Origin of the sequence: Bdellovibrio sp. ZAP7, from assembly GCF_006874645.1 — a bacterium.
In the GTDB taxonomy this organism is placed as follows: Bacteria; Bdellovibrionota; Bdellovibrionia; order Bdellovibrionales; family Bdellovibrionaceae; genus Bdellovibrio.
On record NZ_CP030082.1, the window covers coordinates 2,882,420 to 3,113,105 of the forward strand.

At 46.1% G+C, this 230,686-nt stretch carries 218 protein-coding genes, 1 tRNA gene and 1 riboswitch (2 of these 220 cut by a window edge); of the genes, 89 read left to right on the forward strand and 130 right to left on the reverse strand.

What is annotated here, in order from left to right:
- The 3 genes from pruA to DOM22_RS13910 all read left to right on the forward strand — a co-directional run.
- Positions 1-2,673: the 3' portion of an L-glutamate gamma-semialdehyde dehydrogenase gene (gene pruA / locus DOM22_RS13900; protein WP_142700959.1), read on the forward strand. The gene continues 279 nt to the left of window position 1, outside the view; only the last 2,673 of its 2,952 coding nucleotides appear in the window; its start codon lies beyond the left edge, outside the window; the stop codon is at positions 2,671-2,673.
- Between the two features lie 193 nt (positions 2,674-2,866).
- Positions 2,867-3,427 carry a hypothetical protein gene (locus DOM22_RS13905; RefSeq protein WP_142700960.1) on the forward strand — a complete coding sequence of 187 codons (561 nt, stop codon included), beginning with the start codon at positions 2,867-2,869 and terminating at the stop codon, positions 3,425-3,427.
- Between the two features lie 22 nt (positions 3,428-3,449).
- Positions 3,450-5,138: a hypothetical protein gene (locus tag DOM22_RS13910; RefSeq protein WP_142700961.1), complete on the forward strand. Its 1,689-nt coding sequence runs from the start codon at positions 3,450-3,452 to the stop codon at positions 5,136-5,138.
- Between the two features lie 3 nt (positions 5,139-5,141).
- On the opposite strand, the gene DOM22_RS13915 is transcribed toward DOM22_RS13910, so the two are convergent.
- Entirely contained in the window at positions 5,142-5,960 is an 819-nt protein-coding gene (locus tag DOM22_RS13915) for a TIGR02147 family protein (RefSeq protein ID WP_142700962.1), read from the reverse strand.
- Between the two features lie 199 nt (positions 5,961-6,159).
- Here DOM22_RS13915 and DOM22_RS13920 point away from each other — a divergent pair, with 199 nt between their 5' ends.
- Complete coding sequence (locus DOM22_RS13920) at positions 6,160-6,999, forward strand: hypothetical protein (protein WP_142700963.1); 840 nt, start codon at positions 6,160-6,162, stop codon at positions 6,997-6,999.
- A gap of 2 nt (positions 7,000-7,001) precedes the next feature.
- A complete protein-coding gene (locus DOM22_RS13925) occupies positions 7,002-7,772 on the forward strand; it encodes a hypothetical protein (RefSeq protein WP_142700964.1) in 771 nt (256 codons plus the stop codon).
- 5 nt (positions 7,773-7,777) lie between these two features.
- On the opposite strand, the gene DOM22_RS13930 is transcribed toward DOM22_RS13925, so the two are convergent.
- Both DOM22_RS13930 and DOM22_RS13935 read right to left on the reverse strand, forming a co-directional pair.
- Positions 7,778-8,248, reverse strand: a complete 471-nt coding sequence (locus DOM22_RS13930; protein WP_142700965.1) for a peptidylprolyl isomerase — start codon at positions 8,246-8,248, stop codon at positions 7,778-7,780.
- A gap of 74 nt (positions 8,249-8,322) precedes the next feature.
- Positions 8,323-8,634: an RNA-binding protein gene (locus tag DOM22_RS13935; protein WP_142700966.1), complete on the reverse strand. Its 312-nt coding sequence runs from the start codon at positions 8,632-8,634 to the stop codon at positions 8,323-8,325.
- 346 nt (positions 8,635-8,980) lie between these two features.
- Here DOM22_RS13935 and DOM22_RS13940 point away from each other — a divergent pair, with 346 nt between their 5' ends.
- Positions 8,981-9,427 (forward strand): hypothetical protein, encoded by a 447-nt coding sequence (locus DOM22_RS13940; RefSeq protein ID WP_142700967.1) that lies wholly within the window; start codon positions 8,981-8,983, stop codon positions 9,425-9,427.
- Positions 9,424-9,888: a hypothetical protein gene (locus DOM22_RS13945; RefSeq protein WP_142700968.1), complete on the forward strand. Its 465-nt coding sequence runs from the start codon at positions 9,424-9,426 to the stop codon at positions 9,886-9,888. Before DOM22_RS13940 ends, DOM22_RS13945 begins: the two co-directional genes overlap by 4 nt.
- 65 nt (positions 9,889-9,953) lie before the next feature.
- On the opposite strand, the gene DOM22_RS13950 is transcribed toward DOM22_RS13945, so the two are convergent.
- The gene (locus DOM22_RS13950; RefSeq protein WP_142700969.1) at positions 9,954-10,316 is read right to left on the reverse strand and encodes a hypothetical protein; all 363 of its coding nucleotides are present in this window, start codon (positions 10,314-10,316) and stop codon (positions 9,954-9,956) included.
- A 509-nt stretch (positions 10,317-10,825) separates the two neighbouring features.
- Between DOM22_RS13950 and DOM22_RS13955 the strand changes: the two genes are divergently transcribed.
- Positions 10,826-11,326, forward strand: a complete 501-nt coding sequence (locus DOM22_RS13955) for a transposase (protein ID WP_210415629.1) — start codon at positions 10,826-10,828, stop codon at positions 11,324-11,326.
- 50 nt (positions 11,327-11,376) lie between these two features.
- On the opposite strand, the gene DOM22_RS13960 is transcribed toward DOM22_RS13955, so the two are convergent.
- From DOM22_RS13960 to DOM22_RS14015, 12 genes are all read right to left on the reverse strand, one after another.
- A complete protein-coding gene (locus tag DOM22_RS13960) occupies positions 11,377-12,258 on the reverse strand; it encodes an endonuclease I family protein (protein ID WP_142700971.1) in 882 nt (293 codons plus the stop codon).
- 104 nt (positions 12,259-12,362) lie between these two features.
- Positions 12,363-13,310 (reverse strand): rhomboid family intramembrane serine protease, encoded by a 948-nt coding sequence (locus DOM22_RS13965; RefSeq protein ID WP_142700972.1) that lies wholly within the window; start codon positions 13,308-13,310, stop codon positions 12,363-12,365.
- On the reverse strand, positions 13,307-14,518 hold the full coding sequence (locus DOM22_RS13970) for an RDD family protein (RefSeq protein WP_142700973.1): 1,212 nt from the start codon (positions 14,516-14,518) through the stop codon (positions 13,307-13,309). Before DOM22_RS13970 ends, DOM22_RS13965 begins: the two co-directional genes overlap by 4 nt.
- 39 nt (positions 14,519-14,557) lie before the next feature.
- Positions 14,558-15,178, reverse strand: a complete 621-nt coding sequence (locus DOM22_RS13975; RefSeq protein ID WP_142700974.1) for a hypothetical protein — start codon at positions 15,176-15,178, stop codon at positions 14,558-14,560.
- A 222-nt stretch (positions 15,179-15,400) separates the two neighbouring features.
- A complete protein-coding gene (locus DOM22_RS13980) occupies positions 15,401-16,606 on the reverse strand; it encodes a S41 family peptidase (protein ID WP_246845656.1) in 1,206 nt (401 codons plus the stop codon).
- Positions 16,607-16,702: 96 nt separating this feature from the next.
- Complete coding sequence (locus DOM22_RS13985) at positions 16,703-17,146, reverse strand: helix-turn-helix domain-containing protein (RefSeq protein WP_142700975.1); 444 nt, start codon at positions 17,144-17,146, stop codon at positions 16,703-16,705.
- Positions 17,147-17,342: 196 nt separating this feature from the next.
- A complete protein-coding gene (locus DOM22_RS13990) occupies positions 17,343-18,224 on the reverse strand; it encodes a trypsin-like serine protease (RefSeq protein ID WP_168196660.1) in 882 nt (293 codons plus the stop codon).
- Between the two features lie 31 nt (positions 18,225-18,255).
- Positions 18,256-19,077: a trypsin-like serine protease gene (locus tag DOM22_RS13995; RefSeq protein WP_142700977.1), complete on the reverse strand. Its 822-nt coding sequence runs from the start codon at positions 19,075-19,077 to the stop codon at positions 18,256-18,258.
- A 20-nt stretch (positions 19,078-19,097) separates the two neighbouring features.
- Entirely contained in the window at positions 19,098-19,922 is an 825-nt protein-coding gene (locus tag DOM22_RS14000; RefSeq protein WP_246845951.1) for a trypsin-like serine protease, read from the reverse strand.
- Between the two features lie 240 nt (positions 19,923-20,162).
- Complete coding sequence (locus tag DOM22_RS14005; RefSeq protein WP_246845657.1) at positions 20,163-20,699, reverse strand: hypothetical protein; 537 nt, start codon at positions 20,697-20,699, stop codon at positions 20,163-20,165.
- Between the two features lie 203 nt (positions 20,700-20,902).
- On the reverse strand, positions 20,903-21,424 hold the full coding sequence (locus tag DOM22_RS14010; protein ID WP_142700979.1) for a hypothetical protein: 522 nt from the start codon (positions 21,422-21,424) through the stop codon (positions 20,903-20,905).
- 92 nt (positions 21,425-21,516) lie between these two features.
- Entirely contained in the window at positions 21,517-22,290 is a 774-nt protein-coding gene (locus tag DOM22_RS14015) for an AMP nucleosidase (RefSeq protein WP_142700980.1), read from the reverse strand.
- A 78-nt stretch (positions 22,291-22,368) separates the two neighbouring features.
- On the opposite strand from DOM22_RS14015, the gene DOM22_RS14020 reads away from it, so the two are divergent.
- From DOM22_RS14020 to DOM22_RS14045, 6 genes are all read left to right on the forward strand, one after another.
- Positions 22,369-23,253 (forward strand): pirin family protein, encoded by an 885-nt coding sequence (locus tag DOM22_RS14020; RefSeq protein ID WP_142700981.1) that lies wholly within the window; start codon positions 22,369-22,371, stop codon positions 23,251-23,253.
- 128 nt (positions 23,254-23,381) lie between these two features.
- Positions 23,382-24,188 (forward strand): hypothetical protein, encoded by an 807-nt coding sequence (locus tag DOM22_RS14025; RefSeq protein ID WP_142700982.1) that lies wholly within the window; start codon positions 23,382-23,384, stop codon positions 24,186-24,188.
- A 132-nt stretch (positions 24,189-24,320) separates the two neighbouring features.
- Positions 24,321-24,397 (forward strand) — tRNA-Arg (locus tag DOM22_RS14030).
- Between the two features lie 120 nt (positions 24,398-24,517).
- The gene (locus DOM22_RS14035; RefSeq protein WP_142700983.1) at positions 24,518-25,198 is read left to right on the forward strand and encodes a hypothetical protein; all 681 of its coding nucleotides are present in this window, start codon (positions 24,518-24,520) and stop codon (positions 25,196-25,198) included.
- 52 nt (positions 25,199-25,250) lie between these two features.
- Positions 25,251-25,736: a hypothetical protein gene (locus tag DOM22_RS14040; RefSeq protein WP_142700984.1), complete on the forward strand. Its 486-nt coding sequence runs from the start codon at positions 25,251-25,253 to the stop codon at positions 25,734-25,736.
- A 48-nt stretch (positions 25,737-25,784) separates the two neighbouring features.
- Positions 25,785-26,492: a DUF4097 domain-containing protein gene (locus DOM22_RS14045; protein ID WP_142700985.1), complete on the forward strand. Its 708-nt coding sequence runs from the start codon at positions 25,785-25,787 to the stop codon at positions 26,490-26,492.
- On the opposite strand, the gene DOM22_RS14050 is transcribed toward DOM22_RS14045, so the two are convergent.
- Together DOM22_RS14050 and DOM22_RS14055 are read right to left on the reverse strand one after the other, a co-directional pair.
- The gene (locus tag DOM22_RS14050; protein WP_142700986.1) at positions 26,489-28,444 is read right to left on the reverse strand and encodes a DUF2062 domain-containing protein; all 1,956 of its coding nucleotides are present in this window, start codon (positions 28,442-28,444) and stop codon (positions 26,489-26,491) included. The two genes, DOM22_RS14045 and DOM22_RS14050, sit on opposite strands and share 4 nt — an antisense overlap.
- Position 28,445: 1 nt before the next feature.
- Positions 28,446-29,231 (reverse strand): lysophospholipid acyltransferase family protein, encoded by a 786-nt coding sequence (locus DOM22_RS14055; RefSeq protein WP_142700987.1) that lies wholly within the window; start codon positions 29,229-29,231, stop codon positions 28,446-28,448.
- A gap of 30 nt (positions 29,232-29,261) precedes the next feature.
- Between DOM22_RS14055 and fabG the strand changes: the two genes are divergently transcribed.
- Positions 29,262-29,978 carry a 3-oxoacyl-ACP reductase FabG gene (fabG, locus tag DOM22_RS14060; protein ID WP_168196661.1) on the forward strand — a complete coding sequence of 239 codons (717 nt, stop codon included), beginning with the start codon at positions 29,262-29,264 and terminating at the stop codon, positions 29,976-29,978.
- On the opposite strand, the gene DOM22_RS14065 is transcribed toward fabG, so the two are convergent.
- The 3 genes from DOM22_RS14065 to DOM22_RS14075 are packed head-to-tail and all read right to left on the reverse strand — an operon-like array spanning position 29,953 to position 33,304.
- Positions 29,953-30,495, reverse strand: coding sequence for a hypothetical protein (locus tag DOM22_RS14065; protein ID WP_142700989.1), 543 nt, complete (start codon positions 30,493-30,495; stop codon positions 29,953-29,955). The genes fabG and DOM22_RS14065 overlap by 26 nt on opposite strands.
- On the reverse strand, positions 30,492-32,690 hold the full coding sequence (locus DOM22_RS14070; protein WP_142700990.1) for an MMPL family transporter: 2,199 nt from the start codon (positions 32,688-32,690) through the stop codon (positions 30,492-30,494). Before DOM22_RS14070 ends, DOM22_RS14065 begins: the two co-directional genes overlap by 4 nt.
- Positions 32,678-33,304: an outer membrane lipoprotein carrier protein LolA gene (locus tag DOM22_RS14075; RefSeq protein WP_168196662.1), complete on the reverse strand. Its 627-nt coding sequence runs from the start codon at positions 33,302-33,304 to the stop codon at positions 32,678-32,680. The genes DOM22_RS14070 and DOM22_RS14075 overlap by 13 nt, the downstream gene beginning before the upstream one ends.
- Positions 33,305-33,356: 52 nt before the next feature.
- Between DOM22_RS14075 and DOM22_RS14080 the strand changes: the two genes are divergently transcribed.
- The 7 genes from DOM22_RS14080 to DOM22_RS14110 all read left to right on the forward strand — a co-directional run bounded on the left by DOM22_RS14080 (position 33,357) and on the right by DOM22_RS14110 (position 38,624).
- Complete coding sequence (locus tag DOM22_RS14080; protein ID WP_142700992.1) at positions 33,357-33,632, forward strand: acyl carrier protein; 276 nt, start codon at positions 33,357-33,359, stop codon at positions 33,630-33,632.
- 1 nt (position 33,633) lies between these two features.
- Positions 33,634-34,800, forward strand: a complete 1,167-nt coding sequence (locus DOM22_RS14085; protein ID WP_142700993.1) for a beta-ketoacyl-[acyl-carrier-protein] synthase family protein — start codon at positions 33,634-33,636, stop codon at positions 34,798-34,800.
- Complete coding sequence (locus DOM22_RS14090; protein ID WP_142700994.1) at positions 34,797-35,315, forward strand: beta-ketoacyl synthase chain length factor; 519 nt, start codon at positions 34,797-34,799, stop codon at positions 35,313-35,315. The genes DOM22_RS14085 and DOM22_RS14090 overlap by 4 nt, the downstream gene beginning before the upstream one ends.
- Positions 35,316-35,993, forward strand: coding sequence for a polysaccharide deacetylase family protein (locus DOM22_RS14095; RefSeq protein ID WP_142700995.1), 678 nt, complete (start codon positions 35,316-35,318; stop codon positions 35,991-35,993).
- Positions 35,959-37,038, forward strand: a complete 1,080-nt coding sequence (locus DOM22_RS14100) for a methyltransferase (RefSeq protein ID WP_142700996.1) — start codon at positions 35,959-35,961, stop codon at positions 37,036-37,038. Before DOM22_RS14095 ends, DOM22_RS14100 begins: the two co-directional genes overlap by 35 nt.
- A gap of 86 nt (positions 37,039-37,124) precedes the next feature.
- Complete coding sequence (locus tag DOM22_RS14105) at positions 37,125-38,342, forward strand: beta-ketoacyl synthase (RefSeq protein ID WP_142700997.1); 1,218 nt, start codon at positions 37,125-37,127, stop codon at positions 38,340-38,342.
- Positions 38,343-38,360: 18 nt separating this feature from the next.
- Positions 38,361-38,624, forward strand: coding sequence for a phosphopantetheine-binding protein (locus tag DOM22_RS14110; RefSeq protein ID WP_142700998.1), 264 nt, complete (start codon positions 38,361-38,363; stop codon positions 38,622-38,624).
- Here DOM22_RS14110 and DOM22_RS14115 read toward each other — a convergent pair.
- Positions 38,599-38,985 (reverse strand): hypothetical protein, encoded by a 387-nt coding sequence (locus tag DOM22_RS14115; protein WP_142700999.1) that lies wholly within the window; start codon positions 38,983-38,985, stop codon positions 38,599-38,601. The two genes, DOM22_RS14110 and DOM22_RS14115, sit on opposite strands and share 26 nt — an antisense overlap.
- Before the next feature lie 30 nt (positions 38,986-39,015).
- Here DOM22_RS14115 and DOM22_RS14120 point away from each other — a divergent pair, with 30 nt between their 5' ends.
- Complete coding sequence (locus tag DOM22_RS14120) at positions 39,016-40,173, forward strand: beta-ketoacyl synthase N-terminal-like domain-containing protein (protein ID WP_142701000.1); 1,158 nt, start codon at positions 39,016-39,018, stop codon at positions 40,171-40,173.
- The gene (locus DOM22_RS14125; RefSeq protein WP_142701001.1) at positions 40,157-40,609 is read left to right on the forward strand and encodes a hypothetical protein; all 453 of its coding nucleotides are present in this window, start codon (positions 40,157-40,159) and stop codon (positions 40,607-40,609) included. Before DOM22_RS14120 ends, DOM22_RS14125 begins: the two co-directional genes overlap by 17 nt.
- Positions 40,610-40,612: 3 nt before the next feature.
- Here DOM22_RS14125 and DOM22_RS14130 read toward each other — a convergent pair whose 3' ends face one another.
- The 6 genes from DOM22_RS14130 to DOM22_RS14155 all read right to left on the reverse strand — a co-directional run bounded on the left by DOM22_RS14130 (position 40,613) and on the right by DOM22_RS14155 (position 46,531).
- Entirely contained in the window at positions 40,613-41,077 is a 465-nt protein-coding gene (locus DOM22_RS14130) for a hypothetical protein (RefSeq protein WP_142701002.1), read from the reverse strand.
- Positions 41,078-41,091: 14 nt separating this feature from the next.
- The gene (locus tag DOM22_RS14135) at positions 41,092-42,786 is read right to left on the reverse strand and encodes a class I adenylate-forming enzyme family protein (RefSeq protein WP_142701003.1); all 1,695 of its coding nucleotides are present in this window, start codon (positions 42,784-42,786) and stop codon (positions 41,092-41,094) included.
- Positions 42,786-44,345, reverse strand: a complete 1,560-nt coding sequence (gene hutH / locus DOM22_RS14140; RefSeq protein ID WP_142701004.1) for a histidine ammonia-lyase — start codon at positions 44,343-44,345, stop codon at positions 42,786-42,788. Before hutH ends, DOM22_RS14135 begins: the two co-directional genes overlap by 1 nt.
- Before the next feature lie 82 nt (positions 44,346-44,427).
- On the reverse strand, positions 44,428-45,069 hold the full coding sequence (locus tag DOM22_RS14145; protein WP_142701005.1) for a TPM domain-containing protein: 642 nt from the start codon (positions 45,067-45,069) through the stop codon (positions 44,428-44,430).
- A gap of 128 nt (positions 45,070-45,197) precedes the next feature.
- Complete coding sequence (locus tag DOM22_RS14150; RefSeq protein WP_210415630.1) at positions 45,198-45,938, reverse strand: YgcG family protein; 741 nt, start codon at positions 45,936-45,938, stop codon at positions 45,198-45,200.
- Positions 45,938-46,531, reverse strand: a complete 594-nt coding sequence (locus tag DOM22_RS14155; RefSeq protein ID WP_246845658.1) for a LemA family protein — start codon at positions 46,529-46,531, stop codon at positions 45,938-45,940. Before DOM22_RS14155 ends, DOM22_RS14150 begins: the two co-directional genes overlap by 1 nt.
- A 73-nt stretch (positions 46,532-46,604) precedes the next feature.
- Between DOM22_RS14155 and DOM22_RS14160 the strand changes: the two genes are divergently transcribed.
- The 3 genes from DOM22_RS14160 (at position 46,605) to DOM22_RS14170 (ending at position 49,637) form a co-directional block, all read left to right on the forward strand.
- Positions 46,605-48,173: a class I SAM-dependent methyltransferase gene (locus DOM22_RS14160; protein ID WP_142701006.1), complete on the forward strand. Its 1,569-nt coding sequence runs from the start codon at positions 46,605-46,607 to the stop codon at positions 48,171-48,173.
- 137 nt (positions 48,174-48,310) lie between these two features.
- On the forward strand, positions 48,311-48,517 hold the full coding sequence (locus tag DOM22_RS14165) for a hypothetical protein (protein ID WP_142701007.1): 207 nt from the start codon (positions 48,311-48,313) through the stop codon (positions 48,515-48,517).
- Positions 48,501-49,637, forward strand: coding sequence for a mechanosensitive ion channel family protein (locus tag DOM22_RS14170; protein ID WP_168196663.1), 1,137 nt, complete (start codon positions 48,501-48,503; stop codon positions 49,635-49,637). The genes DOM22_RS14165 and DOM22_RS14170 overlap by 17 nt, the downstream gene beginning before the upstream one ends.
- Positions 49,638-49,676: 39 nt before the next feature.
- Here DOM22_RS14170 and DOM22_RS14175 read toward each other — a convergent pair whose 3' ends face one another.
- The 4 genes from DOM22_RS14175 to DOM22_RS14190 are packed head-to-tail and all read right to left on the reverse strand — an operon-like array spanning position 49,677 to position 52,979.
- The gene (locus tag DOM22_RS14175) at positions 49,677-50,117 is read right to left on the reverse strand and encodes a hypothetical protein (protein WP_142701009.1); all 441 of its coding nucleotides are present in this window, start codon (positions 50,115-50,117) and stop codon (positions 49,677-49,679) included.
- Entirely contained in the window at positions 50,117-51,025 is a 909-nt protein-coding gene (locus DOM22_RS14180; protein ID WP_142701010.1) for a protein tyrosine phosphatase, read from the reverse strand. Before DOM22_RS14180 ends, DOM22_RS14175 begins: the two co-directional genes overlap by 1 nt.
- A gap of 22 nt (positions 51,026-51,047) precedes the next feature.
- Positions 51,048-51,764 (reverse strand): RNA methyltransferase, encoded by a 717-nt coding sequence (locus DOM22_RS14185; protein WP_142701011.1) that lies wholly within the window; start codon positions 51,762-51,764, stop codon positions 51,048-51,050.
- Positions 51,765-51,770: 6 nt separating this feature from the next.
- Entirely contained in the window at positions 51,771-52,979 is a 1,209-nt protein-coding gene (locus DOM22_RS14190) for an acyl-CoA dehydrogenase family protein (RefSeq protein ID WP_142701012.1), read from the reverse strand.
- A 173-nt stretch (positions 52,980-53,152) separates the two neighbouring features.
- On the opposite strand from DOM22_RS14190, the gene DOM22_RS14195 reads away from it, so the two are divergent.
- On the forward strand, positions 53,153-54,250 hold the full coding sequence (locus tag DOM22_RS14195) for a molybdopterin-binding protein (RefSeq protein ID WP_142701013.1): 1,098 nt from the start codon (positions 53,153-53,155) through the stop codon (positions 54,248-54,250).
- Positions 54,251-54,311: 61 nt separating this feature from the next.
- Here the strand turns inward: DOM22_RS14195 and DOM22_RS14200 are convergent, their stop codons facing one another.
- The 4 genes from DOM22_RS14200 to DOM22_RS14215 form a co-directional block, all read right to left on the reverse strand.
- Complete coding sequence (locus DOM22_RS14200; protein WP_142701014.1) at positions 54,312-54,896, reverse strand: DUF2239 family protein; 585 nt, start codon at positions 54,894-54,896, stop codon at positions 54,312-54,314.
- Positions 54,897-54,906: 10 nt separating this feature from the next.
- Positions 54,907-56,229, reverse strand: coding sequence for an MFS transporter (locus tag DOM22_RS14205; protein ID WP_142702237.1), 1,323 nt, complete (start codon positions 56,227-56,229; stop codon positions 54,907-54,909).
- Between the two features lie 220 nt (positions 56,230-56,449).
- Entirely contained in the window at positions 56,450-57,649 is a 1,200-nt protein-coding gene (locus tag DOM22_RS14210; RefSeq protein ID WP_142701015.1) for a S1 RNA-binding domain-containing protein, read from the reverse strand.
- Positions 57,650-57,747: 98 nt separating this feature from the next.
- Complete coding sequence (locus DOM22_RS14215; protein WP_142701016.1) at positions 57,748-60,042, reverse strand: vitamin B12-dependent ribonucleotide reductase; 2,295 nt, start codon at positions 60,040-60,042, stop codon at positions 57,748-57,750.
- 211 nt (positions 60,043-60,253) lie between these two features.
- Between DOM22_RS14215 and DOM22_RS14220 the strand changes: the two genes are divergently transcribed.
- The 5 genes from DOM22_RS14220 (at position 60,254) to DOM22_RS14240 (ending at position 65,695) form a co-directional block, all read left to right on the forward strand.
- On the forward strand, positions 60,254-62,200 hold the full coding sequence (locus DOM22_RS14220) for a hypothetical protein (protein WP_142701017.1): 1,947 nt from the start codon (positions 60,254-60,256) through the stop codon (positions 62,198-62,200).
- Positions 62,201-62,244: 44 nt separating this feature from the next.
- Positions 62,245-63,438, forward strand: a complete 1,194-nt coding sequence (locus DOM22_RS14225; RefSeq protein ID WP_142701018.1) for a cysteine desulfurase family protein — start codon at positions 62,245-62,247, stop codon at positions 63,436-63,438.
- Between the two features lie 113 nt (positions 63,439-63,551).
- On the forward strand, positions 63,552-63,878 hold the full coding sequence (locus DOM22_RS14230; protein ID WP_142701019.1) for an iron-sulfur cluster assembly accessory protein: 327 nt from the start codon (positions 63,552-63,554) through the stop codon (positions 63,876-63,878).
- Between the two features lie 179 nt (positions 63,879-64,057).
- Positions 64,058-64,438, forward strand: coding sequence for a hypothetical protein (locus DOM22_RS14235; protein WP_142701020.1), 381 nt, complete (start codon positions 64,058-64,060; stop codon positions 64,436-64,438).
- Complete coding sequence (locus tag DOM22_RS14240) at positions 64,439-65,695, forward strand: response regulator (RefSeq protein ID WP_142701021.1); 1,257 nt, start codon at positions 64,439-64,441, stop codon at positions 65,693-65,695.
- Here DOM22_RS14240 and DOM22_RS14245 read toward each other — a convergent pair whose 3' ends face one another.
- The 8 genes from DOM22_RS14245 to DOM22_RS14280 all read right to left on the reverse strand — a co-directional run bounded on the left by DOM22_RS14245 (position 65,696) and on the right by DOM22_RS14280 (position 73,801).
- Positions 65,696-66,520 (reverse strand): alpha/beta fold hydrolase, encoded by an 825-nt coding sequence (locus DOM22_RS14245; RefSeq protein WP_142701022.1) that lies wholly within the window; start codon positions 66,518-66,520, stop codon positions 65,696-65,698.
- 95 nt (positions 66,521-66,615) lie between these two features.
- Positions 66,616-67,437, reverse strand: a complete 822-nt coding sequence (locus tag DOM22_RS14250; protein WP_142701023.1) for a 2Fe-2S iron-sulfur cluster-binding protein — start codon at positions 67,435-67,437, stop codon at positions 66,616-66,618.
- A gap of 70 nt (positions 67,438-67,507) precedes the next feature.
- Positions 67,508-68,743: a tyrosine--tRNA ligase gene (tyrS, locus tag DOM22_RS14255; RefSeq protein WP_142701024.1), complete on the reverse strand. Its 1,236-nt coding sequence runs from the start codon at positions 68,741-68,743 to the stop codon at positions 67,508-67,510.
- Positions 68,743-70,308, reverse strand: a complete 1,566-nt coding sequence (gene rny, locus DOM22_RS14260; protein WP_142701025.1) for a ribonuclease Y — start codon at positions 70,306-70,308, stop codon at positions 68,743-68,745. The genes tyrS and rny overlap by 1 nt, the downstream gene beginning before the upstream one ends.
- Before the next feature lie 22 nt (positions 70,309-70,330).
- Positions 70,331-70,894 (reverse strand): 5-formyltetrahydrofolate cyclo-ligase, encoded by a 564-nt coding sequence (locus DOM22_RS14265; RefSeq protein WP_246845659.1) that lies wholly within the window; start codon positions 70,892-70,894, stop codon positions 70,331-70,333.
- 27 nt (positions 70,895-70,921) lie between these two features.
- Entirely contained in the window at positions 70,922-71,230 is a 309-nt protein-coding gene (locus DOM22_RS14270; protein WP_142701027.1) for a cell division protein ZapA, read from the reverse strand.
- 107 nt (positions 71,231-71,337) lie between these two features.
- A complete protein-coding gene (locus DOM22_RS14275) occupies positions 71,338-71,946 on the reverse strand; it encodes a hypothetical protein (protein WP_246845660.1) in 609 nt (202 codons plus the stop codon).
- Positions 71,947-72,007: 61 nt separating this feature from the next.
- The gene (locus DOM22_RS14280) at positions 72,008-73,801 is read right to left on the reverse strand and encodes a murein L,D-transpeptidase (RefSeq protein WP_168196664.1); all 1,794 of its coding nucleotides are present in this window, start codon (positions 73,799-73,801) and stop codon (positions 72,008-72,010) included.
- 634 nt (positions 73,802-74,435) lie between these two features.
- Here DOM22_RS14280 and DOM22_RS14285 point away from each other — a divergent pair.
- Positions 74,436-75,350 (forward strand): HNH endonuclease, encoded by a 915-nt coding sequence (locus DOM22_RS14285; protein ID WP_168196665.1) that lies wholly within the window; start codon positions 74,436-74,438, stop codon positions 75,348-75,350.
- Between the two features lie 121 nt (positions 75,351-75,471).
- On the opposite strand, the gene DOM22_RS14290 is transcribed toward DOM22_RS14285, so the two are convergent.
- Entirely contained in the window at positions 75,472-77,199 is a 1,728-nt protein-coding gene (locus DOM22_RS14290; protein ID WP_142701030.1) for a hypothetical protein, read from the reverse strand.
- A 126-nt stretch (positions 77,200-77,325) separates the two neighbouring features.
- Between DOM22_RS14290 and DOM22_RS14295 the strand changes: the two genes are divergently transcribed.
- Together DOM22_RS14295 and DOM22_RS14300 are read left to right on the forward strand one after the other, a co-directional pair.
- Entirely contained in the window at positions 77,326-78,813 is a 1,488-nt protein-coding gene (locus DOM22_RS14295; RefSeq protein WP_142701031.1) for a L,D-transpeptidase, read from the forward strand.
- 25 nt (positions 78,814-78,838) lie between these two features.
- A complete protein-coding gene (locus tag DOM22_RS14300; protein ID WP_142702239.1) occupies positions 78,839-79,507 on the forward strand; it encodes an NAD(P)H-binding protein in 669 nt (222 codons plus the stop codon).
- Here the strand turns inward: DOM22_RS14300 and ftsY are convergent.
- Positions 79,487-80,659 carry a signal recognition particle-docking protein FtsY gene (ftsY, locus tag DOM22_RS14305; RefSeq protein WP_142701032.1) on the reverse strand — a complete coding sequence of 391 codons (1,173 nt, stop codon included), beginning with the start codon at positions 80,657-80,659 and terminating at the stop codon, positions 79,487-79,489. The genes DOM22_RS14300 and ftsY overlap by 21 nt on opposite strands.
- 216 nt (positions 80,660-80,875) lie before the next feature.
- On the opposite strand from ftsY, the gene DOM22_RS14310 reads away from it, so the two are divergent.
- Together DOM22_RS14310 and aspT are read left to right on the forward strand one after the other, a co-directional pair.
- Positions 80,876-82,372, forward strand: coding sequence for a methyl-accepting chemotaxis protein (locus tag DOM22_RS14310; protein WP_142701033.1), 1,497 nt, complete (start codon positions 80,876-80,878; stop codon positions 82,370-82,372).
- Positions 82,373-82,438: 66 nt separating this feature from the next.
- On the forward strand, positions 82,439-84,139 hold the full coding sequence (gene aspT, locus DOM22_RS14315) for an aspartate-alanine antiporter (protein WP_142701034.1): 1,701 nt from the start codon (positions 82,439-82,441) through the stop codon (positions 84,137-84,139).
- Between the two features lie 45 nt (positions 84,140-84,184).
- Here aspT and DOM22_RS14320 read toward each other — a convergent pair whose 3' ends face one another.
- The 5 genes from DOM22_RS14320 to DOM22_RS14340 form a co-directional block, all read right to left on the reverse strand.
- On the reverse strand, positions 84,185-86,509 hold the full coding sequence (locus DOM22_RS14320; RefSeq protein ID WP_142701035.1) for an FHA domain-containing protein: 2,325 nt from the start codon (positions 86,507-86,509) through the stop codon (positions 84,185-84,187).
- 39 nt (positions 86,510-86,548) lie between these two features.
- On the reverse strand, positions 86,549-87,454 hold the full coding sequence (locus DOM22_RS14325) for a hypothetical protein (RefSeq protein WP_246845661.1): 906 nt from the start codon (positions 87,452-87,454) through the stop codon (positions 86,549-86,551).
- 12 nt (positions 87,455-87,466) lie between these two features.
- On the reverse strand, positions 87,467-89,107 hold the full coding sequence (locus tag DOM22_RS14330) for a microtubule-binding protein (RefSeq protein ID WP_142701036.1): 1,641 nt from the start codon (positions 89,105-89,107) through the stop codon (positions 87,467-87,469).
- Between the two features lie 304 nt (positions 89,108-89,411).
- Complete coding sequence (locus tag DOM22_RS20245) at positions 89,412-89,606, reverse strand: DUF5522 domain-containing protein (protein WP_142701037.1); 195 nt, start codon at positions 89,604-89,606, stop codon at positions 89,412-89,414.
- A 6-nt stretch (positions 89,607-89,612) separates the two neighbouring features.
- A complete protein-coding gene (locus tag DOM22_RS14340) occupies positions 89,613-90,020 on the reverse strand; it encodes an Rrf2 family transcriptional regulator (protein ID WP_142701038.1) in 408 nt (135 codons plus the stop codon).
- Between the two features lie 180 nt (positions 90,021-90,200).
- Here DOM22_RS14340 and DOM22_RS14345 point away from each other — a divergent pair, with 180 nt between their 5' ends.
- Positions 90,201-90,842 (forward strand): NAD(P)H-dependent oxidoreductase, encoded by a 642-nt coding sequence (locus DOM22_RS14345; RefSeq protein WP_142701039.1) that lies wholly within the window; start codon positions 90,201-90,203, stop codon positions 90,840-90,842.
- A gap of 285 nt (positions 90,843-91,127) precedes the next feature.
- Here DOM22_RS14345 and DOM22_RS14350 read toward each other — a convergent pair whose 3' ends face one another.
- Together DOM22_RS14350 and DOM22_RS14355 are read right to left on the reverse strand one after the other, a co-directional pair.
- Positions 91,128-92,051, reverse strand: coding sequence for a hypothetical protein (locus tag DOM22_RS14350; RefSeq protein WP_142701040.1), 924 nt, complete (start codon positions 92,049-92,051; stop codon positions 91,128-91,130).
- Positions 92,052-92,207: 156 nt separating this feature from the next.
- Positions 92,208-95,891: an ABC transporter transmembrane domain-containing protein gene (locus DOM22_RS14355; RefSeq protein WP_142701041.1), complete on the reverse strand. Its 3,684-nt coding sequence runs from the start codon at positions 95,889-95,891 to the stop codon at positions 92,208-92,210.
- Between the two features lie 310 nt (positions 95,892-96,201).
- On the opposite strand from DOM22_RS14355, the gene DOM22_RS14360 reads away from it, so the two are divergent.
- From DOM22_RS14360 to DOM22_RS14375, 4 genes are all read left to right on the forward strand, one after another.
- A complete protein-coding gene (locus tag DOM22_RS14360; protein WP_142701042.1) occupies positions 96,202-96,594 on the forward strand; it encodes a DUF2089 domain-containing protein in 393 nt (130 codons plus the stop codon).
- Entirely contained in the window at positions 96,594-97,754 is a 1,161-nt protein-coding gene (locus tag DOM22_RS14365) for a pentapeptide repeat-containing protein (RefSeq protein WP_142701043.1), read from the forward strand. Before DOM22_RS14360 ends, DOM22_RS14365 begins: the two co-directional genes overlap by 1 nt.
- A 10-nt stretch (positions 97,755-97,764) precedes the next feature.
- Entirely contained in the window at positions 97,765-98,064 is a 300-nt protein-coding gene (locus DOM22_RS14370; protein ID WP_142701044.1) for a hypothetical protein, read from the forward strand.
- 164 nt (positions 98,065-98,228) lie between these two features.
- Positions 98,229-104,063 (forward strand): hypothetical protein, encoded by a 5,835-nt coding sequence (locus DOM22_RS14375; RefSeq protein ID WP_142701045.1) that lies wholly within the window; start codon positions 98,229-98,231, stop codon positions 104,061-104,063.
- Here DOM22_RS14375 and DOM22_RS14380 read toward each other — a convergent pair whose 3' ends face one another.
- The 4 genes from DOM22_RS14380 to DOM22_RS14395 form a co-directional block, all read right to left on the reverse strand.
- A complete protein-coding gene (locus DOM22_RS14380) occupies positions 104,064-104,960 on the reverse strand; it encodes a LysR family transcriptional regulator (protein ID WP_142701046.1) in 897 nt (298 codons plus the stop codon).
- A 148-nt stretch (positions 104,961-105,108) separates the two neighbouring features.
- Positions 105,109-105,786 (reverse strand): ABC transporter substrate-binding protein, encoded by a 678-nt coding sequence (locus tag DOM22_RS14385; protein ID WP_168196666.1) that lies wholly within the window; start codon positions 105,784-105,786, stop codon positions 105,109-105,111.
- Between the two features lie 220 nt (positions 105,787-106,006).
- Positions 106,007-106,336, reverse strand: a complete 330-nt coding sequence (locus tag DOM22_RS14390; protein WP_168196667.1) for a hypothetical protein — start codon at positions 106,334-106,336, stop codon at positions 106,007-106,009.
- 97 nt (positions 106,337-106,433) lie between these two features.
- A complete protein-coding gene (locus DOM22_RS14395; RefSeq protein ID WP_142701049.1) occupies positions 106,434-107,333 on the reverse strand; it encodes a LysR family transcriptional regulator in 900 nt (299 codons plus the stop codon).
- A gap of 107 nt (positions 107,334-107,440) precedes the next feature.
- Between DOM22_RS14395 and DOM22_RS14400 the strand changes: the two genes are divergently transcribed.
- On the forward strand, positions 107,441-108,193 hold the full coding sequence (locus tag DOM22_RS14400) for an SDR family oxidoreductase (protein WP_142701050.1): 753 nt from the start codon (positions 107,441-107,443) through the stop codon (positions 108,191-108,193).
- A gap of 58 nt (positions 108,194-108,251) precedes the next feature.
- On the opposite strand, the gene smc is transcribed toward DOM22_RS14400, so the two are convergent.
- The 3 genes from smc to DOM22_RS14415 form a co-directional block, all read right to left on the reverse strand.
- Positions 108,252-111,839, reverse strand: coding sequence for a chromosome segregation protein SMC (gene smc, locus DOM22_RS14405; protein WP_142701051.1), 3,588 nt, complete (start codon positions 111,837-111,839; stop codon positions 108,252-108,254).
- A 514-nt stretch (positions 111,840-112,353) separates the two neighbouring features.
- Positions 112,354-113,397, reverse strand: a complete 1,044-nt coding sequence (locus tag DOM22_RS14410; RefSeq protein ID WP_142701052.1) for a hypothetical protein — start codon at positions 113,395-113,397, stop codon at positions 112,354-112,356.
- On the reverse strand, positions 113,394-114,203 hold the full coding sequence (locus tag DOM22_RS14415; protein ID WP_168196668.1) for a TIGR02147 family protein: 810 nt from the start codon (positions 114,201-114,203) through the stop codon (positions 113,394-113,396). Before DOM22_RS14415 ends, DOM22_RS14410 begins: the two co-directional genes overlap by 4 nt.
- Before the next feature lie 185 nt (positions 114,204-114,388).
- Between DOM22_RS14415 and DOM22_RS14420 the strand changes: the two genes are divergently transcribed.
- Positions 114,389-116,131 (forward strand): hypothetical protein, encoded by a 1,743-nt coding sequence (locus tag DOM22_RS14420; RefSeq protein WP_142701054.1) that lies wholly within the window; start codon positions 114,389-114,391, stop codon positions 116,129-116,131.
- Here DOM22_RS14420 and DOM22_RS14425 read toward each other — a convergent pair whose 3' ends face one another.
- From DOM22_RS14425 to ppdK, 3 genes are all read right to left on the reverse strand, one after another.
- Positions 116,132-117,055, reverse strand: a complete 924-nt coding sequence (locus tag DOM22_RS14425) for a MipA/OmpV family protein (RefSeq protein WP_210415632.1) — start codon at positions 117,053-117,055, stop codon at positions 116,132-116,134. It abuts the gene before it with no gap.
- Between the two features lie 25 nt (positions 117,056-117,080).
- On the reverse strand, positions 117,081-117,875 hold the full coding sequence (locus tag DOM22_RS14430; protein WP_142701056.1) for an ABC transporter substrate-binding protein: 795 nt from the start codon (positions 117,873-117,875) through the stop codon (positions 117,081-117,083).
- Between the two features lie 111 nt (positions 117,876-117,986).
- The gene (gene ppdK, locus DOM22_RS14435) at positions 117,987-120,704 is read right to left on the reverse strand and encodes a pyruvate, phosphate dikinase (protein WP_142701057.1); all 2,718 of its coding nucleotides are present in this window, start codon (positions 120,702-120,704) and stop codon (positions 117,987-117,989) included.
- Positions 120,705-120,996: 292 nt separating this feature from the next.
- Here ppdK and DOM22_RS14440 point away from each other — a divergent pair, with 292 nt between their 5' ends.
- Together DOM22_RS14440 and DOM22_RS14445 are read left to right on the forward strand one after the other, a co-directional pair.
- The gene (locus DOM22_RS14440) at positions 120,997-121,290 is read left to right on the forward strand and encodes a hypothetical protein (RefSeq protein ID WP_142701058.1); all 294 of its coding nucleotides are present in this window, start codon (positions 120,997-120,999) and stop codon (positions 121,288-121,290) included.
- 12 nt (positions 121,291-121,302) lie between these two features.
- Positions 121,303-121,626, forward strand: a complete 324-nt coding sequence (locus DOM22_RS14445; protein ID WP_142701059.1) for a hypothetical protein — start codon at positions 121,303-121,305, stop codon at positions 121,624-121,626.
- 29 nt (positions 121,627-121,655) lie between these two features.
- Here DOM22_RS14445 and DOM22_RS14450 read toward each other — a convergent pair whose 3' ends face one another.
- From DOM22_RS14450 to DOM22_RS14460, 3 genes are all read right to left on the reverse strand, one after another.
- The gene (locus DOM22_RS14450; protein ID WP_142701060.1) at positions 121,656-122,342 is read right to left on the reverse strand and encodes a hypothetical protein; all 687 of its coding nucleotides are present in this window, start codon (positions 122,340-122,342) and stop codon (positions 121,656-121,658) included.
- 53 nt (positions 122,343-122,395) lie between these two features.
- Positions 122,396-123,304, reverse strand: coding sequence for a hypothetical protein (locus DOM22_RS14455; protein ID WP_142701061.1), 909 nt, complete (start codon positions 123,302-123,304; stop codon positions 122,396-122,398).
- A gap of 228 nt (positions 123,305-123,532) precedes the next feature.
- A complete protein-coding gene (locus DOM22_RS14460) occupies positions 123,533-124,876 on the reverse strand; it encodes a glycine--tRNA ligase (RefSeq protein ID WP_142701062.1) in 1,344 nt (447 codons plus the stop codon).
- Between the two features lie 93 nt (positions 124,877-124,969).
- Here DOM22_RS14460 and DOM22_RS14465 point away from each other — a divergent pair, with 93 nt between their 5' ends.
- Together DOM22_RS14465 and DOM22_RS14470 are read left to right on the forward strand one after the other, a co-directional pair.
- Positions 124,970-125,395, forward strand: a complete 426-nt coding sequence (locus DOM22_RS14465; RefSeq protein WP_210415633.1) for a cytochrome c3 family protein — start codon at positions 124,970-124,972, stop codon at positions 125,393-125,395.
- 135 nt (positions 125,396-125,530) lie between these two features.
- Complete coding sequence (locus DOM22_RS14470; protein WP_142701064.1) at positions 125,531-125,989, forward strand: hypothetical protein; 459 nt, start codon at positions 125,531-125,533, stop codon at positions 125,987-125,989.
- Positions 125,990-126,008: 19 nt separating this feature from the next.
- Here DOM22_RS14470 and DOM22_RS14475 read toward each other — a convergent pair whose 3' ends face one another.
- Positions 126,009-126,422 (reverse strand): J domain-containing protein, encoded by a 414-nt coding sequence (locus tag DOM22_RS14475; protein WP_142701065.1) that lies wholly within the window; start codon positions 126,420-126,422, stop codon positions 126,009-126,011.
- Between the two features lie 51 nt (positions 126,423-126,473).
- On the opposite strand from DOM22_RS14475, the gene DOM22_RS14480 reads away from it, so the two are divergent.
- The 4 genes from DOM22_RS14480 (at position 126,474) to DOM22_RS14490 (ending at position 128,398) form a co-directional block, all read left to right on the forward strand.
- Entirely contained in the window at positions 126,474-127,268 is a 795-nt protein-coding gene (locus DOM22_RS14480; RefSeq protein ID WP_142701066.1) for an Mrp/NBP35 family ATP-binding protein, read from the forward strand.
- Positions 127,269-127,365: 97 nt separating this feature from the next.
- Complete coding sequence (locus DOM22_RS14485; protein ID WP_142701067.1) at positions 127,366-127,650, forward strand: hypothetical protein; 285 nt, start codon at positions 127,366-127,368, stop codon at positions 127,648-127,650.
- Between the two features lie 122 nt (positions 127,651-127,772).
- Positions 127,773-128,054 (forward strand): hypothetical protein, encoded by a 282-nt coding sequence (locus tag DOM22_RS19945; RefSeq protein WP_168196670.1) that lies wholly within the window; start codon positions 127,773-127,775, stop codon positions 128,052-128,054.
- Between the two features lie 29 nt (positions 128,055-128,083).
- Entirely contained in the window at positions 128,084-128,398 is a 315-nt protein-coding gene (locus DOM22_RS14490) for a hypothetical protein (protein ID WP_142701068.1), read from the forward strand.
- A gap of 76 nt (positions 128,399-128,474) precedes the next feature.
- Here the strand turns inward: DOM22_RS14490 and DOM22_RS14495 are convergent, their stop codons facing one another.
- The 3 genes from DOM22_RS14495 to DOM22_RS14505 form a co-directional block, all read right to left on the reverse strand.
- The gene (locus DOM22_RS14495) at positions 128,475-128,936 is read right to left on the reverse strand and encodes a DUF1573 domain-containing protein (RefSeq protein ID WP_142701069.1); all 462 of its coding nucleotides are present in this window, start codon (positions 128,934-128,936) and stop codon (positions 128,475-128,477) included.
- Positions 128,937-129,357: 421 nt separating this feature from the next.
- Positions 129,358-129,431: riboswitch (cyclic di-GMP riboswitch) on the forward strand.
- A gap of 428 nt (positions 129,432-129,859) precedes the next feature.
- Positions 129,860-130,345, reverse strand: a complete 486-nt coding sequence (locus DOM22_RS14500) for a DUF488 family protein (RefSeq protein WP_142701070.1) — start codon at positions 130,343-130,345, stop codon at positions 129,860-129,862.
- A gap of 69 nt (positions 130,346-130,414) precedes the next feature.
- On the reverse strand, positions 130,415-130,963 hold the full coding sequence (locus DOM22_RS14505; RefSeq protein ID WP_142701071.1) for a hypothetical protein: 549 nt from the start codon (positions 130,961-130,963) through the stop codon (positions 130,415-130,417).
- A 227-nt stretch (positions 130,964-131,190) separates the two neighbouring features.
- Between DOM22_RS14505 and DOM22_RS14510 the strand changes: the two genes are divergently transcribed.
- Positions 131,191-131,514: a hypothetical protein gene (locus tag DOM22_RS14510; RefSeq protein ID WP_142701072.1), complete on the forward strand. Its 324-nt coding sequence runs from the start codon at positions 131,191-131,193 to the stop codon at positions 131,512-131,514.
- 48 nt (positions 131,515-131,562) lie between these two features.
- On the opposite strand, the gene DOM22_RS14515 is transcribed toward DOM22_RS14510, so the two are convergent.
- The 3 genes from DOM22_RS14515 to DOM22_RS14525 form a co-directional block, all read right to left on the reverse strand.
- A complete protein-coding gene (locus DOM22_RS14515) occupies positions 131,563-133,161 on the reverse strand; it encodes a LysM peptidoglycan-binding domain-containing protein (protein WP_142701073.1) in 1,599 nt (532 codons plus the stop codon).
- A gap of 62 nt (positions 133,162-133,223) precedes the next feature.
- Positions 133,224-135,461: a transglycosylase SLT domain-containing protein gene (locus tag DOM22_RS14520; protein ID WP_246845662.1), complete on the reverse strand. Its 2,238-nt coding sequence runs from the start codon at positions 135,459-135,461 to the stop codon at positions 133,224-133,226.
- Positions 135,461-136,972 carry a TIGR03663 family protein gene (locus DOM22_RS14525; RefSeq protein WP_142701074.1) on the reverse strand — a complete coding sequence of 504 codons (1,512 nt, stop codon included), beginning with the start codon at positions 136,970-136,972 and terminating at the stop codon, positions 135,461-135,463. The genes DOM22_RS14520 and DOM22_RS14525 overlap by 1 nt, the downstream gene beginning before the upstream one ends.
- 131 nt (positions 136,973-137,103) lie before the next feature.
- Between DOM22_RS14525 and DOM22_RS14530 the strand changes: the two genes are divergently transcribed.
- The gene (locus DOM22_RS14530; protein WP_246845663.1) at positions 137,104-137,733 is read left to right on the forward strand and encodes a glycosyltransferase family 2 protein; all 630 of its coding nucleotides are present in this window, start codon (positions 137,104-137,106) and stop codon (positions 137,731-137,733) included.
- Here the strand turns inward: DOM22_RS14530 and DOM22_RS14535 are convergent.
- The 3 genes from DOM22_RS14535 to greB form a co-directional block, all read right to left on the reverse strand.
- Positions 137,717-138,703, reverse strand: coding sequence for a YheT family hydrolase (locus DOM22_RS14535; protein ID WP_142701076.1), 987 nt, complete (start codon positions 138,701-138,703; stop codon positions 137,717-137,719). The two genes, DOM22_RS14530 and DOM22_RS14535, sit on opposite strands and share 17 nt — an antisense overlap.
- Positions 138,691-139,116, reverse strand: coding sequence for a DUF3465 domain-containing protein (locus DOM22_RS14540; RefSeq protein ID WP_246845664.1), 426 nt, complete (start codon positions 139,114-139,116; stop codon positions 138,691-138,693). The genes DOM22_RS14535 and DOM22_RS14540 overlap by 13 nt, the downstream gene beginning before the upstream one ends.
- 128 nt (positions 139,117-139,244) lie before the next feature.
- Positions 139,245-139,721: a transcription elongation factor GreB gene (gene greB, locus DOM22_RS14545; RefSeq protein WP_142701078.1), complete on the reverse strand. Its 477-nt coding sequence runs from the start codon at positions 139,719-139,721 to the stop codon at positions 139,245-139,247.
- Positions 139,722-139,818: 97 nt separating this feature from the next.
- Between greB and DOM22_RS14550 the strand changes: the two genes are divergently transcribed.
- From DOM22_RS14550 to DOM22_RS14560, 3 genes are read left to right on the forward strand one after another with little or no spacing between them, the layout of a single operon-like run.
- A complete protein-coding gene (locus DOM22_RS14550) occupies positions 139,819-141,693 on the forward strand; it encodes a FecR domain-containing protein (protein WP_142701079.1) in 1,875 nt (624 codons plus the stop codon).
- Positions 141,693-143,315 carry a hypothetical protein gene (locus DOM22_RS14555; RefSeq protein WP_246845665.1) on the forward strand — a complete coding sequence of 541 codons (1,623 nt, stop codon included), beginning with the start codon at positions 141,693-141,695 and terminating at the stop codon, positions 143,313-143,315. Before DOM22_RS14550 ends, DOM22_RS14555 begins: the two co-directional genes overlap by 1 nt.
- A complete protein-coding gene (locus DOM22_RS14560; protein ID WP_142701080.1) occupies positions 143,315-145,126 on the forward strand; it encodes an adenylate/guanylate cyclase domain-containing protein in 1,812 nt (603 codons plus the stop codon). Before DOM22_RS14555 ends, DOM22_RS14560 begins: the two co-directional genes overlap by 1 nt.
- Positions 145,127-145,180: 54 nt before the next feature.
- On the opposite strand, the gene DOM22_RS14565 is transcribed toward DOM22_RS14560, so the two are convergent.
- The 6 genes from DOM22_RS14565 to DOM22_RS14590 all read right to left on the reverse strand — a co-directional run bounded on the left by DOM22_RS14565 (position 145,181) and on the right by DOM22_RS14590 (position 149,563).
- Positions 145,181-145,372, reverse strand: coding sequence for a hypothetical protein (locus tag DOM22_RS14565; RefSeq protein WP_142701081.1), 192 nt, complete (start codon positions 145,370-145,372; stop codon positions 145,181-145,183).
- 137 nt (positions 145,373-145,509) lie between these two features.
- Entirely contained in the window at positions 145,510-146,502 is a 993-nt protein-coding gene (locus DOM22_RS14570; protein WP_142701082.1) for a PstS family phosphate ABC transporter substrate-binding protein, read from the reverse strand.
- 154 nt (positions 146,503-146,656) lie between these two features.
- Positions 146,657-147,922, reverse strand: coding sequence for an FtsX-like permease family protein (locus tag DOM22_RS14575; protein ID WP_142701083.1), 1,266 nt, complete (start codon positions 147,920-147,922; stop codon positions 146,657-146,659).
- Positions 147,919-148,614, reverse strand: a complete 696-nt coding sequence (locus DOM22_RS14580) for an ABC transporter ATP-binding protein (RefSeq protein WP_142701084.1) — start codon at positions 148,612-148,614, stop codon at positions 147,919-147,921. The genes DOM22_RS14575 and DOM22_RS14580 overlap by 4 nt, the downstream gene beginning before the upstream one ends.
- The gene (locus DOM22_RS14585; protein ID WP_142701085.1) at positions 148,604-149,083 is read right to left on the reverse strand and encodes a DUF2796 domain-containing protein; all 480 of its coding nucleotides are present in this window, start codon (positions 149,081-149,083) and stop codon (positions 148,604-148,606) included. Before DOM22_RS14585 ends, DOM22_RS14580 begins: the two co-directional genes overlap by 11 nt.
- 33 nt (positions 149,084-149,116) lie before the next feature.
- A complete protein-coding gene (locus tag DOM22_RS14590) occupies positions 149,117-149,563 on the reverse strand; it encodes a DUF3299 domain-containing protein (protein WP_142701086.1) in 447 nt (148 codons plus the stop codon).
- Between the two features lie 99 nt (positions 149,564-149,662).
- On the opposite strand from DOM22_RS14590, the gene hisS reads away from it, so the two are divergent.
- The gene (gene hisS, locus DOM22_RS14595) at positions 149,663-150,913 is read left to right on the forward strand and encodes a histidine--tRNA ligase (protein ID WP_142701087.1); all 1,251 of its coding nucleotides are present in this window, start codon (positions 149,663-149,665) and stop codon (positions 150,911-150,913) included.
- Between the two features lie 63 nt (positions 150,914-150,976).
- On the opposite strand, the gene DOM22_RS14600 is transcribed toward hisS, so the two are convergent.
- From DOM22_RS14600 to DOM22_RS14610, 3 genes are all read right to left on the reverse strand, one after another.
- On the reverse strand, positions 150,977-151,726 hold the full coding sequence (locus tag DOM22_RS14600) for a hypothetical protein (protein ID WP_142701088.1): 750 nt from the start codon (positions 151,724-151,726) through the stop codon (positions 150,977-150,979).
- A gap of 155 nt (positions 151,727-151,881) precedes the next feature.
- Positions 151,882-154,821: a S8 family serine peptidase gene (locus tag DOM22_RS14605; protein WP_142701089.1), complete on the reverse strand. Its 2,940-nt coding sequence runs from the start codon at positions 154,819-154,821 to the stop codon at positions 151,882-151,884.
- Positions 154,822-154,830: 9 nt separating this feature from the next.
- Entirely contained in the window at positions 154,831-157,953 is a 3,123-nt protein-coding gene (locus DOM22_RS14610) for a hypothetical protein (RefSeq protein ID WP_142701090.1), read from the reverse strand.
- Positions 157,954-158,491: 538 nt separating this feature from the next.
- Here DOM22_RS14610 and DOM22_RS14615 point away from each other — a divergent pair.
- Positions 158,492-159,043: a transposase gene (locus tag DOM22_RS14615; protein WP_142701091.1), complete on the forward strand. Its 552-nt coding sequence runs from the start codon at positions 158,492-158,494 to the stop codon at positions 159,041-159,043.
- A 313-nt stretch (positions 159,044-159,356) separates the two neighbouring features.
- Here DOM22_RS14615 and lgt read toward each other — a convergent pair whose 3' ends face one another.
- The gene (gene lgt, locus DOM22_RS14620) at positions 159,357-160,415 is read right to left on the reverse strand and encodes a prolipoprotein diacylglyceryl transferase (RefSeq protein WP_142701092.1); all 1,059 of its coding nucleotides are present in this window, start codon (positions 160,413-160,415) and stop codon (positions 159,357-159,359) included.
- 108 nt (positions 160,416-160,523) lie between these two features.
- On the opposite strand from lgt, the gene DOM22_RS14625 reads away from it, so the two are divergent.
- Positions 160,524-161,291 carry a hypothetical protein gene (locus DOM22_RS14625; protein ID WP_246845666.1) on the forward strand — a complete coding sequence of 256 codons (768 nt, stop codon included), beginning with the start codon at positions 160,524-160,526 and terminating at the stop codon, positions 161,289-161,291.
- Between the two features lie 33 nt (positions 161,292-161,324).
- Entirely contained in the window at positions 161,325-162,158 is an 834-nt protein-coding gene (locus DOM22_RS14630) for a trypsin-like serine protease (RefSeq protein ID WP_142701093.1), read from the forward strand.
- Here DOM22_RS14630 and DOM22_RS14635 read toward each other — a convergent pair.
- The 4 genes from DOM22_RS14635 to DOM22_RS14650 form a co-directional block, all read right to left on the reverse strand.
- Complete coding sequence (locus DOM22_RS14635) at positions 162,155-162,841, reverse strand: hypothetical protein (RefSeq protein WP_142701094.1); 687 nt, start codon at positions 162,839-162,841, stop codon at positions 162,155-162,157. The genes DOM22_RS14630 and DOM22_RS14635 overlap by 4 nt on opposite strands.
- Before the next feature lie 61 nt (positions 162,842-162,902).
- Positions 162,903-163,484 carry a hypothetical protein gene (locus DOM22_RS14640; protein ID WP_142701095.1) on the reverse strand — a complete coding sequence of 194 codons (582 nt, stop codon included), beginning with the start codon at positions 163,482-163,484 and terminating at the stop codon, positions 162,903-162,905.
- Between the two features lie 86 nt (positions 163,485-163,570).
- On the reverse strand, positions 163,571-164,764 hold the full coding sequence (locus tag DOM22_RS14645; RefSeq protein WP_142701096.1) for an RsmB/NOP family class I SAM-dependent RNA methyltransferase: 1,194 nt from the start codon (positions 164,762-164,764) through the stop codon (positions 163,571-163,573).
- A complete protein-coding gene (locus DOM22_RS14650; protein WP_142701097.1) occupies positions 164,761-165,420 on the reverse strand; it encodes a hypothetical protein in 660 nt (219 codons plus the stop codon). The genes DOM22_RS14645 and DOM22_RS14650 overlap by 4 nt, the downstream gene beginning before the upstream one ends.
- 161 nt (positions 165,421-165,581) lie before the next feature.
- Between DOM22_RS14650 and nrdR the strand changes: the two genes are divergently transcribed.
- The 7 genes from nrdR to DOM22_RS14685 all read left to right on the forward strand — a co-directional run bounded on the left by nrdR (position 165,582) and on the right by DOM22_RS14685 (position 170,812).
- Positions 165,582-166,166: a transcriptional regulator NrdR gene (gene nrdR, locus DOM22_RS14655; RefSeq protein ID WP_142701098.1), complete on the forward strand. Its 585-nt coding sequence runs from the start codon at positions 165,582-165,584 to the stop codon at positions 166,164-166,166.
- A complete protein-coding gene (gene nusB / locus DOM22_RS14660; RefSeq protein WP_142701099.1) occupies positions 166,105-166,512 on the forward strand; it encodes a transcription antitermination factor NusB in 408 nt (135 codons plus the stop codon). Before nrdR ends, nusB begins: the two co-directional genes overlap by 62 nt.
- The gene (locus tag DOM22_RS14665; protein ID WP_142701100.1) at positions 166,512-166,964 is read left to right on the forward strand and encodes a hypothetical protein; all 453 of its coding nucleotides are present in this window, start codon (positions 166,512-166,514) and stop codon (positions 166,962-166,964) included. Before nusB ends, DOM22_RS14665 begins: the two co-directional genes overlap by 1 nt.
- 44 nt (positions 166,965-167,008) lie before the next feature.
- Positions 167,009-167,566 carry a GTP cyclohydrolase gene (locus DOM22_RS14670; RefSeq protein ID WP_142701101.1) on the forward strand — a complete coding sequence of 186 codons (558 nt, stop codon included), beginning with the start codon at positions 167,009-167,011 and terminating at the stop codon, positions 167,564-167,566.
- A 6-nt stretch (positions 167,567-167,572) separates the two neighbouring features.
- Positions 167,573-168,418 (forward strand): pyruvate, water dikinase regulatory protein, encoded by an 846-nt coding sequence (locus tag DOM22_RS14675; RefSeq protein ID WP_142701102.1) that lies wholly within the window; start codon positions 167,573-167,575, stop codon positions 168,416-168,418.
- Between the two features lie 107 nt (positions 168,419-168,525).
- Positions 168,526-168,915: a hypothetical protein gene (locus DOM22_RS14680; RefSeq protein WP_210415634.1), complete on the forward strand. Its 390-nt coding sequence runs from the start codon at positions 168,526-168,528 to the stop codon at positions 168,913-168,915.
- A 1-nt stretch (position 168,916) separates the two neighbouring features.
- The gene (locus DOM22_RS14685) at positions 168,917-170,812 is read left to right on the forward strand and encodes a hypothetical protein (RefSeq protein WP_142701104.1); all 1,896 of its coding nucleotides are present in this window, start codon (positions 168,917-168,919) and stop codon (positions 170,810-170,812) included.
- On the opposite strand, the gene DOM22_RS14690 is transcribed toward DOM22_RS14685, so the two are convergent.
- Positions 170,813-172,321, reverse strand: coding sequence for a phosphatidylserine/phosphatidylglycerophosphate/cardiolipin synthase family protein (locus tag DOM22_RS14690; RefSeq protein WP_142701105.1), 1,509 nt, complete (start codon positions 172,319-172,321; stop codon positions 170,813-170,815). It lies immediately after the preceding gene.
- 264 nt (positions 172,322-172,585) lie between these two features.
- Between DOM22_RS14690 and DOM22_RS14695 the strand changes: the two genes are divergently transcribed.
- A complete protein-coding gene (locus DOM22_RS14695; protein ID WP_142701106.1) occupies positions 172,586-173,095 on the forward strand; it encodes a hypothetical protein in 510 nt (169 codons plus the stop codon).
- 70 nt (positions 173,096-173,165) lie between these two features.
- Here DOM22_RS14695 and DOM22_RS14700 read toward each other — a convergent pair whose 3' ends face one another.
- Both DOM22_RS14700 and DOM22_RS14705 read right to left on the reverse strand, forming a co-directional pair.
- Entirely contained in the window at positions 173,166-175,004 is a 1,839-nt protein-coding gene (locus DOM22_RS14700) for a methyl-accepting chemotaxis protein (RefSeq protein WP_246845667.1), read from the reverse strand.
- Positions 175,005-175,079: 75 nt separating this feature from the next.
- Positions 175,080-175,979 carry a LysR family transcriptional regulator gene (locus DOM22_RS14705; protein WP_142701107.1) on the reverse strand — a complete coding sequence of 300 codons (900 nt, stop codon included), beginning with the start codon at positions 175,977-175,979 and terminating at the stop codon, positions 175,080-175,082.
- Positions 175,980-176,058: 79 nt separating this feature from the next.
- On the opposite strand from DOM22_RS14705, the gene DOM22_RS14710 reads away from it, so the two are divergent.
- Positions 176,059-176,778 (forward strand): LPXTG cell wall anchor domain-containing protein, encoded by a 720-nt coding sequence (locus tag DOM22_RS14710; protein ID WP_142701108.1) that lies wholly within the window; start codon positions 176,059-176,061, stop codon positions 176,776-176,778.
- Positions 176,779-176,856: 78 nt separating this feature from the next.
- On the opposite strand, the gene DOM22_RS14715 is transcribed toward DOM22_RS14710, so the two are convergent.
- The 3 genes from DOM22_RS14715 to fliL form a co-directional block, all read right to left on the reverse strand.
- Positions 176,857-178,287 carry a pitrilysin family protein gene (locus DOM22_RS14715; protein ID WP_142701109.1) on the reverse strand — a complete coding sequence of 477 codons (1,431 nt, stop codon included), beginning with the start codon at positions 178,285-178,287 and terminating at the stop codon, positions 176,857-176,859.
- The gene (locus DOM22_RS14720) at positions 178,280-179,692 is read right to left on the reverse strand and encodes a pitrilysin family protein (protein WP_142701110.1); all 1,413 of its coding nucleotides are present in this window, start codon (positions 179,690-179,692) and stop codon (positions 178,280-178,282) included. The genes DOM22_RS14715 and DOM22_RS14720 overlap by 8 nt, the downstream gene beginning before the upstream one ends.
- A 200-nt stretch (positions 179,693-179,892) precedes the next feature.
- Positions 179,893-180,402, reverse strand: a complete 510-nt coding sequence (gene fliL, locus DOM22_RS14725; protein WP_142701111.1) for a flagellar basal body-associated protein FliL — start codon at positions 180,400-180,402, stop codon at positions 179,893-179,895.
- A gap of 208 nt (positions 180,403-180,610) precedes the next feature.
- Here fliL and DOM22_RS14730 point away from each other — a divergent pair, with 208 nt between their 5' ends.
- The gene (locus tag DOM22_RS14730) at positions 180,611-181,573 is read left to right on the forward strand and encodes a murein L,D-transpeptidase family protein (protein WP_246845668.1); all 963 of its coding nucleotides are present in this window, start codon (positions 180,611-180,613) and stop codon (positions 181,571-181,573) included.
- Positions 181,574-181,589: 16 nt separating this feature from the next.
- Positions 181,590-182,525: a hypothetical protein gene (locus tag DOM22_RS14735; RefSeq protein WP_142701113.1), complete on the forward strand. Its 936-nt coding sequence runs from the start codon at positions 181,590-181,592 to the stop codon at positions 182,523-182,525.
- A 78-nt stretch (positions 182,526-182,603) separates the two neighbouring features.
- Here the strand turns inward: DOM22_RS14735 and DOM22_RS14740 are convergent, their stop codons facing one another.
- The 6 genes from DOM22_RS14740 to DOM22_RS14765 all read right to left on the reverse strand — a co-directional run bounded on the left by DOM22_RS14740 (position 182,604) and on the right by DOM22_RS14765 (position 188,260).
- Positions 182,604-183,278 (reverse strand): hypothetical protein, encoded by a 675-nt coding sequence (locus DOM22_RS14740; RefSeq protein WP_142701114.1) that lies wholly within the window; start codon positions 183,276-183,278, stop codon positions 182,604-182,606.
- A 224-nt stretch (positions 183,279-183,502) separates the two neighbouring features.
- Positions 183,503-183,691: a hypothetical protein gene (locus DOM22_RS14745; RefSeq protein ID WP_142701115.1), complete on the reverse strand. Its 189-nt coding sequence runs from the start codon at positions 183,689-183,691 to the stop codon at positions 183,503-183,505.
- A 242-nt stretch (positions 183,692-183,933) separates the two neighbouring features.
- Positions 183,934-184,683 carry a rhomboid family intramembrane serine protease gene (locus DOM22_RS14750; RefSeq protein ID WP_142701116.1) on the reverse strand — a complete coding sequence of 250 codons (750 nt, stop codon included), beginning with the start codon at positions 184,681-184,683 and terminating at the stop codon, positions 183,934-183,936.
- A complete protein-coding gene (locus DOM22_RS14755) occupies positions 184,680-185,309 on the reverse strand; it encodes an HIT domain-containing protein (RefSeq protein ID WP_142701117.1) in 630 nt (209 codons plus the stop codon). The genes DOM22_RS14750 and DOM22_RS14755 overlap by 4 nt, the downstream gene beginning before the upstream one ends.
- Positions 185,310-185,312: 3 nt before the next feature.
- The gene (sppA, locus tag DOM22_RS14760; RefSeq protein ID WP_246845669.1) at positions 185,313-186,308 is read right to left on the reverse strand and encodes a signal peptide peptidase SppA; all 996 of its coding nucleotides are present in this window, start codon (positions 186,306-186,308) and stop codon (positions 185,313-185,315) included.
- A 149-nt stretch (positions 186,309-186,457) separates the two neighbouring features.
- Entirely contained in the window at positions 186,458-188,260 is a 1,803-nt protein-coding gene (locus tag DOM22_RS14765) for a 30S ribosomal protein S1 (protein WP_210415635.1), read from the reverse strand.
- Between the two features lie 254 nt (positions 188,261-188,514).
- On the opposite strand from DOM22_RS14765, the gene DOM22_RS14770 reads away from it, so the two are divergent.
- Together DOM22_RS14770 and DOM22_RS14775 are read left to right on the forward strand one after the other, a co-directional pair.
- Entirely contained in the window at positions 188,515-189,783 is a 1,269-nt protein-coding gene (locus DOM22_RS14770; protein ID WP_142701118.1) for a hypothetical protein, read from the forward strand.
- 153 nt (positions 189,784-189,936) lie between these two features.
- A complete protein-coding gene (locus DOM22_RS14775) occupies positions 189,937-190,830 on the forward strand; it encodes an alpha/beta fold hydrolase (RefSeq protein ID WP_142701119.1) in 894 nt (297 codons plus the stop codon).
- Between the two features lie 32 nt (positions 190,831-190,862).
- On the opposite strand, the gene DOM22_RS14780 is transcribed toward DOM22_RS14775, so the two are convergent.
- On the reverse strand, positions 190,863-191,576 hold the full coding sequence (locus DOM22_RS14780) for a hypothetical protein (protein ID WP_210415636.1): 714 nt from the start codon (positions 191,574-191,576) through the stop codon (positions 190,863-190,865).
- A 202-nt stretch (positions 191,577-191,778) separates the two neighbouring features.
- Here DOM22_RS14780 and DOM22_RS14785 point away from each other — a divergent pair, with 202 nt between their 5' ends.
- The 3 genes from DOM22_RS14785 to DOM22_RS14795 all read left to right on the forward strand — a co-directional run bounded on the left by DOM22_RS14785 (position 191,779) and on the right by DOM22_RS14795 (position 194,422).
- Positions 191,779-192,660, forward strand: coding sequence for a trypsin-like serine protease (locus DOM22_RS14785; protein ID WP_210415637.1), 882 nt, complete (start codon positions 191,779-191,781; stop codon positions 192,658-192,660).
- 182 nt (positions 192,661-192,842) lie between these two features.
- Positions 192,843-194,000 (forward strand): hypothetical protein, encoded by a 1,158-nt coding sequence (locus DOM22_RS14790; RefSeq protein ID WP_142701122.1) that lies wholly within the window; start codon positions 192,843-192,845, stop codon positions 193,998-194,000.
- Positions 193,985-194,422, forward strand: coding sequence for a hypothetical protein (locus tag DOM22_RS14795; protein ID WP_142701123.1), 438 nt, complete (start codon positions 193,985-193,987; stop codon positions 194,420-194,422). Before DOM22_RS14790 ends, DOM22_RS14795 begins: the two co-directional genes overlap by 16 nt.
- Here the strand turns inward: DOM22_RS14795 and DOM22_RS14800 are convergent, their stop codons facing one another.
- The 3 genes from DOM22_RS14800 to hisC all read right to left on the reverse strand — a co-directional run bounded on the left by DOM22_RS14800 (position 194,423) and on the right by hisC (position 196,820).
- Positions 194,423-194,824, reverse strand: coding sequence for a hypothetical protein (locus tag DOM22_RS14800; protein WP_142701124.1), 402 nt, complete (start codon positions 194,822-194,824; stop codon positions 194,423-194,425). It abuts the gene before it with no gap.
- Between the two features lie 154 nt (positions 194,825-194,978).
- Complete coding sequence (gene cmk / locus DOM22_RS14805) at positions 194,979-195,632, reverse strand: (d)CMP kinase (RefSeq protein WP_142701125.1); 654 nt, start codon at positions 195,630-195,632, stop codon at positions 194,979-194,981.
- A 42-nt stretch (positions 195,633-195,674) separates the two neighbouring features.
- Positions 195,675-196,820: a histidinol-phosphate transaminase gene (gene hisC / locus DOM22_RS14810; protein WP_142701126.1), complete on the reverse strand. Its 1,146-nt coding sequence runs from the start codon at positions 196,818-196,820 to the stop codon at positions 195,675-195,677.
- Between the two features lie 93 nt (positions 196,821-196,913).
- On the opposite strand from hisC, the gene DOM22_RS14815 reads away from it, so the two are divergent.
- The 3 genes from DOM22_RS14815 to msrA are packed head-to-tail and all read left to right on the forward strand — an operon-like array spanning position 196,914 to position 200,244.
- The gene (locus DOM22_RS14815) at positions 196,914-198,293 is read left to right on the forward strand and encodes a hydantoinase/oxoprolinase N-terminal domain-containing protein (protein WP_142701127.1); all 1,380 of its coding nucleotides are present in this window, start codon (positions 196,914-196,916) and stop codon (positions 198,291-198,293) included.
- A gap of 3 nt (positions 198,294-198,296) precedes the next feature.
- Entirely contained in the window at positions 198,297-199,715 is a 1,419-nt protein-coding gene (locus DOM22_RS14820; RefSeq protein WP_142701128.1) for a hydantoinase B/oxoprolinase family protein, read from the forward strand.
- A 31-nt stretch (positions 199,716-199,746) separates the two neighbouring features.
- Positions 199,747-200,244 carry a peptide-methionine (S)-S-oxide reductase MsrA gene (msrA, locus tag DOM22_RS14825; RefSeq protein WP_142701129.1) on the forward strand — a complete coding sequence of 166 codons (498 nt, stop codon included), beginning with the start codon at positions 199,747-199,749 and terminating at the stop codon, positions 200,242-200,244.
- Between the two features lie 42 nt (positions 200,245-200,286).
- On the opposite strand, the gene DOM22_RS14830 is transcribed toward msrA, so the two are convergent.
- A complete protein-coding gene (locus DOM22_RS14830) occupies positions 200,287-201,291 on the reverse strand; it encodes a hypothetical protein (RefSeq protein WP_142701130.1) in 1,005 nt (334 codons plus the stop codon).
- 227 nt (positions 201,292-201,518) lie between these two features.
- Here DOM22_RS14830 and DOM22_RS14835 point away from each other — a divergent pair, with 227 nt between their 5' ends.
- The gene (locus DOM22_RS14835; RefSeq protein WP_142701131.1) at positions 201,519-202,310 is read left to right on the forward strand and encodes an ABC transporter substrate-binding protein; all 792 of its coding nucleotides are present in this window, start codon (positions 201,519-201,521) and stop codon (positions 202,308-202,310) included.
- Here the strand turns inward: DOM22_RS14835 and ilvA are convergent.
- Positions 202,303-203,508: a threonine ammonia-lyase gene (gene ilvA, locus DOM22_RS14840; RefSeq protein ID WP_142702247.1), complete on the reverse strand. Its 1,206-nt coding sequence runs from the start codon at positions 203,506-203,508 to the stop codon at positions 202,303-202,305. The two genes, DOM22_RS14835 and ilvA, sit on opposite strands and share 8 nt — an antisense overlap.
- A 279-nt stretch (positions 203,509-203,787) precedes the next feature.
- Between ilvA and DOM22_RS14845 the strand changes: the two genes are divergently transcribed.
- Both DOM22_RS14845 and DOM22_RS14850 read left to right on the forward strand, forming a co-directional pair.
- Positions 203,788-205,023: a hypothetical protein gene (locus DOM22_RS14845; protein ID WP_246845671.1), complete on the forward strand. Its 1,236-nt coding sequence runs from the start codon at positions 203,788-203,790 to the stop codon at positions 205,021-205,023.
- Positions 205,024-205,033: 10 nt separating this feature from the next.
- Positions 205,034-205,540 (forward strand): hypothetical protein, encoded by a 507-nt coding sequence (locus tag DOM22_RS14850; protein ID WP_142701132.1) that lies wholly within the window; start codon positions 205,034-205,036, stop codon positions 205,538-205,540.
- Positions 205,541-205,654: 114 nt separating this feature from the next.
- On the opposite strand, the gene tpiA is transcribed toward DOM22_RS14850, so the two are convergent.
- From tpiA to DOM22_RS14875, 5 genes are all read right to left on the reverse strand, one after another.
- A complete protein-coding gene (gene tpiA / locus DOM22_RS14855) occupies positions 205,655-206,377 on the reverse strand; it encodes a triose-phosphate isomerase (RefSeq protein WP_142701133.1) in 723 nt (240 codons plus the stop codon).
- A 332-nt stretch (positions 206,378-206,709) separates the two neighbouring features.
- Positions 206,710-207,933, reverse strand: coding sequence for a phosphoglycerate kinase (gene pgk / locus DOM22_RS14860; protein ID WP_142701134.1), 1,224 nt, complete (start codon positions 207,931-207,933; stop codon positions 206,710-206,712).
- 3 nt (positions 207,934-207,936) lie between these two features.
- A complete protein-coding gene (gene gap / locus DOM22_RS14865) occupies positions 207,937-208,944 on the reverse strand; it encodes a type I glyceraldehyde-3-phosphate dehydrogenase (protein WP_142701135.1) in 1,008 nt (335 codons plus the stop codon).
- A gap of 101 nt (positions 208,945-209,045) precedes the next feature.
- Positions 209,046-210,062 (reverse strand): beta-sandwich domain-containing protein, encoded by a 1,017-nt coding sequence (locus DOM22_RS14870; RefSeq protein WP_142701136.1) that lies wholly within the window; start codon positions 210,060-210,062, stop codon positions 209,046-209,048.
- Positions 210,063-210,201: 139 nt separating this feature from the next.
- Positions 210,202-210,837: a hemolysin III family protein gene (locus tag DOM22_RS14875; RefSeq protein WP_142701137.1), complete on the reverse strand. Its 636-nt coding sequence runs from the start codon at positions 210,835-210,837 to the stop codon at positions 210,202-210,204.
- Between the two features lie 109 nt (positions 210,838-210,946).
- Here DOM22_RS14875 and DOM22_RS14880 point away from each other — a divergent pair, with 109 nt between their 5' ends.
- On the forward strand, positions 210,947-211,801 hold the full coding sequence (locus tag DOM22_RS14880; protein ID WP_142701138.1) for a trypsin-like serine protease: 855 nt from the start codon (positions 210,947-210,949) through the stop codon (positions 211,799-211,801).
- Between the two features lie 46 nt (positions 211,802-211,847).
- A complete protein-coding gene (locus tag DOM22_RS14885) occupies positions 211,848-212,198 on the forward strand; it encodes a VOC family protein (RefSeq protein ID WP_142702249.1) in 351 nt (116 codons plus the stop codon).
- Positions 212,199-212,202: 4 nt separating this feature from the next.
- Here the strand turns inward: DOM22_RS14885 and DOM22_RS14890 are convergent, their stop codons facing one another.
- From DOM22_RS14890 to DOM22_RS14915, 6 genes are all read right to left on the reverse strand, one after another.
- Complete coding sequence (locus DOM22_RS14890) at positions 212,203-212,976, reverse strand: TatD family hydrolase (protein ID WP_142701139.1); 774 nt, start codon at positions 212,974-212,976, stop codon at positions 212,203-212,205.
- Between the two features lie 9 nt (positions 212,977-212,985).
- Positions 212,986-213,942, reverse strand: a complete 957-nt coding sequence (locus DOM22_RS14895) for an ATP-binding protein (protein WP_142701140.1) — start codon at positions 213,940-213,942, stop codon at positions 212,986-212,988.
- A gap of 13 nt (positions 213,943-213,955) precedes the next feature.
- Positions 213,956-214,591, reverse strand: a complete 636-nt coding sequence (gene tmk / locus DOM22_RS14900; RefSeq protein ID WP_142701141.1) for a dTMP kinase — start codon at positions 214,589-214,591, stop codon at positions 213,956-213,958.
- Between the two features lie 72 nt (positions 214,592-214,663).
- Complete coding sequence (locus tag DOM22_RS14905) at positions 214,664-215,182, reverse strand: hypothetical protein (RefSeq protein WP_142701142.1); 519 nt, start codon at positions 215,180-215,182, stop codon at positions 214,664-214,666.
- A 12-nt stretch (positions 215,183-215,194) separates the two neighbouring features.
- Positions 215,195-215,683 (reverse strand): hypothetical protein, encoded by a 489-nt coding sequence (locus tag DOM22_RS14910; RefSeq protein ID WP_142701143.1) that lies wholly within the window; start codon positions 215,681-215,683, stop codon positions 215,195-215,197.
- An 18-nt stretch (positions 215,684-215,701) separates the two neighbouring features.
- The gene (locus tag DOM22_RS14915) at positions 215,702-216,172 is read right to left on the reverse strand and encodes a hypothetical protein (protein ID WP_142701144.1); all 471 of its coding nucleotides are present in this window, start codon (positions 216,170-216,172) and stop codon (positions 215,702-215,704) included.
- Positions 216,173-216,309: 137 nt separating this feature from the next.
- Here DOM22_RS14915 and secG point away from each other — a divergent pair, with 137 nt between their 5' ends.
- The gene (gene secG / locus DOM22_RS14920; protein ID WP_142701145.1) at positions 216,310-216,723 is read left to right on the forward strand and encodes a preprotein translocase subunit SecG; all 414 of its coding nucleotides are present in this window, start codon (positions 216,310-216,312) and stop codon (positions 216,721-216,723) included.
- Positions 216,724-216,760: 37 nt separating this feature from the next.
- Positions 216,761-217,567, forward strand: a complete 807-nt coding sequence (locus DOM22_RS14925; protein ID WP_142701146.1) for an AgmX/PglI C-terminal domain-containing protein — start codon at positions 216,761-216,763, stop codon at positions 217,565-217,567.
- Positions 217,568-217,598: 31 nt separating this feature from the next.
- Here DOM22_RS14925 and DOM22_RS14930 read toward each other — a convergent pair whose 3' ends face one another.
- From DOM22_RS14930 to DOM22_RS14950, 5 genes are all read right to left on the reverse strand, one after another.
- Positions 217,599-218,147, reverse strand: coding sequence for a tetratricopeptide repeat protein (locus DOM22_RS14930; RefSeq protein WP_168196673.1), 549 nt, complete (start codon positions 218,145-218,147; stop codon positions 217,599-217,601).
- An 11-nt stretch (positions 218,148-218,158) separates the two neighbouring features.
- On the reverse strand, positions 218,159-219,235 hold the full coding sequence (locus DOM22_RS14935; RefSeq protein WP_142701148.1) for a phosphatase domain-containing protein: 1,077 nt from the start codon (positions 219,233-219,235) through the stop codon (positions 218,159-218,161).
- A gap of 39 nt (positions 219,236-219,274) precedes the next feature.
- Complete coding sequence (locus DOM22_RS14940) at positions 219,275-220,879, reverse strand: penicillin-insensitive murein endopeptidase (protein WP_142701149.1); 1,605 nt, start codon at positions 220,877-220,879, stop codon at positions 219,275-219,277.
- A gap of 173 nt (positions 220,880-221,052) precedes the next feature.
- Positions 221,053-223,299 carry a collagen-like protein gene (locus tag DOM22_RS14945; protein ID WP_142701150.1) on the reverse strand — a complete coding sequence of 749 codons (2,247 nt, stop codon included), beginning with the start codon at positions 223,297-223,299 and terminating at the stop codon, positions 221,053-221,055.
- A 158-nt stretch (positions 223,300-223,457) separates the two neighbouring features.
- Positions 223,458-224,294: an alpha/beta hydrolase gene (locus DOM22_RS14950; RefSeq protein ID WP_142701151.1), complete on the reverse strand. Its 837-nt coding sequence runs from the start codon at positions 224,292-224,294 to the stop codon at positions 223,458-223,460.
- 9 nt (positions 224,295-224,303) lie between these two features.
- On the opposite strand from DOM22_RS14950, the gene DOM22_RS14955 reads away from it, so the two are divergent.
- A complete protein-coding gene (locus DOM22_RS14955; protein WP_142701152.1) occupies positions 224,304-225,236 on the forward strand; it encodes a CorA family divalent cation transporter in 933 nt (310 codons plus the stop codon).
- On the opposite strand, the gene DOM22_RS14960 is transcribed toward DOM22_RS14955, so the two are convergent.
- The 6 genes in view from DOM22_RS14960 to DOM22_RS14985 are tightly spaced (at most 36 nt apart) and all read right to left on the reverse strand, a layout consistent with a single transcriptional unit that may run on beyond the window.
- Entirely contained in the window at positions 225,226-225,561 is a 336-nt protein-coding gene (locus tag DOM22_RS14960) for an ankyrin repeat domain-containing protein (RefSeq protein ID WP_142701153.1), read from the reverse strand. The genes DOM22_RS14955 and DOM22_RS14960 overlap by 11 nt on opposite strands.
- Before the next feature lie 8 nt (positions 225,562-225,569).
- Positions 225,570-226,385, reverse strand: a complete 816-nt coding sequence (locus DOM22_RS14965; protein WP_142701154.1) for a class I SAM-dependent methyltransferase — start codon at positions 226,383-226,385, stop codon at positions 225,570-225,572.
- Between the two features lie 36 nt (positions 226,386-226,421).
- Complete coding sequence (locus tag DOM22_RS14970) at positions 226,422-227,405, reverse strand: DUF429 domain-containing protein (RefSeq protein WP_142701155.1); 984 nt, start codon at positions 227,403-227,405, stop codon at positions 226,422-226,424.
- The gene (locus DOM22_RS14975; protein ID WP_142701156.1) at positions 227,351-228,343 is read right to left on the reverse strand and encodes a galactokinase; all 993 of its coding nucleotides are present in this window, start codon (positions 228,341-228,343) and stop codon (positions 227,351-227,353) included. The genes DOM22_RS14970 and DOM22_RS14975 overlap by 55 nt, the downstream gene beginning before the upstream one ends.
- Positions 228,343-229,326 (reverse strand): DUF4340 domain-containing protein, encoded by a 984-nt coding sequence (locus tag DOM22_RS14980; RefSeq protein WP_142701157.1) that lies wholly within the window; start codon positions 229,324-229,326, stop codon positions 228,343-228,345. Before DOM22_RS14980 ends, DOM22_RS14975 begins: the two co-directional genes overlap by 1 nt.
- Positions 229,323-230,686 carry the 3' portion of a GldG family protein gene (locus tag DOM22_RS14985; protein ID WP_142701158.1) on the reverse strand. 172 nt of this gene lie beyond the right edge of the window, so the window shows 1,364 of its 1,536 coding nt (coding positions 173-1,536); its start codon lies beyond the right edge, outside the window; the stop codon is at positions 229,323-229,325. The genes DOM22_RS14980 and DOM22_RS14985 overlap by 4 nt, the downstream gene beginning before the upstream one ends.

The window sequence follows — 230,686 nt, forward strand, 5'->3', positions numbered from 1 at the left end:
TCGTTGGCTCCGGGCTTGATGGCTGGCGCGATTAAGAAAAACGTTGTCGGTATGGCGCAAATGTTCATCACGGGTGAAAATCCAGATGAAGCTTTGCCAGTCTTGAAAAAAGCGCGCAAAAACAAAATGACTTTCACGGTCGATATTTTGGGCGAGGCAATCTTGTCTGAAAAAGAGGCGCAAGAATACTCGAACAAATGCATCGAGCTTATCGAGTGGCTCGCAAAAGACGCTGAAAAATGGGACGAAATTCCTCAAATCGATCGCGATCATGAAGGTGCAATTCCAAAAGTGAACGTGTCTGTAAAGATGACGGCACTGTATTCGCAAATCAAAGACTCTGCTTGGGATGAATCTAAAAAAATCCTAAAAGATCGCATGCGCCCTATTTTCCGTCTGGGTATGCAAAAAGGTGTCTTCATCAATTTGGATATGGAGCAATACTCCGTTAAGCACCTGACATTGGAAGCGTACACAGAGCTTATCAATGAAGACGAATTCAAAAACTACAAATCCTTTGGAATCGTGATCCAGGCATATCTGCGTGATTCTTTCGAAGACGTCAAAATGCTGACGGACTTCGCAAAAAAACGTGGCACTCCATTCTGGGTCCGCCTGGTTAAGGGCGCTTACTGGGATTACGAAACAATCGAAGCGGAACAGCGTGGCTGGCCGGTTCCGGTCTACACCAACAAAGCTGAATCTGATGCGAACTATGAAGTGTGCGCAAAGTACTTCCTGGAAAACATCAAATACATCCGCCCGGCTTTTGCGTCTCACAACGTAAGAACAATCGCCGCTTGTATGATTTACGCTGAGCAATTAAATATTCCTAAAGAAGCTTTGGAATTCCAAATGCTTTACGGAATGGCCGAGCCAATCAAAAAAACCATCGTCGAGATGGGCTACCGCATGCGTGAATACGCTCCGGTGGGAGAATTGATTCCAGGTATGGCGTATCTCGTTCGCCGCTTGCTTGAAAACTCTTCCAACGAATCATGGTTGCGTGGAAAATTCGCTGATAACAAAACCACCGCGGAACTTTTGAAAGATCCTGCAAGTGGTTTGACTCCAACTTCAGCGACTCTCCCGAAAAAGCCAGGCAAGTTCTATAACGAACCGCTTTTGGATTTCGCTGTTAAAGCCGACCGCGAAAAAATGGAAAAATCCATCGCGACTTTACGCGCATCACTTCCCGTAACTGTGCCCGTGATGATCAACAACAAAGAACAAACCTCTGCAAAGATCTTTGATCGCGTGAACCCTTCTGAAAGTTCGCAAGTTGTCGGTAAAATCCACATGGCCACTATCGAGCAAGCTGAACAAGCCATGCAAGCGGCCCAAACCGCTTACAAAACTTGGAAAAATGTTCCGGCAGAGCAACGTGCGGCTTTGGTTGATAAACTTGCAGATCTTATGCAACGCGATCGTTTCAAATTGATCGCAGAGCAAGTTTTGGAAGTTGGTAAACCATGGGCGGAAGCTGATGGTGACGTGGGCGAAGCGATCGACTTCTGTCGATACTACGCACGCGACATGCGCAACCTTCAAAAACCACTTCGCGTGGGTGGCTTGCCAGGCGAACTTTCTCACTACATCTATAAATCACGTGGTGTGACGGCAGTCATCGCTCCCTGGAACTTCCCGCTAGCGATCATGGCCGGCATGGTGACGGCTGCGGCTGTGACAGGAAATACTGTGGTGATGAAACCCGCAGAGCAATCTTCAGTGGTTGCTTGGGGCTTGATGAAAATGATCGTTGAGGCTGGCTTCCCCGCAGGTGTTGTGAACTTCTTGCCAGGTTTGGGTGAAGAAGTGGGCGAATACATCGTGAACCACAAATTCACGACGACAATCGCCTTCACGGGTTCAAAAGCTGTGGGCCTTCATATCTTGAACAGAGCTTCAATGGTTCAATCCGGCCAACAGCACGTCAAGAGATGCATTATCGAAATGGGCGGTAAGAACGCTGTCATCATCGATAACGATGCGGACCTTGATGAAGCAGTCGACGGAGTTCTTTACTCGGCGTTTGGTTTCTCTGGACAAAAATGTTCAGCGGCCAGCCGCGTGATCGTACTTGAAGAAGTTTACGATCGTTTCACAGAACGCTTGGTTGAAGCTGCCCGCTCTATCGAGGTAAAGTCTGCGGAAAATCCAAAAGCTTACATGGGCCCGGTTGTGGACCAGGAAGCTTATGAGCGTATCATGCACACTATCGCTGAAGGCGAAAAAACGAACAAACTATTGTTCAAGGGTGTTGCACCCAATAATGGTTTTTACGTTCCACCAACAATCTTCGGTGACGTTCCAGGCGACGCAAAATTAGCTCAACAAGAAATCTTTGGACCGGTTGTAGCCGTGATCAAAGCGAAAAACTTGGATCAAGCGATCGAAATCGCCAACAGCACAGAGTACGCTCTGACAGGTGGTATGTTCTCTAGATCCCCTGCTAACATCGCTCGTGTAAAAGAAGAATTCGAAGTGGGCAACCTGTACATCAACCGCGGCATCACAGGCGCGATGGTGGACCGTCATCCATTCGGTGGCTTTAAAATGTCAGGCATCGGTTCTAAAACCGGCGGCCCTGATTACATCAAGCAATACATGGAACCAGCCGCTATCACAGAAAACACCCTTCGCCGTGGCTTCGCACCCGCTGAAGGCGAATAAACACTTAATATTTCTTAGGTTTCCCTGGCCGATCTGAAATGATCGGCCTTTTTTTTGCCTTCATCATTTACATTTTAGTAAAGATTACTTTAGTTTATTAGTAATCATTGCCCTATCTCCCCCCACCCCTTTTGGATAAAACCATTTTCGAACGATGGTTCACGAAATTAAAAACACTTCCAAAGGGGAAAATATGAAAAAGTTACTTGCAGCTCTGTCTCTCATTATTTGCACACAAACAGCTCTTGCTCAGGACGACTCTGACATCACGATTATCGATGGCACTATGAAAGTCTTTAACATCCCTGAAGCTGGTTCTGTGATCACGCTGGAAGGCGACCTTGCCGCCGCCCTCTTTGACCAAATGAACGATCCTACTCGTGTGGACTCGCTTCCCGTAAAACAAGGCGCCCCGTCAGGCGGATTCGTTGCCTGCAATAAAACCGATGGCGCAGGCAAATCTGCAGCAAAATGCACAGGGCTTGCCGCAGACATGATTGCTTCGATTCCGAATGCTCTGCACGTGTCAGGACTTATTATCGAAAATATCGCCTTTGCTGTGGTCTCGGGCCAAGAAGCGATCACCCTGATGAATTCGATGTCTCAAGCGACAAAGGATGGCGACTTTGTGAATGGTAAAAACATTGTCTGCATGATCGACGAAAAGCTTTCAGACAATACGTGCTTCTTTGGAATCGACATGAAAACAGGCGCCTTCGTTTCTAATGAACAAGCTTTGGTCTTTATCAAATAACTTAAAAATCAGGAGAAATACCATGAAACCACTATTACTTGTTCTGGCAACGTTTGGTTTGGTCACTCAGGCTCAGGCCGCCGAGTGGACTTACCGTCTTAAAGTCATCGATGAAACTAAATACAACTCCTTAGTTGGAAAAAAACTGACCGAAGTCGGACTTGAAAGCGTGACAACAGTGCGTGAAATCAAAGTTCAATCCTCGGGTTCATTGCCCTCACCCGCCCTGCAAAATCAAAACTTCATCATCTGTCAGGAGCAATGTCCTGGCGATAAAGGTGAAAAGCCAACAGCGAAACCAAGCAAAATCAATGGCAATGTTGTTGAGTTTATCTATCCCGTAACTTCTGAACAATTCCGTCAAGTGAACTTGTTTTACCACTTGAATTTTGCATGGGATAAATTTGCAGAACTAGGGTACAGACCAAACTTTCAAAAACAAATCAAAGTACGTTCAGATCGCAAAATTACGCAGCTTTTGCAAAATGGCGAAATGAACAACAACGCATTCTTTGACGATACTGATAACTCCCTTAATTTCGTCCCAAGTAAAACTGTCGCAGTGTTATTCGGATTGTTGGGTAAATACAATTTCTTGGATACAGCTCTAGACCCGATTGTCATGGCTCATGAACTTTCACACTTAGTGATTCATGATTCCATGGGTCGTGTTCCTGGAAACGATTTTTCCGGAATTCACGAAGGCATGGCTGATTTCTTTGCTTTGAACTTTTATCGCACAACACATCAAGGTGTCATCTTTGGTGCGGGGAAACCCATTCGTGATGCCGTCGGTAAAGCACAATACAAAGTTGGAATGGAAGCCCACGATCGCGGCCTAGTTCTGGTACAAAGCATGTTCGACATGGAATCAATCCTTGCCAAATCAGCAAGCGTTTTGGAAATTACCAAAGATGCATTCGACTCACTTTCGTGTGTTAAAGGCGAGTATCACCGCCTTCTTCCGACAATGATCGCCTGTTTCATTGATCAGCCCGTGGCCAGAGACCAACAAGCAACACTTGTGAAGTTGGCAGAAAATCACAGCATCCCCGTTAAATCATACATGAATGCCACCCGCGAATTACCAACCGTGGCGATGACAAGCTACATGATCCTCCTTGATTCAGTTGGTGGTGATGATATGGAATACGCAAAAATCGAAACAGGATCAGTGAATGGATCTCTTGGACTATTTCGAGTTCAAACGAAATCGACAAAATCTGGAGAGTATTCTGATCCAACTTATATTTTGGCTCATTTAACATCCGGCGAAGTATTCTCGAGCTGGGACACCCAAGGTCAGCGCATCAACTTCAACAACAGCGCCGCCTACAAAGGGGCCGCAAATAACGCAAATACAGTTGAAAATCGTATTGAGTTGGAAAAAGGTGGCGTAACGGAATCTAGCTCTCAGGCGAATGAAAAGGGCAAAATCATTCAGTACCAAGTCGGCAAAACAACCGTTCAAGCAAAACAAACGAAGTTTGGAAAAATGGGCTTATTCACGATGAATATGCTGATGAAAGCCACAGGGATGAACATGAAATTCCATGCATATGAAGAAATCAAAGCGGAAAATCCAAAACTAGATATTCTGAAAACCTTCCCCACTCTTTATTCAAATATCGATGTCACTCTAGGGTCAGGCAAGCATACATTGCGCGTCCCAATGAAACATCAAGTCCTGGAAGTAGGTAAAGTTCAGTAATCCTTAGATCATGTCAAAGAGATCCATGCACAACACATGGGTCTCTTCTCCGTCGCTCGCACTGACAATCTTTGATGCCTGCTCGATCGCTTGCAAAAAGACCTCACGAATTTTCTTATAGTCCTCTTTCGTACAACTAAATGGAACAGTGAAACAGATTTCATGATCAGCAATGACTTCCAAACGAGTCAGATTGCGAGTGCGCCAGTTGGTATGGTGACGAGTCGCCCACTGAGATTTCGCATCCACATGAGTTTTCGCATGTCCCATCTTCACGCGGCCTTTTTCTTCGATCAAAAGACCTTTCTCCAACATAAAGTCGACCATTTCGGTCAACCGTTGACGAGAAAGCCCCAACATCTGCGCCATTTCATTAAGATCAGGAACTTTTTCTAAGGATGCTAACATACGAATCGCACTGTATTTCCAGCTGGAATAAAAAACAGACTGTTCATAAGTCGTCAGTTTCTTACTAACGGCTCCAATACGTTTACGAACTTCGCTGAACGAGGCCTTTTGCTCTTCAATTTGCTTTTTAAGTTTTTTGCGCAAACTTTCATTTCCAGCACGGCTTAAGGAAACCATGTTCAAGAACAGATCACTCTCGACTTCACTCATATTGTCGTAATCACAAAACAAAGAAGCTTGTTCCAGAGTTAAATCACGATGTCCGTTCAAGATCTGGCTGAACAAAGTTGTGTGAATCCCCAGTGAGTTTGAAATCTTTCTAGCCTGCCCCCGCCCCCCGTTGGGTTGGTATTGCACGAATGCTTTTAGATAGTCGCGGTAGTCATTAAATTGCCAAATTTGCAGCTTGTTCATGGTCAAACCTCACCATTTCAAAGTTCCACGAATTTACATTTGGGTAAATATTTAATTGCTATTTTAGTAAAGCGCCGTTCCATAGAGAATTTCCCTCCTGAACTCTTTACACAAACGTAAATATTCATCTGAATATTTACAGAACATTCCTTGGATTTTCTTTCTCAAATTGCTATTCCAATGCCCAAGGGGATTTTCAATGAAACTATCAATTCAATTTCTAGTTTTTTTAGCGCTGTCAGTCTCTAGCCAATCCCACGCCACAGACATCATCACACGCGGCAGTGCCGCCGAATACATCGAAGAATTCACAGACATCGGCAAATCTGCGGCTAAACTCGCAGGTATCGTTCCTGGCTTTCCGGTCAACGAAGCCCAGTTTCTTGAGGTCGTAAAAACAACGACGATCGAATTCACTGAAAACAAATTGATTTCTCCGCAAGGAATCGAAGTCGATGCTCTTAACTACCCTGCCAAAAAGTTGATTCGCGTGAATTGGAATCGCTGGTTTCGATATCGTTGGACTATGGACAACCGCACGCAGTTAGCAATCCACGAATATCTGGGAATTCTTAAAGTTGATGATTCCAAATACTCTTGGTCGCAATACCTGATTAAGGGTGGCCGCCTGACTTCTGTGACCACTTGCGACTATGAAATTGAAGGACAGCCGTACTATTTGAACTTCAATAACTATGGTGCTACCAGCGCACTTAAAAGCGGTGGCTTTGATATGACCTCTGGCAAAGGAACGTCCCGCGCTCCACAATCTTCAGAACCTTTGGCAATCACCTCCGTCAACTTTAGATGGTCCGACATCTTCAAAGGAAAATTGGAAGGCATTGAAAAATGGGGTATTGGAATGTCTTGGCAGTATAAAAACCGTTCACTGCATGCCCGCATAACTCTTAAGCAGTCCACTGAAGAAGGAAACTTCGACCTGGAAATCTTTGAACTGAATAACTTCGATGCCAATGGAGTTTTAATTCCTCGGCACTTTATGACCATTTCTTGCTTCGCCACGAAAGTTAAGGAGTAATCATGAAGAATCTAGTTTTAATACTTTCAACTGTTCTTCTTCTTGCCAGCATCTCTCAAGCGCGAATTATTGAAGGCGGCTGGGACAGCGGTGGTGGTTCTGGTTACGCTGCGGAGTTCACATCCATGGGCCGCGACTTAGCCGTTAAAGTTGAAACTTTAAAAGGGTTCCCAGTGACGGGTGCTCAGTTTTTAGAGACAGTTCAAAAAACCAAAGTGGAATTCACTGACTCAAACCTTGGCAAAGAAGGCGTTAAAAGATTCCCTGACAAACAACTTCTGCAGATATCTCGCAAACTTTGGAAGAGCACTGAAAACACGCTGGTTTCTAAACAACTCATCGTGCTTCATCAATATTTGTCGTTCATGGGACTAGAAGATTCCAATAACTCTTTAAGCTACTTTGTATTGGATGGCGGCGCTGCGGTCCGTACTTATGATTGCTCGAAACGTCTGATTGGTGGCGACACTGTTTCTGTTCGTTGGGTCGATGTGGATAATGATGGCCATGGCGACAAGTACGCAGGCACAGTAACAATTACGACTGCGTTCATATGGTCAAGCGTTGCCTTGATTAACACTTTCCCGACGGAACAAGGTGTTGCGATTAATTGGATTGAATTAGCTGGCGGTGCCTACGTTCTGCTTCCAGCCAAGGACCTTGCCGGGCACAAGTCATTCAAGGCTAAAATCAACAAGATCGACGACTATCGCGACGACGGAACACCCGTCATGAAACTTTCGGGAACTCTGTCCTGTAAGCCTAAGTTCTAATTTGATTAATGCAGCAGCTGACCGGAAACGACGTTCACTGATTCGTCGATTTCCTCAGGAGTTGCCTCTCTGGCCTCGGTCGCTTCGATTTCAAAAATCAGATCTTGCCCCGCCAAGGGATGGTTTCCATCCAGGCTGACCATGCCGTCATGAAACTGCAATACAATATAAGTTCGAATCGTTCCACTTTTACCGGTGATGGAAACGGTTTCTCCGACACGCAAAGTTTTTGGCAACTTTGTGCGCGGAAACAAAATCACTTTTTTAGGATCATAGAAGCCGTAAGCTTCCTCAGCAGAAACCGCGATGGTTCGTTTTTCGCCTTTTTTCAAATTTTGCAGGCCCTTTGAAAGACCAACGAGAGGTTGATTTGGCGCGGAAACAGAAACCAAAACTTCGCGATTGAAAGTGGAGCTGATCAACTGACCTAGTTTATTCTTAAGAAGACAATTAAAAGAGACAACCTGAACATTCATGGAACTCCTGTCTGAAAAAGAAAAAACCGACCTAGAAAGGCCGGTTTTAAAATCAAATCAAATTTGAATATGGCTTAGTAAGAACGGCGAGAGTTGTTGTAACCCCCACGAGATCCACCGCCGCCACCAGTGCGAGGCTCTTGAGGTTTTGCAATCATCACAGACACTGCGCGACCGTCAAGCTCAGCACCGTTGAAGCGTTTGATAGATTCAGCAGCTTCCTCAGCAGTGGACATTTCAACAAAGGCGAAACCTTTGCTGCGACCTGTTTCACGATCTACGATTACTTTTGCAGATTCAACATTTCCGCATTCAGCGAAAGCATCAGCCAAAGACTGATCGTTTGCAGAATATGGAAGATTACCGACGTATAGTTTTTTACTCATTTAATACCTCCTAAAGGCACGAGCGCTACTTTGGAGGAATGAACAGAATGAACATGGACTCGAAATTAGCAGTAACTAAGGGCAACCTACCACGTGTTGTGAAATCTACCTAAGCTTTATATTTGCCAGAGCTCCCTCAATGGCTTTGGCTCAGATCGACGGGGGCGCCTTTGAGTTCGTCGGAGAACGAATTGACGTATTTCACCTCAGATTATTTTCTCGGGGGCTGCAGCCTGACAATTTTCGATACACCGTCTGCAAATCCTTCAGACTTCCGGGGCCCCTCTTTACGAACCCCTATAGATCACTTAAAACGATGTATTCCATTGGAAAGAGGACCTCTTTTATGAAGCACCTTTTACTTTTAGCTTTTACCATGATTCTGGGATCCCAAGCCAACGCATCGGTGTCGGCAGATGAGTTCGTGGACAGCTTCGTAGCACAAATGAACCGTCGCCTGGTATTTACCAATCAGGATCGTATCGCCGTTCAAAAAAGACCCTATTGTACGGGTCTAAGTAACACTCAGATTCAAACGATTAAAAGTATCGTTCGTGAAAATTCTGAACAAACCACAGAAGAGTTTTTGACGAAACTGTCGGATGAGCTTAAATGCTACCCGATCGCTTTCCCACAGCTCAAGCGCGAAGGCTGGGGCATCCTAACGAATACCAAAGCTTTCTGGATGGATATTGAACTGGTTCGCGCAACCCTAAGAGATCTCACTCACCGCCCTATAGACGGCAAAGAAAAGCTCTTAGACAGCATCACTTGGCACGAGGTTAAATTATGAAAAAGCTTATCCTACTGACATCACTTTTGATCGGCTTCCAAGCCCACGCTTCTGTTACTCCGAAAGAGTTTAAGGCCGATTTGGTAACTGAAATGAATCGCTTGGCCAAAATCATCAATAAGAAAAGAGTCGGCTCCAACTGGCAATACTGCACGAAGTTCACACCGAGACAACTGCAACTTATTGAGAACATCATCAAAGAATCACCGGAAATTTCCGTTGAAGACTTCAGCAACAAGCTAGCTCAAAAACTTAATTGTTTTAGAACAGAAGCCAACAAAGATGACAGCATCGACTTTTCCAAATCATTTTTTGGTTTTGCGATTCATACTCCCACGTATGTTAAAGATTATGAGCTGATTTCCGAAGCATTGCTGTGGCTGAATGATGGCCAAAAGCCACACAAGGACACGCCAGTCCTTGATTCCTACGGTAACTGGCACTTGGGACTATCCAACTAACCAATAAAAAACCCGCTGTAAAAAGCGGGTTTTTTATTTTTAAATCCTAAGGATTTTCAAGGCCCCTATTCGCCGCTGGAGCGATAGGTTTTGTGAAGCTGGCAAGCACCCGCTTTAGTATTCAAAATATCAACACGGACCGTGCGGCTGAGCGGAAGCTCGATATCCTGATCAGTCGTTCCTTTATAGAGGAATACCGTTACCGCGTAGGTCTCCTTAACATCGCCGTTTGCCAATTCAATAGCATCATCCGTTGTTGGGCGGTCTGCCTTAAATTTATACAAAGAAACGTTCTTGTCGGCCTTAACGATCTCCCCGATCATCTGGGTCAGAGCGTGACCTGCTGCTTCATTTTTGCAATTTAAGCCCGCAGCCATAGCTCCAGAACCGATACCAAACAACACCAAACCGATTGCCAAAAGTCTCATTGGACTGATCCTCCACAAAGTTTCGTTGAGCAGAAATACCCACAGTGGGGCCTGTGGTCACCTTGCAAAAGATTAAGCTTATTCAATAGCGTTCCCTCAAAGAGGATGTGAGAAGGAAATTCGTGGAATAGTGGGGCTTAAAAAGAAAAAGGCCGGAACATCAGTTCCGGCCTTTATAATCTCGTATAAAAATAGAGGTGAGCACATCATGCACCCGAGTACCTTCCTTGGTATCACCCCTCCCGTAGAAATAATTAGACATTGTTGTGGTACACATTGCAAGCGTGTTATGCCACTTTTTTTAAGATTTTTTAAGACCGCACTTTTTCCAGCATTTTTTCGACCCAATCATCAACCCAAAACCACCCTCTTAACTCTTGAAGTAAAACTTTACTCACAGCTTCCTAAAATCAAATTATTTAATAGTCTTTCCAACAACTTAGTTGCCATGCTTGAAGTACCTTAATATACCATCGTTCATGCAAAGATCGCTTTTCGAAGACCCCAGATTGCAATCGACCCAAGCCCACGGCGGCACGCTGTTTAAAAAAGCGCGTTATCGTTGCGGGCGACCATTGAGCACGACAAAACCACTTCATCTGGTTTTGCGATCAAGCCAAGCCAAGGGTTCCCTCAGTTTTCGAAAGTTTAAAAATTGGAAGCAGGTCGAATCCCTGTGCCGACAGTTTGCCCGTAAATATAAAATCAAAATCGAAGCCTTCGCGAACGGCGGCAACCACCTGCAACTGACAATCCGATTGCACAGCAAGGACAGCTACACCCCGTTCATCAGATCCCTAACCGGAGCCATCGCTCTCAAACTGACCGGTGCAAACCGCAACCAAAAGAACGCGCAAAAGTTTTGGGACTTCCGCCCCTTCACCGCCATCCTCGAAAAAGCAAAGCACGCGCCGAAGAATTATGTATCACTGGATTTATTAAAAGATCTGCAAGTCATCCCCAGAATCGGAATCTTAACCCACCAAGAATGGCTCCCGCCGCCCCAATAAAAAAAGCCCACCTTTTGGGTGAGCTTCTTTATTTTTAAGTCCGTTCAGAACTAGAAGTCGCTGATACTATCGACCAACGTTGGATAATCCACGAACGGGTTTCTGTTGAACTGAGCTTCAAAGATCTTGTTGTTGCGATCTAGCTCTTCATCGTCTGGCGGATTTTCGCGGTTCCATTTGCGAAGAATGGCTTCTTCATCTGGTGGAATCGGAAGGTCGTAGCGAAGAGAGAAGTAGAACAAGGCGCGAGCTACGTGACCCTTATGGCTTTGAGGTGGTTCGAAAATCTCGTCACGGTCGCCATCACCAATACCGAAACGCGAAGCCGTACATTTCAAAGTTTGCGTGTCGGACTTCACTTCACCAAACCACTGGTTGCCACGGATCGAGTTCAATTGAGAATCCGTCGGGAACAAATGGTGAAGGTCAGATTTTTGCGTGTCTTTATCGAAACGACGGCTGAACAAGCTTTGTGGCCATGTGTGCTCTACGTTCACCACTGTGTTGTCAGGGATGGAACCCGGAGCCGGTGCACCTCTACTGCGGAAATCTGCGCGAGTTTTATAGTTATCGCAGTAAAAGTCTTTAACTGAATAAGTGTGAGAGTTTTGATCGTAAGCCAAATAGAATTTGCCCATCAACCAAACGCGAGCACCGTTGTACCCGATTTTCGTGTGTGCGTAACAGCCCTTAGCCGCTTGGCAATCAGATACGATCATATCGTAGTCACTATCCTGAGGGATGTGATAGCTGCGAAGGACTGATTTAATTCTGTAGATCAGATCTGCATCGGTTTTACCAGAAGCCAGATCTTGATAGAACTCAACCCCATAATATGGAATCGCTTGGGACGTTTGAGCCGCATAAGCAGCACCAACGAAAAACAATGTGGAAAACACAATCACTGACTTAATGAGCTGGGTTAGCTTCATTCGGGTCCACCATTCGGTAAAGGGGGTGATTTTTCAGCCTCTGTCGCTGACCACTTTTGCTGGATCAGTGCACATATGTCAATGGGGCTATAAGAAATTCCCGGTCAGGGTTGTGTTAAGGAAGAGCCCCTGGAAAGGACCCCTTGTCGGTAGGCAAAGCCACCTAAGATACCGAAAAGACTGCCGCCCAAATGAGCCGCGTATGCCACTCCCGTTCCTAAACCTTCCGGAGCTGACCAAAGATTAGCCAGATCAGTAATTAAAAAGAGAGGGATAATCAAAAGAGTCGGTAAAAAAATCGCACCATAGTGCTCTGGCAAAGGAGTGATAAAGTACACATAACGAACACGAGCCTTGGCCTGAGCCACACAGTAAAACGCCAGGAGCGCACTCACAGAAGCACTTGCCCCAACCATTGGGACAACCCCTTGCCCTTGTGACAGCAAGAAACCCAAGCCACCTGCAAAGCCCCCAACAAGATAGACCACCAAAAGCGCAGCACTGCCCGCCAAGCCTTCAACGGCAGCACCCATGACTACCAGAAACAGTAAATTGGAAAACAAATGCATCCAATTGGAGTGTGAGAATTGATAGGTCACCCAGGACAGAGGACCTTTTTCAACAGAACTTAAACCAAAGCGAAATAACAGCTGCTTTTTATAATCCGTGCGGAATTTTTTAAAGTCTTCTTTCCAAGTCGCGATCTGCACCTGATCACCCTTGTAAGAGCGAAGCTCTCCGTCCTGTAGGAACTGGGAATCACGAAGTGCATAGGCCCCTAAAATCGCCAGTTGTTCACTGTTAGAAGTACTTACCTGTTGAACCCATTGCGGAGTTTCAGCCAAGGTTTCTGGAGGCAGATTTTGCAGGTGTTGGTAATAAAGGCGTCCCGTCAGAGTCATGCCTTCTAAATCAAAAAGGCGATTGTTGGAAAGGTCATTACTGGCGCCACTAAAGATCAAAATAAAAATAAATACATTCAACGCCGCAAGAGTGAGCGTTAAAGGAAAGCGCTGAAACTGTCTGAGATCTTCAGGACAAGGTACGATCATTGAACACCGTACTTTTCCTTAAAGTCTTCAATCCAAAGTTTTCCACCATTAACACTCGCAGGAACACGGCCGCCCTTTTTCTGCCCCATGGACTTTTGCAAAGCCCAGATCGAACGGACATATTTTTTATCCATGGCCTGTCTTAAAGCAGTTACAGATTGCAGATCCTCGATCAATTCAAGACTGCCCTCGTAATCGCGTTGATTGTAGCGCTGATCCGCTTCTAAAACCTGAGTGACCCAAAGTTTTTCAGAGGCATCACTCAGTTGCACGTCTTCGGGATGATCCAGATATTGCGCCAGCACGCAGCCCGTGGAGGTTCTTTCTTCACAGACTTTCTTAAGGTAATCCACACGATCCGCTCCTTCACTCAGCAAGAACTTGGCAAAGTACGCCATCGCCTGCGAGTTCACCGGATCTCCCCACAAGGACAGTTCAGCTTCTTTGTGCAAGCAATCAGCGGAAATCTCTTTCAGCAAAAACAAAGACAAAGCAGCATCCAGGCGTTGAGTCCCCATCAAATCTTTATCTTTGATTTCTTTGCAAGCGGCATCACTGTTGTTAGCGGCCACTTGAAACTCACCCGCTGTCAATCCGTGATAACTCTTCATCAGACCTAAAAAACCAACCAAGGCGAGCATAGCAAAACTTAATTGCATCCATGATGTGATCAAACGCTGCTCATGCGGAGCTGGACCGCGATCATGTCTGCTTTTTAAGGTGATCACCATGGTATCAGAAGCTTTTTCGTGGAAAGCACGACGTAAGGGATGAGCGATAATTCCTAAAAATGGAATCGCGAACATCGCAAAGGAAGCACACCACATTACAGAGCGCACTAGGCACTGAGAAAATGTCAGGCGTGTTTGCTGTTGTGGATACGACACCACTCGCATTTGCAAAAAGAACTGTCCAGGTGTCGCCTGAATTAAATAAAGAAAGGCTGCTTGCAACAAAACCACTGCTACGGCAGACACCGCCAGGATCATCAACGCCGCCACAATCCCCTCTTCGGAACGGGAGTTCAGCAAAAAGAATGTTTTTGCCTGACGAACCAGGCCCGACACCAAAAGACTGATGACTGGTGAAAAGATCAAAAAATCCAGAACGAGGGCAAGGAAACGATCCATAACAAATGCGATCGCCGGCTCTTGCTTGAACTGTTTGGAATTATTGATTTCTGGAGCCGATAGATCTGGAAATAGCATACAGAACGTATCGGCCTGGGACAGAAAGGACTAAAGGAATTATTGAGTAAATCTCAGAGAGTGAACGCGCCCTTCAGAGTCGATTCCAAAGTGCGCTTTGCCTACGATAGTCTTGGAGTCGTCAATGAGGTTGAAGACTTGCTCAGAGGCGTCAGCGGTCTGAACCGGACTTACTTCTGAATATTCCAAACCGAATGCATCGGCATACTTCGTCAGGAAATTGGCTTTGTTGCTGATAGAAAGGGCTTTCTCGCCGGCTTGAGCATCGATGAATTCCAGACTCTCAATTTTACCTTGAGAGATCTTCATGCCGTATTTGCCCTCCAGATAACCAAAAATCAAATCATCGCGCAAAGTGGGCTTTTCCGCCAAGGCCGCAACGAAAGATGTTTTTTCAGAGGAAAGTTTTTTAGCGATTTCGTGTTCCCACTTTACGTCGCGTGCAAACACACCCGGTTCGAAGCTGGCAATACCACGGTTACCACGAGCACCTAATGCTGTTTCAGAATTATCGACCAACCATTGGTTTACGAAGACAGTCATCAAGGCCACTGAGGCGATAGATAGTACTAGGACAGCTTTTTGCTCCTGGACTTTGTCCTGGAATCTTTTACGGAAAGATTTGTCTTTAGGAAACTCTATCACTTTTGCATTCCCCATGTTTCTGTTCTCCATCGCAAGTAACTTTAACCAGCAACGCTGGTTTGCATATCATTCAAAGGCTACCCTGCGAAGGGCGTGCCGCTTGGGCGGTACTTTAATTCACTTAGACTCAGTATGACCGATAACCGATTAAACAAACGCACAAAACTTGTTTGACGTCTCACAATGATCGTCTCATATCGAGTCACAAAAATCAGGTCCAGCCTCACTGTTAAGACTCTAGTCCTGGTAAGATTTTACCCAGGAATCAATGCCAGCCTGCATTTGCGGCAGATTATAATAGAGTACTTTATCTAACTGCACACCATGCCCTTCGATACGATGACCTTTACCACTGATGTACAGCGCTTCCGGAATAGAAATCTGCACTCCAGGCGCCAATTCATCCATTGGATACCACACGCCCACCAAAAGTTGACCGCGCGAAGGAGCCCCGCGAAGTGGTGCCCCTTTGTACTCTTTAAGTGCTTGGCCCACCATCTCCGCAACCGATGACGTTCTGCCGTCCACTAAGACTTTCAAACTACCGGTATAACAATTTGGCGAGCGGAATGTTCTTAAGTTTACTTCACGGCTTTTCTCTAAAATCTCAAGCTGTTTTTCGTCATTCAAAATATCCGGCATCTCGGCTTTGCCTAAATTCGACTTCGGTTTTTCGAGCCTTCCCACCAGAGTGGGTTCACAGATAAACATCGACAAAAATCTTAAGCCTGCCACAAAATTACCGCCGGCGTTGTTTCTTAAGTCGATGACCACCGAGCGATACTTTTTAAGTTCATCGGCGATCGGTTTTATTTTTTCATCTTTGAAAAACTCCGCGCGGAAAGATGGAACTTCTAAAAGTGCCATCTTATCTGAGACCTTGGTGATCTGCATGTTCTCGTCACGCTTCACGACTCCAGGATGAAGTTTCAATGTGAATTCATCATTGCCACGGTGAACCTGATAGTCGCCCGCTTCGGACTCCATCGCCCAAGAACTTGGTTGTTCTCCATTGATGGTGACAATGACATCACCTTTTTTAAAACCCAATCTCTCAGCTGGCGACTGGGGGAAAACTTTAAAAACAACAAGTTCGCTATCCACGAACTCTCCACTGAGCCCCGTCTCTTTGACTTCACCTTTCCAGATACCGCGAACTTCCGGGGCATCATAGATTTCCAAGTGAGAGACCTGCAGGGTGCTCAGCGTATTATTGATATCACGAAGAATAAGATTCTTTTTGGTGTAAGGAGTGACCATCTGACTGCGTTGCATACATTGTCGATGCCACTGGGAAATCTCCTTGTTCGGGAGATAAATTTTATCCAGAACCAAGTCGCACACCACAGGATACGGATTCACAAACGATTGATTCATCGTCAGCTGGAAAGCTGCGTAAGCAAATCCCAGAGTTAAAAATACGGCGGCGATTCTATTTAACATTTCATCCTTGACGAAAAAATGGACTCCTTACGGAATCCATTTTTCCAATTTTCCATTGTCCATTAAGCAACTTCCATTGCCGAAGACCTTCGAAAATTAAGCGGCAACCACTGTTTTTTTCTTGCGAGCTGCAGAAGGGTCAATGTGATATTGCTTAACTTTGCGATACAAAGTCGCGCGACCGATACCCAAAGCTTTAGCAGCTTCAGTCAGGTTGCCTTTGTATTGAGCGATAGCGTTCTCAATTGCGTGTGCTTCCATCTCTTCCATCTTTTGAACGTTAGTAGATGCTGCAGTTGGCGTTGGGAACTGGATCAAATTACCGTGACCTGAGTTATCAGTAGTCACTGGACTGTTGCCAGAGATCAAAGCCGGAACACCAGCTGAAAGCTGTTGTCTGAAAAATGCATTATCAAGACCTTCTCTCCATTGAGCTGAAGAATAAGCCTGAACTGTCACATCGTGCTGCTCCCAGTACTTCTTTGCGTTTTCTACGGTTTCCTGGTTATCGCTCACCACGATCATTACTGTGCGTGACATTCTTGTCCTCCCTATTTGAAACAATTTGCAATCATATTTGACTCACTTTGTACCTATCGGCGTTTCATCGTGAGAATTTAGGGCTAGTTGCAATTTTTTTTTGAGACACTTTAACGGCGCCAAATCACTAGACTTTTGACGGGTATGAAAATACCAGTTGCATTAAAATTTGTGAATTTTGACGTAAAAATGGTCGTTACTGGATCGCGATAGGCGGACGCACTGGACGTTTTAACGCCTCAACAGGCATTAAAAATACTGGGGCTTCAGCCCTTAATTCAGCAGCCATGCTCTGAATAAAGGCGCTGTATTTAGAAAGACTCGTGTAATCACTCTTGTGATGGCAATCAAAATAGCCCGGGCGTGCCGCATGAGTCGCTCCGACAACCACCCACCCTTGCGCCGTTTGCAAATACGCAGGGCCACCGGAATCACCGAAGCAAGCACCCTTGTACTGAGACTGATCGATCACCAGATAATCATCCACCAAAGAATCCAAAGTCACTTCGACTTGATTCATTGAAAGAGCTGCAGTGCCCTTTTCGTCATTGGTCGTTCCAAAACCTGCCAATAACAATTTACTTTGCGGAGGGATTTTATCGGTATCCGCATGAATCGCGACGGGAGTATAGCCCATCGGTGCATTAGTACTTAATTTTAGAAGAGCAATATCGTGTTCCGTTGTCCAATAAAGTTCCGCGTCTTCTCCGGGCTTTTGAACATTCCCATAATCTGGATGAGAAATATATTCTTCCACCCGAGTCATCGACAAACTGGATTTAGGAAGTTCGTCTCCGAAGCTCACATACACAATTGTATAAACCGACTGCATACAGTGCGCAGCGGTCACCACCAGATTTTTAGAAATCAAAGTGCCTGTGCAGAGAAATTCTAAACCACGACGGCCCGTCGTATACACGGCAACGGTTGCCGATCGAGCGAAGTCCGTGGATTTCACAGCTTCGCCGCCGATAATGGAATCTTGAGAGTTGATGTCTCCAGAGGAATAGAGATGCGGAGCTTGTCTGGAACAAGCTGCTGTCAGGATCAACGCTATAATTAACGACAATGATCTCAAAGCATTCCTCACCGTGTTTAAGTTCGTGAGCCTAAGGGCTTACGAATTGCGGATACTCACCTTGCATTGTTTCCGCTGCATAATTCAAGAAGTCTTTATAGTTAACAAGGAGTGTATAATTGCCGTAGCTATGGCAATCAACATATCCAGTCTCAGGGCCACGAGTCGCTCCCGCTAAAATCAAGCCCATAGAAGTTTCAAGATAAGCAGGACCGCCAGAATCTCCGTTACATGCGCCAGTTCCACGGGTTTGATTTACGACGATATCAAGGTCACGGATTTGCACGAACTCCACCTCGGTTTTTTGCAAAACAGTGGTCTTGATAGTTTTCGTTTCAGACATACGTCCCCAGCCAACCAAAGTCATGGCATGACCTGGCTTCAAAGCATGTCCATCATCCCAGATAGGAACCGGAGTGTAACCTTGAGGAGCGCCGCCTAACAATTTCACCACGGCAACGTCATTGATCGTGCGCTGAGTGCGCTCATTCATACCGAAATCACGGTGACTGATGGCTTCTTCAATTTCCACTAAACGTGAATCGTTCCAATCCGAAGGAAGAGTCGCACCAAACAGAATTTTCGTCGGTGCTCTTTCAAATACGTCAGCACAGTGAGCCGCCGTTACAACCAGATCGTTGGAAATCAATGTGCCCGTGCAATAAGCCGCAATCGAACCATCACGCGTTTGCGCAACCAAACCTACTGTAGACGCGGCATAAGCTTCATTTGCAGAAACATCATAGCCATTGATAATGCCGGCTTTTTTCGCCTCACCGACATTTGCTACTTCGGGATTATTCTTTGTGCAGGCAGCCAGTGCCAGCAGCGGAATCAAAACTAGTTTTTTCATAAAAGTTCCTTTTTAAATTTTTATTCCGTAAATACCAAAGCTTCGCCACCCAGAACTTCCGCAACTTTCACCAGAAAATCACGAAACCCCGGAAGAGAAGCATACACCACATGATGGTGGCAATCCTGATCACCGTAGGCGGCCCCACTGGTAGCACCCACGACAACCAAGCCTTTATCCGTTTTTAAATAAGCAGGCCCGCCGGAATCTCCCCAACAAGCTCCTGTGCCTTTGGTTTGATCCACTTCAATACGACGATCTTCAACTTTCACAATATTCACGTTCGTCCATTGCAAGAATTTGGACATAGCGGATGAGTCCTCTTGTGTACGACCAAAACCCGCGATCAACAATTCCTGATCTGCCGCCAACGAAGACTCTGATCCCAATATAGGAACAGGAACTGCCCACTTTGGGGCCTGAGTTACAAGTTTAATCAAAGCCACATCTTTTAATTCATTAATTGAGCGCATGGCATCGGCCATCCCATGCGGCGGATAAACCATGTCATACGTATAAGCTCTTTCGATTTCCCGAAGTTCGCCTTCATTCTTGGAAGAATAAGTTTCAGAGCCGAAAGATACTTGAACCTGATATCCCGACAACAAAGGATCCACACAATGAGCTGCCGTCACCACCAGGTCTTTCGACACCAAGGTACCCGTACAAAAAGACTTCGTACGATCTGCATCCACCATAACCAACGCCACAGTCGATCGCGATAAATCACCATCGAACGCTGCCGTCTGACCATTGATGATTTTCTCCCCTTGCATTTCCGGCGAAGGACCCGAGTTCTTATTAGAACAGGCCACCAAAGCAACAAGAGGAAGCAGCATCCACATCTTCACGCAAACAACTCCAAGTAAAAAATGATAAATTCACTTAAGCGAAATCCGGGCCAGATTTTTAAAGACCAGCAGGCCTATAAAGGAGTTGAGACGACATGCCCCCAAAAAGCAGGAAGCTTTTACCGATCTCGCCGACAAACTATTAGACAGTTTTAAGGCCGGAAAAAAGGCAAAAAAAAAGACCGCCTTGTGAGCGGTCTTTTTCTATTTTCGATTCTCGATTTTGATTCTCGATTATCTGCGGCCGGATTTGATTTTCACTTGAAGTTTAGAGATCAAGTGAACAGCCATTTTTTCTTGCACGCGGCACATTTTAAGTTCGTCGCGGCGGTAAGATCTTTGAGAAGGAGTCAAAGTTCCAGTCTCAAGTTCCATTTCGTAATCAAGTTTAGAAGAACGGATGCCTTCTAGCTCTTTAGTTTGTGTCTTGAAAAGTTTCGTTACGCCAGACAATGGAGCAACTTCGATCCACTCTTCTTTACCACGGTACCAGCTCACCATACGCAAGAAGCGAGCTTTATTTTTCGCTAGCGTAAATTTTGGGAAACCTGTGTCTGGAAGCTCAAGGATGTTTTCAACATCATCAAGGTTCAAGTCATCTTCTTCACCTTCACCAAGAAGGTTGTCAGAAAGTCCCGCTAATACTGCAGCTTCTGATTCTTCGTCTACGTCGATATCGAATGCTGACGTTTTTTTGGTATTCTTCTCATCAAGGTCAGAATCCAAATCAGAATCAATTTCTTCGGCCATGTTATTGCCTGGATTGATCAAAGCGAGCCTCCCCCAAGTACCAAGTACAGTACATATCTTTTAAAACACTGATTGAAAGTGGGATGAGTTATATCGCAACTTTCACGATGACACAATATGTTAATTGCGTGAAAAAAGGTGAAAATCACAGGATCGTCTCTACAAAGCCGAATCTATCTTCGGATTTTTTCGTCGACCCTGCGTGCCTATTTTGCAAGCAAAAACTATTTATAAGCTGTCACATCTACTCTGAAACCACCGGTTTTTTTCCAGAAGTATTTATTGGTCGCAGTGATGCGAATTGCAGAGATCGGACGTCCTTCTAAATAGGCATTGCGGGATGATCCGGCCACTAGTTCACCGACTAAATTGTACTCAAAACGTGTGTCTGGGTAGTCGGCATACATAATATCGACAGATTTAATTTTCACATTATTGCGCGTTCCCGTGAGTCCTACTCGTGTAACACGTCTCCAGGAGCTGTTTGGGTAAAAAGTAAAGGTGCGCTCTTTAAAGCGTCCTGTATCCCCGGCTCCTAAACTGTAATCCCGTGATTCCCCTTGGGGTGGTTGAGGGTATTGCGGAGGCTGTGGGTCTTCTGGTGCAGGATAAGGAGGAGGTTGCGGACGAGGATGCGGGGTTGGCTGCTCATGACCTGGCTCATCCGGCAGTGGCATCGGCAGATCTTCTTCGGCGTGGGAGTAAGACAGGGAAAAAACAGTCAGAACAAGTACAATCCATTTCATGGCGCTGGCCTCCTATTCTCACAAGAAAATAAAAAACCAGCGTCCCTTTCAATCACTGAAAGGATGGATTGTCAGAAAACAGCGGGCAAAGACTAATCGAAGCGTAAATGCTTAACAGATTCGCCTGAATCTCTTAGTTCACGAAGAGCATCGATCCCGATGTTCAAGTGTTTATCGACGAAGTTCGTCGTTACTTTCTTGTCGCTTTCCTCGGTTTTTACACCGTCAGGAATCATCGGGTTATCAGATACCAACAACAAAGCTCCACGCGGGATTTCGTTTACAAAACCGGTCACGAAGATCGTCGCTGTTTCCATATCCACGGCCATCGCGCGGGTTTTAGTTAGGTACTCTTTGAACTGCTCATCATGTTCCCAAACGCGACGGTTTGTCGTGTAAACTGTGCCCGTCCAATAATCGCAGTTGTGTTTCGCAATCATCGAGGAAACTGCACGCTGCATACGGAAAGATGGCAAAGCCGGGATTTCAGCAGGAAGGTATTCATTACTTGTTCCCTCGCCGCGAATCGCAGCGATCGGCAAAATAAAGTCACCTAATTGATTTTTCTTTTTAAGACCACCGCATTTACCCAAGAACAAAACGGCCTTAGGATTGATGGCAGAGAGAAGATCCATACAAGTAGCAGCCAGCGCCGAACCCATGCCGAAATTAAGGATCGTGATATTTTCCGCCGTCGCACTTTGCATTGGGCGATCCAAACCTTGGACCGGAACATTGAATTTTTCTGCAAACATTTTTACGTAATTGCCAAAGTTCGTAAGCAAAATATAGTGGCCGAACTCATTCAAAGGGACGCCTGTGTAGCGAGGCAGCCAGTTGTCTACAATTTCCTTTTTTGTTTTCATTCTTATCCTTAACTTTTCTATCGTCAGATGAATTGATCAAGGATAGCATGCTTTTACCGCACAGAAAAGGGGCATTATATGAGCGTCACTGAAAACAGCATTCTAATGGAGATTCCTCCGCGTCTACTTTCATTGGGTGGCGGTTCTGAAGTGCATCGCATGATTCCCTACGCTAAGAAGCGCATGGTCGGACCGTTTATCTTTTTCGATTATTTTCCCGCAACAGAATTCGCTCCCCAGCAGGGAATTCACGTGCGTCCTCATCCCCACATTGGGCTTTCAACATTGAGTTATCTTTTAGAGGGACAAGTTCTGCACCACGATAGCCTCGGGAACAAACAATTACTCAATCCCGGAGATGTGAATTGGATGACAGCGGGGGAAGGAATATCCCATTCCGAAACCACGCCGGCTCATTTGAAAGACATTCCTCACCGTTTGCACTTGCTGCAATTTTGGGTGGCACTGCCACTGGCTGAAGAAGATCGCAAGCCAAGCTTCAACCATCATCCCAAATCCACCATCCCCCGCTTTAAAGTGAAAGATGCGGATGTCCTGATGATTGCTGGCGCAGCTTTGGACCACGCCTCCCCCGTCGAAGTTTTTTCAGATCTGTTCTTCATGGATGTTCACTTGAAAAAGGACAAAGAATTTTACTTTAATCCAAAGGGTGACGAACTGGCGTTTTATATTTTGAAAGGCAGCCTTAAAGTCGGCGAAAAGGTCATTCCGCCGGATGATTTTGTGGTCTTAAACCAGGGCTCGGCCTTACATGTGTTTGCTGCCGAAGATTGTCAGTTTATTGTTTTGGGAGGCACCCCCCTCCCAGAGCCTCGCCATATTTATTGGAATTTTGTTTCCTCCTCCAAAGAGAAGATCGAAGTCGCCAAAGCGAAATGGGCAAGCTTAGAATTTCCTCAGGTCCCAGGCGAGCCCGACATCATTCCTCTGCCCGAAACATAGGAAAACTGTCTGAAAAGCTGACACCTCTAAATAAATTTCCCGTGAGTACTCATTGAGCTCCTGTAATGGATAAGACGGAGTGGTTTTGTGATAAAACTGCTTCGTTATTTTATTAATCAGGAGATTTCATGAAACTTCTTATTTCTTTTTTCATCTTAGCTTGCACTATTCAGGCAAATGCGACTGTTTACGACTATGGCGTCGAAATGGTCAGACCGGATGGTTGTGAATTCAGATGGCCCTTCCATGAACAGGGCACACCCGAACCAGAAGGCGTCGCGTGGAAAGGCAAATGCGTCGGCAACAAGGCTGAAGGATATGGTCTGATGTTTGAGATGAATTCATCCACGTCCTATTTTATGCGCTATTCTGCCGGTAAAAATCATCCATTTGTTATGGAAATCAAAAACGGTGTAGCGAAACCTGTTTTCCTTTCTGCAACTGGTGTGGGCGTAACGCCCGACTATGACGGCTGCCGTAAATATAAAAAGGAATGCGATCTTCATGTTCAGATGTACAATGAAATGAAGTCGTCACTTCCAAAAAATCCATATGCTGGTAAATCTGACAACAATTCCGGCAAAAACTCTGGGTCCTCATCTGGTGGCGGAAATTCTTCTTCGTCAGTTGGCGCTCTAGGTCCTGTCACACCTCCTCCTGCTGATTTCTTAAGAGCTATTAAAGGTGAGCGTGTTGCTTGTACCGAAGCAGCTTTGGGGGCGCTGGGTAACAAAATGATGGACAAATATGGTGCTGAGCTTCGTACCAATAGTATGTGTACAGTGGCTCGCGGGACTGCGAAGGCTCATTACGAAGTGATCATTTCGATTGAAAAAAGCTGTCCTCCAGAAAAAATTCCCCAGGTGGCAGATATGCAACCGCTACGGGAAGTATTGCAAAGTGCCTTGGACACCATTCACTTCTCTTGCCCCTAGTAAGGTTTAAAAACTTAAAATCTGAAAAGCCCCTGCGAACGCGGGGGCTTTTTTTTACCATTAAGACGCGGCGGCGCATTACGGTATCATTTGATTTACATTAGGCATCATGGGTAGTCTTGCGGTGGATGTGCGGCTGTAGTTCAGCTGGATAGAGCACCTGGCTTCGAACCAGGGGGTCGGGAGTTCGAATCTCTCCAGCCGCACCATTTTTTTCGCCGAGCTAAAGCTATCAATTGCCTTGCAGCATTTCATCCCGACCTCTTTCGATTGACCCCATTGTTGAATCCAAATAGCTCTTATATGTCTTAATAATTTAAGGAGCATATATGAGAAAATTGGTTTCTATCGTGGCTTTCATGACTTTCGCCGGCGTTGCAGCTCAGGCATCTTCTATCAACGTGCATGGCACTTGGGGCACTGATTCAGTTAACTGGGAAATTCGTGGCGACGAAAAACAACAAACTTGGAATTTGACGACCGGTTCAGCGCAAAAAGTTTTGGCGATCCAAACTGAAGCGAACAACGTCCAAATCACTTCTGCTGATGGCAAGTCTGCTTTGGCAATTTCTTATGCTCCCACAACAACGCTATTCAAAGGCCAACTTGATGGCCGCGCGGTTGACTTGAAAGTGGATCACACAAACAACGGTACTCACTGGTTTGCGGGAGTTTTCAAAGACCACCGCCCGTCTTTGCGTATCGATGTTCCGCAAAATGAAAAAGAAGGCCGTGCCACGGGTTTCTATAAAAATGAATTGGCCGATCTTTACATCATTCCTACAAAAATGGGTTACTACCTTAAAGGTTACATGAACGGTTACTGGATCGATCTTGATATCAAAAAGAACGAAGACAAAACATATTCTTTCGAGGGCGCCTACCTTAACAAGAGAATGTCTTTGTCAGTAACGGCGGATACAGCGATTGATGACGTGATTGAGTATCTTTTGCTGGATATGCCACTTCCAGGGATCGACTTTTTGAATCTTAAGAAAGATGGATTCTAAGGGCAATTGACACACTCACCAAGACTCCTCATCATAAAAGGATAAGGAGTCTATGATGAAATCACTTTTGTCCGTACTTGCGCTTTCTGCTATTTCTGTTATTGCACATGCTGATGAAGGCAAGATGCCATCCCCACCTTTTAAATCTGATTACGGTAAATATGAAATCACGGGTTGCGCTGGTCAAACTTTCCAATTGGACTGCAAGCTTAAATCTGTGACTATTGGTGCGGCAAATCCCGATACAAATCCCAAAGGTAAAGGCCCCTCTGTGGGATTCGTGTTCAAATCGGAAACAGATGCCATTGTGAAAAGTGATATCTGGCTTTCAGCTTCAGACAAATACGAAGAGGAAGACGATAAGCATACTCTGACAACAGACAAAACTAAAAACACGACGAACTGGAGTGAAGAGTCCCAGGAAATCACTTTGGACAAATCAGACGCCAAAGAGTGGACTTTGACATTCGTCGTGAATCGCGAAAACCTGGGTAAAAAGATCAAGCGTCAGATCGAATTTAAAATTAAGAAAAAATAATCCCGCTCAATCTCTCCTTGTGACAGATTGAGTTCACAAGGAGAACTTATGAACAAGATTTTGATTATCGCCGCGTGCCTGGTGGCTCAAGGCGTGCACGCCGCAGACTCGCGTGATTTCGATGCCAATGGACTGACGAAGGTTTCCGTTGAAAACTACAATGGTGAAGTGACCATCAACGCTGCCGACGGTTCAAAATCCATCGTGACAATCACGAAAAACACAATGCCTGACATGTGCAAAGTAAACGCTGAACGCTCAGGTACAAAACTATCCATCGAAGTAAAACGCAAGGGCAAAGCTGATTGCCAAGTCGATATGGATATCAAAGTTCCTAAAATGGTAAAATTGGATTTGGAAGTTGGGACCGGAAAAGTTTCCATCAAAGGCACTCAAGGACACCTGAGCTTTAAAATGGGTGCAGGTTCCTTTATAGCGGATGGCAGCTTTGACAGTGTTGAAGGAAAAACTGGAGCTGCTACGACTGAAATCAAAGGCATCACGGGAGACACTGAATTTAAAACTGGTAGCGGCAATGTGACCTTGCAATATTCATCCTTGCCACAAAAAGGAAAATTGGAATTCAAAAATGGCAGTGGAAATTCCACGCTCCTTCTTCCTAAGGGCAGTCAGATCAATGCAAAATTAACTGCATACACAGGTCACATGGAAAACGAATTCGGCTCCAACAAAGATGCTAAATTTTCTGTTGAAGCGAAATCCGGTTCTGGGGATTTAAAAGTAAAATCGTACTAAGAACGAATTTTTGGAGCGTCCGAGAAGAAATTAAAGAAATTGAACCATTGTTCCGGGTACTGATTCATGACTTCTTCCAGGCGTAACACGTATTGAGTGAGCAGGTTTCCAACCTGCTCATCTTTTGGCAAATGCGCCACAGAATCTGATTTAAATGTATAAACCTTGTACTTCAAATCTTCCGACTTAAATGCAAACACAAAATAGATCTCGGCCTGACTTGCTAAAGCTACGCGCATGGGCGTCGTATCAAAAGCAGCCAGCTTGCCAAAGAATAAACGCAAATCCAGACTGCGACTAACCGGACGGTCCCCCATCATCCCGACGAAGTGTCCCTCGTTCAAATGATCTTTGACCTTCAAAATCGTGTTTTCTGAAAGATTGAAAAATACAACTTCAGCCTTACTGCTTTGAGAAGATTGATGAGTGTACTGTCCGGGAATTCCATGCATCACGGCGAGCATCTTTTTTTCTGAAGGCAATCCTGCAAAGAAAGTCATCGCAAGTTCCCACCCACCGACGTGGCTCGCAACTGCCACCAGTCCGTTCGGACTTGTTTCAACGTTTCGCACAAAGGCCTGAACACTTTCATCCAGTTCATACCCAAAGATAAGCTCCTGGCTTTCACGCTGAATGGCACGATCCACCAACGTCTGAGCGAAAACCATCAATTGCGCAAAAATCTTTCTTTGGCGCTGCCACCAGCTGTATTGGGGGCGCACAACTTTCCAATACTCATTGAAATACAAACGGGTTTTACGAGCGAAAAGGTAATAGTAGAAAACTACAAAATTTAAAAAGAAATAAGCAAAGCGCAGTCCCAGGGTCTTTAGCATTAAGCGCATGATCATAATACCGGTCGCATTCTTATTCTTCCCAGACCACCCCTTGGTATTTGCTTTCTCACGCCCGACCGTTTTTAGCATGTACATGGCAACGAACGCGATCACGCCTAGGCCCAATCCCAAAACGACGGAACCCAGTCCCCAAGCCGTCAAAAATCCTGCAGCTGAGTCATCATGTTTACCGATGACACCTTCACCGATGGCCTTAGAAGCCCAAACCAGGAATGGAATGAATGGGGGGAGCGAAATATTAGTTCCAACCCACATGTAAACGAAGTTCAAGCGGAAAACGAAACTGAACAGCCCCGCAATCCCCGTGTGCAGTCCATACAAAGGTGTCGCACCAATGAATACACCCACGGCAAATGCCAATGAACTGCGAAAAGGAGAAGTCTGTTCGCGCATCATCGCTGCGACTGTCAGCACCGTATTCAGGATCGCGATACGTGTGTTGTCTTTGATTTTATGAAAATGGCTGACTCTTTTTTCCGGAGGAAAATATTTCACTGAAATCTTAACATTTTTGATCTCGACACTTCGCCAAATCAGCCGAGTCAGAACTTCAATTTCAAAATCGTATCTGGTGCAGAAAAATTTCATGTTCTGCAAAAAGAACAGTGGATAAATTCGGTAACCACTTTGGGAGTCAGCCACCCCCACATCGGTTTGATAACGCACCCAAAAATTAGAAAACTTCTTACCGAAGGTGCTGGATCCCGGCACATTCTCCACTTGCATGTCGCGATCACCGACAATCAAAGCCCACGGGTTTTCGCGCGCTGACTGCACCAGCAAAGACATATCCTTAGGATCGTGCTGATCATCGGCATCAATCGCAATAAAGTGCGAGAATCCACGGCGAAGAGTTTCTCTGAACCCCGTTTGGAGGGCGACGCCCTTTCCTTGATTTTGTGGATGACGAACGAAACTGACTCGGGGATGACTGTCAGGGTATTTTCTTTTAAAAAGGTTTTCCACTGGAACATCAGAGCCATCGTCAATAATCAGAACAGGAAAATCACATTCCGCCAGACAGCGCTCGATCACGCTGACCACGGTATTCGGATTATTGTAAACGGGAATCCCCACAACAAATCTGCAATTCATACTACAATGCCGCCTTTACCTGGCCCCAAACACTGTCACGCAGGTGAACAGCATCACGGTATTGGCTCGCATCCACAGCGGGAAGCAAATTGATTTTGACCGGTTGAAAAGGATGAATAAATAAATCCCCGCGCCCCATCACCTGGTCCGTGCCTTGAATGGAAAGAGGCACCACCAGCGCCTGACTTTCAATAGCCAAAGAAAAAAATGCGGAACCAAACTTGTTCACCGAAGGGAATCCTTTATCACAACGAGTGGTCTCGGGAAATATAAGCACCGAACGATTGCGCAGCAACAAGCGATCACGCAAAAGCTTTAATCCCACCATCAAGGAGTTCGGGCTGCCCTTTTCAACTGGGATAAATCCAGCCACCAGCATGAAGGGCGCAAAGAAGATATTATAAAAAAGGGAATGTTTCGCAAGACCACGCAGCCCAGGTATGTAAGAGATCAACAAAAAAGTATCCAGGTTGGAGCGATGATTTGCGACGAAGATAATTTTGCGAGTCTTATAGCGATCATAAAAACCGACAATTTCGTGCAAGTTGGTTTCGCAACGAAGCCACGGCTGAATCTTAAGCAAAAAGCGAATCGCCAAACACTGTACGTATTCGCCTGCATAGCGAATCCGATCCGAAGCCCATCGCCAAGGGGTGAACAATGCCGCCACAAGATAAATTGCAAACGTGAGCACATAGCCGAACAGGATACCGATCACGCCAATCGTCAGGGCAAAATAAATTGACCAGAATATTCTATGAAACCTATAACTGACAGTGTTCGGCATGAAAATCACCCTAGCATAGGATTTCTTGAGATGTCAAAAATTGCACTTGTCACCGGAGCTTCTTCAGGAATTGGTCGCGCCATCGCCATTCGCCTGGCACAGGACGGATTCAACCTCCGCGTGCATTACAACTCCAATCTCAAAGGTGCAGAAGAAACGTTGACTGAAGTAAAGAAGCACTCTCCGGAAAGCAGCCTTTTGCAATTTGATATGGCTGATGCCGAGCAAGTTGAAGCCGCCTTAAAAGACGTGGACGTTCATACACTGGTTAATAACGCTGGGATGCATATCGATGGTATGTCTGCATTGATGTCCAACGACGCCTTTGAAAAAGTCGTGAAAACGAATCTTTTTGGTCCCTTCTATATTTCTAAAATCTGTGCAAAAAAACTTTTGCTGAAACGCGCTGGCTGCATCGTGAATATCTCTTCATTGGCGGGACAAACCGGCAATGCAGGTCAGGTCAACTATGCAGCAAGCAAAGCGGGCTTGATCGCCATGACTAAAACCATGGCCGCTGAATTGGGCCCACGTGGAATTCGCGTGAATGGTGTGGCACCTGGTCTAATCGAAACGGAGATGATTACGAGCATTCCCCACCTGGAAATGCTGAAGAAACAAATTCCCATGGGACGTTTTGGAAATCCTGACGAAGTGGCTGGAGTCGTTTCGTTCCTGTGCTCCAAAGATGCCACTTACGTGAATGGTCACACCATCAGCGTTAATGGCGGTCTGTTTCCGTCATAAACTTGTAAGAAGTCGTTTTAATTTTAACTTCGTATTGCCCCTTGGTTTCCACCAGCATATTAAGTGGAATACCCAGGGAGTCATATCCTGAAAATGTCACGTGGGCTTTAATACCGTCTTGATCGATATCGGCTTGATCACCCTGGATACGTGGATCGTCTTTTTTAAGGTTCACGATGGTTTTAACCAATTTAAAAATCTTGATGAAAAAATCTTTGTGCTGGTTGATTTGCTCAATCGTGCTTTCGGCTTGAATGGGCTGACCTTCGACTTCTTTGATCTTAAAAAGCGAAAAGCCAAAGGAGTTATATCCGTAAAATAGCGTTTCAGAGGGCTTTTTTTGAACGATACAGCTGAAATCAAAGTTCTGAACAGGTTTCGCGACTGAAACTTCCACTTCCACGTCTTGGGAGTAGCGTCCATCTGGGAAAAGTAACTGCCCCTGCCCACTGGGCACGACTTGCTTACTCGCACAGGCAATCAAAAATAAAAAAGGCAGAAAAATCAACGTTCTCATTTTTTCGACCTCTTCATATGTCTTTGCTCCATCAATAAGAACTTTTTAAGTCCCCAGCGTGTTCCGAAATAAGTCCCCACTGTTCCAAAGAAAAGGGCGAAACCCAATTGATGCAGGATCGGATGCTTGGCAAAGACCATCGGGAAAAACCCGATAACATTGGTCATCGCGGCCAATCCTAAAACTGATTGAATGATATTGTATTCTTCTTCCGGCTGTTTAAAGGCATAGAAGTCTGTCACGAATACACCGTAATCGATACTAAATCCAAAGACCATCAAAAGCCCCAGAACTGAAATCAAATCCAGGGAACCGCCTTTAAAGAAATTCGCGATATAAAACAAACCCAAGCCACTTAAAAACGGAATGTAAGCCGCTACCACCCAATAGAAATTTCGGTAGTATACAAATAACACAATCGTCGAAAGCAAAAGCGCCACTGGAATCATCCATTTTAAGTCGCTTTCCAATGAATCAGAAAAACCCTTGATGGAATCCACCAACGAGTGAGCCTCTGGGAATTTTTCCTTAATCAGGTTTTTTTGCTCCTCTGTCTCGCCAAAAAACACGGAAATAAACTGCCCACGTCCCACCAAGTGATTCAAATAGTCTTTTCGCGCCAAATCTGCGAACTGCAAAACTTTATGGTCGTCAGCACAAATATTTTCCATGAATGGCGCAAAGACTTTCAACTCACTGACGGAAAGACGCTTACGAAGGTGATGACAACCACCCTCTTGCCAGGATTCAATATTCGCCTTTTGCGACTCTATCGGCGGCAGATATTCACCTAACCCAACATAGGAAACTTTATTAGCCGCACTCCATGTCCGTTCTTCATCGGTCTTAAGATAAAGATCCTTTTCATCGTGCAAAAGCAAATAGGTTTCACGCTGAGCACCTTGAGAGAAGAACCAGTTTGTCGCGTTTTGATCCCCCGGCAACTGATAGTTGAATTTACGCAGATCAAAACTTAAATCCACGCGGAATGAACCGACGATTCCCAAAACAATCAAAAGAGCGATAACAAGACCGCTGCCTCGGAAATCTGGAAAATACCAATCGATAGGTTTCAAAGTGAAATACTTTGGAAGGTACTTGCATAGCAGGAAAAAAATCACGAAGCCAAATAAAATACCCAGCGTTCCAAATACCATCATCTGACGAATCAGTGGAATTCCGCTAAAGGCTAAAATTCCCAACCCCACCAACGTCGTCAAAAATCCGACAAGATTTGATTTCCAGGTTTGCTTTGATTCCTGATTGAAAGCTCCGTGCAATCCATAATCAACGGCAAGTCCCACGATTCCTGAACCGAACGCCAGGGTCAAACCATGAATGCTGCCATAAAAAAGTTCTGTCACCCAGCCTGCCAAAAACATGGCGATGGCAACCGGAGGAAATAAAAGCAAAGCCCCCACGCGGCCCTTTAAAACCAGGAAGGCAATAAAGCCCACAAGAACAGCGACCCCCACCCACGAGACAATTTCCATGTCTTGGTGAACTTGTTTCTCGTTGGAATAAGATGCCCCATGAGCACCGACCAAATGAACATTCTCAAATTTCTTAAGATCTTCCATCAGATCTTGAACGTTGGTCATTTTAGGTTGAACTGCAAATTGCAAAGGAATCACCAGGCGCTGAGTTTTTGGCTCTAGCAAGAATCCCTGTTCACGGGTAAAGGCTGCTGGAGTCATGGCCTGACTTTTTTGCAGATAAATCTGCCATTGATCCGTCGGGTCCATGCGCTTGAGATTAAAGAAATCTTTTTTATCGGAGCTTATGAAGCTTAATTCTGCCATCGCGCTCTGAATGGCGTCTTCATAGTGTTTGGGTGATGCGGCTGTGGCGTGGAAGTTTTCGCGCAATACCAGATCCTTGGACCACTCCTCCAAAGTGCCAATAAATCCACCCAGGTCGTCACCGCAGATCAATCTTTTGACACTTTTACCTTGGAACTTTTGAAGCTCCGTACACAACGACTGCGCTTTTTCAAAGTCAGCCTTCCCGCCCTGCGGGTTGATAACTAGAAAATTCCACCAGAAAACTGGAAACTCAGTTTGCGAGTACTGCAGATACTTAAGACTTTGTGGAAAAAAAATATCCACCGAATCATCGATTTTAGCCTGAGCGGAAGAAAGGAAGAAGACTGTCAGCAAAGACAACCCCAAAGAAACAAACTTTAGCGAGCGCATGTTTCATCTTTCGCGATTGCAGTGCTCTGCTTTTTCATGCCTAGAAATTCAATGCGAATTTCATCTTTGGATTTTTCCAAAATCAAAACTTTCTTAACCAAACCCGCTTTATCAATTTCCAATGTGGACGATTCAAAAAAGGCCTGAGCAGACTTCTTCGGCGTCAGCAGGAACAAGCCGCCTTGCTTTTGTATATTGAATTCTTCCGCAATTCGCGACTGATTCATGGTAATAATTTTTAACAAACTTGCGATCTGATCACCGGCCTCACGTCCGACCTCTGAAAATTTCAAATTTTTTCTTTTTAGCGGAGTTCCCGAGTCCACGACGATGCCCACGCCATCGATACAAATATTCGAGGGCTTGGGTTTTTCAATATTCCAGTGAAACACCGAGGTTTCCGGGGTTGGGCGTAAAACCTGGAAGTTCCCTTCGGTTTTGATTTCGACATCCAGCTCTTTCAAACTTTTGGACTGCTTAAACTGTCCACTGAGTTTCGTAAACTCCGCCAACTTCAGATCCTTCAAGGCTTCCGCGTCTTGCGTTGCAGCAAGGCAAATCTGAGCAACGACAAAGGAAACTAGAATAATTAGAATTTGTGGACGGACTCTCATAAAAAACTCCAAACGAGTTGAATTGGAAGCAATTTGATATATCATCTCGCCTATGGAAAAAGAACAAGTTCGAAATGATTTAACTTCCAAGGTCATCGATATCATCTTCACAACATTGAATTTGAAACACATCGACAAATCCAGCGTCAATGCGACAACAGCGATCACTCAAGGCGGTTTGAACCTGGATTCCATCGATATTTTGGAGCTGATCGTGAATTTCGAAACAAGTTTTGGAATCAAACTCAACGAATCTGAATCCTACGCTCAGCATTTCCGCAATATCGGTTCCATCGTCGAATTTATTGAAACCAAGCAAAGCCAATAACATGAAATCCATCAAGGTTGTCGGACTGGGAGCTACCTGCGCTAACGGAGTGAACAAAGAAGAAATCTTTGCCTCCATCAGCCAAGGCTCTTCCGCCATTCTTGATTCGGGACTGGCCACTCTTTCTGATTTACAGTGGCAGGAAATTTCCAAAAATGTCCCTGCAGAATTTCATGACAGTCGTTGTTCTTTACTGAATGTTCACAGCCTGCGCGCAGCCCTGCAAGATTCTGAATGGAGCCAGGAAGACCTCAAAGCGACGGGATTTATTTTCGCCTCCACAACATCACAGATTGATCAGTGGGAAAAGCATTTGCCGTTTTATAAAAAGAATGGCTACGACTTAGAAAAAATTAAAACCAGCGTGGCCAATCAATCCTTAGGCACACCCGCTTTGCGGCTGGCCGAGTTTTTCGGAATCAACGGACCTGCTTCATTGATCACATCCTCCTGCACAGCGTCTTTGCAAGCCATTGCCATGGCGACTCTTTGGATTCGCACAGGCAAAGTGAAACGCTGCGTGGTTGGTGGCACTGAAATTCAAAGTGATCTTACACGAATTGGTTTTGGATCCTTACGCCTGCTTTCAAAAGAAAATGCCAAGCCCTTTGATAAAACCCGGACCGGAATTAATCTGGGTGAAGGCAGTGCTTTTCTGTGTCTGGAGCACGGGGATCTTCGTTCTGACAAGGCCTGGGGCTTTGTCAGCGGTGTTGGTCTTTCAACGGATGCTCACCATCCGACGTCTCCTCACCCTGAAGGAATGGGATCACAGCGTGCGATTCAAATGGCGCTGCAAAATGCAAAGCTTTCAGCTTCCGACATTGCATGGATTTACTCTCATGGAACGGGATCTCCGGCCAATGACCTGGCCGAAGCAAAAGCCATTAATCAGGTCTTTCCACAGAATCCCTTTGTGACTTCGACCAAATCCAGTCACGGGCATACTTTAGGGGCATCCGGAGCTTTGGAATCTGTGCTGGGCCTCATGGCTATGAAGAAACAACAGATTCTTCCGACAGCTTATTTTGAGAATGCCGATGAAAATATTTATCTGCAAATCCCCAAAAAGACCGTGAATCACAAGTATTCGCACTTTCTGAAAAACAGTTTGGGTTTTGGCGGAATCAATGCCGCTGTCGTTTATTCTGCGGAGGCGCAAGGATGAAGCTTTTAGCTGAAAATACTTTGCGCACAGCTGACGTTGATATGGATTCTTTGGATCCATCCTATCGTCGTGCGACGCTGAACATGGCTCTGACGACTTTGACGGCGGAAAAAGTTTTAAAGACTCTGCCCAAGGGAGTTTCCAAATCTGATATATCATTCGTGGTGGCAACTCATTTTGGTGAAGTGAATTCGACCTTGGAATTCTTAAATACCTATCACGAAACCAAAACTCCCCGTCCGATTCTTTTCCAGAACAGCCTGCATAATTCCACATTGGGTTTTGCAAGTATTCAGTTAGGATTGACCGGTCCATGCATGACTGTCAGCTGCGACCGGGAAACCGTAAACGCCGCCCATGAAATGGGTAAAAATCTTCTGACTCTGACACCCTATGTCCTTATCTCCATTGTTGATTGCGTTCCGGATGCACTCACTGAACACTATCTGGAGAAGTTCCCCTTTTTGGGTGAACACTTAAATGAAGCGACCAGCTATCTATACGCAAGGGCCTAGATGTTTTTCTTTCGCAAAAGTTCACTGATTGTCAGACGCATTCACTCTGCAAAGAATGAAATCTATCTGACGTTCGATGACGGCCCCAGCGAAGATCTCACTCCCCAGGTTTTAGATCTGTTAAAAGAGTTGGATGCCAAGGCAAGTTTCTTCGTCATTGGCTACGAGGCTCGCAAGCATCCCGAAATTTTGAAACGTATTGTAAGCGAAGGTCACGGGCTTTTTACGCACTCGCTGGATCACGCTTACAGCAACTATTTTCGCAGCACTGCTTACGTCAAAAATTGGATTGAAAATTCCCTGGCGGATTTGAATCACCAATCCGGTCAGCCCCATAAGGCTTTTCGTCCCCCCGCAGGCGTCATCACTCCTCCTTTAGTTAAAGCCGCGGAACAGCTGCAATGCCCGTTGGTCTTGTGGAGTCATCGATTTTTTGACACTGCTCACGAGTTCACCGAAGACAAAGCTCAAGCAAACCTCAAGCTCTTGCAACCCGGCGATATTATCTTGCTGCATGACCGACAAAACACTGGTCGCCAGGAATTATTTTTGAAAACCCTGCGCAAATATTTGCAAGATATCCAGAGACAGGGATATCGTTGTGCGTGTTTATCAGACCCGGTTTTACAAGAAGAGGTTTTGCATGCAAGTCACTCCCGTAACAACGCCAGCAGCTAAGGAATTGCTTCCCCAGGATGCCAAATTCATGGCGCAGTTTATTGCGATGGCGCCCTTTGTTTTTCAGACGGCTGTCTGCTTGCGTGACTTTGGAATCTTGAATCTTCTTTGTGAAAATCCTGAGGGGCTTTCAGCCGATAAGATGCTGGAGAAAATCAACCTCAGCCGTTACAGCTTGAATGTTTTGCTGGATGCGGGCGAAAGCTCTGGGATCGTGTTAGAGAAAAATAGAATCTGGACGATCACACAAACAGGAATGTTCTTGGAAAAAGACGCTATCACGCGAGTGAATATGAACTTCTCCCAGGACGTTTGTTATCAAGGACTGTTCAATCTAAAAGACGCCTTGGAGACGAACACTCCGTCAGGCCTTAAGGTGTTCGGAAATTGGTCAACGCTTTATGAAGGTCTTTCCAGCCTTCCGGAAAAAGTTCAGCAAAGCTGGTTTGAGTTTGACCATTTCTTTAGCAGCGACAGCTTTCCTCGCGCTCTTCCTATTGTCTTTAAAGATATGCCAAAGAAAATTTTGGACGTCGGTGGAAATACCGGAAAATTCGCTGTGGCGTGTACAAAGTTTGACAGCGATGTGACTGTCACAATCGCCGATCACCCGGGACAAATTGAAATGGCTAAGGCCAACGCGGCCAGCAATCAAGTGGCAGAACGCGTTCATTACCATGTAACTGATCTTTTGAAAAAAGATGCAGCACTACCACAGGGTCATGACGTCATCTGGATGAGTCAGCTTCTCAGCTGTTTTTCAGACGAAGAAGTGGTGATGATTTTGAAAAAAGCACGTCAAGCACTGGGTACCGGCGGCAGTCTGTATATTATGGAGACTTTCACTGACAATCAAAAATTCAATACAGCTCGGTTTTGCCTGGATATGACGTCGCTGTACTTCACGGTGATGGCGAATGGAAATAGCCGCATGTACCGCAGCGAAGAGTTTTATAAACTCATTGAAAAAGCAGAGATGAAAATCGTCGAAGAACACCCCTTCATTCGCTTGAATCACACCATCCTCAAATGCGTACCAGCATAGCTTTCTATCGCTAACGCATGAAGTTATGTTGTTTAACTGAAATCGTTATTATACGATTATTTTTCATTCGTATTTTGGAGTTTTGATTGAAGGTTTACGTTACCGGCACAGGAGTGATTTCCTCTCTGGGCAACAGCACAAAAGAAATGTTCGGCTCTCTGATCGAAGGTAAAAGCGCCGTTCGTCCCATTCCTGCGTGGAATAATCTTAATGGCTTGAATTGCCGTCTGGCGGCTCCTGCAGCTCCCTATGATAATCGCACTCTGCCTCGCACAGTTCGCAGAACTATGTCACCCATGTCAGAGATGACAGCTCTCGCTACTCAGCAAGCTTTAACGGAAGCCGGTCTTTCCGTTCAAGAAATGGATTTTTCAAAATCATTGTTATCCGTGGGTTCAACCACGGGCAGCCCCATCGGCCTTGAAGAATACTTTCAAAAGATTTCTGAAAACAATGGCGTGCAGGGACAATCCGGAACGGCCTTCTTTAAAGTCATGAATCACTCTGTTGCATCCAATGTGGCTGTAGCATTGGGATTCAATGGTGCCGTGATTTCCCCGAGCAGTGCTTGCGCTACTTCAGCTCAAGCCGTGATCCTGGGCTGGGAACTTATCAAAGCGGGTCTTTACGACATCGCTATTTGTGGTGGCGCGGATGAGCTTCACTACCTCAGTGTCGCCGTTTTTGATTCTGTCTATGCAGCCTCTCGTGGATATCACGACTCACCTTCGGCCACGCCTCGTCCGTTTGATAAAAAACGTGATGGTCTGATTGTGTCTGAAGGCGCTTCGATTGTTATCCTGGAAAGCGAGCGCAGTGTTGCTAAACGTGGCGCCAAACCTTTGGCTGAATTCTTAGGCGGCGCTTACCGTTGCGAAAGCTCACACATGAGTCAAAGCAACGAAGTGCAAATGCACCATGTAATGACAGCCGCTTTAGAGCGTTCTGGAATCACCAAGGATCAAGTTGAGTATGTCAGCGCCCATGCAACAGGAACAATGCAAGGTGATGCGGCTGAAGCAATTGCTATTGGCAATCTGTTCGGAAAACAAGTTCCAGTGAGTTCTTTGAAAGGTCACTTTGGTCATTCGATGGCGGCGTGCGGAGTGGGCGAATTAATCGCCAGCATGCAGATGATGAATGAAGGTCTTTTGATTGGCACCCGCAACCTGCAAGAAGTCGCCCCTGAATGCGACACGGTCATGCACTTGCAAGCAAATCGCAAAGTGAATGCCAACATCACCCTTAGCAATAACTTTGCTTTCGGTGGCATCAATACAAGTTTTGTTATTAAGAAAATTTAAACAGCACGGAGTGAGTCAGTGAACCAGTACAGCACGCAAGTCGTAGACATCGTTAACAACATTCTTCATGAAAAATTTGAAGTGCCTAAAGATGCATTGGTTCCCACAGCGAATCTTAAAGAAGACCTGCAATTGGACAGCTTGGATTTCGTGGATATGTTTATTTTGTTGGAACAAGAAACCGGCAAAAACCCACAGAACGTAGACTTTATGAAAATCAAAAACTTAGGCGATATCTATCAATTGGTGAGCGAACTTACAGTTCAAGAAACTGTAAACTAATATCCGCCAAGGGTTTATCACCCTCGCAGCTCACCCACGACACGTGGTACGTATCTGCAGGGACACCCGCCTGATCTTTCAATTCTTTTTGAATTTTCACCAAGACTTTATCATTCGGCGCCACGGGATTTTTAATTCTAAAGCTTGAGATGTTACTCAGCAGATTTTTCGACTGCATCATCTCTTGAACAAAGTGCTGACTGATATCGATCATGGCCACAGCGGGAAGAACGGGCATTTGCGGAAAGTGTCCGGAAAAATAAGGCCAGGCGGGAGAAGGTTTTATCTCCACTTCAAGCGCTTCGTCACTTTTTGTGCGAATCGTATATGTCCCTGAAAGTTCCTTGGCCAAGTCAATCATAGGTGAGAAAATACACCCGGAGGAATCCCTGTGTACATTCAAAATTATTCATGCACCACAGCAGCGGGATTCGGCACTCGCGCCCTGATGTCAGCTCTCTATTCTGGGAAAGACTGCTCCGTCCCGGTCGAAAGCGGCGGGCGCGTGTGTTATCTGGAACAGAAACCAGAAAAAACTCAGACGTACAAAAATATATTCGTAAATGCGTTTAAGCAACTCACGTTGTCGGTGCGCGAAGGCCTTTCCCAAAATGCACACGGTGACATCTCGAAAAGCCGCGCAGCCTTGATCTTTGCTTCCACTAAAGGTTGTATCGAGGATTTTATCTGGGAAGCCACAAGTGAGAACATCCGTGAACTGCAGGATCCGTTCACAGATATCTACCAGGAGTTCACCGAAGCCATGGGGGAACTTGAATGGACACTTCACTGTAACGTCAGCAACGCCTGCGCATCAAGCCACGTCGCCTTGGAATATGCTCAAGATCTTTTCGCCTCGGACCGCGCCGAATATGCACTGATCATCGCAGGCGACCTGATCGGACCGTTCATTTACAAGGGATTTCAATCTTTGAAAGTTATTTCGACTTCGGGAAACCGTCCTTTTTCAGGTGACCGTGAAGGTTTACAATTGGGCGAAGCCATGGCCATGCTTTTACTTTCTAAAGAAAGAAAATCACCTAAAGATTTAAAAATTATCGGCGTTGCTAGTGATACTGAAGGGTCTTCTATCACTCGTCCCTCGTTGAATGGACAGGGGCTTTTGCGGGCAATCGAGAAAGTAAACACTCAAACGGAACTTCATCCAGATCTCGTGATCGCTCATGGCACGGGAACCAAGTTTAATGACTCCGCAGAGGAGAAAGCTCTATTGCAGTTTTTGAACTCTATTGACCTCAAAGAAACACCTATTACCAACACAAAATGGAGCATCGGCCACACGTTGGGTGCGAGTGGTTTGATTGATGTCATTGCGGCCTGTGAAATTTTAAAAACTCAAAAAGCTTTTCGCATTCAAAACACGACAGCTAAAGAGCCGGGTTTTGAGGGAAATTATCTGACAGCAAATAGCGATATCGAGAAATATCGCCGCTTCCGCCAAATTCTTGTCACATCATTGGGCTTTGGCGGAGTTCACGCGGCCTGCGCTATCAGTTCCGAGGAGATAATCAATGAAGCTCGTCGTTGATTTAAAAAACAACTCCGAACCTGCCTGGAGTGCGAAAATTGATCGCTGGTATCAACTGGATGAAGTGGGTTATGCATTTTGCGAAGCGCTTTATCAATGGGAAAACTTGAAAGACGAGACTCATCCTGATGTCATTTTCCTGGCGCTACCAGAAGCCTCGAATGTCGCGGATTTTGATTTTGTTTCTACAGGAGCATCGAGTCCCGCCAAGTTCGTTTTTACTCTACCGAATATTTGTGCCGCGGTGATTTTTCAAATGTTGGGTTTTAGCGGAAAAGTTTATTGTCTGAATAAAGGGGCTGCGACCATTGAGTTTGCAAAACAAGAAGCCCAAGAAATGGCAAAGGCCGGAAAAACCGCGTGGGTTTTTGCCAGCCCTGCAAAACTTCAGAATGAAGGCCGCGAAATTGAATTCGAAGCCTTCTCTGCAAAGTAATTATTAGAAACTATATGCCAATCCGATACCAGGTGCTTTGGGATCCGGCAGGATGTAAGCTTTCACACCGCTATCCACTGGAGTTGCTCCCGCCCAAGCATCAACGATTTCCCAAATGTGGAAACCTAACAAAACACCAAATCCAACAACCGCCAAACCACCGTTGCTGCATTTAGTTTCTTTGTAACCGTAGGCATCTGTTTCTTCTTTGCAAGTGTTTGCCCCGGCAATTAACATCGCAAGGCCCGCAGACTCCGTTGCCGTGAAGATCCAACCTTTATCAGCGTAACGACCTTGAACACCATGACCGATACCAAAACCCAAAGTAGAAGCCAGAACGCCACCCGTTACGTACTTGCCAGTCGCTACTGGAACTTTCGCCGAGCTCGTGCTCACTTCTTCTTGAGCGTGAGCAAGGGAGAAAGACATTGCGATAATTGCTGCTGTAAAAATCTTAAGTAGTTTCAAAATCCACCTCTTTATTATTGCCCACAATATAATTTGAGCCCCACCTGAGCAAGAAGCTTTTTGTCGTTAAACACTTTTCCGTTCACAACTTTAAGTGGCCCGAAATCGTGAGTACAGGTGGTTTCAATACGAATCATGTCGCCCGGTTTGTGATCGACATCAATGAAATCAAACTGCGCATTTTTAACTTCGGCAATAAACGTCACACGCCCCTTATAGGCCGGTTCAATTCCCAAAATATCATTGGCAATCACACTGTAACCGTAGGTTTGTGCGATCCACTCGATGCAGGAGCTTTCGCGAACTTTACCGTCAGAAAAGTAACGCCCTTGAGCTTGCAACGTCACTTGGCCCACACCTTGACCTTTTTTAAATTCCGTCACATCATCAATCCACACCGCTCCACCCTTATGAGGCAGCAAGTATTTCATGTGTTGCACGGACATTGAATCGCCCCACGCGCGTTCGCGTAAAACTTTTTTGATACCCTCAACACGATCGAACTTAAAATTCGCATTCAGCGGAATATCTGAAAAAATAATATTCGAAAGAGCGGGTTTAATGCCAACGGATTCTGCTACCAGTTCCGCGATTTGAGATTTAAGTGTTTCTTTATCTGAAACATCACCTTGAATGATAAAGCCAATGTCTTCACCTAAACGCTCATCGAACAAAGACACCGCCATACATCGGCAGAAAAAGTGCGAAGCGATTTTTCCTTCCAGCACTTCCATGGGAAGCTTCAATCCACCACGATTCACGACCAAATCAGTGCGACCGTTAAAAGTGTAACGAGTTTTCCCACTCTCTGAATGAGGCTTTAATGAATCTTTCAACAGAATTTGTCCGGCGTGCTTAAGCTCACCGTTTTCAAAAATACCGGCACAGGCATTAGAGCCCTCGAAGTAAATGCCTTCTTCCTGAACCTTGACACTGACACCCGAAAGGACATAGCCGATATCCCCGTCTTCTTGTGGTGGAACTCCTGGCGGCAAATGAGTCACGCCCGGAGAAGCTTCCGTTGCGCCATATCCGATACTGGGTTGTTCGATATTTAAAATCGAGCGCATTTGCTGCCACAAATCGCAAGTGGCCATCGCTCCGCCAATAATTGAAGTATAGGATTTATTTGGGATGATGTGTTGTTTTTTTACGAATTGAATCAGATCCACGAAATGCGTGGGCGTTCCTAGCGTCAAAGTGTTGGCGTCGACTTGTTCAAGCCACAGTTGATGAGTTTGTCGGGAGTACGCACCTTCAGAGAATATGATTTGCGCATTATTTAAAACGGCCTGCATATAACCCAGAACCAAACCGAATGTGTGAGTTGGTTGAGGATAAGAGAACACCTTTTGAATGCGCTTTGTATCGTACAACTCACGAATGGCCGAAAGCGAAGTTGTGACGTTTTCTTTAGAATATAAAACCAGCCGATTCACGCCGCTGGTAGTTCCCGAAGTGAAGACTCCCAAAACCGCCGATGCGATGATTTTCGTTTCGGAATCAGTCAGAACGCGCGGAGTTTGTTGAGTCAGCTTTTTGATATCCTCGGGCCACTCACCATGAAGTTGAAATTCCGGAAACATTTGTAGAAATTGAAAATCCCGGTGGTAAGGAGGAACCATAATCACAAGCTCACCAGACTCCCAAAACCTTTTTAAAAGACCTGGCAATTCCTGATGATGAGTTCCCCGCCACAGATGAATCATTATTTCCTCAATGCCTGTTGTTGCATGGTTTGAGTCAGATTTAAGATTTCTTGTCCCAGACTGCGATCATAATTCACAAAGCTCACCTGGCTTCGCACCATCGAGTAAACCTTTTGAGACTTTTCACTTTGAAGTTTGATGTCTTTTAAATCCAAGGCTTGAGCCAGACAAACCAACTGCATCGCCAGAATTTTGTAAACGCCTTCAAGCATATCCAAACACGTCATTGAAGCACTCATGCCCAAAGAAACTTTGTCCTGGTTATGGGATTCAGACGAGCGCGAGAAAATTCCACTGGGAATGGAACGTTGAATGACTTCACTGGTGATGGCACCCACTGTTTGGTGCAGACCTTTCAGTCCATGGTGCATATGCTGTTCATTTGCCGGAATTGATTTGGTATCGATCAAATTCGCAGACAAGCCGCGATTGAATTTATCACTCACCAACATCAACACCTGACGGTCTGCCAAATCTGCAATGTGGGCCAGATTTATTTTCACGAAATCCATGGCTTGGCATAAATACCCGCCATAGAAATTTCCGCCCATCTCCAAGCCGCCTTCAAAATTTACGACGGGATTATCTGTCACCGAATTGATTTCGTGCTCAAGGCTTGTCCAGGAGTGTTTCAAATTCTCACGAATCGGGCCCAGGATCTGTGGCACACAACGCATGGAATACGGGTCTTGAATGAATTCAGATGTTTTATTTTTAGCCACCGCAACATCCTGGCCGCGAGCAGGACGGTAATTTTCTGCATCCAAAAGCTCACGGATATTTCGAGCACTCTCACCTTGCCCAGGATTGGTTTTGGCAACCTCATTGATGAAGGCTCCAAAGGCTTCCTTGCGTCCCCCCAAGATCAAACATTGCCACGCAGCTGCGACTTCACAAAGCTCGACGATAAAATCAGTAAGCTTCAGATTATAAAGCACCATTCCGGCCATCGTGGAAGTTCCGTTCACAATTGCCAAACCTTCTTTGGGTTTCAATTTGTAAACAGGCAGATTCAATTTCTTAAGAACGTTTTCAGCAGATGTGCGTTGGCCCTTGTGGAAAACTTCGCCGATACCTTGAACTGTTTGTCCGAGATAAGCTAGTGGCACTAAATCTCCACTGGCACCTAATGAACCCTCGCAGGGCACCACCGGCAAGACATCATTTTCTAAAAGCAGACACATTCTGGCGATAAGTTCGGGGCTGACCGCAGAAACACCTTGAGCCAAAGAATTTAAACGCACCAAAAACATGGCACGGGAGGCCTCAGTGGGAATCGTGCGACCTTGGCCACAGCTTAGATAATTGATCAGATTTTTTTGCAACTGATCCGCGTGATCACTTTGCACATAGTGCGTGGAGTTTTCGCCAAAGCCAGTCGTCACTCCGTAAATAGGTACGCCCTTATCGATCAGGGTCTTTAAGGATTTAAATGAATATTCGATTTTTTTATGTAGGTTTTCAGCGACAGAAATTTTCGAAAAAAGCTCTCGCTGAAATACAAAATCAGATAAGTCTTTAACTTTAAGATGCCCTTGCAGCACCAATTCCTTAGCCATGCCCTAAACCCCGTAAACGAAAACTATAAACCGGGGTTCAAAGGGGTTGCACCCCTTTTTTACTGACACAGCTGCTCAATTCTTAACGAATGACCAAGTGATTTTTCAACTGATTATGCCCACCGTCAGTGTGAGGGAAATGCTGGTGCAAATGCCTACCACAGGCCTCGATGGCCTCATTAAATCCAGCGGCCCAGTCGCCCTTGTTCAGTTGCTCACCCAATTTTGCCAGAACTTGATTCCAAGTTTCTGGAGGAAGTTTTCCGTTAATCCCCTCATCAGCCAGAATCACCGCTTTTCGCTCCATCACCGAGACAAAAATCAAAATCCCCGTCCCCTGATTGGTGCGATGAATTTTATTGAGGTAAAACTCCAAGTGAGCACGCTGATGCACCTGATCCACCTCGTCACGCTCGGGAACAAAGATTTTTTGAATAAACGGCATCTTCGCCAAGGCAAAAGAGATGTAATAGATGCCAACAACCAAAAATGGCCAGATGTAGACCCATGGAGTCACCCACAGCAAATCTGCAAAAGGCAATTCCGCGATCACCAAAACCAAAAGCAAAAGAAGAGTTAACGTCATCGGAACATGCCCCACCGAAGAAGAGCTCTTGACGATAACGGGTACAATCTCACCATCGGTGTGTTCTTCAACTCGATGAACCGTTTGGGAGATTTGTTCAATTTCTTTATCTGAAAGATATTTATCAATCCAAGCCATTTTAATTACTCCGATCACGCGCACACTAGTAGCGCGCTGTCAGGAAAGATTTTTCAAGGCGCAAGGAGGAAGCTGCACATTGTACTGCGACGACGCAGCAACGCGGAAAAAGCTTTCCGGGCAGCGTGCTACCAAGAACCCGAAGAGCCGCCGCCACTGAAACCACCGCCGCCTCCGGACCAACCGCCACCACTGCCACCACCCCAGCCTCCACCGCCGAATGTGCCGCCACCATATCCACCACGACCACCCAAGTAACGACCACGGCCGCCCCCGAATCTGCCCAGAATAGAAATGATGATTAAAAGAAGAATGATAACGCCAATGGGAATACCACCACCTTTGTCGTCAGAACGATCCTCGGTGGTCATACCTTTTTCGTCAGCAAATTCCTTGTCAGCCAAAGCCATGATCTGCGCGACACCGGCATAGATTCCATCGGCATATCTTTGTTTGCGGAAATAAGGAGTGACAACATCGGCGATGATTCGTTTCGCATAGACATCGGGAATCGCTCCCTCAAGTCCTTGCCCGACTTCGATGCGCATTTTGCGATCTTGCAGAGCAATTAGGAATAGAACGCCGTTGTCTTTTTTAGCATCGCCCAACTTCCACTGGTCGGTGATTTTAATAGAAGCTTGTTCAATCGGCTCGCCTTCAAGGCTGTTGATCACCAAAACTTGGATCTGCGCTTTGCCACGTTTGTTGAAATCAAACAGGAGCTGCGTCAGATCCTGGCGCATCGAACGTGGGATCACACCCACTTCGTCCATGACAGGTCCCTGCAAGGCAGGAACCTTGAATTCAGCGCGAGCTTGAAAGCTCGCCACCAAAAGAATGGGCAGCAAAAGCCAAGATAGAATACGCATTAGAATTTAACTTCTGGAGCTTTCTCAGCTGTTGCCTTTTCATCAGCGGACATATCCCACTGAGGCATCTTTTCGAAATGATACATCACAGAGTTTGTCCAGCTTGTTGGCGGAACAGTTACCAGATTATTAAATTGATTGATCGATTCAATATAACGTTGGCGAGCAATTGTAATACGATTTTCTGTGCCCTCAAGTTGAGCTTGAAGATCACGGAAATTCTGATCCGCTTTCAAGTTCGGATAATTTTCCGTCACCACCATCAAACGACCCAAAGCTTGGGACAAACCACTTTGCGCTTTTTGATATTCCGCCAATTGTTGAGGTGTCACTTTGGATGGATCGATCTGCATTGAAGTTGCTTTTGCGCGAGCTTCCACCACTTGAGTCAAAGTGGTTTCCTCGTGTTTCGCGTAACCTTTTACAACGTTCACCAAGTTTGGAATCAGATCAGCTCGACGTTTGTATTGATTTGATACCTCTGCCAAGGAAGCTTCCGTCGCATTTTTGGATTGAGGAATACTTTGAATCCCGCATCCCGCTAGAAATGGCAATACCAGAGACATCAAAAGAACTTTAGACATACGTTTCATGAGAAAAACCTCCATGTCCATTTCTATCGAATCTCTCAGTGACGCTCAATGAAAACCAGTCTATATTGGTCGAATGACACGCACGATTAAGCTTCGCTACACCGAGACAACCGGTTGCATCTTCGTTGACAAGATTGCCGGCCTAAACACGCACACTCCAGAGCATGGACAACGTGGTTGCGTCGAAGTGTACGAAGAAGAGTTGGATCGCAAACTATTCGTCGTGCACCGCCTGGATAAAGCGACCTCTGGCGCTCTGTGTTTTGCTAAAACTTCCGAGGACGCGGCGGAAATCTCCCGCCTCTTCGAACAACATTTGGTAAGTAAGAAATATCTTTTTTTAACTGACAAGCCGGCAGGTTCGTTAGAATTCACTTATCAATCCCACATCGAAAAAGAAAAAAATAAATTCGTTAGCACCAAAGATAAAGACCCTAATTCCAAAACTACATTCCGATGGATCAAAGCTTTAGGGCGCTTTCAACTATGGGAAGCCATTCCTCACACCGGAAAACCGCACCAGATTCGCCTGCACGCCGAGGCCAAGGGCATTCCGATTTTGGGTGATAGTGAACACGGTGGCAGTCGTTTTTATCGACTGTGCTTGCACTCCCACTCTTTGGAGTTCACTTTGCGTGGAGAACCCATTAAGTTCGAAACAGACCTTCCCGTATGGGCCAAAGATGGCGAATTAAACGAGCACGAGGAAGATCTGATTTTGGCAGAGGCGTTTCAACGTCGCGAGCGTCTGTACAAATTCACGGAACTGAAAGACGAATGTTTGCGCCTGTCTCATCGCGAGCTCGATACCTACCGTATCGATCAATATGGTGAATACCTTTGGGTGTATTGGTACAAAGAAGAGGACCCGTCTGTACCGGATCTTTTGCGCTTTGAGCGCATCTCGAAAAAACTAAAAAAGAAAATCCTGATTCGAAAAATGCTCAACCGCGGTGACGATCCCAATGCGGAGCTTTTGTGGACGATCGGTCAGACCCAAACAAGCTGGGTCGCCAAAGAAAACAATGTGAAGTACGAACTTCGCAGTGACACGGGGCTTTCCCCTGGTTTGTTTTTGGATCAACGTGAAAATCGCCTGTGGGTCAGTGAGCACGCCCAGGACCGTCGCGTTTTAAATCTTTTCTCTTATACCAGCGGCTTTAGTGTCGTTTCAGCCATGGCAGGAGCAGAGGAAGTTTGCACGGTTGACGTCTCTTCAAATTTCCTGGATTGGAGCAAGCGCAATTTCATCCTTAACGGACTTGATCCAGAACATGAAAAATATGAATTCTGGAATAGTGACTGCATCTTGTTCCTGAAAGGGACTGTTCGACGTAAAAGAAAATTCGGTTTAATCATTTGCGACCCACCGTCTTTTGGTCGCTCCAAGAACGGTGTTTTTTCCATTAGTAAAAACTTTGATGAACTTTTAATCAATGCTATGTACTGCCTGGAAAAAAATGGCTTGTTGTTGTTCTGTACTAACTATGAAAAGTGGACAAGTGGCGATCTGCATTTGCGCTTGGAAAAACTTAAAAGAGAATTCTCGTTCAAGATTCTGCCTGCTCCCTCCCAAGGAATTGATTTTGAATTGCCGGATCAGGAACCTTTGATGAAATCCATCATCCTTCGCAAAAACTAAAATAAATTGCGCAGAGTACCTTTTGCGTTTTCTTAACATACGTCTTTCATTTTTAAAATGAAGCAGTCTTAAGTTGCAAATTAGCACAACTGGATTCAAGGTTTGAAACGTTGTTGAACCTTTTCTAGGAGTGAACTGTGCAGAGACATGATGTCCGGACCGATGAAGACATGTTCAAAGCAGTTGGCGACAAAGGCGTCAGTATTAGAGTGGGCGCGGACCGCTCGGCCGCAAACTTCCGTCTGGATCAACAAGAAGACGTCACAACTTTCCATCAAGAAATCCTGAACTTGCTAAATCCCAACAAACCTGATGCAAGGAGCACACATGCTCGCCCTCATTGAATACTCACTGGTTGATGAAATGAATCGCGGAACTGGTTTTGGTTGGCTTCTGATGCTGGGTATCGCCCTGGTCGGTGCCATCGTCATAAAAGCCATTTTGAAATTTGCAGAAGCGCGCCTGGTTAAGTACATCACGAAATATCAGGGTATTTGGGACGATATCGTCTTGCAGTGTCTTGGGGCTACCAAGGCCTTGGTGCTTTTCTTTTGGATTTTGCATCCCCTGGTTCAAAGCACTCAAGCGACCAATGGCAAAAAAATCGTCTTGCTCCTTTTCGTGTTGGCTTCTTCGCTGCAGATTGCTCTGTGGGGCCTTCGATGTATCCACTTATGGAGAGACGACGTCGTCAAAAAAAGAATGAAGACCGATAGGGAATCTGCTTCAGCCATCCGCCTGATTGCTTCAGGCATTCAGGGACTCTTCCTTATATCATTGGTCTTAGTCGGTTTAAGTAATTTAGGTGTCGACATTGCAGCTCTGATTGCAGGCCTGGGAGTCGGTGGTATTGCTGTGGCATTGGCGGCGCAAAATATTCTGGGTGATCTTTTTGCCTCTCTTTCCATTCTGTTGGATAAACCTTTTGTGGTCGGCGACTTTATCGTGTCCAAAGGTGACATGGGTACAGTTGAAACCATCGGCATCAAAACCACCCGCCTGCGCAGTCTATCCGGCGAAGAGCTCATTTTCTCTAACAAAGATCTTTTAGAAAGCCGGGTTAAAAACTTTAAGCGCATGTGGGAGCGCCGAGCGGTGATGAACTTTAACATCGGTTATTTAACTGACACGGCCAAACTGGAAGAGATTCCAAAGTGGGTGAAACAGTTTGTGGATGAAGATTCCCTGCTTCGCTTTGATCGCTGTCATTTGATGAATTTTGACGAAGCCTCTTTGAAGTACGAAATCGTTTTTTGGGTGAAAGATCCGGACTTTAATAAATACTTCGATTCGCAGCAAACCTTGATGTTAAAAATGCTGCGTAGGTTTGATGAAGAAGGGATTACTTTCTCTATGGGGGCAAGACCCTTCCTCATGCAACAGGGAGATTCCAACGAGGAGAGCGTGAAAACCCTGGTCAAGAGTGACAGCAAGGACAATCGGAGCGAAGCGAGTTCTCACTGAGACCTGAAATAAAAAAAGGAGCCTTCTCGGCTCCTTTTTTTATGGATAGAAATTGTATTTTATATGAATGCGCTTTTCATCCTGAAGGCCCATTTTAGAGCCACTCAAGAATGCAGGAACCTTACGCTTTACTCTTTTGCGATCTTTCGGAAAGCGCATATCATCAACGAAACAATCAAAGCGTTCATCCTTACACAGACTCAGGAAATCCCCTGGTTCATTGGCGAACAAATAGGCATCCATCGCGCGTGCCATCTTATCGCCCAAGTCCAAATCAGCTTGCTGAACTACGATACCGCCACCCGTTTTCACTTGTGGCTTGGCTGAGGTCGGCTCGCCCGGAACTTTTTTAATAATCACACGGGGTTTACATTCGGGTGGCAAATCCAGCTCGGGCTCGCAATCACAAAATGTTTTCTTAAGAGTCGCACAAGAGCTCAGTGTTAAAACCAGCAAACAAAGCCCTAAAACCTTCATCATTATTTCTTACCCCAGTTAGACCAAAACTGACCCGCCCCTTTAGGGTTGGCCTTCGCATATTTGTAAAATTCCTGCACGAAAGCAGCACGCTCTTTTTGATAAAGATATTTCCAGTCGGTTTCCGCTGGAATCGTCATCACATCATAATCATCACTCAGCTTGGTATTGCGTTCGATGATGGTTTCAAGTGAATCCTTTTGCGCGTTATGAAGCATATCATACATCACCATAAAAGTGGTCGTACGTCCTTTGCCCGCGCGGCAATGAAAGTGCACCCAGTTATTTGCCGGCAGATCACGAACCGCTTGGATAAACAGGTCGACTTCGTTATCAGTGGGACGAACATGATCCGTCACCGTCAAGCGCAAATACTGATGACCCGCGCTGCGGACCAGGCTTTCTTCAGTTTCAATGCTTTTGATCTCCACACCAGCAATTTGCTCACCGACTCTTAAATCGCCCAACAGACGGCGCTCGCGCTGAATGACATCCTCATGACCCAAGTCAGCGTTCGCCCAATCGCGGTCCGCCTGCCAGGTTACTGGCTTATCATTTATCAAACCATGGGATTCCTGGCGCAGGTCAAAGACATAAAGCTGCGCTTTTTTCTTTTTCGCGGGTTTCGCGATCTCTTTTAAAGCTGGCGGAGCAAAACTCGCACTGCCCGACATACTAAGACTGTCATTTTTTCGATAATTCACAGGTTTACGAACATCGTATTTCGTATCGAAAACCAACTCCACTGGTTCGGTGCGAGTGGGTTTTGTCATAAAGAAGGGAAGTTTGCTTTTTGGGTCAGCTGATTCCGGTTGGTTCGCTGCCACGGGCGTATTGGTAGGTTCTGACGTGACATTTTTCTCTGCACAGGCGGCGATCACGAAAGGCAAAAGAAAGATCCATTTTCTCATACGTCCTCCATATGAGAAAATATTATGCTTTAATCTGTCCTCTTGCAAAAAGTTCTTCAAGATATTGGAATCCTGAGTCCTGTGTGCGCAAATAGTAATAAGCGCGCAGAATGTCTTGCTCCTGATGGCTTAGGGAAGCATTGGAGCCTCCACGTTTCATGCGATCTTGAGAAATATGGTACAGACTTAAAGCTCCTGCAACAGAGATATTGAAGCTTTGAACAAAGCCCGTCATCGGGATGATAATACATTCGTCAGCGGCGGCGACCATTTCAGGGCTCACGCCATTTTTTTCGTTACCCAATACCAAAGCAGCTTTTCCAGAGAAATCAACTTCATGAAGAGGCTTTGAACGCGCATCTAAATGAGTGACGTAAATTTTGTAGCCCTGACTTTTCAGGTTCTTTACACAGTCCGTGGTGTTCTGCCATTTTTTGACTTCCACCCACTTGTCAGCTCCTTGAGTGACACGAGCAGATTCTTTAAATTTTTCCTGAGTTTCGATGACGTGAAAATTGCCAAAGCCCAAGCCTTCAGCTGATCTCATAACGGCAGAAATATTCCCACGGTCATAAATGCTTTCCAAAACGACGGCTGTATCGAAATTTCTTTGCGCGACCACGCGATCAATTTTTAATCGACGGTCATCTGTCAAAAGCGGCCCCAGTTTTTCCAGAACCACTTGATAATTGATTTTTAAATTAGCATTTATCTCGATATCAGACCCATAAGGAAACATGAACGACTACTTGTAAAGAGATTCAGGATTTTTAGACAAATCACGAGTGATATTTTTTTGGTGGGCTTCCAAAGTACCGCCACCAATTTCTAACAACTTCGCATCTCTCCACAATCTTTCAACAACATACTCACCCACATAACCGTAACCACCCAAAACCTGGATCGCACGGTCTGCCACGTTTTTCGCCATTGTTGTTGCCACCAGTTTTACACCGTCTGAATCCAAGCGGTTGCCCTCTTTGTTCAAATCCATGCGGCGAGCCGTCTCGTACACATAGGCGCGAGCCGATTTGTATTCAGCGTAGCTGTCAGCGATATAGCGCTGCATTTGACCAAAGTGGTTCAAAGATTTACCGAACGCTTCACGCTCAGTTGCATAGCGATTCATGATCTCGATAGATCTGCGAGCAATACCCAAGCTCATCGCCGCCAAAGTAAGGCGCTCGATTTCAAGATTGCGCATCATATGCAGCATCGAATCACCTTCATGACCGATAAGGGCCGATTCAGGAACGTGGCAGTCTTGGAATACAAGTTCTGCCGTGTTCGATCCGCGCATACCCAACTTGTCTTTAATTTTTTGACCGACTTCGAAACCCTTGTGATCTTTTTCCACCAAGAATGTAGAGATCATCGCGCGACCGTGTTTTTCACCCGTCTTCGCGTACACCAGAGTTAAATCACAAGGCGTATTGTTTTCATCAATCGTGCCGTTTGTGATCCACATTTTGCGACCATTCAAAACCCACTCGTTGCCTTTTTTAACGGCGCGAGTTTGCATACCCAGAACATCCGTCCCGATAGCAGGCTCTGACATCGACATAGATCCAACCCACTCCCCAGAGCAAAGTTTTGGAAGGACACGAAGGCGCTGCTCGTCACTGCCATTCACCGCGATGTTATTCACACAAAGCATCGAGTGCGCAAGATAGGCCAAAGCAAAACCTGGATCCGATGCGGAAAGCTCTTCATGAACAATGACCGCAGCTGTTGGGTCCATACCCGCACCGCCGAATTGTTCTGGAACTGTGATTCCTAAAAGACCCAGTTCACCCACTTTTTTGAAAAGTGCTAAGTTGAATTTTTCAGAACGATCGTGCTCATGAGCTTGAGGTTCGACTTCAGCTTGCGTGAAAGCGTTGACAGTTTCACGCAACATACTGTGCTCAGGCGTGGGATTGTAAAGATCAAATTCTTTCCAATTAAAGGACATGGTAGCTCCTACATATATAGAGTTGCGAATCTAGAAAAACCCCGTGAGATCCGCAAGGTATAGCGCCACTAACGCCATGCAATAATAGCAATTTTCGGCCACTTGCGGGAAGAATCTGGACGAGTCCCCGCCAGAGGCCTAACCTTGAGGGCGTGCCCGCGAAGGAGAGACATATGATCGCCTCAGTTTTAGGAATCGGAACAGAATTGGTTGACGGCCAAATTGTGAATAAAAATGCAGCCTGGATTTCGGAGAAATTAAAGGCTTTGGGTTTAACGACAAAACTTCACCTTGTTATTCCAGATGATAGAAAACTCATTTTTGAATCTTTGGATTATTGTGGTCAGTACTCTGATTTGATGTTCATAACAGGTGGCTTAGGTCCCACGTCTGATGATTTCACTCGCGAGGTCATTTCCGAGTGGACGGGTCTTTCACTGAAGTGGGATGAGTCTTCTTGGCAGCACATTAAAGAGCGCCTCGAGCCCCGTGGTTACGTCGTTAAAGATATTCAAAGACAGCAGTGTTATTTTCCTGAAGGCGCGCGAGTCCTTAAAAACAACGAGGGCACCGCCAATGCTTTTTTCGTCGAGGCGAAAGGCAAAAAGATTTTCGTTTTACCTGGCCCTCCCCGGGAAATTGAATCGGTATGGAATAGTGAAATCGCTGCGTGGTTGGAAAAATCTGTTGAAGGTATGGATCCCTATATCACCCGCCACTGGGACACCATCGGCATGGGAGAATCAGATGTAGCAACTTTGGTTGAGCAGGCCTTGGCCAATGTGAATGTAGAAAAAGGTTACCGCGTTCATCTTCCCTATGTGGAAGTAAAGATGTCCTACTTTAAATCCCAAGAAGAAAAAATGCGCATTCACGTCGAAAACGTGACGGAAGCTTTACGCGACATCACGGTCACTCGTGACCAACAAGATGTTCCATTGATGCTGTCTTTAGCTTTGAAAAGCTATACATCTCTCAGTATTCAAGACTCTGCAACGGGCCAGTTTTTGATGAACCGCCTGATGCCCGTCATGCGAAATTTTATGACGGAAAAGATTTGGAGTTTCTCAAGTCACAACATCGATCCAGAAGCGGACATCCGTTTGATTGTGCTACCAAAAGACGAACACTCCGTTTTCGTAAGTGTCGAGCGCGGGAACAAAAAGTCTTCGGATATTATCGTCGCTCCTTATAAAGCGATGCCCATGAAAGAACGGCGCGCGCAGTACTTCGCAGAAGCCGCCATGATATTCTGGCTCCGCCACCTTTAAAAGGTGCCAGGTCTTGTTTCTGTAAGCGGCGTTTCCAGAAACAGGACCTGGCACCTTTTTTTTATTTCACGTTGGCCAGGGCTTCGCGGCCGACTTTCAGAATATGTTCTTGAATGTCCTTGGGCCAATCGGCGATCATCTTTTTAAACTTTTTAGTATCGTAGGCGTACATCGCGCGCAGGGCTTCTTCGTAATTCGGCAGATCCCCGGCCATCGCGTGCATGAATTTGTAAACAGCATCCTGTGCCTGACGGATTTGATCTTTGGCGAAGTTTTTCTTTTTCGCCTCTTCAATCAGTTTACGCAAGGTCACTGATGCTCCACCCGGCTGTAACGCCAACCATTCCCAGTGTTGCGGAAGCAGTGTTACTTCCTTTGAGACAACACCAAGTTTGGGACGCCCCGGGCCGGCTTTTTTATCTTCCGGTTCCACTAAAGATTCGAACCTTTTAGTCACCGCTTCCACGGTCCCACGCAAATCCAATTCCACGGGGGCGCTGGTGATATCATCAAAGATCAGAACGTTTTCTTTACCATCGTCTTTTAAATATTTTTTTACTTTCAAAGCGACTTGAAGCACGTCACCGGAAGCCACCATCTTAGTCCCAGCAAACGCTGTGCAAGTACGATCCATTCTTGGTTCCATATTCAAACTCCTATGCTTCCGCGCGTAAAATCTCTTTTACATCGCGATCAATGAAGTACATCAAAATCAAAGCTGTCACGGACAAGCCCGTCATCACATAGCCGATAATATCGTAGTGAACCAGTGCGCCCGTGCTGTCTTGGACAACGATCACACCAGCGATAATAGCTCCAAGGCCACCTGCCATTTGTTGCAGGGAGGCACTCACCGACATGAACGAACCGCGACTGGCGACCTCAGGAATCGCAGACATCAGTGTTTGAGACGGGATCATGCGCGAAAAGATCCCCACGAACATCAACGAGTTCACCAGCATCACGACCGGCAATGGCGTAATACCCAAATGCGTATAAATCAAAACCATCACGATACTGACCAAACTGCCAAAGATAAAGGTGTTATAGCCGCCAATGGTATCGCTGATTTTACCAACCAAGGGACCAATCAGGATAGAAGCAAATCCCGTCACCAGATAAATCATTGGCAAGCTGCCATAATCGATTCCCATATTATGAACCGTAAAGGCGCTCGCAAAAGGCATCAGCATAAAGCCACCGATGGAAAGAATCGCAGTGGTCACAAACGCCAGCAAATAACGGGGCTTTTGCACCGTATGGAGCAAATGCACAAAAGCTTTCTTATCAGACTGCAAAGCCAAGTGCTCCGTCACTGCTGGCATATGGATCCAGATAAAAATTCCGGCGATCGCACTTGCCGCAACGATCATCAAAAACGGCGCATGCCATCCCCAGTGATTGGATAAAAACAAACCTGCTGGTAAACCCAAAATCTGACTGGCAGCAAACGAAGTTTGCAAAAGTCCCATCACTCGCCCGCGTTGGTGTAACGGAAAGATATCTGTGGTGATGGCCAAGACAATGGAGCCAATCACTCCCCCAAAAAGTCCCGTGACGATTCGGGCTGCTAAAAGCGCATGATAGTTGGGAGCAAGCCCACAGAACAAAGTCCCTGCAATAAATCCGACATAAAAGAACATCAGCAATTTTTTACGGTCAAATTTATCGGCAAAGCCCGCTGCCAAAAGTCCCGAGATCGCCGCACTGATTGCATAGGCTGACACCACGGTACCAAACTGTGCGGCTGTGATATTCAAAGCTGGCATCAACACTGCCCCTAGCGGAGACAGAATCATAAAATCCAGAATGATTGTGAATTGCAGAAAAGCTAAAAGCCCCACAACAATCTTTTGCTGAGTCGTAAACTTTAAAGTGCTGGCCTTTGAGACCCCCGGTGATACAGACGTGGATTCCATCTTGAACCTTTCAATGCGGTTGATGGAATTAATATTACCCGGGTTATATTCAAAAAGCAATATCACCCGGGTAATATTAATTAAACCCGGGTAAATTGTTGATATACCTCAGGAATGACCTGCAGGAAAATAAAAAAAGCCCCTGTCTTGCAACAGAGGCCTAGAAATATAAGGAGAAAGTAAGTACGTACCTTTGATCAAGATGGTTCGAATGTGAGGCGAAGGGCTATCCCCGCAGCGCAGGCGCGCTTTAGCAAGCGGGCCCTTTTTCAAAGCTTTCCTACTTCTTTGGTTTGATCGTCAACCCCTTCAAAGCGTCGCCTAAAGAGCCAAAGCCAGAACCAGAAGCTGGCTGGTGAGTTCTCCATGAGTGGTCTTCACCCGCACCAGGAACACCTAACGAGATTTTCTTTTCTTCGAATTTGATTTCGTCGATTTGAACCGCGATATCGTCACCGCGTTTTTTGTTTTCGAACTGAGCGCCGTCAACGTGGTCACGCCATTTTGATTTTGGCAAAAGACCCGTTACACCCGGAGCGATATTTACGAACAAACCGTAAGTTTCTTTTTTCTCAACTTTTCCGTTAACAATAGTGCCCACCGGGAATTTTGCGGGAACAGAATTCCAAGGATTGCCGTCGCCGTCCGCTTGCTTCATCGACAAAGAGAGTTTCAATTTGCCGTCAACTTCTTCCATTTTCAAAAGTTTTACTGTCACTGTTTGACCAGCCGACACAACTTCTTGAGGGCTGTGCACGCGTGACCAAGTCAGCTCAGACAAGTGGATCAAACCTTCAACACCAGCTTCAAGCTCAACGAAAGCACCGAATTTTTCCAAACGAGTGATACGACCCTCAAGGATCGCGCCCACTTGAACCTTTTGCATAAAGGCACCTTCGTTTTCAACTTTTTGCATATCCAAAAGTTTACGACGAGAAACCACGACGTTGCGTTTGTCGAATTGAGTGATCAAGAAATCAAATTTCTTACCAACGTACTCAGAAGCATCTGTTACGAAACGAGAATCAATTTGAGAGATGGGGCAGAAAGCAGTTTTACCCTGAACGTTCACACGCAAACCGCCGTTAACAACTTCAGTCACAGTTCCAGTTACCGGAAGCTCCATATCGTAAGCGTCTTCCAAAGTATCTGTGGTTGCGCCCATCGCGCCTTTTTTAGCCAAACGAACTTCGCCACCTTTTACGGAAATGACAACACATTCGATCATATCACCCACGTGATATTTCACTTCTTTGTTTTCATCCAAAAGGTCACGAGTGAAAATCATACCATCAACAGGAGTGCCGGTAGATACGAAGGACTCTTCTTTACCAATCGAAAGAATTTCGCCATTGATCTTATCACCAACGCTTACGCGCGTTTTGAAGCCGCCAGCTTCAGATTGCGCAAACATAGACTCGAAATCTTCAAAAGATTTCCCTGTCTCAATATCATCACCAAAAATATCTTTTTTACTCATAACTTCTCCGTAAAATGGAACTCTAAGGTTTACTCAATCCCCTCTGGAAGAGCAAGGATCTGGGTGCCTGACGTCCTGAATCAACTAGCCAGAGTGAATCAAGCGCAGCCCACCGTCGTCCCGCAATTGGGACAACGATAGCAACCACTCGTCAGCACTGTGTCACTGCCACACTCTGGACACTTCACAGTAAACTTTGAAGGCGTTCCCTCAGAGGCCGCCGTGTGTTTTTTCTTGGTATTTAAAGGCTGGCTCAACTTGCTGCCGTCGCGATAGATCGCCACAGCTTTTACACCCAACTCCCAGGCTAGGAAATAAATGCGACTGATATCTTCCTCGCTGGCTGAGTTCGGCAAGTTGACAGTTTTTGAAATGGCACCGCTTATAAATGGCTGCACAGCAGCCATCATCGTCACATGACTTTCAGGCGATAGAACTCGGCCACCAGGGGCCGCATTGGCACAGTCAAAGACTGGCAAATGCTCCTGCTTAAATTCAGGGCAGCCCTCAAGCGTATTATGCTCGGAGATATACTTCACGATGGTTTCAATTTGCGTGTCGTCGTAATCCAGGACTCGCAATGCGGGAGTCACAGATTGATTTACTATCTGAATCTCTCCGCCGCCGACCAGTTTTTTAAGTTTGATCAATGAAAAATCGGGTTCGATACCGGTGGTATCACAATCCATTAATAAGCCAATGGTTCCAGTTGGCGCCACCACAGTTGCTTGAGCATTTCGGAATCCAAATTTGCTGCCATTGTATACTACGGCCTTCCATAAATTCCGGGCGGCATTGTCGAGTCCCTCTGGAAGATCTTTCCAAGAAATCGCGTTCAAGGCTTTTTCGTGCATCTTCATGACTTGTATCATCGGCGCACGATTTTTTTTAAAACCAGGGAAAGCTCCTTGAGCCCGCGCCATCTCGGCACTGGTCAAATAGGCTACTCCCGTCATCAGTGAGCTGATTGCCCCGGCCCAGGCGCGGCCCTCTTTACTGTCATAGGGAATGCCTTTTCTCATCAGCAGACTTCCCAGATTCGCAAAACCCAAACCCAGAGGACGGTAATCATGGGAGTTCTGCGCGATCTTTTCCGTTGGGTAGCTGGAATAGTCGACCAAGACTTCCTGAGCCACGAATAAAGTTCGCGCCGTGTGAATGAAAGATTCAAAATCAAAACTTCCGTCGGCGTTTAAGAATTTAACCAGATTGATAGAAGCCAGATTGCAGGCCGAATCATCCAGGAACATATACTCCGAACACGGATTGCTGGAACGAATCTCTGCACTGTTAGGACAAGTGTGCCACTGATTGATTGTATCGTGAAACTGAATCCCTGGATCCGCACACATCCACGCGGCGTGGTTGATTTTCTTCCACACGTCAGCGGAAGGAACTTCACGAACCACTTTACCACTGACTCGCGCCAGAAGTTTCCAGGGCTTTTCATTCTGCACGGCCTTCATGAATTGATCGGTCACGCGAACTGAATTGTTGGCGTTTTGACCAGACACCGTCTTGTAGGCTTCGCCTTCGAAATCTGCGCTGAGCCCCGCTTCAATCAAAAGCTTCGCCTTATTCTCTTCTTTCATTTTCCATTCAATGAAATCCAAAACTTCAGGATGATCGATATCAACGACAACCATTTTAGCAGCTCTGCGAGTAGTACCACCCGATTTGATGGCGCCTGCGCCGCGATCTAAAACTTCCAAAAAGGAAATCAGACCTGAGCTGTGGCCCCCGGAATTCAATGCTTCGTATTTACTGCGCAAAGTGGAAAAGTTACTGCCGGTACCGGAACCATATTTAAACAAACGTGCTTCGTTTTTTGCGAGTTCAAAAATTCCGTCAATGGAGTCATCGACGCTTTGAATGAAGCATGCCGAACACTGCGGTCTTTCATAAGCATTTTGGGTCGGCTGAATGGATTTCTTTTTCGCGTCCCAAGCATAATGCTCGCTGGGTGAATTGATTTTATAAGCCTCAAACAATCCCGCATTAAACCATACCGGGCTGTTGAAAGCTGCTCGTTGGGAAAGCAAAATGTATTTCAATTCATTCTTAAAAATATCGGCTTCTTTTTTATTTTTGAAATACCCGCCTTGTTTTAGAGCGGAGCCCGCGATTGCCGAAACCACACGGTTAACTAATTGACGAACAGATTTTTCATGTTGAGTGCGCGGCACACCCGATTTACGAAAATATTTGCTGGCAGCAATTTCTACCGCAAGTTGTGACCAACCTTCTGGCGCCTCCACATTCTTCATTTCAAAAAATATCTCGCCCTTACGATTCTTGATTTCGCAGTTGATCTTTTTCCACTTGAACATGTTTTCAGGATTTTTTCCGGGAGGAACAAAGAAGCTAGTGCTATGCAAAGTTTGTTTCTTCATAGGGATATTGTAAGAGAGTTCCCTATGAAGAGAATCTGGAATAAGACACCCCTACCTACGTCTGGTCTGGCTATCGAACAGACCTACTAAGCCCTCCTGAAATTGATTAACTCTTTGCAATGGAGAGCGTAAATATTAGGGAACTACTGTTTATTTCGTTTGGAGTCGCCGTTAAGAATAATACCTCACAATTTTTTAACAGGAACGTGACATGGACCAAAAGACCGAAAAGCGCAAACTGCTGATCATCAAGTCTCATCCACAAAGTTTGGGCCCTGTTGAGGGATTTTTGAAAAACCGCGAATGGGAAATCAAAAGCACGCACAACCTCAAAGAGGCGATGGTATATCTGGTGCAAAACCAACCACAATTCGTCATGGTCAGTATAGACCATCCAAATAAGAAAGTCAGAAATCTTCCGAAAGTTTTGAGTCAGGCATTTCCGGTTTGTGTGATTGCTTTCGCTGAACACTCTACTCCCTCGTCTGTTAAAATTCTCAACGACTGCAATTCTGGATACGCTATTTACCATCCGATCACAGGTCCTGCCGTTGAGCGGATGGTGAATAAGTATAACAAAGATCAAATTGCCAACCCCCAAGCGGCGGCAGCCAACAGATCCTGGGATGGCAATGGCGGAAATAGTTCAGGTGTCATCGCGATCCGTGGTGGTGAAGCAGGCGGCGAAGCTTCGGCGACTTCCACACAAAACTTTTTGGCAAATTTGCTGGGTGCACTTGATAGCAGTGCAACCAGCGGCCCGCCTGCAGGCTTTGCACAAGGCACAGCCGCAGATGGAACTATGACAGCCGTTCAGCCCGGCATGGCTGGGTATATTCCTCCCACCTCTCAAGATCCGAATGCAAATGCTATCGATAGTGGCGCAGATCAAAATGGAATGAATGGTTTTACGAGTGATAGTGACCAAGACGCACAAGTCGGTGCACATGGTTTCATGGGTGGCCACCAAAACGGAATGAACAGCGCCGGTGGCAATGCAGCACAAAAGGGTTTTGGCGGTTTTAACGATGGAGCAAGTGGCAACGAATTCAATCCCAATAGTTTCGGCACAAATGGCGCAAACCGCATGGATCCAAATTTCTCTGATCCCCATGGCAGCAATGGTTTAGCCAATGGTAATGGAATGAATCCCAGTGCTCACGGAATGAACGGCGGTTTTGGAAGCGACTTTAATCACAACAGCAGCCCTTCTGCAAACGGCGGTTCGGCAGCAAATCCGCACGCGCCCGGCTTCATGGGTGCAAATGGAAGTGCCGCCGCATCCGACACCTTGGATCCGAACGATCCAAACTATGATCCCTATGGTGACGGGGGCGAAGCTTCCTACTCTGCCAGAAAAAAGTCCGACACCATGTGGGCTCCCGTAGATGCTGATGGTAAAAATAAAAAACAACATGTCTTGAAAGAGACCGCTGATGAAGTCGCAAAAGATCCAGGCTCGCTGATCTTAAAAGGAACTCGAGAGGCGATGGACAAAGCCTGCGTGATCACGGAAAAAAAGCGCAACGTGGGCATTGCCACCAACGTCGCTTGCATTCTTGTCGAGTCCGGTCGCTTTTCGGGCTATCTGGTTGCGGCGATGGCAGAACATCTGACGATTGATATTCACTTCGTTGAAAAAATCCGCACTCGTCTGTTTAAGTTTCTATCTGAAAACGGAGAAAACTTGGAACACAACGAAACCATGCCGATCAAAATCAAACAAGTGCCTTTCGCAGCCTGGGCTGTAGAGCACGCTGAGTTTTTAAGAAAATCAGTGCACAAGGGCAACGAAGTTGCGATGGCCTTCTTTCCCCGCTCCGATCTTAAAGCGGAAATTTCGGCTTCACCTGATGAAGAAATGGCAGCCGTCAAAATCCACGAAATGCGCACCGATGTCCCGGTTGATTTCAACCTTTACGTTCATTTGCCGCGCAACAACCGCTATGTGCTTTATACTCCAGAGGGCGGAGTGTTTCTTTCAGAACAAAAAACTCGGCTGGTAAATCAAGGCATCACCCATCTTCACGTCTTACGCATGGAACTTCAAAATCTGGATAAGTACCGAGCGCAGAACTATTTGAACGATAAAATCGACGAGTACCAGCAGCAGCTCGAAAAAGAGGCAGAAGATATTAAGAAACCTTTGGCCTCTTAGGGAATCCTCTTGACCCCGCTTTGTGGCCGTTATTAGCTACTGCCATGGAAAGCACTACTCAGGCTAGCTCAGCCGCTCAGACAGCGTCCGATAAAGGACTCTATTTGGATTACAACGCCACAACACCGGTAGACCCTCAGGTTTTTGCCGCGATGGAACCGTATTTCAAAGAGTACTTTGGAAATCCATCAAGCGCCTCCCATCATTGGGGTTGGACTGCAGAAAACGGCGTGCAAAAGGCCCGTATGCAAGTGGCGTCGTTGATCGGCGCTAAGTCCTCTGAGCTGACTTTCACAGCGAGCGCAACAGAATCCAACAACTGGGTGATTTTCGGTCTGTTGGCGAAACTTCGCGAAACGAATCCAAACCAGCCCATTCATTTTATCACGAGTAATGTCGAACACAGTTCTATCGTTAAGGCGATGATGGCGGTGGAAAAGCAAGGTGTCGAAGTTGATTTCCTTCCGGTGAATCAATACGGCCAGATCGAAATGAAAACTCTTCGCCAAGCGCTCAAACCTCACACAAAACTTGTTAGCTTGATTTGGGTGAATAACGAAATCGGCAGCCTCAACCCGGTGGTTGAAGTTGCAAAGCTTTGCAAAGAAAAACAAATTCTTTTCCACACTGATGCGACACAAGCGATTGGCAAAGTGCCAGTGAATGTAACCGAGATGGGTATCGACTTGATGTCGTTCTCCGCTCACAAAATGTATGGCCCCAAAGGCTCAGCGGCTCTTTACATCCGTGGTAAAGATCCAAAGGTTGAAATCAATCCTTTGATCTACGGTGGTGGTCAGGAAAAAGGCCTTCGCTCTGGGACTTTGAATGTTCCGGCCATTGTTGGCTTGGGCGTCGCTTCTGAAATTTGCAAAAATAATCTGGAAGCAGAAACTGCTCGCATGACGTCTCTTCGCAATTTGCTTTGGTCGAAGCTGCAAGCAGCGACTCCAGGCATTCGCTTGAATGGACATCCGACAGAACGTTCCCCCATCAATCTAAATGTGACGTTACCCGGAATCACGGTGGAATCATTGGCGCCTAAAATTCAAAAATTGGGAATCAGCACGGGGTCAGCCTGCAGCTCCGGTTCGGTTAGCATCAGCCATGTCCTGAAAGGCATCGGAATGTCGGCAGAGGATGCTCGCTGCACGTTCCGCATTTCCCTGGGACGCTGGACCTCTGAAAACGACATCCACCGTGCTGTCGAGATCCTTCACGGCGCCATCCCAACGTAAAATATATAATATTTTCAGTATTTTAGCTCACTCATACGGGGGATGGAATTGACCCTCCCCTGCTTACGGGCTTTGTGGTAGACTGGCTGAGAATTTATCCCGAGGAGAACCCCATGATTAACATTTCCCCAGAAGCGGCAACGAAACTAGCGGCTCTTAAAAAAGATGATGGCAAAGACGAAGCTGCATTTTTGCGCGTGGAAGTGAAAAAAGGGGGTTGCTCAGGCCTCTCTTATAAAATGGATTTCGATACAACTCCTCGTGATGGTGACAAGATCTTTGAATCCAACGGCCAAAAAATCGCTGTGGATGCGAACTCCATGTTGTACATCTTGGGTATGACTTTGGATTTTTCTGGGGGTTTGAATGGCAAAGGTTTTGTCTTCAACAACCCCAACGCCACGAAACACTGTGGTTGCGGTTCCAGCTTTAACGTTTAATATACTCACAATGACTCCATCGTGTCCGTTGGAAACGGGGTCATTCATTACTGTGCCGCCATTTTTTAGACCTACATTTGTAGCAGGAAAAATGTGACCGGCACTTTCTACGTCTAGAACTGTTCCACCTGCCCAATGGCAAAATAGGTTTCTTCGCCGTCCGGGATTATCATAGATCCATGGCTAAAAACTTTTTAGAAATTCACAGCTTACAAAATCTCACTACGGAATTTGAGTTGATCAAAAATCTAAAGGCTCGACCTTTGGAAATTCTGGAGTACGCTGAGAAGTCTTTTACTTTTGAAGCTTCTCCCCGTATTTGCGGACTGGGAACTATCGTACATCTGGAAGGCAAATTTTATTTCGACGGCGGTTCTCACGATTTTTTAGCCACGGGTAAAGTCACTCGATGCGAAGCTTTAGATTCAGGTAAACACTCCAAGTACACTGTTGAACTTCATCGTTTTGAAAAAGGCCTTTGGGAGAATTTCCTTAACGCTAACATGCAATCGCAATTGAACACCGACATGTTGTTCAGAGCCATGCGGGAGCTTGATTAAATGAAAAATCTGACAGCACTTATCGTCGACAGCTCTCCGTCGTATACCAATCTTATTACTGCGGCACTTCTAGAGATCGGCTTGCTTCAAGAAAATATTTTTACAACGAAACGTTATGTCGGCGCTGTGGAATTTCTCACGGATACCAAGCCGCAACTTTTGATCACAGAATTTCAAGTCGATGCCAAATTTGGTTTGGAACTTGTGACCATGCATACGGCAAACAGTCCTAATAATATTTCGATCATCATGACTCACAATAACTCCAGCTCTTCCATTGCGGAAGCTGCAGAAGAACTAGTCGACGACTATATCGTAAAGCCTTTCCAAAGCGGCATGCTCGCAAATCGCCTGCGCCAACTGATTGATCGCAAGTTGAATCCCAGCGATTACATCAAAGCGATTCGCGAAGGCAAACAGGCTCTTTTGGATGGCCAATTGAAAGACGCTGAACACAAGTTCTCGGTAGCCCTACAACATCAGGAAAAGCCCACACTTGCACACTATTATCTGGGTTATACGAAATTCAAAGAAACCGAATATCAGTTCGCCACGGATGAGTTTGCGAAGGGCTTAACTTTGCAACCACTTCACTATCGTTGCTTAACCGGTAAATTCGATACTTTCTATGAGCAAAAAGATTTCGCCAACGCCTATACGGTGGCGAATACCATCATTGAAAACTATCCGATCGGACCTAAGCGTTTGGGACAGCTTTTCATTTCTGCTGTTTTCTCGGGGAAGTTGGATGAAGTGCCTCACTACTTCCAACTTTTTGCGCAGCTGGATCATAAAACTCCAGAACTTCGCCATGTTTTTTCAGCTGCACTGTTCACTGCCGGTCGCTCGAACTTAAATAACAAAGCCCTTACCAAAGCGGTGGAGTGTTTTGAATTGGGTGTTCAGGTAGTGGGAGCGGATTCTGAATATATCAGTAAAATTGTGAAGGTCTTATTGCGTGGAGATGCTCAGGCTGTCAATCAGGCGGCACGCTTTTTACAGCAGTTTCCTTCCAGCAAAGTAGGCAGTAAAGAATATGAAAATCTTTACTTCCTGTTTAACTGTAAAACATTGCCGCTTTCCAAAGTTATCGATCAGGGTCGCAAGATGGCAGCACAAAATCGTATGGATGCTGAATCCTATGAAACATTCATTCGTCTGTTGATCAGCGACAATAAAACCGTCTTGGCAGAGGATATTTCCGAAAGATATCAGCGGGCATTTCCGAATCAAACGCCATCTCGCGAGAAGGCTTAACTATTTCGCGGCTCTTTCAAAGGGAGCTGCGACATGCAAGAATTCACCTAAATGCTGAGCAACGACTTCCGGTTGAGATTTAATCGCCAAGTGCCCTGCCCCTTGCAAAACAATCATGTCTTCACAACCCAAATGCTGAGCGAACTTTTTGTAAGCATCTTGATTAAACAGCAGATCACTTTCGTCAAAAATTAAACGGCAGTCCCCGCGATACTTGAAAAGTTTCTTATTCCAAAACTGCCAGTCCTCAGAGCGCAGGATCCAGGAGAAATGATGAATCATGTGAGCTACAAATTGCAGCTTACGTCCTTTGAGGTGCTCGACAGACACAGCCCCTTCGGATCTTTCGTCTCTGAAAATCTGTGCGGCTCGTTTTAGGAAACTCGCTCCCATAGGTGTGGAAAGCATCAGATAGATACTTTTCAGACTCAAAGGAATCGAGAAAAAAAATCTTAGCTCTTTAGGCAAAAAGTTTTTCACCGGATCTGTGACCATAGGATTGATCAAAGCCATCTTATGCACCAAGTGCGGATGCTGAGTAGCCAGTCCCCAGCTTAAAGCGCCCCCGTAACTTAAACCAGCCAGATGCACGCGCTCATTCGGGAAATGCTCCTGAATGAATCGCGCCAGTACTTCCACCTGTACGGTGAAAAGCAGCTTATCACTGCTCATATAGACATGACTTAAATTTGGGATGATTACGCGATATTGAGATTCCAGTTGAGAGGCCACCGTCTCCCAATGATGAACGCTTCCTCCATAACCATGAAGAAGAATAAGGATAGGCCCTTGCCCGCGTTCTCTGAAAGTAATCTTGTGAGACATTCTAGAATCTTATCGGCTTCCATCAAAAGTCATGCAACTGGACCAAATCCCAGTTAGTTACCAAATGGTGAAGAAACTCGACCCCAGAAGTTGAACTACTGAGGTTTGGGTTTGTTCGCTTGCTGTTGGTTTTGCTGCTTTTGCTGATTCTGATTTTGCGGGCGAGATTGCTGCTGTCCTTGATTAGGATTCTGCTTTGCCTGATTGTGTTGGCGGTTCTGATTTTGGTTCTGACCGCCACCTTGTTTTGGCTTTTGCTGATTGTGCTGCTGCTTAGGTTGGTTTTGACCACCACCCTGTTTCGCCTGCTGTTGACCCTTTTGCTGCTGACCACCACCTTGTTTTTGGTGTTGGTGTTGCTTTTGTTTTTGTTGGTTCTGATTTTGTTGCGGGCGATTCTGCTGACGTTGTTGATTAGGTTGCTGTTGTTTCGCCTGTTGCGGAGCTTGCGCCTCTTCTTGCGATTTTTCAGCTGCTAAGTCGCCACCTGCGGAAGCAGAAACATTTTGCGCATTCGCGGCGGCCTCTTCCACTTTTGCATCCAACAACATCGTGTCGTTCACTGCTTTGGATTCCATTTGTTTGCTGGTACGGAAGCCTCTGATTTTCTTAGTTTGATTTTCTGCGCGCTCAACTTGTTCCGTCAAATCCACAGTTACGTCACCGAAGCAACGAACCTGGCAGCTTAAACGACGGCCGTCGATAAAGTAGCTGGTTCCGATCAGGCTCAATTCCGCTTTACCCGGCGGCAGCACATTGTTGTCGCCCTCTTTGATACGCACACGGCATTCCGCACAGCTCGGAACACCCTTACAGATAGAGCGGATCTCAAGATGATTTTCCGTCGCAATCTGCAAAAGGGACTTATCTGGAGTACCTTCGACTTCAATATTTTGCGGAAGAAATTTAATTTTCATACTCGAATCCTCAATGGTGCCAGGCACCTTTTGCTAAACACACCGCATCCCCAAAAGGTACGGCGTACCTTTAGACCAATTTCACTTTCGCGAATTTAGTCTTGCTGCCCTTCACGACTTTGCCGTCGATCATTGCCGGCTGCAGTTTCATTTTACCATCGGTGACTTTTTGACCGTCGATTTGCACGGCGCCACCTTGAACCATACGATTGCCTTCACTGTTCGAGGCCGCAAAGTTCAACTTAACTAACAACTGAGCGACGCCTAGGCCCTCAGCCGGAATATCATTTTTGCTGATCTCAACCGTTGGAATATCGTCAGGCAAACCCTTGTCGACAAAGATACGGTTGAATTCGTCTTCCGCGGCCTGAGCTGCCTCAGCCGAGTGGAAACGTTTGATGATGAATTTTGCCAACTCCACTTTCACAGTGCGTGGATGTTTCTTTTTGCTGGCAACATCTTGTCTTAACTGTTCAAGTTCCGCAGCCGTAATGTCCGTCAGTAGTTCATACCAACGGTACATCAGATCATCTGAAATCTTCATCGTCTTACCGAACATGTCTTTCGGAGTATCGACTACAGATATATAGTTATCCAAAGACTTGGACATTTTGTTAACGCCATCAACCCCTTCCAGGATCGGCATAGTCAGGATACATTGTGGTTCTTGGCCATAAGCAGATTGCATCGAGCGACCGACCAAAAGATTGAACTTTTGATCCGTACCCCCCAGCTCCACGTCAGCTTTCAAAGCCACAGAGTCATAACCTTGAGTCAATGGATACAAGAACTCATGAATCGCAATCGGAGTGCCAGCGCGATAACGCTTCGTAAAATCGTCACGCTCAAGCATTTGCGCCACAGTATATTGTGCCGCCATTTTTATGAACTCCCCCGGGGTCATCTTGCCAATCCAAGACGAGTTGTACACGATTTCGGTTTTGTTCGGATCTAGGATTTTAAAGATCTGCTTCGCATACGTACGACCGTTTTCCTCGATCTCGTCACGTGAAAGAACCGGACGAGTTGAGCTCTTCCCTGTCGGGTCACCAATCGTCGCCGTGAAATCACCAATCAAGAAAATAATATGATGGCCCAGATCCTGGAACGTTTTAAGTTTATTGATAACAACAGTATGACCGATATGAATATCTGGACGAGTCGGATCCGCCCCCAGCTTGATACGAAGCGGAGTGTTCGTTTCCTTAGAGCGCTTCAATTTCTTAAGCATCTCTTCGTCATTAATAAACTCAGCAACGCCGAATTTAATTCTCTCTAACTGTTCTTTAGGATCCAAAAAACTCATTATCTTGCGTGCTCCACACTGCGAGTCTCACGAACAACTGTCACTTTGATTTGGCCAGCCTGAGGAACTTCGCGTTCGATCTTACGAGCGATATCGCGAGATAACATCACGGCCTGGTCATCAGTTACTTTTGCAGATTCAACCAAGACGCGAACGTCTTTACCGGCTTGAAGAGCCAAAGTTTTCAAGACGCCATCAAAGCTGTTACCGATGGATTCAAGGTCTTCCAAACGGTGGATAAAGGAATCCATCTGCGGACGACGAGCACCAGGGCGCGCGCTAGACAAGATGTAAGCCGCGTGAACAATCCAAGCCAGGATAGAATGAGGTTTTTCCTCTTCATCATGAGCGCGGATCGCGTGACATACGTCTTCAGATTCAGAATATTTTTTAGCGGCTTCCGCACCAACAAGTGCATAGCTGCCTTCTGCAGTGTGATCGATAGCTTTACCGATATTGTGCAAAAGACCCGCACGTCGTGCGAGTTTCACACTCACGCCCAACTCTCCTGCAAGCAAGCCCGCGATGTTGGCAACTTCAAGTGCTTGGTTCAAAGCATTTTGACCTTGGTAATTACGGTATTTCAAACCGCCAATGATTTTAATCAATTCTGGGTGCATGTTGGGAATACCCAGCTCCAACACGTGGCGCTCACCCTCTTCTTTGATGGCTTTCATCAATTCGTTACGTTGTTTTTCAACGACTTCTTCAATACGCGCTGGATGCACACGGCCGTCTTCCATCAATTTCTCGATCGTTCTGCGAGCTAGCTCACGGCGAACTGGATCGAAACCAGAGATAACCACGGCTTCCGGAGTATCGTCGACGATTAAGTCCACACCACAGTGAGCTTCCAAAGTTCTGATGTTACGTCCTTCACGACCGATGATTTTACCTTTCATCTCGTCGTTGGGAAGTGCCAAAACGCTGACAGTTCTTTCGGAAGTGAACTCCGATGCAAAACGCGACAACGCTGTTGCCAAGATACGCTTTGCTTTAACTTCAGATTCTTTTTGAGCTTGCTCTTCGATTTGGGTGATTTTTTTAGAAGCTTCGATTTTCGCTTCGTCTTCAATGGCAGCCAACAATTGACGTTTAGCTTCGTCCTGGGACATACCCGCAACGGATTCCAATTTCTGTTTTAGTTCGCCAATTTGAGATTCGCCTTTTTTCTCAAGTTCTTTGATACGGTTTTCAGAGATCGCGATTTTTTCTTCGCGGTCTTTCATCGTGTTCAAATAACGCTCATTTTCTTCCATTTTTTGTTTGAATTGCTGTTCGATTTCTTTCAAACGGCGATCCAATTGAGCTTCTTTGTTTTTCAACGTGGAATTTTGCTTATGAATGTCAGCTTCCACATTCTTACGGGCGCGACCTTCAAAATCCTTCGCACGAGTCTCAGCGTCTTTTTTTAGTTTCGCTGCTTCAGACTTGGCTTTGTTAACGATTCGCTCTGCCTCAACGCGTGCAGATTTTTTGCTGTTATTGTCCTGAATGCGTTTCACCATGAAAACAGCGACACCGCCCAAAATTAAACAGATAATGGCTGTGATTAAAATTTCCATTTCTTCCTTTTCTCCTCAAGCTCTAGTGAAGCTCGTACTGCTGGCAAACGATCAAACCCGACTCCGTGATGATGTAATCCATCTTTTCGTCGTGGGCTTCCATGGGTAGTGTCTGTTCTGAAATTTGAAAATCAAAACAAACCCCCACCTTGATTCCTTTAAAGTGAGCAAGGGTTTTGTCATAAAAACCTTTGCCCTTACCAAGGCGGTTGCCATTCTTATTAAAAACTAATCCGGGAATCAGCAGGCCGTGAATGCCATTGAGATCTATGATAGCGGAGTTGGGATCAGGCTCCAAAACGCCAAAGGCGCCCTGGCTGAAACCTGATGCAAAACAAAACTCAAGTTCGTTTCCTTTTGTACGGGGAAACGCCCAGTCGATATCGTGGATTTGAAAAATCTCATCCACGCTGGCTTCTTGAGCGAGGGCGCGATAGGCACCCCAACATCCGTTCTGCTTAGACATAAAGTCCTGCAGAAATACATTCAACTGCTGCTGGTTTTGAACAAGACCTTGCGCAAACTCTTGGGCGCAAAGAGATTTATAAAAGGAACGACATTCCTGTTTAGAGCTCCAAGAGGGCATGGGCACTCCAAGAGAGTTACATCAAAGTTAGTTGTTCAAAACCTTGTTGTTCTTGGAGTTTTCAAGTTCCAAAGATAGCTGCATCGTTTTTTCCTCGAGCTTATCGAGTTCACGCTGCGCTTTTCTTTTCAAAAGGATGAGTTCTTCCGCGAGATTCATCGCTGTCAACACAGCGGCATTCTGGAAGGAACCGTTTTTCGTAACGGCCATTGCTTGATTCATTTTGTTATTAACAAAGTCGACGAGTTCCTGAACTGTGGCATCGTCGTGTGAGGATCTAAGTTTGTACGGGACTCCTGCAATGAGGAAATTAAAGTTCTTTTTCTCAGCAGTCACCGTGTCTCCTCTTTCAATCGCTAATGGGCTAAACCTTTTAAAACTCTAGAAAAATCCTAGAACAACACTAAAAAGTATAGCTGTAACGAGAAGCGGTATTCAACCAATTATTTCTTAGTGCAAGTGCAAATAATCCCCAGCTCAGACTCGCTACTGCAAGACAGGCTGCGCTTTCGCGCCGACCCCTCGAGATTGAACTCCGTCACCTCGTGGAAATTGCGTTTGTAAGTAGAGCTCACTCCATTTAGCTTCGTGTCAAGATAGGAGTAGATGTCACTTCTGATCGTGGAGTTTAAGAGGAAACCGTTGATAATCTCCTGCTTAGGGTTGGTGCGTTGATTTTTCGTGAGTGCTATATCTGTAAGCACCCCATCTGCCTGCACCTTTTGAACCGTCAGCTCAATCTTTGGCTTTTTGATCGAGGTGGTTTCATTTTTTAAGATCAGATTAAACTCTTGTTTGTCCGCATCCAGATAGTTCACTTTTCTTTGACGCAACTGCGAGCGAACCGTCACGAACTTCTCATCCGCCAGCTCCTTAAGCTTCGTCAAATTAACTTTGAACGCCAAACTGTCATCTTTAAGTTCTGGGAAACACTTCAGCACATTTTCGTACGACACCGAAACCGGCGTCGCGGTTGGAGGCGGCATTTTAGTATTCGGCTGAGCGCTGGCGACCAACGGTGCGAGAAAAATAAAAGGGACGAAGCTTTTCATCCCTTTATCGAAGCATAGAATTTGTTTTGAGCCAATTTTATTTCATTCCGGTGAGGTCGGATTAAAAACTTGAGTTGTTCGCCGGGCTGTTTAAGGCGTCCAGCAAGATGGGATCCTGACCGTAATCATCATCAGCGAAACCTACTTCTCCGTTACTCTTGGCGAAAACAGTCAAATAGTGCAAATACACTGTGATCGGTTTCGCAAGTGAAACGACTTTCGTTGCGCGAGACTCAGACTCTGTCTGTGACGGTACGATTTTCAGAATTTCGTCCATGGAGTATCCAGGTTTATCTTTTAGTAAGTAAGCAGCAAGATCCAAGGGTCTTTGCAGTCTTACGCAACCAGAACTCGCATGGCGGTTCTCATCATTAAATAGATCTCTTTCATTTGTATCATGCAGGTAAATGCTAAAGCTGTTTCCATCCAGTGGGAACTTAACCACGCCCAAGGCATTATCGTAACCTTGTTTTTGCACGATAATATAGCGGGCACTTTGCAAGTCCACTTCGGTAATTTTAGTCCAATCAGGATTTTGAGCAGGGACGTAATTTACGATTTTACCGTTCTTGTATTCTGCCTGCAGCAAATACATTTTGTGCTTATCCAGGTAAGTCGGATCCTTTTGAAGAATCGGAAGCTTATCCTTGATAGCGATCGATGAAGGCACCGTCCAGGTCGGATTAAACTCGACACGAGAGATTCTACGAATCATTAAAGGAGTTTTTCTAACATCACGGCCATTGATTGTCCTGAATTGCAATTTCACGGCTTCCGGAGCCCATTTTTTCTCTTTTTCTGACCAAAGACTATCATCGCGTAAATTGAACTTTGTCATGGCGACATTCACGAAAATATAACGTGTATCCATTTTGCGTGGAATCCAGCGGTATCTTTCCATATTCAGTTCAATCTGTTTGATTCTTTGCTCCAGTGGCACATTTAAGTGATTCAACACCTTCGAAAAGTTCGCGCCGATTTTTCCATCGACTTTCAAACCGCTGTTCAATTGAAACGCTCTAAGGTTTTTATCAAGCTCATCATCAAACACCGGGGACTGATTCGAAATACGGTAACCCAGTTGACTCAATCTTTCCTTAACATCAGCAACGGCAGCGTCCTGAATCCCTTTTGAAAGCTCTTTCCCCGCAGGCTTGATGACCTTCCAGGATTTATTTGCAAGACCTCGAAGATTTGCCAACGCCAATTTCAAATGTCGATATTCGGGAATAACTGGGTGAAGTTTCTCAGTTTCTTCAATGAGCAGTTTTGCGGGACCTCTGGCGACCAATTTCAATCGCAACATAAAGTCCTTCATTTCAACTTGGGCCATTTCGATATTTGGATCAAATTCCTTTGGGTTAAATCTGCCTTTGTAGATGTGATGGGCATATCTTAAATAAGCCTCCGACATTTTAACATCAAGCTCAGCCAACTCCTGCACGCTCACATTGCTACCCTCAAAAATCGGGTCCCAGACATGAGCCCAATAGACATCCCAAAGACCATGAGCAGGCGCTTCCTGTAGCAATTTTCTAAGAGCCACACCCTTAGCATTAGGCTGAAGCGAATTCATATCGATCCACACCGGCTGATAAGGCTCATTCATTCTTTGCTTGGTGTCTTTGTCAATTTTTACGAAACTATAAAACTCATTCAATTTCTTTGTATTCAACAAAACCTGATAGTTCGCGGCTGCCGGATTGCTGACAGCATCCTGAATCAATCGGGTCATCTGTGAGGATTGAGCGTCAGGCACCAGCGCTTGTGCATTACTGAACAACGGAAACAGCAAAAAGATGCCGATGATGATCAGTAGGACTTCGTTGCTGCTGATAAAATCTTTCATTTTCATAGGAACCTCACTCATATCAGTAACTTCCAACTTCTGTGCCACCCGAGCGGGGTTATATTCGCTATGGGCTCGCATATGGCCGGAGGTAACAAATACTGTCAGCCAGTGACACCTGACGTGACTGTCTCATTCTGAGACGTGGGGCTTGACCCTTCCCGGCGCGTCGGCATATTCCTCAGATAGAATCCTTGTTTACCGCCACCGTGGCGGTAAAATATCACTCGCTTCAAAAAAAATGCGTCGACAATTCATCGCGTTTTTTCGCGGTAATCCTCATCCTAATCCAGTCACAATCATCCTCTTATTTCTCACCGTGATCGTGCTCTCAAATTGCTGTTCTCGCGCTACTTCAATTTGCTAGAAAATTCTGCTAATTGTGACTATGAATTTCCGGATCTATTTCCAAAGATTAATGCGTCAATTTTAAATAAATTATTGACGGAAAATTTGAATCTCTACGATTCCCCTTGTGTCTCGAATGGTGTTTGAATTTTCTAATAAATGATTTTTTAGTTTTATCTCGAGGAAGAGCCTCCAACGCGTTTTATGAGAGAATTCGCGCCGTGTTGTTTACGCCGCTGAAAATGCTTTGAAAAACCTTGTGGTATGTTGCTTTCAAATTCGGGAGGTTTGTGTGAATTTGAAGTTTCTTAGTGAGATTGAGCTTGATGAAAGAATTAAAACTTTGGCTCAGCGAGAGCGACATCTTTTGCATGAAGTGCTTTTAACGATTAAAGAAATTGATTCTCGCAAAACTTATTTGGAGCTGGGATTTGGCAGCCTTTTTGACTATTTAGTAAAGGGCATCGGATATTCTGAAGGAAGCGCACAACGCCGCATCGATGCGACCCGCTTGATTCGCGAAATTCCTGCTGTCGCTGACAAGATACAAAGTGGTGAATTGAAATTTAATCAAATTTCCTTGGTGCAAAGAGCTGCGCGCGAAATCTTAAAAAATCAATCCGTCAAAGTCACTGCAGAACAAAAACTTCAGGTATTTGAAGATCTTTGCGGAAAGAGCCATTCGGAATCTCAATTTAAAGTGGCAGCATTTTTTGAATTGCCTGTGGTGCAGTCTGCTCAACAAAAAGTTCAGGCTGATGAAAGTGTTCGAGTTGAGTTTACACTTTCCAAAGAAGCTTTTGAAAAAATCAAATACGCCCAGGAGCTTTTGTCGCATGCGGTGACGACCCAGGATTTGGGTCAGTTTTTGGCATACCTTTCGGAAAAGGTCATCCGTCAGAAAACGGGGTTTAAAAACCAAAACCGGAAAAGCTCTACTTCTGATGGCATTTCTACCGCCACCGTGGCGGCAAGAAAGACACCGGCACTTAAGAATGTAAAGCAATTAAGACATCAGCAGCAGTGCTGCCAATATATTGATCCGGATACTGGCCGACGTTGCGAAAGCAAATGGCTTCCACAAGTCGATCACAAGCAAAGTCGTTGGGCTGGAGGCAATCATCAGTTGGAGAATTTGCAGATACTTTGTGCTGGTCACAATAGGCTCAAATACAGAAAAGAGAACGGTGTCAAATATTCGTCATAGAGACAGACAGACAGACAGACAGAAGAAAGGGTGATTGCGGAAAACGCAAAACTTGGCGGAAGTGCGTCGTTTAAAAATAGTCTGCCGCAGGGTTATTACGTCTGCGGCAGTGAATAAGAACTTAGTACGCGGATAGACGACGAGTGCCCGTTTGTAAGAAACGAACGATGTCCACGTCAGGGGGATTGGCGATGCCGACTCCTGGTTTTGGACCGGTTAACTCGCCCAGCGAGTAATCCATGCGGGTGTCGTAAGTACGCTCGTACTGATTGCGCAGCCAGCGTTCGGCGTTGTACCAGGCGCGTTTGTTTTGGTTGTCGGGGCAGGATGCTAACTCTGACGATGATTTAGCTCCCCAGCGCAACTCTGCGCAGTGGTAGGGGTCGAAGCTCATGTCGAAGACTCTTTGGCGAGCTTGTTCTAAATTCATGGTCACAGCTTGGCCGCGACTGTTTGTATATGAGAACTGACATGCACCTGCATCGCGATTGTAAATCGCTAGCAAATCGCCTCGCAGATTATTTCCGCGATACACGATCGTTGGATCACCCACCTGATAGCGTTGAACCATGCTGCGAGTTTGTGCGAGCAAGTTCATGAACGAAACTTTCAGGCGCGCATCACGGGATGGCGAAGCGAACTGTTCCCACTCCCCTGTTGTACCGAAAATATTTTGTGGAAGACGGTCCGGATGAGGTTTATTTTGCACGCCCGAACGCAAAGCCACGTCGACCGCTTGCACACGATCTTTTAAATTCACGCACAGGTCAGCCACCATGCTTTGCATGTCTTGCAACGGATCGATACGCAATTCACCGTTCGCCAGCATGATCCGCAGGTATTCATAGTAATCCACCGCGCGACCATTATAGATGAATTGCCCCTTTGACCACTGTCCATCAGGATCAGGACGGTTTCCATAGAATTGCTCTAAGCTGTAGTATGGCAATGTGTTGTTCTTAGCTCCCAACACTCGTCCACCGATATAGGCTCCGCTGGAATCTTTTTTTGCCCCCGTCAAAGTCAAAGGACGGAAATTTTTAAAGCCAGCACCTTGATAAGGATTGCTGCGCTCGAATTTTGGATTGTACATGCCCGATGTCAAAGTATTGTCAGGATGGGAATCGATATAATAAATCTGCCCGTCCGTCGTCACTTTATAAACGACCGCCACGTGACCATTTGGATCATAGATAACAGTACCTGGGCGAATACTGAACCGAGTCAGCTTCACCGGATAGAAATCAGAGAACATATTACCGTCCTCGGTTCCCATCATACGAAACGTCGCCGACAAAGTCGTATTCGTGATGGTTCCGTTCAACAATGAAACTGCATTTGGATAGCGCGAGGCCAAAATCCCAAATCCATAATCGAAATCTTCAATGTTATAGATAAAGGCTTTACGATTTCGACCATTTCCCGCAACCACATCGAAACGCCCCGTCACGTAATTTCCAAAAGGTGTGTACCGAATGTCACCGTTATTTCCCGCCACAGGGCGAGCGTTGACTCTGCTTGCAACAGACATCGGCAACGCATTTTTCCACGCGTAATAAGAGCGCAGATAATATGGAAGATCCGCGCAATCCGCATAGTACGCGAGACCTGAGGGGTCCGAAGAATAGTACGGATTTGCATTACTAGTCAGACATCCTTTGACGGTGTCACACTGGCGATTCTCGACGGCAGCACCTATGCGCGCGATAAAGTTCGAGAATCCCTCTTCGTCCTGTGTTGACCACTGAGTTTTCGTTACTCTCCAATCCCGGGTAGCGTAAGGACTCCACTGCGCTTGACTCATCGCAGACATAAAAAACATCGCACCAAGGCCCAAAATCCATTTCATGAAACCTCCAGTTCGTGCCGCGGGGCACTTTTACAAATTCGAATTTTTTAGTCGCCCACAATCCACTTTGTGATATACGACGACTCGATTTTGTAATTTATGCAATTGATCTCGGGGGAACAATCCATGATGAAGTTTATTGGTAAAAGTCGTGTGAACACAGCATTCTGCATGCTAGTTGCCACTTTGACGCTGAATGCATTTACAGCATCACAATCTTTCGCACAGGCGCAAATTATGGCCGTGGCGAAAAACCAATTGGTTGTTGGAAAAACTTATTTCATCGCTGCTGATAACTTGAATCTTCGCAGCTCCAACAATACATCGTCTTCTGACAATATCGTGGGTCAACTTTCCATGAATGACGAAGTCGTTTTGGTAAATGCTTTGGGCGAAGGCACTCCCCTTGTTCAAATCAAATTGATCAAATCGAAATCTGTTCCAAGCGACGTCGCGCCTCAATTGTTCGTTTCGAAAGACTACTTGTCTGACAAAGTTTATGAAGCTCCGGTTTTGAAGTACTTTGTGATTCAGAACGTAGCGACCGAGAAAACTCGTGTTTACGAGCGTTGCGTAACTTACCCAGGCTGCCCTCACAAACTTGTAATGGAAACTGATATGGTTGTGGGCCGCAACGAAGAAGGTACAAAATCAGATCGTTATGCCTACATGACCTGGTTGGGCCACGCGCGCATCTCTTCATGGGTTAAATTCTACTCTGACGGCATGCAAACTTACCCAAGCTGGTACACTGCGGGTCAGGATCTTAAATCTATTCCTAAACCAATCTCTTCCAACTCGTCTCGCGTGATCGGTTCTCGCAAATGGTTGACGAAGCAAAATGGCAAAGACACTGTTTACGGTGCTTTTGGTTGGTATGCGGCGAAGCTTTCACCTTCTGACGATGTGAACGGTGTGAACAGCCAATGGATGCACGGAACTATTGGTTGGGGTGTAGACGGCTCTGACGCTATCGACATCACTCGTGGTTTCTTCATGAACATGTTCTCAAACCCGGGTTCTCATGGTTGCACTCGCTTGGAAAATCGCGCGATCGCTTACCTTCGTGAAATCTTGCCTGTGGGCACAGACATTTACCGTGTTTATGCTCGTGAATCGACTCGTGAGCGCCAAACAATCCTTTCTGACGACACAGTGATTCCACTAAGCCGTTACAAAGACGTTTATAACAACCCAGCACGTTGGGATTACATTCTGTTGACTGATGGTGCGCAAAAATCTGGTGGCTTAAGTGCTGACGCGACAAACATCATCACAAAAAACATCCCAGTGATCCAAGGTCAAAACTTCCTTGAACAAGGTAGCTACATGGTGGACCGCTATCCAACGGCAGCTCAGTTGAACTATAAAAATTCAGCGAGCTCTGGTAAATCCGGGGACCGTTACCGTATTGACTCTGGTAAATCTAAAGAACCAACAAACTTCCGTGGTTACTTCCTGGTGGATGAGGGTCGTTTCATCGATTACCAGCATCCAAATGCGCAGGCAGTTAAAGGTAAAGTTAAAGTCAGCGGACTTCTTGATTTCAGAACTTCAGTTCCTGAAAGCTTGAAAGCAACTGGCTACCACTTCCCGCCCAACATCATCTACTAAGATGAATTTTCCCACTGACATTTGCATGACAGGCGCAACGGGGCTCGTAGGTAACGAGCTCCTTTTGCTTTTGGGGAGTATTGAACACGTAGGCCACGTCACAGTTTTGACCCGCAAGCCTTTGGGTCGCTTTCCAGCGAAAATCGAAAACATTGTTTTAGACTTTGATAAACTGGCGACGTCTGCAGCCTCTCTTAAGGCTCATACGTTCATTTGCTGCCTGGGAACCACCATTAAAGTGGCGGGATCACAGGATGCCTTCCGCAAAGTAGATTATGACTATGTGATGGATTTCGCAAAAATCGCCGAGAAAGCCCAAGCGCAAAAGTTTCTGGTGATCTCTGCCATGGGAGCGAATGCTGAATCTTCGGTGTTTTATAACCGCGTAAAAGGCGAAATGGAGCGCGATCTTCGTAAGCTCAATATCCCGCAGATTGAAATCTTCCGCCCGTCCCTGCTATTGGGAGAGCGCAAAGAACACCGTACCGGCGAAGTACTCGCACAAAAACTAAGTCCGGTGATGAATGCTTTATTGATTGGGTCGCTTAAAAAATACAAAGCCATTGCTGCAAAAGATGTTGCAAAGGCAATGGCTCTGGCGGCTTTGAATTTTAATCAGGGACAATTCATTTACGAGTCTGACGAAATTCAAAGAATGTCAGACTCGATCAAATCAGACGTGGGCTTGGAATAAAGAGTCCACGAACTCCTGTGCCGAGAACGTGCGCAAATCCTGAATACGCTCGCCGACACCAATCAACTTAATTGGAATCTGCAATTCTTGAGCAAGGCCGACAGCGACGCCACCTTTTGCGGTGCCGTCCATTTTCGTCAATACGGCACCTGTTAGCTCCAAAGATTTATGGAACTCTTTGGCTTGCATCAACGCATTTTGACCCGAGTTCGCATCCAGAACGATCAATGTCTCGTGAGGTGCTTCTGGAATAACCTTCGTCATCACACGTTTCATTTTTTTGATCTCTTCCATCAAATTCGCCTGCGTATGCAAACGACCTGCGGTATCCACGATCACCACGTCATAGTTTTGCGCTTTACCTTTGGCAACTGCATCGAAGGCCACGGCACTTGGATCTGTCACACCTTCTGGCGAGTAGATTTCCACTTGCGCACGGTCTGTCCAAACTTTCAACTGACCTCCAGCGGCCGCACGGAATGTATCGCCCGCAGCCACCAAAACTTTTTTGCCCTCTGCCGCCAATTGCGCCGAGATTTTACCAATGGAAGTCGTTTTACCCGCACCATTCACACCCACGATCATCAAAACCGTTGGACCACTGGTTGCGAATTGAATCTTAGACAAGATACCTGTCGTCGGAGCCGCTGAATGAGAAGCAGCAAAAATGTTTTTGATTTCTTCCTTCAGAGAATCACGAACTGTGTCGTAATCCGCGCGTTCTTTGCGGGAAAGCTTTTCATGCAAAGCACCCATCAGACGTTGCACCGTCACCGGGCCCAAATCGCTGGTATAAAGAATTTCTTCGATATCATCGAGGTGCTGATTCGCATCACCCGATTTAAACAGATTGCGAATGCGACCGAAAAGATTTTCTTCCGTTTTTTTAAGAGCATCAGCCAAATCGACAGCTGGCAAATCAGACACGATCTGACCCGTAGAATCCAAGTGAGCCAGAACAGGTTCTTCAACTGCCATCGTCGGCATTTCACGTTTTACTTCGTGAGTAAGCGCTTCCGTTTTAGCTTCAGCTTTTTGTTCGGAACGCACGCGCTTCCAGAAACTAAAGAAAATCACTCCAAAGATGACCGTGAAAAGAACGGCGGCAATGCCGAAGAGAACTTCAATTTGTTGTTCATGTCCTGGTGACATTTCTTCTCCTTAGAATAAGTGCCGTTTTTCTAACTCACATTTCAGGCGGAGTGAACCCATCTAGCCCTTAGCCCTGAGCGTTACTTTCTAATGCATTGCAGCGCAACTAGGAAGCCGACCATGGCCTAGTTTTGTTAAGTATTTGTTAAAAAGAGGCCATGTTTTATCAACCGTCTCTGACTCCACACCGATGAGTTCCTCACATTGGAGGACACCATGTTTAGAAAGTTTTGGTCTGGGATCCGCGGCAAATTGCTTTTCCTGGCGATACTGCCGGTCTTCGGCTCTGTGGTTCAGGCCTATCTTAGCTTGAATCGCGCCGAACGCATGAACGCATCGATTTCTGAACTGACTATAAACGTTCTTCCAACCATTGAAACCATGGCTGAAATACGAAAGGCGCGAAATGCCTCACGTCAATGGTTCTGGTCTTCCATCGTTCATGCCGCGGATGAAAAAGCCCGTATGGCAGGAATTGAAAAGGCCACAGCCGAATACAATATTCTGGTAAAAAACTTTTCGTCTTATGCAAAAGTCCCCATGGTGGGATTTGAAAAAGAAGAGTACCCAAAAATCCAATCCGTGCTTCCGGAGTACGATCAAGTCTTTAAGAGCATAGCGGAAAACATAAAAAAAGGAACGCCAGAGTCTTTAGCCGCTGCCACCTATACGATGGATCACCGCTATCTGGAAATCGGAACAATGATTGCAGCCTACTGCGATAAAGTTGTTGGGTATTATAATAACTACGGCCACGAACAAAGTGTGAAGACAACGAAAGATTATGCCGAACTAAAGAGCGCGAACATTTGGACGTCCATTATTTCGACGGCCATTTTATTTCTGATAACGTTTTTAATGTCGGAATATATAGTAAAACAAGTTTCTTCGGTATCGACCGATCTGACTAAAACTGGTCAACAGGTGCGCGAATCCATTGAGCAGCTTTCTAAAGCTGGTGTGACTTTGTCTCACTCGGCAACCTCTGCTGCCGCCTCGCTGGAAGAAACTGTGGCCTCCCTTGAGGAAATGAACTCGATGGTTCAGATGAACTCAAACAATGCCCGCCAGGCAGCACAACTTTCCCAAATATCATATCAGTCTGCAGAGCGTGGCGAAAAGGAAGTGCAACTTCTGATCACCTCGATGAAGGACATCTCGCAATCCTCAAAACGCATCGAGGAAATTACAACTGTTATTGACGATATCGCCTTCCAGACAAATCTTTTGGCGTTAAATGCTGCTGTTGAAGCCGCGCGCGCCGGAGAACAAGGTAAAGGATTCGCTGTCGTTGCTGACGCTGTTCGGGGTCTGGCACAAAGATCCGCCTCTGCAGCAAAAGAAATTTCTAACCTGATCAAAGAAAGCGTTCATAAAATCGATTCAGGAACCCAGATCGCAGATAAATCCGGAGTGGTGCTGAGCGAGATCGTAAATTCAGTTAAAAAGGTTGCCGACATCAACACCGAAATTGCCGAAGCCAGCTCTCAACAAGCAACTGGTTTGCAACAAATAAATAAGGCGATGTCTGACCTGGATCAATCGTCGCAAAACAATGCTGCGTCGGCCGAGCAAATTGCCAGCACATCGACAGAGATTCAAAACCAAGCCACAGACGTGGAAAATGACGTGGCCCATTTAAACATCATCGTCTTAGGTCGTAGAGCCCAAGGCGTTCCTGGTCATAGAGCCGAAAGTCGAAAAGCAGCTTAGGCTGCTTTTCGACAGCCCTACCCCGCGAGTTTGGCCAGCCCCCTACAAACTATCTAGAATTTAGCTATGGACATACCACAGCTAATTCATGACCATCCGGAGATCACGATCTTCTTTTCGATGTTCATTGGGCACTTGATCGGTAAAATTAAAATCGGTCATTTCTCCTTGGGTTCCGTCGTCGGAACTCTGCTTACGGGACTCGTTGTTGGCGTGGCCTATGTCCCTGACATTCCCGAAGTGGTTCGCTGGGCTTTCTTTGATCTGTTTTTATTTGCGATCGGTTACTCAGTCGGCCCGCAGTTCTTTTCCAGTCTTAAAAAATCTGCCCTGCCGCAAATTATCATCTCGGTTACGGTGAATATCGGTGGACTTTTAGCCGTCATTGGCTGTGCGTGGGCAATGCGTTTTGATACGGGAACCTCTGCAGGACTTCTCTCGGGAAGTTTGACTCAGTCCGCGGCACTCGGTACCGGGATCAGTGCCATTCATGAATTGAATATTGGACCGGCTGAAAAAGATCGTCTGTCATCGAACGTTCCCGTCGCTGATGCCATGACTTATGTTTTCGGTGATATTGGTTTGATTCTATTATTGGTGGTGATCCTGCCCGCTATTTTTAAAATTGATTTAAAAAAGGAAAGTGCTGATCTGGAAGAGGCCATGCGCACAGGCAGCTCGGATGACAGTGAGAGTTTCTTTAAGATCGCCAATAAAGAAACCCTGCGCGCCTATGTGGTGACTTCGACGGACTTTATAGGAAAATCCGTCAAAGATATCGAAACCCAGTTTGTCGCCAACCGAGTTTATATTGAGAAAGTTCAACGCGGCGGAAATCTGCAGACCGTCGCACCTGAATTGATTTTAAATCTGGGAGACATCATTACCATTGCCGGATGGCGCCCCGGTTTCATTCAAGGAGTTGAAAAAATCGGTCCCGAAATCGACAGCAACGAAATGCTTTCCGTCGATCACTCTGAGCGACAAATCTTTGTCGCAAACAAAGAAATCGTCGGTAAAACACTTTCTGAAGTCGCCAAACAAGGTCGGGGACTCTTCCTTAAAAAAATTCTGCGCGGTCCCACCGAAATGCCTCTACTTCCAAAATTGGAATTGCATCACGGAGACATCCTATATCTGATGGGCTCCACAGAAAACTTGGATCGTGCGACCAAAATCATCGGTTTTGCTGAATCGGATCCTCATAAGTCCGACTTAGCTTTCTTGGCATTCTGCGTGTGCTTGGGCACGGTGCTGGGACTGTTATCTTTTCATGTCGGAGACATCCCATTGGGCTTGGGTTCCAGTGGTTCGATTTTGGTTGTCGGTTTAATAGCTGGTTGGGCGCAACGACGATTTCCTAAGGTCGGCCGGATTCCTGAACCCGCACAGAAACTTTTGATCGACATCGGATTGATCGTTTTTATCGCAGTCGTGGGTTTAAAAGCGGGTCCCAATGCCGTGGATGCAATTAAAGCTGGTGGAGTTATGATGGTGGCAAAAATTCTTTTCGCAGGAGCCATTAGCACTTTAGTTGGCCCTATTCTGGGATTCTTAATGGGTCACTATATCCTTAAACAAAATCCGGCACTGACTTTAGCATCCTTAGGTGGCGCCCAAACCGCGATGCCCTCGCTGAATGCCCTACAAGACGCTTCCGAAAGCAAAATCTTAGCTCTTTCCTTTACGCTTCCCTATGCGATCGGCAATATTCTGTTAACCTTGTGGGGCCCCGTCATTGTGGCTGTTTCCAGACTGTGGCAATAAAATGTTTGCAGGAATGCTTTGCCAGGTATCGCTCAATGAATTGAATTACTGCTGCGCCATTGCGCGAAGATCGTACTGCTCTTTATAAAAGTTCTTCTCAAAACGTTTGAACGATTCCAAACGAACTTCTGAGCCCAAGATGTCTTTCATACGAGTGACATTTTCTTTTTCAAAGGCGCGCATTTTATCGATGCCGTCTTTGATAAAGTCTGGATGAATTTTATTACGACGCTCTTGAAGCTCCTTCACTGTCGCATTGGCAGCCGCCAAGACCTGAAGGGATTTGTCTTCATCGATTCGCCATGTTTTTAGCAAGTACTGGGAAGCCGCTTTGTAGAACTTCTGCTGGAATTCATTATCCCCATAGGTCGCCGTAAAATTACGCGTGTAAATCACAGCATCCGTATAGGAATCCTTCATCTCGTCCACTTGCGGAGGATTGAAACGACGGCGCTCTAAATCCGCTGCGCGAGCGGCAGCTTCCTGTTGGGCCCTAGTGCCCATTGGATTTGAATCCTTACGAACACGGTCCAAAGCAATCTCTCCAGCGAAAACGATCACGATACCAGCCGCCAGACCCATCGAAGCCCAACGGACTTTTTCGTTCTTACGTTTTTTAACGATATCCGCAGGTTTTGCCTGAGTCGCAGAGCTTTGAGAAATCGACGACACACGACCTTCCACAGCTTCCTGAATTTGGTCTTGGACTTTTTGTTTGATCTTATTCCATTCGTTCACTTCCACCAGCTGAACGACTTCTTTTTCCACGGCAATATGGATGTCGCGGATCATGCTGGCTTTCTTGTTCATGACATCTTCTACGAGGTCCTGTTCCATTTTCGCCAGGCGCTGGGACATTTCCAGACGCATTTCTTCCAAACGCTCCTCTTCACTGCGAGCCATTTGGGATTTTTCTTTTTCTAATTTTTCATTCAAGAAAATCTTCTGTGCATCGAATTCTTTGAACAAGTGATTTTTCTTGTTTTCCACGTCGGAAATTTCAATCTGCAGGTTGGCCTGTTTGTGTTGAAGTTTTTTAAGAGCTTCCTCTGTGGCAGCACTGCGTTTCGTGTGATCATCAATCGAGGACTTCAAAGAATCCAAGGTCTGACGGTCAATATCGATATTTTCTTCAAGCTTACGCAGTTCAGCCGTGGATTTTTCACGCAGTTCAGTGAACTCACGCTCTGCCGCTTCTTTACGGGAAAGGTATTCTACCTCCGCCGCTTGTTTTCTGCGCTCGTATTCAGCTTCAGAAGTCTGTTTAAGTTCTGTGGTATCCGCCAAAGTTTTCGCCAACGCGGTACGGGCCGTTTCTAAATCCTCTTTGATCACCGCAAGGGCGCTGGAATTTTTCAAAAGATCTTCTTTAACCGTAACCAGTTGATCATGGGTTTGCTGCGCTTGCATACGGGCAAATTCGATGATGCGAACAGCTTCATCTTTAGCGTCTTTAATCGTCGCCGCATTTTCATTCTGCGCGGTTTGACGAGCTTGCTCTAAAGCTTCCGTCTTCATCTTCTCTGCCGCCAAGGTGGCCTCAGAGATTATGTCCTCGGCGTCGGCTTTTGCCTTTTGACGAAGTGATTGTACATACACGTCAACTTCTTCACGAAGTTCTTGCGCCATATTACGGGCATCATGCAAAAGCTGATGGCCTTGACGTTGGTAGTCCGCCAAAATCGCATCAGCTTCTTTATGTGCCTCTGCGATTCGAGTTTGGTGAAAGATTTCAGCTTGAGCCTGGGCATCACGGGCTTTTTGATAAATGGCCTGAGTGCGCTTTTCAGCCTGCTTCTCCCCTTCCAATACGATTTGTGCAGCTGCACGTTTGGCATCGTGGAGAATCTTTTCTGCTTGGAAAGGAGCCTGACTTGGTGCCGGCATTGCGATCGTATCTTCGTGACCGGTCTTTTCTTCGTAATCTAACTTTTTCGGAATCTTGGGTACAGACAAAGACGGCGATAAAGGATTCGCCTCTTGTTTACGCGCCACTGGAACATCTTGCGCCGGAACCGGTTCTGGTTCAGGTTCGAGTTCGGGCATGGGGGCTGCGACTTCATCGGTTTCGAGATCGAATACTAGAATGAATTCAGAACGCCCCAGCTGCAGCTTATCGCTGCTCGTGATATTAACGGGTGTACCTTGAACCATTTTATTGCCGTTTAAGAAGGTGCCGTTGGAGGAGTTCTTATCTTCGATAAAGATTTGATTCCAACGGCGACTGACGACTAGATGCACACGGCTGACGTGGGTGTCATTTAAAGACAGGTCACAATCCAAGGATCTACCAATGGTAAAGGAATCCTTCATCACCTCTTTGGTGATTGCTTGATCCTTCCTGTGGATGGTTACCGTAAACTTTGTCAAACTCGCCTAGCTCCTGGCTGAGTCCCCTTTTTCTTAGGACTAAGCCCCCCGCGCGACTGATGGTGCTTTGTTGATCTCGTTGTTTAGAGCATCTTCAGCCAAAGCCTCAACAGCATCTCGGTGTTCATCAAATGGTTTTTCGTGATCCGGATAATTATTGTTATCGGCACGATACCACAATTGATCAAGGGCACTTTCGAAGCGATCTACCATAGAAACATATGAACGGTCTGGGTTGAACATCGTATTTGAGATATGAGATGCCAATGAGAACACGATACCTGCGATAGAAGTCCCCATTGCGAAGGAAATCTCGTGAAGGAAGCGGTCCATGATGTTTTTAGTTCCCTCAAGGTCCTGCATGTTCATCGTACCGAGCTCCTGTAGACCACCGGCAATCCCGATGAAAGTCCCGAGGATACCGCCGATAACAAAAAGACCCGGAAGAAGGCTAATAAGGTCGTTCGTACTGGACATTGGTAAGATACCAAAAATACGATTGAAGCATGGATTGTGCTGGAAGGTCGCTTTTGTGATGTTGATCAACTTTGGCGTCTCTTCAGTCCACTTCAAGAACTTCAATTGCTTCAAAATATCTTTTACCAACCAAGCACACCCCTGGCGGATCAAGAAAATACGATCGCTGATAGCCATCACTGAATCCGGCTTACGACGTTTCATACGATCACGTACTTCAAAGATTTCATAATAAGTTCTCTCTAACATGCGTTTTGAAAGCACATAGAAAGAAACGTCTTTCACTTTGCCTGGAACTTCTGCGTGCATATAACGATTCACACGTTTTTCAAATTCAATGGCAAACCATTCATGACGACGTACCGTAAAGTAAATCACCGAACGGAAAAACAATCCCAGCACGAATACCGCGGCCATCGCATATGGCAGCCCCAGGATAAAATATTGAGCTATAGCAGCCTTATTCACGTCCCACCCCTTTTATTTCTTTTGATCCATTGAGAAGCGGATGATAACCCGCTGAGCTTTTTTACAGTCATTTTGCTTACAGAATTCAGCCGCCGTAGCAACGCCACGGTTCTGAACTTTCATGACTTCCAGGAAGCTTCGTCCTGAGACCTTCATTAACGACATCAACTGCTTTTGATGATCGAACTTTACGTTCTGATCATCCAACATATAGTTAAAGATCGACTTCGCACGACGGTACGAAAGGTCCATATTATATTTCAATGCTTCTTTGTCTGCCGGATTATTACTCTTAGGGTCGATGAAACGACCTTGATAAGTCGGAGACGCGAATCCCACGATCTCCACTGCAGACACTTTGTCGGAGATTTTCGGATTGCCGAACAAAGAACGTGAGTAAATCGGCATGGCCTTTTCGATCACACCTTTCATCTCACGCTTCAATCTATCAGAGTCGTTATCGAAGTATTGTTGACCGAAATCCAAAACGACGTCCCCGGTTTGACCATCAATTTCAGCTTTGATACCCGCCTTGGCGAATCCTTTGCTGATTTCATTAGCCACGGATTTACGCGCTTCAATTTCTGCACGTGCTTGCGCCAACTGACCTTCTGTTTCGCCAAGTTTGCCCTTCAAGTTTCCAAGCTCACCTTTAAGATTACCCACTTGCCCTTGAAGATGTCCCAACTGGCCTTTTGCTTGACCCAGTTCACCTTTGGCAGCTTCAAGTTGTCCACTTGTTTGCGCCAAAGCCCCTTTGGTATTCATAAGTTCGCTATTAACGGCACCCAATTTGCCTTTAACTTCACCCAACTGACCTTGAAGGCCACGGGCTTCGCCCTCTTTCTGAGCCAGCAAACCTTTAGTTTTATTAAGATCGCTTTGTGTTTGACCTAATTGAGCGTTGGCTTCCTGTAACTGAGCATTATATTGAGCGTTCGCATTGCTCAAACGAGCAATGTGAGAATTCGCATCAGCTTTTGCCTGCGCCATTTGTTTTTCAAACTTTGCTTTGTTCAATTTGTTGGCTTTGTATGCCCACTTCAACTCAGCAACACGCTTTTGCAACTTGTCTTCCGTCGCAGCAATTTGCTGCTCACCCTGGGCAATCAACTGCTTCTTTTGGGCGATATCTTTGTTCAAATCTGTAATTTGATTTTCTTGATCATCGATTGTGACGTCTTGATCTTTAATCAAGTCATCGCGATTGATGATTTTCGCTTTGGCCATTTTATTGGCATTCATCACGTTACGAACCATCTGTTGATATTTATTAAGTGCTTTGGCTTTTTTATCGTTTTCCAAAGCTTGCTGCACCAACTTGTCCTTTTCAGACTTGGCGTCTTCTTGAAGAAGCGTGAGCTTATCCATCAACTCCTGGTATTCCTGCGCTTCGTCCTTCGGCGCCTGGTTTGCCAAATAGTCGTTCTTCACCGACTCATACATATTGAGTTGATGCTGAAGCTCTTCGACTTGCATCGTAAGCTTTTGATTTTCAATTTGTCCTCTAAGAGCGTCAGTTCCGGTTCTTAAACTTGCTACGACATATAGAAGTAGAAAGATCGTACTAAGTCCTAAGAATAAGTCTGAATACGATGTCCAGAAGCTATCCTCAGAATGGCCACCCTTGTGTTTTTCATAATTAAACGACATAACAAACACACCCCACTGCAGCTAAAAGCTTAGCAGGGACTAAATCCGAGTGGGTGTATCATTTATGGAAATCCCGACCTTTATTGAGTTAAAAACGTCAATTTGTATTCCACCAACTGAGTCTAGGACACGAATGTTCGAAATTTCGTTTAATGTTTATTCACGTTAGTCTAGGAGACATGAGACTGCCAACAGTTCATTCGTTTCAACAGTTTATGCGCGTTTCCTTGAACATTTTCTCACAGGTGTAAGTTTCTGGAGCGAATTTGTATTTTGCAAAGCCCCTGATGTGTATCAGGTATCACTATTTATTATGTGTCTTTTCTCTTTTGTAAGGGCAATGTCTGCAACCGGAGTTACAGCAATGACCACGCTTTAAGTGGTTCAGTTCGGTGAAGACTTGATAGCCCGTTTTAGGATCGATATAAAAAAGTTTTCCCTCTGAGCAAGCCTGCTCATGAAGTCTTTCGATTTCTTGTTGTTCTTTTGATTCACTCACCGGGACTTAAACTTTTTGTGTGAGCTCAGCGAGTTTGATTTTACTCAGGTAAGCCATCGAGTGATTCTCGAGACCTGCAGTCACATCGCACATGATTTTTTTCATCGCGCAGGAAACTGCACATTGCTTCAGTGGCTCTTTATCTGGCGTATTCAACAAAGGTTTGCCTGATACGGCCATGTAGATATCTTTAAGAGTGATATCTTTGCGCTGTTGATTCAAACGCACTCCACCTGCTTTGCCCTTAAAGCTTTCAACCAAACCAGCTTCCACAAGTTTTGCAAGCAAACGACGAATGACCGTGGGATTTGTACGAATGCTTGATGCCAATACTTCAGAGGTCATGAGCTCACCTTGGTGGTAACTAAGAACCGTCATGATATGAACTGATACAGAAAATCTTTGATCAAGCATGGGATCATTATAGCCCATGACGCAAAATTAAACAACGAGAAGCATTTTTTGCCTCCAAAACACCCCTATTTTCAATCATTTGAGGAATAGTCAGTTTAAATGTGCGTTTTACTGTTGCATTTAAAGCCAATCGGGTTCATATTGTGCTTGTATCGGTTACATTTAAAAGGAGTCCCAGAAATGGCAAATAATCAAATCCAAGAAGCTCTTGAGTGGCGTTATGCAGTTAAAAAGTTCGACCCGACTAAAAAAATCTCTGATAAGGACTTCAATACATTGTTGGAATCCTTAAAACTCGCCCCCTCTTCTTATGGAGTGCAACCTTGGAAATTCCTGGTAATCGAAAACCCTAAGGTCCGTGAAGAGTTAAAACCTGTTTCATGGGGACAAACGCAGATCACAGATGCCAGCCATCAAATCGTCTTCTTATATAAAGACGTGATGGATGAGGCTTTTGTACAAAAGTACCTGGAGCGCATTGCTGAAGTTCGCGGTGCGAGCTTGGAGTCTCTGCAGGGTTTAAAAGACATGTTAATTAATAATCTGGTCAAAGCCCCGGAGGAAAAAATCAGAGTTTGGTCTCAACGCCAAGCCTATATCGCCATGGGTTTTTTACTGGAAACTGCAGCCCTTCTGAAAATTGATGCCACTCCGATGGAAGGCTTCAGTGCTTCAGATTATGACCGCATCCTAAAGCTCGAAGGCACCGGATGGAAATCTGTTGCTACCGTAACATTGGGATACCGTCACTCTGAAGATTCATTTCAAAATCTTAAAAAGGTCCGCTTTGCTGACGAAGCACTGATTGAATACGTGAAGTAGACCTGTCCTGAAAGCTCGCTCCCTTCCTCCGGAGCGGGCTTTTTCTTTTTATTATACGGTGAAAAAGATCCACCCACTTCGTTGTCGGTGCTTTCCTCGCTCCGAAATACTGGTAAGTACGCCTCCGCTGCGGGAAGTGCCTCCACCTCGCGGTTGAATCTTTTTGACCGTTTAATCAGTTGTAGGCCTGAACTCTATTAACCGTGGGGAGCAGGCCTAAGACATGCAAAGCTCCACAGGGAATCGGACACCTTGTGGAGCTTTGTCTGTTTTGAATTCTATGAATTAGAAGTAATAGACGTCGAAAGGGATTTGGCCTTTTTGGTGGGCTTTTTCAGGGCCGCTGCCATAGACTCGAACTTCGATGTATTTTTCTTTCACGATCACAACCACTGGATTCAAGTAGCCTAAACCCAAAGCATCTTTTGGTTTGATCACGTGCGCTTGGGCGTCGGAAAAGCGGAACTCTTCCAAAAGCTTCAAAGTATCTGTTTCACGGATCGCAGTTTCAAGTTTTGCGTCCATCACTGCGAAATCAAGATCGCTGGTTTTTTCATAGGCTTTGCCATTCACGAAACTGCCGTAAAGAACGATCGGCGCCTGCCCTTTTCCTTGTACCAGAAATTTTTCCTGCAAACGCATGGCTGTTAGCAACACGTCCGCACCTTCGATGGCGATCGGCGAATCTGTTAATTCAGAGATGTGTTTAAAATAAAGGTCGAAGGTTTTCTCAAGTGGGGCCTGGCGCTCGACCATCATGTATTTGAACCATGTACGCACATTAGAATATTCAGAAACCATCACATCCAAATGGCGCTTAAAGAACTTTACTGGGCCGTCTTTTGAATACTTTAAAAGCTTCACATCGTTATAGTTCTCAAACACCAGCTGCATCATTTCGCGCTTTTGTTCGGGGCTAAGCTTTGCAAAACGAACTTTTACTAAATCCAAAGATTGCGACTTTTGATCAATGGTCTCAAAGCCCATAAGCTTTTGATAGCGAGCCATAGCGTCCAAAACCTTTTTGGAATTCACATGTTGCGCGATAAATTTCGCATAGGCTTCAGACTGCGGAGCTAAGTTCGCATCGCTGTCATACTTGGTTTCAAAGACATGAGTGCACATGTACTTAACGGCATGAGCCTGACTGACTGTCAGAAATGCCAACGAGGCCAAAAGAATTTTGGAGATTGTGATCGAACTTTTCATATCGGGAACCTAAGAAGCAAGAAGTTCACCACTCTAAAAACGATTAGGGCTCAATTGAAGAGACCTTGGGTGTACATAAGGTAAACAGGTGACGCCGCAGGGAAACCCCACCCCCTCTGACTCCATAAAAAAGGCCCCCTCTCGGGAGCCTTTTTCTTAGACAATACTTTCTTCGATTTCTTCTTTGCTGAGCTCGGAAGGTTTTCTTACCGACTTCACTTCACCCGCGGCGATTTCAACAATTTGATCGCAGTCGGCGACTGTGCCCAAGCGATGGGCGATGATGAGCATCGTCACTCCCTTAAATGAGGTGCGAATCACCTTTTGCACGAGGGCATCCGTCTGCACGTCGACGCTTGCGGTTGCTTCATCCATTACGATGACTTTCGCTTCGGTTAAGAGTGCTCTAGCCAAACACAAAAGCTGTCTTTGCCCTTGGCTTAGGTTCGCCCCACCTTCGCTCACAATTGCTTGCAACTGCAATGGCATCGTCTGCACGAAATCCCACATCGATGCATGCTGAAGAGCGCGGATGACCTCCTCGTCCGTGTATTCCTCATAGCGATCAAGATTGCTACGAATCGTACCCATAAACAAAGTCGGATCCTGCGGAATGATCGCAAGACTGCGACGCAATTTTTCAAGCTCCACCGTGGCAATATCGATTCCGTCGATTTGGATCGAACCCTCTTCGGCTTCGATAAAGCGGAATAGAGATTGGAAGAACGTGCTCTTTCCAGAACCTGTACGCCCGATAATACCCACACGACTGCCGGGGGCTACCTCAAAGGAAATACCTTTTAAGACCAGCGGCAGGTGAGCCGCATAGCGAGCTTTCAACCCTTCCACTTTGATGGCGCCTTTTTCCGGCCACGTTTCACGAACGGGTTCCAGCGGAGCACGCATTACAGAAATTTCAGCAGGAAGATTTGAAAAATACTTTAAGCGCTCAATCGATGTCATGCGCGATTCCATATCAGAGAACACACGCACACCCCAATTCAAGTATCCCCAGAAGGACAATGAATACAGCGTCACCAGGCCCGCAGTACCAGCATCAATCACGCGATAATACGCCGACAGACTGACTCCGATAGCTGTGGCCATGGAAATCATTCCGCCGATCATAGGAATTCGTGACGAAAACCAACGATTGATCACATAGTGCGAATAAAACATGCGATTGCTGTGAGCGAGCTTTTGATAAAAGTTTTCTGCAAACCAATTCGTTTTATTAAAGCTGCGGATCACCACCAGCCCCTGCAAGCTCTCTTTGAAATGGGCGAATCGCGGCGAGCGCGCCACACTGTCCATGCGCTTTGCTTCGCGCGCAGGGCGACGATAGTCTCTTTGTGCGACATAGTAGATCATCATCACTGGAACAATGACGACAATCATCGCCGGCATCAACGTGACGATTAATAAAATCGAAATCACCACTTGCATGGCACAATGAAGAGCCGAGTCGAAACTCCACTGCAGGTAAATATCCACGGACTCCACGTCGCGGGAAAATCTTTGCAGAATGCGTCCCACCGGAGTCGAGTCAAAAAAGCGAATCGGCGCGCGCAAAACACTGGCTAGCATTTTGTTATGCATGTCTTTACCTGCCTTGATCCCACGATCCAGCCAGAACAAGTGATTCATTAAACTGCCACCCAAAACCACGATACCTAGCAGTCCATATATGCCAATCGCAAACAGAGGCGTCATCACCGACTGATGATCGGTGAAATAAGAAAGCCACGATTTCTGCGCCAATGGAAAAAGGCTCGCAGAAACCGTCCCCACTCCTAAAAGCGCCAGAATCCACGGCTTCCATTTCCTATTGTCGCCACCTAAAGAGCTGACGTAATCCCAATAGACGGTGCTTTTCACTGCACCCACTTCGCGATCTTCATCTTCAGTCACACGAGTGGCATCTGTTTTCACAACAGTCATTGCCGCAGCGGCTTCATGCGCGGCCTTTTCGTGTTCACTGCCTTCGCCTTGAGATTTTGCATGCTCTTGATAGAAACTTTTGAAAGACACTGAGGTCTTCAAAAGTTCCTCATAGGTTCCGACGGCGGCGACTTTTCCTTCTTGAACAAAAAGGATCTGGTCAAAGCTCTTTAAATGCTCCAAGCGATGTGTCGCCACGATACGAGTGGTGTTTTTCCACTCACCGAAAAGCAATCGCTCACACAGTAAGTCTTCGGTACTTCCATCTACTGCAGACAAAGGATCATCCAAGAGCACGACTTGAGGTTTGCGCAAAAATGCCCGCGCCAATGCCAAACGCTGCTTTTGGCCGCCAGAAAGATTCACACCTTTTTCACCAATTTCCGTACGCAGACCACCTGACCATTCCTGCAAATCTCTTTGCAGACAGCTTAAATACAATGACTTTTCAATATCACTGTCGGTGGCTTCCTCCCCAAATTTCAAATTTTCCAACAAAGAACCATTCACAATGTAGGCTTCCTGGGGAACGTAAGCCATGCGAGGGCGTCCTTGAGATTCAGGAATAAAGCGGATGTGACCTTGGGTGGGAGCTAGCTCCCCCAAGACACTCAATAGCAGTGTACTTTTCCCCGTCCCGACGGCACCGACAATGGCCAGGGAAGAACCGGCGGGAATTTCCACTGAAACGTCTGACAAAACATTGGCCGCTGCTCCCTCGTGTCGCACATTCAAGTGATCAAAGCTAATACCTACGGCTTGCCTTGCATCAACTCGCTCATTAAGTTCCAAAGACACTTGCGACGCTTGGAAGTACGCTAGCAAACGTCGTGCGCCGACGAAGGCATTCGTCGTCCGTGAAATCATGCGTGAAATATCCCCGAAAGGACCTTCCAACAGACCGAACAAAGAAATACAGGTAAAGATCAAAGCGGCATTTAATGTTTCACCACGCCAAGCATGCATCGCTAAGGCCACGAATAACACAATCGAAGAGACTCCCAGGTAACCTACGCTGGAAACGACTTCTGCTTTGGCCATACGACGGCGGGCTAAAAGCTCCTTCTCGCGAACCTCGGTCACTTCTTTCGCAACACTTTTTTCCCAAGCGAAAAACTTCACCACACGAATCGCGTTCATCGCTTGCGTCATCAACGTCACGCGACGGTCACGGTGAAGCATCATCTCTTCATCCAGATGTGTGAACTTCTTAGCCACATAATTTGTTAAAGGAGCTAAAGTCAAAAGCACGGCTAAAGCAGCAAACGCCGACCATCCTATATAATAGAACAGCATCGTCACCACTCCGATGATCAACATCACATTCGAGAACCAGTCACCCACCACCGAGTTAAAATCAGCAACGTTCTCGCTGTCAGAACTCATGTAGTTGACGATGTCACCAACCTGATTTTTTTGTCTGGCACTTTGACTTAAGTTTAAGCTGTGCAGAAAAATTCTTTCATTCATCAAATTCATCATCACTTGATGGGCTTGCAGAGAGTTAAAGAAATAGTGCTGCATCGCCAGGCCCGAGATAAATCCGCAAAAGCCCAAAAGCACGCCATAAACCATGGCTGGCACCAAAGTCTCTTGAGTTAGTCCAGCTGACACCAATCCGATGAAGCGATTCACCAGGACCGGAGAAAACAGAGCAAACAACGAAGACATAAAATACCAAGCATACGCGGGGTAAGTGTATTTGCGAAGAGCGACAACTGAAGAGAACAAGAGCGCACGAGGCGAATCCCACATCAGTGCCTTCCCCTGAGCTCCGGCATTTTTTGGATGCAAGTGTCCCGGCAAAGGCAGCAAGTCGCTTTCCTCAAGGTATTTGGTTTTAGCCAGCTTCACTAACGGTGAAGCCTGACTGAATAATAAACGTCTAAAAAAATTCATGAACGAATCCGTAACTGTTCCTATGGGAACCTGAAATCTAATTTTTAAATGCTAATAATCGAACTGGGTTTTGTTACGACTGCTAGAACTGGGACAGGAGAAGGCCTTGCGATGAACTTTGATCAAATAAGAACATGGTTGCCTCCTCTCTTTTGTGAGATGCACTAAGCCTAGCGAAAGCTGTTTAGCTTGTCCAGCTCCGGATGAAAGGAATTTGCTAAGTTGCCGTTATCATTCTGTTTTGCCTTAAATTTTTAATATTTTAAAATCAGTATTGATATTTTAAATCAAAAGGCGTATAAACTTGAATATGAGCAAAATCGATTCAAATCTTCAATGCCCCGCTTGCCAAGGCCTTTTGAGCCCTACGGTCCTGTCTTGCGGTCACTGCCATATCCGTGTCGAAGGACCATTTCAGCTAAACGAGTTCGCGACTCTGCCAGCAGAAGACCTTCACTTCCTGCGCATCTTTATTCAGTGCGAGGGAAGAATCCGCGATATGGAACCAGCTTTGGGTCTGAGCTATCCGACGATTCGCACTCGTCTTACACAGTTGAAAAACAAACTGACTGGTGAGCTTGAACAGCGTGCGACGGAAGAAACCCCTAAAACTTTCTCGACCGAGGAAGTTCTTACTCGCCTGGAAAAGGGCGAGATCAACTTCGATCAAGCCATGAGCTTGATCAAGAAAGGCTCCAAATAATGAAAGAACAAATTAAACGAATTCTAGACATGACTAAAAGTGGCGCGCTCACTGATGATCAGGCGACGGCCCTTATTGATGAGTTGATGAAGAAAGCTCAAGCGGAGGGCTCCACTGAGCCTTCTTCAAGAGAGGATTCTCGCCAGGAAGAAACTCGTCGCGAACAAAGAGATGAAGAAGACCTGCGTAGCCGCTTTCGCGGTGGACGTGGTGGGCCTCATCATCATCGTGATCGCGACGGTCGTCGTCGTGGCCCGTGGGCCGATGGTCCACGCGATTTCCGCGGTGCGGGTCCTCACTTCGCCTCTTTTATTCATGATAAAATCCATCGCAAAATGAATGAAGCCTTCGGTGGCTTTGGCGAGGAAAATGATGATGGCAATTCCATCACCATGTCCAAGTTCGAAGCCCCCTCAGGTCCTAATTCAGAATTCAAAGGAAACTCCATCACCGTTTCTTCATTTAAAGACGTGCTTTTGCAAAGATCTAAAATGAATGAAAACCGCATTGATGCAAGTAAAGTGGAAGATGTCGAACTTAGCGATTCCCAGGTTTCCAAAATGGGCCTTGCTGGCAGCTCTTTCGCGGATATCGAAATTGCCAACAGTGAAATGATCGATGTTCACTTCCACGGCTGCAAAGTCAGCGATATCACTTTAAATAGCGAAAGTCGCATCATCGACAGCGAATTCAATGGGGCTGTACTGCGTGACATGAAACTCGCGGGTGGCTCATCCATTTTGGGTTCCAGCCTAACCGGCGTAAATCTTCAGGACATCAGCCTGGACGGATCTAAAATTGAAAAGATGGCTATCGAAGGAGCCTCTTTAAAGGATATGCATTTTGTCGACTCCACCCTGCAAAACTGCCTGATCAAAGCCGGCTCGATGGAGGACGTGAGCTTTAAGACTTCCACTTTGAACGAAGTGATTTTCATCAATGATGATACATGGTCTCTGAGCAAAAAAGGCATGCACGATGTGCAGTTCAACCAATGCAATTTCGATCAAGTGAAGTTCACGGACTGCAATTTGAGTGACGTCACCATCCGTAATGTCACGATCAAAGGTGCTAAGATTCAAAAGATTGATTTATCTGACGTAGAAATTGACGGTAACGAAGCTTTCATTCAGGCCTTCAAACCCGTGATTAAGAATTAAGGAATTTAAAATGAAAATATTCAGACTTTTTAGCGCACTTTTCTGGGCCATCCCCTTTTACTTTATCTGGAACTATTTGGCGCCCATTTATGCTCCCCAACTTCCAGCGCAATATCTGGATGTTCCTTACTGGCATGTCGCAGGGCTTTTTGCGCTGATCGCGATTTTGAATATCGTGATCAACCCACGCCGTGGTGGTCGTCACCATCGCGAACATTATGGCTGGCAAGGTGGTCGTCATCACTTCGGCAAATATGCGAAGTACTGCAAACGTGGCTACTGGACGGAAAAGTACTATCACCGCACATAAACAAAGGAGCCCACGGGGCTCCTTTTCATTTTCTTAACCTTCCCGACCTAATATCAGACAATTCTGCGGTGTTCTTTTTTCGCTGCCGATTTCGGAACGGAATCGCAAGCCGGTATCGCATTTGATGCATCAAGTACGCTAAGGGTACAGTCGATACATTGAGCATGGGATCGTTCAACTTTAAAAAAACCATGCTACTTATTGGGATGCTTTGCTTCACGCTCGCAACTTCGTCAGTAGCATTGGCGAGCGCAACCTCCCTGACCTATCAAGGACGAATTCTAACCGCGAGCGGCCAACCCTTTGAATACGCGCACGCAAGTTTCCTTTTTAAGATCACATCTCCCGATGGACAGTGCGTGATTTACCAAGAACAATTTAATGGTGTTGATATGACAAACTCCAACGGTATCTTTGATGTACCGATTGGAACTGGCAGCGTTCAATATATATCTAGTCCTGCATCGACCGTCATAGACATCTTTAATAACTCCAGCAGCTATCAATGCGGAACCTGCAGCCCCAGTGCTGGCAATACATATACTTGCTCTCCTTCCATGGCAGCCCCTTATGTCGCAACTCCGGCTGATGGTCGCTTACTGCGTGTGGCATTCTATGATGGTTCCGGTTGGAATGCGGTCACTCCTGACAACAAGATCAGAGCCGTCCCTTACGCGGGCTATTCTTTCACTGCATATAAATTAGGCTCTCACGTCGCGAACGACTTTATGCTAAAAGCCGATGTCCCAGGAGCCTGTGGTACCGCAGGAAATTTTCTGACATGGGATGGAGCTCAATCCAAATTTGCTTGTTCAACACTTGCGAGTGCTGGTGCTGGAACTATAACCGGGGTCACTGCTGGCACAGGGCTCACAGGAGGTGGAACCTCCGGAAATGTGACGGTGTCATTGAATAACACCGGCGTCACAGCGAGCTCCTATGGTTCTGCGACTCAAGTTCCCGTAGTGACGGTGGATGCCCAAGGTCGTATTACCAGTGTTACAAACACGACAATCTCCGGTATTGCTCCAAGTGGCACCGCCGGAGGGGACCTGACCGGGAGCTATCCAAATCCAACAATCGCAAACAATGCTGTGACCAGCGCCAAGATTGCTGATGGCAGCATCACTTCTGCAGATATGAATTTCACCGGCACAAATACAGCCACATCGGGCCTCGTTGTTAAAGACTCCGTCGGTAATTTTGCTGAATTCGCCTGTTCGACTGTGGGCCACACAGCAACGTGGACTTCTGTGGGATGGGGCTGCCAAGCACCTTCCACAACGGATACTACCAAGTTGCCACTTGCGGGTGGCACGATGAACGGCACCATAGACATGAACTCTAACAACATCACAAACATCGGCTTTATGACGATGTCTCCGAATAAGAGTTTGCATGTTTCAAACAACTCTTCTGATCCAAGTTTGGTGGCAGCGGATAAAGGAAAAATCTGGTTTAACTCTACGACGAATGAATTAAAATACTGGAATGGTACTGCCGCCGTGGCGGTAGGATCCACAGGGGCTGCTCTGACAGGTCTCACTGGAGATGTAACAGCAACAGGCCCCGGCTCTGCAGCGGCAACAATTGCGAATAGCGCAGTGACAAATGCAAAGATGGCCAATATGGCAGCCAATACTTTAAAAGGTAATATCACGGGTTCTGCGGCCGCACCGGCGGATATACCGATTGCGAGTCTGCAGGGGACTTCCGGAACGACATTTGCCGCCGGGAATGATTCTCGTATCACGGGCGCCATGCAATCGGGTTCTACGGCAGGTGGTGATCTTACTGGCAATTATCCAAATCCAATAATTGCTTCAGGTGCTGTGACCTCTGCAAAAATTGCGAGCGCTACAATCCTGGGTTCCAACATGGATTTCACGGGAGCTAACAGCGGCACCACTGGAATGGTTTTAAAAGATTCCACCGGGAAGTTCGTGAACTTTACATGTTCCACTGCGGGCGACGTGCCGACGTGGACTGCTTCAGGTTTTTCGTGTCAAACTCCGTCACCACTACTCCCTTCTCTTGCTGATGGCAAAATGTGGGTCGGTGTTACTGGAACTGCAACAGCCGTTACAATGTCCGGAGATGCCACTCTTTCGAATGTGGGTGCATTGACTCTCGCGACTGTTGCTACTGCAGGCACTTACACGAAAGTGACTATCGATGCTAAAGGTCGCGTCACAACGGGCGCTAACTTAGCAGCTGGTGATATCACAACCGCTTTGACTTACACTCCAGTGAATAAAGCTGGTGATGTGATGACTGGTTCTTTGGGTCTTGGTATTTTTACGAATGCCACGGAAGCAACACTGATTACCGGCTGGACTGCTGCTGACAAAGGTAAAACTTGGTTCAATACTTCAACTAATCAAGTAAAATACTGGGATGGTTCTGCGGCACAAGCTTTAGGTGTTTCCGGTGCTGGTTTGACTTCACTAAATGGTGAATCAGGCTCCGCGCAAACTTTCGCAACGCCAGGTACTTCGGGAACGACCCCCGCATGGTCTTCAGCTTCCAATGCTCACACATTGAATATCCCAATGGCTTCTGCTGCGGGCGTGACCGCAGGTCTAATCAGTAAAACTGATTATGATTCTTTCGCGGGTAAGCAAGCGGCTGGGAATTATGTCACTGCACTAACCGGTGATGTGACGGCATCTGGTCCGGGCTCTGCTGCTGCAACGATCTCTGCCAATTCAGTAACCAGCTCTAAAATCGCTGACGGTACTGTTGTTGGCGCAGATATGGACTTTACAGGTGTCAACGCTGGCACTGCGAATTTAGTTATTAAAGATTCATCTGGTAAGTTTGCAAACTTCGGTTGTTCTACAGCTGGTCACGTAGCCACTTGGTCTGTAACAGGTTGGTCGTGTGCGGCCCCCACTCCCCTGATACCTTCACTGGGTGATGGTAAAATGTGGGTTGGTGATAACGCCAATGCAGCGACCGCAGTTACGATGAGTGGTGATGCGACACTTTCAAATGCAGGTGCATTGACACTGGCGAACGTGGTTTCTGCAGGCACTTATACGAAAGTAACTGTCGATACAAAAGGTCGCGTAACGACGGGTGCAAACTTGACTGCTGGTGATATCACAACAGCTTTGACTTACACTCCGGTAAATAAAGCGGGCGACGTGATGACAGGATCTTTGGGTCTTGGAAATTACAACGACGCTGGAGAAGGGACCCTAACCACTGGCTGGGGCGCTTCTGATAAAGGTAAAACTTGGTTCAATACGACTTCGAATGTTGTTAAGTACTGGGATGGCTCCGGCATTAAAGTTGTCGGCGCAGTTGGCGCGGCCGTTGTATCTTTGAATGGATTATCAACGACGACACAAACATTCGCAACACCTGGCACTTCAGGGACGGCTCCAGCGTGGTCATCTTCAGGTTCAGCACATACTTTGAATATTCCAATGGCTTCTGCATCAAGTGTGACTGCGGGTCTTTTGAGTAAAACAGATTACGATGCTTTCGCTGCCAAACAAGCTGCGGGCAACTACGTGACTGCGCTGACTGGTGATGTAACGGCTGCGGGTCCGGGCTCTGTTGCTGCAACTATTGCGGCAAATGCTGTAACGAGCTCTAAAATTGCGGATGGTACGATCAACTCTGCTGATATGGACTTCACCGGTGCTAACGCAGCCACAACTGGAATGGTTTTGAAAGATTCCACAGGTAAGTTCATGAACTTTACGTGCTCCACGGCCGGCGATGTACCGACCTGGACTGCTTCAGGATTTGCGTGCCAAGCTCCGACTCCTCTTTTACCGACACTTGCTGATGGTAAAATTTGGGTAGGTGTTGCTGGGACTGCTACTGCAGCAACTATGTCTGGAGATGCAACGATTTCAAACGCCGGCGCCTTAACTTTGGCGAACGTTGTTTCTGCTGGCACATATACGAAAGTAACTGTGGATACAAAAGGTCGCGTAACTACAGGCGCAAACTTAGCTGCCGGTGATATCACAACAGCTTTGACTTATACACCAGTGAATAAAGCCGGTGATGTTATGACGGGCTCATTGGGTCTTGGCAATTACAATGATGCTGGTGAAGGGACCCTAACCACTGGCTGGGGCGCTTCTGATAAAGGTAAAACTTGGTTCAATACGACTTCGAATGTTGTTAAGTACTGGGATGGCTCTGGCATTAAAGTTGTCGGCGCTGTGGGCGGCGCTGTTGTATCTTTGAACGGTTTAGCCACGACGACTCAAACATTCGCAACTCCCGGCACCACTGGAACTGCTCCGACTTGGTCTTCTGCGGGCTCGGCTCATACCTTGAATATTCCGATGGCTTCTGCCGCAAGTGTTACGGCGGGTCTTTTAAGTAAAACAGATTACGATGCCTTCGCCGCTAAACAAGCGGCTGGGAATTACATAACAGCCCTTACTGGCGATGTGACTGCTGCAGGTCCTGGTTCTACTGCGGCAACCATCGCGAATAGTGCTGTCACGAACGCAAAAATGGCGAACATGGCGGCAAATACTTTGAAAGGTAATATCACAGGTTCCGCGGCGACTCCGACCGACGTCACAATTGCAAGTCTTCAGGGAACAACTGCGACGACCTTCGCTGCTGGAAATGACTCTCGGATCACAGGCGCCATGCAATCCGGCGCCACCGCAGGGGGTGATCTAACTGGAACATATCCAAATCCTACAATCACCTCTGCCGCAGTAACGACTGGAAAAATCGCGTCAGGAACTATCTTGGGTTCAAACATGAATTTCACGGGAGTGAATGCCGCAACTACAAATATGGTTCTAAAGGATTCGACAGGAAAATTCTTCGACTTCGGTTGCAGTACCGCAGGCCACGTTGCTACTTGGACTGTTTCCGGATGGGCTTGTCAGGTTGTCAGCCTTACTCCTTCTGGCTTTGGCTCCCAAACACAAAATACATTCCTTGCCGCTCCAAATGGTTCAGCGGGCAATCCCACATTTAGAACAATTGCCTCTGCGGATCTGCCGATTACGGGGGCAACCGGTGTTTATGTAAATGGTGGTAATTCTTTTGGGTCGGCCGCAACACTTGGTACTAACGATGCCAACTCTCTTTCTTTAGAAACGAACAATACCACGCAGCTTTTTATTAGCGCTACAGGTTCTGTGGGTGTTGGGACTGTATCCCCGACTGCCAAACTTCATATAAGCACTTCGCTTACAGGAAACTCCGGACAACTTTACACCAATTTCTTTTACGCAACCGCCGATCCGACGGCAGCCTCCTCGGCCACTTATTATGGAAGTCAGGGGACTGTTGCAAATTACAACAGCAATACAAGATTGAATGGTGCTACTTTAACGGGTGTTGCAGGATTGGTTGAACAAGGTGGAACTGGCATAGTTGGAAATGCAAATGCTATCGAAGCCCTGGTCAGCAAATTCGCATCGGGTAATATGACATCGGTCAATGGCGTATACTCCCACCTGAATAGTTCAACTTCTGGCACGACTGATACGTTCCGCGGGCTTTATGTCAGCACGAATATTTCTGGCACAAGCACGTTGACGAATGGTTATGGGGTTTACCTGGATTCAATGGGTGGCACGACAAATAGTTACGGTATTTATCAAAACGGCGCTAGTGATCGCAACTACTTTGCAGGACGTGTGGGTATTAATACCGCATCCCCAAGTGCCAACGCAAAACTTGAAGTTACAGGCACCATCGTCAGCACTCCGACCTCTGTGGCTGGAGCATCAGTGAATCTTGCAACATCAAATACAATAACTCTTACGGCTGTGGGAGGATCTGCAATTACGCTCTCGAACATGGTTCATGGTGGCAACTATACGTTGCTTGTAAGCGATACCACTTCCCGAACATATACTTTCACTGGTTGCAACACGAGCAAATTTAGACCGGCAAATGCCGCGACTACCGCCAGCACTGGCACGATGTACAATATTATTACGATTTATAACGGATCAACATACGATTGCTGGATTACGTGGGGAAGCGGATATCAATAATTATTGGCCTACTTCTTCAGTGAAATGCTCGATGAACTTACGCGCAGCCAAACTTAATTGACGACCTTTTTTAATCGCCAACCACAAGTTGAATTCATGAGGATGCTCGACCGGAACTTCGAAAAGATCCCCGTTCGCAATTTCCTTTTCAACCATGGAACGAGTCAAATATGCCAAGCCTTCGCCAGCCAGACAAAAACGCTTTTGCGCTTCTTGACTGTTGGTTTCCAAACCAATCTGAGGAGCTTCGCCAAACAGTTCCATGATCACACGCTTAGGACGTGTTTCCAGTAGCGCCCCGATCGAGCAGAGATAGCCGTAGTTTTCCAAAACTTTACGCAAAGTTTTCTCGTTATTCGAAGACTTACATTCTTTCCACAGTTGCGGTTTACAAACTAAAGACATGAATTCAGATGTCAGACGACGATACTCGATATTGGGAATCGCAACCTTTGCAAATAACAGAGCAAATTCATTTTCAGTGTGAATCAAAGAATCAATAATATCATCAGGAGGACCTGACATGATACTTGGAATGACTTTAGGGTACTTACGACGAAACGTGTGCAAGGGTTCAACCAAATAATCATTGATCACGTTGTCAGTAGCTGCGAAACGCAAAGGACCTTCGCACTTTTCCTGAACCTCACGACACAGGTTTTCAATCGCCTTTTCAGTACGAAAAAGTTCTTCGCACAGATGGAAGACTTGATGACCTTTGGCGGTTAGCTCCACGCCACTTTTAGAGCGATCGAATAAAACCACGCCTTCTTGCTCTTCGAGCAAAGAAACAGAACGGCTCAAAGCACTTTGACTGATGTTCAGTCGTGCTGCTGCTTCGGAAAACTTTCCAGATTTAGCCACTTCAAAGAAGGCGCGAAGATAATTCAGTTCCACCGAAGAACGTCCTTTTTAAATATCTCAAATGTAGATACTAAAATGGTATCATTCGAATTTGTGAATCCAAAGACTATTTCGCGTTTACTATAAGTTATCCAGCCATAACTAAAAGGCACAACGGTAGAACTGATGACCAAAAAAGTCATCATGGCAGAAAAGCCTTGTTTTTATGAAGATAACTTTCCACTGCACTATTGTATCCAGCTTCAGTGAAGGATGCATTGAAAATTCTGAGTGCTTCTTTGCCGTTGGGTGAATTTTTGAATGCCACTCCATACTGATAGACTTGCAAGGGCTTGGGGTTGAACTGCAACTTCTTTTTGATTCCCTTCAACTGTTCGTTCGTTTGCATAAGCCTGTTAAAAACAGCGCTATCAATAAATACTAAATCCAAACGGCCTTTGGCTAACTTTAAAAGATTCAGCTCATCACTGGCCGCTTCTTCGATGTCGAGAGCTTTCTCTTTTTGAAGCGGCCACAATACGGCCGCTAAATCATACCCAACGACATTGCCGATACGGTATTTCTTAAGGTCGGAAACGTCTCTCCAAATCACAGGACGATCGGCTCTTTCCGCCACCCCCCAGGTACTGACGTGCACTGTTCGCGATAATATAAAATTCTTCTGAATATTCTCAGACACAGCCGGAAAATAGCCGTCGACATCAGCACGTTCTGCCGCCTGCTTTTTGGCGCGGATTACCGGAGCAAAGGAGACTTTAAGATTGTATCCTTCTTTACGATAAAGTTCCTTAAACGCTGCCACAGCAGCACCACCATCAGGAAGACTTTCCTTGGCGAAAGGAGGAAGCTCAAACGTCATAAGCAGAACTTCTTTGGGAGAATTTGCAGCCACAGCAAAACTGGATCCGAAAATTAAATTGGAGATAATAATCCAGGAAAACAATCCCACCTCGTTCCGACATATTGATGCTGAATCAGATTAAGGGACGCTCCCCTGGGGAAGCAACCGACGAGCTAGAATGACAATCCGATCTGGACCGTCCCCACTAGCAAGGCAATGAAATTAAATTGCTGGCAGTTTATTTTTCGCTTTCGACAACATAACCTGCGTCGAAATAAACGTTTTTATCCATCGTCACTTCTGCATACTTCTTGTCGTGAATTTTCGAAACTTGAGCAAAGCCAACGCGGTCTTTGGTGCAAACAGAAAATCTGCCACCTTTGCATTCTTCACGAAACACCGCCAGACGCTGTCCAAGTTTAACTGCGGCTTTGGATTCTTCCAAATTCACTTGCGCAGTGGATTCATTGAGCTTCATCGTCACATCACCATGAACGGCTTTTTTATAAGAACAGAATGCAGAAACAGAAATGAACATCATCGCCACGAACGTAAACGCCGCCACCATATTGAAAACCCCCACAGTTTTTTCTTAAATTTACTGCACGGCTGCGCAGTGGGCAACTAAGACCCAAACTACGCTCCCAGAATATGCTCTGCGTTTTTTACTCTACGTAGTCCTTAAGAAGAGTCTCAAGCAAATCCATAAAAACTAGGACACGCTTGGCGACGTTTCTTCGGTGAGGATAGATGATAGAAACTGGCATGGGTTCCGCTCGTAGCTTGGGAAGGATTTCTTCAAGTTTGTTTTTACTTAAGTAGTCCCCCTTTCCTGTCGAGGGAGCTTGAATAATCCCTAAGCCAGCCAAGCAAGCGGCCGTGTATGAATCCACGTTATTCACGGCGATTTTTGATTTCATCGGCAGTGTTCGATACTTTTCGCCGTCAAAATATTCGAAGCCATCGGGCTTTCCACCCCAGGTTTGTACATAGTGAATTAAAAAATGATTCTGCAGGTCTTCAAGTTTGCGCGGACGACCGTACTTTTCCAAGTAAGCACTGCTCGCATAATTGGTGATCGTGAATTTTCCAATGGGACGAGCAATTAGGCCTGAGTCCGTCAAATTTCCCACACGGACGACACAATCAAAACCCTCACGTACCAAATCCACGCGGCGATCGGAGCAGCTGAGTTCAATTTGAATATCAGGATATTTTTTAAGGAATTCAGGTAATCGCGGAATCACCACATTGCGAGCCATAACCGCTCCCATATCCACACGAATTCTTCCCTTCACTTGCGAGGAGTCTGTGCGAAACATACTTTCGACTTCATCGACGTCGGATAGCAGATCTCGACAACGTTCAAAGAACGTCATCCCATCCTGAGTCAGTTGGACTTTTCGCGTCGTTCGATGAAAGAGTCTTGCCCCCAGACTGTTTTCAAGTTGTTGGACAGCATTCGAAACTGTCGCTTTCGGCAGGCTTAAATGCTCCGAAGCACCGGTAAAACTGCCTAATTCAGCCACTTTCATGAAGATCTGCATATTTTCGATACGATCCATAGGCCCCTCTGGGATTGTTCGTAAATCTTGAACAGTGTTTTTAATAATAGCCTATTTATTCGGTTTTATGAACAGGCTAAATTAGAGGCATCACAAGGAGTTCTAAAATGAAAATCGCACTCATCACCGGCGGCAGCCGCGGACTTGGTAAAAGCTCAGCTCTTCATATGGCAGACAAAGGGATCGGCGTCATCCTGACTTACAACAGCCAGAAAGAGGACGCCGATAAAGTTGTTTCTGAAATCGAAAAGAAAGGTGGCAAAGCCGCCGCTCTTCAATTGGATGTGGGCAACTCTAAAAACTTCGCAGCTTTTTCAGGTGCGATCAAAGATCTACTAAAAACAAAGTTCTCGGCGGATCATTTTGATTATTTAGTGAACAATGCCGGAACTGGCGCCTACGTCGCTTTCACAGAAATGACCGAAGAAACTTTCGATCAACTTTCTAATATTCACTTTAAAGGTCCCTACTTCCTGACCCAAAAACTTTTACCGCTGATGAATGATGGCGGACGCATCGTCAATGTCTCCAGTGGCCTGGCTCGCTTCTCGGTTCCGGGCTCCTCTGCTTACGGTGCTATGAAAGGAGCCGTGGAAACCTGGACTCGATATTTAGCAAAAGAATTAGGCCCTCGCCGAATCACAGCCAATGTTGTTGCCCCTGGACCGATCGCCACAGACTTCGGCGGAGGACGTGTGCGCGACAATAAAGAGATGAACGCCATGCTGTCATCACAAACAGCTTTGGGTCGCGTCGGCGAAGCGGATGATATCGGCAAACTTGTCGCAAGCCTGGTTCAAGACGACATGGGCTGGGTGAACGCACAAAGAATCGAAGCCTCCGGCGGCATCTTTATTTAGCCAAAAAAAATCCCAGGTGTTTGGCACCTGGGATTTTAGTGTTTGGAATCTTAAAAGACTATTTGATGTCGTTCAAAGCTACAGAAACCATCGTCGATACACCACGCTCTTGCATAGTTACGCCGTAAAGTTTCTTAGCAACTTCCATCGTGTGCTTGTTATGGGTAACAACGATGATTTGAGAGCGTTTTGCCATCTCGCGAACCAAGTCGTTGAAACGGAATACGTTGGCGTCATCAAGTGGCGCATCAACCTCATCCAGCAAGCAGTATGGTGATGGTTTCACCAGGAAGATCGAGAATACTAGAGCTACCGCAGTCAAAGCTTTCTCACCACCGGACATCAAAGACACGTTTTGTGTTTTCTTGCCTGGAGGGCGAGCGATGATTTCGATACCCGCTTCATTTTTCTCAGTTTCTTCAACCAGCTCCAACCACGCTTCACCACCACCGAATAGGACTGGGAATACACGAGTGAAACGCTCATTAACCAAGTCAAAGGTCTCTTTGAAACGTTTAGAACAGATTCTGTTGATACGATCGATAACTTTACGAAGTTGCTCTTTCGCTTCTGTCAAATCTGCATGTTGTTTCGTCAGGAACTCATAACGAGTGGCTGTTTCTTCGTACTCTTCGATTGCTGACAAGTTCACTTCGCCGATTTTCGCCAATTTCTCGCGAAGATCTTTCAATTGAGCATCAGCTTCCATGAAGTCGCCTTCTTTATTAATGTATTTTTCAATAACATCAGGAAGGTTCAACATGTAACGTTCACGGATTGAATCCACCAAGTACTGCTCTTTCATTTTAGCTTGTTCAAGCTTCAATTGAGAGTCGTTCATTTTGTGTTGTCTTTCGTTGCGAAGACGTTGAGAAGCACTTGCTTCCTCTTCGATCGCGCGGATTGTCTCAGACATCACTTCGTATTCGTCCTTCGTGCGAGCCGCTTGAAGTTTCAATTGCTCAACTTCATCCAAAAGACGTTCAAATTCGATTTTCTTTTCTTCCAAAGTCACTTGGCTCTCAGTCATTTGAGAGTTGTAGCCTTCAGCCTCTTCACTCATACGAGCGAGTTGAGCATCAAGGTCCGACAAAGATTTGGAAACCATCTCAAGCTGTCTCAAAACACCGGTGTATTCCTGAGTTTTAGAAGCCGATCTTACTTGAAGATCAGTTACTTCCGCTTGCAGACCGTCAAAGCCCAGGCGAACTGAGTTCAATTCTGAGTTCAAAGCTTCTACTTCGCCTTCAAGAAGAACTTTCTTCTCGCGAGCTTCGATCAAAGCCTCGTTCAACTCTTCCATTTTTTGCTCTTGAACCTCTAACTGTTCAGACAATTTTTTGACTTCGCGTTCTTGGCGTTCAACCGCAGCTTGCGCGTTTTGAACTTCGTTCTCGGCGCGTTCAAGGTCTTTTCTGAATTCAGTAACTTTGATTTCTTGGTCAATTTTGCGTTTTTGAGCGCCTTCGAAATCGTTCAATACGTTCGCCAATTGCTCTTCAACTTTTTTAAGAGCCATTTGCGCCAATTGAAGTTTGCCGGCGTATTCGTCTTTTTTCTCAGACAATTCTTTGATCTCACGGCGACGTTTAAGCATTCCAGAATCCGCAGATTCAGAGGAACCACCTGTCAAAACACCGTCAGCAGTCAAAGTGTCACCATCAAGAGTAACAAATGTCCAGCCCGTGTAAGTCGCACGAAGATTCAAAGCCGTACGGATAGAATCAACGATCGCTACACCGTCCAACATATAAGTAACAGCGTTTTTGAACTTATCCGCCGCCTGCACCACATCTTTCAAGATAGCTTGAACGCCTTCTTGACCAATTGGAGATTCAGAACGGTTGAAAGCCACATTTTGATCGCTTGCGGACATGAAGCTGGAACGACCGGATTTTTGTTCCTTCAAATGAGAAACAGCGTCTACGGCGATGTTCGCATCAGAAGACAAAAGCATTTGCAGGCGCGAGCCCAATGCCGCTTCCATTGCCACTTCATACTCAGCCGGAACTTCAACAACTTCAGAAACCGGTTGGAAGTGAGTAACCACTGAACCATCAGCCATCAACTCTTGGGAGCGAGTTTTTTGCCACAACATCACTTGTTTCACACCTTCTTGGAAACCCTCGAAGTTGTTTTGCAAGTTTTCAAGACCGTACAAACGAGAAGCCACTTCATTCAAAGAGTCTTTGAATGATTCCACTTCCAATTTTTTCTCGGCCGCTGACTCGGTCAGGATCTTTTTATTAGCTTCGAAAGAATCAACGTCAGAAGCCAAGTCCAATTGCATTTGGCGTTCTTTATCAAGATCGTTCGTCACTTTTTTGCGACGGCTTTCGAACTCAACCTGTTTTTCACGAAGTTCGTTCAAAACTTGTTGTTCGTTATCCTGGCGCTCGCTCAAATCAGCGATCTGTGCTGACAAAGAGTTCACACGCGCATCCAATGAAGACTCCGACTGACCCACTGCGAACAATTCGCGGCGTTTCGTCGTCAAATCTTCATCAACAGTCCCAATACGGGAGTTGAAGTTTTGGAAGATGTCATTTTTTTCGTTAAAAGTCGCAGTCAGTGTTTCCGCTTCTTCTTTAAGCTCTGTTACTTGAGCTTCCAAAGTCGCTTTGTCACGAGCTAGCAATTCCTGACGAGCTTGTTGCTCTTGCAGGATTGTCCCAGTCATTTGTTCATTACGACGGGCTTGTTCGATTTCGAAACGAAGTTCTTGAATCTCCATCTCTTTCTTTTGAACAGTGCCTTGTTTGTCGAAGTAAACAGTCTGGTGCTCTTCAGCCATTTTCTCTTTTTCAAGGATTTGCAGTTTCAAAACTTCCAATTGACCTTGAAGAGTCGAAAGATTGGCGTCGCCTTCGATTTCCATGCTTTGCGCTTCATTGAAGATTGCTTGAGCTTCCTCAGCCGCGCGAGCCAACTCCACGTATTGAGCTGTAGAAATCCACAAATCCAAATCTTCGATTTGGTTTTTGATGTTGCGGTAACGTTCTGCACGTTGTGCTTGTCTTTGCAAAGAATCGATTTGACGTTTCAACTCGCCCACGATGTCTTGCAAACGAAGCAAGTTTTGATCTGTTTGAATCAATTTACGTTGAGATTCTTTTTTACGAGCTTTGAACTTCGTGATACCCGCAGCTTCTTCGATAAGCATACGACGGTCTTCCGGTTTCGAAGTGATGATCTTACCGATCATACCTTGAGCGATGATAGAGAAACCTTTAGAGCCCGCACCCGTATCCATGAAGATCTCTTGCAAGTCCTTCAAACGAGCTGGTTCTTTATTGATGAAGTACTCACCCTCACCGTTTCTGTGAAGACGACGAGTCACCATGATCTCAGAGTGTTTGATGTATTTAACTGGGAATGCGCCGCCATCATTTTCAAGCGTCAATGACACTTCACACATACCTAGGGGCGCGTAGCCTTCAGCACCACCGAAGATAACGTCAGTCATTTGCGATGCACGAAGATCTTTCGCAGACTGGTCACCCATAACCCACATTAGGGCATCTACGATATTGGATTTACCGCAACCATTTGGTCCAACGATACCTGTAATACCAGAATCGAAATGGATCACCGTGCGATCTTTGAACGATTTAAAACCAATGAGTTCAATCTTTTTAATTCTCAAGGTATATTCCCCTCTTGAGTCACATGAGTTACTCAAAATATACAAGCCCAAGGTCTAGCTAGGTTGTTGGCAAATCAGCTTATTCGAGGCGAGAGGGAGGAAGCTGTACATTGTACTGCAACGACCGATCAACGAAGAAGAAGGTGATTTGCCAACAACCTAGACCAAAGGCCATTTAACTCTCCAGTCTGGAGAGACCTATGTCAACTGTGGCTTGCCAAAAGAATTATAAACGCTGAAAAGTTAAGCAGAAATATCGCGAGTCCTTTAACGAAAAAGCGCTCCGCATTATATGCGCAGCGCTAAATTTCTGCTTTTGATTTATTTTTGATGAGGCTTCAGAGGCATTTTACGCCTCTTTGATTCCCGGAGTTTTATGATCTGCGCATCAGGAGGCATCTATGCAATACAAAAAATCTGAAATTTATCCGAAAGAAAAAATCTCTAAAGAAGCCGCATTTAAGATTGTGATAACAACATTAACTCTGACGATTTTGGTGACGTACTTTCTTCACTAATTAAAAAAGTAAAGATCACCAACTCTGCGTCCCTGATGATCGATTAAGGTGAAGCTTAAAGTTTTAGGAGCCTGCACATCTACTTCCAAGAACATCCTGTGGTAGTACTCGTGATATGGCGTCGAACCTCTGACGTTATCCATAATGTTCACATTAATCTGATGCACATCCTGAAGATAATCGCTGAAGGCCAGATAGAAAAGGTTTTCGGGATTTTGCGCAGCCCTCACGCGGATCACGTCGCGCAAGTCAATTTTATAAGGAAAGGGTTCAGAACAATTCATCTTTGGGTTTTTTTTGCACAAGAATCGATCCAATTCCTCAAAGCCACCAAAGAAATCATCCATTGGAATAATCACTGGCGACCAGTCTTCATCAAGAATTGAATCAGGACGATACTGAAGGATGATGGCCGGAACCAGAGGCAGCATGGGCTGGTGAACAAAAACACCCAAAGCATATAAAACTCTAAGTAGATGGGTCTTACTTGCGGGCTCCTGAAAATGAGCTTGAGCGGCTTGTTCGATATCAATGATTTGCTCGTAGGTCGCGCTAGGATTCACCAACCACAGAGCCTCGTGAAAAAGAATTGCCGCTTGTTCAATTTCGTTCAAGCGAAAGAACTCTGGCAAAAGCATTGTCTTTTTCGTTTTTGGCTCAGTGACGGCAAAGATCACCACGTTATCTGATGAAACGTTCAAAAGCTTTGCATAAATCGCAACCAGATTGCGACGTGCATCCGGATCAAATTTGTCAGAGCTGATTTGGTGATAGTTTCGTGCAAGTGACGGCGTGATGGCCGCCAACAATTCCCCTTTTACATTCTCAGGCAACGGCATTCGTAAAATACGATCCGTCAACAGACTTAATCCTGGAACCGCATAGAAACCCAAGGGATCTTTATCCACAGAAATGCGCGCAGAACCAAAAGTTTGGTAAGAACCATCTTGAGAAGTCCCACCCCCACCATTTTGCACTTCTTTCGCGGCAAAGATGTTTACAGAAAATAATAAAACACAAACGCCGATTAGAATTTTCATTCTGCATCTCCTTTGAGCTCAAACAACTGCATGGACAAACTAAAGACTTTTTCTTTACCGGGAATCGCTTCCAGATCACGAACCAAAGCACGACGGAATTCACGTAGTCGGTCTTTGGCATATTTCATCTGCTCTGCACTCATTGCAAAGATCACCGATGAAAATTCGCGCTCCTCAACGGCATCATTCTGGATGGCGCGATCCGCGCGCTTTAACATCTGATGATGGAAATTTTGAATCGCATGGGAAGACACATCTGCAGAGGTTGTGAAGTCGCCTTCCAGCGCTTGCCAGCGTTCCCCGGTCGTGTCCAACATCTTGCTCGCCACCAGTTGTGCGACGACCTCTTCAACTTCAGATACGGGAAGCCCCAGGCGTTTCGCAAAGGATGATGCCGAAGTTTCGATTTCTGGAACCGCCAAAAGTTCAAGCAAAGCCAGGTTCCGCCAATCCACGACGGCGTGAACTTCAGAATCTGTCAAAGTGCGTTCGTCAAGCAGGTACATGCGAACGCGCTCGCGAGCTTCTTTCTTAGCAATTGAACTCCGCGAATGCTCCGCACGAATTAGGTCCAAGAAGTATTCGCGATCTTTACCACTGAGGCCAAAACGCCCTGCCATCTCTGCGCCCTTAAGATCTGACAAACCTACTTTACCATTCATAATTTCGCTCAAACGAGAGGCATTCAGGTCCAAATCACGAGCGAACGCACGCATCGAGTAAGAGGAGTTTTTAGTCTTTCTCTTCTTGAATTCTTCGAAAATAAAATCTCTGTATGTCTGCGACTTAAGACTTCCCGTTTTCATAAGTTCGTCATTAAACATCCGTAACTTTATTTGTCGAACCATAACACACGGCACTGTTTAGTTTTTCGGCATCATCATCGCATTGATATTGAGCGTGTTCGAAATTCGGAAACCACATCCAATAAGTGATGGTTTCAATGTCAGCACATTGACAGGTGTATAACTAAATTCGGGAGAATCTCATAATGAGACATTTCACGACTCTTACAGCAATTACTCTAGCCTTAGCCACTTCATTGGTTGCCTGTCGTGACACTTCCTCGAAAAGTCCCGAGAGCTTGAGCCCCGCAGCGATTGCCGATCAAAATCGACCTGCAACGGACCCCGCTAACGGCGAAAGCCGTGGACTTACAGCGAACGGTCGCTTCAGCGAGAGTTTTAAAAACAGCTATCCCCTTGAGTACGCGTGCACCACAGAACTTTGCAGCACTGAATTTCAAAAATACCCAAGCCTTATTAAAACAACTCAAGCAGCATCCACCCCCACAGTGGCCCAAAAAAAATATTATGCGGACTACATTCAACCGGCCTTGGTGAGCTATTACAACTCACGCAAAGCGAACTCTGCAAAATGGCTCAGTCAGCTTGAGGCGAAAGAAAATGAATTTGCCAATATCAATCTAAGCGAAGATCAACTGAGAATTCTCCAGACATTAAATGCCCTTCAAAATTCTGACAAAATTCCATTGATGTCCCTTTATTGGAACGGCAAATTTTCCCAAGTCGATTTCCAAAAAGCCTTCTACATTTATCAACACATGGGCAAATGGTCGTATCTGCAACAAATGCATCCAAAGCTTTCATTAATCGAAGCGGCCAAAATGGAATTGGACTTTATTGAGAAAAATCTTCCGCGTCTGACCAAAATTATCGGAGGCGCGAATTCCCTGGACGCGAATATTACGGAAAAAATCAAAGCCTCTCAAGCCCTGGATCTGGATGAGATGGAGGAGCTTTCAGAGTACTCCCTGTCTATACACCGACTTGAACATTTTCTGTTTGGCGAAGGCAAGGCCGTTATTACGGAGCTAATGAAATCTTCTCCTTTAACTTCAGAGCAACTCTACAAAATCTATTCGAAAAAGAAACTGCAGACGGAACATACTAAACGCATGCAAACGGATCTAAGGGACAATTGCTCGGATCGCTATTTTCAATCGATCAATCTGTATCCCCAAACAGAACAATTGGAAAAGTTTAAATCCTTGGCAGAGCAAACTCGTGAATCGGCCCTCTCAATGATTAGCACTCAAGATCCGGCTTATGAAAAAGTGAAGGCGATCCAATTTATGTATCCACCCACTTCAGATAAAAATAGCACCTCTTGGTTAAATGCCCTGCGCTCCAAAGCAGCAAGCATCCAGGAAGACACCGATGGACTTGAACAGCTTGATTCCCAATCTTTGTATGCCAAGGCGCTGATCATGACGATGTTTGCCGACTATTCCAAAGAGGAAAACCTTTGCCCAAAAATCCCAGACGAAAAAATTTCTGACAAAAACGCCGTGTCTTATGGTTACGTGATGGTGAGCTGGTACAGCGTCAGATATCCTGAATTGGGCGCCTCGATTGTTGCCCACGAGATCGGTCACTCGGTTTATGCTTACAGCAATATGGCTGACGCAACAAAGTCCTGCCTACAACAGAAACAGGCATCGGACAATTTCACTAATGAAGATTTCGCAGACCTATTCTCTGCGAAGGTCAGTCAGAATCTCGCAGCCAGATATCAGATTCCCACAGGTAATATGGCTTGTGCCTTGATGGATAATCTTTATCCCTTGAACAGCCGCGACACCTCGGATCCGCATTCAACCCTGCTGTATCGCGCCTTGCAACTGGGCATTGCGACGGGAAAACAGATTCCAGCGTCCTGCCAACAACTGGCTCAACGAGACAATGCTTCCGCGACTCGCCAGTGTAATTGATTAATCGATAGGAATGAGACGTTCATGCCGCTGCTGTCTGTAGCGGTTGATCACACCTTGAGTGTCTTCGGGCGCGACCGATGGGCGTGCAGACTCACCAAACTGATAAATCATCCCCACCCCATAGCCGACATTCAAATCTGATCGATGGAGGGGGCTTGAGCGATTCGCAGACCACGTATAGTCCGAAACCGATGCGCCAATATAGAGTGAAAAACGACCGGAAGAAAATCTTTGATAGTAAGAAAGATTGTTATTTAAAAAGCCCGCCCGGGCATTGTAAGCCGCGCGAGAAGCCGTCGCAAACATCGGATCCACTTCAAAGTAAGTTTGCATGTACTCTTGGCTGGCGGCGTTCATTTCCAGCGCCGTGGTACCGGAAATATAAATGGGCGAGGAAAAAGGTCCCCGCGCATAACTTTCCCAGCGGTAGATAACTTGAGCTTTAAAGCGCATTCCATTCTGACGGATATACGTGCCGTAAGCTGCGGCCGAAAGAAAGGGAGCTAATTGAAACTCCCACGTTCCCCCACTTGACCAAACCAGCTGCGGGCCGCCGTCTAGCACCAAGGGCAAATTCTCCATGCCTTCACGGGCCAAATTCTTGGATGAATCCAGAGGCAATCGTCCCCCTCCAGAAAACTCCAAAGACCACGCATCAGATTTAAAGAGATAAGCCCGGCCCCCTTCGCGATCGTCCGCACGCAAGTACTCGCCACGATATTGAAAGGTCGGAAATGGAAGCATCAGATCGGAATACTCATCTGATGACGGATAGTCAGCATAGCGTATATATCCCAGACCTAAGCCCCACTCCCATAATGGGGGAGACGGCTCCTCATCGGCCAAAGCCAATGGAGAAATCGAAAGTACCAGAAGGAGAGCCAGGAAAAAACGCATAAAGCCGTTATCGGCTGTTCTCACGTTTTCCCAACTGGACAATCAAATATTAATCGTTAGGAACAATCGCGTTTTGGATGACGAGAGCAGAGGAGTATTTAGCATAAATTTTAGCTAATGTTCCATCACGTACCATTCCCACCAGCGCTGTTTCGAGCATCTTAACATCAGCGTCGCTGATGCGTTTTTTCGAATAGTAAGTTCCCACGCCGGTGAGGACCTTGCGATCGATCTGCAAGCCAAAATCCCGCATTCGATATTTCTGTAAAAAATAATCTGAGATCGATACGGAACCAACAAAGACTTTGACCTGCCCCCGCTTCAACGCTTGAAACACTGTCGCATAATCTGGAAATTGCCTGATCCGCCCCTGTTCCCGCAACTGAGTTAACTCTTGCTCCAGAAAGTATCCTTGAGTGCCGATGAAGCTTCCAAAAATAACCGATTTATCCGCCAAAGCTTTATCAAGATCGTATTTCTTTTTTTGTAAATCAGGCGAAAGAGTGACCGCACGGTAACTGCGAAACATTTGAATAAAATGACCGACTTTATCCATCGTGGGAGTTTTAATGGAAAGCACGGTGATATCCACGCTGGAATTTTTCATCCGCTCCACCAGCGTGGGTCGCGACATTTCTAAAACTTCGAAAGTACAGCCCGTGCGTTTCCGAAGTTCCTCCACCGTATCCAACATCGATCCACGTGCTTCACTTTGTTCCAAAAAATATAGAGGCTCATTCTGAATCACCCCCACGCGGAAAGCGCGCTCACACTTTACCACTGCAGAAGATGAAGACGTGTAAGTCAGAATCCCAACAAAAAAAGCGACGCAAATTTTAAACATGAAAAGAAGTTATCAAGATCTTTTGTTTTAGGAAAAGCAATTGAGAGGCCGTCTGCAGCCCTACATAGTGGGGAAATAAAAAAGGGAGCCCCTAAGGCTCCCTTACGATTGTTAAGAATGCAGCTTCTTTGTCAGAAGCGCTGCTCTGGCAGCAGCAAGCCTTGCAATGGGTACACGGAACGGAGAACAAGAAACGTAATCAAGTCCCACTTTGTGGAAGAACTCGATAGATTCCGGATCACCACCGTGCTCACCGCAGACACCGATTTTCAAAGCCGGCTTCATACGACGCCCTAAATCCACACCCATTTTCACCAAGGAGCCTACGCCCACCTGGTCGATTGATTGGAACGGATCTTTAGGCAAGATGCCGTTAGAAACGTAAGAACCCAAGAAGCGGCCGGAATCATCACGAGAAAGGCCCAAAGTCGTTTGAGTCAAATCGTTCGTACCGAAGCTAAAGAAGTCTGCATGTTCAGCGATCGCATCCGCCGTCAAAGCCGCACGAGGCAGCTCGATCATAGTACCGATGGCATAATCAAACTTCATGTTCTTTTCGTTCAGAACTTTTTTAACTTCTTTTTCCGCCTGACCACGAAGCATGTCCAACTCTTTGTCAGTCGCCACCAGTGGAATCATGATTTCAGGAGCTGAAAGCTTCAAACCTTCCTTCATAATCATGCACGCTGCTTCTGCGATAGCGCGAACTTGCATGATATAGATTTCAGGATAAGTGATCGCCAAACGGCAACCACGGTGACCCAACATTGGATTGAATTCGTGTAAAGCTTTTACTTTGGAACGAAGACGATCAAAGTCAGTACCGATGCGTGCAGCCAACTCTTTAGTTTCCTCATCCGTGTGAGGAACGAACTCATGAAGAGGTGGATCCAACAAACGGATCGTTACTGGTAAGCCGTCCATGATTTTGAACAATTGATAGAAGTCATCACGTTGCATCGGCAACAACTTCGACAAAGCCTTTTCACGGTCCATTTTGTTATCAGCGATGATCATTTCACGAACGGCATCGATACGGTCTGCACCAAAGAACATGTGCTCTGTACGGCAAAGACCGATACCTTCTGCACCAAAGTTTTTAGCAGTTTGCGCATCTTTCGGAGTATCGGCATTCGTACGCACTTTCAACTTACGCGTGCGATCCGCGATTTTCATGATGCGTTCGAAGTATTGATCCAATTTAGGTTCAATCGTTTTAACTTCGCCCAAGAAGACTTCACCTGTGGAACCATCCAAAGTGATCACATCGCCCTTTTTAAGAACGTAGCCTTTCACTTTCATAGTTTCCGTGCGGTAGTCGACTTCAACTTCACCACAACCAGCTACGCAGCATTTACCCATACCACGAGCGACAACCGCAGCATGAGATGTCATACCTCCACGAGTTGTGAAGATACCTTGTGCTGCCACCATGCCTGCGATGTCTTCCGGAGAAGTTTCCACGCGAACCAGGATAACTTTTTTGCCTTGCTCTTTCCATTCAACAGCTTCTTCGGAAGTGAATACGATTTGACCGTTCACGCCGCCTGGAGATGCCGGAAGACCTTTAGCCAACAGGGTTTTTTGCGCTTTGGGATCCAACGTTGGATGCAGAAGCTGATCCAAAGAAGAAGGATCCAAACGAAGAAGTGCTTCGTCTTCTGTGATCAACTTTTCATCGATCATATCGCAAGCAATTTTCAAAGCTGCCGCGGCTGTACGTTTACCGTTACGAGTTTGCAGCATCCACAACGTAGAGCGCTCGATCGTGAATTCGATATCCTGCATATCGCGGTAGTGACCTTCTAGTTTTTTATAAATATCCACAAGCTGTTGGTAAGCTTGGGGAAGCGCTTCTTCCAAAGACTGAACGCCAGATGCCGCCGCCGCAATTTTCGTAATTGGCTGCGGAGTTCTGATACCCGCCACAACGTCTTCACCTTGTGCATTGATCAAGAACTCACCATAGAACGCTTTATCACCTGTGGAAGGGTTGCGAGTGAACGCCACCCCCGTTGCAGAGTCATCACCCATGTTACCAAAAACCATGGATTGAATATTAACTGCCGTACCCCAAGCAGCTGGAATGCTGTGAAGTTCACGGTAAGTGATCGCGCGAGGAGTGTTCCAAGAGCGGAATACTGCAGAGACCGAACCCCACAATTGCTCCCAAGGATCAGACGGGAAAGACTGACCTGTCATTTGGTGCACAAGTTCTTTGAACTTTTTAACCAACAACTTCAAATCGTCCACTGTCATTTCAGTATCAAGTTTGTAGTGTTTGTCTTCCTTCATGTCTTCCATCGTCACTTCAAGAAGTGACGAGTTCATCCCCATCACAACATCAGAGTACATTTGGATGAAACGGCGATAAGAATCCCAGGCAAAGCGTGGATTGTTAGAAGACTTAGCCAAGCCCTCAACTGTTTGATCGTTCAAACCCAAGTTCAAGATGGTATCCATCATCCCTGGCATGGAAGCACGAGCACCGGAGCGAACAGAAACCAAAAGTGGATTGTTCACATCACCAAATTTTTTACCGATTTTCGTTTCCACTTTTTGCATGGCTTCAATTACTTTTGGACGAACCCATTCTGGAAGCTTGCCACCTTCTTCATAGAAGTGCGTGCAGATCTCAGTCGAGATTGTGAATCCCGGAGGAACTGGAATTCCTAGAGAAGTCATTTCGGCAAGGTTTGCACCTTTACCACCCAAGATGTTTTTCATTCCCGCGTTGCCTTCAGAATCCCCGGCAGCGAAGAAATAAACGAACTTCTGCGGAATAGTCGTTTTGTTAGTTGGTTTTTCAACCGTGACGTTCTGGTTCATAAGTTTCCCTTCCAGCTTGTCTAAAATACTCTTAAATGTGTCTGAAACACCTAGCATAAGACCAAGCTAAACCCTTAGAATCAATGAAATATTTCGACACTTCGCCCCTCACAATATTAGAGCCTGGGCTCGATCCACGGGGTTCCGTAATCTCAAAGAAAAACCAGCACTTAGGTGACAATTTTCTGAACACCTTTTCAAGGTTTTACAGGCCTGGGGTTTCCATACCGGGAACTTCGCCTCGCTATGTTAAAACTGCGGCATCTGTTTTAACGATTTTAAGGAGATTCCTATGAAAGTTTTCGCTGTTATTTTGACTTTGTTAGCTACCACTTCTGCTTTTGCTGCTGATGACTGTTCTATCGAACAAGCACAGGTTATCGGCCGTGTGACTGCCATCCAAACTACACAGGGCGACCTTTGCGTAGCGCAAATTTCTTTTAGCTATTTCGAGCCAAGCTATTCATGCCCTTTGCTTAGAAGCCAAGTTGGTATCGTTGAGCTTGAGTGCAATCACGCTGTTGGCTCCCAAGTTGACGGCATCCTGAATCACCCAGCTGGCAGCAACAAAGTTTCTCTTTACTAGATTGGTGATTGCATGAAGGTGGTTTTATCTCTTTTCGCATTTTTCGCCGCTTCTTCAGCTCTTGCAGAAACTGTGGTTTGCAAACAGTTAGATGCGAAAGTGGTTGCAGAAATTGTCGACATCAAACCCCTAGAGGGCACAGGACTTTGCGAAGCTGAACTTTCGTTTGAAGGTTCCAAAGCACTGTACCTGGAAAACAACTCCTGTGCTCTTCCCTATGATGAAGTCATCGCCAGAAAAGTCGCTCTTAAATGCGAACACAAGCCCGGCGACGAATTGATCGGACTGTTATATCGTTCCGTCTTTGATGTGCAGATTTATTTCTATAAACCATAAAAAAAGGGAGCTGATAAAGCTCCCTTTTTTTATTTCTTTTTAAGATCGCTATAGTCGCGCAAATATAATTTCCGATCCACCATATCCATCACGGTGAACTTCCCTGAATCAAAAGCAGAACGAATGATTCCCGATCTTGCACCCACCCACACATTATCTTCAGCACACAGATTTCGATAACACGGAATTCGCTTCGCCACTAAAGTTTGATCACGAACATAGCTTCCGCCATCAAAGTTTTCCTGCACGATGAAAAGCCCCCGCTCATACACCGCTCTGACGACACCTTCGGTATAAGTTTGATTTCTAAACGGTCCCACTAAAACTTTATCACCCGGCCAGATATCGCGGGGTCCTTTGTTCATGCGTTTTGAAATATAGCGGGCTTCGCGCTGATAGACCTGGTAGTCATCATCGTCTCTGACCCACACCGTGCGCCCGTCAGTCGAAACCTTGACGACGATTCCTGTGATGTAGCGGCCGCCTTTAAAAGGTCCCGATAAAACGAAATCCCCAATAGTAATTCGTCCTGGCGCAGGCGCTGGTGTCGATGGCGGCTTGGGTGCTGGTGGTTTTGGCTGAGGTGTTGGATCGTTCGGATCCGGAGGCAGGGGTTGAGGAAATTCATCCCCAGGATTCGGCAAGTCTTGAAGCTGTGCCCAGGAAGTTGTCGTGAAACCGAATAAAACCAAGAAGACGAACAATGCTGTTTTCATAAAACACGGCTCCTTTAAGCGACGCCGTGTCTTGTGAAATTACGCGGCCTCTTTTAGCGAATCTCGCGGTAAGGGCGCAAAGTCAAATTACCAGAATAAGGGTCTTGAATAGCAAAGAAGCCGTTGTCGTAAGCACGAACGATCGTGCCCATGTAAACCTGCTGACCGACACACAAACTGCGATAGCAAGTTGTCTGTCTTACCAAATCGCCATTTTTGCGAATGTCTTTTCCGTTGTACAAAGCATTGATAAGGTAAACGCCGCCTTCGTAAACTTCCGCCACACGCGTTTCGAAAAACGGAGCACCATTCACGGGTTCTGTCAGAACCATTTCATCTTTGCAGATACGTGTTTTGCGATCACAATTCGTTGCACGCAAAACTTCTTTCGTCGACGCCACATAAGTTCGGCCTGACAATTCTTCTCTAACAACCATGTAACCATTGGAGTACACGCCTTGGATTTCCACCGGGTTGTAGTTACGGCCGCGGTTGAATTCGTACATGCCTTTTGCACCAACACAGTGACCTTTGTTGTTGCAGTTCAGCCATACGCCAACGTACTTCGCTTTGACGGAAGAGAATTGACCGTTGAATTCGTTACGAACTGTGATGATTTTTCCGTCACGAGAAATACCTGCGATAGTTCCGGTGATGTACATGCCGTCAAGAACTGCCAATGCGCGATCACCGATCGTAAATTGATCGTCACTGTCTACACCCGGGCCACCATTTGATGGAGGACGAGGCACCGGCTGAGTTGGTTCCTGCGGTTGCTGTGGAGGTCGCGGTTGCTCCGGATTTGGCCAAGGAGTTGGATCTTGGGGTTGTTCAGCAGGAGGTTCTGGAAGTGGTTGCACCGGACCCGAGCCATCATCACCTGGAATTGGCAAATCGGACTCTTCTGCCCAAGCATGAGAAAGATTGAAAATCACCAAAGCGGCAATCAGAAGGTTTTTCATGGAACTCCCTTTTCAATAAACAGAGCTCCAGCTATCAAAATAGCCCGGTGGTGTCACCTTTTTAGCCCCCAGAATGGACATCATTGAGTTAACTTTGAAAAACGTACGCCATCCTCAACGAAAGCACGCTGCGTCATCAGCGATAGGTCGTCGTTTTCAAAATAAAAAAGGAAGCTTCAACAGCTCCCTTTCTTATGCGCAGCTCCCAGAAATAGGACCTGGCACCTTTTAGAAATTTTTAATTTTTCCAGCAACGTAGGCGTTCAATTGTGACATTGGGATACGCTCTTGAACCATTGTATCGCGGTGACGAACTGTAACCGCCTGGTCGTTGATTGTATCAAAGTCGATCGTCACGCAGAACGGAGTCCCGATCTCGTCTTGACGACGGTAGCGTTTACCGATGGAAGCCGCTTCGTCGTATGTCACATCAAAGTCTTCAGCCAATTGATCACGAAGTTTATCCGCGATCGAAGTCAGCTCTTCTTTTTTGGACAACGGCAAGATCGCAACTTTGAACGGAGCGATTTCTGGGTGAAGACCCATCACCACGCGCACGTCTTCTTTGCCTGCTTCGTCCTTCGTCACTTCTTCACGGTAAGCATCGCACATGAATGCCAGGAACAAGCGATCACAACCCACTGCCGTTTCAATAACGAAGGGGATGAATTTTTCTTTGTTCGCTTCGTCGAAGTACTCAAGATTTTTACCCGAGAACTTCATGTGTTGAGTCAAATCGAAATCAGAACGGTTATGGATACCCTCAAGTTCGGAGAAACCCATTGGGAATTTGTATTCCACGTCAACAGCCGCGCGAGCATAGTGCGCAAGCTTCTCGTGAACGTGAACTTTCAAGTTTTCTTTTTTGATTCCGTATTTGGAATAGAACGCCAAACGACGCTCTTTCCATTCTTCAAAGAATTTTTCGTCAGTTCCTGGTTTTACGAAATATTGCATTTCCATTTGTTCGAATTCACGGGTACGGAAAATAAAGTTTCCTGGAGTGATTTCGTTACGGAACGACTTACCGATTGCCGCGATACCAAATGGTACTTTGTAACGAGAAGATTGTTGGCAGTTCAAGAAATTCACAAAGTGACCTTGAGCTGTTTCAGGACGCAAGTAAACGACACTCGCAGAATCCTCCAAAGGACCCATGTGAGTTTTAAACATCAAATTGAAATTGCGCTCTTCAGACAAGTTTTTGCTGCCACAGTTCGGGCACTTTCCGTCTTTAAGGTAAGACTCGGTGTTGTCAGCGCGGAAACGTGTTTTACAATCTTTACAGTCCACCAATGGATCCGAGAAACCATCCACGTGACCAGAAGCTTTCCAAACTTGGGGATGCATCAAAATAGCCGCGTCAAGACCCACAATGTCGGGTCTGCGAGTCATGGCATTCCACCATGCGCGTTTCACGTTTAGTTTCATCAAAGAGCCCAGAGGACCATAGTCCCAGCAGCTACCAAGACCACCGTAGATCTCGGATGATTGGAAGACAAATCCACGACGTTTGCTAAGGCTGACCAAGGTTGCTAAATCGGTAAGTGGTCTGATTTCAGGAGTGCTCATGAAGGCTCTACTTTCCCCTCCGATGGCTTCGGAGTTGCTAGTTTGTTTTGGACTCAAGGCAGGACTGCCTTGTGCTAGGTCACGAAGTTACACTTGGGTCCAGATACAGTCAACAAATCAGGGTCTTTCTTGATCTGGGACCTGGTCCTGGGTGATCCTAGTTTTATGCAGCGCAATTTCATGATTTTCAGTCTTCTTTCAGTTCTGTTTTTCGTGGGTTCAATCACCTCGGCAGAGTCCGTACCTAAATTCGTTAAAAAAGAAGAAAATATTCGTGAAGAGATGGTCACGATCTCCCGTGAACTTGGCGTCACCTGCACTGAATGTCATAACGTTCAAAACTTCACTGACAACAGCAAAAAAAGCTTCAAGGTCGGCAAAGAACACATGAAGCTGACTCAAATGCTAAAGGAAAACGGTTTCGACGGTAAAAAAGGCCCGACAGCCACATGCTATATGTGCCATCGCGGAAAACTAATGCCGGAATATAAAGAACCCCAATCCGCTCAAGCACACTAGGACTGTGTGCCCATCCTCGGCACTGCAAAATCCCTTAGCCGCATCAACTTGAGAATGTCCTTGCCAACTCCGATATAGCCCCCTGCACCTGCGCACGCCCCTTGCTTCTACATTCTGCAAACGGGAGTGCGAAGAATGAAAATCTTTTTGTGCTGTCTCATGTTGGGACTGACTTTCCTAAAATATAGCTCTGAGATGACCAGCGACTTCGCATCGACAACTCCACACCTCTGGGATGGCCGCGAAGGGTCTTACACCCTGATCGGCGGAGCTGACGGCTGCCCGACCACAATCACTCTGATTGAACAGTGTGGCGGCTTTACTTTAAATCCACGCCTGAAAGACACGGACCTCGACACAGTTCGCTTTTGCCACATCGACAAAGGCCCACGGTTTTCCCGCAATGACTTCGGGAAGGTTTCGACTGCCTCTAAAACTGAAGACGAATACATTCGCAGAACTGAAGTAGCCCACCTGGGCCCTCAGATCTTGCCACTCAGCCAGGATTTAGTGTTTTTAAATCCCGATCGCCTTAGATTTCAGTGGGAGCACATCGTGCGCGGTCGTGGCGTGAGCTGCCTTTACGCCAGATAATATTCAACCAAATTTGATCTTATTTTTTATTAAGAATAGCGTTGTAAGCCGTTTCGAAAAACTCGATGGATCCTTTGTCGCAACGACGGATCTGAGTCTGATAGGCTTCGGTAACCGTCTTGATCGACGCCCCTGCCGGCACTCCCAAAACTTCGTAAGCATCCCAAGTATGAGAATTATAGCTAAAGATCACATTTAGATTTTTGGGTCTTACCCCTTGCAAATCCGGATGAACAGCTGCGCGCGTAGCCGCCACAGGTCCCACCTCTTTGGCAGAAGTTGGCTGTTCGGGCTCGATGAGCGGCGGCGCGCTGTCCTTTGCTTTCATGTCCAGGCGCGTAGGAGTTTTCTCCCCACCTCTAGATAAAAGGTACCAGACAACGAAGGCCCCTGCTCCCACAAGGTTCAACGTCAAAAAATCTTGGCTATTCATGTAAAGTCTATTATTCGTTGTCAGCTTAAAATTAGCAAGGAGTCCCTGACCATGGCAGCACCAAATCCTTTCGAAAAACAAAACGCTATTCCCGGAGTGAAACATATTATCGCAGTAAGCTCGGGTAAGGGTGGAGTTGGTAAAAGCACCGTTGCGACCAACCTCGCAATGGCCTTGGGGCGCAAATCAAAAGTTGGTTTACTTGATGCTGACGTGTATGGTCCGAGCATTCCTCGTATGTTGGGCTCTCTTGCTCAAAAACCAAACATCAACCCCGAAACGAACCAACTTGAGCCGATCAACCGTTACGGCATCAAACTGATGAGTATTGGCTTTTTGATCGAGGAAGGTTCGGCCGTTATCTGGCGTGGCCCGATGTTGTTCAAAGCGATGGATCAGTTCCTGCGCGATGTGAATTGGGGCGAATTGGATTACTTGGTTGTCGATCTGCCTCCAGGCACGGGAGACATCCAACTGACTCTGGCACAAAAAGTTCCAGTGGCCGGCGCCGTTTTAGTATCCACTCCGCAGAACGTTGCGTTGATTGATGTCAAAAAAGCAGTCGATATGTTTCAACGCGTAAACGTACCTTTGCTGGGTATGGTTGAAAACATGGCCTATATGGTCAACCCAGTGAATGGCGAAAAAATGCAGCTTTTCCCGAAGGGCGAGATCGACTCTTACGCGGCACAAAAAGGTATTGCAAAGCTTGGGGAAATTCCATTTAATCCCTCTGTAGGCTTGGCATGTGAAGCAGGTATTCCGATCGTCGAAGCAAACAGCAACGGCGCAGAGGCACAGGCTTTCATGGCGATCGCTGACAAACTGCGTGAGATGTTGCCATAGATTTAACGATCACAAATCCCCTTCATTGAAGTTTTACAACTTGCCATCACTCTGGATTGTTTGTTGAATAACGAAAAACCATATTGAGGGGGATCTCATGAAAAAATTCTTCGCTGCTACTTTGATCGCTTTGGGTTTCTGCGTTTCTGCACAAGCTGAAACTGCAATGCCTATTCTTCCAGTTTCTGTTCAATCTGAAGTTTACGCTACAACTGCTGAGCAAGCCGCTGGCGAAACTCAATGGGCGACTCAAGGTAAATATTGCTGCTTCCAAAGCCATGGCGGCGGTTTCTGTGAATTGAACAACTACTTCAACGTGGGCACTCCATGCAAATGCACTAACGGTGGCAACAACACCATCTCTGGTCACGTTTGCCGCTAGTTCTGTAATAGAACGACTCGGCCATGGGTCCGTCCCGGTTATGTTCCGCAACACAGTATCTTGTGAGTGGTGATTAGCTGGGCGAAAATAGATTCGTGGCCGTTATAACTTCAGAGGCAATCATGAAAGCGTTTTGTCTCGTACTCATTATAGGATTGATTTTTTCAAAGTCGATCCATGCTTCGACTCAGGGAACTCTTCGTTTCCCTCTTCAAAATCAAACACCGTTGTATTCTTCATCTGCACTTGATCCCGAGATCGATAGTGATGACGTGTACGCTATGAGCGTGTGCTGCCCCGTGAGGCCTGCTCCATCATGTGGTTGGGGTGACTTCCCTATTGGCAGCGAATGTTACTGCAGTTATGCCGGTCAAATTTATCCTGGAACCGTTTGCGGAAAGTGATTTCTGTGAACTTAAATTAGGAGGATTTTATGAGAAAGGTATTAGCCACCCTTACTCTGGCCCTTGCATTCTCTTCCGCTGCGATCGCGGCTCCGCAGTCACAGCTGCCTTCAGGACGTCCCCTTTTCCCTATTGAAACGCAAGCCGCAGGCCTGATGAGTACGACAGCAGAACAGGAACAATTGGATATGGCGAAACTTGATGAAGGCGATGCCAAATACTATTGGGGCAATAAATGTTGCACCAATTATGGTTGGTGTTATCTGAACCAATGGGCGCCAATCGGTTACAACTGTTATTGCTATAGCTATGGTTGGTATTATTACGGCAGAGTTTGTTACTAACTCGTCTTGAAGACAGCCACACTCTTGCTTGAATAAAGATGCCGATTTCATCGGCGTCTTTATTCATATTGCCAATCTATCTATAAACCTGCGCCTTCATCTGAATATTAAAAAGATCTTCTTCCCCCGGTTCTTCATGGGCATAGCGGATCTCCAGCTTGCCGGTTTTATGCCCCACGGCCGATGCGGGATTCGCGTAAAATGAAACTTTCATCGCTGTTGTTTCACCCGGCTCAACAGCAAAATTCTCCACGGTGTAACCGAAACCCTCACCGGTGAAAGTCGCTCCCCGACAAGTTACAACATGATTGGTGTTATTCTTAAACTTAACAAATTTAATTTTGGTATGTCGTTGCTTCACTTTCCCAAAATCCACGAATTGCAATTGCTCGCGAAGATCCTTTTTTAATTTCTCCATCTGATAGATCTCTATCGTGGGTATTTGCGAGCCATCGTAAATCACGGCAGGTTCGATACTCGCGAAGGCAAAGGAGACAGCAAACAATAAATAACTGCTGCATAAAAGGGCAACTTTCATTCTTATAATCTCCTTTTTGTTTTCTTTTTCAGTCTTGCTGATATTTTTTTAAGCGCAAGCAATCGCCGAATTCTGTGCTTTCAATCAATTTATCGAGGGGCTTTTACTCAAGATTTCTCGACGTGAGACGAATCTCGAACTGTTTTGAGAAAATGATGACCATCACTTTGTCGAAAAAGAAAATCGAGCTATTCTGTAAATGTTGAAACCGAGGGGCCTGTTAGACTCGACTTGTTCGGGTGAATGCTTAAGGGCCAGCTAAAGGAGGACAGTGATGAAGTTTCGTATCCACGACCATCATGATGAAGCACCGAAGTGACGAGGCGTCACCAGGATTACTACCGCAAAAGGTTCGGTCAGATTCTATAGATAACTCAAAGGAGGTTCCTAGGGTTATACTCGTTAGGATTTAGATCCTTCCTTTGCCTCAAGGCAAACTATGGGAAACCATAGGGCGCAAAGCTACAGGGGCTTCACTGCCAGCCAGCTGCCAAAGGTCACAGAGTACCTAAGGGAACTTAGAGGTGTGCAAAATGGAAGGTCTTTTTATTACAAAGGATTGGTTTCATTCCCCTCGCCTAGGAGCTATCAATGATGATTATTCCTAGGCACTTTTTTTTCTTTCTTCTCTTCTTTTAAATCCTTAAAACTTAGTTCTCGGTTCACCCAGCTTGCTGGGTAGGCGTACTTGCATAACGTCGACACGCCATCGTGGCTCACCGTCGCCGCCCTTGGCGGTTCGCGCATCCATGCGCCGACGGAGGTCGACTTTTATGCAAGTACGCCTACCCATCAATCTGGGCGTTCGACTGCTTAGTTTTTGGACTTCAAAAGAAGAGAAGAAAGAAAAAAAGGGTCTCGGCTTACTTCGGTGTTTGTTCCTTCGGTCGGTTCTTTCAACCAAACCTTTTCCATATTGAGTTTTAGTGTCTTGCTAGGCCCAATGACTTTTGTTTTGGGAGGACGTTTATGTCTACGACTTTGGTGGTTGGGTGTTGTTTTTTTATTTTTTCGGTTAGGTAGTGGCGGTGGCAGTCGGTGGCTTCGTTTTCGTAGCAGAGTAAGGCTGAGCGGCCTCTTTGTTTTGATAGAGATATGACTTCTTCTACTTCTTTGGGGTGTTTGGGTAGGATTTTGGATTTGTAGTCGTTGAACATTTTTTTGCGGGTGATGAGGTGTTCTTTGGCGGCTTTTCTCCAGGCTGAGGGGACGCCTAGTTCTTTTCCTAGGTAGGTGTATTCGATGCCTGCTTCTTTTAGTTCGGCGGCTAGTTTGTTTTTAGAGAAACCTTTTTTTCGGCTTACTGGGTTTCTACGGATATCTATGATTCTTTTTATTTTATTCTTTTTGAGGCCTTCTACGAATTCGTCGATGTCGCAGCCTTCGTAGCCTACTGTGTAGATTGTCATTCTTGCACCCTCCCCTCTTAGTTTATTTTTCTTAAGGGTGGTAACCAAGAGGGGCTGGCAAAATGCAGACTAATTCAAGTCTGAATCTCTGTAGTTGATGTACAGAATAACACTGTCGGCGACGGCTTTTCTGCCGTCTGTTAGTGTGACTGGTGTTGGACCTATTTTGATTCTTACAGGACTGACAAAAGCATCGATCACATATCTGCATGATTCATTCGTGCCGGGCTTGCCGTCAAATCTTATCGAAATGTCGTAGGTGTTATCTGAGCCCAGATTCCCGAAGCCAGCGGAGCTTGCTGGGCATCCTGGCATTGTCGTATTGATTTCGTACCAAGAAGCCCCGCGGAGTTCTACCTCTTGCACTTTTGGTTCTAGAAACTGAACATTATGGAGGCTTCCTCTAAGGAACGCCATGCCATGAAAACCTCGAGTGGAAAGAAGATCCATCGAAATTGCAGCGTAGGCTTCTGCTCGAGTCAGATGCAGCTCTTCTCCCACCATATATAATTTGGGCTTATCTTCATCAGCAGCGTTGTTACCGGAACATCCAACCGAACTTGCGGCAGTTAACAAAAGAAAGGATAAGAAAAGGTGTCTAAGTGTCTTTGATTTCATAGTGATCTCCTTGATGGAGACCGGACATTGCATCCGGAGGGCCAACCCCAGATCGAATATATGCTGAAACACGCAGAGACTAGGGTCCTTATTCTTAAGTTCCGGATTCCAAGGCTGCTCCTATTCCACGCCCTCGGAATCTTTAGTGTGATATCGATTTTATGGCGGATTTAGACTGGCATCATGGCTGCAATTCGGCCCGGCAACCTCAACCGAATGGAGAAACCATGAATCCCATCAAATCAAAAACGACACTAGCCATCCTTGCATCCGCTGTAGGCTTCCTATCTGCCTGCCAGCCTTCCTCTTCAGGAAAGAAAGTCGACCCCTCACTCATCTACGAATTCGAATATAACGGCTGCAACACCGGAGCTCACGGCTTCAAAACCCTGGTTGATTATTGCGACGCTCTTCGCAGCAATGAATTAAACAAAGGCTGTGCTCTTGATTTACGAGCGCAGGAATATGCGAACCGTTGCGAAAGCCAACAACAAGCCGAACTCAATGTGACGTCATTCGATGAGGAATTAGATCAGAGTGACGATCTCTAATCGCTATAAAAAAACCCACTCTCTCGAGTGGGTTTTTACTTTTTTAGCTTAGTTATTCTCAGCTACGGGGATGTGGATTCTTGTTCCGACCATCAAGCTTGCTGGGTTGCGAAGCTTTTTGTTGTTTTGTTTTAGCTGGCTCACCGACACGTTGTATTTGGCAGCGATGTCAGTCAGGTTGTCGCCCTTACGGACTACGTGTACCTTGCTTTTGGCTACCTCCCGGGCAGAGCTGCTGTTGTCTCCGCCTGGAATTTTAAGTTTCATGCCCAACTTCAATTTGCTTTTGCGTTTGATGTTGTTGGCTTTTTGAAGTTCCGCAACGCTAGTTGAGTATCTTTGCGCGATAGAGAACAAAGAGTCACCTGATTGAACTACATAGAAACGGCCACCTATTAATTCTGCAGCCGCAGTTTCAACTGATTTTTCTGGAGCTGGTTTTGCGTTGGCTTTCGCAGCTACAGTGCTGTTGTTTTTGCGGTCTGAACGATCACGAAGCGGTGTGCGATCTGGAACGTAGATCGTGCGACCCACTGTCAAACGTGATTTTCTTGGCAAATCATTTAGATCGCGAAGGTAAGCTACAGAAGTTCTGTACTTACGAGCGATAGATTTCAAGTTATCACCTTTACGGATTTTGTAAGTTTGCGTGTCACCGCTGTCAGCGATAAATTTCACGTCAGTTACGAAAGATTCCGTTGCAGCCACAGTTGCCGTCTCAGTCGTGCCCGGTGGGATACGAAGGATCAACTCGCTGCCTTTAAGAATCGCCACTTCACCTTTGAACTTAGGATTCAACGCTTTGAAGTCCTCGTAGTTCAAGTTTAGCTTTTCGGCCATTTGGCGCATGTTCACTGGTTGTTTTACCGTGATGTGATCAAACTCGATCGGTGGAAGATAATCGATATCTTCGAAACCGTATTTTGCTGGATCTTTTGCGATCAACTTGGCAGCGATGAATTTCGGTACATAGTTGATGGTTTCTTTAGGAAGGCGGTTTTTGCGGGCAAGTTCCCAGAAATCACGCGTGTAGTGATTCATCACTTCGCGTTTTACGCGGTTTTCACCCACGTTGTAGGAAGCCATTGCCAAATACCAAGAACCGAATACGGAATAAAGACCTTTGAAGTATTCTGCTGCTGCTTGAGTCGCGAACACGGGGTCACGACGTTCATCGACGAATGGATTGATTTCCAAACCATAACGTTTACCCGTCCCACGAATGAACTGCCAGTATCCAACGGCTGCTGCGTGTGACGTTGCTTGTGAACTGAAACCTGATTCGATCAATGCGATATAGAAAATATCTTCAGGCAAACCGTTGTCACGCAACACCTTTTTCATCAGCTTTTCATAGCGTGAAGAACGCGCCAAATATCTTTCCATGTGCTCGCGACCGCGGCCTTGGAAATACGTGATCCATTTTTCAACCAAAGGATTGATTTCTGTAGGGATAACATCCAACTCTTGGTCTACGACCTTGGGACCCTCAGGATCAGACAAACGGAACGAGCCGATGTCTTTGATTTCAGAAGCAGGCTCGTTGCCCGCGTTCCCTGTTGCCTTTTCGCCATTCGCATTCAATTCCTTATGAACGCAACCCGAAAGTAGGCCCAGGACTATACTTAATGTAACTAGTCTCCTCATGAGTCCTCCGAACAGGTTTCAGGCTACAAAAGTCGAAGGAGTTTTACAATAAAACAACGTACTTATTTTGCCTTTTTAGTAAGCAAGTCTTGCCAAATGATTGGCGGAACGGCGTAGGACTCCTTACCAATAGTCTGATAAAGCAGAGTATTTCTTAGAATAGCTTTCACATAGAAGCTCGTCTCATTCCACGGCAACTCATCCACCCAGATCTCCGCCTCTGGAGAAGAACCTGGATTTGTCATCGCAGATGAAACCTCTGGACGTGCTTCAATCCATTTTTTCAAACGATAGGGTCCTGCGTTATATGCTGCGAGCGCAAATGGCACACTTTGCGAGAACTGGCCCAACATCTGGGAAACATAGAACGAACCCATGGGAATATTCACTTCGGGTCGGAACATATCTTCTGGCACTTCCACTTTCATTCCCAAACGTTTCGCAGTGTCTTGCGCTGTCGGAGGAATCATTTGCATCAAGCCCAACGCATTTGACGTGGAAATCGCCTTCATATTAAAACCACTCTCTTGACGAGTCAGGCTTCGCAGCAGAATCACATCGATACCATAGCGATCTGATTCTTTCCTATAAAGACTGGTGAAGACTTCTGGATAACCTATTTTCAAGAATTTTTCCTGACGCAAACGCGGATCATTTTCCAGGGCATCATTCACGAAACGAATAGCTGTAAAATACTGCCCGCGCTCCGCAAGCTTTTCTGCCAACGCCACTTTCAATGTCGGATCTTTCATCGGAGGCAGATCAGAAAGTTCTGTTTGCGCTTCACTCACCCACCCTGCATGCGACAAAGCAACAAAACGGTCCCATGATTTTTTCTGGTTTCCAGCAAGATAAAAGGAATTTGCCAGCGCCAGATTTTTATCAGTTACTTCTGGCCAAGTTAATTTTCCATTTTGATTTTCTGCACGCAAGCGCAAGCCATAATATGAAAACGGATACTTTTCGATCAGAGCCTGAGAGGCTTTATCGGCGCGGTCTTTACTAAATTGTTGAAGCGATCGCACCAACCAGTACTGTGCATTCAGATCATAGCGATCTTTGCCCTGCTGAACCAACCGCTCAAGCAGTGCAGATGCCGTCGTGAAATCTTGTTTGCGATAGTAAATCAAGCTTGAGCGGAACAACGCTTCAGATGATTCATCCGATCCGTTGGCCGTGACGATCAATTTATTATAAAGATCGAGTGCTTTATCGTACTCGCCCAAAAAGTGAGCGGAACGAGAAGCCACCCACAAGGAACTGACGATGGATGGTGATTGCGGATTTTTATCGTAAGCCTTTTGCGCAAGTTCCAGACTGGAAGCCCATTCCCCTTTGCGGTGCAGGTTTTGCGCCCATTCCAACAATCGTGAAGCATCAGCATGAGACATTTCCACGAGGGCTTTTTCAGCAACCATTTTATCGCTGATGGAGTTATAAATTTCCAAAGGCTTGTCTTTCAAACGACGAGCCGCGCGACCACCAGGGTATTGATTCAACAGACTGATGGTGTCTTTCAACGCTGGAATTAAATCGTTTTGTTTTAATGACTGACGAATACGCTCTTCAAGTTTTCCATCTTCACCGATGGCTTCCACTTGCACCGGAACAGCGGCTTTTGCAGACTGACTGCGGGCTTTGGCCAAAAACTCTAACTTTTCAGTTAGATATTTTGAGTCTTTCATACTTTGCGCTTCTTCATACAAGAACTGCGCTTGAACGTAGTCATTCGCATTCAACGCAAAATCCCCCAGCATTTGATAACACTGAGATTTCTGTTCGCGGTTTAGTTTGGAACCATTATCCAAAAGTTTTTCGATGCGGGATTCAATTTTACGATTTTTAAGTTTCGCCTGGGCATCAAGATAGCTTAGTTCCTGACTCACCCACATATTCCAAAGATCTTGAGACCAAGGGCCCTCGTCGAAAAGGTCCCAGGATTTTGCGATCGCTGTCAGAACGCGATCTTCCTGACCTGAGCTGGTCTTCTTTTGCTGAGCTTTATCCAAGCAGTGCAACCACACTTGCCCGACCCAACCCTTAAGTTCTTTCTGTGCCGCAAATACTTTAGGTGAAAGGTTCAAACACTCATTCCAACGGCCGTTGATTTCATGACCCTTAAGCTGAGCCAGCGCTGGAAGCTTGGCGATTTTTTTTGCATCCATATCGTAAAGGTCCACATAGCCCGTGCCTTTAAGATCACGATTGATATCGATTTTACGAACGACAGAGGCCGGCGCCGCAGGAGCCGCTGTTGCACTCGTGACCAAAAGTTTTAATAACAGAGACATTCCAGACATTACTCTTTCTCCTTCGCAGGACCGACAACTTGAAACGCTCCTGTATAAAGCTCACCGAAAAGACTTTTCTTTAGATACACCACGGAATATTCACGCTGCTGACGAAGCATGATACGTATTTTCATGAATTGCTCTTTGAGCTGGCTTTCCACATTGGCTTCGCCAGCCGTATCACAGTAATAAAGCCAAGCATCAGGAACAGCGCGATCCGCGCACACATCCCAATGAGTTTTGAACGATCTGTAAATCCACGGGAATGGCCATTGCTCTTTCATGCCGATCTGCACCGACTCTGTTAAAAGATTCGGATGATCCTTGGCCACTTGCAAAATCAAATTCTGCAAATCCTTCATCTCATAAGTCGAGTTCACATAAATATATGGATGATTTAAATCAATGGGCTGTGAATAAACCGAACGCCAGTCACTGCGAAGGCTCCCCAAGGTTCCGACCAAGATGATTGAACCGAAAAGATATCCCTGCCAGTCACGACGCGCGAGAATTTTTTCAGCATACAATGCCAGAACAAAATAGAAGCCCCACACCAAAGAAAGTATGCACCACACAGTCTTATAAGGAATCCAGGAATAAACAAACAGTTGAAACAAAGAAAACGCTGAAACCATACGCAGGCGCGCATCTTTCGTGAAAAGTCCCACGAAGGCCATTCCCACACCGAACAGAACCAAAGGCTCAGCATCGGCTAGGACCTTCACCCAATAAAGGAATTCTTTGTTGTGACCTGTCTCGCCCACGCCGGTTTTCATCCACGGCAAAAAGGCCTTAATGAAATCAAACAAACCCGGCCAATTACGTAAGAATCCGGTGAACAACAATACAAAAGATATCAACAAGACCACAACCATATAGGTTAAGCGATGTGACCATGCGGCTTTAATTTTTCCAAAATTAAAATACTGACGAATAACTGCTGGGCCGGCAAAGACCAATCCAACCACCCACGATGCCAAGGTGATGGCAAAAGTTTCTTTTAATGTGGCCATCCCCACGACACCCGTCAAAAGCAGCCCCAAAGATGTTCCGTCAAATTTTTCAGTCCAACGAAGCATCCCCAAAGCAAACAGCAATTGGAAAAACACAAAGGGCATCTCATGAATGCCGGAACGGCCATAAAACAAAAAAGCGGGACTGAAAAACAGAAAGAATAACATCGACCAGCGCACAGCTTGCGAACGAATCAGGGCGAAGCTGAAAAGCATGACACTGAATACAGAGAACACCGCTGGAACAGCGCGCAGAATCTCAACACTGTGTCCCCAGATCGCGGTGAACGCCCGCAAAAGATAAAAATACAGGGGACCGTGATAGTTGGTCGGGTCGTATTTATAGAAACCATTGATTTTCATCTGCAAAACGAACCAGCCGTTGATGCCTTCATCAAAATGCAAGGGCTTATTGGTCAATAAATAAAAACGGCTAAACACAGTCAAAAGAAGAATGACAAGCCAAATGATGTATTTCTGGATTTGAGTGACGCGAATCGATTTCATTGGTATTAATCGTAAAGATGGAATCCTCAGAGTCAACCCCTCACTGCTCTCTCCTGGTATATCTGAACAAAGATGCGGACGTTGTCCCTTCTTTTCTTCAGGATCTGCGCACGTTCTTTCAAAAATTTCCTATGAAGTACGAGCTGATTGCCCTTGTGGAGCAAGGCGCCGATAAAACTTTTGCAGTGCTTAATTTACAGGCCGCGCATTCGAACTCCAATGAAACACTAAGCGTCCATAAAAACGAGAGCAAGAAAGGACGCGCACTGAGCCTCTATCAAGGTATGGAATTGGCGCGCGCACCTTTTGTGATGATATTAGACTCGGAACTGGCGTCCCCTTTTGGTGATGTTTTCAAATTATGGCAACATCTGGTCGCTGAAGACAAAGTCGACGTGTGCTGGGGCGATCGTTATCGCAAAAAAGAAAATCCATTTCTGCGTGGCGAATCACCGCGCGCAAAAACAGAAATCCTGTTCAACAATATCCTGCGCGAAAGATATAACAACTCTTTGCAAGACCCATTATGTGAGGTTATTGCCATTAAAAAATCTGCTTGGGAAAAAATCCGCACAGAGCTGCCTTTACAAAAGCTTCGTGGATGGTATCTAACCCCGGCTTTGCATCAAAGCGCGCGCTTGCAGACATTGAGTATTATCGAAATTCCCGTTTATGACTCCGGCAGATCATCCAAGTCATATAATGTATGGAAAGAACGTTTGAATTTATTCCGAGATAGTATTTTTACGAACCGGCAGTAAATTCTTGGGCCATCTTACCCAAAGCTTCATGCAGATAGTAATCAAGCCAACGGTGGCTTCCCAACGGGGTTTTATGTTTAGAAATATAACCCAGGTGACCACCACGCCCTTCGATATGCAAAGAAATGTCTTTAGATAAATTGGCATCGCGATAATCTTGGACCGTCACAAATGGATCATCAGCCGCGGTTAGCATATAAGTTGGCACGTCGATATTGTGAACATAGTGAATGGCCGAACAACTTTCGTAGTAATCTTCGCGATCGCGGAAACCCGATGCGGGCGCTGTATAAATGCTGTCTAAATCATGAATCGTCGCCCACATAGGAATACGATACGGTTGCTCGATTAATCCAAAGCGATACTTCATGTCGATGTTTTGGCGCAGCCTGTGAACAAAGCGAACATCGTAAATACGATTGAATCCACTTCCCAGCAAACGTGCCCCCCGGCCCAAGTTCAATGGAGCATTGACCGTAATGATACCATCAGGCTTGTGATCACCACGAAATCCCCCACCCAGCCCCAATACAATGCAGCCGCTCATCGAGTAACCGACGGCGATTTGTTTTTTGTTCGGGAATTTCTTTCTTAATACTTTAAGAACTTCAGAAACATCCTCAGCTCGGCCGGAATGATAAGGATGTCTTGCTGCTGTCAGTCCTGGGCCCGCTCCGCGGTGATTGACCAAAACCACCGTGTGACCCAATTTCCGACAAAGGATCGCCGTTCGTTGCATGTAATCTGCTTGCATGTCTCCAGAAAGACCATGGTAAAGGCTGACCACAAGATCCGTGTTACCTGGATGGTAATAACAAAAAAGTCGATCCCCATCAGGAAGATCGACTTCAAAATTAATTCCAGGATTTTCTAACTCAGGTGATTTTAGGAAATGCCCCCATAAAGTTTGTCCGTGACCGCTATCGGCCCAGAAAGGAGCTTCACATGAAATCAACTCTAGTCTTTGCAATAGTAAACTCCATTTAGCAGCACATAACCGTCTGGACGGTTGCCGCGTGGATCGTGATGGAGCCAGTGAAGCAAACCACCTTGGTTTGTCCAAAGGAACATCCCGCCCATAGCGACGCGATCACCGACTTGTACTGGAACGCGCGGGCACATGTCTGAATTGTACACGGCTTGCATTGTTTTTCCATTTGAAAGTCTCACAACCCACTTTTGGTGTTGATTGCCATTTGTGTCGTCAGGCAACACTTGGATAACTTCCATATCTGAACCTTCAACGAAATCCACACGTCTGTGAGATTCCATCGCACTTACGATTGCAGAATCGTTTCCGGACGCTTGGTAGTATGCATGAGCTTGGCTTGAAATTGCGGCAACTGACAAAAGAACTGAAAGTAAACGAGTCGTTAACTTCATTGTGATCCCCCTCTGAATCGGCAACGAAGTTATCATTTGTTAGGACAAAAACAAGACAATAAATACGCTATTTCTTTAGGGTTTTGTTAGGGCCTTGTTCGTGACCCTAATGACAAAAAGTGAAATTTTTACTTATACTCGACATTCTCGATCGTTACGAAAACTTCTCCAGACGGTTTGATGAGTTTTACCTCATCTCCGAGCTTCTTTCCCAGCAGAGCACGCGCCACCGGCGACTTCCACGAAATCTTTCCGACCTTGGGATCAAACTCATCTTCACCGACAATCTGATATGTGAGCTCGTCACCATCTTCATTAACCAACGTCACTGTGGCGCTGAACAAAACCTTATCGCCCTTCATCAATTTCGGGTCCACGACCTCTGCATCTTCAATTCTTTTCGTAAGAAAATGCACACGACGATCAATTTCACGCAGACGTTTTTTTCCATACTGATAATCAGCATTTTCAGAACGATCGCCATTGCTCGCTGCCCACTGCACGATCTCCACAATCTTGGGACGCTCGCCATGCATGAGTGCCTGGTACTCGTCGCGGAGTTTCGCTAGACCTTCGGGGGTGATGTAGTTCTTGTTATTATCCATAGGTAACATACTAGACCATTTTCCGGTCACATTCCAAGTCTTTTGGACCATCAAATAAATCGAGAAATTTTCCGATAAATGTATGAGGAGGAAACAGATGAAAAATCAAGTAAAGAGATTAGTTGTCGCTGCGATAAGCTCGTCATCTGTTTTTGCGCTGACGTGGATTTGGTATCAATCAACGGATAAGCAGCAAAACTCTCATACCAATGAGAAACCGCTGGCTTACGTCGGCAAAGTTGTCGACGATATCCAACGCCGACCAGCAACGCGCTTGCTGTGGCAACTCGTGAACTCCGGTGAACCACTTTACGATGGCGAAGCTATTCGCACCTCTGATCGCGGTGAAGTGCGAATTCAATTTACGGATTCAGATCGCTATTTGGATTTGGAACCAGAGTCATTGATCGTTATCAAAAAATCCCAGGGCGAAATTGCACTTGATTTGATGGAAGGTAGTCTTTTCGTTAATGCGAAAGCTGGCAACGAAGATGGTAATGCTCCCGGACTCGTGCTTAATTCCGCGAATGGTAAAGTCGATTTGAGTCAGGCATCCGCCTCTCTTTCTAAAGGAAGTGGAAACTCTGTCGATGTCCAGGTCCTTGAAGGTAAAGCTTCGGTGAAATCGAAAGACGGTAAAAGTCAGGAGATCTCAACTGGAAGTTTCGGGGCCTTGGGTGCGAGTGGTTTGCAGTTTGATAAAAATAGTGTGAAAATCACCAGTCCGAATTTGCAAAAACCGGTGGCTATGAATGCCGATGATTTGCAACCGATTCCCATTAAATGGTCAGGCTTTCCGGCAGATGCGCAAGTCTCTCTTTTCACCGGCACCAATCGCCGTGAGATGAGGGAAATGGCCAAAGCACCTGCGGGTGATTCTGTCATTATGGCAAAGCTTCCATTTGGTAAGCACTATTGGAAACTCGTGGCGAAATCTGCGAATGGCGAGTCCCTTGGCGAGAGTCCTATTTATAGAACAGAAATCCAGGCAAGATATGCCCCGACTGTGACTTTCCCTACAGCAGATGTGGAAATTCCGGCTCACACCAATCCGTTTGATATGACTTTCAAATGGCAAAAAAGCGATGACACTCGTCAGATGACTTTGCAGGTGTGGTCAGATGCTAAGCTGACACAACCCATTGCCACAAAAACATTTACAAGCGAAGACAGCTACACAATGCCCGGCCTGCAAGAAGGCACGTATTACTGGCGCATGACTTCTTACTTTAATGATTCAGACAAACCGGTGCTGGGTAAAATGCAGAAGTTCTCTGTGAAGTTCACAGAGATGTTAAAGCAAGCTTCAGCTGAAGCTGCGGCGCCAACCCCGGCTCCAAAACCAGAGGTAAAACCTTTGGCCTTCACGATGACGGAATCGCAAATGACTCAGTACTTTGTGGATTCTCCGAAAGTGAATATGTCCTGGGGTGCCGAGAACATGCAAAATGTCAGCGCTTACCGCGTAAGACTGCATGATGAAACTCAAACGGCAGCTGATGTTCAGCCCGTGGAAGTGAAAGAAAACAAATTGACGGCAGCAGTTCCAAAACCAGGTCGTTATATTGCATCGATCGAAGCCGTGGATAAAGACGGTCAAGTGGTGGGCTCGGGTACTTCTCAAGCCATCACGGTCACACCGATGCCGATCCTGAAAGCTCCACTATTCATTCCAAATGAAGGCCCGCTGCAAGCCTCAATGGATGGCCGCTCTACTTTAGAGTGGAATAAAATTGATGGTGCTGCTGATTACGAACTCGTGATCAAAAAAGACGGCAAAGAATTGAAACGCACTAAATATAAGAACACATCCACGGCCATCCGCAATCTTTTGCCGGGTGAATATGAAGTGATGATCTCGGCTCAAGACACTTACGGTCGTGCTGGAGAAACAGGACCAGTTCGTAAACTGATCGTGCCGGATAAATCGAACTTAAAGGCCCCTACTTTAAAGAAGATTAAAGTGAATTGATGCTGAAGAGACTTGCCACCCTTCTTTTACCAATGCTTCTTATCTGCGGAGTGACCGCCAAGGCCGAGCCATATCGTCGCCTGGTGAACTTTGAGTGGGAGCAAATTGAAGGTGCAAAATCTTATGACATCGAATTGACCCAGGTGAAAAAAGAAGGCGAAACCGGCAAGCCTAAAACCTTTAGCTTCAAAACTGCAGATTCCATCTGGAATGGTCGCCTGACGCCAGGTAAATACATGATGAAATTGCGTGCGCGCGATTATCGTGGAGTTCCGGGTGACTGGTCTGCCCCAAGTGAATTCAACGTGGGCTTGGATAACGTCAACATGAAGTCCCCTGCTCCGAAATCATCTGTCGCTTCAAACGACGAAGAAAAAACAGATGTGGAATTCAAATGGGATCCCGTGGGTGGCGCCGATCAATACGCGTTCGAACTGACGTCCGATGATGGAAAAACAAAAATTTCTGAAATCGTGAAGGAAGCGAAGTTTAAAACTTCAGTTCCGGTTGCGAGTTCTTACACTTGGAAAGTCACAGCGCAAAGCTCCGAAGGCATTGCAAGTGATGCAACTTCCACAGCGCAGTTTACGGTGATGGGTAAAGCCCTGGCCGCCCCTGCGATTGTAAAACCAGAATCCATGTTCGTACGCGAAATCAAATGGACTCGCCCGGACTATATCAAAGATTACGAAGTGATCGTGGCGCGCGCGAATCCTACGACCAAAAAATGGGAAAAAGTTAAAACGTATGAAAACTATACGGAAGACTCTTTGCCATTTGATTCCTCTTGGGAAGGTGGAAAATACCAGATCATCTTGAAAGCCAAGTCAGATCTGCGCCCGGCTTCCCCATCCAGTAAAATTATTTTTGACGTTCGCGAAGGCGATCGTTCGGCCGCCGCGGAATACACCGCTTTGGTTCGTCGCTCGATTGAAAAAACCAATGGCTGGTATGGTATCGCAAGTTACCTAGTCACCGACATGAAGTTCTCGGGTTCAAACCCAGAAAAGAATTCTCAGGTCGCCTATGATGCCTTCGGTGGTACGGGCCGCGTGGGTGTTGGTTGGAATGGTCGCAAGTCTCCTTGGGGATTTTTGGCCATCATCGACATGAGCGGCTTCACAATCGGTGGACAAGTTCGTACCTTTGCAGCAGCAGAGGTGAACGCCGTTTATAAGCAACCCGTTGGTGATCGTGCAGAACTTCGCTATCAAGTGGGAGCTTTTTATAAAGAACTTCCAGAAACAATTGGTGATCCATTTACCGGCACTTCAGAAAATCAAACTATCAGCTCCGTGGGTCCGCATGGTGGCGTGGAGTATTGGTATTCGCTGACCCCGAAATGGGGCATTCAACTGAATGCCCACCTTTATGCATCGGTGATGAAAGTATCGACGCCCAACGGCCAGGACATTTCACCAACGATGTCGACTCAATTTGGAATTTTAGGCAGCTATAGATTTAGTGAGCGATTCACAGGACTGATGGGTTATGCACGCCGCGAAGACCGTATGTCCTATAAAGCCATCCCTTCGACGACGAACTTTGCGTTGGATGGCGATGTCAATGAATCTGTAGTTGTCGGCAATTATCTTAACTTCTTCGCGGAATGGAGTTTCTAATGAGAATACCCATCTCAACCAAACTCATCACAGTGACGATCCTGATTCTGGTGGCCTCCACCGGCGCGATCACACTGATTTCATCAAACTACTTCGAGAAAAAAGCCTCGGAGCAAGTCGATATCGCCAATCTGGAGTCTGCTTCGGCAAAAGCCAAGGAAGTTGATAACATCATCGCATCGTTGATTGATAAAACACGTACGAATGGTTCCCTGCTGATGAAGGGTGCAGCAGCAGCGGAAGATTTGGATTTCAACTTTACTAAAGACAAGAACTTTGTGGCTTTGGAAGTATTGAAACTGAATGGCTCCTCTGTGGAGTCCGTGGCTCGTAAAGTAAAAGAAGATGTTCTGAAGCCTTACCTATTGGGTGAATCTTATTTCGTCAACTTGCGTGCTTGGCAACAGTTCCCGGTGCGCAACTTGGCTGAAGGTAGCATCGAAATCAAGAATGCGTCTTATCCAAAAGCTCCCGCGATGATCACGATCGGTATCCCGTTGGTGAAAGATGCTCAAGGGAAAATCACTCACGTGGTTTTGGCTGACGTGATGATGGCTCCCCTGCAAAAACCTTTCACGGATCTTTCCGAGCGCACTCAATATCTGATTGATGGCCAAGGTGAGGTTCTTGCCCATAAAGACGAACAAAAAGCGATCTCTCGTTTAAGCTTGAAAGCCTACCCGTTCGTTACAAAAGCGATGAACACCAAGTCTCCGCAATATCAAACGAAATTCGTAGACCCGGAAACACAGTCTAACTTCTTTGGTGCGTCTGTTAAAACTTCCTATGGGCCGATGGTAATTTCGCAAACATCTGAGGCTGCCATCCTGGAGGTATCGAACGAAGTTAAACGCCGAGCGATATTTGTGGCTGGTTCTGCAATCTCGCTGGCGATCTTCTTTATCTTCTTGTTCTCTATGACCCTAACCTCCCCGATTGAAAAATTGGCGGGTTTGATCAACATGGTTTCCAGAGGTAATTTCGATGTAAAAGCCCGTGAACATGTGAAATCCCACGACGAAGTGGGCGACCTGGCTTCCGCGTTCGACCACATGACCGAGGGTCTGAAAGAGCGCGATAAAGTTAAAAGCTTATTCTCTAAGTTCCACGGCTCGGCGGTGACTGAGGACTTGATCGGTAAAGACATCGGAGTCGGCGGTCAAAGTAAAAACGTGGTGGTCTTCTTCTCGGATATCCGTGGTTTCACGGCGTTCTCTGAAAAACGTTCTCCTGAAGAAGTCGTAGAAATGCTGAATGAATACTTTGGCGTGATGGTGGGAATCATCAATGCCCACGGTGGTGTCGTCGATAAGTTTATCGGGGATGCGATAATGGCGGTTTGGGGTGCTCCTAAAACGGGTCCAAAAGATGCATTCAATGCAGTTCGTGCCTGCTTGGAAATGCGCCGAGGCTTGGACAAATTAAATGAAACCCGCATTGCCCGAGGCCAGCCTCCGATCAATATCGGTATGGGCTTGCATGCAGGTCCTGCGATCTCGGGAACCATCGGTTCTGACGAGCGTATGGAGTACACAGTTATCGGCAATACGGTGAATACGGCTTCTCGTATCGAAGCTTCCACGAAAGCCTTTGGTGCTGACCTTCTGGTCACTGATTCGGTTATCGATCAAGTGGGTGATGCCTTTAAAACCGAGCTTGCGGGTGCTGCCGAAGTCAAAGGCCGCTCTGAGGCGATCAAGATGTATAAGGTCCGTGCCTACAAAGCTGGAGACAAATACGTCGAAGTCAAAACCCCGTATTCCGATTACGAAGCGGAATCAGCTGATAAAGTGAAAATCAAAGCTTCTTAATTGTGACTTAATTCAAAAATAAAAACGGCGACCTCAGAGTCGCCGTTTTTATTTTTAAAGCTGCTTTAGGATTTCTTCCACAGTCTCTTTCACTTCAACCTTGTCATGCACATCAAGGCTGAAGCGAATCAGAGTGTAAGACTCTTTTACGCCGCCTTCGTTTCGCTCATGTTGTGACATCCAGTGGATGTGATCAGCGTTGATATACAAAACCTCATGGGCCTTAGTCACTTTAACGAACTTCATACTTCCCCCAAGTCATTTAATAAACTATGGGATAAGCGTAGCATCCCGCCCCACACTCCCGCAACATGACACAGAAAGAAAAAAGGCTGCATCCTTACGAATGCAGCCTTGGAGGGTCTGAATCTTTAAAACGACTCTTACAGAGTTGTCTCAAGTTTCAAGATTTGTTCAATCGTCAAACCAACTTTAGCTTCGCCGCCGAAAACAGTTCCTGTTTTCTTTTTCGTCAAATGCTCTTTCGCTGTTTTATAAGCATTTGCTGGAAGAGGGATGTACTGAACTTGCTTCGCCATTTCAGCAGCTTTGTCCAAATAGAATTCCACGTATTGTTTCACTTCTGGTTTTTTCATCGCTTCTTGAGAAACGTAGATAAAGATAGGACGAGATAGTGGATTGTATTGGCCAGAGATCACAGTTTTTTCATCTGGAAGAACCGCTTTGTTTTTCATTGGAGATTTAGGACCGCCAACAACGCCCAACAATTTCAATTTGTCTTTATTAGTTACGTAGTATGAATACGGAAGGTAACCCAAGCCACCTTTGTTACCGCTAACACCCGTTACACGCGTGTTGTGATCAACAGACGCTGTGTAGTCACCGCGAGAAGATTTGGCTTTTTCCATGATCGCTTCAGTGAAGTAGTCAAAAGTACCGTTGTCAGTAGAAGCCCCGAAAAGAGTCAATTTTTCGTCAGGCCATTTTGCATTTACTTGTTTCCAAGTCATGATTTTGCCTTGAGCTGCGGGTTCCCACATTTTTTTCAATTCTTCAGTCGTGATTTCGCTCACCCAGTTGTTTTTCGGATTTACCACGATGGCGATCGCGTCGAAAGCGATTGGCAATTCAAAGTAAGTCACTTTAGCAGCACGGCACGCCGCCATTTCTTCTTTCGTGATAGGGCGAGATGCATTTTGAATATCTGTTTCAGCACGGCAGAACTTTTTGAAACCGCCACCAGTACCAGACACGCCTACAGTCACTTTCGTCGCACCTTTAGAAACAGTTTGGAATTCTTCAGATACAGCTTCAGTGATTGGAAATACTGTGCTGGAACCGTCAATTTTAACTAGGCTTTCCGCTTTTGCGGCAAATGCGCTTAGAACCAAAGCGCTCATGATCAAGAACTTCATTATTATCCTCCGATAAATGGATATCAGAAAATTAACAAAGTCCCTGGCGAAGAGGTATCTCCCCAGGGTTAAGATTGTGTTAGGTAATCGTTAAGAAGTAGTGCGCCGTCAGCGACGACGCAGCAACGCAGAGAAAAACAGGGCTGGCAGTACACTACAAGCGGACGCTCAAGCCGTCTTTTAAAGCCTGCTTTTGCGCACGAAGCGCCGGGATAAGACCGATCAGAATGCCAGCTGCAACGGCTGCAAAGATATAGATAAGTTCAGAACTTGTGATGGCTGCTCCATCTAAATACAAACCAAATTCATTCTCTAGCCATGGCTTCAAAGCCGTAGCGAGGACGAAGGACAAAATAGTCCCTGAGACCACTCCGACAACTGTCAAAAGAGCGGATTCAAAAACCAAAAGACCCAGAATTTGTTGCGATCCAGCTCCCACGGCACGTAAGATCGCCATTTCGCGGCGGCGCTCGTTCAATGTCGTCGTCAGAGCAATCAACATCCCCATAAAGCCCACGGCCAAAACCATCCAAGAAATAATACGCAGAACATTTTCCACATAGGAAAGTCCCTGCCACAATTCACTCAAAGTCGCCCCCGGAATGATTGCAAGCAATGGCTCTGCTTTAAATTCATTGATTTCACGTTGCAGCTTCAAAGTTTCGATGCGGGATTTAGCCCCCACGAAAAACGCTGTGATACTGTGAACTTTGATGTTTTCTTTTTTAATCTCAGCGGCTGGCGTTTCTTTCGCAGCTGATGGAACAGCGCCGTCTTGCCAGTCCATATGAAGAGCTTCCATTCCTTCTAAACTGACATAAACAGAACGATCCAGCGGAGTACCCGTGCTATTCAAAATACCTGCGACTTTAAAGGGACGACGGTCGTGTTTAACCACGCCCTCGCCTTTGGTGACTCCGTGAGCAATAACTACGCTGTCACCCAGTTTATAACCAAGCTTATGCGCAACCTCAGCCCCAATCACCACATCCCAAAGATCCTGAAGCTCGTGTCCAGAATGCAAAGATACCTGCTGATCACCACGATAATGATAATGCTTAAAGAAATCCGCCGTCGTGCCCACCACACGAAAACCACGGTGGCTATCCCCTAGCGAATATGGAATCGTCCATTCAACGGCCGGATGCTTTTGAATTTCTTGATAGGATTCATACGAAACATTGTGAGTCGCATTTCCCATATTGAAAACCGTGTACAGAATCAACTGCAACGGACCACTGCGAGCGCCCACAATCAAATCAGTTTTAGAAATAGTTTGAGTGAAACCTTCTTGAGCGGCTCTTTGTGCGCGCTCCACTGACAAAAGCAAACCTACGCTGAGGGCGATAGAGATCACAGTCAAAGTCGTCGCCAGGGCGCGGTTCTTAAGAGATTTAATAGCCAGGTTCAAGAAGATCATCGTGCTGTCCCGTTAATTGATTCAAGCGACAGCGAACGCGTAAAGAGGCTTTCAATGCCTCGATCGTGAGAAACAAAGACCACTGTCGTTCCATAAAGCTCAGACAAGTCGAAAAGCAGCTTCAAAAACTTCTCGCGATGATCGGCATCTAGTGCCGATGTCGGCTCATCAGCCAGCAACAAGTCAGGTTTCCCCAACAGAGCACGGGCGACGGCAACACGCTGCTGCTGTCCTACGCTTAACTCAGTCACTTTTTTATCCAACAAATCACCAATACCCAAGTTACCGCACAAAGCACGGATCACCATATCCGTATCTACGCTACCAAGGCGCGATTTACGAACGGGACTTAGATGCAAAGGCAATTCGATGTTTTCAATAACTGAAAGATACGGAATCAAATTGAAACTTTGAAAAACATAACCCATGTGTTCAGCGCGAAAAGCATCGCGTTCTGCAGAACTCATAGTGGTAAGATCACGACCCAAAATCTTGATACTGCCTTTCGTAGGAACCAAAACTCCCGAAAGACATTCCAATAAAGTTGTTTTTCCCGTCCCACTGGGACCATACAAAAAGAGTTCTTCGCCTTTTTGCACCGTGAACTCGGGCACCACTAACGTCGGCTTATTATAGCCAGGATAAGTGTACTCAAGGTTACGAATTTCAATCAAAGCTTCACTAGAGCTCAACCTGTTCTCCGCTCTTCTTAATTTCCTGGGACTTTTGTGTTTCCCCAGTAATCACTGTGACCTTCACAGTCTTCACACGAGTAAACACTTTTTGGACCCCAAAAGTCACCGCTGTACCAGTCGGTGCTGTTTCACAAGTCACATTAAAAATGGCGTTCACATCCGCATGTTTGTCCTTTTGGACAACTTCGTTGTAATCCATTTTTACTTCACACTTGTTTTCCGCTGCAAACTGAAACAAGTCATTCACTTTATCATTAAATTTCTTAAGACCTGCCTCTTTATTGGCCTTGTCTTTGGCAGACTTCGCTTCGTATTCAAAACCATAAATACTTGATGCAGGAGCATGGAACTCAATTTTGCCATTTTTTCCATCAAAAGCGACATCGACCGTCGCCACACCGTGGGCGTGAGCCCCTTGCTCGCGTGCGGCCAAGGCCAACACTGAAAACAAAAGCACCTTGAACATAAAACCCCCTTATGTGGTGAGTCTGGAAGGAGCCTATTTATAAGGCTCTACCGCCTCACCGGTAATTTCGAAGGATGCGTCACCGTACATTGATTTCTTGGTTACGAGTTTAAAAGTGCCATACACCCAGATTGGGCCTTGCATTGCTGGCACACCCTTTTTCATTTTAACATAGACCATTTGATTCGGCGGCGGAGCGGGTACGTGAATGCACGCCTGAGAACTTGGCACCAACAGAAATTCCACGACCTGGCGCTGCTCGTCTTCCAGTGGTACCATGAAGCCTGGAATTCTGACCGGTTTTTCATTCAAGGCATCTAGCTCCGGAGTACCTTTCCCAGTAATATAATCCATCTCTCCCAAAAGGCGCCAATCGACGGTCGCACCTCCGAGGTCAGGGCCCTCTTTCAATCGCTGATAAGTAGCGACTGTGGCGATGACAGCTAGAATTAAAATACCGGGTACAAGCCAATTCCTCATAGATCTAATTTAAGACCTCTGCCCTCTTAAATGCAATAGCTTTGCTTGACTCCAGCATCTCTGCTATAACCAAAAACCTGATACCAAGAGGTACTAATTATGAGCGGAAAAATTCAAAGAGTTCGTGGTACGCGTGATCTTCTTCCCGAGGAAAGCAGAGTCTTTCGATTTGTCGAAGAATCAGCCTATGAAAAAGCAAATCTTTACGGTTATGGCGAAATAGAAACGCCCATTTTTGAATTTTCTGACGTATTTCATCGCACTTTAGGCGAAACTTCCGACGTTGTAAGCAAAGAGACTTATGATTTTACAGATCGCGGCGGAGAAAGCCTCACTTTAAGACCCGAAGGGACTGCGGGCGTGGCTCGCGCTTTTATTTCAGAAGGCATGAGCCAAAATCTTCCTTTAAAATTCTATTATTCTGGCCCCATGTTTCGTTATGAGAGACCACAAAAAGGTCGTTATCGCCAATTCTTCCAATTAGGCGCAGAGTGTCTAGGTTATGACACTCCTCATGCAGATGTAGAGTGCATCGCCTTTGCCTGGGACCTCCTGAAAAGCATCGGCATTTCCGAAGAATGCACTCTGGAATTGAACACACTAGGTGACGCTGAAAGTCGTGCTGCCTACCGTGAAGCCCTGGTGCAATACTTTACAGCTCATCATGAACAATTGTCTGCAGACAGTAAAACTCGTTTAGCAAAAAACCCCCTGCGTATTTTGGACTCCAAAGACGAAGGAGACAAAAAGTTGAGCGAGAATGCGCCAAAATTCCAACAGTACTTAAACGAAGCTTCACAAAAGTTTTTCGCTTCTGTGATTTCAGGAATTGAAAAACTGGGCATCCCTTACAAGGTGAATCCATTCATCGTGCGTGGCCTTGATTACTACTGCCACACCGTTTTTGAATTCACGACAGATAAGCTAGGGGCACAAGGCACAGTTTTGGCCGGTGGACGTTATGATGGCTTGGTTGAAACCATGGGCGGACCTCGCACTCCGGGAGTGGGTTGGGCCGCAGGGATTGACCGCTTGGCTGATCTGACTCCGAAAGAATTAGCTCTTAAGAAAGAAGTTTTGGTCGCAGTTATCGGCGCCGATGATCAAGGTGAAGACGAAAGCGTCAAACTGGCTCACGAGATCCGCACTCGCGGTATTAAAGCTGAAAATTTCTTGTCCGGCAAAATGGGTAAGAAAATGCAAAAGGCCAATAACAAAGGTGCACATTATGCGCTGATCTTAGGTGGCAACGAAGTCACCAGCAAAACTGTCACAGTTAAGAATTTTGTGACGGGAGAGCAAAGTACGATCCCTAGATCTGAAATTGCCACTTTCGATTTTAAAATCTAAAAATAAAAAAGGACAGGCTTAAAAACCTGTCCTTTTTAGTTTCTGAATACCCGTCGCTATCGCTTAGTTACCAGCGATCAAAGACATCAAAATTTGGCTGACTTGCTCTGGGCCCACGCCGTTCGCTTGCGCCGCTTTTTCAACCAAAGCATTGACGTCACTGTAGTCACCTTGAGATTGCTTAACCATAGCGGCTTTCAACTGGCCGTATGAGCTACCAATGATCTCTTTTGTGTAAGCATCGTAGTCCGCATCTGTCATGCTGGATTTTGGATTGTTTTTCAATTGAACTGCCAAGCGAGCCAATGTTGTTGAACGTTCTGCGCTCAAACCGAATTGGGCTTGAATACCTTTTGCAGATTCATTGATATCCATTGCTTGTTTCATGGCTGTTACTTTTGCCAAATCTTTGCTGGAAGTCGCTGTCTCTTCATAAACGTAACCAGCAGCATCTTGATAGTAACCATTTCCGATGTAGTTAACATCGTACCATTTTTGAGAGTAGATATAGCTGCTGATGTCTTGCCCCACGGCCCAGTCATCAATGAACACAGCTTGTGTGTTACCGTGATAATCCACAACGATATAACCTGCAGAGTTCGTCGTGCTTTTCACCAGAGTCAAATTCACACCTGCATCCGTGTAAGCTCTTTTTACGAACTCACGCGCCAATTCATCGTGTGTGTAATAAACATTGCCCGTGCTGACAGAACCGCCACCACCGCCGCCGCCACCGCAAGCGCTGATTGCGACTGTTGTTGCAGTGACCAATCCCAAACTCATTGCCGTTTTCAAAATTTTTGATGCATTCATTTGTGGTTCCCCTTTTTTCTGTAGAACTTGGTTCTACGTTTGTTGTTCAGTGTTTTTTGAAATTCCGTTCGCAATTCAATTCAAATATATTTTGCAAATCCTTTGCCAACTTTTTCAGTGTCGTTTTGTTCCTGTGCACTGGACAGGCAACGCGTTTATAGACTTAATGGCAAGATGCGCAACTCAGCACTCGTACTGCCCCCGCACATCAACACCGCAAAGTTCTTATTTTTATAATCCGTGAATTTTTGCGGAGTGAGTGCGCGACATTCAGAGGGAATATCCAGGTTTAATTTTGCTGGCGCGATAAGTTTTCCCTCGTCACTTTCCGTCCAGAAATAAATATGATTGGAATACATTTGCGTCGCATCGACATAGATCGCAGGGCTTAAGCGCGATCCATTTTGCACCACTGCCGGGAACAAAAGTTCTGTTGAGCTGATACCAGGCCATGTCGCACGGTGAATCGAGCTCTCATAGCGGCGCACAGAGCCGTTCGAATTGTTAACCTGCATGATCAAATTGCTTTTGCTTTGCGCAAAGGTAAAATACTCAGCACCACGTCGGAAGCTTTGCACCAAACTGATCAACAGATCTTTTGTTGTCGATGACTGCAAAATGAATTCGCCTTGCACACGTGCGTTCAAATCAAAAAATAAATTCTGCGCTTTAATAGGTGTCAAAAACACACCGAAGGAAACTGCGGAATTTTTGACAGCGAAATTGTCCGTCAAATCTGTCACCGGAGCTGCAACTCCGCTGGCCATCATCGAGGAAGAATAGTCCATCGGGCGCAGTTCAAATTTATGTTGATCCAACCACTCCCCGCGCGTTTCCACGACCACGAAACGTTTCAGATCCTGACTGCCATATGCGTACAACAAGCGAATGCGATCCAGACTATTCACTGATTGAGGTAACATTGTGATCAGGCGCAAATCCTGTTGAAAGTTTAGTCCCAAGGCGGCTCTGACACCGTCGGTGAATTGATAGTTGTCGAAGTTGCGTGTTTGATATGTCCAAGCACCCTTCTCCTGAACAGCTTTCAGATAAAACACCCGGCGCATGGGCGAGTTGTTTTCAAATTGAAATCCGTCGGGATTGACATCAGCTTTTGGAATTTTACCGATTGTTGTGAAAACCGGAACCAGACCGCTCGAATTTTGCAACGCAAACTGCAAGCTCGTGACGGCGTCTTTATCCATGACCACCGTCTCTGGTGAAAACGTGATCACACGACGCTGGGATACCAGGTCTTCAGAAACCAACAGATAAGTCATGGTTTTAGTTTTGCCATCGGCCGCTAAGCCCATAGTACCAATCCAATAGCCCTGCATGCCATTCGCCAAGGGAACTTTCATGAAATTTAAAATATTTTTTGTCCCGGCAGGCAGTTCGATGTGTCTTTGCTGATAGGAGGAGCCGTTCATTTGCAGAATCGAAAGGTGCAGTTGCCCCTCTTTCGCTTCCCAGAAATAGTAGTCGGGTGCATCAGAGATCCCTGCCACATCATTGACGGTCATTGTCGTTTTGATGACGGCAGCAGAAGTTCCCGGCAGCAGGCGAATCGGTAAACGCATCACCGCAGCGTCATTTTTTAGACTGCGTGATAATTCAAATTCATGAACAAAAGAGCGGGCACCAAAAGAGGTCTGTACGGTCACACGAATTTTGACACTGGAGCTGGCACTTTGATCTTGAATGCGGGCCACGAGTGCGAGGTTTTTCTGCTCCCCGCTGGCTAAGGACAAAGTTTGAGAGGAACCCGATTCCAGGGCAAAATTTGCAGAGAGCGATTGCACAGTCACACTGACGGAATCAGCTGCCTGCCAATAGTTCTTAACCGGTAACGCGATTTGCACCACGCCTTCCCCAGCGTTGAATAAGGCACGCGACAGACCTTTAAAATCTGGCGCTACCACAGGGCGCGCAGACATATTTAGTGCTGACTGAATTTTCAATGTTCCAAACAGAGTGAATTTACCTTTTTCCAGATCTTGAGCTGCCGAAAAAAGACGAGCCTTGATTTCATCGGCACTGATTCCAGGATAAGCTCCTTTAAGAACTGCCACGCCCGCACTTACAAAAGGCGCCGCCTGACTTGTTCCATTCAAAAGCTCATACCCCTTCACTGAAAAGTTCATCGGAGCTTTTGCGTTGGGGTATGTACTTAGAATTTCCTCACCTGGAGCACTGATATCAACTTGGCCACCATAGTTTGAAAAACCGGTTAAGGTATTATCAATCCCCGTCGCAGCCACACACAGAACACCCGGATAAGAGCAGGGAAAATTAAAACTGTTGTTATTGTTATTTCCGGCGGCCGCAACGATAAAGATCCCGGCCTGTTGTGCTTGTGCAAACGTTTGGCGAAGCTCTGCCGAATCAGTGGCCGCGGGCCAACCCATACTGATATTGATGACATCGACACGCTTTTCGATCGCATATCTGAGGGCCTTGATCACACGAGACGTTAATGCCGTACTTGCAGAAATTGATGAGTTCGCGGCATTGGCATCCGCAGCACCCGTCACTTTCAGGGGCAAGATGCGCACACGGTTCGTGATTCCCGCAACGCCGGTTTTATTACCAATTTGCGCGGCAATAATTCCCGCCACATGAGTTCCATGTCCCAAATCATCATCAGGATTGTTTTCATTCGGAGCTCCTGCCGGCACCATGAAGTTCCAACCGATGCAGTCGCCTTTATATCCGTTTGCATCTTTATCGGCTTCCGGTTTATAGGGAATTCCGCCGTTAAGACATTCTTTATCATTGTGATAAAGAATGGCTGCCAGGTCTGCATGCTGCACTTCCACACCGCTATCGAGAACAGCCACGACAATGTTTTTCTTCATCACAGAAGCAAAACCATCGGGGCTTGCCTGAACATCAGCACTGCGCCCCGGAATGGCGGAAACTTCTTGCGAGCGAATATCCGTGTCATCGCGAAGAACACGGTGATCACTCGCCTGCAAAGCCCATTGGTATTTTGTCAAAGTGTCATTGCTAAATGGCGCCCGCGTGGCGGCCGTTAAGGCCCCTTGTGCAGAAGTCGCCAGAATTAAGCCGAGAGTAAAAATGGTTTTATTCATGACAGACTCCTAAAGTGGATTTAGCAACCAGGTGATAAAGAACTCACCATTTAAGATTTGTAGATTTTGTTGAATGAAGTTCAAAGGACCGTTGCTGGCGCGAGCGCCCACCACCCCGATGGTATTTCCCATCAGTGGTGTATCGCCCAATTCATCGTTTTCACGGAAACCCTGGATGCGAGCCTGGATAAAGATATTGTCTTCACCCACCACAGCGACCAGCTTTTTCCCTGGGAAATAAGTCTCTGCCAGATCCACCATCGCCAGGGCACGCTCTGCTGCCAAAGGACCATTCGTGGACTTCACTTCCAGATATTCTTTTTGCGATCTTAGATAACGACGGAAGTGTGTATCCAGGGATTTTTGCGCACGATCACACTCCCCACTCGGCCAAGGATTTTTGCACAGGTCATACATGGAATTCTTCATCAGCATTTCCACTTGATCGCGCGGCATGGTCGCAAGCTTTTGCAACCCTGTTTTATAGACATTGATGCTTAATGTGATCGAATAAAGTAGAATCTTGCGCGTGTCGTTCAATGCCTGCGCATCAATTAACTTTACGCCAAAGTCTTCATTCATTTCTTTTAGGATTTTAAGAGCTTTCTCTTTGGAGATGTTCCAACCCTTGTGCTGATGCACGACTTGGGCAAACTCGGCCTCGGGGCCGCTGGCCAATCCAGCATTTGGGTCAGTGCTATCCTTTTGTGTTCCTTGGAAACTGACCAGTCGGGAAACAGCACTCCCCATGAACGTGTCACCCGGATTTCCACTGCCACCGGTGTCCAGAACCACGTTGTCACTGCCCGTTTTATCGCGCAGGAATCCCGCCAGGGTCTGCATCACCAGTGAATAATAATCTTTGCCCGTGCGCAAACCTGTTGAACGGTACAACACCGATGTCTTGCTGCCGGATGGAAGCTCCACCTGGAAGCGGTCTTTCAAAGTCATTTTGCGAGTTTGATAGAACAAGAATCCGAAGTTTACGTCTCTTTCAGAAAAATCATGGGAGATCAAAGTCGGATCTTGATCCACATTCAACATCTCAAGTGAATTGCTCATAAAGATCTGACGCAAGATACGCACATTCGTTTCGTATTGTGCGAGATTTCTTTCCATCTCGGCTGCATCGGAAGAACCAATTGTCAGAGTGTAAAACTTGGTGTTCACCCGTCCTGCCATAGCACCCACACTTAATGTCACCAATGGCACACCATAGGACGTTAAGCCGACGGCCACAGAACCCTTCGTCACGCGACCTGGATCATTATAGATCTGGAATGTGTATTTGTCTTTTTTGTAGATCTGAATACGGTGCAGGAACATTTGCGACGCATTGAAGGCGGTTTGGAATTGCACAGTAGGTGATGTTGGATAGGTCAGGCTTAAGCCCGCTTGCCCTGTCACGCTGTCTGTAATCAGCAAGGATTCGCCCACGCCCATCTCTTTATCCAAAGACTCAGCAATCGCCTGCAAGTTGCTGGAACCATCCGCGGCCGTGGGTTCGTCCAATTCGGCTGCCCATTTTTTCTTAAGGAAGGGAACCAGCACGTTGCGGTAAGGAGTTTTATTAACTGCCTTGATACTTTTTAAAGGCTTGATATGAGTGTAAGAACGTTGCAATTGCAATCCGATGTTACCGCTTTCACTGATACCATTCAGACCTTGAATACCAATGAAAAAACCTGGAGTGACTTGAAAACCAAAGGTGTCAGCCATTTGCACCAAGTTGTCAGTGCCCATGTAACTTCCCACCACCACTTCACGAGAGAACAACAGGCGTCCCGACCAGGAAGGAATCGCATACATACCCAACGGGATGTTTTTCTTTTGCCCTGTGGTGGCTTCGCTGATCATTTGATCAACGATGTTACCCAAAGTACGTTGGTTCACTTTGCCTTGAACGGCGTTGTTGTTATTGAAAAAGGAGTTCATATAAGACATCGCTGAATCAATCAGGGAGCTGATGCCTTTGGCTTTTAAGAACGCGGTGACTTCGGATGTGGACAGTGGGTTGTCAGGATCACCGAAAGAGAAACGTGATGCATAACCTGGCCAGTTTGAGGCCTTTAATTTTCCTTCGACCAAGTTTGGCACTAAAGAAACAGCACTGATGATGGTTAGTGGCTCTGCAGGGATTTGAAATAGTTTAACCAGATCATTACGACGAGATTTTAATTTTTCATGAAGCAGCATGGAAACTTCGTTGGGAAGTTTGGCTGCCTGAACGATCTCTTTCCAGTCATGGGAACCCAGGCGAGAAAGACGGCGTACAATCCACTGCGCATCTTGAAAGCTGGGATTAAACCAAGAAGCCCATTCGTAATTCAAGTACACAGATTGATTTACGATACGACCTGCGAGCCACGAAAAACTGTTCAAGCTTTCTGGTACGTCTACTAATTGGTAAGGCACCAACAATGCATTCATCACACGGCGCCCCTGAATTACCGACGGAGGAATCGCTCCCGTTTCAAGGCTGTAAAAAGTTTGAGTCGCAGGCAAAAGCACGACATCTTGCAAATCTACATAATCGACATTGGGATCTTGGGTGTTATTCACGACCCAGCGACTGGGAGCACCCTCCGTATTGTTTTGAATGTCCGTCAAGAACCCCAAAAGACTGGCGTGGCCATTCAAGCGCACACGCAGGCGTGACATCCACTGCGTTGGCTGAACTTTGTATCCCAATTTTTCCAACAAGGCTTTGCGCAGTAAAAGATTGTGGGCTTTTTTACCCAGCATCACTTGGTATTGTTCAATAGCTCCATTGTTTTGAAAGTGAACGATGAAGCGATACTCACCGACAACTGAAGGCGTGTTCCCGGCCATTTCCATTTCTGCATTCGCAGGAATATTCAATGTGTGATTGCTAAGATCTAAAGGCTTAACGGAAGAGTCTTGCCAAATATCAGAGGGTGCCGGGTTCATTTTTGAAATGTCGACATTTGATTTCAACATGCGCGTCAAATCTTCGGGCAAAACAATTTGCCCCTGTTGACCGACGATATCAACAGCCTGCGCACTGTCGCTGCCAACAGCAATCATCCCCGGGAAATCAGTCGGAGATGCTGTCGCCCGAAGAACGAAAAATGTTAGCGAGAAAAAAATTAAAGAAAGATATTTTGCCATAGTCCCCTCACGCAGGAGGGACCCAATGCCGAAATCGTGCCAAGCCAAAATGGCACCAGAAGTTCACGATACGCACGCGTCGCACAAAAAAGAGCGAGTCCAAAAAACTCGCCCACATAAAATCACTTCAATTTGTTTTTGAATTTGTTCACGCACTGACACAGTCAACATCGCATCAAAATATTTTGTCGCTCAATGCAGTCAACACCACACACTTAGAAGATCCCGGGGGTATCGGTCATGCAGGCCAGCTCGATGACAACAAGGCGACCGATACCTCTCCTTAACTATCTCTCTAATTTCCGCCGGAATGACCATCGCAAAAATAGATCTTGGGGTATCGGTCAAGTATCCTTCAGAAGCATGGTTACCAAAGAGTGACCGATACCCTACGAACACCCGGATAAAATAATTCAACATACGGACATCAACGAACCTGCTTTTCAACGAGTTCAACCTCTCTGAAGAATCAATCTTGCAACGTCCACAAACATTCCCGATGGGTATCGGTCACGTCCTCTGAAATCGAAAGGCTCAGATGAAACAACAAAGCTTCGCTTCTTTAAAAATTCCCTGGAAGCATCGCTATTGCCACGGTGGGATTCTTCGAAAATCTGCACTTGGTCGCGGTGCGAGACCTCTTTCTCATCGAGATCCTATGCATCTAGTTTTTAAAGTTAATAAGGGAGCAGTTAAAGGTGGGCTCCGTCATGCGCGGAATTTTTTATTATTCAATAGACTGATGAAGAAATACTCCGCCAAATTTTTCGTGAAGATCGAGCAGCTTTCTGTTCAAGCCGATCACGTCCACTTGCTGGTGAGAGGAAATAAACGTTCGAACGTGCAAAGCTTTTTACGAGTGCTGGCTGGCCAGTTCGCACAAAGGTTGACCGATACCCCGAATCAGAAAAATGAAGGGGCAAAAGTGTGGAAGTATCGCCCATTCTCGCGAGTGATTAAGGGGTTTAAGCCGTACAAAATCGTCAAAGACTATATTCAATTGAATGAGCGGGAAGCCCAAGGAAGACCGTATTCAAAGACCAGACTGCGCGGTCTCAGCCAGGAACAGTTGATAGAGTTATGGATATAAAAAAACCCACACCGAAAGATGTGGGCTATCAAAAACGAATCCCCAAAAAAACGTCGCAAAACAGAAGCGGTCAAAAAGGTTCGAGTGCGAGGCGGAGGGCTATCCCCGCAGCGCAGGCGTGCTCCAAGCACGTCGAAGCGAGGAGATAGCCTGACAACGAAGCAATCGGGCCTTTTTCACCGCTTCCCGTCAAAAAGGTTCGAGTGCAAGGCGCAGGGTTATCCCCGCAGCACAGGCGTGCTCCAAGCACGTCGAAGCGAGGAGATAGGCCGACAACGAAGCAATCGGGCCTTTTTCACCGCTTCCCTCGCGGTTATTTGCGGTTCAGACGGATGCTTTGACCACGTCCCCAGCCGCTGATTTTTAGCGAACCAGATCTGCTCCACAAGAACATCAACGCGAAGCCCACCGCCAACATCGCGACACTCAACCATTGGCCGCGAGTCAGACCCAACCATTGGAAACCAATTTGGGCATCAGGCATACGGAAGTGTTCATCAGCGATGCGCACACAAGCATATAACACGATGAATGTTGAAGCGATGAAACCTGGTTTACGTGGTTTTCTCCATAACAAGAAAAGAACCAGGAACAAGAACAAGCCCTCACCCACCGCTGCAAACAATTGCGACGGATAGCGTGGAGTTAACAACGGCTCGATCGCGGCTTTCACTGCGGTGTTGCCTTCTTGAATCGTTAGAATGATTTTGTGCAAAGTTGCGTAGACTTGCTCGCGCGCGCCTTGATCCATGTGGAATTTCCCCACAAGTTCCAACCACTGCTCACGAGTTGTTCCCATTTTATCAACAACATTGCCAAGATCATTCAAACGGCTGAACTCTTGAGACGGCCACATTTCGATGTCTTGAGGAAACTTCACTGCCAAAGGGAATGAAGGATCACAAGGACGGCCCACAAGCTCACCATTGATGAAGTTTGCGATACGACCAAAGAAAACACCCACCGGTCCCGCAACCGCTACCAAGTCAAAAAGGTAAGTCGCATTCACGGAGTACTTTCTTGCGTAAAGCAAGCAAGCAACCACGATACCGATCATGCCGCCATGACTCGCCATGCCACCCTCATTCACAGCCAACACTCCCCAGAAAGGGAATGCGGATTTGAATTTCCAGATCAGATCAGGGCCATAAAAGAATACGTAACCCAAACGACCGCCCACCAAAGTGCCGATCGCTGCATATGTGATGAAATCGCCTACCATTTGGGCAGTCAGGCCTGCGCGTTGGCGTTGTGCCAACCATTTGATTAACAAGTAAGCACAGATGAAGCCCATCATATAAGAGAGGCCATACCAACGCACACCGAAGTCACCAGAAATTCTTAACGCAAAGGGATCAAAATCGTGAACCACTGTTCATCCTTCTTTGAGACAGTTTTTACGTCTCATATTTGTGTCTCATCCTGTGTCTCAACAGGGAAAATTTTAGACTCGGTCCTAATAAAGCGAGAAAATGGAGGCATGTCCAGATTTTCATATTTACTTCTGTCATGCATTATCTTGTTTTCCCTCCATTCAGAGGCACAAACAGCTTCGAAGTGGAGCAACGGATTCGATTGGACTCAACGGGCCACCAAACGCGAGGCCGGCCGCTGGTCTTTGACGGATTGGTTAGCCATCAAAGATAAAAATCGCATGATGGATCAATGGCTTTCCCTGAACAGCCCCTCCCCCTATGAATTCATGCTGGGTGGAGGATATCTGTCGTATGACAAACATCTTAGCGATGGCTCTGTCGCTGACTCCGCCCATTCAGTGATCAATGGAGAGTTAGCAGCCTATGCCCAATTTGTGGGAGTGGGTGCTGAGTATTCAAACAATACCAACGAAAACTATTCCGATCTTGCCGGGCTTTTTAATCTGAGGGTGCTGGGAAATTCCTTACAGAATACCGGTCTGACCTTTTCTTACGGTCTGCGCACGCGGGACATGACCGGTACCACCGTCACCAAGCTTTCGCAGCAGTTTGCTCAGGCGGATTTGCAAATGTACCTGACCAAGTATTTCGGTTTAGATGGCAAGTACAGATACTACATGCCGGTGAGCAATGATCAACTAGGGGACGTTAAAGAAGACTTGTTCGAGGCGAGCGTTTTTATCGACTTTAAGGCGCTTAGAATCTTTGGTTCATGGGTCCGAGAGAAACAGAAAATTAAAGCCCCCGGGGGAACGGATGAAGTAAATACCGAACGCACCGGGATTCGATCAGGCATTAAGCTTTTCTTTTAGACTTCGGAACCTGCTTCCGGTAAATCCCTGCCCATGAAGACATTCTCCTGGGCCATCATCACGTCACTCCTTTGGGCTGCGCCAAGCTGGGCCGTCATCTCAAATCCAGGAAACTTCGTTGATTTCAAAGGCGATAACATCTGCCGCATCATGATTTATGATCAAGGCACAAACTCCATCTGCACCGGCTCACTGATTCGCGCTGATCTGGTCTTAACCGCCAACCACTGCGTGGTCGGACCTACTGCAAAAGTCGAAGTGGGCTGCGGGTATCAAGGATTTGATCCGCAAAACATCGTCACGGTAAAAACGGGCAAAGGAAACTTGGTTGTCCAAAATGTTTCTTTTATAGAAACAGCTTTGGGTCAATTCGCCAGCGTCGACACAGAGCTTGATCAAGCTTTGGTTAAACTCGATAGAAAACTTTCTATCCCACCGATGAAAATCGGCGCAGACGCAGAAATCGATATTAAACGCCCTTGCCTGCTTTCTGGATACGGCATCAATAAATCCGGAACGGCGGGAGTGTTGCTCTCAGCATGGGTCCCGCTCGTGCAAATCGCGCTGGAAGCTTATCGCTTTGATAATGTTTTCGAAAGCACCATGCCTGATCCAGGTTACAGCAAACCACGAGTCGATGAAATGGCAGCCACAGCCATTGAGTCCACGATGCAAGGGGTTTCCCTGTTGTCGGGCGATTCCGGCGGCCCTTTTCTTTGCTACAACAAACAGGGCGAGCTGACTCAACTGGGAATCAGCAATTCAATTCGCCGAGACAGCGAAATGAAATCGGGACACCTGTATTTCACAGTGAACTCTTTTGCGATGAAAATCAGCACTCTGATGCGTACGACCCTAGGTCTTTAGTTCAACGCCTCGAAAACACCTTCTCCTGTTACAAAATAACTTTGTGTCGATTCCTGATGGCTGACCGTGGAATCCAGTGTCCAGTGCAAATTCATTTGCATAGCTGCGATGGGATTTTGAGTCGTCCCGATATTTGTGACTGACGGTATATTGGCTTGAACGTTGAATTCAAAACCCCAAGCCACTGACAGATCTGCCGGCAGAATCGTCGCATTAGTAATATAGCGACCCACGCCCTTCACCGTGCCGTTCGTGGTATACATAACCCGATAAGTGAAATCCACGACGACCATATCGAAACCGTTTTTGTATTGCACATTATAGGTTCTGTACTGAGGCCCACTCCACCCCTGCAAATCCGTCCAGCACTTCACTCCTGACGGCAACGCATTGGCCGTGTCGAACTTGGAGCTCGTCACTGGTTTCCCCGCCTGAATAATCTCCCACACAGTTTTTCCGATATTTACGACCTCACCAATGGACGACAGATCCCAAGTTCCTGCCGCCACCGCAAGAGTGCTGCAATCTGATTGCAATTGCAACATAGCTTCAGAAGCAACTTCGGTCACATCCCGAACGATCACATTTTTAATTTTGAAATAGTCTTCTGCACGTTGATTTGATTGTGCAAAAGTAAGAGACGAAAAAACAGAAAGAGCTAGGACTGCAAAGATACGAATCACAGAAACCTCCCAAAGTTGGAGCATTTCTATCAAGAGATTTCGCTTTAGCAAGTGAAGTTTATTACCACTCTTTGCTCAGAGTGAGAGTGGGAAACAACCACGTCTTCGTATTTGATTCTGACGTCTCTGTTCCATCGACAGTTTTCTTCGAATAAGCTGCGTGATAGTAATTAAGTCCAACCCCCATTCGGAATCCGGATTTAATTTCCGGCATCACATTGAAGCCGACCATATAACTTGTACCTTGCCATGCTTCATTATTATTCGACACGACGTTCTTGTAAGTGCCTTTAGCCAGAACATTGAAATTAGCAATCAAGCTGAAGGAATCGCCTTTGCCGAAAATAAACTTAACTGCGGGACCGGTATCTGAAGTTTGATAAGAAGTTGGAACTGTGGAGCCGGTCGCGTTCGAATTACCTGACATGCTGATGCCAAGATAACTCCAACCTGCCCACCATTTTTTGGAAAGGTGCAAATAGCCTGTCACATTGTAATAGTATTTTGTCGCATCATCTTTAACATCAGTGGAGCTGGTGTTTTCAGAGATGTAAGAACCCGAAACGTCCAACATGAACTCAGCGCGCGCTCGCGGAGACATCACAAACAGAATCAGAATGATAATAAACGCGGACGTTTTCATATCATTCTGATCGGAATCGAAGGTTCTTGACTGAAATTTATTAAGCACTCTTAATCGGAATTTCCATGCTCCCGATTAAGGTCGAGCTATTTTTTTATAAGAAGAGCGGCGTAAAACCCGTCGAAGCCTTCGCGGTCTGGACGAAGGTGGATCTCTTTTTCCAATGACCACTCCTCGCCATGTTCGCTCATAAAGCGTGCGATTTGTTTTTCGTTTTCTGAAGGGAACAGGCTGCAGGTGGCGTAAACCATTTTCCCGCCTTTTTTCGTCATTTTGGAATAAGAAGTCAGCAACTCATACTGCAGTGTTTGCAGACGAGTGATTTCATCTTCGCTCAACTTCCATTTGGAATCAGGATTACGGCGCAAAACGCCCATACCTGAACAAGGAACATCCAATAACACGCGATCGGCTTCACCATGCAGGCGTTTGATCACTTTGCTGGAATCAATCACGCGAGTTTCGATGATGTCGATGCCGTTACGGCGCGCACGCACCTTTAACTCTTGAAGTTTCCACTCGTGGATATCCATAGAGATGATACGGCCTTTGTTTTTCATCAACGAAGCGATGTGCAGTGATTTACCACCAGCACCCGCACACGCATCAACCACACGTTGACCCGGTTGCACGTCAAGCATCGGCACAACCATTTGCGAAGCCGCGTCTTGCACTTCGAACATGCCTTTACGGAAAGCCTCCGTGATGAAAACGTTGCGACGTTCTTTTAATTTCAAGGCATAAGGAAGATCCGGAGAAACTGGCAAAGCTTCGATTTCGGCTTTTTTTAGCTCTTCGATCACTTGGTCAGGCGTGAATTTCAAAGCATTTACGCGCATGAAAACTTCAGCGGGCTTGTTCAAAGCCTTCACTACTTTTTCCCAGACATCGCCCAATTCCTGACGACCGCGAGCATCCATCCAGTCAGGAATGGATTGTGCGACCGGGAATCTTTCTTGGGCTTCTTTTTCGCGAGCTTTGATGAAATCGTAATTCAAACCTTCGAACTCTTCCCAATCTGGAGGAAGATCAAAGCCCATTCGCAACCACTGAATACCCACGATACGCCACATGTCCCCGCTTTGTCCCATGAACTCAAGCAAGCGGTACCAGCGGACGACTTCGTAAACAGTTTCCGCAAAAAATTTGCGATCGCGGGAACCCCACTTGGAGTGTCCCTTTAGATTGTATTGAATGACTTTATCGGCGTATTTGTTTTGGTCGAAGATTTCTTCTAAACCATTAACAACGGCCTCTGCGAGATGTCTGTGAATTTTCAAAATGTAAATACCAAGCCAGCGGCTAAAAAGGTTCCATTAATCTGCCCGGAAGAGAGCAAAAACAGGGAATTTCTTAACCCAGCCTCAAGGAAGAATCCAGTGTTTTCAAAGACATTGAAAAAGCGTGCACCGGCGATCAATTGGTAATCCAAAGTCAGTGCCGACTTGGAGTTTGTTTGCTTCATAAAGATACCCAACCCCGCACCCGCACCGAAGTACAATGGGAAACGAGAGTTTGCATCAGGAAATGTGATCACTGGTAAAAAGGAGATCTTGCTCGTGTTTTCGTCAGACACATTGTAATCCGAATACTCCATACGAATATTCAAATCCATGGAGTTGTACCACTCGCCTACTCGATAGGTTACGCCGAAGTTATTTTTACCCACGTCGTCCTGTTGACCGTTTTTACCCCAGTCATAGGATTGCGAAGCCATATAGCGAGCATAGTGAATTGCCAGGTAATGGTCACTGGAACCGTTTAAACTGCTTTGGGAGTTTCCACCAACGTATGTGGTGTTGTCGTCCTGATTGTCTTTTTGAAAATATTTCGATGCAGCATCACGGCCCACAACCGGTTGCTGGGCAGAGGCATTAGAAGCAATCAGCATGATAGGAAGCAATAGGGGCAAAAATACGGAAAAAACGTTCTTCATAAGTCACCTCGTTCTCAGCCATTATCATAGCCAAATTTGAGGCCTTAGCGGAACTCATTGCAGCGCAAAATGATGCATATGGTCAATAGACTGGACGGCATTGACTCTGAGAGGGGCGATACCTAATCTCCGGCTAACCTTTTGGGACGGGACCAAAGACTATGAAATGCCCTTTTTGTGGCCATGCCGATGACAGAGTTTTAGATACGCGAGTGCAGAAAGATGGCAGCATCCGTCGCCGTCGCGAATGCCTTGAGTGCAAAGCTCGTTTCTCGACAGTTGAAACAATCATGATCGCCCTTCCCTACATTATTAAAAAAGACGGTCGCCGCGAACCATTCAGCAAAGAAAAAATTCTGAAAGGTCTATCCGCTGCGACTCAAAAACGTCCTGTCAGTGTCGCGCAAATTGATGCCGTGGTAGAGCGAATTGCAGCTTGGATCGTCAATCGTGGCGAATCCGAAGTCAGCTCTCGCCTCTTGGGCAAAAAGGTGATGGCGGAACTGAAACAGCTTGATGACGTGGCTTATGTTCGTTTCGCGAGTGTTTATCGTACCTTTAAAGACGTCCAGGAATTTGTTGAGACTCTTGAAGACGCTGAACTGCTTGATTTTGTCGATGCAAGTAATCCACAATTAAGCCTTACAGCGATGAACTTTGTTGAAAGCGAGAAAAAGCCAAATCATGAAACTGACAGCAAGACGCCAAGCCCGGGAGCTCGCACTCCAAATTCTGTTCCAAACTGAGTTCACGCCGACTATCAGCGTTCGCACTTTCATGGATGTATTCGAAGAAACTTACGACGCTGAGACGATCTCTTACGCCGATCTTTTGATCAAAGGCGTTCAGGAAAACAAAGCCGCCGTAGATTCTAAAATCCAAGCGTCCAGCGCGCATTGGAAAGTAGAGCGTATGGCCACGATCGATCGCAATATTTTGCGTATCGCCGTTTGGGAAATGAAATTCTCGGCGGATCCTATCAAAGAAAACATCGCCATCAATGAAGCGGTTGAAATCGCTAAAAAGTACGGCACATCTGATTCTGCAAGCTTCGTAAATGGTTTGTTGGATCAAGTGAGCAAGGTGCACTAATGGCAGTCAATGTGCTTTCCCAAGCTGGCGCCTTGAACCCGGGATCTGATCTTTGGGTCGTGCCGCAACTTGGGAAATCACAATGGACCAGCAAGCTTGATTGGTATTTGAACTTTCAACTTTGCAAATCCTCCCGTCATACCAGCGCCAATGTGCCTGGATTCCTAAATGACGTGATCAAAGAAACTGAACTTAATAAATTCTATCGCCCGGTGGCGGCGGCAGCTCCAATGATGATCGCCTCTGAGACCCTGCTTCCCAACAAGTGGGTGGTGGTTGTGCCTTGGAATGACAATGTCGGAACTTGGGCGGAATCAATTTTTCGCGTTTGGAGTGGTTTGCAACAACCGACTTTGCGCATTTTCCTGCCACCTGGACAAAGTACTGGGAGCTTTCAGCAAGCTTGGGTGAAGCATCATAGCAATCAGGATTTTACTGTCGTGCTTGATTAATCCTCTCACCTGCCTTCACAATGAAGGTAAGAGGATTGCATCACATGGAACGTCTATCACAAGCTCTGGTTTCTAAAATTTCCACTTTTCAAAAACGCCTTCAATCATTTCTGGAAAACGACTTCGATCCGCAATCCGAAGAGCGTGAACGCGTGCAAACCGAGTTTGAAGCTTCCCGTGATGAAGCGTTGATTCGTGGACTTTCACAAGGTTTGCCGGAAGATCACATCGATCGCGCGATCGTGGTGTTCTCTCGCCTGGCGATGTTATTTCAGGCAGGTATCCTGTTAGAAAACCACGATGGCGACTGGAAAGCTCAGGCTTTCTTTCACAAAGGTGTTTCGGAACTTTTCAAAAACAATGCAAAATCGTCTTTGAGCATTCCAAACGCAAATTTGATGGCATGGATGAAAACAGATGCCTCTGCGATCTTACGCAAAACGAACTTGCAACACTTGGATCCTGAAAACAAGACAACGTGTTTGTTGATCAAAGTGACTCCGGATTTTTCATTCATCCTTTTCTCGACATTGCCGGACATCTGGTTGCAGTCACACACAGACAGTGTTCGTCGCGCTTTAATCAACGGCTTTGCAGACTAGGATTTCATGACGACTGAAGCAAAACCCTACACGATCTACATTCTTTCGGACAGTACCGGGGAAACCGCGGCGACCATGATCCGCGCAGCTTTGGTTCAGTATTCCAATAAAGACATCAACATCATTCGCAGTAAAAACGTGCGCACAGAAACCCAAGCCGAAGCCGTGGTCGAAGAATGTTTCGAACGCCGCGGGATGCTGGCTTACACTGTGGCAAGTCCTTCTTTGCGCAATAAGATCCGTGATTTTGCTTCCAGCAAGGGGATTCCCCACTTTGACTTGCTGGGACCTTTGCTTTCGACTTTAGATACTTTCTTTGGAGAGCATTCAGAATCTCACGTCGGTGCTTTGCGTGCCGTGGATGAACGTTATTTCAAACGCATCGAAGCGATCGAATACACTGTTAAACATGATGACGGTAAAACATTTGCAGAGCTTGATAAAGCCGACATCGTGTTGGTCGGAATTTCCCGTACCAGCAAGACTCCCCTTTCGATTTTCCTAAGCCATAAGGGTTGGAAAGTTGCCAACGTGCCACTGGTTTTGAATGCTCCTCTTCCAGAGGAATTGTTTAAAGTCGATCAGCGCCGTGTGGTGGGACTGATCATCGATATGGAATCACTGCAAAGAATTCGTAAGAGCCGTTTGGAAAAATTCGGCCAGGATCCTGGTGGCGAGTACGCTTCGATGTCCCACATCGCCAAAGAAATCGAATTCGCGGAAAAGATCTTTAAACAGAACCGCCGCTGGCCCGTATTCAATGTTACCGAACGCGCCCTTGAGGAAACAGCCAGCGAGATCGTTCGTATTATTGCTGCCCGCCTAGGTCTCCCAGACAGCGTCATCTTTTAGAGACCGAGAATTGATCGGCCCATCGTCTAGAGAGCTGTCTGGACACATTTTGAAATCATTCATATATAGATATCCTAAACATATTGAACAATATGCGAGGACTTTCTATGCGTCGTATCTCTATATGTATTTCTATTCTCTCACTTCTGTCGCTCACCGCTTTTGCGAAATCCACTGAAAAGAAAAAAGACGAGAAAAGAAAACCCAGTCAGACTTTTAACTACACCGTTTATTCCGAAGATTTTCCGCAAGACCAACTTGATGGCCCGGTAAATGGATCCTCACAAGAGGCCGCGGTTTTGAATCCGGGTCAACGTGACGTTATTCTCGGTCGCGCCGGTCTTACAAATTATGTCGCAAGCTGGGATCACCTGGAAAAAGATATTCTGGTTCTGCGTGCCTCTAAAAATTCGTTCGAAGTGTTGCGCTCGAAATATCCAAAGCTTCCACCCGCAGCTTTACAGCAACTACAGCTTCTTTTAAAAACGGGTAAATAAAATGAAACTCTGGAAAGCACTGGCGATTGGTACTTTTTACTTTTCCGCGACCACCGCACACGCGGATATTTTATTTTTAAATGTGAACGACAGCGGTCGTGAAATTGATGCTGCGATGAAAGCTGCAAAAGCTCGGGGTGAGAAACTGATTGTTCTACCACAACCTACAGATCCCGTTCTCTTTCAAAAAGCCAAAATCAATTTGGATGAGAAGATGAACATTTACCGCAAGTGCCAGGATAAAGGTGCCAGCGACTGCTCTATAGAGAGAAAAAACGCGCTCGCAGCCAATAGAGAAGCAAAAAAGTATAGAACTTCGATTTCTGCTACATCCCTGAAATCGGAGCTGGCAAAGATCAAAAACAGTGGCACGAAGCTGACTTCGTTGGTTGTTTCAGGACATGATGGCAATGGTTATTTTGGCGGTAATAACGGCGAATTAAGCGAAAGAGCGATTGCTTCGGCTTTCGCCGCTCAGGCTCCTGTGGGAGATGGCATTCGCTCCATGATGTTATGGGGCTGCTATACAGCTAACATCGGAAGTCTTTCCTCCAACTGGAAAAAAACGCTTCCCAACGTCGAGCTTATCGCGGGATATGACGGTATTGCCCCCCTTGCTGACAAGCCAGCTAACTGGCAATACCTAACCGACGTTTTGGTCAAAGAAAAAAACCTTACTGCCATCAAAGATGCCAACCAGCTTAAAAAAGCACTGAATGGACTCGATGGAACAAATCTTTTAAATGCGTCTATTTGTGTCGGGGACAACTTTGCAAGTCACAAACTGGCGCTCAACTTACGCGATGCTAAAAACCTCTGTGAAGGTGCCTTGGCAGCGGTCACCCCGACTTACACGTGCTACCTCCACGCAGAACCAAATTGCGAAAATCCTCCGGCAAATACGGGCGCTAGCGAGTTGCGTACCGCTTACAACAAGCTTCAAGATGCCAGACACTGTTTAGAACTCGAGGAAAACAGACCATTCGAGGAAGTCAGACGCTTGCCTTCACCCGATACTTTGATTCGACTGATTCACTTCAAAACTGTTAAAGCAAATTTTATGGAGTTAAATCCTGACTATCTTAGTTCCTTGAATAACCTGTTAAAAAGGGTCGGTGCCCCCGAAGACCTTATGTGGGGGGATCTGGAGAAAATGACCCGAGCGGAGATTCTTAACAAATTGAATAAGACCAACGATTATTTAAGCGAAAAATCAAGTACACCAGGGCCGGATTATCCGGAGGTTTCAGCTTTAGTCGCGGGGACTCGAGGACTGCAAAGAGTTTTGGGAGATTTGTTGGTTCCTTTCGCTTGGGTCGAACCGTCCGCTGACACAAACACACCCAGTATGCGAGTGGCTGGAGAGAAAATGTCGGCTAAGGGAATCGCAAAAAGCCGTGAGCACTATGAATCGGGACGAGCCTCTCGCGATTTAAATGCAAAAATAGAATCTATTCTTCAAGGGCAGTCAAAAACCTATCAGGCCGCATCTGCTAAAAAAGAGGAAATAACGAAAAAATTAATGAGTAACGATCCAAACCGTACCGAACAAGACGTTCGAGTCACGTTCTCAGATTATTCAAAGGCAACGGTTGAATGGCGTGCCATCAGAGCGCAAGAACTTTCCAAGGCAAAAAATCAGATCCAGGTCGCAGCTAATGAGTTAGCCAAAGAACCCTATGAAAATGCTGAGGGAAAGAAAGCCTATAACGAGGCTCTGGTCAACATAGTTAAAAGACAGACGCAACCGAGCGAACAAGTCATTTCCGGCGGCTTTTCTGTCGGTGATGATGACACCGGAATTATTATGGGCGAAGGGGCCATGGGCGACGGAATCGGTATGGTTCCTGTACAAACGAATACACCAGCCCCAGCGCCGGCCCGCCCTGATCGATAACTACAGCAGGAAATCCAGGACGCTGGCCAACGGCAGCGTCATCCAGAAAAGGACTTTCTTAGAGACCGGTACATTTTCATGCATCGGTTGCCCGTCTTCTCTGAAACCCGCGCGGTTTAATTTTGCAGAAGACGCGATATGCTCCTTAATATTATTTTGCAAGGCTAACGCCAGCTTTGGATTGTCGCGACAGATCAGCGCCATCTCGGCGTTGATGTTGGTTGAACGCGGATCCATATTAAATGTTCCGACGATGATCGTTTTCTCGTCGATCACGGCGCGCTTGGAATGCGTTCCCCATCGTGCAGAGCGGGCTTCAGGAATCAACGGATAAACGTTTTGATTCACGTGACCCTTATGCATCCACACATTCACACCCAATTCAGTCCAACGACGAATGCGGGTATCAAAGATCGCTTGAGTATAAAAGGCATCCGTTGAATACAAACTGTTCGAAGCCACATTGATTTCAATGTTACGACGAATCAGATCGTTCAAAATCGATGAGATTTCTTTTTTCACCACAAAGTAAGGCGATTCGATATAAATTTTCTTTTGCGCAAGGCTTGCTTCCTCCGCAAGTTGCTTACGCAATACGCGGGTCTTCTCGCCCATCCCTGGAAAATCTGCAGCGAAAATCATATCGTTACAAATACCCGTCACCTGTCTTGCCAAGAGTTGCGCACCCATCGTGTCAACGTATCTGCGCATTCTAAGGTCTTCCGCGGTTAGAACTTTAAAAGCCGCGGCCTTCGCAGTTCCCTTATCATAGTAGTATTTATCAGCATGATAACGGCTAACGCTGATACGCGCATCTTTATCGTGAAGTGTATTGGCATCATTCATGGTCTCTTTGGTGATACCATAGAAATCTTCCGGTTGAGGCTCACGAACCACAGGTGCATCCTCTGTAATGTCAGCATTCCAGAACTCTTCAAAGCTGGTACGCATGTCTTTAACGATAGAGCCTTTAACTACGATATCCGTGTCCAGGAAGTTATATTCCGGACTTAAATCAAAGTATTCGTCAGCAATATTGCGCCCGCCCGTGATGCCTTCGATCCCATCGACAATCAAAGTCTTGCGATGGCTGCGGAATTGAACCGTCGCTACGCGGACTAAAACTGCAGGATTGTAGTAATGAACTTCAATTCCCGCTTCCTTCAAAACGGAAGCATAGTATTTATTTAACTCAAAGATGGGCAAAGAAGTATCGACGATAACACGGACTTTTACGCCCTGACGGGCTTTGCGAATCAGAGCATCTGTAATCAACCGGCCCGCTGAGTCGATGCTATAAATGAAGTATTCCATTTCAATCGACTGCTTAGCATTTTCGATCATATCCAAACGCTTTTTCAATGAGGCGATACCACTTTCTAAAAGCGTTACTTGCTGAGGCTCGGTGCGACGGCGGTAAACACCCTCGGAGTCTTTCATGTTACGAGAAGCCGTGGCCGTGCTCGCGGCAATCATAACTGCAGTCATTAAATACAGACTTGTTTTCACCAAGACCTCCGTTATAGGGAACGCGCAGGAAATTCATCTCCAACTATGCAATTTGACGGCCATTTCATTGCAAACTCACAGCAGCTGACGAGGATTAATCTGGGGGCCAATGCAGAATTTTCAAGGGTGTTCAAAGACTTAACAGTTCAAGTCTTTGATAGGTGGTGTTTGATCGCAAGGCCGAGGGAATACATAAGGAAAATTAAAAACTGCTATGCGATGCTGTGACCGTTTTGATCAACAACCCAATGACAGGAGGTCATTATGTTTTCCAAAGTGATAGCCGCGGCAGTCCTACTTTCTTCATCTTTTGCATTTGCCTACCCTACCGTGGGCGACAAGGTTTCTTGGAAAGGTGCGGAAGATAAATTAGATGGCACTAGTACTCCGCTTATGGCCACTAAAGAAGTCACTAAGTGGGATATGGGCACCCATAAATGGACCGTCAAATTTGATATGACCAAAGGTGACCAGACAACCACTGAAGAGTATATGGCTTCCTGCCTTTGGAATCCCGATGAGTGGGCCATGTTGATGGCGAACTGCGTGGAAAAAGGCGGTACGATGGAAGACGTGACTGTAACAACTGGTACCTATAACGCCTGCCGCATGACTGTGACAGCTGATGATGGTCGTGTTATCAAAACTTGGATGGGCGACGTTCCATTTGGTTTGATCAAAAAAGAAATCACCAATGTCACTGAAGGTACAAAAACTCATATGGAACTTGAAACTATCACTCCAGGCCCAACACCAGCTCCCGGCTTAGAGTAAGCAAATAAAAAAGAGCGAGGAGACCACCCCTCGCTCTAAACTTCCATTTTCGATTTTCTATTTTCGCAAACTAAGCCGCTTTCTTGTGATGATCGCCATGAACAAAGACATTCATCTCGTCCGTAGCACCCTTCATAATATTAGCCTGGTTGCTGATATCTGTCGAAGTACCCGCGATCTCCTCAGAAGAAGCCGCATTCGACTGTACCGAAGCATCCAACTGATTCATCGCTTTCGATATCTGCTGAATTCCCGTCGCCTGCTCTTCACTGGCTGTCGAAATTTCCATATTCAAATCAGAAACTTTCTTAACTGATGTGACGATACCTTTCAGTACTTCACCAGAGCGATGCGCCTGCTGCGTTCCGTTTTCAATTTTCGAAACATTGGATTTAATCAAGGTGTTGATGTCTTTTGCGGCCACCGCAGATCTTTGTGCCAATGCACGGACGGCTTCTGCAACGACTGCAAAACCTTTTCCTTGTTCTCCTGCTCGCGCAGCCTCAACCGCGGCATTCAAGGCCAACAAATTCGTTTGGAAAGCGATATCGTCAATCACGTTAATAATTTCCTCGATCTCTTTAGATGATTTAGAAATATCATCCATTGATTGCATCAAGGAGCTCATTTCAACCTCACCGCGACCCGCCGATTCAGAAGACTGCGCCGAAAGCTGGGCTGCTTGTTTGGCGTTATCTGAATTCATGCGCACCATCGAGCTCATTTCCTCCAGGGCCGCCACTGTTTCTTCCAAAGAAGCAGCGGATTCACTGGCTGACTGAGAAAGGCCTTGTCCTGCTAAAGACAATTGCTCAATAGCTTCCGTCACATGATCACCGGTTTTTGAAAGACGATCTGTGATGCCACTTACGGCTTTAGAAATATAACGGGCAATTAAAAGAACCGCGACCAACAAGATCAAAGTTCCCGCCACTGCGATCATCACTTGATTCCAGATCATCGCACGCGCATCTGCCATCACCGTTTTTAGCGGCGTGCGAATTACCAAAGACCACGGAGCTTCGGTCGCCCCCATCGTCATTGGAGAAACCACGTACAAGCAGTCTTCATTCAATTCTGGATCCAGACCCGTCACAACCAAGCTTTCACCCTTGGCAAAAGCAGCTTTGAATTTTTCTGGAGCAACTGCAAAATTGGAAGCCTTCGTCAGCATCTTTTCATCAGGATGAGCCACGAAGTTACCGCTGGTTGTAAGCAAGTAAGCAGAAGAAGTTTCAAACGGTTTAATTTTAACGGCGTCACGTTGCAGATCTTTCAGTGGCAAATCCACACCTGCAACACCTGCGACTTTACCGTCAATGAAAATTGGAACCACCGCAGATGTCATCAACACTTGTACGCCATCAATTGGATATAAGTACGGCTCCACCATAGTTTCTTTACCACGAGCTTTCGGAACCAAATAGTAATCCCCAGCACCGGCTTTCTCGTAATCAACCAAAGGTCCCAATGTCGCTTTGCCATTGGTGTAACTTAGATACGGAATAAAGCGGCCGGTTTTATCTGAACCTTCGCTATTGACGAAGCTTGCATCTTTGCCGTCCCATGCGTTCGGCTCCCATGCTGTCCAAACACCAATTAATCCTTTGTTGGATTCGAGGATGTTACGGAAGGAGTGCTCCAAAGGACCACGCTCAGTATGATTAAATTTTCTAGCAGCTTGCAAATGTTGCGCAAGAGTTCGTGCGATACCTAAACCCTGCTCAACGCCGACACGCATCTCGTTGGCATAGGCTTTAGCAATCGCCGTAGACTTATCAACTGCCTGGCGCTCAGCCGTACTAAGACTGTTTTGCGCGACCAAATAGTTCATCGCAGTAAAAACCAGAATTGCGATGAGGATAATCGGCACGGACATTTTAAGTTGAATAGAATGATGTTTCTTCAAACTGGCACCTTCCGAAAAGATTTGAATCTTTCTTCTTTTCGGAAAAATGCGATTAATTATAGAGGGCGGCGGAGTCTAGGCTTTTTCTTGTCCCGCTAAAGTGGAATAGAAAACCTCGACCAAAGGCTTGTTGCTGGAGTTCTTTTTATAATAGAACATAAGGTCCATTTCATAGGCGAGATCTTTCACATACACACGATTCAAACGGCCCGAACGAACTTGCTTTTTAATCGAGTGAGCGGGCAAGAAGCCCCAACCCAGTCCGGCCTCGATCACGCGCTTTAGTGTTCCTACATTAGCGGACTCAAAGATTGCGTGGGCTTTGGAAGACTCCATCTTTTCTTTCAGCATCCTGTTAAAGCGTGGAAATTCCTGAGTGAAATCCACCACCGGGAACTCGCCCAAATCTTTTGATGTTATCTGCTGTGGCATTTTTTCGTCCTTGTTAGAACCAACCAGCCACATTTCCTCTTTCACCAGGAACTTTTGTTCGACGCCATCCAATTCTTCAGCGAATTCGGTTTTGGTATCTGGAAGGATGATCACATCGTACAAAGACTTTTTAAAATTCTTGATCAGGTCTTCGCCAGATTCGTAATCAATCTTCAAAGACAGATCAGGATTGTGACGCATCAATCGCCCCACAATAGGACTCATCAAATGCAAACCAATCGAATTCAGAGTTCCAATGCGCAATTGTCCTTTCATTTGATTGCCGATGGACTTAATCGCAACTTCTGCCTGTTGAGTCAAATGAATGATCTTTTTAGCATAGTCGTAAAGAACTTCCCCCTGCGGAGTGGCTTTAATTTGACGAACTCCGCGCACCAAAAGCTCACAACCTAGATCTTCCTCCAGGTTGCGAATTTGCTGACTGACTGCGGGTTGAGTAAGGTAAAGCTTATCGGCCGCGGCAGTCATACTGCCTTCGCTGATCACAGTCACAAAGGTTGTTAGCTGATACAGGTTCTTCACGACAATTTTCTCCTTTGCGCTTTGATCCCAGCGGTTTTTGTTATTATACTTACAAACGTCTGCATCTGGAGGTTTCAGAATGAAGTTTCGCTCGTTAGCACCGCTGGCCATTATTCTACTCAGTTTTAGCGCCAATGCAAAAGTCTTCCGCAATGCTTATGTCTCTTTTGAACTTCCTGATACGTGGAAGTGCAATCTGGAACAAACGGAATGGGTTTGCCGTAGTGAGCAAACCAAAGAGTCCAAAGAAGCCATTATCATTTTGACGGCGAAAGAAGTGGGCCCCACTGACAGCTACCCACTTTATCAAGCACATTTGGACTCCCCGATTGCCGTAACCTTTAAGGGTGGTGGCGGAACGGTTTCAAAAGTCGTCTATAAAAGTAAGCAAGAAAACATCAACAGCCAGATGTGGGTTGATTCCTTGCACATGAATTCTGAAGTTCCAAACTACTTCACTCGCTATGTGGCAACGATCAAAAACAAAATCGCGATTCTGGTAACGTTCTCAGCTCACAAACAGTATTACACGAAGTACAGTCAAGACTTCTTTAAAGCCATCCAAAGCTTGCAAGTGATCGCATCTCCGACCTTGGGCAATGGCAACAACCCAAGCCAAGTACGCCCTGGAAGCGAAACTTTCGGTTACGGATCTGGTCAAGGTATGCCAGGTGATATGTACCAGGAACAAAGCACGGGCGGCAAAAGCAATAAAATGTTGATGCTACTGGGTGCCTTAGCTTTGGCAGTTTTGGGAGCTGTGATCTTTATCCGCTCTAAGAAAAATAAACGTAAATAGCTCAAAGCTTTAAAACGACAAAAAAAAGCCCACTCTTCGGAGTGGGCTTTTTTTTATCTCATTTATTTGGGTGAGATGTTATTTCGCCATTCTTACGATTTCAGGCTTGTAGTCCTTAAACTGCGGAATAATCGAATCATTTCCGTAAACAATAACTTTAAACTTTGTCGGATCCACGTGGCGTTTCATCGCGGCATTCGTGTCCTTTTGCTTAAGTTTGTTCACGTTGGAAATATAATCCGTCAAATAGTCATAAGAGATATTATAGTAATCCAAGACTAAAAGGTTATAGGCCAGTCGATCCGATGTTTCGATGGCTCTGGGGAACTGTCCTACCAACTGGTTGCGGGCAGCCACGGTTTCCTGTTCTGTGGCTCCACTCTCCACATAATCTTTCACCACTTTCAAAGTCTCATCCAAGGCTTTGGCGGCAGTTTCATTTTTCGTGAATGTCGAAATATCAAAACTTCCACGATCTTTTCGTGCGTCAAAACCTGAATAGATTGAATAAGTCAGACCCAGGTCATCGCGCACTTTTTGATTCAAGCGGCTACCAAAGCTTCCACCCAAAGATTCATTCGCCATACGCAGGGGAATAAAGTCATTATCCTTACGCTCAATTCCCACTTGCGATATGCGGATTTGCGTTTGCTGCAAACCTTTTTTAACGATTAGTTTCACTTTCAAATCATCAATGGCAGGAGCCGGGGCTGCCGTCAAAGCAGGAATGGTGCGCTTCGTCCACTTACCCATAGCCTCTTGAAGTTGTTTTTCAAATTCATCGTCGAACTGACCGACAACGGCCATCGTCGCATTGTTAGGACGATAGAAAGTCAGGTAGTGTTTGATAATGTCTTGCTTACGAAGAGCGCGCAAACCTTCTGGAGTTCCACTGGTGTCACGGCCATAGGGGTGATCACCGTAAAGGAACTTATCCATTTGCTCATCAGCAAAGGCTGACGGATTATCGACCTTTTTTTGCAAGCTTGCCAGAATTTGCGAACGCAGACGATTGATCTCGATGTCTTTGAATGCAGGATTCATCAGAACATCAGAAAATAACTGCAACAATTGCGTCGAGTTGCTGGTCAATGCATCCGCATAAACTGTCGTCACATCGTAACCGGGGCTGACATCTAAAGATGTACCCATTTGACCAAACTCATCAGCGATCTTCATCGCATCACGAGTCTGCGTGCCTTGTTCCAATAGATAGGCCGTCATGGCATTTAGGCCCGCCAGATCTTTCGGTTCTTGCATATTTCCGGTCTTAAATAAAACCGTCAAACTTAAGCGTGGCAGGCTGTTGTCACGAACATAAATGATTTTAAGTCCGTTTTCCAAAACCACTTCTTTAAAAGGCATTAGTTTAAAAGATCCCGCACTGCGAGGGGCAGAGTATCCCGCCGCCGGTTGTTCAGAGCCACCGGTTTTTGATTTCTTACCAGCACAGGAAGCCAAAGCCACACAAACGATTGGCAAAGTCAGGGTTTGAGCAAGTTTATTCATTTGCGGCACCTTTTTTCTGTTTCGGCTCTAGAACGATGATGGAGCGCTGAGTTTGGTTCGTGTATTTTTCGCTGACACGTTTGATATCATCCGCCGTCACGGCCTGATATTTTTCCATGTCTTTAAAAAGGTTGTCATAGCTGCCAGTTACGATTTCATTCACGGCCAAAGCGCGTGCTTTTCCATCCATGGTTTTCAAACTATCCACCAACTCTTTTATCACTTGAGTTTTGGCTTTTTGTAATTCCACGTCAGACACTTTGGTATTTCTGATTTTCCAAAGTTCGTTATAAATGATGTCCAGGGATTCTTTGTAATCCACTCCTGGCTTCATCATCACGCCTGTTGCATAAACTCCCGCTTCTTTCATTGCGTAGTTAAAGGCGTAGGTGGAAGTCGCCACTTGTTTTTGATAAACCAAGCGTTTATACAATCGAGACGATGTGCCATTCCCCAAAATATTTGCGGCTAAATCCAGCGCATACATATCAGGCTCCCCTTGAGCCGGACTTTGGAAAGCTACGATAAAGGAACTGTTTTGCACGTCCTTACGAACCACAGCGTTTTGTTGAACCGTCTGCGGTCTTTCCTTGGGATATTCACGGCGAGGAAGCGGCCGGTACTCTAAAGCACCATAGTATTTCTCGATCAAAGATTTAACTTTAGGAGTATCGAAGTCACCAACCAAAACCAGGATCGCGTTGTTCGGTACATAGTAAGTGTTATAGAAGAAACGCAGCTTTTCGCTGTCGTATTTTTCAATGTCTTTCATATAACCAATGACTGGCCAGTGATATGCATTGGTTTTAAATACCGTGCCCATCATCGTTTCACGCACAACTCCCATCGGGTTGTTATCGACGCGCCAACGACGCTCCTCCATCACGACTTGTTTTTCACTTTTCAGATCTTCCGGCTTTAAAGCCAACGCACTCATGCGATCAACTTCCATATCCATCACCAGCTCCAATTTGTCGCTTGGTAGATTTTGATAAAAACCCGTGTAATCGTTTGTCGTAAAGGCGTTATTAGAAATACCGTTTTCATGAAAAATGCGATCGAAAGCTTTGCCATCGTATTTCTTGGCACCTTTGAACATCATATGCTCAAGCATGTGGGCTGCGCCCGTTACTCCCGGCGTTTCATCACGAGATCCCACGCGGTACCATGTGTGATAACTCACCATCGGAACTGAATGGTCTTCCACCAACAACACCGTCAGTCCATTTTTCAATTGGAACTTTGTGACCGGAAGACTGAGTTTTAAACCTTCATTGCCTGTCCATCCTTTGATAGCGCCAATGACTTCTGGTTTTGCGGGTTGGATTGGAGTGGGATCGACGGCATGTGCAGAGCTCGTAAAAATACAGGCCCCGGCCACAAGCAAAGTAGAAATCCGTTTCATAACTGCTTCTTTCCTTGGAGTAATTTCTGTCGATTTAAGTTTGGGCTGGTCGCAACGGGATGACAACAATTTGCAGTGCTTTAAGACTTAAGACAGCACCGACCTTCGCCAAGGCTTTGCCCGCCAGGCCTTTGTGGCAGGATAGAAAAAAAAAAGGCCCCGATCTCTCAGAGCCTTTTTTGAAAATATGCAGAGGCAGATTATTGAACGACAAAGTCAGAAAAAAACACGTCCTTCACGACACCCTTATGAAGGATGCCATTTACTTCCATGGCGATCTTGTCTTTAAGGAACAATTTGCCTTGGATACTTTCGAGGTCAGTAAAGCCCTCTTCATTCAGGATACGAACGATTTTATCACGCGCCTTGGCGCGATTTTCCGGCTCCATGACTTCTTCGAAACCATCTTTACCCAACATCTGAAGATTCACCTCCAGACGGATCGTTCTTTTGGGTTCGCCTTCCAAATTCACCGTGAATTTGTCCATAGTGAACACCATTGGGGCCAATTCAGTTTCCCCAGTAGACGCCAATTCCCTTTGAGCAGATTCCTCGCTGATAACAGGGCTTTCCCACCCTATAGTCGAGGCAAATACCATATAAGCGCCGCCACCCATAACTGCCAAATTGATCACTGCAAACAGGATTTGCAGAATCATACCTGTGTTCTTGGGTTTTGCTGGAGCTTGTCCCTGTTGACTCTCTGCCATGTAAACCTCTCACTTCCTTAAAGCTATCGGTGTAACAGTCCTAGGTCTTAACAGTGGAGACTTCAAATTTTCTTAAGGGATTTCCGATATTTCGTCTAACGTTTAGACAATTTCATTCTGAGGCTTGACAAAAATCACCAATCTTCCGAAATAATATATTATGAGAATTTTGCTCTCGGGATCCTTAATATTATTATCGTGTTTGCCTGTGAAGGCGGAATCTGTATCATCTGCACCGTCTCAACTTGAGGCGACCGATTTGCTGCCAGCACCGCTGCTACAGATCTCAGAGACAGAGGCTTTCTCTAAATTCGTTTTTTTGGTCGACAAAGAAAAACGCAAATTGTCTGTTTTCGAACGCAATGGCGAACAAATCAAAAAAGTTGAAGAGTTCCCTGCTGATATCGGTAAAAACGGCGGCAATAAAACTAAGCGTGACGATGCCAGAACTCCTGAAGGCATCTACTTCCTGGAAAAGCGCCTGACTCAGCCAGAAATTCCATTCAACCTTTATGGTGGCTTAGCATTCACAACGAACTATCCAAATCTATTCGATAAGCGCGAAAACAAAACAGGTTCTGGCATCTGGCTTCATGCGATCCCCGACACTGTGCCATTGACTCGCGGTTCTCGTGGTTGTGTGGTTGTTCGTAATGAAGTTATCAAAAAACTTGCGGACTACGTTAAATTGAACGAAACACCGATCTTGATTTTCGACCATGTTAGCTATGTTCAAAAAGACGAGCACGAAAAGCGCCGCGTGGCTTTGAACAGCTTCATCGAAGGTTGGAGACAATCTTGGGAAGCCCAAGATATCGATAAGTATATGAGCTACTATGATGCTGACTTTAAAGCTCCAGGTTTTAACTTCACATCTTGGAAAGCCCACAAGTCGAACTTGAAAAAACAATACGAGTTCATCAAAGTTCACCTTTCCCAACCTTATATCGTGGCTCACAACGAACAATTGTTGGTGAAAACGCTGCAACGCTATGAATCTGACAAGCATATCGACTATGGTGTGAAAACGATCTATGCGGTGAAATCAGGCGACACTTATAAAATCATTCGCGAAGAATGGGCACCGTTTAATTCTAAAGCTGTGACTTCTGCGATTGCTCGCGAGAACTCCATGACAGCTCAAGCTGGCAACATCCAGCAAACTCAGTAATCTTAAGGGGCGATAAATGACGAAAAAATCGCCCTCCGCCGTTGCGACTTCGCACGTCCAAGACTTTCTTGCAGACTTAAAACTCCTTTCAAATCTTCCAACTTCCAAAAAATTTCAAAAGATCACCTTGGACGAATACCCCTTGGATGCACAGCTATTGCATTCAAGCGCCTTGTATCGCGCCAGCCGTGAAATGTATTTGGAATTAGGCGGCGTGTTCGAAGCCAAAGTCTGCTCGACGATGCGTTCCCTGAGCGCTCAAGACTTGTTTGCTGATGTAATTCAATACTCCCCGTCCTGGTCCGAACTTTTGTGGTTCCGAGATCACTCTGAAGAACTGGCAGATCCTGACAAGGAATTGGAAGCCTTGGGCCGCTTTAATGAAATCTCCCTGTATCATGAACAAAACCACCGCGTGCTGTGGCGCCTGCTGCCACCAGCACCGAAAGACGCCACAGGATTTCGCCGCTATTTGAATTTTGCGGAAAGCTTGGTGGTCGTTCTGGATCTCGCTTTAGGGGACGAACTCGGCAAAAAACTTTCTCCGATTTACGAAGATCTGAAAGTGATTTATCGCTCTGGTGGAGAGCACACCTATCATACCAAAGATCTTGCCAGCTATCGCAAGTATTTGCTGGCGATGGTGTGCGCGACTTATTGTACGTTGGAACTGGTCAATCCCGAAGACATCGTCAAAGTGGTCGATTATGTTTTCCCAGGACAAAAGAAAATGAACAAGGACGCCACCGCACGCAGCTTGGAAATCAATGAGCTGTTTACTCGCGTAACCAATCCACAGTGGCAGGAACGTTACTGGCAGGAAGCGCAAAAGAAGCTGGCGAAAATTCACAAGCCTTCCAAGGAAGATGTCTTTGAGCTCGCCTCTGATCCCTTGGATTTGGAAGCGGAATTCCAGCTCGCCTTAAGAGTTTTTGAGTACTACGGTCTTTAAAAAACAAAAAAGCAGCCCTTTGAGAGGCTGCTTTTTTTTCAATTTCTCACAGCCTTATTGGCTGACATATTCACGGCCTTACTGGCCGATAAACTTTTTGCAATCAGCAACATTATTGAATGTCTCAGTGCCTGTTTGCACAGAACCGTTGTTCATATTCAAGTTCAACGCAACATACGGATTACGTCCGTCTGCATCTCTGGACACACACATAACGATATTGTTATTGCGATCTGGTCTTAGAGTTCTCAAAGTTTCCATGCAGTCTGCTTTGTTCATCACAGTTTTTGAAATGCGCGCAGCTTGACCACCGTTCAAGATAGCGAGCAAAGTCGGCTCGCGGCCGTCATTGTCACGAGAAGTACAGATCAAACCTTTGTAGCCGATATAACGGATTGAATTCATCGCTTGTTCACAGCCAGGCAAAGTATCGTAAGTGATCTGCAAACGAGTCACGTTGATGCCTTCACGGATTGCCAATGTATAGGGAGCGCGGCCATCGTTATCACGAGATACGCAAGTATAACGAGAATCACCGCCGCCACCTGGGCCTTCAAGATCGCCATCTAAAACGCGACGGATAGAATCCAAGCTCTTGTTGATTTGTTCTCTTTGAGATTGAGACAACTCGTGACCACGGTAACGCAGCTCCATCGCAATACGATCTGCCTTTTCCGCAATACGATCGCCGGGAGCAGCCACGGCAGCAACTGAAAGCAAACAACCCATAACTAATACTGAAAGTGATTTCATAAAGCACATCCTTTAATGAATTAAAAACTATTATGCTGAGAGGGGCTTTATCACGTTTTGTGCCAAGCGGATCGGAGCCGAAGTGGCTCTATTTGGCTTTAAACTGTTGCAAGGACTGCAACAGGAAGAATTTATCCGCGTGACCACGGATTTGTCGGTCAAAAAGAAATAAAAAAAGCAGCCTTAAGGGGCTGCTTTTCAGATTCAAACTTGTCGGAAAAATCTTAGTGAGATTCTTCGTTAGAAGTTGAAGATTTACCGTCGATTGTGAATTTCTCAACGTTGTGAGCAAGATCCGGAAGCTGTTCAAGGTGCTTTTGCAATTCATCCTTTTTAAGCTCACCAGAGTTAACCTTAGCTTCAGTCATTCTAGTATCCCATTTAAGATTTTTGTTAGCTTCAGCCAAAGACATTGCATGCTCCTTTAGAAATTTATAATCGCCATCTTTTATATCCAACTGCCCTAATCTTGTCCAGCCCCAAAGCCAAAGTTGAAATCCCTCCCCAGAACGAAGTCAAAGACACTAGAAGGGTCTAAAGGCGCCGAATGCGCGGCGGAGGGGTTGGGCCGTACCGGAGGCGTACTGCTCGTACGTCGGAGGGGAGGCCCAACCCCGACAACAAAGCAGTCGGCGGCTTTAGGGCCTTCGGGTTCCTAGTTCCAATACTTTGGAGGTTTGTCGTTCTTCTTCTCGTTATCTACGACCAATCTCAAGTTTCGGCCCTTGTTTTTAGCCTTTTTCTTGAAGTCTTGGCGTACGAACCACGCTTTGATCTGCAACGTAATGAAACCGGCTGCAATACCGCCCAAATGTGCTAGGTAGGCCACTTCCCCGCCAGTGACGCCAGATGTCATCATGGAGGCAAATTGAACCAAGCCCATCAAGGCCACGAACCACTTGTTCTTCATCGGGAAGAGCATAAAGAAGTAAACGATACGCTCACCAAAGATAATCCCTTGAGCCAGCAAAAGACCAAAGATCGCACCCGAAGCGCCCACCACTGGAACGATCAAGCCCGTCTCTGAACCCGTCGCCAAAGCCCAACCCCAAACACCCACGCAATACAGAATCGCAGCACCGATGCCCGAAGCGAAATAATAAGTCAGGAAGAACTTTGTACCCCAACGCTGCTCAAGCTCGGCACCAAAAAACCAAAGCATCAGCATGTTGAACAGAATGTGCGTCACTTGCAAAGAGTGCACGAACATATATGTAAAGAGCTGCCAAATCTCGAAATTGAAAAGTACTTTACCAGGGTAAAGTGCCAAATAAGGCGTAATAGGAATTTTAGCAAATCCCTCCACCATTACTTGCAGAAGGAACCAAATCGCCACATTGATGATCAGCAACCACTTCACCGCAGGAGTCATGGGAGCTGTTTGAAAACTTACGCCTCTATTCATATCTTTTTAAAATACTCCAAAAACTTCTCATAGGTCTGCTCGAGACTTTCAACCAAGACCTTGGTCTCAGCAATCAAAGGAAAGAAATTAAGATCCCCCGCCCAACGCGGAATCATATGATAGTGAAGATGCTCGGGAATCCCCGCACCCGCCACCGCCCCGTGATTAAGTCCCAGGTTAATCCCACCTGGATCATAAATCGAGTTGATCGCTGCCATCGTGTGACGAATCGTGTTTTGCACGTCCGCATACTCGGCATCACTGAGTTTTAACAAGTCACCGCAGTGACGAAGAGGCAAAACCAGAACATGACCACTGTTGTAAGGAAACTTATTAAGAACAACCATTGAGTGTTTTGATTTGTAGACACACAAGGTATCGAATGAAGCTTCGTGTTTCGCGGCATTACAGAAAACGCAACCCTCAGGTTTGATCAACTTACGCACGTACTTCATACGATCCGGACGGAAAAGAACGTCTCTTTCCATAGGCCAAACGTTTTGATTGATACAAATCGCAGCTTTTTCAGCGGAAGAGCTTGGCTTCGTGGCTGATTTTTTGGCTGCCGATTTTTTCGGTGCTGCCGTTTTTACGGAGGATTTTTTAAGCGCTTTCTTTTTTGCCATCAACTACTCCCAGTAGCCTGGCATCATGTACAAAGGCTGGTTCAAGTATTTTGCACGAAGCAAATACTTCACCGCGCCCTCAACATTCACGCCTGGGGTAATGCCGGCAGCAACCGCCGCTTTACCTTTCAGAAGGTCTGCATAGTCACCCAGGGAGTTCATATCGTCTTCCGATTCTTTTTCGCCGAAATCAAAGATGCTCATTTTCTTTTTAGGAACTTCAAAGACGTCGTAGTCTTTACCAAGTTTCGCCATGTCTGCTGCAAGCTTAATAGCGTCATCCAAGAAACCTTCTTGATCCGCAAAACCCGTTTTCACGGCAAAGGCACCTGTGAACACACGGCCATCCGCATACTCAGATACAACTTCATCTTTTAGCTTACGTTCTTTCGCAACCGTTCCTTTGAACTGCGCATAAACTTCGTTGATCATGTTTTGGAAAAGCTCTTTTTCATCAGCGCGCATGCCGCGGTACTCAGCACCGGAATCTTTAAATTTTCCAGATGTGATGGAGTAGCGAGAAACCTTTGCCCAATCATAAAGCTTTTCAAGATTTGCGAATTCCATAATCACACCGATAGATCCCACAAGCGCCCCTGGAGCCACGACGATCTTATCGCAGGCAACAGCGGAATAGTAAGCACCGGAAGCCATCACTCCCGTTGTCACGCAGACGACGGGCTTTTTAAGTTCTTCACGAACTTGCTTGATGTGGTGATAGATCTCTTGAGAAGGACCCACAGATCCCCCCGGAGAATTAATGTTGATTACGATCGCTTTCACGCGATTGTCGTCAGAATATTTTTTTAGATTTTTCAGGAAACGTTTGCCGTTCAGGATCACGCCATTCATTTCAAGTTGCAGGATCGTGTTCTTAGCAGTTAGCTTTTTTTCTTGCTCACCGAACATACCGGATCCGGCCTTAAGGACTGCGCCGATACCGATGAAAACCAAAATAATGATGATAAGTTTTTTGAAGAAACCGGACTTCTGCGCCACGCTGCTGACTCCTGCTGAAATAAAAAAAGGGGAACCTTGGTAGGCTCCCCTTTTTCGACATTTCAGTCAATTACGCCAAGCGTCTGATACACTCCGGCTCACGCCGGAGTAGCCTCCTACACTCCAGCTCACGCCAGAGTGTTATTCGACTATTGCTTGCCGTCAGTCTTCATAGTTTTCAACTGTTCAGCGAACAAGTCACCGAAAGTTGATTTAGAAGTTGCTGTTGCTTTCTTAACATAGTCATCAACGTCAGCTTTTGACTCACGAAGTTTAACTAGTTTAGCAGACAAACCGATCTTACGAGCGTCTTTGTCGATAGAGATAACTTCAGCTTTTACAGATTGACCTGGCTTAATGAAGTCTTCAACAGAGTTGATTTTGTCTGTTGTAAGTTCAGAAATGTGGATCAAACCTTCGATATCAGACTCAAGCTCAACGAAAGCACCAAAATCAGCTGTTTTAGTTACTTTAACGTCGTGTTGTGTACCGATAGCGTATTTGTTCTCGATGTTAGCCCAAGGATCAGATTCAAGTTGTTTGATGCCCAAAGAGAATCTTTCGTTCTCGATGTCTACACCTAGAACAACTGCGCGTACTTTAGCACCTTTAGCGAACATTTCGCTTGGGTGATTTACACGTTTAGTCCAAGAGAAGTCAGAGATGTGAACTAGGCCGTCAATACCTTCTTCGATGCCGATGAAGATACCGAAGTCAGTAACAGATTTAACTTCGCCTTCGATGATTGTACCTGGAGCGTAAGACTCTTTAAGTTCAATCCAAGGATTTTGTTGAAGCTGTTTCATGCCCAAAGAAATGCGGCGGTTTTCAGTGTCAACTTCAAGAACTACTACTTCTACTTCGTCACCAACGTTAACGATTTGAGAAGGGTGTTTTACACGTTTAGTCCAAGACATTTCAGAAACGTGGATTAGGCCTTCAATGCCTTCGCCAAGTTCAATGAATGCACCGTATTCTGCCAAAGAAACAACTTTACCTTTAAGCTTAGTGCCTGCTGGGTAAGAAGCTTTAACAGTTTCCCAAGGATCGTTGTGCAACTGTTTCATGCCCAAAGATACGCGTTCTTTTTCTTTGTCGTATTTAAGAACTTTAACTTGGATTTCGTCGCCAACGTTCAACATTTCAGAAGGGTGTTTTACACGGCCCCATGACATGTCTGTGATGTGCAACAAACCGTCCATGCCACCAAGGTCGATGAACGCACCGTAGTCAGTGATATTTTTAACGATACCAGTAACAACAGAACCTTCTGCCATAGTGTCAAGAGTTTGTGAACGCAAGCTGTCGCGTTCTTCTTCAAGAAGCGCACGGCGAGAAAGAACGATGTTGCCACGCTTTTTGTTGAATTTGATAACTTTGAATTTGAACTTTTTGCCCAAGTAAACGTCCATGTTGCGAACCGGACGTAGATCAATTTGAGATCCAGGCAAGAATGCTTTAACGCCGATATCAACGCTCAAGCCGCCTTTAACTTTAGCAACAACAGTACCTTCGATAACTTCTTCGTTTTCTGCTGCTTTAGAGATATCAGTCCATGCACGTAGCATGTCTGCTTTATCTTTAGAAAGAACGATCATACCGTTTTCGTTTTCGATACGGTCGATAAGAACTTCTACTTTGTCTCCAGCTTTTACTTCACGAACGCCGTCAACAATACGGAATTCATTGATAGCAATCAAACCTTCAGACTTGTAGTTGATGTCCACTAGAACGTAGTCAGATTGAACTTCTACTACTGTACCAGTAACAACGTCGCCAACTTTGAAATCTTGCTCTTTCATGGACGCTTCGAATAGAGAATCGAATTCGCCTTTGTCAGACTTTTTTGCACCATAGATGCCAGGATTAGCAGCGACTTTAGAATCTTCTGCATCCAAGAAAGCTAGCACTTTCTGTTTTTCAAGTTCGGCCTTGTTAAGTTGTTTTGTCATATCGTTTTTTAAATACCTCCACGTAGTAAAGCCTCGAGGACCTTACCCGTACCTTTCTTCGCTCTTTGGCGAACCAATGGTGTAGCGAGCTAAGGGGGCGGAAGTCAAAGGTTTTGCGCGGTTCGTTAGCCTTTTCAAAGTGGTGACAATTGTAAGCTAACAGAAGCCTATTCGTACCCCGTGATTTCCCTTCCTAACTCGAACATATTTGATTTGAGAGCTTGGGAGGCCCGGTGCGAGCGATTTATATTCTTTTGTTAGTTTCTTTGGCGGGAACGTATTGTTTCGCAGGACCCCAATATAGAACCCAAATTTCCTCGGCCCTGCGGTTTATTGAGCACTATCAAACCACGGGGGAGGAGGGTTACGACCCCGGCCAATGGGTGGCGCGAGTCACTTCATACCTGCCCTCGAATGTCGGTGTTGGGAAATTTAATCACCCCTATGAGGAGCCCACCGCCTTTGTCGCGGCCTCCGTCGCCAATGTTTTGGCGGAGATTTATTTTCTGGCTCCCGAGTACGACGCCATTCCGCCGATGATTGAAAAAACCGTGGCGGGATTTTCAAATTATTATTGGGATCAGCTTTTTAATTTTTATCCGCCAACAACCTACCGCGGGGTGAAAGTTCGCCAACCGCGCTACATGTATCTTGCTCCCCGCTTTAAGGGTTTCGCAAACATTCCACCAGATGCGGATACGACTTCGATTTCATATTCCACTTTGCAGTACCTGCATAAAATTCATCGGGACGAACACAGTTATCAACCCTTACCAGATTCCGTGATGGATGCTTTTTCCAGGGCACGAGATCTGAATCGCAAGCCGCACATCTACAACGCGGGCCAGGGACAGAAAAATACCGGCGCGTTTTTGACCTGGCTTTGGGACGACATGGACCCCAAGATGCCGCGCAATCTTTTTGCTCGCCCAAATAATGGGACTCGAGTGCCATTCAATCGTAATGATGTGGACTGTGTGGTGAATGCGAATGTTTTAAAAATGCTGACCATGGCGAAACGAACCGATGGACCGGGATACCAGGCGGCCTGCAATCACTTAAACCGCATGGCGATCAAAAAAGATTTCTTTTACTGTGGAATGTATTATCCCAGTCGCTATGTTCTGCCCTACACCATGGCGGAAATCATTCACCAGGGTGGAAGTTGCCTGGAGCCTTCGCGCGACAACCTGATTGCGTTTCTTTTAAAAAAACAAAAACGCAATGGCGGCTGGAAGAATAAATACCTGAGCCGCCCTGATCGCATTCAGTCCACGGCCTGGGCGTTAAGTGCTTTGGCGCAACTGGGGGATCCCGAAAATCCACAGCATCGTGAAGCGGTCCGCGATGGAGCTGATTTTTTGGCCGGTATGAGCACCAAGGACAGCAATGGCTTCGTGTACTGGCCGGGTGAGGTTTACTTTGCAGCGACTTTTGTAGCTCGTTATCCGGTCGTGTGGAGGTCCTCCGCCTACACCACCGCTGTCGCTGCCAAGGCGTTGTTACTTGCTGAGCGCTTCTAGACGAATGACTTCATATCGCCCAGAGGGTTTTGCGTTCTTACAGGAGGTCTTTCTGCATTTTCTCAGGCGCGCGCCAATTGCATGATCTTATTCATTCCTGCTGTTAACCTTGAGATGTGACTCACAACAGTTCTCCTTGGGAAAGGATATTCTATGAGTTCCTCTTTCTTCACTGTTTCCGACGGCACAAAAATTTTTTATAAAGATTGGGGCCAGGGACAACCGGTTCTCTTCTCTCACGGCTGGCCACTGACAGCCGACGCCTGGGATGGTCAAATGCTCGCTTTGTTGAACGAGGGCTATCGCGTGATTGCGCATGATCGCCGTGGGCATGGCCGATCTTCGCAGACCTTTGAGGGCAATACAATGGATCAATATGCTGACGATTTGGCAGAGCTGATTGATCACCTGGATTTGCAGGAGCTGATTCTGGTGGGACATTCCACCGGTGGTGGCGAGGTGGCACGCTATATTGGACGCCATGGCTCCACTCGCGTGGCAAAGGCTGTACTTGTCGGAGCTGTACCTCCCCTGATGTTAAAAACGCCGCAGAACCCTGAGGGGCTTCCTATTGAAGTCTTCGACGATATTCGTAAGGGTGTGACTGACAACCGCTCGCAGTTTTTTATGGATCTTTCTAAAAAATTTTATGGCTTTAATCGAATGATGCATAAAACGGTGGATGGCACCTGTGATTCCTTTTGGCTGCAGGGAATGATGGGCGGAATCAAGGCGGAGTATGATTGCATCGAGCAATTTTCCGAAACGGATTTCACCGAAGATCTAAAAAAAATGGACATCCCTACTTTACTGATTCACGGGAGCGATGATCAGATCGTTCCAATTATTGCCTCCAGCATCGAGGCCGTAAAGTTCATACCCAATGCAGAACTTAAAGTCTACGAAGGCGCGCCCCATGGACTTCCACAAACTCACGCGGAAAAATTCAATGCCGATCTATTGGAGTTTTTCGGGGCAGAATCTAAAATCACTGCGGGCCGAAACAAAGGCCGCTTAAGTGAGCAGATCAGTTCCCAACATCATTAGAGTTAAGGGGCCATTGTGACAGGATGGCCTTTTTATTTGAATACTGACTTACAAAGACCCGCTTTGGGATTATAGACAACCGGGAAGTCATGAATTTTTCGGAAAAAGCGAACAGTCGAAACTTCTTGCGCAATGGGCGCACGCTCTGCTCTGACATCAGGCCCACCCATCTTCATCAAGTCTTTTAAACGATAGCCGTTGAATAATTCATTATAAGCATCAACAACCCACTCGACCCCGTTCAGTTTTACAACCGTCACCGCGTGGTCTTCGACGTACTGATGAAAAGCATGCACTCTTGCCGCACTCACATAGGCGAAATCATTTTGGATGCCCGCGGCCTTTAAAGCAAAATGCAGAATCAAAGCATGTTCGCGGCACACACCCGCGCTGCATAAGGCGTACTCACTTAAAGGAATGTCTTCGTTGGCCAGACGGTATTTTTTTAAAAGTCTGCGATAGTAGGGATTTTTATAGTCGGTATAGGAGAAGACTTCGCCACGAATGATTTCCACCACCATGCCCACGCGATCCCAATACTCCAAATTCATTTCACGAAGGCTGGCAGCCTTTTCCATGATTTGTTTTAGGGGTGCACTTTCCAAATCGATTTTATAGTCAGGCTGGATTCCGCCCTGACGTTGCGACCCTTCGATATAGGCGCCATCTGCGATATCGACCAGGCCACCTTTGATGGCGATATAATCAGAGGGATCCTGGGGACCTGCCTGACTGACTGAAGCCATTAACCCAAAGAGCACAGCATAGCCGATTATCGCTCTGCACGTGAATACCGCGTCGACAACCTTTGCCCATAGGAATCGTTTTAAAATCCAGCTTCTGATCATACGAGCAAATATAGCAATTCACAGGCCATCATTCTGGAGTCACCAGATTGAATTAAATTCCTCCGGTGTTTGAGATCTAGTCATATTTGAGTCCTCTGAAGTGTCTCATCTTGAAGGTATCGTTTTATACAAGGCCCGCGTATTGCTTAGTGCTCATTCCATGAAAAAAACAATTATCTCTTCCGTAAATCTTTTTGTTGGATTGGCCATTCTTAGTGGCTGCACTATTTCAAATGAAGCCCGTGATAAACTTGAGGGCCAATGTTTGCCCGGCGTTGTGGGTGGTTCTGTCACCGCAAAATCGGATCCCCTTTCTAAGAAAGTCGTCATGTTGATCGGATCTCGCTATAATGAAAAAGGCGAGGAAGAAAGCTCTGTCTGTACGGGGACACCCATCACAGAAGACGTAATTTTGACAGCGGCTCATTGTGTAAAAGGCAACGTGCGTATGGCTGCGGTTTTTGCGAATGATATGAACTGCTCCTCAGGCTTTAGAGCTTCCAGAGACAGCATCGTTGCAAGTTCATTTGAGTATGATCACTCTTTCGTGGAGTCGTATTCAGGTTTTTACAACGATGTGGGTTTGGTACGCCTGAAATCCAAAATTCCATCTGACTATGTAATCAGTGAGCTGTATGCGGGTGCCGAGCTGAGCTCTGACGACGTCACGCTGGTAGGATTCGGAAAAACTTCCGAATCAAAAAGTGATTCGATGACTCTTCGCTCAAAAACAAAAAGCTTCAAAAACGACATCACGGTGTCATCGGACCGTGTGACGATTGAACAGAGCGAAGGCGGCCTTTGCCAAGGCGATTCTGGTGGACCTATCTTTGTAGAAGTGAATGGTGAAAAGCAGGTCATTGGCGTGACTTCCTATGTGTCTAATCGCTATGAATCCAATATCTGCCATGGCAAGGCCGTCGGCATGTTATCTACATCGATTCTTCCCTGGATTGCGAAGACTCTGCCAACTCTTAAGTAAATCTGTCTGTCTCAATTTGAGAAAAACCGCGGGTGCTCACTGAGTTGACACCCCGGTGACAATCCTCCGATTCCTCCAAAGCAGTTACCAAATGGGATGAGGTCATTGTGGGTTAACGTTTTGAAAACACTTCGAAGTTTCACAATGCCAACTGCGCCTGGTCCTTGCACTCCCTCTTGGTTATGGAAATCACTAAGCTTTACAAAAGAATTTTAGCAGGGACTCTATGTATCTCTTTATTGTCGGGTTTTACCGGCAAAGAAGAGTATGTAGAATTAAAAGGTATGCTAAACGGTCGCAGCTCCGGATCATTCACTCGTGGTGATAACAATATAGTTACGACACTGACGCGTGGAACTCGTGGTGAGATTCTTGAAACCAAAAGACTTCGCTCTGGATCATTTGGTATTAAAATCAAAGTATTAAATGGTCGCAGCCAAGGTGAAGAAATGTGGGTCTATCATAAAGACGGCGCTTCAGATTTGAGCTTGTTCGCAGAAATGCCAAGCAACTGGAATCAAGCCCGTTCGGCCTCCAGCGTTTCCTCTGCGAAAGCAGCACGCGTTGAAGCCGACAAGCCTGCCATTGTAGATCCTGAAAGTTCAAAAAAGAAAGCAGCCCGCACGGTTGAAGCAGTGGAAGCTGTCAATAAGGCTAATAAAGCTGTTAAAAAGTCTAACTGTACAAGTTGTTCAGTGGCTGCTGCGGCACCAACAACCGAAGGTCAACGTTCAACGATTGCACCAGAAAGAACTCGCTATAGCTCTCGCGGTAAAGCATTGCCTAAAAGAACTATTCCTAATGCTTGTATGAAAATCATGAACACTCAAGGTCGCCCAGGCGCTTTGGGGCAAAAAATGATCAGCTTGATGTCACGTCCTGGTTACAAAGAAGACTTCACAAGCTCTAAAGCTTTGGGATCTTTATGCCCACGCTTTGATTCCCTAAGTGACCAGAACAAATTGCTTGCTTGGACATGGTTCTGGACAGCACTCGCTCGGGAAGAAAATGTGACGTGCAATGCTTCAACGGAGCACGGTGAAACTTATGTTGATCGCAGCGGTAGAACTCGCATTCTAAATCCTGATATCGGTATCGGCCTTTGGACGATGGAGAAAAGTGCCGCTGTTCGCCGCGAAAACGGACGTGGTCCCGAGTGCAGCAGTGTTTCGACTGCCGAAGGACAAGCTCGTTGCGCGATTTCAATCATGCGTAAAGATCTTGTTGGTTCCAGCAATGCAACAAGTCCTGGTAGCTACTGGGGCCCACTTCGTGGTAAACGTGTACAGAGACAAATGATGCCTCATATGGAAAGGTTCAGACTATGTTTTCAAAAGTAATTACTCTTCTTAGTCTTGCTGTTATCTCTTTTTCATCTGTTGCACTCGCTGAAAGTATTCCCACTTTGTCATTGGGTAAGTACGAACTGACTTCCGGTGATGAAGAGTATTGCTCTGAGCTGGAAATTAAGAAAAGCGATATCACTGATAAATATTTGAAGATCGGCAAGGACAGATTTTCGTTATCGAATAAGGAGTTCAAAGAACCTTCGGATTTCGATACGAGCTGCGAAGATCACTTGATCTCAACTCGCGAAGATGACGATACTTCAACGAAGCTGACGCGAATTAATAAAGAAGTCTGCAAAGGCAGTATTAAGAATTCTTCGTTAAAATCAGTGATCGTGACAGCCCAAACAATCACGATCAATCAAAAGAAAGATCAAAAAGATCTTGGGACCTGCGTATTCACTAAAAAATAATTATCTTGTGCAAGAAGCAAGATAGATCGAACGAGGCTTGGAGCCAGACGCATTAAGAGTCAATGTGTCCTGGGCCAGGCCTTTTCCCGTTTTATAGTCGATATCGATCGACTGACGAGACAAAGTCATACCCATCTGACGTTTAGTACTTTCCAGCTTTAATCCAGAGTCGTCATTTTTTTGAATCACGTGAATAGAATCGACTTTGACGTAGATCTGCGACGATTTGGCGGTTTGCCCTTCAAGGACGACATCCCCGAACTCGGTCAGATTTACCGTATAAGTCTCTTGTGGCTTCATAGAGGGGCTGACAGAACCTTTGCAGGTGACCACGACATCTTTGCCAGCATAGGCCCATGAGCTCGCTAAAAGCAAAACAGGTAATAAGAGTGATTTCATCATATGCGGCCTCCAGGACAATCAATGCCACCAGAGGTACAAATGCTAGGCCGACCTTTAAGTCGACCCTATTCGATTTGAACGATAATTCGTGAGAGCGCCGTGAAGAAATCACAGGGCCTGGCCTAAAACCGTCTATCGCGACGAGGAGGCGTACTTAGATACGTGTTTTGACGTAAGCTTCAACTTTGTCGACGACCTGATTCAGGTCTAACTCTGTTGAATCCAACTCAAATGCATCTGCGGGCACAGCCATGGGTGCCACCTTACGAGTGGAGTCCTGGTGATCGCGTTGCTTTTGAGCTTTCGCCATATCACCCTCATCAAGACCCAGCTCATTCGCACGACGAGCAGCTCTGTGAGCGCTGGAAGCCGTCAGATAAACTTTCGCTTCGGCTGTTGGGAATACCACAGTACCGCAATCGCGGCCCTCTGCCACCAAACCGTCTTCACCTTTGCTGCAGTTACGTTGAGCATCCAAAAGAGCTTTACGAACTTCAGGGTAATGACTGACTTTGGAAGCAAAGTTACCCACGTCTTCGTGAGCAATAGCATCTGTGACATCTTCATTTTGGAAATAAACGCGCGTGCGATCTGGTTCCAGACGAACGCTCCAGATAGGATTGTGAGTCAACTCTGACAACGCTTTCACGTCATCAAGATTTACTTTCAATTGAATGGCAGCATAGGCAAGTCCACGATAGAAGGCACCTGTAGAAACCCATTTCCAGCCAAGACGGCGGGCAAGTTCACGGCTAACTGAAGATTTACCAGATGCCGCAGGTCCATCGATTGTTACTACTAATCCCATTTCCACTCCAAAATCCTATCTACACCTTGAAACTAAAATTCTTTAAACTGTCGGAATCGGCGTTCCAGCCAAGACAGGAATTTCTTTCAGCACTTCTTTCAAAGCTGCGATAGCCGCTTCATTTTCATGCTCCAAACCGACACTCAAGCGCATATGAGTTTTGAAACCATAGTTCAAAACAGGTCGCATGATGATCCCACGACGAAGCAAAGCTTCATTGACTTTCACTGCGTCACGAAGTGTGTCAAACATGACGAAGTTACCTTGGGAATGAATGTACGGCAGGCCCAATTCTTCTAATTTCTTGTAGAAGTAATCAAGCCCTTTCCAGCAAATTTGCTGTGAGCGTTGTAGGAATTCTTTATCCTGCAGAGCCGCATTTGCAGCGACTTGCGCTAAATCGTTGACATTAAAAGGCTTGCGCACGCGGTTATAGACCTCAACCACCGTCGGCGGCGCAATCATAGCACCGACACGGAAACCCGCCAGGCCATAGATTTTTGAGAAGGTGCGTAAAACGATCAGGTTGTTGTATTTGTTAATATAATTTTGCGCCGATGCATAGTCTTCAGCACGAACGAATTCGTTATAAGCCTCGTCGAACACGATCATCACATCGTCACGGTTTCCAAGGCGAGCCAGGAAGTTCTCAACTTGCTCCTTAGAAGCATAGGTCCCCGTTGGATTATTCGGATTTGAAACGAAAATAAGACGAATGTCCTTTTCCTGGTGGTGAGCCATGAAATAGTCCGCAATGGCTTCCAAATCGAAGCAATATCCTTCCGTCAAAGGCACCTTGTGAAGGGCTGCACGATTGGCACCCGCACTCACTTCATAAGCATTAAAAGCTGCCACTGAAGTCAAAACTCCCTGTTTTGGCTCGCAAAAAATGCGCGTTAACAGATCGATCAGCTCATCACTGCCATTTCCGATCGCCAATTGCTGCTTAGGAAAGCCCCACTCTTTAGAAATCGTCTGCAAAAGCTCATAATGTGAGGGATCTGGATAAAGATTTTGGTGCTCCAGCGCCTTTTTTACCGCCTCCATCGCTTTGGGGCTTGGTCCAAGGGGATTTTCGTTGCTGGCGAGCTTGTAAACTCGGGATAAACCGTACTCACGTTGAGTTTCTGCAATCGGTTTACCCGGTTTATAAGGCACAAGATTTAAAATTTCTGGAGAAATCTTCACGTAACAATCCTTTTCTTATGGGGACTTGTTTGCTATATCTGATCGCCTAGCTTTAACACATTCTAGTGCGATTTCAATAGAGAGCGTTTAAAAATGCAAAACAGTTTCATGTTCGGGGTAAGTGTTGGTGAATCCTTCGCAGAATACATTCTGTGGGATGGTTCTAAAACAATTGCTGCCAAACGCGCCTACCTGTCCCGCGAGAATTTAAAAAATTCTCTTCAACAATTCGTTTCCGCTCACAAGGATAAAGTGATTGCGAAAACTTTCGTGAGCTTAAGAATTTCTGAAAGACTCATGGACTACAAACTTTCTGGCGCCGTGGCTCACGTGACAACAGAGGGCTTTGAAAATTGGCTGGAGCTGCGTGGCTGCTCGGGTTCTGCCCTGACTTCTGAAGAATTACATTTTTCCGTTCGCGAAAGAATCCAGGCTTCAGGCCAAGTGATTCAGCCTCTCGCAAATGAAGAACTTGAGGGCATCGCTGCAAAGCTGGAAATGATGAAAATCAAAAAAGTTTGTCTGCACTTTTTGCACGCGACGATCAATTCTACTCACGAAAAGCAAGCGCAGGAATTTTTCCAATCCAAAAATATCGAAGTCTTTATTCCCGAAAAAACTGAAAATCAGGACGAAGTCACTCGCTGGAGAAAAAATGCTCTGAATGCGACGATTTCCAGTCTGTTCCAGGATTTAAAAAAAGATCTTGTCGAAGCTTTGAAAGATTCTGTGAGTGAAGACAAAATTTATTTTGTCGGCGCTGAAGGCGAAGTCTTCCAAAATGAAAACCACAAACGCGTGGGCAGTCTTTTTGCCTCTTACAGTGCTTTGGGTTTCCAATATCAGGATGCAAAAACTGATGTTTTGCACTTAGGATTGGAAGATTTCGTTTTGATCTCACCACAATCCTGGAGCGAAATCTGGGAAAGTCCCTGGGGTAAAGTTGAAACTAGAAGTCTCAAAATCCGTCAGTTGGTGGTTCAACCGACTCAAGGTTTGGAACTTAATGATTTCAAACATTTTGATTTCAACCAACGCACGGAAGGTTGGGAACCAGGACCGATGAGTTTTGGTCGCGGGCAAAAACCAACTTTGATGGATCTTTGGACTGAGAATGCAAAATTGAACAAGTTGGATGGCCTGCAAGATCGTATGATTCCCGCAGGAATTCAAAAGTTTAAGAACAGCCTTCTGACCTTGATTAAAGCCAGCTACGATCGCAATTTGGAAACCGCGACTGTGATCAAAGAATTGCAAAGTCTGGGCATGCAAAAAATCGTGTTGGAATCACTGATGCACCGTCAGAATAAGAAAATCAAAGTGACGGGGCCGTTGGCGGATCTTTTCGCTAATGGTTTCAAAAAAGATCCAAATGCATCTTTCGACAACGAAGATTTTGCAGAGGCCCGCGCTGTGATTGCTGTCGGCACCAAAGCTGTCGCAAATACATCCAGCACGAAGGCAAAGGTTTAGCTTATGTCTTATCAAATCGAACTTTTCCATTCTTTACTTACTGATTTTCTTCAAGGTGAATCTGCTCTGTTAACCAACGAAGGCGATGTCTTGTTGTTGCGCGGGAACAATCCCGTTTCTTATGACACCCTGGTTAAAGCAGCTCGTACCGTTACTAAGTATTTGAAATTGAACGAAGGCGAAATCGCGCTTTTGAATGACCCTTACAGCGGTGGAACGACTTTGGATGAAATCACTTTCATCATGGCTGTTTCAGAGGACCTAGTGTGGGTCACTCGCCGACCGATGGGCAAATATCTCAAGATCGTCAAAAGTGTTGAGGAAGAGGGTTTACGTATTCCTCCAACTCCGCTGCGCCAAAAAGGCCAGTTAAATGAGGTGATTTTGGGAGCAATGAGTGCTCATCCGGCCTGCCCTCCTCAGTTTACAGAATGGATCAAGTCCCAGTGTGCGGAAATGATCGTCAGTGCTCAACGCCTTCATGATACCATCGAGGGTACAGGACTTTCCGTTACTGGCGATTTGATCGAAGAGTACGTCAAGCTTTCTAAAAAGTTGGCCGTACAAAGAATTTCTGAAAAAGCTTCCGGTGAAACTCGCGTGGATGTGGTTTTGGACAGCGGCGAATTGCTACGTCTGAGTCTGGAAATTCAAGACGGTAAAGTGGTAATTGATTTTGGTGGAACCTCGGCGGCCAAAACTTTGCACCTGACTGAATCCGCGACCTATGGTGTTTGCTTCCATGCGATCAGCAAATTCTATGGCTTTAATAATTATGCAAACTCCGGTTCCTTTTCAGTTTTGCAGGTAACGAAACCTGCAGGCTGCTGGTTGATGGCGAAGTACCCAGCTTCCACATTGAAAGGCATGACTTGCGGAGTGGCTGCAGTACAAACAGCTATCGACCTGGCTTTGACCTTCATACATAGCAAGCATGAAAAAGCATTGAACGCTTATACTCCGGTGATGTTGCAGTTGAATCATGGCGATTCCCGGGCTTACCTCAGCATCGAAGGTGGCCAAGGAGCAACAGCCGAACACGATGGTCAAAGCGCCCACATCGAAGGCCTTTCGATTGAAACTTTGGAAAGACGTTTTCCCGTGCGCGTGCAACGCATGGATCGCAGAAATTCCACGGGCGGCAAAGGTAAGTACTCTGGCGGTCGCGGTTTGATCTTTAAGATGGAAGCTTTGGAAGATATCGAAGTTTCTTGGTTAACAGATATGACTTTGCATCGTCCTCGCCTGCCGAAAAGTTGTTCTCATGGTGACGTCTCTGAAGTTACTTTGGAGAAAGGCGAAACAGCCAAGAATTTGCCGGTCTTGGGCCAGCAAAAGATTCTTAAGGGTGAGGTCCTAAGTCTGTGTTCAGGCACGGGCGGAGGCTATGGTCGCGCAGAAACAAAGGCTGTGGTAGAATAGTTAGGCATTGCTTTAAGCACAGGAGGTTTCCATGAAGACAGAAGTCACATATTTAGCTGGTGGATGTTTTTGGGGTATGGAGGACCTGCTGCGCAAGCTTCCGGGCGTTCTTAAAACCGAAGTGGGTTACATGGGTGGCAACACTCAAAATGCGACCTACAACGACGTCAAAACAGGAACGACAAACCACGCAGAAACTGTGAAAGTTGAATTCAATCCCGATCAACTTTCGTTTGAAAACCTTTTGCTTTATTTCTTTAAAATTCACGATCCCACGACATTAAACCGTCAAGGGAACGACATCGGTACGCAGTATCGCAGCGAAATTTTCTTTACCTCTGAGGAGCAAAAAGAAACGGCTGCGAAAGTGATTGCACGCGTGGATAAGTCAGGCGCATGGGGAAAACCAGCTGCCACTGTGGTTGCCAAGGCTCCAGAGTTTTGGTCAGCCGAAGGCTATCACCAGGATTATCTGCTGAAGAATCCAGATGGCTACACTTGCCACTTCGTTCGTAAGGTTGATTTTTAAATCCTAGAAAATAAAAAAGGTCCCGAGTGGGACCTTTTTTTTTTATTGGCGAATTTCTTTAAGCATATTGATCAGTATCTGTTGATTTTGGGCTTCGGTGAAGCTGAGCTTCGCGGCTCCCTTTTGCACTTTCATTTTATCAATCAAACGTTTCACCTTGGAATCCATTTTCGGTGTTTTTCCAAGCTTGATCAAAAGATTTTTGGCGTCGATACCTTTTTGCAGAACTTCGGTTTTAAGATACTCCACCTGTGTGGCATTCATACCCGACATATCCAGATCCCAACCCAACAACAAAGTCTTTGCCTGCATCACCAGATTTTTGTCGCCCAACTTTGAAACCATATCGATGAACATCAACGGGAACATGTTGTAACGAGTCTGCAAAATCTGGATGGCTTTTTCCTCGTGAGCCAGTACTTCGCGTATAGAACCTTTTTGAGGAATATCACGCGGAGCCAGCAGAGCTTCTTCCATCAGGCTGTACATACTGACCACTTGCGTTTCACCTAGGCGATCTACGTTCTCCACTTGCTTGCGATTTGTGCGATCCATGGCAACGGCCATCGCATTGAAAGAAGCCGTCATGTTATCTTTGGAAGTAATGTCTGTTGCATCCGGCTCCGCCAAAGGATCGATGCTGTTATCGCGTTGAGCGAGCTCTTCGATCTCCATAAAAAATTCTTGAGTCGCTTGCTGTTCTAAAAGCTCGCGCTTCGCAGAGGATTTGTCTTGGCCCAGGCCATTCCACAACTGCACTTCATAGGACATAAAGTACTTTGTTGCTTCCGAGATTTTTTTGAACAGGGTTGGCGCTTGCATAACGGAGTTATAAGCCTCGCGACGGAGCTGCAAAGCATTCCCCTGGCGAAGAGCATCGTACAGCTCATCTGTTTGATCCTTAAGCTCGCCGGTGCTCTTTTTCATATCCTCAGTGGTGTCACTCATTTTCACCGTGGCATCGTGCATTTCATCGACCTTCTGGATCTCAGAACACGCAACCATGGAAAGGAGCAAAAGGCCCGACAAACAGATCTTATGTTTCATAAATACATCCCAGTGTGGTGTGTTCAACGAGTCGACAACTGACACTTTCAGTCACTTTCGTGGAACACTATCTGCAGTTAATTTCTCTCTCATTCTGCAGAGAGCAAAAACTCCAAATTTTGTGCCATTAACTAGTTACATCTCCGTAATTTGGTAGTTTGGGTTGGCAACTTGCGAAAAGACACGATAACGAATTAGCAGTCTGTAAGTTAAGAGGGGCTCTTGAAATGAAACTGCTGATAGCTGCAATGATGCTCACAATCGGATTCCGTACATCGGTCACGATGGCGGACACCATTTTGGTCAGATCAGATGCCTGGTGTCCGTACGTCTGTGACAGCTCAAAAGACCCCGGTTACATGGTCGAAGTCGTATCAAAAATTTTCGAAAAAAATGGCCACAAAGTAAACTTCTCTATGGTGAATTGGGCCCGTGCCGTCAGCGAAACGCGCAGAAACAAGGCCACGGCGATTGTCGGTGCTAACTACAATGATGCCCCGGATTTTGTATTCCCTACTAAAACTTTGGGACATGGCCAGGATTTCTTCTTTGTTAAAAAAGACTCTACATGGACCTACAAAGGCAGCGCTTCTTTAGTGGGTAAAAAAATCGGTGTCATCAATGGTTATGCATATGGTGGCGACATGGATCGCATCGTCTCGGAAAATAAAGACATCTTTATTTCTATTTCGGGCGAGCATCCTTTAGATCAAATTATCAAAATGATCGAAAGCAAGCGCCTGGATGCTTTCATCGAAAATCAAACAGTACTGCGAACAAATTTAGCGAACATGGGTTTAAGCCAAGACGAATACAAACCCGTGAGTTCTCAAGTTGCAAATGATGCGAAACTTTTCATCGCATTTTCACCAGCCAATAAGAAATCAGAAATTTACGCAAAGATCTTTACTAAAGGGATCACAGAGATGCGCCAGAACGGCGAGCTCACTCGCATTCTGGCTAAGTACGGTTTGACGGACTGGGAACAACAAGAAGCTTTAGAAACGGCGACTAAATAATTTTAGCGCCGCTAGCCTCCAAGGCACGTTTGATTCTTTCCACGTGCTCGATGCTGGAAGTTTCCAGCACGAAATCAATACGAGTTTCTCGCAAAGACAAACCTTGAGACACACGGTCATGTCGCACTTCCAAAACATTGGCTTTTTCACTGGCAATCACTTGAGTCAGGTTGCTTAAGTTTCCTGGCAAGTCATCCACGATCACAGACAACTCACAAAGTTTCCCGCGAAGAGCCTGACCACGATCGATGATTTTGCTGACGATATTCAAATCGATGTTGCCACCGCTGATGATCACGCAACATTTTTTACCCAACTGTAAACCACGATGCATGGCTGCCGCCATGGCTGCGGCTCCCGAACCTTCAGCAACAGTTTTCGCACGCTCCATCAGGAACACGATGGCTTCAGCAATTTCGTCATCACTTACTGTTACGACTTGATCGACATATTTTGAAATGAAGCTGTCGTAGATCACTTGCGATGGATTCTTAATCGCAATCCCATCTGCGATCGTCGCAGCACGTTTCTTTTTTTGGTCTTGAGTTTGTTTGTTGTAAAGACAAGCCATTCCCGGAGAGCGATCGCTTTGCACACCGATCACGCGCACTTTGGGATTAATAGTTTTCACCGCCAAAGCCACACCACTGATCAATCCGCCACCACCGATGGGAACGATCACAGTATCCAGATCAGGAACTTTTTCAAGGATCTCTAAACCAATCGTACCTTGCCCGGCGATCACATAGGGATCTTGATAAGGATGTACGAAGGTGAAGCCATTTTCTTTTTCAAGCTTTTGGGCATACTCGTAAGCTTCGTCGTAAATTTCGCCTTTAAGCACCACGTTCGCACCATAGGAACGAGTCGCTGTGGCTTTGCTGATCGAGCAATTCTCTGGCATCACGATTGTGGATTTCACTCCCGCCAAACGTGCTGACAGCGCCACACCTTGCGCGTGATTTCCGGCAGAACTTGCGACGACTCCGCGAGCTTTTTCTTCAGCGCTTAAGTTTGAAATTTTATTGTAAGCACCACGGAATTTGAAACTGCCCGTACGCTGAGTGTTTTCGAATTTAAAATAAACTTCGCTGTTCAACAGGTTGCTGGCACTGATCGAGTGGCTCATCTCCGTGGGACTGATGATGTCTTTAATAACCTGACGTGCTTTCTGAATGTCTTCGAAAGTAACCTTCATTACGTTGGGCATTTCATTGGGCATAGAACGGGAACTCCTGTTGATTCGCCTACTTTCTTCTAAAATCCAGGCCTGGGCAAGATGGTTTCACAGATGTGATGCCCTGGGGATTCGTCGGGAAAATTAACCTCAAATATATGTAATCACTCAGTTTTTCGTCTTAAACCTGGAAATCTCAAGAAATATTATGTCGCACTTTTATCAAATATTAAGCGGAAATACTCAAAAGGACTCATGATTTCGGTTATCTCGCCGAAAAGTCTAGGGAGGGGTATCAATTTGATCAACCGACTTAGATTCCTAAATTTAACGACAGCTGTGATGCTTGTTTGGAGTTCAGCGTACGCGCAAGTTCCGGAAGAGCTTCAGGAAGTCGTATTGACGGGAAATCTGTTTGGTCGCTCCTCCGCCGACTTTTCTAAAAGTGCCAACAACATCAAAACGACAGTGACCCAAGGTACTAAAGGTACGGTGGTTGAATCCCGACGCCTGAAATCCCCAGGTTCTTACGGCGTGAAAATCCGTCTGACAGAAGTTGGTAGTGGTAAAACCAATGCGAAACCAGGTGATGAAGTTTGGGTTTATTATAACAAGAAAAATCCGTGGATTACTTTCCGTGATACCAAAGACATGGAAGTGCAAAATCCCGAAAATGCGTTGACGGCAAAAGCCCGTCAATCTGGTGAAGGCATCCCCGCCCCAACCACTCCCACTCCTGCAGATGACAAGAGCATCGATCCGAACGAGGCGATGCCAAGTGGCGATCGCAGTCAGACCGAGGCTGGCACTGGTAACAACTGCTTGTTGAATAACTCTTGCGGCACAAGTGCGAATCATGAAGCGATGAAATCAGTCGCTGACAAGATTCTGGATGACGAAGTAGCGAAGCGTCCCAAAGATGCTGGAGCTAAAAAACCAGAAGCTAAAAAAGAAACAAAATCTCCTGACTTTGGAAAAGAAGCGGCTGAGAAAAAGAAGGCTGCAACTCTGGCCAAACTAAAAAAGCGCACCTACACCATGGAGAGATTCGATTGGACAAACTTTCCAGAGGTGATGAAGTATTCTGAAAGCGCAAAAGCTGCTGCTGCCATCAAATCAGGGATTCGAAATCGCGAACCTGGATCCACGGGACGCTGTTATGCGTACGTAAAAGATGCCTTGTTGGCGAGTGGACTGGTGAAGTCCCGTCCTCCGGGCGGTCATGCTAAAAATGGCGTAAAGGACTTAAAAGCCCAGGGTTTCATCAATCTGATGGACGAACCCTATAAGGGCATTATCAAATCACCCGATGACGCCCCTAAAGGCGCTGTGATTATTTATGAAACTTCTGACAAAGGACAGTCTGGCGATATTCAAATTAAAACCGACTGGTCGACGGATGGCTCTTACGTGAGTGACTTCCTGGGCAGAAGAACTGACAGATCAGACGGTAGTTTTTTATCATCTCCTAAAGCTAAAGACTTTAAGAGAAGGAAAAAGCCGTATAAAATCGTCGGTGTTATGATTAAACCGTAGGAATGGTGTTATGAAGAAAGCATTGATTCTCACTCTTATTTTTACTTCGATCGGCTTGAAGGCAGCGGCTGTCTCTGCGGATGATTCTTTGGTGGCTTTGCAAAAAGCTGAGCAAATCATTGCGACGTTGCCCACAGATGGCGAGTTCAAAAAGAATGATCCGCAATCTAAGAAGCTTCAGAAGGATCAGGACAAAGCCTTCGATATTCTGACTGATGCTATTAAATCTTTTAAAGAATCTCCTGAAGATCAACTTTTGTTGGAGCAAATTTTAAAAGTGGTGTCGGCCATGAATAAAAAAGATCCCACTCGCTACGCGACGGAGATGGTTTCGGAACTTTTCAACTATGAACTTCCAGAGTTTAAAGACAAACAGCACAAACCGCTCGTGGCTAAGATTAAAAAACGTCAAGAGCAGTATCAAGCCGCTCTGAAAAAGCTTCCCCCAAAAGAAGCGAACGAACTGCATAAAGCTATCCAAAACTTTGTTCGTTCCGCCAACGAAGGCAACGGATAAAACACAGGCCTCAGCTGAAAACAAGCGTACTGAATAAAAGTACGCGATAAAAAAAGCGCGCTCTTTGCAGGCGCGCTTTTTTAGTTTCAAATTAGACCCTCTAATTTGAAGTGACTATACAGTTGCGATCTTGTGGAAAGAATCCACTTCCAAAGAAGCTCCGCCCACCAAGAAACCACTCACGTGAGCTTGCTTGATCAGTTGAGCCGCATTATCTGGCTTCACACTGCCACCGTAAAGTATCGGCGCTGTGAATCCCATTTTTGTCAGGATGTTGTGAACATCCGTGTGAGTTTCAGCCACTTGTTCAGGTGTCGCTACCTTTCCAGTACCGATCGCCCAAACAGGTTCATAAGCCACCACAACAGGCTTTGATTTATCAGCCTTAGCTAACCCCAATAGCAACTGAGTTTCCAGCACGCGGAACGTATGAGTCGCCTCACGCTCTTGCAAAGTCTCACCAATACAAAGCATCGGAATAAGCCCCAAGGACTGGACGTAAGCCACTTTGTCAGCGATCAATGCATCCGTCTCACCAAAGATAGAACGACGTTCGCTGTGACCAATAAGAATATAATTCCCACCGATCTCTTTCACCACCTGAGCCGAGTTTTCCCCAGTAAAAGCCCCTTGCGCCTGAGTGTAAGCATTCTGCACACCAATCTTGATCGCAGACCCCTTTACCGCCTCACAAGCCGCTTCCAAAGAAATAGCCGAAGGAAAAAACACGACCTCACCAGTAACCGAACCCATCACCTCTTTGAACTTATTCAAAAAAGAACGAGTCTCCGCAGGAGTCTTAAAAAGCTTCCAATTCCCAGCAAAAATCTTTTTCATAAAAAAATCCCCAATTAAAAAATTACAGCAGCCTAATTTCCACTGCCGCTCCGGTTGCTGCCCGCATCAAAAAAACAAATCATCTCCGCATCGGTAACCGCATGCATTACAAAAAACCGGCAGGCACCTTTTCGAAATCCCCGAAAAAAAATGGCCCCAAAGGGGCTCATTTTTCAGCGGCAAAGCCGCTCTCCGGCTCCATCCCCAGCCTCAGCAACCTGTTCAAAGGTACGCTAAAGCTTGAGTGTAATCGAGGCGCCAGGAGGAAGGCGTACTCCTGTACGCCGACGACGCAGCAACGCAGAGTACACTCAAGATCTAGCGGACCTTTGCTATTCGTAATTACTTGCTGGACGAGCCTTCACGCGAAGAATCTCAAGACCCGGCAACTTATCTCCTTGAAGGTATTCAAGAGAAGCACCTCCACCTGTCGAGATGTGAGTCATCTGAGCCGCATAACCAGACATTTCTGCCGCTGCAGCAGAATCACCGCCACCAACGATTTTAATCGCATTAGATTCAGCGATCGCTTTTGCCACGCCGAAAGTCCCTTTCGAGAAAGCTGGATTTTCGAAAACGCCCATTGGACCGTTCCAGAAAATAGTCCCTGCTTCTTTCAAAGCTGCAGAGTAATTGCGGATCGTTTGAGGTCCGATGTCCAAAGCCATTTCGCCATCTGGAATCACAACGTCTTTCGTCGTGTGAGCATTCGCCACATCACCAAAAGCTTTCGTCGCCACGTGATCCACTGGCAGCAAAATAGTTTTGTCACGAGCTGCGATACGCTCGATCATTTCTTTGCAATAGCGAACTTTGTCAGTTTCCACCAAAGAGTTACCAACAGACACGCCTTGAGCTTTCAAGAAAGTGTATGCCATGGCACCACCGATGATGAAACCATCAACGATGTCCATCAACTTTTCGATCACTGGCATTTTGTCAGAAACTTTTGCACCACCCATCACGGCGATGTAAGGGCGTTTTGGATTCGTCAAAAGAGAATCCAGCATATTGATTTCTTTTTCGATCAAGAATCCAATGCCTTTTTCTTTCATCACAGACGGCAGTGCATGAATCGTCGCATGAGCTCTGTGAGAGGCACCGAACGCGTCGTTGATGTAGATCTCTGCATAGTTTGCGATTTTTTGCGCGAACTCGATAGAGTCTTTTGTTTCACCTTCTTCAAAACGGACGTTCTCAAGAAGGATCAACTGATTCTTTTTCAAAGAAGGCAGCAAGTGAACGGGAGCATCAGAATCTGGTTCTTCAACCAAGATCACTTCTGCATTCAAGTGCTCTTGAAGACGTTTTGCAACGGGCTCCAAGGAGAACTCTTTGTCGTCTTTCGTTTTTGGACGACCCATGTGCGAAGCCATAACGATCTTCGCACCGTGTTCCATGCAATACTTAATTGTTGGAAGAGAAGCCGTGATACGGTTTTCATCCGTGATCTTGCCACCTTCCATGGGAACGTTCAGATCCAAGCGAAGGAAAACAACTTTGCCTTCCAACGCGAAATCACGAACGGTTTTAATGCCTTTAAGACCTGCGCTCATTGATTACAGACCTTTCGCAGCCATGTGTTTAAGAACGTCAACCATACGGTTCGAGAAACCAGTTTCGTTGTCGTACCAAGAAAGAACTTTAACCATGCGAGGACCCACAGTCATAGTGGAAGCAAGGTCAACGATGGAAGAATATTTGTTACCGTTGAAATCAACAGAAACAAGTTCGTTCTTTTCACAAGCCAACACGCCTTTCAAAGCGCCATTAGATGCAGCGATCAAAGCTTCGTTCACTGATTCTTTAGTTACGTCAGCTTTTGCAGTGAATGTAAAATCCACCAAAGAAACGTTCGGAGTTGGAACGCGTACGGAGATACCGTCGATTTTACCTTTCAACTCTGGCAATACCAAACCTACGTTTTTCGCAGCACCAGTTGTTGTTGGGATCATGCTCACAGCTGCTGCACGTGCACGGCGCATATCAGAGTGAGGAGCATCCAGGATTTTTTGGTCGTTCGTGTAAGAGTGGATCGTCATCATAGTCCCGTGCTCGATACCGAATTTTTCATTCAATACTTTTGCAAGAGGCGCCAAGCAGTTAGTTGTGCAAGATGCATTGGAAACTACGTGGTGTTTTGATGGATCGTAAGCTTCGTGGTTGATTCCGTAAACCATCGTGATGTCTGCACCCTTTTCAGCAGGACCAGAAACCAAAACGCGTTTCGCACCACCTTCGATGTGTTTCATGAAGTCTTCTTTGTTTTTGAATGCGCCAGAGCACTCAACAACAACGTCTACGCCCCAAGCTTTCCAAGGAACTTCAGCTGGGTTGCGGAATTTTGTAACGTGGATTTTTTTACCGTTAACAATCAAGTTTTCGTTATCGTGACCAACATCGCCGGCAAATGTGCCGTGAGCAGAGTCATATTTCAAAAGATGCGCATTACCTTCAATGCTATCCAAAGAGTTAATACCTACGATGTCGAATTGCTCGTGCGCAGCTCTGAAGAAAACGCGGCCGATACGACCAAAACCATTAATACCAATGCGAAGTTTTGCCATGAATAGCTCCTTGTTTTAAAACCCACCTAATATGGGCCTTAGAACGCAAAAAAGCCAGTCTAGACACCCTGTCCCGACTGGCTTTTTGGAGCCGATTGTATCTAGAAGCGCGACACGTTGATATTCGGGTATCCGTCCAACGAGTACACCGTCAAAAGCACGTCAGCATAGCCGCCCATGGATTCCAAACGAACGTCGATCGCTACGACACGGTCGCCACGGAAGAAGTTCTCTGAAACCGCGCTGTACCCCGCGTACAAAGTGCCACGGTTAAGCAGGCTGTAAAGGGACTGACGTTGACCGCTTTGCATGTATACGACTGCGTCATGAATACGAGCACCCGCCGTCAAAGTACGAACTTCCAATTGGTCGATCGCTTGAGGGTAAGAAAGACTCAAACGAACCCACTCCCCACCCGTGCGGCGAGTGATGCTGGAAACTTGCACATCTGCACGGTCATAGCGTGAAGGCGGCGCTGGGCGTGGTGGAGCTGGACGAGGCGGCATAGGACGAGGTCCTGGCCCCGGGCGAGGACCATAGTGTCCATCTTCATCGCCACGGCCTGGGCCGTAACCACCCCCATGATGACCGCCACCGCGGCCACCCCATTGAACTTCAGAAGAACGAGACTCATACCAAGAACCGTTGTCACGACGGCAAGCGATCCCTTGATTGCGCTCAGTACGACCGCGAGTTTCGATCACGCTGACGTATTCACGGCAGTATTCACCCGTGCGAGAGTTGTAACCTTCTTGAACTGAATTGAAAGATCCGCGAGCGCCTGAACGGGTGCCATTGCGAGCTCCGTCCCAATCACAGTTGTCACCGATGCGGCCTTCCAAAGAGCGACGTTGAGCTTCGTTATAAGCACGACGGTCGTTCTCTTCCATTTGTTGGCCCAATTGATTACCGATCACAGAACCAGCAATAGCACCGATGATCGTTGCTGCAGTTTTGCCATTGCCTTTACCAACATTGGAACCAGCGACACCGCCGATAACGCCACCAATGATAGTGCCGATATCGCCCTTATCTAAACCGCCCGCGTGAGCGATGTTGGAAGTTTGCGCGATTGTAGTCATCAAAACTGCGCCAAGGATCAAGTGTCTTCTTTTCATGTGGTTCCCTTTCGATAAGGATTTAAAACTTGGAAAGGTCCTATTCCAAAGTTTGTGCCAACGAATTCGGGGCCAGACTGGCTCCGAACACTGCGAAAGGAAATTTTGAAAAATTTCAGGTGGATTTAAATGGAAACCATTAGGCAACGTACATCAAAAGGCAGAGGTACTGGCACATACTCCCCGTAATAACAAACATATGCCAGATTCCATGACCGTGTTTGATCTTCTCATCGAACAAAAAGAAAACGAATCCCACGGCATAGGCCAAAAAACCAAACATGATCAACGCGAATCCCCACAGGGAAACTGCATGGTAGAGTTGACTTAAAACCGGTATCACAGTGGCACTCATCGTGACGTACAAAACATTGCGCAAAGTGGCGCTCTTTGGTCTCCTGAATACCTCAAGATAAATACCAACCAAAGCCAGGGCCCAAACCACCAGCAAGATCGAATATCCCGCCATCCCGCTGATCGCAAGAATCATATAGGGAGTGTAATTGCCCGCAATCTTGAAATAGATACCGATATAATCCAGGCGCTGAAACATGCGCTTCTGCTCGCCTTGTGCTGAATGATACAGCACCGAAATGATGTAAATCAGAACTGTGGAGAATCCGTATATCGTAAATGTAATTATGCGTGGGATGTCGTGTCGAGATACGGCCAAATACATCAGCAACATCACCCCTACGAAGGCGATAAGGGCACCGATCAAGTGACTAAAAGTATTAAATTTTTCACCGTGCTGCACAGATAAAAGACGTTCCACATTTCCAACATAAAACTCTTACCCAAAACGTTGCAAGCACTTCGCGTCGACCAGACCATTATTTTCGAATTGTGTTGCCAAGTTTTGCGAGTTGGATAAATTCCGCCCTATGAAAAACCTAACTCTACTTATCGCGCTTTCCATCGCATCGCTTGCTGCATGTCAAAATCAAGATGCTTCGATTTTACAAGCCAATCAACAAGCAGCGGTTATCAATGGCACGAAGGTTACTTCCCGCAACACCAATGCGGCAAAAAGTTTGGTTTTCATCGAAATTCTGGGACCGACGGGTTTTGCACGCACCTTTTGCTCGGCGGCTTTGATCGGCCCGCGCACTGTGCTGACCGCGTCTCACTGCTTTGACCGAAAACACGTTTCAGACTTCACAAGCTTTCGCGTGGTTTTCGCAAACCAGATTGGCGTGACCGACACGGCATTGATTCGCAAAGGTTTGTTTTACAAACAACACCCGGAATACAACTCTAACGGTCGTTATAACTATGATATCGGACTGGCTATTTTTGAAGGCACAGCACCTGCGGGCTTTGTTCCTGCCAAACTGGATTCTGATGTGAACGCAAACTATGCGGGTAACACTCTTTATGTCTATGGTTACGGACGCTCAAAAGACTACACTGGCAGAGCTGGTCAAAACCTGCGTGATTCCGTCGGTGCTTTACATCGCGGAGTTGTTAAGGTCGACAACGACTACAACAAGCTGAATGATCTCTATCTTCTGCAAACTGCTTCGCAATCCCACGTTTGCCAAGGAGATTCGGGTGGTCCCCAGTTTTACTCACGAGATGGCGTCACTAAAATCGTGGGCGTGACTTCTGCCACATACGGCAAAGTGATGCAAAATGGTCAGCATTCCTGCCTCGAGTTTTCTCAAGCAGCAAAAGTCGCGGTAAACTACACTTGGCTAAAACGCGAAGAGAAAAAAGCCTTAGAACAATATCCTTAAAAATATGTCTGTTTTATTAGCCAAAATTCCGTGCTTTAATTTTGGCATGAAAGTAAAACGCATCGTCGCAAATTTCGAAGTTAAAAAGCCTTCTGCCGCCAAAAGATTCTACCAAGATATTTTAGGTCTGGATTTGATGATGGACCATGGCTGGATTCAAACTTACGGAAACTCCTCGAAGATGTCCGTACAAATCAGCTTTGCCAGCCAAGGCGGCTCAGGAACTGACGTTCCAGACCTTTCCATTGAAGTGGACGATGTGGATGAAGCCTTTAAACGCATGAAAAAAGCGCGTTTTAAAATTGTCTATCCATTAACAGATGAACCCTGGGGAGTGCGCCGATTCTTTGTTCGCGATCCAATCGGAAGAACCGTGAACATTCTCATGCACTGCTAACGCTTTACCACTGAATTTTCGGGAACATTTTTAAAGCATTGGCCTTGGTTTGCTCGGCCAATTGCTCGACCGGAATACCTTTTAGATCAGCCACGAATTTTGCCGTGTGAACGACGTAAGCAGCCGTGTTTTTTCTGCCACGCATGGGAATGGGTGCCAAGAACGGAGCATCTGTTTCAACGTGAATGCGGTCCAGTGGCAAGCCACGAACCGTGTTACGCAAATCATCGGCATTTTTGAACGTCACCACACCACTGATAGAAATATTAAAGCCTAATTTCAAAGCCTCATCAGCCAACCACGAAGTGCCAGTAAAGCAGTGAATGATTCCTGTCACTTCGCCGTTGAATTCTTTCAGAATATTGATGGTGTCTTCTTCGGCATCGCGTGTGTGAATCTCGACGGGCAAGCCTGTGGCTTTGGCGATTTTCAATTGCTCACGGAAAGCATGCTGCTGTTCATCGCGCGGAGATTGATCGTAATAATAATCCAGACCGATTTCACCGATCGCCACAACCGCAGGATCCTTGGCATTTTCTAAAATGAATTTGCCGACCTCATCAGTATAAGTTTTGCCGTCGTGGGGATGAATTCCCAAGGTGCAATACACATCCGGCGCATATTTGTGAGCCAGGTCCAAAACCAATGGCAGATCGTTCAGCTCGGTTCCAATTGTGATGATTTTACGAACGCCGGCAGCCTTAGCATTTTGAATAGCCGCTTCGACGCCCTCTTCGAGCATATTCAGGTGGCAGTGAACATCAATCCATTCAGTCATGGGTTTATTCTACACCAAATCCTGGCTGGTGATGAAGTATTCTTCCATCACGAGCTGAGAATCTCTGTTAGCACCCAAAGCTTGTTCCGCCTGAAGGCCTTTTTGGATCAATTTAAGGAGTCTTTCTCGAGTCTGTTCGGCCAAGGTCTTAATCAAAGGGGCCTGATCCAGATTGGTGATCTGAGCTTTAGCACCCTCTTGCAAAACGATGGCATCCCTAAAGAATGAAACCCAGTACGACAACAGGCGAATGCCTTGCTGACGATCTTTGAATTCCGCACGCCACATTTCGTTCAACAGGAAGTTCGGGTCTTGCATGAACACGTTTAAAATCTCGACGGATTTTTCACGAAGTTCCAACTCCGGCCCGTCTTGCAATTGCGCGAGCTTTTCAAAGCTGCCACCTGCAGAACGTAACGCCCACGTCGGCGCTTTCACGCGTTTACCCAGCTCTTCCATCGTCAGTGGTTTAAATTGCACGATGCGCGAGCGAGAGCGAATCGTCGGCATAATACCCGCAACACTGGGAGCAATCAGGAAAAAGAAAGTTCCATCTGGCGGCTCTTCCAAAGTTTTTAGCAAAGCATTGGCCGTTTGCGGATTCAGCAACTGGGCCTGATCGATAATGATCACGCGATTGCCGCCCAAACTTTTCAAAGATAAGAATTCTAAAATTTCTTTAGCTTGTTCGATTTTAATGTTGGCGCCCGAAGGAGAAATAATACGAAGTCCCTCGTGAGCATGATCTTTCTGCGCCACACGGAAACAAGATGGACAACGACCACAGCCCCGGGGGCTTTGTGGGCACATCAAAGCTTGCGCCAAACCAATTGCTGTCAGTTTTTTGCCAATACCAGAAGGACCCACGAATAAAAAGGTCTGGCCCGGCTTCCCTGCTTCGAAGGAATCCACCATCTTTTTAATCACATCCTGGTGTCCTAAGACAAAATCCAGCAGTCTTGCCACTTACGCTTGTTCCTTACGTTAAAATCTTTTTCTCAGTCAGTGCTTTCAGCAATTGCTCAAACAACACCGCTGGAGTTTCTTTCGCATCTAACACCAACCAGGAAGCCTTATCTGCACGGGCCTGCGCCAAAAAGCTTTGACGAACTTTTTCATGGAATGTGTCGGCTTCTGATTCGATACGGTCTTCCGATTCACCGTTTTGCTCGCCACGTCCTTGACGACGTTTGCGCGACTCCTCCACTGGCAGATCCAATAGAATTGTCAGATGAGCTTTCAAACCACCCGTTGCAAAATTATTCAACATCACCACTTCGTTTTCAGAAATTTCGCGACCACCGCTTTGGAAAGCGACAGAGCTTGCAGAAAAACGATCACACAAAACCCACGACCCTTTTTGCAGTTGCGGACGAATCACTTGATCCACATGTTGGGAGCGGCTGGCTTCATACAAAAGCAATTCCGTGCGTGCGGTTGGTGCAGGACCTTCTTTACGCAAAATCATGTGACGGATTTCATCTCCCAAAGGAGTGCCGCCCGGTTCACGAGTCATGTAAGTGGGAATTCCACGCTTTTGCAGCTCTGCTTCCAGAGCCTTCATCAGTGAGCTTTTGCCGGAGCCATCAAGGCCCTCAAATACCAGAAAAGACATGCCTAGTTTTGTCAGATATTCGCGCAGCCGGGTCAACAAAAGGACTTACAACAAGGGGCGGCAATCAGCCTTTTAGCGAAGGCTGTCCCAAAAACTACGCATATTGGTTTGCTGCTCTGCCGTGGATTTTTGCGAGAGCTTAAAAACCACCGCATAAGGCTTGGCCTTCACGAATCCCACCAGCACCCGGCGCTCCGGAATGATCGCCTGTTGATAAGGGTCCATCATCGCCGCCTCGCAAGTTTTGCCGGTGTGAGATGTCCAGATTTTGATATCTTGAGCCTTCAAAGTGATCTCATCCAAAGGGCCGAACATTTCACTTAAAGCTTTTTTGCAAAGCTTTTCATCCATGTTTAATTCTTTGATTGTCGCCAAATCATAAAGCTCCGCCTGGCGCATATTTTTGTCAGTTTGAGCAGTGCGAGTAAAGTAACCTAGAAAAGATTCCGCATTCGCGAAACCCAACATTTTTTGATCTTTCTTACTGGCAAAGATAACGTCTTCTTTAGAGCTGAGGGGTGCGGGAGTCGTCGCTGCCAATGCAAAGTTTGAAAACAAAAGTCCTGCAAAAATAAGATTCATTTTATTCATACCTGCCCCCACTTATTTCACGCCGCCAGAACCTGATGAACCACCAAGATCTTTGCTGACTTTATTGCTGATAGAACGAAATTGGGCTTCCGTGGATTTTTTAAAAGTGATGCTGTTGATTTTCACGCTGCCCGAATCAATCAGCGAAATTGTCGGAGGAGGTTCGTTGCGTTTGCTGGCTCCCGCTTCCAATTTCATGGTGACTTTATCACCGATGATACAGACTTCTTTGATGTAAACGACCTGCTGATAATCGTCGCCGCTGCCGATGGCATTGACGTTCGCTTCCAGTTGCAATTTGTTGCCAGCAGGCGCAATTTTCAATCCGGCTGTCACAGCGAAACTGTCGACAGTGAACATCACCGGCAACTTTTGCATCATCGCGGGCATCTGAGTTTTGCGCTGCTCGAAATCAGCCATGTTATTCACGCAGACATTTGCCGCTTTACTTTGAAAAGCGACCAGCGTCGCTGTCACAAACAAGACTGAAGAGAATCGCATTCACTCACCCCTTTTTGTTTATTTTAGAACGATCCAATCGCCCTTCGCATCTTTTTTTAAATTTAGGGTCACGAACGGGTATTTCATCGGGTCGCCAGGGAGACCTGTTTCCTTGGCAATCAATTGCACGGCATTGGAAAAATTAAACTGGCCAGTGACTGATGACTTCACCGTGCTTGCAACCCTTAAGAGTTTTTTTCGAACATCTGGTGCATAAGAAGTAATGAAAACCGTCGTCACACCTGAACTTTCACCGTTCATACGGACCTCCTCGGCCGAGAATTCCGCAAACTTAACCATGTAACTAACGTAGGCATTCTTGAAGCTATCGGATTGGGTGAGGTAACCCCGGGCTTCTTCCTCGACCGTGGTTGCGAACTGGGCCTTCGCGGCTTCTTCGGCTGCGTTTTTGAAGGCCTTTTCGTTGGAAGTACAAGAAACCAGAAAAGCCAAAGACAGGACACTCAGGGTCTGAAGAATTGTTTTCATATCATTCAGTATGAATGGGCTGGGTTTAAAGACAACCACGGATGACTGTTTGCGTTATTTAACCCCAAAACAGGCAGTTTTGGTGGACGAAGCCCAGCCTTTATCCCTATATTGTGGGACTTTGGGAGATACTTGAAATGACTACTTTTGTTGGAATTATCCATATCATCGTTGCCCTAGTTTTGATCGTTCTTGTTTTGATCCAAGATTCAAAAAGCAACGGCGCATTGGGCATGGGCGGCAGCTCTGGTTCAAACAGCCTTTTGGGCGCAACAGGCGCTCAAACTTTGGCTGGTAAAATGACTGTTTGGGCAGCTGTGATTTTCGCAGTAACTTGTCTGGCTTTGTCAGTATTCACTTCTTCTGCAACTAAATCTGTTGTTGATACTTTGCCTGCAGCAGCGGCGCCGGTACAAACAGCAGCTCCAACTGCGGCATCAACTCCGGTTCCAGGTTCTGAAGCTAACAAGCCTCAAGATCTTACAGCTCCGGCAGCTTCTGCACCTGCAGCAAGCCCAGCGGCTCCAGCAGCTGCAGCTCCTGCAAAATAAAGTTACTTAGTTCATAGTTCTTCGCTATAGTTTTCCTATGGCGAAGAAGAACAACTGGTTGATTCCCTCTCTTATTGGACTTGGTGTATTGAGTGTAGCTCTTTCTCTTGTCGTCTCCTCTCTCACTGAAAAACAAAAAGTTGCCACTCGCCCACTTGCGCGCGTTGATTTAAGTCTGGGCAAAGCCTTTATCCTTCGTAAAAACATGACTCAAAAAGAAGCCCTGACTCGTTCAGCGTCTTTATATCCTTTGGATTCTGTGGAAACAGGTCCCGATGGTGATGCGACGATGACTTTTGATTCGGCTTACCGCATTCGCATTCAGGAAAACTCACTGGTAACGCTTGATGAAGAGTACGACCGTCAAGTGATTCTGATTAAACGTGGTGATGTGCAAGTTGAGGCCTATGGTCGCGATGGGTCTGTGATGATCTCTCGTGATGGTGTTCGCTGGACCGCAACTGATTACGAAACAAATTATCGTAAGCAAGCAAACTCCCCGAACCTTCCCGACATGGCTCCTTCGACTGAAGGTTACACTGGCAAGAAAGCCGGTGGCGAAGGCTTAACGTCCGAGTTCATTCAAGAAACTTTGCGCACACACAGAAACTCATTCTTTAAATGCTACACACAGTTATTGCAAAGAACGCCAGGCGTCTCAGGCCAAGCCTCTGTGGGCTTTACAATTGAGCGTACTGGCAAAGTCAGCAATCCCACTGTGACATCGTCGACCATCAGCGATGTGCCTTTTAAAAAGTGCCTGACGGAAGCAATCCGCCGCGTGGAGTTTAAATCCTTTGCCGGCGATCCGATCTCGACAGTTTTTCCTCTGAAATTTGAATAACCGAGCTTCGCTGGCGCTGCAGAGAAAAGCGCTAGTTTTGCAGGAGTGATTTGGTTCTAGCGATAGCTTGCGCTGTTGACTTGATTTGGTCTTCGGGAGCTTCCTGCTTAAGCCTTAACTCCATGGCCTCTTCAAACAGTGCCAAGGCCTCCGTGAATCTATTTTGATCGAACAGGTTTTTACCAGCATGTTGAAGAGCGAAATGCAGGAGCCCATTCGCTTTGTCGTTCACTCTGCAAACCTCGATAACTTCCTTAAAAAGCTTGTCACTGTACTTGAATTGCTTTTTATATTGCAGCACATGGGCTAAACGGATTTTCTGCTGAACTTCTTTGCGAAGCCCCAATTGTTCTTCTTCCACGATGCGCAGGGCTTCGCGCAGAACCTGCTCGGCTTCGCTCAAGTCACCCAAACATCTTAAGTGCACGCCGGCTTCGCCTAAAATGCTGACACGCTTGGCGTGACTGGAGGCCGTCGCCAATGATCCCAACAAGTCGATCACGTACTTACGTAAGCCAATCGGATCAACAGGAACAGATCTAAGATTTTCATCTTCTTTGACTTCAAGTCGCTTATCCATGCTGAACATTCCTAACGATAGTCGTGAAGGTAATCGATGCGGTCTGGGATCCAAGGCTCGTGAATGCCTTCCATTTCGTACACTCGTCCTTCGACAACAGTTTTCTCTTTTAAGGGAGCCACGGTTGGCGAGTACGAAGGATACAACAAACCCTTTTCGATAAAAAAGGCACGAGCGGACTCATAGGTCGTTTGCCCGATGATTCCGCGACGAATAAATTCATCAAAGCTTTTCATCAGTTCTTCGGGAGTATAGCTGTAATTATAGATCATGTCTTGAACGACGGCATAGACGCCTTCCAAGTTGATGCGGCTATCCTGGTATAAATCCAGGGCCACCTGAAAAGTGTTATAGGTCGCCATTGTTCTGCGCCCGAATTTTAAATAGTAATCAGGATCGGTATCGGTCGCGAGATTGATATAGATTTTCTCCACGGGATCGTTTTCAGGAATCTGCGCTTGCAGCTCCAGAATCGTATCAACCTGCTCTCCGGTCACATTTAACTTTTCCAGGGTCATGCGAATATCATGCGGCCCCAAACGACGCGAACAAATATCAGAATACAGATTGTAAATGATCGCATCGGTTTCACTGTCATCGCCCCAACAGATTTGGCGAACATTTTCAGCCAGACGAGTTCTTAATTGCATCAGGGCTTGCAGCTTATAACCCACTTGTTTCGTCAGTCGCCAAAAGCGACCGGGACGAAGATTTGCCAGATTGTCTTTATAAAAACAACCAAAGGGACGGATATTATCCAGAGCGAACTTTTCCGAAATTCTTTCTTCCATCTGCGGCGGCGAAGCCGTGATAAAGTAAATCGGAAAATACATATAGCCCTTTTGAGCTTTACGATATTCACTTAGCGATTGCAGCAAGGTGTTGGTCCCAGGCACGTTCTTTTTATTCAAAGCACGTTCAAGAACTGTGGTTAGCAGACCCGATAAGGAATCGATCGTCGTATCAAGATAGGTTTTATCGATATCCCACAAGAAAACTTCGTCGTGAGACTTCTCCATGCCTTCAGAGACATATCGAAAAAACACCACGTCGCCATTCATCTCGCTCAGTTCACGCCAATCTGCCATGCTGACATTTTGTCAGAGGATGGCAGATCTTGGCAAGTCTTAGCAGCCCGTTCCTGGCTTTGGATCTGCCATTTGGCGACAGCGAACCTGGCTTTTAGAGCACTTAATACGCATGTGGAAATGATTGTAGTGATTTACTTCAGGCACCAGACGACGCAAAGTCTCTTTTGCCAAATCCGTGCTCATCTCTCCCTGACTTTGAGCATAGGAGCACAAAGACTTTTTCAATGTGGGATGGATAAAGATACGATCCACGAATTTAGAACTCACAGAGTACTTAAATAGTTTCCACTGCTGAGCCATCATCCAATCACCGATCGGTTGATTACCCTTTAAGGCAGAAGAAAAGCCCGTCAGCGTTTTATCAGCTTTAAAGTAATAAGCGATATCCGCATCCAATCCATTCGTATGGGATTTGTGACTACCAAGCGACCCACCTTTTTGTCTGGAAATATCACCCAGGCGCAGAAAGTGAGCAGGAGCCACGGCTTTCGTGTATTTACCAAGCTTCGCAATCAAGTAAGCCATTTCAATCGTACCAAAGTGTGTGGCACGTTCTGGTCTTAAAACTTTGAAGTTCGTTTCAGGATATGCCTTTTGGTAACCCAAGATGTCCGTCGCTTTGTCCAAACGACCTGAATTTACAGGACCGATCGCTTGATCCAGCTTGGCCAACAAATCAAATTTGGGCGGAGCCGGAACGACGACAGGAGTTTCCTTTTTGTCGTCGTCCTTATCGTCATTTTTGTCTTTGTCGTCAGCCTTTGGAGTTTCCTTCTTAGGCTCATCTTTTTTCGGTTCGTCTTTTTTAGGTGGTTGATCCTTTTTAGGTGGAACACCCGGCTTACTTGGAGCATCCTTTTTCGGAGGAGTCTCCTGTTTCGGTGTTTCCTTTTTAGGATCGTCTTTCTTAGGCTCGTCTTTTTTCGGAGTATCCACTTTAGGCGCAGCCGGTGTTTTTGGTTTCGGTTTTACCACCAAAACTTTCTCGATGTCGTTTTCAACGTCACCCACGTATGAACCCATGCCTTCTTCAACATCAAGCTCCTCGTGCTCTTCTTCTTCATGATCTTCATCCGCAAAAGTATCATCTTGTTTCTGATTTGTAGAACCGCCACCTGGAGCTGGCTCCACCGCTTCATCAGCGTCTTTTGGTTCTTCCGGCATAGACATAGTGTCTTCTACGGACTCCACCTGATGGTGATAGATACGGTCTTCGTAAGAGATATAGATATCCACGAAATTACTGGAGCAATCGCCTTCAACGCCCAAGCAGGTCGCTTTGGCAGCGATTTCCAGATCGGCCACGCCGACTGAACCCACTGGTTTCATAATAGCGAAGCCTTGGGAGTCCGTCGTACCTTGCAACTGAACGTTTAAAGGAACGGTTCTTTTAGAGTCTAAAGTTTTAAGTTGAAGCTGACCTGTCAAAGTCACTTTTTGCGTGCCCTTATCAAAGGCCACATCCATACCCTGAAGTTGCGTAGCACCCTCGATGACTTCGTAGGCTCCCGCCTGGCGAACCTGCGGCTCGGCTGGGGTCGGTGCTGTATCACGCACGGCCACCGGCATGTTATTCCCGCGAGGCGAACACCCTGAAACGATCAAACCTATAATGAGTAGTGACGATAGTAGTCTTCCCATAGCTATGCCCTTGGTTGCACGAACTATGCTCCGGGAAATACGGCTATATTCGATTATAGGGGGTATGGGGGTGTTTAGGAGTTAGACAGGGGCCCAAATTCGCGGAACCACAAACAAAAAGACCGATCCTAAGGATCGGTCTTTTTGAGGCTATCTGAATGATAGACAGAACATTAGAACGTCGTCACTGTTTGGCAACCCAAAGCTGTGATTCTTTTCTTAACAAGAGCAGCCCAGTTGTTTGTATGAACGCTTAGCAATTCAGATTTCATACGGCCCAACTCAGAAAGGTTGTTACCAACGCCACGGGCAGCTTGGCCACCACGGCACATTTGAACAATCGTTTGATCTTCAGAACGGTTGTCATAGATGTAGTTATCGATCATCAAGCAGAATGATTCGATAGCTGCCAAGTGATCAATCGCAGAAACCCAACGGTTCCAAACGTCTTGAGTTTCGCGGCAAGCATCAGCATATGCACGAGAGTCTTTAACTAGGTTCGCAGGAACCAAAGTCTCTAGGTTGTTCGCTGCATTACGGTCACGAAGAAGAGCGGCTTGCATTTTAGCTGCAACTTTATCGTCAACACGGTTTGTGTAACCACCGTTGTATGGAGCTTGAACAGCTTTACCAGATTCAGTTAGGCGGAACGCACGGTCTTGAAGTGATCTAAGACCTTCGTTGAATTGCTTAACAGAAGCTCTGTGCAGGCCTGTTGTGTATTTGAACCAAGACATAACTGGAGAACTGATACCCAAAGAACGAGTCTCGAACAAACCAGTTCTCAAACGAGCCATTTCAGAATCGATTTCAGATTGAGAGAAGCTGTTTGCGTATTTGCGCAAGTTATCCAAAGAGTTTGTGATACGAGCTGCTTGAGCTTGTTTTTCAGCCAAAGTCGCAAGACGAGCTTGGATTTGGTTGTACTCAGGAGAACGTCTCAATTGTTTATCCAAATCAGCTTGAGCTTGCTTCATGATATCTTTAGAAGCCACTGCAGATTTGTCCATTGCTTCAAGCAAGTACTTCGTCGTCATCGCGCATTGAGCAGCGTTGTTACGAGCCGTTACTGATTGAAGATTTTGAACATAGATTTTGCCAGCAGATTTCAAAGTGTTCGTGATTGGCGTCGCGCTGTAACCAGTCGTTGCCAAAGAGTAGTTCACAGAACCCAAAAGCTTAGCAACGTATGAGTTAGAATCAGTTGCAACTGCCGCTAGGTTGATACCCAACTCACAGATCATTGCGTCTGCAGTTGTGCTCTTAACGAAAGTTTTATCCAATTCAGATTGAGCAGAAGCAGCAGCTAGAGTCGTGTTCAACTCCAAAGCAGCCTGGCTCAATTCGTTTTTACGAACCATCAAGGCATTAGTGTCTCTAGAAACACCAGAGTATTTCACAGAGTAGTTACGAGCTACCAACATCTCTTTAGAGATCTTAGCAACTTGCTCGTCGCGACCTTTAGTCAAGAAACGGTATTTTTGCTCAAGACGGATGTATTGGCATGTGTTCTCAAGAACCGCACGGCGAACCAATGGATCTTGGATCTTAGTGGAGTTTTCATTCACGATTTTTTCCATAGAACCGATAGCGCTTGTCAAAACTTGACCACCCACGATGAATGGGATCGCTGCCGTACCACCCGTCATTGATGCTGCCATCAATGCATAGGGAGTCAAACCGTTGATCATGTCGTTGATTGCCAACGCCACTTGACCACCGTTCATTTGTTGACGGCAGTTTTTGTTCATTAGGTCTGTGTTAGAGAAAGAAGCTGCCAAAGAGGAAGCTGCGCGGATAGCGATATCCACGTTAGCTGTGATCTCTGGAACTTTTTCTTTAGGGATTTCTTCTTCAGCATGCAAGAAAGGTTGAAGCTTTTCGATAGCGTCAGTGATTTTCTTGTTATTGTCGATAACCGCTTGTTGATTGATTTGGTTGCCAGCGCAAGAAGGAGAACTTACCGCTTGGTTCAACGCATTTACCGCTGACAAGATGTCAGAGTAAGTTTTGTCTTCAGAGTTCGTGAACAGGTTACATTTGAAATCTTCAGCAACACCAACAGAGTCTTTAACGATCACTGGAAGGCCGTTGCCGCCAGTACCGTTAGCTGTGCCTGGCAAACCTGGAACTGTGCCCGGTTGACCTGGTTGTCCTGGAGTGCCTGGAACTGTTGGAAGGCCAGTGCCAGGAGTACCTGGAACTGGATTAATTTGGATTGGACCTGGAACGATGCCGCCTGGTTGACCAGGGTTCGCGCCAATACGTGGCTGAGTTGGGAATAGATCATCTACAGAAGAAGTTGTCGTTGTATTGATATCGATCGGAAAGAAACCTGAGTCGATACGTGCTGGTGCTGCGAAAGCCACCTTACACTGAACAGCAGTGATAACTGCCAAGCCTATTCTACCCCACTTCATAGGAACTCCTTTTTGTATTTGTCGTAACCCTAAAATGAACCTAGTACTGCCCCGTCGTGTACCATTTGGCGGCCATTTAAGGCACCGAATTGGTTCTAGGGGTTACGAATTTGTAGGCTTTTTAGTAAGGATGGTAAAAAGAATCAAACCTTAATTTACTATTGCAAATAATTGAGGAACTTTTGACGGAGTTCACGATTGTTAACCTCAAAAAGATCACCATGATGTCCATTGCGGACAATCCACAATTCCTTTGGATCACGCGCCGCTTCGTACATTTCGCGGGAGCTTTCAACTTCGATCACCGGGTCGTTTTCGCCGTGGATTATCAACAGCGGAATGGGTGGAAAGCGGTCGATCGGCTCAGGAGATTGAGCATCACTCAACAGCACATAACTTAGCGGCTGAAACAGCCAAGTCCAATAGGATCGACTTAAAACCCTTTTTCCCATCTTCTGATAGGAAGAAAAGCTACCATCGACCACGATGTTACGGATCGCATGCTGGTCTTTGATTTTCATCGCTGTCTGCATGGCGACGATGCCACCCAAGCTTTGCCCATAAAAAATCAACGGGCGAGTTTCTCGGTTGGCTTTCAACCAAGCAGCCGCAGCGACTCCCGCCTCCACCGTACTTTCTGGAGTTGCAGTGCCCGAACTTTCACCATAACCCGGGTAATCAAAAATGAAGTAATTATACCCCTCGTTAGGCAGCCAATAGAACATCATGAAGTGAGAGCTTAGATTTTCAGCATTTCCATGAAAGAACAGGATCGTGCCTTTGCTTTCTTTTTGTCGACTTGCAAAGTACCAACCGTGAATGTCATCTCCAGAGGCTGTTTTGAAATGCACATCTTCATACTGCAAATTCAATCGAGCTGGATCGTAGTATCTGCCTTGAGTTGGATAATAAAAAAAAGACTGGCATCCGCACAGGCCCAATGCCAACGCAGCGAGGCTTAGAATTTTAAAGCGCAGTCCTCTAGTTTTCGTCATACTTAAATCATGAAACGCTTTGAACATGCCTGGCAAGATTATAAGTGGATCGACATCGAGGACCCTAAAAAGGAAGACTTCGTAAACCTCGCAGAGGAATTGGAAATTCCCATGCAAGCGATTGCCACCTGCATGGATCCCGAACACTTGCCACGAGTGGAATATCTTGATCATTGCACAATGATTATTTTGCGCCACTTCGATAATCGCGCACGACCTGGTGCGGGAACTATTCAAGAGCTTTCAACGAAATTGGTTTTCTTTGTCGGGAAAAAATATGTACTGACTTTGCACCGTACTCCCCTGCCATGCATCGAAGAGAAAAAAGATAAAGTTCCCTTCGAGCAAATCACCATGTCTCAATTAATCAGTCGTCTTTTCGTGAAAGCCTTTCAAAGTTTTGAAGCCCCCCTGGATGAGCTGGTCGCGAAAATGGATGCGATTGAAGGCCGTATCTATGCCCTTCGTCGTAAAAGCATTTTGCGTGAAGGCTATCACGTGAAAAGACGCGCTTCCGGATTTAAAAAGATTTTTAAATTTACCGAAACTGTGATCAACAGCCTGCAACAACACTCGCGCATTCATTCGCTGAACTATGATGTGGTTCGTGACCCCTTGGGACGTCTGATTTTTGATAGCGATAACGTCGTCGAAGAAATTACCGGTCTTTTGAATTTGCATCTGGCCTTGATGTCACAAAAAACCAATGAGGCTTCCTTTAAAACTAATGAAATCATGCGCATTTTGACTGTCGTTTCGATTTTCTTCCTGCCTTTGAATTTCCTGGCGGGAGTTTATGGAATGAATTTCAAACATATGCCGGAACTGGATCACTATTACGGCTATTACACGGTCTTAGGCGCGATGGTTACTATCGCGATCGGAATTTTAGCTTGGGTATGGCGCAAGGGCTGGCTTAGCAAAGACGACTTTAAACCTTAATGATCAAACACAATCTTTGCCACAGCGATTTCTTCGGAATCATTTTCGTGATGATTTCAATCAGCTCTTGGCGTTTAAACATTTTCGCTGCCTGCAACGGCGTCAGATTATCAAACTCTGAAATCAAAGTTGGATCTGCGCCGTTTTCCAAGAGATACAAACTAATATCCAGGTGTCCGCCGATAATACTCGCAACTAATGCTGTCGACATGATTTCAGGGTGCTGATAATTCGGGCTCACTCCATTCTTAATGTGGTATTGAACCAAATCCAGATTCCCTGAAACCGCCGCACCGTACATTTCTTTCCAGTCACCCGCAGACATTCCGCCGCCTATGTTCGCGCGTGAGCTTGAACAAAGCTATAATAGAAAACAGCATTTGGGTCATTGGCGACCGTTGCCATTTCTTCTTTCATACCTTCGACGACTTCTTTGGAAACGCAGTGAGCTTTCACCAGTTGATCACTGGCACTCAGTAACAACTCTGTCCAATACTCGACACAGTCTTTGCGCGCTTGTGGCTGGCGATTGTCCAGGAACCAAGTTTTCACTTCGGTTTGCACATCATGAAATCCCAGCTGCATTAAGAAATTTCCAAGCTTTGCACCAACGAACGGATCACCATGTTGTTTCAGCTGATATTCATTGAAGGCCATCCAATACTTCCAAACATTCGGGGAATAGGGATCCAGAAAAAAGGAAGCATTCATAACTTCGGTAATATAAACCGGAGAGCCCGGACGAAGCACGCGTCGTACTTCTGACAATGTGCGAATTGGATCCGGCACGTGTTCCAAAATCCAGCAAAGAAAAGCACCATCGAAAGAGTTCGCACCAAAAGACATCTTGGTAGCATCCATCTCTTTCATCTCAAAACGCCCCGCCAAACCTGGCAAAGCTGCGAGTCGATGACGTGCAGAGCTTAGTTGATTGGTGCTCAGATCAATTCCCGTCAAATGCAGATCAGGAAAACGCCGAAGAATGATTTCACTTTGCGCACCAACTCCACAACCGACTTCCAAAAGATGACTGACGCTGGATAAATTTACATTTTGATAGACAGTGTGTTCACCGAAGCGAGCTTGTTTGCGCAATCGCTCTTGTTCGTCTTTGCTGAACCCATGAAGATAAGGAAAATCGCCAGCCATGTGCAGCCTCCTGATTCCAGAAGACTATAGCACAGTTTAAAATGAGTTCCACTTGATGGATGACACGGGGAATTCCACCCAGTCTTCATTCGACGGGAATCCCTCGGGACGTGGCTCTGTCAGCCCCTTAAAGCTTAAGAACGCCGTCAGAGCACATATGAAGGACTCAAAAGCATGATTGTTTTCGATCATTAATTTGACGTCCTGATCATATACGAACGCAATATTGTGGGTACTCAGGGCGTGCAGAATCGCGCGGCGACTTTCATCTCCACCAATTGCATGCTTGTGAAAAAGAAGATGGCTTTTCATCACATGAAGAGAACGCCCGATGCGCCATAACGACAGCTTCGGAAACACCTCGATCACCTTCATATTCAATTTCTGTTTTAAAAACATCGCGCGCGCCAGAAGCGGCGCCATGTTCGCCCCCATCGCATGTTGCAAATGGAACGGCTCTTCGATTTCCGTCGACAGATACATTTCCACACAACGTTGCGTGTAAGGCGTAAAAAGTTTGCGCGGCTTTTTCTTTTTATGCAGCTTGCGCGTGTAGTCCCACATCCACTTGATATGCGGCTGATGATTGCAGGTTTCAATCTCCCCGCAGCAGGGATTTCTTAGAGTGTTTGGTAACTGAAAGGGAACATCGAAAGCCAGCAAATCAATGCTGCCATACTGTTCGATGATTTCATGAATTTTAAAGTCCGCGGAGTGCACTTCGTCGCTTTTGATTTTTTCAACCAAGCGAGACAGGAAAACTTTATTGTGCTTAGGATAATATTCGATAACTGAGACGCAGGCTTTATCCATTTTGCCACCGCCCAAAGAAACGCCGACAAAACGATGCACATCACCTGCATGATTTTCAGAAGCCAAAGGCGTCGCTTTAATCAAAGACGAGCGAGGTTTTGCGGTTTTTTTCGCAACCTTCTTGCTCGTCTTTTTTTTGACGGCCTTACTCTTTACAGAGGGTTTACGGGCTTTGCGCCCATGACTTGGAACCCGGCTTTTTGGCATGCGTCTGCGACTCCTTTTTTATTCTCAGGAGGGCACCACACCAGCACGCAACCACCGCCCCCAGCTCCACAAATCTTAACAGCCTCTGCGCCATTCTGCAAAGAGAGTTCAGACAGACGGCGGATCTCAGGACTTGAAAATTCTGGTGCCAAACGCACACGGGCTTCAAACTCACGTTTAAATAAATTTCCGAGTTCATTCCAATTTCCGCTACGGACCGCATGTTCGGTTTCAATCGCAATCACTTTCAGATCACGCAATGCTTGAATCGTGCCAGGATCTTTTGCGACAGAATCTTTCATCACTTCAAAATTATTTAATCCTGAATGATGAGCTTTCCCCGTATAAATCAACATGAATTTTTCAGCCAATGGAGTTTTCGAAACATCCATCACTTCCTGTTGAATTCCGTCGTAACCATAACGAAGGATATTCAAGCCGCCAGAAGCCGCGGGATAGTAATCCTGCGTACCCGTGGGTGTATTTAAAATTTCGGCTTCAATATTGTGAGCTGAATGCACCATATGGTGAACATCACGGAAAGGCCTATTGCAGAACTGCGCAAAAGCTTTCATCAAACCAATCGTCAAACTGGAGCTACCACCCAGGCCGCCACCTACGGGGCTTTCCGAAGAAGTTTTTAAACTGAACCCCTTGGTCGGCATCCAATAGCGAAGCTGAGTTTGCAACAATATCATCTGTGGATCTGTATCGGCCAAAGCTTCCACCAAATTAGAGTACGCTTTGCGAACTTTCAAATCAGCAGATTCCAGGACTATAGTAGAGTCTTCATGCGGAGTCAGTTCCACGTTCGTGTAAACGTCGATAGCAACGTTCACAGTGGATGCACCATTGATGAATAAATAAAGGGGCCACAAATCAAGAGTGCCCCCTGCCAAATCCACGCGTGTTGGTGATTTAACGATAATTTTCTGCATTACAAGTTGTCTTTCTCATGGGCGAGTTGAGCGCCGGTTTGATCTTTACTATCTTGCTTCGGAGTGGCCCCTACTTTCAAGTCCTCAGTTTTAAGATCAATCAAATTATCCAAAGCTCCTGGTCCCATAAGCATTTGAAATTTCGGTTCGGAAACTGAGGCATAAATTCTTTTATCTGTCGCTTGCCCGACTTCCGCTTTCCACGCTTGCTCGCCCAGTTTTAAATTCAGGGTGAACAACGGGTTCAGCGTCGGCATTTTGCCATCGATATAGTTCGCAGCACGAGCATCCGCTATATCACGGAAAAGCTGACGCACTTTTTGTTGATCAAGCTCCACCTTTTTTGATCCCGCGTCGACCCACTTGCCCTCTTTCAAATTGATTTCGACAATGCCGGATTTATTTTTTAAGCGGAAGTATTCAATCGAAGCCATTTTATGGCGCAGGAATCGACGGTCGCGAAACTCACCAACGGGTTTTTCCAGGCGAGTCGTCCAGCTGCTGTTAACCACTAAGACTCGATTTTCATTATCACGACGGGCAAAGGGATTGTTTTCAAAATTTGTTTTACCGGAAATATGCAAGGTTGTGGATAGACCCGCAGAGTTCGTGAACTTCACGGATCCTGCTGGCTGCTCAAGACCGAAGGCCTTCCAATCAATTCCTTCGCCTTCCTTCACCACATCATAAACTCTTTCAGAGGACGTCATCTTGATCAGATCATCTGCGGAAGCATCGTCAGCACTGTCTTTTAGGGGCTGCTCAAGATTCCAACCTTCGACGGAGCGCTTTAAAATGACGGATTCACCGTTACTTTTTGAGATCTCGATAACATCGATCTGGTCGGTGTTCATTGTGAAAAGTTTAGCGCTTGCGGTTTTCGCTTCCTCAGCTTTTTTTTGCGCAAGGAAATCGTATAAGGCATAGCCACCAAATACCAAAAGACACATGACCAATATGCCGCGACCTTTGATCTTCTTCACGCACTTCTCCTTCTGGAATAAAGAGTGATGCCCGCGCCCAACAGCAGCAAAGGCAATGGAATTAAAAAGGCGAAAATGAACACTGCAAATTTGGTTTCCGTCAAAATCAACTGCGTCGCCTGCGGTTCTTTAGGAGAAATACTGATAAGGTTTTCCTCTTTGGCTAAAGACGCCAGGGAATTTAAAACCAGATCGCGGTTCAAATTTTGATACAACATTTGATTGGTCATGAAATCCACGTCTCCAGCAATGATCGCTGCAAATTTTTTGGCTTGGGGGTCTGAATCCCATTGGCCAACGACTTGATCAACCAAAGCAAAGCTTCCCACCGGACCATCTTCTTTCAAATTCATGGATTTGAAAGCCATGGATTTTGGGCTTGTTCTGACTAACTCATCAATAGTCATTCCTGGGGGCTCGACAACTTTTTTAAGCGCTTGAGGATGACGGAACAAAGTCACTTCACTTTGACCAAAAGCTTTGGTGATTTCATTCAGTGGAGAAAACACCGAACCCATCACGGGGCCTTGATTGATTCCTTGGCCCATCACCGTATCCACGATATTAAAGACGTAGTTGTTACCAAGTTCGATACCCATTTTTCTGATCAGCTTATCCAGGTTCGCAGGGTTTTGTGATTCCAGAGCAATGAACAGGCTGCCACCGTTCTTCAAATAACCTTCCAAAGCTTCCACTTCATGAGCCAAGAAATTTTGAATCGGTCCCGCAATTACGATCACATCGGCATCAGCTGGAACTTTAGGCTCAGAGATCAATGGCAACTGTTTGACGGTGTAGCGGTTACGCTCCAGCATCACCTTAAGAGCATTAAGGCCCAAACCTTCTTTGACTTCATCAAGGTTCGCTTCGCCGTGACCTACCGTAAAGTAAATCGTTTTGTTTTTCTCGCGAGTCACTTTGACCAAAGAACTTGTGAATTCCTGCTCGTCAATTTTTTGCAGCAAGTTGCGACGGCCTTTGTATTCCAAGAAAGCTGTCCCGCTCCCTTTATCAACACCGAAATCCTTGGCCAAATCCGGTTGTTCGTTCACTTCAACGAAATTCAATTGAATGCGCGGATTGATGTCCTGGTACTTTTTGATCAGGTCACGGAAGGAGCGACGGTTTTCTTCGTTTCCTTCAACGCCCTTCTTATAGAAAAAATAAACTTTTAATTCATCGTCGAGATTTTTAACCAGCTTGATTGATTGCTCGGCCAGGGTGTTTGACTGCGCTGTCGAGAAATCAAAAGTCAGATAATGTCTGACACCGATATAATTGACCACGGCCAGGACTGCCAGCATCAGGAGAATTAAAACTCCCATGCTCATGCCCTCTTTCGTCGTTTTCATCGTCAGAA

What these genes read in the sequence shown, in the direction of transcription:
- DOM22_RS13905 (WP_142700960.1), top strand. Translation starts at nt 2,867, where the DNA reads ATGAAAAAGTTACTTGCAGCTCTGTCTCTCATTATTTGCACACAAACA.
- DOM22_RS13910 (WP_142700961.1), top strand. Translation starts at nt 3,450, where the DNA reads ATGAAACCACTATTACTTGTTCTGGCAACGTTTGGTTTGGTCACTCAG.
- DOM22_RS13915 (WP_142700962.1), bottom strand. Translation starts at nt 5,960, where the DNA reads ATGAACAAGCTGCAAATTTGGCAATTTAATGACTACCGCGACTATCTA.
- DOM22_RS13920 (WP_142700963.1), top strand. Translation starts at nt 6,160, where the DNA reads ATGAAACTATCAATTCAATTTCTAGTTTTTTTAGCGCTGTCAGTCTCT.
- DOM22_RS13925 (WP_142700964.1), top strand. Translation starts at nt 7,002, where the DNA reads ATGAAGAATCTAGTTTTAATACTTTCAACTGTTCTTCTTCTTGCCAGC.
- DOM22_RS13930 (WP_142700965.1), bottom strand. Translation starts at nt 8,248, where the DNA reads ATGAATGTTCAGGTTGTCTCTTTTAATTGTCTTCTTAAGAATAAACTA.
- DOM22_RS13935 (WP_142700966.1), bottom strand. Translation starts at nt 8,634, where the DNA reads ATGAGTAAAAAACTATACGTCGGTAATCTTCCATATTCTGCAAACGAT.
- DOM22_RS13940 (WP_142700967.1), top strand. Translation starts at nt 8,981, where the DNA reads ATGAAGCACCTTTTACTTTTAGCTTTTACCATGATTCTGGGATCCCAA.
- DOM22_RS13945 (WP_142700968.1), top strand. Translation starts at nt 9,424, where the DNA reads ATGAAAAAGCTTATCCTACTGACATCACTTTTGATCGGCTTCCAAGCC.
- DOM22_RS13950 (WP_142700969.1), bottom strand. Translation starts at nt 10,316, where the DNA reads ATGAGACTTTTGGCAATCGGTTTGGTGTTGTTTGGTATCGGTTCTGGA.
- DOM22_RS13960 (WP_142700971.1), bottom strand. Translation starts at nt 12,258, where the DNA reads ATGAAGCTAACCCAGCTCATTAAGTCAGTGATTGTGTTTTCCACATTG.
- DOM22_RS13965 (WP_142700972.1), bottom strand. Translation starts at nt 13,310, where the DNA reads ATGATCGTACCTTGTCCTGAAGATCTCAGACAGTTTCAGCGCTTTCCT.
- DOM22_RS13970 (WP_142700973.1), bottom strand. Translation starts at nt 14,518, where the DNA reads ATGCTATTTCCAGATCTATCGGCTCCAGAAATCAATAATTCCAAACAG.
- DOM22_RS13975 (WP_142700974.1), bottom strand. Translation starts at nt 15,178, where the DNA reads ATGGGGAATGCAAAAGTGATAGAGTTTCCTAAAGACAAATCTTTCCGT.
- DOM22_RS13980 (WP_246845656.1), bottom strand. Translation starts at nt 16,606, where the DNA reads ATGTTAAATAGAATCGCCGCCGTATTTTTAACTCTGGGATTTGCTTAC.
- DOM22_RS13985 (WP_142700975.1), bottom strand. Translation starts at nt 17,146, where the DNA reads ATGTCACGCACAGTAATGATCGTGGTGAGCGATAACCAGGAAACCGTA.
- DOM22_RS13995 (WP_142700977.1), bottom strand. Translation starts at nt 19,077, where the DNA reads ATGAAAAAACTAGTTTTGATTCCGCTGCTGGCACTGGCTGCCTGCACA.
- DOM22_RS14000 (WP_246845951.1), bottom strand. Translation starts at nt 19,922, where the DNA reads ATGTGGATGCTGCTTCCTCTTGTTGCTTTGGTGGCCTGTTCTAATAAG.
- DOM22_RS14010 (WP_142700979.1), bottom strand. Translation starts at nt 21,424, where the DNA reads ATGAAATGGATTGTACTTGTTCTGACTGTTTTTTCCCTGTCTTACTCC.
- DOM22_RS14015 (WP_142700980.1), bottom strand. Translation starts at nt 22,290, where the DNA reads ATGAAAACAAAAAAGGAAATTGTAGACAACTGGCTGCCTCGCTACACA.
- DOM22_RS14020 (WP_142700981.1), top strand. Translation starts at nt 22,369, where the DNA reads ATGAGCGTCACTGAAAACAGCATTCTAATGGAGATTCCTCCGCGTCTA.
- DOM22_RS14025 (WP_142700982.1), top strand. Translation starts at nt 23,382, where the DNA reads ATGAAACTTCTTATTTCTTTTTTCATCTTAGCTTGCACTATTCAGGCA.
- DOM22_RS14035 (WP_142700983.1), top strand. Translation starts at nt 24,518, where the DNA reads ATGAGAAAATTGGTTTCTATCGTGGCTTTCATGACTTTCGCCGGCGTT.
- DOM22_RS14040 (WP_142700984.1), top strand. Translation starts at nt 25,251, where the DNA reads ATGATGAAATCACTTTTGTCCGTACTTGCGCTTTCTGCTATTTCTGTT.
- DOM22_RS14045 (WP_142700985.1), top strand. Translation starts at nt 25,785, where the DNA reads ATGAACAAGATTTTGATTATCGCCGCGTGCCTGGTGGCTCAAGGCGTG.
- DOM22_RS14050 (WP_142700986.1), bottom strand. Translation starts at nt 28,444, where the DNA reads ATGAATTGCAGATTTGTTGTGGGGATTCCCGTTTACAATAATCCGAAT.
- DOM22_RS14055 (WP_142700987.1), bottom strand. Translation starts at nt 29,231, where the DNA reads ATGCCGAACACTGTCAGTTATAGGTTTCATAGAATATTCTGGTCAATT.
- fabG (WP_168196661.1), top strand. Translation starts at nt 29,262, where the DNA reads ATGTCAAAAATTGCACTTGTCACCGGAGCTTCTTCAGGAATTGGTCGC.
- DOM22_RS14065 (WP_142700989.1), bottom strand. Translation starts at nt 30,495, where the DNA reads ATGAGAACGTTGATTTTTCTGCCTTTTTTATTTTTGATTGCCTGTGCG.
- DOM22_RS14070 (WP_142700990.1), bottom strand. Translation starts at nt 32,690, where the DNA reads ATGCGCTCGCTAAAGTTTGTTTCTTTGGGGTTGTCTTTGCTGACAGTC.
- DOM22_RS14075 (WP_168196662.1), bottom strand. Translation starts at nt 33,304, where the DNA reads ATGAGAGTCCGTCCACAAATTCTAATTATTCTAGTTTCCTTTGTCGTT.
- DOM22_RS14080 (WP_142700992.1), top strand. Translation starts at nt 33,357, where the DNA reads ATGGAAAAAGAACAAGTTCGAAATGATTTAACTTCCAAGGTCATCGAT.
- DOM22_RS14085 (WP_142700993.1), top strand. Translation starts at nt 33,634, where the DNA reads ATGAAATCCATCAAGGTTGTCGGACTGGGAGCTACCTGCGCTAACGGA.
- DOM22_RS14090 (WP_142700994.1), top strand. Translation starts at nt 34,797, where the DNA reads ATGAAGCTTTTAGCTGAAAATACTTTGCGCACAGCTGACGTTGATATG.
- DOM22_RS14095 (WP_142700995.1), top strand. Translation starts at nt 35,316, where the DNA reads ATGTTTTTCTTTCGCAAAAGTTCACTGATTGTCAGACGCATTCACTCT.
- DOM22_RS14100 (WP_142700996.1), top strand. Translation starts at nt 35,959, where the DNA reads ATGCAAGTCACTCCCGTAACAACGCCAGCAGCTAAGGAATTGCTTCCC.
- DOM22_RS14115 (WP_142700999.1), bottom strand. Translation starts at nt 38,985, where the DNA reads ATGATTGACTTGGCCAAGGAACTTTCAGGGACATATACGATTCGCACA.
- DOM22_RS14125 (WP_142701001.1), top strand. Translation starts at nt 40,157, where the DNA reads ATGAAGCTCGTCGTTGATTTAAAAAACAACTCCGAACCTGCCTGGAGT.
- DOM22_RS14135 (WP_142701003.1), bottom strand. Translation starts at nt 42,786, where the DNA reads ATGATTCATCTGTGGCGGGGAACTCATCATCAGGAATTGCCAGGTCTT.
- hutH (WP_142701004.1), bottom strand. Translation starts at nt 44,345, where the DNA reads ATGGCTAAGGAATTGGTGCTGCAAGGGCATCTTAAAGTTAAAGACTTA.
- DOM22_RS14145 (WP_142701005.1), bottom strand. Translation starts at nt 45,069, where the DNA reads ATGGCTTGGATTGATAAATATCTTTCAGATAAAGAAATTGAACAAATC.
- DOM22_RS14150 (WP_210415630.1), bottom strand. Translation starts at nt 45,938, where the DNA reads ATGCGTATTCTATCTTGGCTTTTGCTGCCCATTCTTTTGGTGGCGAGC.
- DOM22_RS14155 (WP_246845658.1), bottom strand. Translation starts at nt 46,531, where the DNA reads ATGAAACGTATGTCTAAAGTTCTTTTGATGTCTCTGGTATTGCCATTT.
- DOM22_RS14160 (WP_142701006.1), top strand. Translation starts at nt 46,605, where the DNA reads ATGACACGCACGATTAAGCTTCGCTACACCGAGACAACCGGTTGCATC.
- DOM22_RS14170 (WP_168196663.1), top strand. Translation starts at nt 48,501, where the DNA reads ATGCTCGCCCTCATTGAATACTCACTGGTTGATGAAATGAATCGCGGA.
- DOM22_RS14175 (WP_142701009.1), bottom strand. Translation starts at nt 50,117, where the DNA reads ATGATGAAGGTTTTAGGGCTTTGTTTGCTGGTTTTAACACTGAGCTCT.
- DOM22_RS14180 (WP_142701010.1), bottom strand. Translation starts at nt 51,025, where the DNA reads ATGAGAAAATGGATCTTTCTTTTGCCTTTCGTGATCGCCGCCTGTGCA.
- DOM22_RS14185 (WP_142701011.1), bottom strand. Translation starts at nt 51,764, where the DNA reads ATGTTTCCTTATGGGTCTGATATCGAGATAAATGCTAATTTAAAAATC.
- DOM22_RS14190 (WP_142701012.1), bottom strand. Translation starts at nt 52,979, where the DNA reads ATGTCCTTTAATTGGAAAGAATTTGATCTTTACAATCCCACGCCTGAG.
- DOM22_RS14195 (WP_142701013.1), top strand. Translation starts at nt 53,153, where the DNA reads ATGATCGCCTCAGTTTTAGGAATCGGAACAGAATTGGTTGACGGCCAA.
- DOM22_RS14200 (WP_142701014.1), bottom strand. Translation starts at nt 54,896, where the DNA reads ATGGAACCAAGAATGGATCGTACTTGCACAGCGTTTGCTGGGACTAAG.
- DOM22_RS14210 (WP_142701015.1), bottom strand. Translation starts at nt 57,649, where the DNA reads ATGAGTAAAAAAGATATTTTTGGTGATGATATTGAGACAGGGAAATCT.
- DOM22_RS14215 (WP_142701016.1), bottom strand. Translation starts at nt 60,042, where the DNA reads ATGAAGAAACAAACTTTGCATAGCACTAGCTTCTTTGTTCCTCCCGGA.
- DOM22_RS14220 (WP_142701017.1), top strand. Translation starts at nt 60,254, where the DNA reads ATGGACCAAAAGACCGAAAAGCGCAAACTGCTGATCATCAAGTCTCAT.
- DOM22_RS14225 (WP_142701018.1), top strand. Translation starts at nt 62,245, where the DNA reads ATGGAAAGCACTACTCAGGCTAGCTCAGCCGCTCAGACAGCGTCCGAT.
- DOM22_RS14230 (WP_142701019.1), top strand. Translation starts at nt 63,552, where the DNA reads ATGATTAACATTTCCCCAGAAGCGGCAACGAAACTAGCGGCTCTTAAA.
- DOM22_RS14235 (WP_142701020.1), top strand. Translation starts at nt 64,058, where the DNA reads ATGGCTAAAAACTTTTTAGAAATTCACAGCTTACAAAATCTCACTACG.
- DOM22_RS14240 (WP_142701021.1), top strand. Translation starts at nt 64,439, where the DNA reads ATGAAAAATCTGACAGCACTTATCGTCGACAGCTCTCCGTCGTATACC.
- DOM22_RS14245 (WP_142701022.1), bottom strand. Translation starts at nt 66,520, where the DNA reads ATGTCTCACAAGATTACTTTCAGAGAACGCGGGCAAGGGCCTATCCTT.
- DOM22_RS14250 (WP_142701023.1), bottom strand. Translation starts at nt 67,437, where the DNA reads ATGAAAATTAAATTTCTTCCGCAAAATATTGAAGTCGAAGGTACTCCA.
- tyrS (WP_142701024.1), bottom strand. Translation starts at nt 68,743, where the DNA reads ATGAGTTTTTTGGATCCTAAAGAACAGTTAGAGAGAATTAAATTCGGC.
- rny (WP_142701025.1), bottom strand. Translation starts at nt 70,308, where the DNA reads ATGGAAATTTTAATCACAGCCATTATCTGTTTAATTTTGGGCGGTGTC.
- DOM22_RS14265 (WP_246845659.1), bottom strand. Translation starts at nt 70,894, where the DNA reads ATGCCCTCTTGGAGCTCTAAACAGGAATGTCGTTCCTTTTATAAATCT.
- DOM22_RS14275 (WP_246845660.1), bottom strand. Translation starts at nt 71,946, where the DNA reads ATGAAAAGCTTCGTCCCTTTTATTTTTCTCGCACCGTTGGTCGCCAGC.
- DOM22_RS14280 (WP_168196664.1), bottom strand. Translation starts at nt 73,801, where the DNA reads ATGAAAATGAAAGATTTTATCAGCAGCAACGAAGTCCTACTGATCATC.
- DOM22_RS14290 (WP_142701030.1), bottom strand. Translation starts at nt 77,199, where the DNA reads ATGAAATGGATTTTGGGCCTTGGTGCGATGTTTTTTATGTCTGCGATG.
- DOM22_RS14295 (WP_142701031.1), top strand. Translation starts at nt 77,326, where the DNA reads ATGATGAAGTTTATTGGTAAAAGTCGTGTGAACACAGCATTCTGCATG.
- DOM22_RS14300 (WP_142702239.1), top strand. Translation starts at nt 78,839, where the DNA reads ATGACAGGCGCAACGGGGCTCGTAGGTAACGAGCTCCTTTTGCTTTTG.
- ftsY (WP_142701032.1), bottom strand. Translation starts at nt 80,659, where the DNA reads ATGTCACCAGGACATGAACAACAAATTGAAGTTCTCTTCGGCATTGCC.
- DOM22_RS14310 (WP_142701033.1), top strand. Translation starts at nt 80,876, where the DNA reads ATGTTTAGAAAGTTTTGGTCTGGGATCCGCGGCAAATTGCTTTTCCTG.
- aspT (WP_142701034.1), top strand. Translation starts at nt 82,439, where the DNA reads ATGGACATACCACAGCTAATTCATGACCATCCGGAGATCACGATCTTC.
- DOM22_RS14330 (WP_142701036.1), bottom strand. Translation starts at nt 89,107, where the DNA reads ATGTCGTTTAATTATGAAAAACACAAGGGTGGCCATTCTGAGGATAGC.
- DOM22_RS14340 (WP_142701038.1), bottom strand. Translation starts at nt 90,020, where the DNA reads ATGCTTGATCAAAGATTTTCTGTATCAGTTCATATCATGACGGTTCTT.
- DOM22_RS14345 (WP_142701039.1), top strand. Translation starts at nt 90,201, where the DNA reads ATGGCAAATAATCAAATCCAAGAAGCTCTTGAGTGGCGTTATGCAGTT.
- DOM22_RS14350 (WP_142701040.1), bottom strand. Translation starts at nt 92,051, where the DNA reads ATGAAAAGTTCGATCACAATCTCCAAAATTCTTTTGGCCTCGTTGGCA.
- DOM22_RS14355 (WP_142701041.1), bottom strand. Translation starts at nt 95,891, where the DNA reads ATGAATTTTTTTAGACGTTTATTATTCAGTCAGGCTTCACCGTTAGTG.
- DOM22_RS14360 (WP_142701042.1), top strand. Translation starts at nt 96,202, where the DNA reads ATGAGCAAAATCGATTCAAATCTTCAATGCCCCGCTTGCCAAGGCCTT.
- DOM22_RS14365 (WP_142701043.1), top strand. Translation starts at nt 96,594, where the DNA reads ATGAAAGAACAAATTAAACGAATTCTAGACATGACTAAAAGTGGCGCG.
- DOM22_RS14370 (WP_142701044.1), top strand. Translation starts at nt 97,765, where the DNA reads ATGAAAATATTCAGACTTTTTAGCGCACTTTTCTGGGCCATCCCCTTT.
- DOM22_RS14375 (WP_142701045.1), top strand. Translation starts at nt 98,229, where the DNA reads ATGGGATCGTTCAACTTTAAAAAAACCATGCTACTTATTGGGATGCTT.
- DOM22_RS14385 (WP_168196666.1), bottom strand. Translation starts at nt 105,786, where the DNA reads ATGACGTTTGAGCTTCCTCCTTTCGCCAAGGAAAGTCTTCCTGATGGT.
- DOM22_RS14390 (WP_168196667.1), bottom strand. Translation starts at nt 106,336, where the DNA reads ATGGTGGCGGCGTTTACGTTCGTGGCGATGATGTTCATTTCTGTTTCT.
- DOM22_RS14395 (WP_142701049.1), bottom strand. Translation starts at nt 107,333, where the DNA reads ATGGATCGTATCGAAAATATGCAGATCTTCATGAAAGTGGCTGAATTA.
- DOM22_RS14400 (WP_142701050.1), top strand. Translation starts at nt 107,441, where the DNA reads ATGAAAATCGCACTCATCACCGGCGGCAGCCGCGGACTTGGTAAAAGC.
- DOM22_RS14410 (WP_142701052.1), bottom strand. Translation starts at nt 113,397, where the DNA reads ATGAAAATTCTAATCGGCGTTTGTGTTTTATTATTTTCTGTAAACATC.
- DOM22_RS14415 (WP_168196668.1), bottom strand. Translation starts at nt 114,203, where the DNA reads ATGAAAACGGGAAGTCTTAAGTCGCAGACATACAGAGATTTTATTTTC.
- DOM22_RS14420 (WP_142701054.1), top strand. Translation starts at nt 114,389, where the DNA reads ATGAGACATTTCACGACTCTTACAGCAATTACTCTAGCCTTAGCCACT.
- DOM22_RS14430 (WP_142701056.1), bottom strand. Translation starts at nt 117,875, where the DNA reads ATGTTTAAAATTTGCGTCGCTTTTTTTGTTGGGATTCTGACTTACACG.
- ppdK (WP_142701057.1), bottom strand. Translation starts at nt 120,704, where the DNA reads ATGAACCAGAACGTCACGGTTGAAAAACCAACTAACAAAACGACTATT.
- DOM22_RS14440 (WP_142701058.1), top strand. Translation starts at nt 120,997, where the DNA reads ATGAAAGTTTTCGCTGTTATTTTGACTTTGTTAGCTACCACTTCTGCT.
- DOM22_RS14445 (WP_142701059.1), top strand. Translation starts at nt 121,303, where the DNA reads ATGAAGGTGGTTTTATCTCTTTTCGCATTTTTCGCCGCTTCTTCAGCT.
- DOM22_RS14450 (WP_142701060.1), bottom strand. Translation starts at nt 122,342, where the DNA reads ATGAAAACAGCATTGTTCGTCTTCTTGGTTTTATTCGGTTTCACGACA.
- DOM22_RS14455 (WP_142701061.1), bottom strand. Translation starts at nt 123,304, where the DNA reads ATGAAAAACCTTCTGATTGCCGCTTTGGTGATTTTCAATCTTTCTCAT.
- DOM22_RS14460 (WP_142701062.1), bottom strand. Translation starts at nt 124,876, where the DNA reads ATGAGCACTCCTGAAATCAGACCACTTACCGATTTAGCAACCTTGGTC.
- DOM22_RS14470 (WP_142701064.1), top strand. Translation starts at nt 125,531, where the DNA reads ATGAAAATCTTTTTGTGCTGTCTCATGTTGGGACTGACTTTCCTAAAA.
- DOM22_RS14475 (WP_142701065.1), bottom strand. Translation starts at nt 126,422, where the DNA reads ATGAATAGCCAAGATTTTTTGACGTTGAACCTTGTGGGAGCAGGGGCC.
- DOM22_RS14480 (WP_142701066.1), top strand. Translation starts at nt 126,474, where the DNA reads ATGGCAGCACCAAATCCTTTCGAAAAACAAAACGCTATTCCCGGAGTG.
- DOM22_RS14485 (WP_142701067.1), top strand. Translation starts at nt 127,366, where the DNA reads ATGAAAAAATTCTTCGCTGCTACTTTGATCGCTTTGGGTTTCTGCGTT.
- DOM22_RS19945 (WP_168196670.1), top strand. Translation starts at nt 127,773, where the DNA reads ATGAAAGCGTTTTGTCTCGTACTCATTATAGGATTGATTTTTTCAAAG.
- DOM22_RS14490 (WP_142701068.1), top strand. Translation starts at nt 128,084, where the DNA reads ATGAGAAAGGTATTAGCCACCCTTACTCTGGCCCTTGCATTCTCTTCC.
- DOM22_RS14495 (WP_142701069.1), bottom strand. Translation starts at nt 128,936, where the DNA reads ATGAAAGTTGCCCTTTTATGCAGCAGTTATTTATTGTTTGCTGTCTCC.
- DOM22_RS14500 (WP_142701070.1), bottom strand. Translation starts at nt 130,345, where the DNA reads ATGACAATCTACACAGTAGGCTACGAAGGCTGCGACATCGACGAATTC.
- DOM22_RS14505 (WP_142701071.1), bottom strand. Translation starts at nt 130,963, where the DNA reads ATGAAATCAAAGACACTTAGACACCTTTTCTTATCCTTTCTTTTGTTA.
- DOM22_RS14510 (WP_142701072.1), top strand. Translation starts at nt 131,191, where the DNA reads ATGAATCCCATCAAATCAAAAACGACACTAGCCATCCTTGCATCCGCT.
- DOM22_RS14515 (WP_142701073.1), bottom strand. Translation starts at nt 133,161, where the DNA reads ATGAGGAGACTAGTTACATTAAGTATAGTCCTGGGCCTACTTTCGGGT.
- DOM22_RS14520 (WP_246845662.1), bottom strand. Translation starts at nt 135,461, where the DNA reads ATGTCTGGAATGTCTCTGTTATTAAAACTTTTGGTCACGAGTGCAACA.
- DOM22_RS14525 (WP_142701074.1), bottom strand. Translation starts at nt 136,972, where the DNA reads ATGAAATCGATTCGCGTCACTCAAATCCAGAAATACATCATTTGGCTT.
- DOM22_RS14530 (WP_246845663.1), top strand. Translation starts at nt 137,104, where the DNA reads ATGAAGTACGAGCTGATTGCCCTTGTGGAGCAAGGCGCCGATAAAACT.
- DOM22_RS14540 (WP_246845664.1), bottom strand. Translation starts at nt 139,116, where the DNA reads ATGAAGTTAACGACTCGTTTACTTTCAGTTCTTTTGTCAGTTGCCGCA.
- greB (WP_142701078.1), bottom strand. Translation starts at nt 139,721, where the DNA reads ATGGATAATAACAAGAACTACATCACCCCCGAAGGTCTAGCGAAACTC.
- DOM22_RS14550 (WP_142701079.1), top strand. Translation starts at nt 139,819, where the DNA reads ATGAAAAATCAAGTAAAGAGATTAGTTGTCGCTGCGATAAGCTCGTCA.
- DOM22_RS14555 (WP_246845665.1), top strand. Translation starts at nt 141,693, where the DNA reads ATGCTGAAGAGACTTGCCACCCTTCTTTTACCAATGCTTCTTATCTGC.
- DOM22_RS14560 (WP_142701080.1), top strand. Translation starts at nt 143,315, where the DNA reads ATGAGAATACCCATCTCAACCAAACTCATCACAGTGACGATCCTGATT.
- DOM22_RS14565 (WP_142701081.1), bottom strand. Translation starts at nt 145,372, where the DNA reads ATGAAGTTCGTTAAAGTGACTAAGGCCCATGAGGTTTTGTATATCAAC.
- DOM22_RS14570 (WP_142701082.1), bottom strand. Translation starts at nt 146,502, where the DNA reads ATGAAGTTCTTGATCATGAGCGCTTTGGTTCTAAGCGCATTTGCCGCA.
- DOM22_RS14575 (WP_142701083.1), bottom strand. Translation starts at nt 147,922, where the DNA reads ATGATCTTCTTGAACCTGGCTATTAAATCTCTTAAGAACCGCGCCCTG.
- DOM22_RS14585 (WP_142701085.1), bottom strand. Translation starts at nt 149,083, where the DNA reads ATGTTCAAGGTGCTTTTGTTTTCAGTGTTGGCCTTGGCCGCACGCGAG.
- DOM22_RS14590 (WP_142701086.1), bottom strand. Translation starts at nt 149,563, where the DNA reads ATGAGGAATTGGCTTGTACCCGGTATTTTAATTCTAGCTGTCATCGCC.
- hisS (WP_142701087.1), top strand. Translation starts at nt 149,663, where the DNA reads ATGAGCGGAAAAATTCAAAGAGTTCGTGGTACGCGTGATCTTCTTCCC.
- DOM22_RS14600 (WP_142701088.1), bottom strand. Translation starts at nt 151,726, where the DNA reads ATGAATGCATCAAAAATTTTGAAAACGGCAATGAGTTTGGGATTGGTC.
- DOM22_RS14605 (WP_142701089.1), bottom strand. Translation starts at nt 154,821, where the DNA reads ATGAATAAAACCATTTTTACTCTCGGCTTAATTCTGGCGACTTCTGCA.
- DOM22_RS14610 (WP_142701090.1), bottom strand. Translation starts at nt 157,953, where the DNA reads ATGGCAAAATATCTTTCTTTAATTTTTTTCTCGCTAACATTTTTCGTT.
- DOM22_RS14615 (WP_142701091.1), top strand. Translation starts at nt 158,492, where the DNA reads ATGAAACAACAAAGCTTCGCTTCTTTAAAAATTCCCTGGAAGCATCGC.
- DOM22_RS14625 (WP_246845666.1), top strand. Translation starts at nt 160,524, where the DNA reads ATGTCCAGATTTTCATATTTACTTCTGTCATGCATTATCTTGTTTTCC.
- DOM22_RS14630 (WP_142701093.1), top strand. Translation starts at nt 161,325, where the DNA reads ATGAAGACATTCTCCTGGGCCATCATCACGTCACTCCTTTGGGCTGCG.
- DOM22_RS14640 (WP_142701095.1), bottom strand. Translation starts at nt 163,484, where the DNA reads ATGAAAACGTCCGCGTTTATTATCATTCTGATTCTGTTTGTGATGTCT.
- DOM22_RS14650 (WP_142701097.1), bottom strand. Translation starts at nt 165,420, where the DNA reads ATGAAGAACGTTTTTTCCGTATTTTTGCCCCTATTGCTTCCTATCATG.
- nrdR (WP_142701098.1), top strand. Translation starts at nt 165,582, where the DNA reads ATGAAATGCCCTTTTTGTGGCCATGCCGATGACAGAGTTTTAGATACG.
- nusB (WP_142701099.1), top strand. Translation starts at nt 166,105, where the DNA reads ATGAAACTGACAGCAAGACGCCAAGCCCGGGAGCTCGCACTCCAAATT.
- DOM22_RS14665 (WP_142701100.1), top strand. Translation starts at nt 166,512, where the DNA reads ATGGCAGTCAATGTGCTTTCCCAAGCTGGCGCCTTGAACCCGGGATCT.
- DOM22_RS14670 (WP_142701101.1), top strand. Translation starts at nt 167,009, where the DNA reads ATGGAACGTCTATCACAAGCTCTGGTTTCTAAAATTTCCACTTTTCAA.
- DOM22_RS14675 (WP_142701102.1), top strand. Translation starts at nt 167,573, where the DNA reads ATGACGACTGAAGCAAAACCCTACACGATCTACATTCTTTCGGACAGT.
- DOM22_RS14680 (WP_210415634.1), top strand. Translation starts at nt 168,526, where the DNA reads ATGCGTCGTATCTCTATATGTATTTCTATTCTCTCACTTCTGTCGCTC.
- DOM22_RS14685 (WP_142701104.1), top strand. Translation starts at nt 168,917, where the DNA reads ATGAAACTCTGGAAAGCACTGGCGATTGGTACTTTTTACTTTTCCGCG.
- DOM22_RS14695 (WP_142701106.1), top strand. Translation starts at nt 172,586, where the DNA reads ATGTTTTCCAAAGTGATAGCCGCGGCAGTCCTACTTTCTTCATCTTTT.
- DOM22_RS14710 (WP_142701108.1), top strand. Translation starts at nt 176,059, where the DNA reads ATGAAGTTTCGCTCGTTAGCACCGCTGGCCATTATTCTACTCAGTTTT.
- DOM22_RS14715 (WP_142701109.1), bottom strand. Translation starts at nt 178,287, where the DNA reads ATGAATAAACTTGCTCAAACCCTGACTTTGCCAATCGTTTGTGTGGCT.
- DOM22_RS14720 (WP_142701110.1), bottom strand. Translation starts at nt 179,692, where the DNA reads ATGAAACGGATTTCTACTTTGCTTGTGGCCGGGGCCTGTATTTTTACG.
- fliL (WP_142701111.1), bottom strand. Translation starts at nt 180,402, where the DNA reads ATGGCAGAGAGTCAACAGGGACAAGCTCCAGCAAAACCCAAGAACACA.
- DOM22_RS14735 (WP_142701113.1), top strand. Translation starts at nt 181,590, where the DNA reads ATGACGAAAAAATCGCCCTCCGCCGTTGCGACTTCGCACGTCCAAGAC.
- DOM22_RS14740 (WP_142701114.1), bottom strand. Translation starts at nt 183,278, where the DNA reads ATGAAATCACTTTCAGTATTAGTTATGGGTTGTTTGCTTTCAGTTGCT.
- DOM22_RS14745 (WP_142701115.1), bottom strand. Translation starts at nt 183,691, where the DNA reads ATGTCTTTGGCTGAAGCTAACAAAAATCTTAAATGGGATACTAGAATG.
- DOM22_RS14750 (WP_142701116.1), bottom strand. Translation starts at nt 184,683, where the DNA reads ATGAATAGAGGCGTAAGTTTTCAAACAGCTCCCATGACTCCTGCGGTG.
- DOM22_RS14755 (WP_142701117.1), bottom strand. Translation starts at nt 185,309, where the DNA reads ATGGCAAAAAAGAAAGCGCTTAAAAAATCCTCCGTAAAAACGGCAGCA.
- DOM22_RS14765 (WP_210415635.1), bottom strand. Translation starts at nt 188,260, where the DNA reads ATGACAAAACAACTTAACAAGGCCGAACTTGAAAAACAGAAAGTGCTA.
- DOM22_RS14775 (WP_142701119.1), top strand. Translation starts at nt 189,937, where the DNA reads ATGAGTTCCTCTTTCTTCACTGTTTCCGACGGCACAAAAATTTTTTAT.
- DOM22_RS14780 (WP_210415636.1), bottom strand. Translation starts at nt 191,576, where the DNA reads ATGGCTTCAGTCAGTCAGGCAGGTCCCCAGGATCCCTCTGATTATATC.
- DOM22_RS14790 (WP_142701122.1), top strand. Translation starts at nt 192,843, where the DNA reads ATGGAAATCACTAAGCTTTACAAAAGAATTTTAGCAGGGACTCTATGT.
- DOM22_RS14795 (WP_142701123.1), top strand. Translation starts at nt 193,985, where the DNA reads ATGTTTTCAAAAGTAATTACTCTTCTTAGTCTTGCTGTTATCTCTTTT.
- DOM22_RS14800 (WP_142701124.1), bottom strand. Translation starts at nt 194,824, where the DNA reads ATGATGAAATCACTCTTATTACCTGTTTTGCTTTTAGCGAGCTCATGG.
- cmk (WP_142701125.1), bottom strand. Translation starts at nt 195,632, where the DNA reads ATGGGATTAGTAGTAACAATCGATGGACCTGCGGCATCTGGTAAATCT.
- DOM22_RS14815 (WP_142701127.1), top strand. Translation starts at nt 196,914, where the DNA reads ATGCAAAACAGTTTCATGTTCGGGGTAAGTGTTGGTGAATCCTTCGCA.
- DOM22_RS14820 (WP_142701128.1), top strand. Translation starts at nt 198,297, where the DNA reads ATGTCTTATCAAATCGAACTTTTCCATTCTTTACTTACTGATTTTCTT.
- msrA (WP_142701129.1), top strand. Translation starts at nt 199,747, where the DNA reads ATGAAGACAGAAGTCACATATTTAGCTGGTGGATGTTTTTGGGGTATG.
- DOM22_RS14830 (WP_142701130.1), bottom strand. Translation starts at nt 201,291, where the DNA reads ATGAAACATAAGATCTGTTTGTCGGGCCTTTTGCTCCTTTCCATGGTT.
- DOM22_RS14835 (WP_142701131.1), top strand. Translation starts at nt 201,519, where the DNA reads ATGAAACTGCTGATAGCTGCAATGATGCTCACAATCGGATTCCGTACA.
- ilvA (WP_142702247.1), bottom strand. Translation starts at nt 203,508, where the DNA reads ATGAAGGTTACTTTCGAAGACATTCAGAAAGCACGTCAGGTTATTAAA.
- DOM22_RS14850 (WP_142701132.1), top strand. Translation starts at nt 205,034, where the DNA reads ATGAAGAAAGCATTGATTCTCACTCTTATTTTTACTTCGATCGGCTTG.
- tpiA (WP_142701133.1), bottom strand. Translation starts at nt 206,377, where the DNA reads ATGAAAAAGATTTTTGCTGGGAATTGGAAGCTTTTTAAGACTCCTGCG.
- pgk (WP_142701134.1), bottom strand. Translation starts at nt 207,933, where the DNA reads ATGAGCGCAGGTCTTAAAGGCATTAAAACCGTTCGTGATTTCGCGTTG.
- gap (WP_142701135.1), bottom strand. Translation starts at nt 208,944, where the DNA reads ATGGCAAAACTTCGCATTGGTATTAATGGTTTTGGTCGTATCGGCCGC.
- DOM22_RS14870 (WP_142701136.1), bottom strand. Translation starts at nt 210,062, where the DNA reads ATGAAAAGAAGACACTTGATCCTTGGCGCAGTTTTGATGACTACAATC.
- DOM22_RS14880 (WP_142701138.1), top strand. Translation starts at nt 210,947, where the DNA reads ATGAAAAACCTAACTCTACTTATCGCGCTTTCCATCGCATCGCTTGCT.
- DOM22_RS14885 (WP_142702249.1), top strand. Translation starts at nt 211,848, where the DNA reads ATGAAAGTAAAACGCATCGTCGCAAATTTCGAAGTTAAAAAGCCTTCT.
- DOM22_RS14890 (WP_142701139.1), bottom strand. Translation starts at nt 212,976, where the DNA reads ATGACTGAATGGATTGATGTTCACTGCCACCTGAATATGCTCGAAGAG.
- tmk (WP_142701141.1), bottom strand. Translation starts at nt 214,591, where the DNA reads ATGTCTTTTCTGGTATTTGAGGGCCTTGATGGCTCCGGCAAAAGCTCA.
- DOM22_RS14905 (WP_142701142.1), bottom strand. Translation starts at nt 215,182, where the DNA reads ATGAATAAAATGAATCTTATTTTTGCAGGACTTTTGTTTTCAAACTTT.
- DOM22_RS14910 (WP_142701143.1), bottom strand. Translation starts at nt 215,683, where the DNA reads ATGCGATTCTCTTCAGTCTTGTTTGTGACAGCGACGCTGGTCGCTTTT.
- DOM22_RS14915 (WP_142701144.1), bottom strand. Translation starts at nt 216,172, where the DNA reads ATGAAAACAATTCTTCAGACCCTGAGTGTCCTGTCTTTGGCTTTTCTG.
- secG (WP_142701145.1), top strand. Translation starts at nt 216,310, where the DNA reads ATGACTACTTTTGTTGGAATTATCCATATCATCGTTGCCCTAGTTTTG.
- DOM22_RS14925 (WP_142701146.1), top strand. Translation starts at nt 216,761, where the DNA reads ATGGCGAAGAAGAACAACTGGTTGATTCCCTCTCTTATTGGACTTGGT.
- DOM22_RS14930 (WP_168196673.1), bottom strand. Translation starts at nt 218,147, where the DNA reads ATGGATAAGCGACTTGAAGTCAAAGAAGATGAAAATCTTAGATCTGTT.
- DOM22_RS14935 (WP_142701148.1), bottom strand. Translation starts at nt 219,235, where the DNA reads ATGGCAGATTGGCGTGAACTGAGCGAGATGAATGGCGACGTGGTGTTT.
- DOM22_RS14940 (WP_142701149.1), bottom strand. Translation starts at nt 220,879, where the DNA reads ATGGGAAGACTACTATCGTCACTACTCATTATAGGTTTGATCGTTTCA.
- DOM22_RS14945 (WP_142701150.1), bottom strand. Translation starts at nt 223,299, where the DNA reads ATGAAGTGGGGTAGAATAGGCTTGGCAGTTATCACTGCTGTTCAGTGT.
- DOM22_RS14950 (WP_142701151.1), bottom strand. Translation starts at nt 224,294, where the DNA reads ATGACGAAAACTAGAGGACTGCGCTTTAAAATTCTAAGCCTCGCTGCG.
- DOM22_RS14955 (WP_142701152.1), top strand. Translation starts at nt 224,304, where the DNA reads ATGAAACGCTTTGAACATGCCTGGCAAGATTATAAGTGGATCGACATC.
- DOM22_RS14960 (WP_142701153.1), bottom strand. Translation starts at nt 225,561, where the DNA reads ATGTCTGCGGGTGACTGGAAAGAAATGTACGGTGCGGCGGTTTCAGGG.
- DOM22_RS14965 (WP_142701154.1), bottom strand. Translation starts at nt 226,385, where the DNA reads ATGGCTGGCGATTTTCCTTATCTTCATGGGTTCAGCAAAGACGAACAA.
- DOM22_RS14970 (WP_142701155.1), bottom strand. Translation starts at nt 227,405, where the DNA reads ATGCCAAAAAGCCGGGTTCCAAGTCATGGGCGCAAAGCCCGTAAACCC.
- DOM22_RS14975 (WP_142701156.1), bottom strand. Translation starts at nt 228,343, where the DNA reads ATGCAGAAAATTATCGTTAAATCACCAACACGCGTGGATTTGGCAGGG.